Consider the following 230,686-nt stretch of genomic DNA (forward strand, 5'->3'; position numbering starts at 1 on the left):
GCGTACCCGGCCGAGTAGGGGCCACCGTCGGGGTCACCGGGGACGCTCGTGGAGGCGAGTCGGTTGGTGCGGTCGGCCGGGTCGTCCTGGTACGCGTACCGGTGGTGCCGGGTCCAGCCGGCACCCACGCCGGCCTGCGTCCGGAACCGGTGCCGGAGCACGGTGAGGTTGCCGAGCGGGTCGTACTCGTACTCCTCGGTGTAGGCGCGTACCGCGCCGGCATCGGTGAGGCTGCCGGCCGGCGGCACGTCGGTGTGGTCGCGGATCGCGTCGTTCGGCGCCCCGGCCAGCTCCCGCCCGCTGGCCCGGACCAGTTGGTAGAGCGGGTCGTACGCGTAGTCGCTGGCGGCCGGCACCGCCGCGTTGCCGAAGAAGGTGGGCGCGCCCGGCTCGGCCACCCGGGTCACGTTGCCCACCGGGTCGTAGGTGTAGCGAAGGTCGCGTACCCCGGCAGTGAGCAGCCGTTCCAACCGGAACGTCATCGGGTCGTAGAAGTACTCGGTGACCAGGCCGTTGCCGTGCCGGGCGAACCGCCGCCGGCCCAGCGCGTCGTAGTCCTGCTCGGACAGGAACTCCACCTCCGCGCCCTGTCCACGCAGCCGCGCGGTGAGCCGGCCCAGCATGCCGCCCTCGAGGTAGGTCGGGCGTAGCTCGGTGGCGTCGGGCAGGGTGACCAGTGTTGGACGGTTCACCGCGTCGTACTCGGCGGCGGTGCCGAAGACCTCGCTCTCCAGCAGCGGCGCCGCGGCGGCCAGCACCGCGGCGTGGTCGGGCGCGGCGGCCACCGGCGACCAGTCCGGGCCGGCGACGTCATCGGTGGCGAGCCTGCGTTCGGCCCGCCGCGGGTTGCCCTTGAAGTCGACAGCGGGGACCCGCACCTGGCCCGCCTGGTCGAACACCAGGTAGGGCACGCCGTGCAGGCCCAGCGCTGCCGCGTCCGGGTGCCGGTCACCGAAGACCACGTACTGCACGCAGCGCTCCGCGCCGGCGGACTCCCGGACGTACACGCCCACCGGCCGGTGCAGGGCGTCGTACGTGGTGCGGAACGTCCGGCCGTGCTCGTCCCAGATCCGGCGCACCCCGCCGAGCACATCCTGGAACACCCACCGCTCGCCCTTCTCCGCGCTCCACGAGCGCACCCCCGCGCCGTGCATGGCGGTGGCCGCGCTGGCGATGTGCCGGCCCAGCGCGTCGTACCCGTCCGAGGACCGGCCGGTGAGGTCTCCGGTGGTGCGTACACCGAACCGCTGGCCGGCGCCCCGGTCGGCCATCGAGTAGACGGCCCGCCCCAGGCTGTCGAAGTGGACCACGGACGGTGTGTCGGCGTGCGCGGCGGCGAGCCACGCGGCGCGGACGGCCGGGTCTGCCGGTTCCGGATCGGAGACGGCAGGGCTGCCCCGCTCGGCGTACCACTGGCTGTCGAGCACCGTGTCGTTGGCGTCGAACAACCGGTGCGACCAGGCAGTGGACTCGACCCGGCTGAGGGTTCCGTCCGGATAGCGGGTCAGCACGGCCCGACCCAACGGGTCGTAGTGGCGGATCGCGGTGGCGCCGATCTCGCGCAGCGCCGCGGCGTCCTCGTACTCGTGGGTGGTGCTGAAGTAGGGCTGGTACCGCTTCACCGGGTTGCCCTTGTTGTTGACCACCGTGCGGCCGGTGCCGACCCAGCGTGGATCGGCGTCCACCTCGACGGCCACCCCGTCCTCCCCCACCTCGAGGGCCCTGCCGGGATGCACCCGCGACTTGGTGATCGCCACCCCACCGGTGCCGGTGCTGTACTCGTAACTCTCCAGCCAGCGCGTGTTGGTCGGGCCGTGCCGTTCCCGGTGCCGGCCCCGGCTGTAGGCGGGCTGGCCGTTGACCATCCAGTTGAACGGGTCGTAGGTGAACGTCAACGTCGGATCGTCGAGCGTGTCACCGTCCCCGGCGCCTGGGCGGCCGAGCAGCGCCGAGGCCACCACCCGGCCCAACTCGTCGTAGCGCACCGCGCGGCGCTGCCCGTTCGGGTCGGTGACGAGGCTCGGGCCCAGCACCCGGTAGTCGTTGACGGCGGTGGTGACCGACCAGGCCGCCTGGTCGATGGTCACCCGCTCGGTGAGCAGGTGGTAGTCGTCGAAGGTGACCGCCGTCGCCAGGCCGAGCGCGTCCCGGGCCCCGTCGGACAGGTAGAAGTGCGCGGCCGGGTCGGCGGGATAACGCAGCTCGCCGGAGGGGATCCACCAGTCCGGGCCGCCGTCGAGCTGCACGTATCCGGCGGCGGCCAGGTCCGCGCCGGTGACCGCCGTGCCGTAGCCGGCAGCCAGCGCGGCCGGGGTGAAGGCGAGCTGGTACGTCTGGTGTCCCAGCCCCAGGCTGTCCCACTGCCCGGCCGGCAGCGGCGCCAACGCGTTGTCCCGGAACCGCACCTGTGACCGGGACAGCAACCGCCGCTGCGCGCTGACCCCGTCGGCCACCACCTCGTACCCGATCGGGGTGGCCGCGGCGAACCCGGCGAGCAGTTCGGCGCGGGTGAACAGCGGGCCGGCCGGGGCCAGTCCGGTCAGTTCGTGGCCGACTGCCTCGTACGCGGTGCGGATCCGGTACGCCGGCACGGGCGCCGTGTCGTCGATGTCCGGGGTGTAGCTCTGCTCGCCGTACGTGACGTGCCGGCGCCGCTGCTCGGCGGTCACCTCGGCGGGCAGGTCCGGATCGGGCGTGCTGCGGCCGTAGACCACCGCGGCGGCCTGCACGACGGTGCCGTACGGGCCGAGGACCAGGTTGAGCCGGTGGCTGATCCGGGGCTCATCCGGCTCCCGGTCGTAGGAGAGGCTGACCGCCTCCCGTTCGACGGCGACGAACACCCGCGCGTCCAGCCGCTGCACCTGGTACGTCTGCTCGACCACCCCGTACGGGTGTTCCTGGGCGGCACTGCCGTCGTACGAGTACACCTCCTGCCGCAGCGGCAGGCCGCGCAGCGCCCGCCGGCTCTCCCGCAGCTCCGCGGCGGAGACTCCGGCCGGCAGCTCCACAGCGGGCAGGTGCCGGCCGGCGTACCACTCGGCGGACAGGTCGACCGGGGCGCCGGTGTGGTACCAGGTCTTCGTGGTGACCGGTGGCTGGAACAGCTCCGGCGAGGTGTCCTGATTCCCGTCGACCGCCTCGACGCCCAGCACGTGGTCCACGAACGACTCGCCGTCGATCTGCTCGACCATGCCGAAGCCGGCGAACTCCCGCTCGACGCCGTCGTAGTACCCGTGGTGGTAGCGGTAGCCGGTGACCAGCCGGGTCCCGGCGATCCGGTCGACCTGTTCCACCTGCTCGACGACCTGCACGGGGAACGGCAGCCGGGTGGCCCACGGCTGGCCGTTGCGCCGGTCGGCCAGTTGGAAGGCGGTGGAAGCGGCGTACCGGATGGTGGTTTCACCGCCCAGGTTGTTCACCACCCGGCTGAGCAGGTGGGGCTTGCCGTCGGCGGCCAGGTCCAGGTAACGCACCGGACTGGTGGCGTCGCCGGGCAGCGGCGACGACCACACCAGGCAGCCGGTGCCGGTGCCCAGCAGGTCGGTCACCGTCATCGTCGAATCGGGCGTGACATGCGGCAGGTCGGGCAGGTCGGCGGGGGCGGACCAGCTGTTGCCGGACTGGTTGTACCAGAGCCGGATCTCCCGTCGGCCCAGGTAGCACAGGTCCATCGTGCCGGTGCCGTCCACGTCGGTGAGGAGCACCCGGGCGGGGTCGAACTCGTCCGGCCCGGTGAACCACGGCGCGTCGTCCATCTCGACCCTGGCGCCGAACCGGCCGTAGCCGACGTTGGGCCAGTAGCAGACGGATCCGTCGCGGACCCGGACCAGGTCGGTGAGGCCGTCGCCGGACATGTCGGCGAGGAAGACGCTCTGCCGGTCGTCGGAGCGCAGCAGCCGTGGGCCACGATCCTCGTCGGCGGGCCAGAGCGCGGGTCGTGCCGGGCCGTACCCCGCCTCGGCCAGCGACTCGTGCCACGTCAGCACGGTGTCCCCGGTGAGCAGCAGGTCGGGCCGGCCGTCCCCGGTGAGGTCCAGCAGCAGCAGGTCGGGGCTGGCCCAGTCGACGGCGGGCAGCTCGCGGAACGGCTCCAGATCGGACCAGCCGGCGTCGTCGGTGCGGCGAACGAAGCCCGCCGGGACGGTGCCGAGTTGGACCAGCTCGATCCGCCCGTCCCCGTTCACGTCGACCAGTTGCTGGCGTCCGCCGGCCAGGTCGGTCAGCGACGGCACGGTGGGCAGCGCGGCGACCGGGCCGATCCGGCCGGCGCCGAGATTCGGCCGGTAGTAGAGGGCACCCTCGTGCCCGGTCAGCACCCCGGCGAGTCCTTCCCCGTCCAGGTCCACCCACAGCTCGGTCCGCCCGTCCACGCCGGCCGGCAGGTTCGCCAGGCTGTCCCGGTCCAGTTCCCGGGTGGTCGGTGCGATGGTGGCCGGGGTGTATTCGAAGGTCACCGGGGGCAGCGCGGCGCTGGTGTACCCGCCATCGACGGCCGGGGCGTAGCCGCGCTGCGTCACCTCGACCAGGGTGGACAGCACCGGCCCGGTGGCGTAATCCAGCTCCACCGCGCGGACCAGGCAGTCCGTGCCCACCTCCGGCTCGTCAGGGAAGTGGTGGAACATCAGGATCCGGCGGCACAGCCGGTAGGTGCGGACCTCGAATCCCGGGCGATAGGTGGAGAACGGGTCGGGCCGGCAGGTCCAGTCCCCGGTGTCGGCCGGGCGCGGGTCGTCCGGGTCGTGCTCGCCGTAGTCGAACACCACTTCGAACAACCAGCCGGCGTCGGCGATCTGGGCCGGCGTCAGGTCCACCGGGCGTCGACCGTCGGCGTCCAGCAGCGGCACCGCGTTGCCGTAGCGCACCGACTTGAGGTAGCGGTTGGCGTGCCGGTCGGTGCGGTGCCGTTCGTGCGGCCGGTCCAGGTCCAGGCCGGTGGCGTCCTCGGCCTTGTAGGTGTAGGTGACGGCGTTGCCCCGGTCGTCCCGGGTCTCGCAGAGCAACCAGGTGTGCACCTTCGCGCCCCGGCCGATCCGGGAGCCGCCGTCGCGGCCGTACACGGCCAGCAGGTTCGACCCGGACACTGTGCGCCAGTGCACGTCACCGTCGGAGTCCCGGGTCCACCGCTCGATCCGGGCGAATGCTCCCTCGGTCCTCGGTCGGAACCGCTGCACCGTGTGCCCGGCGACCGGGGTGCCGCCGGGCACCGGGATGAGGTCGTCCTCGCCGGACAGCAGGAAGGTGTCGGTGTCGTCGTAGCGGGGCAGGCCGCGGTCGGTGCGCCGGCTGATGGCCGGTACGGGCAACTGCCAGCCGAGGCCGAACGGGCCGTTCCCGGCGCCCGAGTCGTAGCTGAGCGTCAGGTCGGGTTGGAACCCGGACCGGCCGCCGCTGACCGGGATGGGCACCGACATGCCGCCGGTCCCGGTGACCGGGTGGGCGGCGAAGGTCTCGCCGATGGCCCGGATCGCGCCGCCGCCGGTGGGCAGGCTGATCGCCGGTCCGCCGAGCCCTGGCCCGGCCGCGCCCCGACCGGCCGGCGGCACGCCGATGCCGGCCGCGTCGGCCGTCGGCCCGCCCGGCCCGAACGCCCCACCCGCCGCCGCGTCGGGAGCGCCGGCGCCGGTCGGGTCGGCGGAGCCGCGCCACCGGGAGCCGGGCCCCGGCCCCCACGATCCTCCGCCGACCGGATGGCTGGTCGTCACCCCGCCCCCTCAGCCGTCGAGCCGGTAGTGCAGCAGGAGGACCAGGTCGGTGAGGCCGTCCGGGTCGGCCGCCACCGTGACCGGGGTGCCGAGCACCAGCGGGTCGGACTGGCCCACACACTGGTGCAGGTCGGCGTCCCGGTTCAACGTCACCGGGTCACCGGCCACCGTGAGGTCGTACGTGCCGGGATCACCGTCCACCCGGGCGTACCAGGTCACCTGGTCAACCACCGGCTGGTGGTCGCGGGCCAGGTACGGCAGGTGTTCCGGGCCGATGGTCAGCTCGGTGCTCTGCTGCTGGGTGAGCTGCCACCATTCGTCCGGGAACTGGTGGCGCAGGCTGTAGGCCTGGTACAGGCCGGTGCGGCCGGCGTCGACCAGCATCTCGTTGAGCACCTCTCGCAGGGAGTCCTCGACCAGGCCGCGCAGTGTCGAGCCGCCGTCGCGGGCGGTGTACCGCAGGTGCAGGATGATGTCGCTGATGGTGTCGTAGTCGAACTGGCGGACCGCCGTCGGCAGTTCCAGCCGCCAGGTGCCGACCGCGCCCTTGCCCTCGAACGGCAGGTAGCGGTCGTCGGCGAAGTTCAGCTCGAACATGCCGCTGTCGCTGAGGCCGCTGCTGGTGGCGATCGACTCGATTCCGCCCACGTTGTACGCGAACCGGTCGTCGCCGGGCACCTCGGTGTACTTGTCCTTGGCGCTGGTGGCGCCCTGCCGGGCCGCGGTGCCGGTCCGGTACCGGTTGGCGATCAGGGAGAGCTTCGCGGTGACCGGGGTGTACGGGCCGGCCACGCACGGAATGGACAGACTGACCGTACGCAGCCGGCGGAAGTAGTGCCCCGGGTGGTCCAGGTCGAACAGCGCCTCCGGCACGTTGATCAGGCAACTGCCGGTGGCCCGCAGCTCGATCAACGCTGCCGGATCGAGCTGTGCCAGCGAGACGTGCCGGGTCAGCTCGCGCTCGCGGCTGTGCCGGTCAAGGTAGGCCACCTCCATCCGCTTCAGGTCGTGGCGCAGCGCGTCGGCAACGGTCAGCCCCTTGCGCAGGCTGTCCCAGTAGCCGGGTTGCAGGAACGTGGCCTCGCTGCCCAGCTCGTGCGCGAAGCACCGCTCGGCCTTCTTCGCCACGTCGAAGGCGAGCTGGTACGCCCCGAAGTAGACGGAGCTGGCCCGGCTCACCATCCACTGGTACAGCTCGGTGTTCGTGTACTTGCCGCGCAGGTACTCCTCGGTGGCCCGCGCGTTGTCGGCTTCCCGGTCGTGCGCCGCCAACTCGTCGGTGAGCATGGCCACGTGCAGCCGCCCGGTGAGGATCTGCTGGTCGAGCTGGGTCAGTTCCAGGCCGGCCAGCGCCGCCTGGTGTTCCCAGTCGTCCATCCGGCGGCGGTAGCCGCCCTGGTTGGCCGCCATCCCGGCAGCCTTGTCCAGGGCTCGGGCGATCGCCTCCAGGGTCATCACCGCCGAGTCGGCGGCGGCGCCGGCCTTGTCCCCGCCGATGGTGAGGGTCACGGTGGGTGAGCCTCCGAAGCCGGCGCCGCCGGTGGTGAAGTCAGGTATCAGCTTCAGCCCGCCGGACAGGATGTAGCCCACCGCGATCGCGGCCTCGCCGAGCAGCGACACCCCCGACAGCGCCGTGGCGGTGATCTCCCAGGCGTTCATGTACGGCCGGCCGGCGTAGTAGCGTTGCCGCTCCTCCACCACCTTGCGGCTCAGTTCCAGGGCCGCGACGTTGCCCTCGGCCTCCGCGATGGTGGCGACCTTGACCGCCCGTACCGCGTCGAGCAGGGCGATTTCCTGGCCGGCGCGCAGCCGGGCGAGCTGCTCGGCGTCGCGCTTCTCCATGGCCGCGAGCAGCCCGCCGCCCAGTTCGCCGACGTACCCGACGAGTTCGGTGGCCTTCTGGGCCAGCACCCGGAAGCGGTAGTTCGGCAGTGGTGCGCCGAGCCCGGCCAGGAACGACGAGACGGACATGCCGGCGGCGGCGGCCCGGACCAGTGCCCCCGGGTCGATCGGCGGTGAGAACAGGGCGAGCATGCTCTCCACCCCGTCGATGTTCTGGCAGTTGCGGATCTTGAACAGCCGATCGGCGATCAGATCCCACAGCCGGAGCATCTCCTCGTTGGGCGGGACGCAGAAGTACAGCGCCGAGTAGCTCAGCGGGCTGGGCAGTTCGGCCCCGCCGTGCGGCAGCAGGTCCAGGTCGGGGATCAGGTTCTCCAGGTCCAGCAGCGCGTTGCCGAACAGGTCCACAGAGGCCTGGAGCTGGTTGACGGTGGCCGGAGCCGGAGTGACCAGCGGCGGCACCACGCTCGGCTTCGGCCCGAGCAGTTTGTCGGCCAGGATGTAGAGCTGGGTGGCCTGGGTGACGGACTCCCTGGTGAACTGCCGGAACAACTGGTCACCCCAGTCGACCAGGTTCTTCAGGTAGCCGAGCACCACGGCGAGCTGGTAAGCGACCGGCCGGCTGCGGGCCACCACGTGCGGGTTGAACGGCTTGGCCCGCCACTGCTCGACAGCGAACTTCAGGTCGGTGATGCTGGCCCCCGACGGGTCCGCCGCGATCGCCGTGAGAATGTCGCCGATGCGCTGGCTGATCAGCTCGGGCGCCCCGGTCTGGAAGAACGGCTTGGTGACCCAGTACTTCTGTGGGGCCGTGGCGCCGTCGGCCGTGCCGACCGGGTTGAAGATGTGGTGGAACCAGTTGCGCGCCTCGGCGAAGCGCTGGTCCCGGTTGAGCCGCAACGCGATGTCGAACGGCAGGTGGTAGAACAGCTCCCAGTTGTAGCCCGCGTACGCGCCGTCCGCGGCGAAGTCCAGGTCCTCCACCGGGTACGGCGACACGACCACCGGCTGCGGCTGGTAGGTGGCGGCGAAGTCGAACCCCGTGTTGGTGAGCTGGGTGCTGCGGCTCAGCAACGCCGACACGCCCGAGCGGTAGACGGTGGCCCGGAGGAAACACAGCAGCGGGTGGTAGAAGTTCGCGAACTTCACCCCGTACGACAGGGTGTCGTAGACCTTGAACTCGGCGACCAGCCGGTGGTACTCGGCGTCCTCGGTCATCGCCTGTACGGCAGCGGCGAGGTCGTGCGCCGGGTCCTCGGCGTACCGGCGCAGGTATTCGGTGAGCAGCGCCAGCACGTCGCGGACGAACTGGTCCACGTCGCTGTACGTCTTCTCGATCCGGTCCGTCGGGTCCTCGGCGCGCCGGTCGTAGAAGCCCGGGATGATCACGTAACCGCGGTCGTAGTCGCCGTAGAAGTACGGCATCAGGGTGCCCAGTGGCAGCACCGGCCGGCGGTCGTGGATGCCCCGGGCGTTCTGCCACATCCCCAGCAGCATGATGATCCAGTCGAGCAACGACATCTGCATGGGGTACGTCACCCGGAACCGGCCGGGCGTCTGTGCCACCAACGTCTGGTACGCGCCCATCAGCGGAGTGCTGATCGCCAGGTCGTTCTGCGTCCGGGAAACCAGCTCGGTGAACCGTTCGGCCAGCAGCTTGGTGTCCTTGAACACCGGCGACAGCAGCAGGCTGCCGGAACCGCCGCCCGGCATCGGCTCCGGATAGCCCCGGCAGCCGGTCAGCGCGAACGAGCCGACGAACTCGACACCGGTGAGCACGCTGATCGCCTGACCGGCCGCCCCGGCCGCGTACGCGAAGCAGGTGAACTCGTTCGCTCCGGGCAGGTCCTCCTGGTAGCCGCTGGCGGGGTAGTACAGCGCGTCCTTGGAGATCTTCTTCGGCTGCCAGCGGTCCTGCGCCCGCTCACCGATGGCCAGCTGGATCCGCCACCGCCGGCGCGGCCGCTCCGTCTCCGTGCCACCCGGCGGGATGCCGTCCGGGTCCGGGACCTGGGAGGTCTGCGCCGTGTCCGTCTCCTCGGTGAAGACCGGCCAGGCCAGTGTGAGCCGGCTGTTGCGGTCGAAGGCGAGCAGGTGGTCGCCCGCGATGTCCAGCGGCACCCGCCGCCACGGTGTCCAGTACCGCTCCCGCTCGAACTGCCGGTGGTAGTACACCGCCGGGTCGCCGCCCCGGGTGCGGGCGAACACGTGCATGAGATGCCTGTCGTGCTGGTAGTAGCAGGCCATGACGTCCAGGTGCGCCAGGTCGTCCAGCTTCTCCAGGTACGCGATGGTGGCGTTCTCCACCGCCAGGTCGGTCAGCTCGTCCTGTTGCAACTGGTCGTCCAGCTCGCTGAACAACTCCGACTTGTCGTCGCGCAGCTCCGGCTGGATCCAGTTCTCCGGGTACAGGAAGATCTTCCGGTTGGCCTCCCACACCCGGTAGTTGGCCATCCAGTCCCACTGCTCCCAGCCCGGGTCCTCGGTGACCGCCGCGACGCTGTCCGGTTCCAGTCCCAACAGGCAGCGCTGCACGAACAACTGCACTGTGGCGTGCGCCTGCACGATGCGGGACGTCGCCATGCAGGCGCCCATCTCGACGTCGATGAGGACGTTGTCGTACAGGTCGTTGGTGTCGCGCAGCGCGGGGTTCTCGGCCAGCAGGTACGCGACCAGCGCATCGCGCTTGGCCACCCGCAGCCGGTCCTGCACGCCCTGGAGCACCCCGAGCCACTCGGTCTCGGCGTACCGTGCCTTCAGGGCCTGCCGCATGGTGGCCACGTCCGCCGCCGTGGTGACCGGCTGGCCCAGCGGCACCGCCGCCGCCACCGGCAGGCTCAGCCGGCGCAGCAGGGTGAGCGCCTCGGCCAACCGCTGGACCGTCACCGGCGACCGGTACGGGGTGAGGTTCGCCGCCGACAGTTCGAGGTGGGTGTCCAGGTCGGCCAGCGCGGTGACGTCCCAACCACCGAGCTGCGCCAGATGGGTGTGGACCTGCGCGGCGGTGGTGCCGGCCGCCAGGACCAGGTCGAACAGCCCGTACACCGTCCACGGCGCGGCCGCGTCCAGCGGGTTCGCCACCGGCGGGTAGGTGCGGGCCAGTTCGACCCCGGCGGCCAACCGGATCCAGTCGGCCAACGGGGCCGGTGGCCGGCCGGTCTGGTAGGGCACCTGGTCCGGGGCCAGCCAGCCGAGCGACGCGGCGTTCGTCAGCAGCCAGCCGAGGTCCGCGTCGGGCACCGTCAGGTGGTCGACGAGCCGGCTCAGCACGTGCAGCAGGCGCAGTGCCCGGTACTGCTCGTCGAACCCGGCCGGGGTGACCGCGGGCGGTGCCGGCGGCTCGTTCACCAGGTCCACCAGCGCGTCGTCGGTGAGTACCGCGAGCAGCGGCCGGGTCAGCTCCGCGCCTGCCAGCACCGTGGCGGCGGCGTCCGTCGAGAATCCGAAGGTGTCGGCCACCGCTGTCGTCGCCAGCTCCTGCTTGGTACGGGTGTACGCGTAGCTGGACAGCGCCGTGGTGATGGCCAGCAGCAGCGTGGTCTGCTGGGCCTCGGTGGGGTTCGCCACGATCGCTGCCGTTATCGGTGTGGTGTCCGCCAGGGCGGCGAGCTTCGCGTCGACGAACTGCGCCGGGGTGACCGCCGCATCGGTCCAACTGCCGTCCACGATGGAGACGAAGCCGGCCAGGTCCGCCTCGGTCATTGCGGGCACGGTGGCCAGCAGGGCCCGCATCCCCGGCAGGTTCTCCTCGGGCGGCGCCGCCGGGTCGACAGCGGGCCGGGTGCTCGCGTACGCGCTCTGGTAGGCGGCCTGCAAACCGGTGAGCATCGCCGTCAACGTCTCGTCCGGCAGGTCCCGCACGGCCAGGTCGTCGGCTTCGTGCCGGAGCAGGTAGCGCAGGTCCGCCGGGCGGATGCCGGTCCCGGCCCGGGCGGCGTCGAACCGCTCGACGAAGGTCAGCGCGGTGGCCGGTGCGGTGAGCGGATCCGACCCGATCAGATCCTTCATGATCAGGTACTCGGCGGCGGTGAGCCCGAGCGCCCGGGCCAGCAGCGTGCCGGCGTACACCGTGTGCAGGCCGGCGTTGCTGACGATCGCCGGGGCCGGCAGGTCGGCCACCAGCAGCGCGGTGTCCGCCGTCGTGGCACCCAGACAGGTCGCCAGGTACGCCTCGTGCGCCGACAGCAGAGCACCCGAGCCGGGTGTGGTCAGCTCCGCCTGCTCGTTGGCGAGCACGGTGGCCGGCTCGAACGCCGCGAGGACCGGGCCGTTCGCCGCGTTGCGGAACACCTCGGCGTACCGCGCCTCGTCCAACGGTGCGAACAGGTCGACCACCACGGGCAACGGCAGCCCGAGCCGCGCCGCCAGCCGGTGCAGCGCCGCCACCGTGACCAGGAAGTCGTCGTCCAGGGCACCACCGCCCAGCGCGTCGGCCCGGATCGCCCGGTCCAGCAACTGCGGCGTCCAGCCGGCGCAGGCCGGTGCGCGCAGCAGGCGCAGGAACCGGTGGATCCGGTCCAGGCGCGCGTCGGTGAGCTGCTGGATCCGCTTCGCGCTGAGATCGGACCCGGTGTCCAGGTGCTTGACGAACATGACGTTGCCGGGATTGACCCAGGGCAACGCCAGCAGTTCGGTCAGCTCCCGATAGTCCAGGCGCGCCCGGCCGAGGAAATTGTCCACCCGGGCGATGCCGCCCAGAGCGCCGAGCGGCGCGGTGTTCCAGATGTCGTCCTGCGCACCCGGGTCGGCATTCACCACCAGGTTCCGCTGCGCTTCGCTGATCCCCAGTTCCTCGGCCGCGATGGCCTCGTCGCTCGGGCCGCTCGGCCGCCGCAGCGCCCGCATCAGGTCGGCCCGGGGGATCTCGAACTGGGCGAAGTAGCTGCGGATCTCCTCGTGCGCCAGGTCGAACGGCAGGGCGAACGCGTACCGGCTGCCCGCCAGCACGGTGTAGGCGGCACCGTTCACGTACTGCGGCGCGGCCGCCAACTCCGCCGCGGTGCCGGAGCTCTGGCGCAGTCGGCGCACCAACCACCCACCGGACCCGTCCGGGCTCGCCTTGGCCACCACGTCGGTGTCCCGTACCACGCGGGCCCCGGCCAGGTCCGGCTCGTACACCAGGGTTCGGTCGGTGAATGGCCAACCCTGGTCCTGCAACAGGCTCAGCAGCCCGGCCGACGGCGCCTCCACCGGATCGACGCCGCCGCTCAGCGGGCCGCCGAACGCCACGCCGGGGTCCGGCGCCACCGCCTCCTCCAGCAGCTCACACACCAGGTCCAGGTAGGGCAGCGGAAGGTCGGTGTTCGCACAGCTCAGATCCAGGTCACCGAGGTCCGGTCGGCGGCCGTACAACACATCCCGGGCGACCTTGGTGGCCGGACCCGGCGTGTCGGCGTCGGTGACCAGCCGGTTACCGAGGAACTGAAGGACGTCCACCAGGTACGCGGCGGCGCTGTGCACACTGCGGCACGGTTCGCAGTAGCTGGAGTCGGCGAGTTGGAACAGGCTGGCCAGGTTGGGAAAGTCCGCGCTGACCGGGGTGAGGTCCGGGGCCGCCGAACCGCCCAACGCCTGGACCGGCAGCGCCCGCGCCGCGCTCTGGAGCTCGCCGGCCAGCAGCCCGCTCGCCACGTGCACGTCCACCGCCCGGCGATACACCGACCGGGCCTGCTCGTCGGTGAACCGGCCGGTGTCCACGGCGGTGGCCACGAACCGGGTCTCGCCGAGGGCGTGGATCCGGGCCGCCGACGGCACGTCGGCCGCCAGCAACGCCGTCGTCTGCCGGTAGGTCGGCGCCAGCTTGAAGATCCGCTGCGCCGCCTTGAGCGCCGGTCGCCCGGTGCGCAGCCGCTCCGGGTGGTCGCGCAGCAGCCGCTCCACGTTGCCGGTCGCGAGGTCGAAATCCGGGTTCGCGGTGAGCAGTTCGAGCACCGCGTCCCGGTGCCCACCGAAGGCGCGCTCAGCCAAGGTGGCCCGCTCGTCGCTGCCGTCGGCCCGCCCGCCTGCGGCGTCGGCTGCCGGCCCGGCGTCGGCCGCGGTCCCGACCGTGGCGCCCGCATCGCGTTCGAGCTGCGCGGTGAAGGCCGTGGTGGGATAGCGCCGCTCCAGCTTGCGGGCCAGCGCGCCGGCGTGCAGGTCGATCAGCTCCGGCCGGACCGGCTGACCGGCGACCCGGACATCAGTGGTGCTGTCCCCCAACACCCGGCGCCAGTCCGCCGGGGCCAGCCGGGCCAGCCGGCGTACGTCGGCCGCCCGCTCGATCCCCTCGCGGTGGCGGACCCGGTCGACGATCGCCTCGTCGTAGCCCAGCACGTCGGCCAGCACGCTCGCCGCGCCAGCCGCCTCGGCGGCCGACCGGTCGGGAAACGCCGCCGCGTCGGCCAGCCGGGCGATCAGCCCGGGCAGGTCACCGGCGGCGTCGGCGGCGAGAAGACTCTGCACCCGCTCGTGCGCCCCGTCGACGAGGAACCGCTCCACCCGCGCGTACAACACCTTCGGCCGTTCCTGCGCGACGTACTCCTCGGCCTCCGACCGCACCCGGGCCAGCATCTCGAGGATCCGGTCCAGCTCGCCGAGCAGGTCCTTGGGAACGTACCGATGGCGCACGGCGTCGGCGACGGCGTTGCGGACGGTGTCCTCGTCGAGCAGGGCGATGTCGTAGTACAGCGGCCGCAGCTCGGTGTTCAGATCGACGTCGAACCGGGCCAGCGCGGCGCCGGTACGACTCGTGGTCAGCAGCGTCCGCTCAGCGAGCAGCGCGTAACCGAACATCGCCGGCAGCTTGTACGACGCGGCCAGCTTCTGCGCCACACCGAAGTGCGCCAGCGCCGTCGCGGGCAGCCCGGTCTCGGCGGCCAGGAACGTCACGTCCTCGGCCTCGTCGTCCTGCCGCAGCTCGGACAACGGCACCTCGCCGAGCAACGGGACGATCGTGGCGAGGATCCGCTCGTACTCACTGCGTTCCCGCTCCCCGCCCCCGGACAGGTCCACCGTGAGCACGGCCAGCTCGGGGGCGTTGAACAGCACCGCGCTCAACGGCGGGTCGGACAGGAGACGATCGCCGGCGGACACCCGGACGAACAGGTCGGCGGACTGCTTCTCGGAGCGGGTGAACTGGTCGCGCGAATAGTCGACGCGATACAGCCCGTCGTCCCCGGTGCTCGCCTCGCCGAGTTGCTCGGCGTGCCGCAGGTCCCGGTCGAACGCGCCGACCGTCAGCGCGCTCGCCGGCCGCCCGTCGGCCCAACACACCCGGCCCACCACCACGAACCGGGACGGCGGCTCGGCCAGCACCATCTGCACCGCGTCCCGGGTCGCCCCGTCCACAGTGCCGGTCACCGGCAGCTTGTGCGCCCGTTGGAGTTCGGCGACTCCGCGGCGGGTGGTCGGCCCGTACCGGGCGTCGACGAGTTCGTCGGTGGCGATGTCGACGGGCATCCGCAGCAGCGCGGTGTGCAGCCGCCGGACGTCATCGCTGGGGCGGTGCCGCCGCGAGCCCAACGGGCTGGTCATGAGCATCTCCGATCGTCCAGCAGCCGGCGACGGCGGCTGACTGACGCCGGTGCGACCGGGGGCTACCCGGCATCTTGCGGATCAGAGCAGCTCAGGAGCATCGCACTGTCCGAGATCCGCCTTCCCGTCTGGATGAACGGCGGCTGGCACTGCCGGTACGGCCGGTGGCGGCGACGGGCTTGGCGCTCCGCCGGGTGACCGCGATCGGCACGGCGCCGAGATGGTTGGCGTTCCGGGCCGCAGCCCGCACCAGGGTCAAGGCCCCGCGCACTCCCCGCCTTACGCCCTGTTCCAGGCACCGGCGGCGGCTGCCTCCTTGGCGTAGTCGACGAAGTCGCGCGGTGGACGGCCCAGGGCACGCTGCACCCCGTCGGCAATGTGGGCGTTGCGACCGTCGAGGACGGCCGTGAACAGGTACGCCAGCAACTCGACGACCTTCACCGGCACGCCCTCGGCGGTCAACGCCCCTGTGTAGTCCTCGATAGAGACCGGAACGAAGTCGATGCGCCGGCCGGTGGCCCCGGCAATCTCGGCGACCGCGTCGGCGAAGGTGAGCAGCCGCGGACCGGTCAACTCGTAGAGCTGCCCCGCGTGTCCGCCCTCGATCAGTGCCGCCACGGCCACGTCGGCGATGTCCTCGGCGTCCACGAACGGCTCGGGCACGGTCGAGACCGGGAGAGCCACCTCGCCGCCCACGACCGGCTCCCGCAGGTAGTCCTCGCTGAAGTTCTGGTTGAACCAACTCGACCGCAGGATCGTCCACTCGACGCCGGCGGATCGGATCAGCTTCTCGGCGGTCTGCGCCTCGTCCTCACCCCGGCCCGACAGCAGCACCAGCCGGGAGACCCCGGAGGCCACCGCGAGATCGGCGAACGCACCGACCGTCTCCGGCGCACCAGGTACGGCGAGATCTGGGTGGAAGGATACGTACACGGCGCCGACATCGTGGAGCACCGGCGCCCAAGTCGTCCGGTCCGTCCAATCGAAGGGCTGCTCGGCGGCCCGGGAACCGACCCGGACCAACACTCCCCTGCCCCGCAGCCGCTCTACGACGCGGCGCCCGGTTTTGCCCGTGCCGCCTAGGACCAAGACCGCCTTCTGCTCTCGCTTGTTTGTCATACGAACCATTGAAGTGCGAATCGGTGAGACTACACATAGCCAAGACGCGCACTGTCATGTTCAATCGTCTACGTGGATGCTGTCTCCGGTCTGCTCGACGGACCCCGGGCGCAGGGCGCGTTCCTGCTCCGCTCGGTCCTGATGCCACCCTGGTCGATCGCCATCAGGGATAAGGCACCGCTCGCCCTGCTGGCCAACGTCCGGGGCGATGCCTGGATCGTTCCCGAAGACGGCGCTCCCGTACGGCTCGGCCTCGGAGACGTGGCGATCATGCGCGGCCCCGGCCCGTACACCGTCGCCGACAACCCGGCCACGGCACCGCAGGTGATCATCCATGAGGGTCAACGGTGCACCACTCCGGACGGCCAGGAACTGTTCGAGATGACCCAACTGGGCGTACGGACGTGGGGCAACGGGTTGGACGGCTCGACGATCCTGCTCACCGGCACGTACACGACGCACGGCGTCGTTGGTCAGCGACTGCTGGGCGCGCTGCCGCCGCTGGTGGTCGTCCGGCGCGAATCCTGGGACACTCCGCTGGTACCGCTCCTGGCCACCGAGATCGTCAAAAACGACCCCGGTCAGGAAGCCGTGCTCGACCGCCTTCTCGACCTACTACTGATCGCCACGCTGCGTGAATGGTTCGCCCGACCGGGGGCCAAGGCCCCTGCTTGGTATCGAGCACACAGCGACCCCGTGGTCGGCCGGGCCCTGCAACTGCTGCACAACAACCCCGCGAAACCCTGGACCGTGGCATCACTGGCTGCCCAGAGCGGGGTTTCCCGGGCCGCGCTGGCCCGCCGGTTCACCGCGCTGGTCGGCGAACCACCCATGACATACCTCACCGAATGGCGGCTGGCCCTCGCCGCCGACCTGCTGCGCGAACGGGACGCCACCGTCGGTGCGGTCGCCCACCAGGTCGGCTACGGCAGCTCTTTCGCCCTGAGCACCGCCTTCAAGCGCCGCCGTGGCGTGAGCCCGCGGCAGCACCGGCAGGATGCCCGCGGGTAGCCCCTACCCGTAGCCGCACAATCCCTGGCATGACAACACGGCACCCCCCAACCCCCACCCCTTGTGCCCGGAGGAACGCAGACCATGGAACACGCATCTCAGCTCATCCAGGAGCGGACTGCCCCGCCGGCCACGCTGGTGATCTTCGGTGCCTCCGGTGACCTGACCCGGCGTAAGCTGCTGCCCGCAGTGGAGAGCCTGGCTCGCCACGAGCGCCTCCCGGACCAGTTCGCGCTGGTCGGCGTCGCGCGCACGTCGATGACCGACGAGCAGTTCGCCGAGAGCGCCCTCGGCGACCGCACCCTCGCCAGCAGGCACCAACTCCAGGGCGGCGTGCGGTACGTGGCCGGCGGCTACGACGACCCGGAGACCTACAAGCGGCTCGTGGAGACCCTCGACGAGCTCGACGCACAGCGGGGCACGTCCGGCAACCGCCTCTTCTACCTGTCCACCCCGGCCGGGGCCTTCGAGCCGGTGATCAACGGACTGGCCGGTGTCGGGCTCAACCAGCCGCGCGAAGGATCCTTCTCCCGCCTGGTCATCGAGAAGCCGTACGGGCGCGACCTGGTCACGGCCCGCGAGCTAGACGGTGTCGTGCACAGCGCGTTCGACGAGCACCAGGTCTTTCGTATCGATCACTATCTGGGCAAGGACACCGTCCAGAACGTGCTGGCGCTGCGCTTCGCGAACTCGATCTTCCAGCCCATCTGGGATCGCTCCTGGGTCGACCACGTGCAGATCACGGTCGCCGAGACCCTCGGCGTCGGCAGCCGCGGCGGTTTCTACGAGGACGCCGGCGCGATGCGGGACATCGTGCAGAACCACGTGCTCCAGGTTCTCGCGCTGGCACTCATGGAACCACCGGCCTCATTCGAGGCTGAGGGCCTGCGCAACGAGAAGGTGAAGCTGCTGCAGGCGATCCGGCTCCCTACCGACCGGGACATCGCCGAGGCCGCGGTCCGGGGACAGTACACCCGGGGCGGCACCCGCGAGGAGCTGATGGCCGGCTACCGCGAGGAGGCCGGCGTCGACCCCCTGTCGCGGACCGAGACCTACGCCGCCATGCGGCTCAACGTGGACAACTGGCGCTGGGCCGGAGTGCCGTTCTACGTACGCACCGGCAAGCGCCTGCCGGCCCGGCTCACCGAGGTGGCACTGCAGTTCCAACGGCCGCCGCACCTGCCGATCCCCACCGACCAGCTCACCGGCCTCGACGCTGACGCACTGATCCTGCGGATCCAGCCGAACGAGGGCATCTCGCTGCGCTTCGGCGCCAAAGTGCCCGGCCATTCCTTCCGGGTCCGCACCGCCACGATGGAGTTCTCCTACGACCAGACGTTCGTCGAGGAGTCCCCGGAGGCGTACGAGCGTCTGCTCCTGGACGCGCTGATCGGTGACGCGTCGCTGTTCATCCGCAGCGACGAGGTGCAGCAGTGCTGGCGGATCGTCGACCCGATCATCGACAACTGGAAGCAGGACAACTCGCCGATCCCCACCTACGAGGCCGCTTCCTGGGGCCCGACCGACGCCGACCGGCTCATCGGCCGACACGGCCGCAAGTGGCGCAACTCCGCGTGACCCTGCCACAACGAGAAGGACCGCGCTGCTGAGCCGATCACTGGGTCTCAGCGTCGACGCGTAGCGCGGTCCTCCCAGTGAGCCGGTCATCGATGGCCGGCCGTCCTGGGCGGGCAGTGACTCTGTGCCCGAGCCCATCACCTGTCGGCGTCAGTGCGCTCTGCGGCGAGGCCAGCGCTGGGCCGCCGAGGCGCCTAGCCGGCAGACCACGCATGCCGCAGCCGGCGGCCCCGCGGCGGCATTGCCGATCCGGTAGTGGCACCGTGTCACCACCGCATGTGACGCGGTGTCACTGGTCGCGGCCGACTGCTGCCGCACACTGGGTGGTGACCGCGGGATCGCCGCGTTTCAGCGAGACGACGCGGAGATGATGGAGCCCGCACAGCTTGGCGACGTCCAGCGGCGCGTTGTCCACCAAGTCCTGATAACGGGTCGGCCCACTAGACCGAACCACCGTGGCGTGAGATCCACGCTGAAGACACCTGGAGGGCACATGGCAGTAAGAGTGAGTGACGTCCCCGAGGCCAAGCGATACGAGGCCCGCGTCGACGGAGAGTCCACGGTCGCCGGCGTCGCGCAGTACATCCGTACCACGGAACTCGTCGCGTTCGTACACACCGAGGTCTCGCCGGAGTACGAGGGAAGGGGAGTCGGTGCGGCACTGGCCCGCACCGCCCTCGACGAGGCGCGCGCCGCGCACCTGCTGGTCCTGGCCACCTGCCCATTCATCGCGGGGTGGATCGCCAGGCACCCCGAGTACCAGGACCTGGTGTACCAGGCCCACAGCAGGGTCAGTGACTGAACGGCCGGGCATGGCGACGACGCGACGAAGGAGGCTGTTGTGAGCGGCGGAACCAACAAGAAGGCGTACCAGGGCCGGAAGATCACCGTCACGTTCGAGGCGGGGCGTTGCCGGCACGCCGCCGAGTGCGTTCGCGGCTTGCCGGAGGTCTTCGACACGAGCCAGCGTCCGTGGATTCGGCCCGACGGTGCCGAGGCCGAGATCCTGGCCGAAGTGGTGGGGCGCTGCCCCTCAGGAGCACTGCAGTACGAACTCGTGGACGGCGGGGCCGAGACCCGGACCGGCCCGGGCGGATCGCGCGCAACCCCGTCGTCCGGCAACAGAGCACGAGGGTCGTGACCGTCGGTCTATCCTCTGCCCGAGGTCAGGCCAGCGACGGGAAGACAACCGCCAGTGTCCCTGACCGACATCGAGGTGGGAGATGCCGTACCTGAGTCCGATCACAGCGCAGCGCGTCGAGGGCCTCGTCGTCGCGGCTCTCGCCGTCGTCGTGACCGTCACCGCCGGGTACCCGTGGTGGTCGCTGCTTGCCCTCTTCCTCGTCTTCGACCTGTCCATGCTCGGCTACCTGCGCGGGCCACGCCTCGGGGCCTTCTGCTACAACCTGGCACACTCCTACACGCTGCCGGCGGCCCTGGGCGCGGTAGCCGTGGCCGCGGCCGGGTTCGGCGACCAGATCGCTTGGCTCGGAGTTCTGGCCCTTGCCTGGGTGTTCCACATCGGCGTCGATCGCGGCCTCGGCTACGGCCTCAAGACGGCCGAAGGATTCGAGCACACCCACCTCGGCGTGATCGGCAAGGCGCGAGGGCCTGGCCCGCGTTGACGGACCTCCAGGACCAGGGTCCCGCACTGCCTGCTCAAGGGCTTTCCGTCGGTTGGTCAACGCCTGCGCCGTACTGGCGAAGCCATTCTGCTATTGCCCTGATGAAACGAACAGGCTGGTGATGTCTGTTCACATCCGTTTCGGCGTTATGAGCGAAACATCGCCAACACGCCCGTCCACTGGGCATCGGAGCCGCGCGAAACGGCACAGGGCGATAGAAGCAGTGCCGTCCGGGCCAAGGCCGGAATTGTCGCCCTCCCGGGACCACTTTCTGCAACCGGGCCATGCCCGCATCATTGGCGATTACGGTCCTTTGACGTGACCATCATTTGCATTGTCGCGGTGGCGCTCAGTCTGACCACGCCCGCCGTGGTGCCCGCGTCACCGGCGCAACTGGCCGCGCCGTACGTGCCCTGCCCGGCAGTGAAGCCGCCGGTTGCCCCACCGCCCGCACCGTCTCCGCCGCCGGTCGGTCCCGCCGACCTGGCCGTGGGCGGTGAGTCGCTGGCCACGGCCGGACTGTCCATTCCGGCCGGTGCGCCGAGGGCCCCGGCGGTGACCGCCACCTCGTGGCTGGTGGCCGACCTCGACAGCGGCGCGGTGCTGGGTGGGTGCGGACCGCACGAACGCCGCACGCCGGCCAGCGTGCAGAAGATGTTGCTCGCCGCGGCCCTGATGCCTCACCTCGATCCCGCGCGGGTGGTCGAGGTGACCCGGGCGGATCTGAGCGATCTCGATCCGGCCAGTTCGGTGATGGGGGTGGTGCCGGGCGGTCGGTACTCGATCAAGAGCCTGTGGCTGGGGCTTCTCCTGAAATCGGGAAACGACGCCGCCAACGTGCTGGCCCGTGTCGGCGGGGGCACCACCGGCCGGCAGGGCGGCGTGCAGGCGATGAACGACGAGGCCCACCGGTTGGGCGCGAACCAGACCCACGCGGCGACACCGTCCGGCCTGGATGGTCCCGGCCAGTACACCAGCGCTTACGACCTGGCGTTGATCGCGCGGGCCACCTACGCCCGCGCGGACTTCCGGCGGTACATCGCCACCCGGGTGGCAGAGATACCGGCCGGGCCGGGACGGCCCGGTCTCTCCCTCACCCATGACAACACGCTGCTGGACCGCTATCCGGGGACGCTCGGCGGAAAGACGGGCTTCACCGACCTGGCCCGGCAGACGTACGTGGGGGTGGCCGAGCGCAACGGACGACGGCTCGCCGTGACCCTGCTCGGCGCGGAGACCGCACCGCTGGGCAGCCTGGGCGAGGCGGCGGCGCTGCTGGACTGGGGCTTCGCGCTCTCCCCCGATGTGTCGGTCGGCCGCCTGGTCGGCCCGGACGAGAAGAAGCCTGACCATCCGGTGTCCCAGGTGAAGGCCGATCAGCACGATCCGGCTCGGGCCGGACGGTCGATGTCGTGGATGGCCATCCTCGGCCCCGGCGCCGGCGGTGTCCTGGCCGTCCTGCTCCTGGCGGGTCCCGCGCGACGAAGGGCGGCACGGCGGCGCTGATCCGTACGTGGGCAGGAACGTGGTTTCAGGAGCGGAAGGCGTCGCGGAGAAAGGTCTGAAGCGTACGCGCCGGACGTCCGGTGACGTGCGCGACGGTGTCGGTCACGTCGGCGAAGCCGCCGGCGCGGACACGCTCGAACGTCAGCGCGGAGAGGTCTCGTTCGAGACCCTCGGAGCCGGCAACGGCCTCGTCGATCGTCACGTCCCGATGGGCCACGGGACGTCCCACCGCGGCGGAGAGCAACTCTGCGGTACGCGGCAACGACAGGGCCTCCGGACCGGATATCTGGTACGTCTGACCGGCGTGCCCGGGATCGAGCAGAGCCCGTTCGGCGACGGCCGCGATGTCCCGTGCGTCGATCCAGGCCACCAGAGCGTCGCCGCTGGGAAACGGCAGTTCGCCGGCACCGGTGATCTGGTCCCGGTAGAAGCGCGCGTCGGTGAAGACCTGCATGAACCAGCCCGGGCGCAGGATTGTCGAGGGACGCCCGCTGTCGCGGACCGCGCGCTCGACGCGTGGCGCCCAGCCGGCGGGCCCCGGCTGGTCAGCGCCTGGATGGCCACCGTCCTTGTCGGACAGCAGGACGACTCTGGTCCGGGGCGCCATCTCGGCCAGCAGCGCGCCGATGAGTTCCGGCGCGTCCGCGCGGTCCGGCCGGACCACGTACACCGCGTCGACACCGTCAGTCGCCGCCGCCCAACCGGACGGTTCGTCCCACGAGAAGGCGGTGGGTTGGACGCCGTTGAGGCCGGGACCGGACGGATCCCGGGTGCCCCCGCGCACCTCGACGCCCTGCCGTGCCACGAGCAGTTCCGCCAGCGGTGCGCCCGTCTTGCCGCGTACCCCGGTCACCAGCACCCGGATCGCGGCAGCCGACGTTGATGTCCGCATCCTGCGACCTCCTCCCGGTTCGGCGCCTGCTGGATCGTATCGCCGCCCCGGGCGCCCGCGGGCGGTGCGGGGTCAGTCCTGCGTCGCCTTCGGGCCGCCGACGAACGATGCCCGTCATGATCCCTGCCGCCTTGTCCATGCGTTCCGGGTATAGGTTCGGTGGATGGACATCGTCGCCGCGTGTCGGGCCTTCGTCGCCGTCAGCGGCCACGGCAGCTTCACCTCCGGTGCCACCGCAGCGGGAATCCCCCAGTCGGTGGCCAGTCGCCGCATCGCCGCCCTGGAGGAGCACTTCGGGTCGCGGCTGTTCGACCGGACCTCCCGCGCGGTCCGCCTGACCCCGTTCGGGCAGGACATGCTGCCGACAGCGCGACGCCTGGTCGACCTCGCCGACGCCATGGCCGACGACGCCGAGCGGGCCCGGTTGCGGCCGCTACGGGTCGCCGTACCCGAAATCTGCCCGCCGCACCGCCTCGCCGCCCTGGTGGCCGCGGCCCGACGGCAGCGGATCCACCTGGAGGTACGGCCGGCCGGTCCGCAGGAGCGCGCACGGCTCTGCCAGACCCTTGAGGTCGGTACCGGGATCGTGGCGGTTCCGGAGGCGACGGCGCTCTGGCGGGTACCGCTCGGGCTGGCCGCCCGGACTCCCTTCCCGGCACCGACGGTGTTCCTGGAGACGCTGCGCACCGGCCGAGCCCGTACGCAGGCCCGCCGCCGGATCCTGATCCAGCCCGAGGACGACGTCGCGCACCTGCGGGATCCGCTGACCCGCGCCGGCCAGTCGGCCGGTCTGGCACCGGCCCAGGTGTCGATCGCGCCGTCCCTGGTCGACGCTGCGGCGGCGGCCCTCGGCTCCCCCGATCTGCTGCTGTGCTCCCGTCAGCAGGCCGACGACTTCGGGCTGCACTGGTGCCCCCTCGCCGGCCTGCGGCTCGTACGGGGTTACGGCGTCGCCGCCGGGGCACGCGAGGACCTCGACCAGCTCCGCACCGACCTGTACCCGGACATCGCACGATGCCTGGGCGCGGCCGGTGACGGCGCGACCGGTGGCCTGCCGGGAGGGACTGCGCCATGAGCGCCACCGCCGTCGTCCGCAACGCGCGTGACCTGCTCGACGAGGCGGGACTGCGCGGTGCCTTCCTCGTCCGCGACCTCGACACCGGCCAGGAGATCGGCTTCGACGCCGACACCCCGTACCCGACGGCGTCGCTGGTCAAGGTGCCGCTGGCGGTCGCCGTTCTGGAGCGGGTCGGGCGCGGGGAACTCGACGCGGCGACACCGGTCGACGTCGCGCCCGGTCGGATCACCACGCCAGGCCCGACCGGGCTCAGTCGCTTCCGCCATCCCGCGCGGGTCGCCGTGGACGACCTGCTCTACCTGAGCACCGCCGTCAGCGACGGGGTCGCCGCCGACGCCCTGTTCGACCTCGTCCCGCCGGCTGCGGTCAGCGCCGAGCTGCGGCGACTAGGGATCGAGGGCATCGCCGTGCGGCACCGGGTCGGCGACCTCGCCGAGACGCCGGCGGAACGATTCGGCCCCGACGAGGTGCACCTGGCGCATTCCCTCGCCATCGGCGCGGCGACCCCCGGGCAGGGCCATCCCGTCGCCCAGCTCGACGTCACCCGCGCCAACGCCGGGTCGGCACGGGCCTTCGTCGACCTGCTGCACGCCCTCTGGCGCCCCTCGACGATCCACGAGAACACCGCCGCCCGCGTACGCGCTCTGCTGGCGGACAACCTGCACCGGCAGCGACTCGCCCCCGACTTCACCTCTGACGCGTCCCGCTGGTCGTCGAAGACCGGCACCCTGCTGCACCTGCGCCACGAGATAGGTGTGGTGGACCATGCCGACGGGCAGTCGTACGCAGTCGCCGCGCTCACCGCCTCCCGGGTGCCCGCCGTCGCACAGCCCGGCAGCGAGGCGACGATGGCCCAGGTCGCCCGGAGTTTGCACGATCACCTGCGGACGGGCACCCTGCCCTGGTGGGGTTAGGCCCGGGCTCGCCGCTCGCGCAGCCAGACCAGCACCACCATGGCGATGTTGACGGCGCCGAGGAGCAGCAGGGCCGCGTCACCGGAGTCGGTGGACCTGTCGATCGCGTAGGGCTCGCCGTCCGCCATCACCGTGTTGACGATCCCGAACAGGACGTTGTTGGCGATGTGGAAGGCAACCGGCGCCTCGATGCCGCGACTGATGACGGCCATCAGGCCGGTGCTGATGCCGATGAACGTGTAGTAGCCGGCCAGCCAGGGGTCGGTCGACCCGTGCACCGCCGCGAAGCCCAGGCCGGAGACGACGAGCCCGACTCCCAGGGCGGGGCGCACCGGGCGCACCCAGGACGCGGCGGCGGGTAGCACGGCGCTGCGGAACATCAACTCCTCGCCGGCGGACTGCACCGGCGTACTCAGCACGGTGACCACCAGCACGCCGATCGTCGTGCCGGTGACACCGAAGGCGGTCCAGCCCGGGGAGTCGGGCGCGACCAGCGCCACGACACCGATCCCGGCACCCACCAGCAACGCCGCTCCGATCAGGTACTGCGTCAGGCGGCGGGCGTCGAAGGCTCGGGGAAAGCTGATCAGGCTCCGCCACGGCACCTTGGCGATCCACACCAGAAGCAGGACCGCCAGGACGCCCGCCGCGCCGATGCTGATGTTGATGGCCAACAACTTCAACGGCGTGAGCGTGGCCGACATCGGGTCGTCGCTGCCCTCGATGACGCCCACGACCTGGTAGAGCAGCACCTGAAGAAGCAGCATCACCAGCGGCGGCACCACGATGACCACGAGCGGCATCCACCAGCTCATGCGCAGGTGGGCGCCGAAGGGCCGGGACCTGTCGACGGCCGGCCCGGACTGCTCCGACGTCAGGAGACGCGAGCTTCTCGCGGCAGAGGGGCCTGGGCGTTCCGCCCCCACCCAGGGTCCGTCGGATCGTGGCACGCTCATCGGGACATTCCTTTCGAAGATGACGTCCCATTGCAGCGCGGACCCCACCGGTCGTGCAGTGCCAGCGTGTCACCACCTCACCGTGACATTTCGAGGCGCGTCCCGGCCGCTTCACCTCGATCCATCTGATGCCGCCGACCGGTGGTGCCGCCCCTCGCGGGGCTGGCACACCGTCACAACGTGGCGATCACGACCTCGGCCGCCTGGGCGATCAGGGCGTCGTCGTAGTCGGCATCCTTCTGGTCGCGGCTGGACAGCACCGCGAGGACGATCGGCGCGCGGTTCGGAGGCCAGATCACCGCGATGTCGTTGCGGGTGCCGTAGCCGCCGGCACCGGTCTTGTCCCCCACGACCCAGCCGTCGGGCACACCGGCGCGGATCAGCTCGCCGCCGGTGGTGTTGCCCCTCAACCAACCGTTGAGCACGTCGCGGTCCGCCGGTTCGAGGGCGTCCCCCACGGCGTACGCCCGCAGATCCTCGGCCAGCGCCGCCGCGGTGCTGGTGTCCCGCCGATCACCCGGCCTCGCCTCGTTGAGTTCGGTCTCGTAGCGCGCCGGATCGGTGACCGTGTCCCCCACCTCGCGCAGTTCCTTCTCGAACGTCTGCGGTCCGCCGAGCTGGCGCAACAGCAGGTTGCCGGCGGTGTTGTCGCTGTACCGCACGGCCGCGTCGGCGATCGCGCGCAGCGTCATGCCCTCGCTGACGTGCTGTTCCGTGATCGGCGAGTAGGTCACCAGGTCGTCCGCCGAGTACCGCACCACCCGGTCCAGCTCGCTGTCGGTGGTCTCGTCGAGGACCTCGGCGGCGGCCAACGCCTTGAACGTCGACGCGTACGCGAACCGCTCGTCGGCCCGGTACCGCACCGTGCGACCGGTGCCGGTGTCGATCGCGTAGACCCCCAGCCGTGCGCCGAACCTCTTCTCCAGTTGCCGGAACTCGGGGCTCGGATCGGCGGCGGTGGACGCGGTGGCCGTCGCCGTGGGGTCGCCGGCCGGTTGCTCGGCGGCATCGGTGGGGCCGCAAGCGGCGAGAGACACCACTGCCGCCGCGGCCACCAGACGGTGTGTCGCACGAATCATGATCGCTCCTTGTCGGTGCCGTGGGTCCGACGCGGGCGCACCGGTCGGACAGGACTCGACAGTGGCAGGGATCCGGCATCCGGTCGAAGACGGAAACGGCGGTGTCCATGCTGATCCGACATGGTCACCCGCTGGTCACAGCCAGTCGTGTTCGCGGGCGTAGCGGGCCGCTTCGTGGCGGGTCCGGGTCTGGGTCTTGCGCATCGCGTTGGAGAGGTAGTTGCGGACGGTGCCCGGGGCGAGGTGGAGCCGGGCGGCGATGTCGGCGACCGAGTAGCCCTCGCCGGTGACCCGCAGGACGTCGGCCTCACGGTCGGTGAGGGGGTTGTCCTCGGTGACGGCAAGCGCGGACACGTCCGGGTCGATCCAGCGTTTGCCCGCGTGCAGGGTGGCGATGACGGAGGAGATGTGCGCCGGCTCGGCGGATTTGCTCACGAAGCCCTGGACGCCGAGCTTCAGCGCCTTGCGCAGCACGCCGGGGCGCGCGTGCCGGGTCAGCATCAGGACGACCTGCTCCGGGCGCGTACGGCGGATCTCGGCGACCGCGCCGAGACCGTCCACGCCCGGCATCTCCAGGTCGATGACCAGCACGTCGGGCTCGTGCCGCAGGGTGGCCTCGACCGCCGTCGCGCCGTCGGGCGCCTCGGCGAGAACGGTGACGTCGCCCTCCATCGGCAGCAGCGCGGCCAAAGCGGTGCGCAGTAGCGCCTCGTCGTCGGCGAGCACGATTGTGGTCATCGGCCGTCACCCCGTTCCGTGTCAGCACGTGCGGCGGGGAACGTCGCCGCTGTCCGGAAGGTCCCCTGCTGTTGTTGCACGGTCAGCTCACCTCCGTCACCCGCCACCCGTTGCCGCAGCGCCGCCAGTCCCCGCAGCTCCGGGGGCGCGGTGCCGGTCACCCCGTCGTTGACGATGGTGATGCCCGACTCGGAGAGGGTGATCTGCACCTGGCTGGCCTGCGCGTGCCGCAGGATGTTCGTGGTCGTCTCCCGCAGCACCTGGCCGAGCAGTTCGCTGGCGCGGGCCTCGACCTCGGCCTCCCGGGTCACCCGGACCCGGATGCCGGCGGCCTCGAACAGGTTCTTCGCGTTCTCGATCTCCGCGGTGAGGTTGAGCCGTCGTTGTGCGTAGGCGAGTTCCTTGGTCTGCGCGATGGTGTCGCTGACCAGCGCGTACGTCTCCCGCAGCTCCTGCTCCACCCGGGCGGTGTCCCGGAGCAGCAGTCGCTGGGCCAGGGCGATCTTCAGCTTGACCACGTGCAGGGTGTGGCCCTGGATGTCGTGCAGGTCGCTGGCGAATCGCACGCGCTCCCGGACCACGGCCAGCTCCGCCGCACGTTCCCGGGTCTGTTCGAGCTCCCGGATGAGGTCGAAGAACCGTTCACCCACGATGGTGAAGACCGTCACGACGATGGTCAGGACGGTCGGGATGAGAACGTAGGTGACCAGGACGTGGCCGATGTCGTCCCGCTGCACCAGCAACCGCGCCGCGCCGACCGCCGCGACATAGCTGAAAAGCCCGGCCAGCACCAGCTTCCGGTGCCGTCGCACCTCGCGCATGGCGAGGGAGCCCACCGCGCAGAACCCCCAGTAGGCGTTGGGGCTGCCGCTGACCAGAACTCCCAGTGGCCACACCACCGCGGCCACGACCAGGCAGGGCAGCGCGACCCGGGCGAGGTCGTTGGCCGTCCACCGTTCGAAGGCCACCAGGGCCGCCGCGGCCCCCGGCGCGAGGATGATCAGGTGCCACCAGGTACGCGTGTCGGTGTAGACCAGGACCACCGCGGCGAACACCACCGGCGGCAGTGACGTGGCGAGATTGAGCCGGCGCAGCCTTCCCTGCGTCGACTCGGTGAAGCGCGGTGAGCTGGCGGTCACCAGTCCAGTATCGGGCAGCCGGACGCCACGACCAGTGACACCACGTCACATGCGGTGATGACACGGCGCCACTGACGGGACGGCCCCGCCCGCGCTGTCATTGGGTGCATGTCCACCACACCCGTCATCGAAGTCGAACGGCTGAACCTCACCTACGGTGACTTCCACGCCGTGAAGGATCTTTCCTTCGAGGTACGACCCGGAGAGCTCTACGCACTGCTGGGCACCAACGGAGCCGGGAAGACCTCGACCCTGGAAGTCGTCGAGGGTCACCGGAGGCCAACCTCGGGCACGGTACGCGTGTTCGGGCACCGCCCCGACGACCGGCAGGCGACACGTCCCCGAATGGGCGTCATGCTCCAGGAGAGCGGTTTCTCCCCGGACCTCACCGTCCGTGAGTCGGTCGGCCTGATCGGCCGGCTCACCCGGCGCACCGACGACGTCGACCGGGTGATCGACCTGGTCGACCTCACCGGCCGGGCCGGACGCAAGGTCTCGCAGCTGTCCGGCGGGGAGAAGCGGCGGCTGGACTTCGCCACCGCGGTCTACGGCACCCCGGAGCTGATCTTCCTGGACGAGCCGACCACCGGCCTCGACATTCAGTCCCGCGACGCCGTCTGGGCGACGGTGGACCGGCTCCGGGAGAACGGCTCGACCATCGTGCTCACCACGCACTACCTGGAGGAGGCGCAACAGCGCGCCGACCGGATCGGGCTCATGCACCAGGGTGTCCTCCATCGCGAGGGCACCGTCTCCGAACTGACCCGGACCCTCCCGGGCGTGATCCGCTTCTCCCTCGCCACACCGGTGCCGCCGCTACCGCTGCAGGCCGACGTGGACGCCGACGGGAAGGTCACCGTCGAGTCCTTCGAGCTGCAGAAGGACCTGCACCTGCTGCTCGGCTGGGCGCAGGCCCACGCCGTGGAACTGCGCGACCTGGCGGCCGGGCCGACCCGGCTCGACGACGTCTTCCGCGCCATCAGCAACTGATCCGCGCATCCCGAAGGAGCCTCACCCGTGTTGTCCATCGCGTCCAGCGAACTGATTCAGATCTTCCGCAACCGACTGATCCTGATCACCAGCCTCATCATCCCGGTCGCGGTCAGCGCGTTCTTCGTGCGTCAGCACGAGACGTACGCCGCCCTCGGAAGCCTCGGCTACATCGCCGCGATCGTCACGTTCACCGTCGCCGCGTTCGGCCTCTACGCCACGGCCGTCACCACCCTGGCCTCCCGGCGGCAGAACCTCTTCCTCAAGCGGCTGCGCTCCACCGCCGAGAGCGACCCCGGCATCCTCGCCGGCCTACTGCTGCCCGTACTCGTCATCGCGGCGGTGCAGGTGGCCGCGATCCTCACCGCCCTGGCCGTGGTCGCCGGAGGACCGTCGAACGTCGCCCTGCTGGTGGTGGCGATCCTCGCGACCCTGGCCATGCTGATCGGCCTGGCGCTGGCCACGGCCGGGCTGACGAACTCCCCCGAACACGCCCAGGTCACCACCCTCCCCGTTACCCTCGGGGTGATCGCCGTGACCACCTGGGTGGGTATCTCCGGCACCGAGAACCTCGCCTGGCTCAAGCGGCTGCTGCCCGGCGGCGCGGCCACCGAACTCATCATGAACGCCTGGAACGGCGGCGTCGCCGTCACCGACTCCCTGCTCCTGCTCGCGCCCACGCTCGGCTGGGTCGTCATCGCCGTCAACCTCGCCACCCGCCTCTTCCGCTGGGAGCCCCGACGATGACCACCGCACCCCTCTCGCACACCCCGACCCTCGTCGAAGACCTCCTCCTGCTCCTGTTCCAACCCAGGTCCGGGACCATCGCCGGCGAGAACACCCTCTTCTACGTCCTCGGCGGAGCCGTCCTCGCCGACCTCGCCCTCGGCGAGCACCTGACCACGACGGACCGGGGGCGGGTCAGCGGCGTGCCGGGGCACCCACCGTCGGACAGCCTCCTCCGCCCGGCCTACGACTACCTCGCCGAGAAACCCCGAGGGGTGCAGACGGCACTGGCCGCGATCGGTCCCGTCCTGCGCGAGCCGGTCCTGCACCGGCTCGTCGCGCGCGGCGACATCGACCAGGTGCCCCGCAAGGTGCTCGGCCTGTTCCGGACGACGGCCCTGCGCGACGGCCGGACCGAACGACGGGCCCGCCTGCTCGCCGAGGTTCGGCAGGTTCTCGTGGACGGTGCGCAGCCGCAGGCCCGGGTCGCCGCGCTCACGGCGCTGCTCTCGGCGAGCGGGACGCTCCCGCAGTTCCACCGCGAGATCCCGTGGACCTCGCCGGTGATCAGCCGAGCCAAGGAACTCGAACAGGGCGACTGGGGCGCCGACGCCGCTGCGGCAGCCGTGACCCGCACCGTGACGGCCACCGTCGTCAACAGCGCCATCGTGGCCATCTCCGTCCTTCCGCGAAGCTAGCCCGACCGCGTCGTCAAACCCCGACCTGGTCGACGGCTCCGGGCGGACCTGCCGCTGGCGGTCGCCGACCAGGCCATTCACCACACCGGCGGCGACGTCTCACCTGTCCGTCGTACGCCCACCCACGCCCCATCCAGCTGACCTGGATCCCGTACCGAAAAGGAGGCCCGCGTGACCGCGCCGCCACACCCGCCGCGTCGTCCCCGACCACGATGGCTCCGGATCGTCTCCGGCATCGTCGTCACCGTCGTGGCCGCCGCCAGCCTCGGCGTCGCCGGCCTGCAACTCGGCCTGCCCTGGCAGATGGGCGACGGCGACCGCAACCACGTCTACAACGGTGCCGCCGGGTCGCAGCGTTACCAGGTCCACGTTCCGCCCCACCAGGACGGGACGGCCGGGTTGCCGGTCGTCATGGCGATCCACGGCTGCGCCATGACCGGTTACGGGTGGAACTCCATGAAATCCACGACGCAGTTCAACCGCCTGGCCGACCGGGAGGGCTTCATCGTCGTCTATCCCACACAACTGATCTCCCGCAACGTGATCGCCTGCTGGAACTCCAGCGACGCCCGCGACCAGCAGCGGCACACCGGCGAGCCGGCACTGCTCGCCGGTGTCGCCCGCCAGGTGGTCGAGGAGTACGACGCGGATCCCACGCGGGTGCACGTCGCCGGAGCCTCGTCGGGCGCCGGGACCGCCGTCATCCTCGCCGCCACCTACCCCGACGTCTTCGCCACGGTGACCTCGGTGGCCGGCGGGGAGTACGGGCTCAACCAGGTCGACCCGGACGACCCAGACTCGACGTCGCCGCTGGACACGGCACGTCAGGCCTGGGCCCAGATGGGTGAGCGGGCCCGCCGTGTGCCGATGCTGATCATTCAGGGCGAGCGGGACGAGGTCGTGCCGCCCCTGGTCGCCACCCGCCTCGCCGCCCACTGGACCGCGGTTGGCGACCTCGTGGACGACGGGCTACCCAACGGCAGCCTCGACCCGACCGAGGAGACGGTGTCCGTGCCGGCCGCCGAGGGTCGGCACGCGTACGCGCACTCGACGATCAGGGCGTCGGACGGTTCTTCGGTCGTCGAGACGTATCGCGTCCAGGACATGGGGCACGCGTGGCCGGGACCGGACGGCGACGGCCGCTACACCGATCACGCCGGTCCCGACGCCAGCGCGATCGTGTGGGAGTTCGCCAAGCGCCACCCGATGCGATGAGGCCGGCGTTCACCACGATGGACCTCGGAGCTCCGCCGACGGGCGAAAAGTCAGTCACCTGCTCGCAGAGCATTGAGCACGGCTGTCACCTCGGGGCGTGACGCGGCCGCTCGCCGGACCCCGGCGGTGATGCGCCGGGTCAGCGGCGGGTTCAGCGGTCGGGTCACCACCCGGTATCGCGGGTCCACCGCCAGCTTCGGCAGCATGGCGATCGAGCGGCCATTCTCCACGTGCTGGAGCGCCAGCATGTAGTTGTTGAACCGACAGATCACCACGGGCTCGAAGCCGGCCTCCCGGCACAGTCGGGTGGACAGCTCGGACATGTACGAGCCCGCGACGTCGAACGTCCACCGCTGCTGCGCGCACGCCTCCAGGTCGACCGATTCGGCGCTGGTCAGCGGATGCTCCGGGGGCAGCACGAGCACCACCGGGTCGGTGGCGAGTGGCACCAGGTAAATCTCCGGGGAGAGCTCGGCGCCGGCGAAGTCCGCGGTCGTGATGATCAGGTCGACGTCGCCGCGACGCAGCGCCGGCATGCTCTCGTGCGGCTCCAACTCCAGCAACACCACGTTCACGTCCGGGTGTCGGGTCGCGAGACGGGCAAGCGCCGGTTCGGCGAGGGCCTGCACGGCACTCTGGAACGCGGCCACGGTGACGGTGCCGGCCGGCTCCTCGGCGAGGCGGCGCAGCTCTGCCTCGGCCGCGTCCATGGCTGCGAGGATCTCCCGAGCCCGGCCGGCAAGCAACATTCCCGCCGCGGTGAGCCGCACCCGCCGGCCGGTGCGTTCCAGCAACGCGCTACGGGTCTCCCGCTCCAGCGTGGCCAACTGCTGCGACACCGCCGACGGGCTCAGGTTGCCGCGCTGCGCAACGGCCCGAACAGTGCCGAACGTCGCCAGGTCGGCGAGCAGGCGCAGCCGCCACGGATTCAACGTCATGAACCCGGACTGTACGGCTCTGCTTAACAGCGACAGCGAAAATGTGCGATGGACGTGCCTGTCCGGGACTGCCTAGCGTCGGTCCATGGCTGATTCGTTCTGGTCCGACGCCGATCGTCACCTGGTCCGCTACACCGGCGCGGGCAGCTTCGTACGTGAGATCATCGACCGCGCCGAGGGCAGTTTCGTCTTCACCGCCGACGGCCGCCGCCTGCTCGACTTCACCTCGGGGCAGATGAGCGCGATCCTGGGCCACTCCCACCCAGCCGTCGTCGCCACGATCCAGCGGCAGGCAGCCACTCTCGACCACCTGTTCAGTGGCATGCTGAGCCGGCCCGTGGTCGAGCTGGCCCGCCGCCTCGCCGGCTCGCTGCCCGCGCCGCTGGAGAAGGTCCTGCTGCTCACCACCGGCGCGGAGTCCAACGAGGCGGCGATCCGGATGGCGAAGCTGGTCACCGGCCGGCACGAGATCATCTCGTTCGCCCGGTCGTGGCACGGGATGACCCAGGCTGCGGCGAGCGCCACCTACAGCTGGGGGCGCAAGGGGTACGGGCCCGCGGCGCCCGGCAACTTCGCGATCCCGACGCCGAACGCGTACCGGCCCGACTTCACCCTGCCCGGCGGCGAGCTGGACTGGCGGCATCAGTTGGAGTTCGCGTTCGAGCTGTTCGACGCCCAGTCGGTGGGCAGCCTGGCGGCGTGCATCGTCGAACCGATCCTCAGTTCCGGCGGGGTGATCGACCTGCCGCCGGGATACCTCGCGGCGCTGCGCGACAAGGTGCACGAGCGGGGCGGGCTGTTGATCCTCGACGAGGCGCAGACCGGCCTGTGCCGCACCGGAGAGTGGTACGCGTTCCAGCGGGACGGCGTCGTGCCGGACATCCTGACCCTGTCCAAGACGCTCGGCGCCGGCCTGCCGCTGGCCGCCGTGGTGACCAGCCCGGAGATCGAGCACACGGCGCACGAGCGCGGTTTCCTCTTCTTCACCACGCACGTCTCGGACCCGCTGGTGGCCGCCGTCGGCAACACGGTCCTGGACGTGCTGGAGGCCGACCGGCTCGACGAACAGGCGGCGCACCTGGGCTCGTACCTGCGCAAGGGTCTTCAGGAGATCAGCCAGCGCCACCCGGTGGTCGGCGACGTGCGCGGCCGCGGTCTGCTGGTCGGGCTCGAGCTGGTCAGCGACCGGGAGTCGAAACGACCGGCCGACGCGCTGGGCGCCGCAGTGACAGGACGTTGCCTGGAGCTGGGCCTGCACATGAACGTGGTGCAACTGCCGGGCATGGGCGGCGTCTTCCGCATCGCGCCGGCGCTCACCTCCAGCCACGCGGAACTGGACCTGGGCCTGGAAATCCTCGACCATGCCCTCGCCGACGTGGCGCCGCGGTTCACACCCTGATAGAACCCCGGCAGGCTAACCGCCCGCGGGATCTGCCACGTGTCGCGCATCCTGGACATCACCGCGGGCGTCCCGCACGTCTTCCAGTCCTTCATCGGCCAGCTCGACGAAGCCGACCGCGCCGCCCTGTTCATCACGCAGCGACTACAGACCCTGTGAGCACACGGTCGTGCCGGGCGAGGGCTTCTGATCCTCAGTAGCTTGCCGCCGCGCCGCCCGGCTCAGAGCGGGGAATGACCGCCTAGCGGCGCTCCGGAACGTCCGGCGGCGCTCACCCTGTTCGGCCCGACCAACCCGGCGAAGGCTGCGGCATCGGACCCACTTCTCGCCGGGCGACGCTGCCAGGCCCAGTCAGTGATGCTGCCAACTTTCGGCCTGAAGCTTCGACAGCCAGTTGATCTGTGCGCGAGCTGCGGGATCATCGGGAGAGACCGCCGGGCGGCTTGCTGCTAGCGTTCGCCGCCATGTGGACCGAGGAATTCGTGGCCGGGCGATCGGCGTGGCGGCATGTCCCGTCGGGAGTCGTGTTCCGCGAGGTTCCCGGCGGCGCGTTCCGGATGGGGCTGTCCGAGGCGGAGCTGGACGCGGTACGGGCCATTGAGCGAAGCGGTGGGGTCGAGGACACCATCGGCCCGTTCCTCGCCAACGCCAAGGACGCACAACCGGTACGCGAGGTGCACGTCGAGTCGTTCCTGCTCGCCCGGCACCCGCTGACCGTGGCGCAGGTCAAGCACTGGCTGCCCGAGTACGACGACGACTACGCCGAGGCGGACACCGGCACAGCGCGGCTCGAAGGCGACCTGGAGGACCTGCTCGAGCTGGTGCCGTTCGACCTGCCCAGCGAGGCGCAGTGGGAGTACGCGGCCCGCGCCGGCACCACCACACTGACCTTCCACGGGGACGGGAAACCCGACGAGGACCAACTGCTCGACGATTTCGCTAACGAGACGCGGACCGCCGCCGCGGAGAACCGGTTCGGGCTGGCGGCGATGGGCTCGGCGAACGAACTCTGCGCCGACGTGTGGATCCCCGGGTTCGACGCCGCACCCTCGGACGCGCGACCACGGACCGGAGACGGGCCCCGGACCGTACGCGGCGGAGCCGCCGACCTCTACCCGTGGCAGGGCTGTGACGAATGGCTGCTACTGCTCTCCGCCACCCGATACGAACACGCCGACTTCACGGCCGTACGCCCGGCCGCACCACTGCCATCCCGCTGAGGCTGGTGGAAGTGGATCTGTCGCGAGCCGGCAAGCAGGGCCCGATGGTCGCCGGCAGCACGGTAGTCCGGTCCGAACCTGCCGGCCGGAAACGGCGCTACGCGACGAGTCAGGGCGATCGAGGCCTATCCCGATCTCGACGGGGTCCTCGTACCCGGCCTCACGAGCGACGTTCCATCGATCGTGAGGACATTGGCGCGCCGAGGTCGAGAGGACGGCGTCGCGGCGGTGGATCCGTAGCGCGACCGTGGTGACGCGCCGTCTGGCACGAGGTCGAGGTCTACTCCCTGGTCGCCTGCGGTCGGATGCGTCATTCGCGCACCACGGGGCCCTCGTCCTCGTGACCCGGGTCGCTACGCATCTGGCCCTCCGCCGCGTGGTCCCCCATCATCGGGCGGCGGTGCAGGATGATCCCTTCCAGCACACTCACTCCGGCGACCACCACGAACAGGGTCGCCAGGGCGGCCAGGGCCGGCGCTAGGTGTGCCAGTGGCAGCAGGATCAGGCAGAGCACGCTCGCGCCGATCCGTCGTCGCGCGATTTGTCGGTGGATCCGCCAGTGGGTGTAGGCGAAGGTGCCGAGGAAGAGCGCGGCGCCGCCGAAGAGTACGGTCCCCTCGCTGGCCCGAGGCGGCTCGAGGGGCTCTGTCACTGCCTCGGACAGGCCGACGGCGACCGTGATGATCGCGAAACTGAACAGCAAGTGACCGTAGATCATGACGGAGCGGCGGATGTCTGCCTGCTGAGCGCTCCAGGCCACCGCTTGCCGGAAAGCCCGGACACCGTAAATGAAGTACACCCACCAGAGTGCGCAGACCAGCGAGTAGGAGAGGCATACGGCGACCAACCGGGCGAGGGTCAACGGCTCGTTCACGGCTACCATCCCGACCTGGATCACCGACTCGCCGAGCACCAGGATGATCAGCAGTCCGTAGCGGTGTGTGTAGTGCAGCGGCCGGACCCGGACCTTGTCGAGCGTCCGTCGGGTGAGCGTGGTGCTGAACAGATCGGCGAGAATCGCGATCGACCAGAGCACTATTCGCGTCGTACCGTGCAGCAGGCCACCCGCGAGTTGAAGCGGACCAGCCACCAGACCCGACCCGTAAGGGCGGAAGACCGGGGACCGCCAGCCGCCTGGGGTGCGCAATGACAATGCCGCCAGCAGTACCCGCATCGTCAGGTAAACGCCGACGAACAGCAGGCCCCGATCACCAAAGGCGCCGGGGACCGTCAGGGCCAGCAGCAGACTGCCGAGCCCGAGGGCGAAGAGTCCAGCCCGGTCCAGCGCATTGCCGACGTCGCGTTGGTCGGTGTAGAGCGTGATGCCAACCCATGCCCAATAGATGGTTACGAACAGGAGCAGTACCCGGCCGGTGCCCGCCCAACTGTGATCCTCGTGCAGCATGTGGGAGAACTGGGTGAGCGCGAACACGAAGGCCAGGTCGAAGAAGAGTTCTTCCCAGATGACCCCTTTCTCGGGAGGCGTGGTGGGCACTCCAACAGCATATCGACGATCAATCCGGAAAGAATCTGCTTCACCGCAAGCGTCAGGCGTCAATCACGGGACTGATTCCCCTAACTCGCCTCGGATCGGCGACGCCAACTCGGTCCTGACCCGCGGGCTACCCACCGGGATCAACACTCCCGAGACCACGGTTGGGCGCCGGGTGTGATCGGGCCGTTGGCCCACTGCTGGACGACGACGACTTCCGCGCACTCCAGACGCCGGCCATCCGCGCCGATCTCACCCGTACGAGGCGCGGGAACACCTGGCTCTCCGACCGGTGCCGGTCGTCGCGGTGGCGGGTCGCACAGGCCGTGGAGCAGCGCGTCGCCATATCCCTCGGACCTGTTGCGGACTTCTGCGCTCCCGACGCCCTACGCCGAGGGTGACCCGACCCGTACCGGCCGGCGGACCCGGGCCGGCGGGGCGGGCAGAGCCCTGCGGTCGACCTTGCCGTTGGCGGTGGCGGGCAACTCGGGCAGCACCACGTGGCGCAGCGGCACCATGTGGTCGGGAAGCTGCTCGGCCAGGAACGCCCGCAGCGCCGCCTCGCCCACGTCGCCCGCGTCGGCGTGCCGCTCGGTCACCACGTACGCCACCAGGGTCGGGGCCGCACCCAGGTCCTCGCGGAGCAGCACCACGCTGTTCGCGACGAGCGGGTGCCTGTTCAGCACCGACTCGATCTCGCCGAGTTCCACCCGCTGCCCACGGATCTTCACCTGCGTGTCGATGCGCCCGCCGTAGTTCAGGTACCCCTGCGGTGACCACCAGGCCAGGTCGCCGGTGCGGTACACCCGCTGGGGACGCCCGGCGACGTGCACGATGCCGAACCGCTCGGCGGTCAGGTCGGGCCGTCCGGCGTACCCCCGGGCCAGGCAGTCACCGCCGACCACCAGTTCCCCGGGCACGCCCAGCGGGGCCAGCGCACCGTCGTCGTCCAGCACGTACGCCATGACGTTGGTGATCGGCCTGCCGATCGGGACGGTGGGGTCCGGTTCGGGTCGGCGGCACGGCCAGGCGGTGACGTCGATGGCGGCCTCGGTGGGGCCGTACAGGTTGTCCACCCGCACCGTCGGCAGGGTGGCGGTGAGCTTGTTGACGAGCTTCGGCGGCAGGGCCTCCCCGCTACAGATCACCCGGCGCAGGGCTGCGCACGCGGCGACCCCGGGCTCCTCGACGAACAGGGCGAGCATCGACGGCACGAAGTGCACTGTGGTCACCGCCTCGCGGGCGATGACGGCGGCCATCTCCTGCGGGTCGCGGTGCGCCTGGGCCTCGGCCGTGACCAGCGTCGCGCCGGCCAGGAAGGCCCAGAGCAGTTCCCACACCGACACGTCGAAGGTGTACGGCGTCTTCTGCAGCACCACGTCGCCGGGCCCGATGCGGTACTCCTCCTGCATCCACGCCAGCCGGTTGGCCAGCGACAGATGGGTCATCTGCACACCCTTCGGCGCCCCGGTCGACCCGGAGGTGAAGATGACGTACGACAGCCCGTCCACCACCTCCTCCGACGCGCGGTAGCCACGCCAGTCGACGGGCGCGGCGGGCAGGTCGGCGCCGGCCAGTGGTCGCACCGCAACGGCCGGGGCTCCGCCGGTGCCGAGCGCGGCCCGTCCCTCCTCGTCGGCGAGCGCCAGCGCGGCGTCGGCGGTGCTGAGCATCAGGTCCAGCCGGGCCCTCGGGTGGGACGGGTCCAGCGGCAGGTACGCCGCTCCGGACAGCAGGACACCGAGCACCGCGACGACCATCTCCGGGCTCCGCTCGGTGCACAGGGCGACGACCGAGCCGGGGCCCACGCCCTCGGCGCGCAGTCGCCCGGCCAGCGCCGCTGCCTCGTCGAGCAGGTCCCGGTAGCTGCGGTCGCGTCCCCCGCCGCGCAGCGCGACGGCGTCCGGGGTGCGCTCCGCCTGCCGGCAGATCGCCTCGTGCACGGGTGTCCGGGGGGCCGGGGTCGGCGCGGGGTTGAAGCCGAGCAGCATGGCCCGCTCCCGGGGACCGACGAGCACCGCCTCGCGCACCGGGCGGTCGGGGTGGGCGGTGAGCCATCCGCTCAGGGTGTCCAGTCGTTCCTGGAGATGGGTGGGATGGCAGTGATCGCTGGCGAGCCAGACCGGCACCGGGCCCACCGTTCCCGCCGCCCCGCCCGGTGGGCCGGGTGTCACCAGCACCACGTCCACCGGGGACAGCTCGGGTGACGGTGTCCGCGTCTGCGCGCGTACCTCTGTCGGTGTGGTGTCCGGGTGCACGCGCAGCGTGTGGTCGCCGTGCGGGCCGCGCACCGTCACCGACGTCGCGCCGGAGAGGCGGTGGGCGAGCACGGCCGCCACCGCTGCCGCGTGTGCCAGGTCGGTGTGGTCGGTCATGCGGTCACCAGCTCGGCCAGGGCGCGCGGCGTGGGTCGCGCGGACAGTTTCTCCATCGGGATGCGGACGGCGAAGCGGCGCTGCACCTGGTTGACCATGCGGATGAACAGCAGGGACTCACCGCCGACGGTGAAGAAGTCGGTGTCCGGCCCGATGTCGGGCGAGCCGAGCAACCGGCCCCACAGCTCCACGATCTCGCCCACCACGGTGCTCTCCCCGGTAGCCGCGGGAGGCGGCGACGGTTCGGCGGTGTCCGGGGCCGGCGGCGGTGTCGCCTCCAGCCAGTGTCGGGTACGGGCGAACGGGTACGTGGGCAGCGCCACCCGTCGCGCCGGGGTGCCGCCGCGCATCGCCGACCAGTCCACCGCCACCCCGGCCGTCCACAGCCCGCCGAGTGCGGCGAGCACGTCGGCGGCGTCGGCGCGCTGTGCGGCCCGTGGCTGCACGGCGAACCCGGGCACCCGCCGCCCCTGCGGTGTCTGCCGGGCCATGCCGGTCAGCGCGGTGCCGGGACCGACCTCGACGAGCACGGGGTCGGGCAGCTCCAGCGCGGTCAGTAGCGCGTCGTGGTAGCGCACCGGGCTGCGCAACTGCGCCGCCCAGTAGTCCTCGGCCCGCGACTGGCCGCTGCCGAGCAGCGCGCCGTCGACGCTGCTGACCACCGGGATGGTCCGGGGTCGGTGGGGCACCCGGTCGGCCGCCACGCCGAGCAGCCGGGCCGCGTCGGTCATCATCCGGCTGTGGAAGGCGCGCTGCGCGGGCAGCGCCCGACAGGGCACCCCGGCCGCGTCCAGGCGTTCGCGGAACGCGGCGAGCGGGGCCGGCGGTCCGGCCACGACGGTGACCTCCGGCGCGTTGCGGGCGGCGATGTCGAGGGCGTCCAGGCCCGCGAGGTGTTCCTCCACGGTGCGCGGCCCGGCCAGCACGACCAGCAGGTGACCCTCCGGGGCGTCCTGCATGAGCCGACCCCGGGTCGCGACCAGGCGCAGCATGTCGTCGTCGGCCAGCTCACCGGCGAGCGCGGCGGCCGGGAACTCACCAACCGAGTGGCCGATCATCGCCGCCGGGCGGACGCCCCACGACAGCAGCAGCCGGCCGAGCGCCACCTCGTACAGGGCCAGGGCCGGCTGGGTGACGTCCGTGCGGTGCACGACACCGTGCGGGTCGTGGTCGACCAGGACATCCCGCAGGTCCAGCCCGAGGACCGGGGCCAGCAGCTCCGCCCCGTGGTCGAGGTCGGCCCGCACCGACGGGTACTGGTCGTACAGGCCCCGCGCCATGGCGGGAAACTCGGCGCCCTGCCCGGGGAACAGGAAGACCACCCGGGGTCGGCGGGCCGCCGCGCGCACCCGCGCCCGGCGCAGCCCGGCGAGCGCCGCCGGGACGTCCCGCGCGGCCACCGCCAACCGGTGCGGGAAGTGCCGGCGGTACGTCTGCACTGTCAGCGCGATGTCCCGCAGGGACAGGTCGGGGCGCTGCCGGACGTACTCGTGCACCTGATCGGCGGCCTCGCGGACCGCTTCCGAGGTCCGCGCGGACAGCACGATCAGTTCGGCGGGGCCGTCGGCGGCCGATGGCTCCGGCGGGATCGGACCGTCGGCCTCCTCCAGCACCACGTGTGCGTTGGTGCCACCCAGACCGAAGGCGCTGACCGCCGCCCGGCGCGGGCCGTCGGCGGCCTCCCACCGACGGGCGACGGTGTCCACCGTGAACGGTGTCGACCCGTCCAGCAGCTCGGGCCGGGCCTGCTTCAGGCCGGCGAGCGGCGGGATCTGCCGGAAGTGCAGGGCCAGCGCCGCCTTGATGAGACCGGCGACACCGGCGGCGGCGTCGAGGTGCCCGACATTGGCCTTGACCGAGCCGATAGAGCACTGTCGCTCGCCGCGACGGAACACCTCGGTCAGCGCGGCCAGCTCGATGGCGTCGCCGACCTCGGTGGCGGTGCCGTGCGCCTCGAGGTAGCCCACTGTCGCCGGGTCGACGGCGGCGGCGGCGTACGCGCGGGTCAGCACGTCGACCTGCCCGGCGATGCCCGGCGCGGTGTAGCCGACCTTCATCCCACCGTCGTTGTTCACCGCCGACCCCTTGATCACCGCGTACACGGTGTCCCCGTCCCGGCGAGCGTCCGCGACGCGTTTGAGTACCACCAGGGCGACCCCGTTGCCGGGCACGGTGCCGTCGGCCGCGGCGTCGAAGGGCCGGCACGTGCCGTCCGGCGACATGATGCCCTTCGTCTCGTAGAGGTACCCGGCCTGCTGCGGCACCGCCACGCAGGCGCCACCGGCCAGTGCCACGTCCGAGTCGCCGCCGCGCAGGCTCTGGCAGGCCAGGTGCACCGCCACCAGCGACGTCGAGCAGGCGGTCTGCACGGTGATGGCGGGTCCGCCCAGGTCCAGCCGGTACGCGATCTTCGCGGCCAGGTGGTCCTTCTCGTTGCCCAGCACGACCGACAGCAGCCCCTGTGACTCGACGACGTCGGGCTGGGCGAACACGTGGTGCAGCGCGTAGTAGTTGAACCCGGCCCCGGCGAAGACGCCGACCCGACCGAACGGCCGCTCGGTGGCGAGCCCCGCCGACTCCAGCGCGGCCCACGCCGTCTGCATCAGCAGCCGGTGCTGCGGGTCCATCGTCTCCGCCTCCCTCGGAGTGATGCCGAAGAAGGCCGCGTCGAACAGGTCCGGGTCGGCCAGGACGCCGCGCGCCGGCACGTACGCCGGGTCGTCGAGCCGGTCGGCGGGAACCCCGGCGGCCAGCAGCTCGCCCCGGGTCAGCGCACTGACAGTGGTCTTCCCGGCGACCAGGTTCGACCAGTACTCCCAGACGTCGGCGGCACCGGGGAACCGACCGGCCAGGCCGACGATCGCGATGTCGTCGCTCATGAGGATGCCCCTGCTCTCTCGGTCTGTGCGTGCAGATGCCGGGCCAGCGTCTGGACGGTCGGGAAGCGGTAGAGGTCGGTGAGCGGGATGACCCGGCCGGCCAGCCGCTCCTGGAGCAGCCGGCGCACGATCGCCAGGCGCAGCGACTCACCACCGACGTCGAAGAACGCCTCGTCGACGTCGAAGTCGTCGGTGCCCAACGCCTCCACCCAGGCGTCCGTCACCAGCTCTTCGAACTCGGCGAGCGACGCCGAGCGCTGGGCGGGAACCCGGGCCGGCGCGGCCGAGGTCTCCGGCGGCGCTGTCGGTTGGGCCAGCGCTCCCAGCGCCCGCAGGTCGACCTTGCCGTTGCGGTCCAGCGGGAACTCCTCCACCGTCACCCACTGCTGCGGCCGGGCGTACGGGGCCAGGTCGGGCTCCACCGCGCGGCGCACGGCGGCCACGTCGACGCCGTCCGGGTCGGGCTTGAGCGCCGCGCAGAGGCGTACCCCGGTCGCCGGGTCACCGGTGGGGAACACCACGGCGTCGCGGACGCCCGGCTGCGCCCGCAACCGGCGCTCGACGTCGACCAGCTCCACCCGGTGTCCGGCGATCTTCACCTGGCGGTCGTTGCGGCCCAGGAAGCGCAGCTGCCCGTCGGTGCCCCAGCGCACCAGGTCGCCGGTGCGGTAACGGCGTTCCCCGCCGTGGCGTACGAAGGAGGCGTCCGTCCTGGTCGGGTCGCCCAGGTACCCGTCGGCCAGGCCGGTGCCGCCGGCCAGCAGTTCGCCGACCGCGCCCGGTGGAACGAGGCGACCCGACGCGTCCACGACGGACAGGTCGGTGCCGTGCACCGGGCCGCCGATCGGCAGCGGGTCCGGGGTCGCGTCGGCGTGCTCGACGGAGTACGTGGTGGTGAAGGTGGTGTTCTCGGTGGGGCCGTACCCGTTGGTCAGGCGCAGACCCCGGCAGGCCCGCAACACCTGGCGCACGTGCGGCGGTGACACCACTCCCCCGCCGGTGAACAGCTGCCGCAACCCGGCGAACGCGTCCGGACGGTGGTCGGCGACCAGGTGGAACACGCCCGAGGTGAGCCAGGCGTGGGTGACCCCGGCGGTGCTCAGGACGTCGGCCAGCCCGCGTGGCGTCGGGTCCGCCGGCGGGAAGACCACCACCGTGTCGCCGGTGGCCAGGGGCACCAGCAACTCCAGGGTGGACGCGTCGAACGCCAGCGGGGACAGCCGCAGCATCCGCATACCCGGCCGCTCGGCGAACATCCCCGGGTCGTCGGCCAGTCGCAGCACCGCCCGGTGCGGCACGACGACGCCCTTGGGCACGCCCGTCGAACCGGAGGTGAAGGAGACGTACGCGGTGCGCTCCGGGTCGGTCGGCGCCGCCTCGACCGGGTCTGCCCCGACGGGCGTCCGCGGATCGACGAGCGGGCAGTCGACGACTCCCGGCCAGGGCTCGCCCACACCGAGGCGGGCCCGCGCCGCGACGGTCGCCGCCAGATGGGTACGCCACTCGGCGGTGGCGTGCTGGTCCACGGCCACGTAGTGCGCGCCGAGTCGCAGCACGCCCAGCACCGCTACCGCCTCGGCGGCCGAGCGGGGCACCTCCAGGAGAACCGCGTCGCCGGCGCGCACCCCGTGGCCATGCAGGAGACGGGACTGCTCGACCGCAGCGTCGTGCAGCTCCCGGTAGGTGAGCGTCAGCCCGGTGTGCGCGTCGACGAGCGCGGACCGCTCGCCCGCCGACTCCGCGTACGCCGCGAACCGGTGCCACACGTCGTCGGCGGTGTCGTACGTCCCGCCCGAGCCCAGCTCGCGCAACCGGGCGCGCTGACCCGCCGAGAGCGTGGTGACGTCCCGCAGGGAGGCGTCCGGGTCGGCGGCCAGCTCCCGCACCGCCGCCTGGAACGACTCGACCAGTTCCCCGGCGTCGGCGGCGGTCAGCAGGGCTGTCGCGTACTCCAGCGCGAACCGGGGACGATCCGACCACGACTGGAGGTAGAGCAGGGCGTCGAACACCGCGCCGCCGCAGTGGCTCTCGTGCACCCGCCAGGTACGGTCGCCCACCACCAGCTCGTCGGGCACCAGCTCGTGGTGGGCGGCGAAGCCGAGCTGGGCCAGCGGGTTCCGTCCCGGGTCGGTGCCGGCGCCCAGCGCGGAGACGACCTTCTCGAACGGCACGTCGGCGTCGGCGACCGCCGCGGCCAGGGCGTCGGCGATCCCGCGGACGAACTCCCGGACGGTGCTGTCGTCGGTCGCCGCGCAGCGGACCGGGACGACCCGGGTGCAGAGGCCCACCAGGCGGTCCATGCCCGCCTCGAACCGGCCCGCCGCCGGCATCCCGAGCACCAGGTCGTCCAGACCGGCGCGGCGGGACACTGTCAACGCCCAGGCTGCCAGGGCCACCGACGTGACGGTCACCCCGCACTCCCGGGCCAACCCGGTCGTCGCCTCCGCCGCCGTCTCGTCCAGGTGGAAGCGCAGTCGGGCGCCCCGCCCGTCGGCCTCGGCGACCGGCGGCAGGTCGGTGGGGAGCGTCACCGTCCACGGTGCCCCGTCCAGCCGCGCGGTGACCCGGGTCAGGGCGGACTCCAGCGCGCCGGACGACTCCTGCGCGGCGAGCCGGGTGCCGACCCAGTCCGGCGACGGGGCCGCCTCGGTCGGGCCGTCCCCGGCGTAGAACTCGGCGAACTCCCGCGCGAACAGTCCGACGCTCCAGCCGTCGCTGACCGTGTGGTGCACCAGCATGGTGAGCAGGTCGCGCCGACCGGTTCGGGTCAGTACGAACACCACGGGTGGCTGCGCGAAAGGGCGCAGCAGGCGCGCGGCGGCCGGGCCGTACAGGTCGTGCACGGCGTGTACCGCGTCGTCGTCGGGCAGCGTCTGGTGCAGTAGGCGCGGCTCGTAGGGCGCGGGCAGCACGATCCGGGCCTGGCGGGGGTCGCGCACGAAGCGGGTCCGCAGCGCCTCGTGCCGGGTGGTCAGCTCGCGCAGCGCCCACCGGACCCGGGCCGGGTCGAGCGGTCCGTCCGCCTCCACCGTGAACATCAGGTGGTACGGCGCGTCCCGCTCCAGCAGGTGCGCGGCCAGCATGGACCGCTGACCCGGCAGCAACTCCCGCTCGGTGGGTTGCCGCGCGACGACGGGTGGCGCGGTGTCGACGAAGTCCACGGCGCCGGCGAGGGCCTGGGCCAGCGGCAGCGCCGACAGCAGGCGGGCGCTGTCCACGTCCGCCCGCAGCTCGCGCTGGCCCAGCGAGACCAGGGCGATGGCCTGGAGCGAGGTGCCGCCCAGAGCGACGAAGGACTCGGTGGCGGCCGCCGCGCTCACCTGTTCGGGGGTGCCGCCGAGCACCCGCGCGGCGAGCGGCGCCCAAGCGGCGAGGTCGGGGGCGACCATCAGGCGGTCTCCGCCGCCGGACGCTCCAGCGGCACCTCGCTCGCGACCTTGCGCAGGTCGGCGAAGCGGGGGTTCTCCAGCACGTGGCCGAACATCACCGCGAGGTTGAGGTCCTGACGGATCAGGGTGCTCAGCCGCAGCGCGCTGAGCGAGTGTCCACCGAGGTCGAAGAAGTCGTCGTCGTCGTCGACGGTGTCGACGCCGAGCACCTCCATCCACAGCTCCTCGAACTCGGCCACCCAGGTCCGGTCGTGTACGTCGCGCATCAGTGTCGCCTCTCTGTGGTCGGGTCGGCTCCGGGTGCGTCCAGGTAGTGCCGGGTGGCCGCGAAGGGGTAGGTGGGGGCGGGCAGCCGGCGGCGGCCGGTGTCGTGCACGGGATCCCAGGAGTCGGTGAGACCCAGCTGCCACAGCGCGCCGACGGTCGCCAGCAGTCGGGCGTGCCGGTTGGCGGGAAGCGGCGGCTGGTCGGCGTCCAGGTGCGGGGTGACGGTGGTGCCGACCTCGATCCAGAGCACCTGGTCGGGCGCGTCGGGGGGCGGCGTCGACGTCGGGGGACGGAGGGCGGCGGCCCGCCAGAAGGCGCTGTCGTCGGGCCGCCCGTCGATGAGCAGGGGCAGAGCGGCGGGGTGCAGGCGTACCCCGGGGTCGTCGGTGTCGCGCAGCAGCGCCAGCGCGTCCGCGAGCGACATCACCCCGGCCACCACAGCGGCGGCCACCGCGCCGACGCCGTCACCGGCCAGAGCGCGCGGAGTGACGCCCCGGCTGCGCAGCGACCGGGTCAGGCCGACGCAGGCCAGCAGCCGGTCGCCGCGTTCCCGGACCGGATCATCCAGGTCGTGGCCACGCAGCAGCGCGACGCCCTCGTCGACGGTCCGCCGGTACACCGGGTCGGCGTCGTAGTTGGGTCGGTTGCCGGTCACCGCACCGGCCCCGGTGAGGTGCAGCGCCACCCCGCGCGCCCGAGCCGTCGCGTCGACCTTGCGCAGCCGGGCGACCCCGTCGTTCACGCCGGTCAGGACGGCGGCCCGCCAGGGCAGCTCGGCGCGGCCGGTCCGCAGTGTGTACGCGAGGTCGGCCAGGTCCCCGGGGGCGGTTCCCGCCGCGAACGCGGTGACCCGGTCCAGGCTCTCCTGCGCCACCGCGGCGGTCTTCGCGGAGACCAGGACGAGCTGCGGGACGTGCCGGCGGGGTCGGGCCGCGATTGGCGGGGCCTCCTCCAGCACCACGTGGGCGTTGGTGCCGCCGATGCCGAAGGCGCTCACCCCGGCGCGGCGTACGCCGTCGACAGGCGCCCATGGTCGGGCGGTCGTCGGCAGCTCGAACACCGAGCCGTCCAGTCGGATCGCCGGGTTGGGCGTACGGAGGTGGGCGATCGGAGGAATCGTCCGGTGCGTCAGGGCCAGGACGGTCTTGATCATGCCGACCACCCCGGCGGCGGTGTCCAGGTGTCCGACGACCGACTTGACGGCGCCCAGCGCGCAGGGCGCCCGGTCGGGCCGGGCGGAGTCGAACACCTGCCGCAGCGCCGCCACCTCGATCGGGTCGCCGAGCGCGGTGCCGGTGCCGTGCGTCTCGATCAGGCCCACGGTGTCCGGGTCGACGTCGGCCACCTCCAACGCCGCCGCGATGACGGCGGCCTGACCGGTCGGACCGGGCGCGGTGAAGCCCGCCTTGCGGGCGCCGTCGTTGTTGACCGCGGAGCCACGGATCACCGCGTGCACCGTGTCGCCGTCGCGCAGCGCGTCGGTGAGGCGCTTGAGCACCACCACGCCCGCTCCGTCGCCCGGCACCGTCCCGTCGGCGGCGGCGTCGAAGGTGCGGCAGCGACCGTCGGCGGAGAAGATGCCGCCGGGCTCGTGCAGGTGTCCGCGCCGGGTCGGCGGGGCGACGGTGGCCGCGCCGGCCAGTGCCACGTCGGCGTCGTAGGTGAGCAGCGCCTGCGTCGCCTGGTGCACCGCGACGAGCGACGTCGAGCAGGCGGTCTGCACTGTCAGCGCCGGTCCCTGAAGGTTCAGCTTGTAGGCGATCCGGGTGGCGGCGAAGTCCTTGTCGCTGCCGATGATCACGCCCAGGCCACCGGCCGCCTCGACCGCGCGCTCGTTGGGCCACACGTTGTCCAGCAGGTAGACGTTGAGCCCGGTGCCGACGTACACCCCGACCCGGTTGCCGTCGGCGGCGACCGGCGGGTGGCCGGCGTGCTCCAGGGCCGCCCAGGCGCACTCCAGCAGGATCCGCTGCTGGGGGTCCATCAGGGCGCTGTCCGACGGTGAGTAGCTGAACAGCCGGTGGTCGAAGCGGTCCGCGTCGGTGAGCACCGCGCGGGCCGGCACGAAGCCCGGCCGTTCCACCAGATCCTTGGGTACGCCCCAACCGACGAGTTGCTCGGGCGTGAAGACGCTGACGGCGTCGACGCCGTCGTGGACGTGTCGCCAGAACCGGTCCAGGTCGCGTTCGGCGCCGGGGACCCGGATGGCCATGCCGACCACCGCCACCGCGGCGCTGTCGTCCAGCTCAGCCACGGCCGGCTCCCACGCTGCGCCGCCGGTCGGCCAGCAGGGCGCGGCCCTGGCGGCGCTGCGCCCCGTTGGGGTCCGCGACGACGGGCGCGGTGTGCTGGAGCGCCGCCGCGCAGCCGGCGACCGTGCCGCAGCGGAAGAGGTCGGTCACCGAGACGTCCAGACCCTCCTCGGACATCCGCTGCTGGAGCGCGATCAGTGCGAAACTGTGGCCGCCCAGGTCGAAGAAGTTGTCGTGCAGCCCGACGTCGGGCCGCCGCAGCACCTCGACCCAGCAGGCCCGGATCCGTTCCTCCAACCCGGTGCCGACCCCTGCGGCCGGTGGCCGCGACGGCGCGATGGCCGTCCGTGCCGCGCGGCTGTCGACCAGCAGGCGGGGAAGGTCCACCTTGCCGTGCGCGGTGAGCGGGATGGTCGCCACGGTCAGGATCCGCGACGGCACCATGTACGCCGGCAGTGTCTCGCGCAGGTGCGCCCGCAGGTCGTGCTCGGCGTCCGGGCCGATCCCGTGGACCACGAACGCGACGAGTTCGTCGTCCTCGGCGGCCACGGCGCACGACCGCACCGCGGGGTGGGTGAGCAGGGCGCCCTCCACCTCGGCCAGCTCGACGCGGTAGCCGCGCACCTGCACCTGCGTGTCGTTGCGGCCGAGGTACACCATGCTCCCGTCGAGACCCCACTTCACCACGTCGCCGGTGCGGTACATGACCCCGCCGGCGTACGGGTCGGGCGGGAACCGCGCCTCGGTCAGCTCCGGGTTGTCCAGGTAGCCGTGCGCCACGAGCGCGCCGCCGCAGTACAGCTCGCCGGGCACGTTGAGGCCGGTCGGCCGCAGGTCCTCGTCGAGGACGTAGCAGCGCGCCGACGGCAACGGCACGCCGATGGCACCCTCGGGGACCCGGGGCACGTCGGCGGCCGACGCCTGGAAGATCGTGACGTGGATGGTGCCCTCGGTGATGCCGTACATGTTGACGAACACCGTTTGCAGACCCGGCGCGTCCGCGATCAGCGACGCCAGCCGCGACCAGCTCAGCGCCTCGCCGCCGAGGACGACGTAGCGGATGCGGGAGGTCTCGTCGGGGTCGAGCGCCCGCAGGTACGGCGGCAGCAGGCGATAGAGCGCGCCCGGGGTCTGGAACAGCACGGTGACGGCCTCACGACGCACCAGCCGGGCCAGCCGTTCCCGGTCCACCAGGTCGACCCGGTCGGCGATGACCAGCCGGGCGCCGGTGGTCAGCGCGCCCCACATCTCCCACACCGACGCGTCGAACGAGAACGAGCTGGCCGCCAGCCACACGTCGGCGGCCGTGACGTCCAGGCCCGCCGGGGTCGGGCTGTTCAGCGCGTCCAGGCCGCCGTGCCCGACCAGGACCCCCTTGGGTACGCCGGTCGAGCCGGAGGTGTAGATGACGTACGCCGGGTCGTCCGGCCCGGGGAAGGTCTCCTCGAGCACGGAGATTCCGTCGAGGGTGTGTGCGTCGGCCAGGGGGGTCCCGCTGTCGCGGGTCAGCGCCTCGGCCGCCTCTGCGGTCTCCGGGTCCACCACGAGCACCGCCATCCCGGCGTTCGCGGCGATCAGTTCGAGGCGCTGGCGCGGGTAGTCCGGGTCCAGCGGCACGTAGACGCCGCCGAGCTTCCACACGCCCAGGATCGCCGCGACGACCGCCGGTGAACGGCCGAGCAGCAGCCCCACCCGGACACCGGGGCGGACACCGCGGTCGGCCAGGCCCGCCGCGATCCGCCCGGCCCACCGGTCCAGCTCGGCGTAGGTGATCTCGACGTCCCGGTGGCGTACGGCCACCGCGTCCGGGGTCGCCGCCACGTGGTCGGCGAAGCGACGCAGCACCGACGGGTGCGTGACCGGCGCCGATGCGAGCGGCGGGTTCACCCCCTCGGTGAGCTGCACCCGCTCGGCCTCGTCCACCATGGACGGCTCCCGCTGCTCCTCGTCGACGATCGACCGCAGGAACGTCAGGTAGTGCGTGAGCAGCGTGCCGACGGTCTCCGCCGTGAACAGCTCGGTGCTGTACTCGGCGCGCAGGAACGGCACGTCGGTGGAGACGTCGAGGGTCAGGCCCAGGTCGAACTTGGTGACGTCGATCTCGACGTCGACCTCGGTCAGCCGTACCCCGGCGAACTCGGGGAACGCGAACGGGAAGTTCTGCACCGTCAGCGAGGTCTGGAACAGTGGTGCGTGGCTGAGCTGCCGCTCCCCCACGGTGGCCCGCACGATCTGCTCGAACGGCACGTCCTGGTTGGCGAAGGCCGCCATGCTGGTCCGTCGTGCCCGGTCCACCAGCTCGGTGAAGCTCGGCCGGCCGGACACGTCGAGCCGGATCGGCAGCGTGTTGACCAGACAGCCGACCAGGCGTTCCTCGGCGTCGTCCATCCGGTTCGCCACCGGAACGCCGACCACCACCTCGTCCTGGCGCGCGTACCGGGACAGCACCGAGGCGTACGCGGCGAGCGTCACCGCGAACAGCGTCGCGCCCCGCGCCCGCCCCCACTCCCCCAGCCGGCGCACCAGTTCCGGCTCGACCGGGCGGCGCAGCACCGCGCCGGTGGTGCCGAGCACGCTCGGGCGGGGGAAGTCGGTGGGCAGCGCCAGTTGCGGCACGTCGACCAGCGCCGCACGCCAGAAGTCGAGGCCCGAGCTGTCCCGCCGCCACGTCTCGTGCTGCCGCTCGGCGTACGCCAGGTAGGACTCGGCCGGCTCGTCGTAGGCGGCAACCGACCCGTCGACAGTGGCGTCGTACTCGGCGGCCAGGTCGCGCAGGAGCAGACCCACCGACCACCCGTCGCAGGCGATGTGGTGCACGAGCACCGCGAGGCCGTGCTCGTCCGGGCCCCAGGAGCGCAGGAAGGCCCGTACCACCGGGCCGTCGGCAAGGTCGAAGGGCCGCCGGGCCTGCTCGGCGACGAGCGTCCGCAGGTGGGCCTCCTGGGTGGCGCGATCGACCCACCTGTCGGCGGTGATGTCGACGTCCACAGCGGGCGTCGACGACACCCGCTGGGTGAGGACACCGTCGACCACCGCGAACGTGGTGCGCAGCGCGTCGTGCCGGGCGACCACCCGGGTCAGGGCCGTGCGAAGGGCCTCGGGTCGCAGCGCACCGCGCAGGTGTACCGCGAAGGCCACCACGTACGCCGGGTTTCCGGGCTGGAGCTGATCGAGGAAGTAGAGGCGTTCCTGGGCGAAGGAAGCACGACCGGTACGAACCATGCACCGATCGTGCGGCCCGGCACGTCCCGCGCGGCAGAGCACGTTCTCCTGCCCCACCAGGAAAAGCTCCCGGTCGCGTCGGCGACACGTCGACGCGGGTCCCCGGGCATGGCGCGGCCCCGGCCCGACGCGGGTTGCCGTCGGACCGGGGCGGTGGTCGGCCGGTCAGTACTCGCCGCGCCCGAAAGCCGCCAGCTCGGCGGAGTGCACGGGATTGCTGACGTACGTGGCGCCGATCGGGGCCGTCACCCGGCACCAGGCGTCGAGCCGGCCCACGTCGATGCCGGCGGCGCTCGCCAGCTCGTCGCGGCGGCGCACCATCTCCGCGCGGTCCAGACCCTCCAGCACGTAGTCCACGGCGTCGAAGCAGGGGTCACCGGCGCACGCCATCGGGTCGATCGCCACCAGACCCCTGCCTCCGCCGTCGAGCACGTTGCCGAGGTGCAGGTCCCCGTGCAGCAGCACGGTGTCGGTGGGCACCGCGAACAGGTCGTCGCGCAGCCGCTTGGACCCGCTCAGGTCGGCGCCCCGGCGCGTCGCCGAGTTGAACAGCACGTCGATCCAGTCCGCCAGTTGACGGGGAGCGGCAGCCGGGTCGCCCGCGCCGTGCAGATCGGTGAGGAAGGCGGCGTACTCCCGCGGTGAGGGCGGCTGCGGCATCTTCTCCACGAGGGTGCCGGGGTGGATCGCTTCGAGCAGGACGGCGCCCTTGGCCGACTCCCGCACCGCCGGCACCCGTCCGCTGGAGGCGAACTGGCGCAGCATGTCCACCTCCTCCCGCACGGCGTAGCTGTCCGGGGACAGCTTGAGCACCGCGTCGCCGAGCGGGCCCACGCACCGGAACACCACCGAGGAGTTGCCGGACTTGAGCGGGTTACCGAGAGTCAACTCCCACTGCTCGACGAGGTCGTCGAGCCGCTGGCGCAGCGTGCCCACCCAGCGGTGCGCGGCCCGGCCGAACCGGGGCTCCAGTCGGTTGGCGATCGCGTCCAGGTCCAGGCTCATCCCGCTCACCCCCGCACCGACCGCGCGCCGGCGTACGCGGCCGCGCCCGGCGCCACGACACCACGCCTGCCGGTCAGCAGAACGCTGCCACCAGGCACCACTGGTGAATGGGAGCCGGGAGGCCCGGGGTGCCCCAACCGCGCCCGGCGGGCGACCTCGATCGCCTCGTACCGGTCAGAAACGTTCAATTTGCTGAAGATGATGGAAATATGATTGCTGACCGTTTTCGGGGACAGATTCAGCTTCGCGGCGATCGCCACATTGCGCATACCCGAGGCAATCAATTCCAGCACCTCCCGCTCGCGGGCTGTCAGCTCCGGGAACAGCTGCTGGTTGCGGGGCTCGAGGCTCAGTTGCCCGATGAGCTTGTCGGCCACCCGGGGGCCGAGGATGACCTCACCGGTCGCGAGGCCCCGGATCGTCCGGACGATGCCGTCGCCCGGGCAGCTCTTGAGCACGTAGCCGCGGGCGCCCGCCCACATGGCCGCGAGGATCGCGTGTTCGTCCTCGACCGCGGTGAAGACCAGCACCGCTGTCGAGGGCGACGCCCGGTTGATCTCCTGGATCGTCACGCCCGCCTGGAAGCCCGGCAGCTCGATGTCGAGAACGAGCACGTCGGGACGTGTGGCGGTGGCGAGCGCCAACGCCTCCCGCGCGGACGCCGCCTCACCGGTCACGGCGACCTCAGCCGAGGGTGACAGCAGGGCGTGCAGGCCCCTGCGCACCACCGGCTGAGCGTCGGCCAGGACCACCGTCACCGCGTCGGGTTGTGTCTCCGCCGTGACTTCTTCCGGACACCGCCTCATGTTCCGAGTCAGTTCCGAGGCCGAGCCAACGCTGACCATCTATCCACCTCACCCCGTCCGAACGGCCCGCGGTGTCTTAGTCGCGCGGGGAAACGCCGCGGTAGCGCCGACCCCGCGTCGTGATGAACATCTACTCACGGCCAACAGAACAACACAAGAAGTGATCCCGGGAACGGGCTCGGTCAGCCTTTTGACGAATCGAAAAACCGAACCAGACTTTCCGTCTTGGCCCTGACGAAGCCGTCCACAGCGGACCTCTCACGCGCGGTCGACGTGCCGCCGCCCCCGGGAGTCACGGGAGAATTTCCCGGCCGATCCGGGACGTCGTCCCGTACGCGCCACACCTGTCGCCCTGTCCGCCGGACACCGCCGTCGCCAGGATTGACCCATGCCCTTGTCACGAATGACGGACGTTGTCGCCGGCCTGGTACCGACCGACCCGCTCCGCAGGAAGCTGATCGCGATCCGACTGGCCGAGTCCATCGGCAAGGGAGTCTTCCTCAGCGGCAGCGTCGTCTACTTCACGCTGCGTGTCGGACTCGACGCCCGGCAGGTGGGCCTGGGCCTGTCGGCCGCCGGCCTGTCCGCCTTCCTCTCGTCGGTCCTGTTCGGTGTGATCGCCGACCGGGTGGGCGCCCGCCGCCTGCTCGTCATCCTGTTCGCCGCGCTGGCGGTCGGGTTCGGCCTCTACAGCCTTGTCGACAGCGCGACCGCCTTCTTCGCGCTGGTGGTCGCCGTCGGCTTCCTCGAGTACGGCACCGGCCCGACCAACGGGGCCCTCATCGGCAGCCTCGTGCCCGCCGAGGAGCGGGTGAAGCTCAAGGCCATGATGCGGTCGGTGTTCAACATCGGATTCAGCATCGGCATCGGTGTGGCGGCCGTCGCCGCCCTCAGCCAACGGCTGCTCGTGCTGATCCCCCTCACCACTGCCGCGTTGATGGCTGGCGCCGCGCTGCTCGTCACCCGCCTGCCCGACGTGCCGCCGCGTCCGGCGCCAGTGGGCTTCAAGCGTTTCGCCGCCGTCCGCGACCCACGCTTCCTCGCGGTGATCGGCGTCTCGACGATCCTCGCCTCGCACGTCAGCATCATCCTGGTGACGATGCCGCTCTGGGCGCTCAACCGCACCGACCTGCCCCACTTCCTGATTCCTCTGCTGCTGATCGTCAACACCGCGTTCGTCATCCTGTTCCAGGTACGGGCCAGCCGGGGCGCGGACACCGTGCACGGCGCCGGTCGGCTCGCCCGGCGCTCCGGCTACTGGCTGGCCGGCGGCTGCGCGGTCCTGGCGGTGACCGCGCTCGACGACAACGTGGTCCTGGCTTCCGTGGCGATCGTCGCCGCTGTGCTGATCCTCTCCGTGGCCGAGGTGATGCAGGCCGCCTCCGGTTGGGGGCTCGCGTTCGGCCTCGCCCCCGAGCACGCTCAGGGCGAGTACCTGGGGGCGTTCGACCTGCACGTGATCACGCAGAACATCATCGGCCCGGCGGCGCTCTCCGGCCTGGTCATCGCCTTCGGCTTCTGGGGATGGCTGGGCATCGCCGTCGCCGCGCTCGTCGCATCGGCGCTGATCATTCCGGCCGCCAATCGCAGTGCTGTCACGCTGGTCCGCGAGACGGCCCCGGCCTCCACGACCTGAGAGGGTGGTTCGGGAGCCTCTGTCTGATGTGGGCTTGGCGGTTCGTTGGAGGCCCTGCTGGTGGGGTTACGCCGAGGTCGTCGGCAGGGCCAGGGTGAACAGTCCGGCTTCGGGTTCGGTGAGGATCTGGCGGGCGACGAGGCGTTCGAGCTTGGCGCGGAGATTCTCGGTGTCCGTGACGGTGGCGCCGGTACCGAAGGCCTGGCAGACCGCTCGTACCCGTCGTCACCCAGATAGTCACTCAGTCATTGCTGGGGCTGAACCGTGATGGCAGCCTCTTGGGCGTAGTAGCTGACCTGGATGCCGGTCGGCTCGTGGGCAGCTCGTAGTTGTGGGCCCCTCGAACACGGAAACCTCACCGAGCACCTGCCGCGCCGCCTGGACGGTGCCTTGATCTGCGGCACGCACTCGCGGCGGCACTGGTGATCGGGTGGCCTTCCTCCCGAACAGTCGCGGCTCGGAGCTGGTAGGAGCTGCTGTTGACCCTTGTCGACCGACCTCACGGGCACGTAACGGGCACGACCGGCTCACCGCCATCGACACCCTGTTCGTGATCGCCGCAGTTGTGCGGCCTACTGGTACGTCAGCGGCAGATACCGCTCCCGGCCGCTCTGCTCAGTCGTCTGCGTGAACCCGGCCGCCTCCAGGATCGCAGCGAACTTAGCCCGTCTGCGTCGACGAATGGAGACCAAAAATAGGGTGACAGACATCAGCGCCGCCCAGGCGACGGCGGCGACAGCCGCGGCGGCGGTGGGGGACGCCCCTCCTAGCCCGAGCCGCACACCGAGGATCGCGCACAGCACGGTGAGGACGACATAGAGGAGCCACGTTCGCTGCTTGTCGTCGTTCCAGCCCTCGAGGTCGTAGCTGATGCGGGCCTTGAACAGATCCAGCACGTCGGCAGGCACGGGGGGCAGTGCGCCCCCGGTGGAAGCATCCGGGTACTGCGCTCGGTTCCGCTCGGCCCTTTCGCGGGCCTGCGGACGAGGGTCGGGTACGAAGAACAGCTGCGGTCCGCTGCGGTGTCGCTGCCGTGTGTCCGTGTACGCGTAACCGAATTGCTCGGCAACAGCGGCCATAAGGGCGAGTGAGCGCAACGTGGCCACCTGCTCGACCTCCACCGGCTGCCCGCCGGCCATCTTCCGCAACATTTTCCGCACGTGCCGCTGTCCCACCAGCGATCCCCCGTCACATCGTTGATCAGACTTGCACAGCCTCTCGCCCCGGAAAGGCCGAAGCTCCCTCCACCAGTGCCACGGTCCCGGTTGAGCTAAGCCACCGTAGCGGGTTCGAGACATGCCGCAGGGAAGCGGGCCGCCGCTCGGCCCCCATGTCAGGCGGGCCTTGAGGGCTCGTGCGGGCACTGCCGGAACAGACTGGGTCGGCTCTGGTGTCACGGAGCGTACCTCCGGCGGACAACGCCACACTGGCGCAGTTGACCCAACCTCGCCCGGCACGAACGCGGCTCCCAGGGTCGGAGCTGACCGCCCCCTCCCAGGTGAGCAGTTGACCTGACCCTGCCGGCTGCGGAGCCGGCTCCTGGACGACCGGCATGCCGCAACCGGAAAGTACCCGGGCCTCCGGAACAACGCCGTGGACCCCAGCTTCACCGCCATCCGGCTTCGCCGAGCGGCTGCGGGACGTGAGGGGCCACGGCGCAGGGCCTGCCGGGTGGCACACCGTTGAGCATGGTGTCGAAGCCGAGGTGCTGCCCAGTGCCCTGGTGGCGGTAAGAAACGTCTTGACGAGGTAGTTCTCCGGACCAGCGCGGCGGAGCGAGACTGTCAGGCGAGAAAGTCCTGCAGCGCTGCGGTCAGGCCGTCGGGATTCTCTTCAGCCACATGGTGTCCGGAGTCAATCGGATGGCCACGGAGGTCGTCGGCCCACGCCGCCCAGACCGCGAGCGGGTCACCGTACAGGTTTTCCATGTCGTCCCGCGTCGACCAGAGGAAGAGCGTTGGACAGCCTACGGTGCGGCCGGCGCGCCGGTCGGCCTCCTCGTGCTCCCGGTCAACTCCGAGGCCAGCGCGGTAGTCCTCCAGCATCGCCCGCACCGTGCATGCGTCGTGGATGGCCTGCCGGAACTCCTGATAGTTCTCGGCTCCCATGCTGTCGGGCCGCGCCTTGCTGGCATACCAGGCGTCGGGATCGGCGTTGATCACCCGTTCTGGCGTATCAGGCTGAGCGAAGAAGAACCAGTGGTACCAGTCGCGGGCGAACGTTGCGTCGCACCGGGCGAGAGCCTCGCTGATCGGCACGCCGTCGAGGACGACCAGGTGGCTGACCGCGTGAGGATGGTCCAATGCCAGGCGTAGCCCGACATAGGAACCGCGGTCGTGCCCTACCACGGCGAACCTCGGGTGGCCCAGAGCATTCATCAGCCGGACGAGATCCGCTGCCACTGCTCGCTTGGACTGCTGGGAGTGATCGGTGAGGATAGGCGCTTTCCCTGACTGCCCGTAGCCGCGCATGTCCGGACAGACAACGGTGAACCCTCGTTCGACCAGCTGCGGTGCTACCCGATGCCACGTCGAACCTGTACGGGGATGGCCGTGGATGAGTAGAACCGGCAGGCCCTGCCCGGCGTGCCGGACTCTTAGCTCCACCTGCCCGACGTCGATCCGCTCGTCCGTGAAGTCATCGAACACGACAGACGGGTGTCCAGATGGACCGCCGCGCAAACTTCCTCTCGTCGGCACGTTCGGATGCCCGTTGACCCCTCGAACTGCCAAATACACGATCTGCGGCGGGTGCGGTTGCTGGTGGGCACAGCGCTTGATGGGAACTTGCGTAGCTCGATATCCGCGGGCGCAAGGACCGGCACAAGGATCTACCATCCGGGCTTCAACAGCTTCGACGCCGACCGGCGTGAGGAGTCGCCGGAAGACCCGGCGAACACGAGGACGGCTCGTCCGCGCAAGGTCGGGTCGCGCAGCAGCGACCTCGGCGTGCATTCGCTGGCCTGCGCCGTCAGCGTCTGTCCGTGCGGCCGCTACGGATGCCCGCAGCGCAAGGCATTGCATCGAGCGACGGCCACAGCGAAGGACTGCTGCGCAGGCGCCGGACGACGTTTGTCGGGTCGGGCCCCCGACAATCTGGTCAGCGGTTCGCCGTGGACAACTGGGCCACCGTCCGAGACCTCGCGGGTCTCGCCCACGCGCATCTCTCACCGCTGGCCGCAGAAACGCGTATACGTCGAGGGGGGAGCCATCCACCGCTGACGGGCTAGCTGTCGGCGGCCGAGCACCGCCGCCGCACCGACCAGCATCGCCACCCGCTGACGGTAGCGCGAGTTCCAGCGCACTGACCCACGCCCGACGGCCTGGCTGTCGGTGCCCGCACGGACCGGGCGGACGCCGACGCGTTGCTCGTCCGGGAGGGCCGTTTTAACAGTCGTCTCAGATTCGCTCGGTACGAAGTCGGCATCAGATAAGCGATGTGACCCGTATCGAGGAGGCTAGTGATGGCAGTCAACGCAGCGCCGTCCGGGGAAGCACCGGCCGGTCGGTTGGCAGGCCGGTGGGTGCCGTGGTTGATGATTGGCTTGTGGGTGGCGCTGGCGGCGGTCATGGTGCCGTTGAGCGGGAAGTTGAGCTCGGTCACTACCGACAGAGCCGTGGACACCCTGCCGGCCGGCGCCGAGTCCACCAAGGTGGCGGTGCTGGAGGACGGTCTCCCCGGCGGTGAGGACAACACGTTCGTGTTCGTGTACCACCGCGCCGGCGGCATGACCGACGCCGACCGCGCGACGGTCGAGCGCCACTACAACACCCTTGCCAAGCGGTACCCGCCGAAGGTGGCGGCCCCGGCCGGCGAGGACGACGAGGGCCCGCCGACGAGACTCTCCACCAACGGCAGGGCGATGATGTTCACTCTCGACGTGAGCACGACCTACGGCGCACCGGAGGCCATCGTCGGCCCGTTGCGTGAGGCCGCGAAGGACCGCCCCGCCGGCCTGGAACTGGACGTGACCGGTCCAGCCGCGGTCGACGGCGACATGGACGCCGTCTTCGATGGCATCGACCTGCAGGTCTTCCTTACCACCGTTATCGTCGTCACGCTCCTGCTCATCCTCACCTACCGCAGCCCGGTGTTGTGGTTCATCCCGCTGGTGGTCGTGAGCGCGGCGGCACTGACCGCGATGGCGACCGTCTACCTGCTCGTCAAAGGCTTCGGCATCGTGGTCAACGACCAGAACTCGGCGCTGCTGACGATCCTGGTATTCGGTGTCGGCACGGACTACGCGCTGTTGCTCATCGCTCGATATCGGGAGGCACTGCACCACCACGAGAACATCCGGGTTGCGATGGTCCACGCGTTGCGCGGCGCGGCGCCGGCGATCGTCGCGTCCGCGGCCACCGTGGTCGCCGGCCTGCTCTGCCTGCTCGTCGCGGACCTGAACAGCACCAGCGGGTTGGGCCCGATCGGTGCGGCCGGCATTCTGTGCGCGCTGGTGGCCATGCTGACGCTGTTCCCGGCGGTGCTCGTGGTGCTCGGCAGGCGGATCTTCTGGCCGGCCATCCCGCGGTTCAGCACGACGGTGGAAGAGAAGCCGGGGCTGTGGGGGCGGCTTGGCACCGCCATCAGCCGCCGCCGGTGGGTGGCGACGCTCGGCTCACTCGGAGTCCTCGGCGTGCTCGCCCTCGGGCTGGCGGGCAATACCGGCGCCCTGCGGGAGCAGGACCAGTTCCTGTCCGCGCCGGAGTCGGTCACCGGCTTCACCGTTCTCCGCCAGCACTTCCCGGAGCTCGGCGGCCAGCCGATGACGATCTTCACGCGGCCTGCGTACCAGGAGCGGGTGCTCGACATCGTCAAAGGCACCCCCGGTGTGGCCCTGGCTATCCCGGGTCAGGCCAAGGGTGGCTGGGCCGACATCTCCGTGTTCCCGACGGACGCGCCGGACACCGTCGCCGAGTACGACACGATCAAGCGAGTGCGCACCGCCGTGCACGCGGTCAGTGGGGCGGAGGCGATCGTCGGCGGGCCGAGTGCGGAGAACCTCGACACCGAGGTAACCACGACCCGCGACGAGAAGCTGGTGATCCCGCTGGTGCTCGCCGTCGTCCTGATCGTGCTCGGGCTGCTGCTGCGCGCGGTCGTGGCCCCGTTGGTCCTGATGGCCACCGTGGTCGTCTCATTCGCCGCAGCCTTCGGCGGCAGCGTGTTCGTCTTCGACACGATCCTCGGGTTCAAGGGCATCGACTATTCGGTGCCGCTGCTGGCATTCCTGTTCCTGGTGGCGCTCGGCGTCGACTACAACATCTTCCTGGCCAGCCGTGCCCGCGAGGAGGCCGCGCGTCTCGGCACCAGAAGAGGCATGCTCAAAGCCCTCTCCGCCACCGGTGGCGTCATCACCTCGGCAGGCCTGGTCCTGGCGGCCACGTTCGCGGTCCTCGTCTCACTTCCGCTGGTGATGCTGATCGAGGTCGGGTTCCTGGTCGCCTTCGGCGTGCTGCTCGACGCCCTGCTGGTGCGATCGGTCCTGGTGCCCGCCCTCACCCTGCTGATCGGCCGGCGGATGTGGTGGCCGAGCCGGCTGTCCCGACCGGTGGAGCCGCCGGACGGGCGACAGCCGCTCGCCGACGACGAGGAGGACCCCGCGCTGCAACGGTGAGCGCGGCGGCACGGGCGAGATTCGGGACGGAGCCCCAGGCCCGTCCCGGATCTCTTTCATGTCCCGGCGGTGGGCGGCGTGATTCGACCAGGCGGGGCCGCAGCCTGAAGGTCGACTCGGAGCAGCGCGCCACCGCGTGCGGAGCGGGTGACGGTGGCCCGGCCGCCGTGGGCGTCGACGACCCGCTGCACGATCGACAGCCCGAGACCGGATCCTGGCAACGCCCGGGCGCTGTCGGCACGGTAGAACCGGTCAAATACCCGGGGTACGTCGGCGGCGTCGATGCCCGGCCCGGCGTCGTCGACCTCAAGCACCGCCGACGCGCCCTCGGCACGGAGCCGGACCTGGACCGGCCGGTCCGCGGGGGACCATTTGCCGGCGTTGTCGATGAGGTTGAGCACCGCCCGCTGGAGCGCAGCGGGACGGCCGCTCACCCACACGGGGGTGAGGTCGAGCGCGATCTCGATATCGGGCACGCGGGAACGCGCCCGGGTCGCGGCGGCCACCACCACGTCGGCGAGGTCGAGCAACTCGGTGTTCTCGTCGGTGACGTCACCGCGCGCCAGGTCGGTCAGTTCGGCGGCGAGGGTACTCAACTCGGCTACCTGGGCGCCGAGGTCGTTGAGCAGCCGGGTCCGGCTCTCCGCCGACAGTGCGCTGTCCAGGGTGCCGCGCCGATCGAGCCGGATCAGCAGCTCGACGTTGAGGCGCAGGCTGGTGAGCGGGGTCTTGAGCTCGTGGGCGGCGTCCTCGGCGAGCAGCCGCTGGGCCCGCCGGGAGTCTCGGAGCGCGGCGAGCATGTCGTTGATCGACTGGATCAGCCGCCGGATCTCCCCGCCGCCCTCATCCGGGATGTCGGCGTCGAGATCCCGGGTGTGCGCGACACGTTCCGCGGCGGCGGTCAGCCGGTCGATCGGTGCCAGCCCAGTGCGCGCCACTGTCCGCCCGACAAGGGCGCCGCCGACCACGCAGAGCAGTCCGATCAGCAGCATGCCGAACCCGAACTGGTTGATCGGGCTGTCGTCGACGACGCGGGCCATCTGGACCGCGCCGTCGCCCGCCCGGAGCGTGTAGATGAGGTAGCCGTCCTCGTCGATGTCGTTCGACTCCATCAGGTCGGTCGATGCACCCTGCGCCACGCGCCCGGCGTGCTCGCTGACCGGGGGCAGCGTGGGTTGACCGGCCGGCGTCCGGGTCGAGCCGTCGGGCAGGACGACCCGCACCAGCGGACCGGATCCGGGGTACGGCGGTAGCGGGACCTGCGCCAGACCAGCGCGCTCCGCGTCCGTAGCCAGCACGCCGGAGTCGACGCGCAGCTGATCCTCGGCGGTGTCCCGCAGCTCCCCGTCCAGCAGCTCGCTGGCCACCTGGAAGGCCATGAACACGCTGACGGCGATGGCCGTCGCCGCGATCACCGTCAGCCTGGTCCGCAGGGACCGCCGGCGCCACCATCGGGTCAGCCGGTGCGCTGCCCGGCCAGCGAACCTACTCACGGAGGAGTCTCCCGTAACGTGTATCCCAGGCCGCGCAGCGTGTAGATCAATCGCGGCTCACCCTCGGCCTCCATCTTGCGGCGCAGGTAGCTCACATACACCTGGAGGTTGTTGGCGGTGGCGCTCATGTCGAAGCCCCAGATCGCCTCGAACAGCGCGTCGCGGGTCAACACCCGGGTCGCGTTGCGCACGAGGACCTCAAGGAGGGAGAACTCGGTCCGGGTCAGGCGCAGCGGTCGCCCGCCACGCCACGCCTCGAACCTGTCGGGATCGAGCCGGACATCGGCGAACGACAGTACCTGTGACTCCCCGTCGCCCGGCGTACGCCGGCGCAGCACGGCCCGCACCCGGGCCAGCAACTCCTCGGTGGCGAACGGCTTGGGCAGGTAGTCGTCGGCACCCGCGTCCAGCCCTGCGACCCGGTCCGAGACCTGGTCACGAGCGGTCAGCATCAGCACCGGCAGATCCCGACCCGCCGCCCGCAGCCGCCGGCAGGTCTCCAACCCGCCGAGGCGGGGCATCATCACGTCGAGGATCAGCAGATCCAGTGCGTCGCCGCCGGCCCCACCGACCCCGTCGAGCACGGCGAGACCGTTGGCGACGCTGATGGTGTCGTAACCCTCGACCTGGAGCACCCGCTCCAACGACTCACGGATGGCCGCGTCATCATCCGCGATCATGATCCGCACGCCGATGCACCCCGTTCCAGTCGATGCTTTGCCGCTCATGGTCCCCGATCAACCTGAGGCCAGGATTAAAACCCGCACAGCAAGATCCCCGCCCAACGGGACGGGAATCGCTCGAAACGCGAGGAGGAATCACGCTCCTCGGGGAAATAATGCGTCCGAGGGCAACACGACCCTCTGTCCTACCGCCGTTGACGCTCGGCGCCCCTCTGAGGCTCGCGGAGACTGGCCATGCTGAGGAGCACCGGTGACCTCTCGCGAACGGCCACGCCCAGAGATCGTCGTGGAACTGGTAGCAACCCCACCGGACCAACCGGCTCGGCTGACCGCAAGGCTCGCTGCGGGGCTGGCCCGGCGGCTGCGCCGGCGAAGCCTCCGAGAGACGGCCGCTGGCCCTACAACATCTCCAATGGTTGTGGGCCGGTAGGTGGCGGGAATGCCATGTCGAGTGCCGTGATGTCCTCCTCGGTCAGGTGCAGGTTGCGCGCTTCCGCGTTCTCGCGGGTGTGTTCCGAGTTGGACGATCGAGGGATGGCCGCAATCGCGTCCTGCCTCAGAACCCAGGCCAGCGCGACCTGAGCGGGCGTCGCCCCGTGCCGCGCGGCGACCTGCGCGACCTGGTCGTGGCCGAGTAGTCTGCCCTGCTCGATCGGGGAGTACGCCATCACCGGAATCCGGTGTTCACGGAGCCAGGGCAGCAGGTCGTACTCGGGGCCGCGGCGAGTGAGGTTGTACAGGATCTGGTTGGTCGCGCAGTCGTTTCCGCCCGCCTCGAGCAGCTCGGTCATGTCGGAGAGGTCGAAGTTGCTCACGCCCCACTGTCCGATGTCGCCAGCGTCGACGAGTTCGGCGAACGCCTCGATCGTTTCCGCGAGTGGATGGTTGCCGCGCCAGTGCAGCAGATAGAGATCGACGTGGTCGACGCCGAGTCGTTGCAGACTACGGCGGCATGCCTGCACGGTCCCCTGGCGGCTGGCGTTGGACGGCAGCACCTTGTCGACCAGGAACACATCGCCGCGTCGTCCGACAATGGCCTCGCCAACAAGTTCCTCGGAGGCGCCATCGCCGTACATCTCCGCGGTGTCGATCAAAGTCATACCCAGGTCCAGGCCAGCGTGCAGCGCGGCCAACTCATCCCGTCGCCTCGCGGGACGCTCACCCAGGTACCACGTGCCCTGGCCGAGCACGGGCATGGTCTGGCCGGACGGCAGTTCGATCGACGCGGTAGGGAGAGTCATGTCGGCCTTTCCCGGGCCTCGGCGCCAGTGGGGTCAGTGCGCGTTACCCGCATCAACAGGAAGCAGTCTCCGTAGGGCGACCTTTCCTCCACGCAGACCTGCCCGGTCGGCGAGCAGGCCCATCCGTCCGCCCGTGCGCGGCCTTCGATGATCTGTTTCCCGGTTCTGACACCGGGAAGGCGATCGCGAGCGAACGATGCGCCGCCGACGGGGCGGCGCCGCAAGGGGAAGGCCGCCAAGAATGGCGCAGAGCCAGCAACGACTGACCGGCAGACGAATCGCCTGTCTCGCCGCCGACGGGGTGGAGGACGTGGAGTACACCCAGTCCCGGGCCGCCGCAGAGCAGGCCGGCGCCGAGGTCCACCTGATCTCACTGGAATCCGGTGAGATCCAGTCGATGAACCAGGACATCAACCCGGCCAACCACTATCGGGTGGACCGGACCGTGAACGAGGTCAGGGCGGCCGACTACGACGCCCTGCTGTTGCCGGGCGGGACGGTCAACCCCGACCGACTCCGGATGAACCCACAGGCAATGGACTTCGTCCGGGCGTTCTTCCAGCAACAGAAGCCGGTAGCGGCGATCTGCCACGGCCCGTGGTCGTTGGTCGAGACCGGCATGGTCAACGGCCGGACCGTCACCTCGTTCCCCAGTCTGCGGACCGACATCCGCAACGCGGGCGGGAACTGGGTGGACCAACAGGTACAGGTTGACAACGGCCTGGTCACCAGTCGCAACCCCAATGACCTTCCGGCCTTCTGCGCCAAGATGGTCGAGGTGTTCGCTCAGGGCGAGAACGTCCGCCAGATGGCGACGGCCTGACGCGGCGGGGCTCAGGATTCGGCGGATCGGGCCGGACCTGGGCCCTCACAGCGGTGGCATCCCTGACGCCGCGCTGAGCAGCGGAACAGGGATCACCTCTATATCGCGACCGATGCGCGGATTGAGGTGGTTTCCGAGGGGTATGCGGGCCTCTATGGGTTGCATACCGGACTTCCACGGGCCGGAATGGCTCGGCCGGGGTGCGACCGGATACGGAGGCTACCCGTGACTCAACTGGCAACCCGAGAGGCCGCCCAGGTCAGGCGGGAAGACGTGCGACGGCGAGGGCGCCGGCTCGGCTGGATGAGTCTCGGTCTGGGGGTGGCACAGCTGGCAGCACCGGGCACGGTGCGCCGGATCAGCGGGGTGGACGACTCCGCGACCTCCCAGGCCGTGGTGCCACTGGTCGGGGCGCGGGAGTTGGTCCATGCAGCCGGACTCCTGACGAGCCGGCGCAAGGGCATCTGGGCGTGGACCCGGGTCGTGGGCGACGCGATGGACCTGGCCTCTCTCGGGGTGGCCATCGCCCACCGTAGCGGGCACCGCCGGCGTCGCCTCGTCGGTGTCACCGGCGCCATCGTCGGGATCACGGTGGTGGACCTGCTGACCGCCGTGCAGGCCACCCGCGTCACGAGGAGCGGTTCGGCGCCGGCGGTAGGAGGCCCACGCGAAGGAGGATTCATGGAGCTGACAGCCACGACAACTATCCGCAAACCCCCGCCCACGGTCTACGCGTTCTGGCGTGATCTGGACAACCTCCCCACGTTCATGGCACACCTTGAGACGATCCGCGTCACCGGCGACCGTACGAGCCACTGGTCCGCCAGCGCGCCCTTCGGCACGAACGTCGAGTGGGACGCGGAGATCATCGACGAGTCACCCGGGGAGAAGATCGCGTGGCGGTCCACTGGGAACGCCGACGTGCCGAACGCCGGCACGGTCCGGTTCGTGCCCGCCCCGGATGGGGTCAGCACCGAGGTGCACGTCGTCATGTCCTACGACATCCCTGGCGGCCCGGTCGGCAAGGCCGTCGCCAGGTACTTCGGTGAGGAACCGCACCAGCAACTCGACGACGACCTGCGCCGGCTCAAGCAGGTGCTGGAGACCGGGCAGGTCGTCCGATCCGAGGGCGCCCCGTGGGGCAAGCGGGCCCGCAAGGAGTTCCCGCAGCGTCCGGCGCAACCGCTGTCGGACTCCGAGCTCGCGAAGGGGGCAGACGCGTGAGGGCGAACACCTGGGCGGGCCGCAACAAGGTCAAGGTCCGTGACGTACCGGACCCGAAGATCCTCAACGATCGCGACGCCATCGTACGGATCACCTCCACCGCGATCTGCGGCTCGGACCTCCACCTGCTCGACGGGTACGTGCCCACGATGCAGGACGGCGACGTCATGGGTCACGAGTTCATGGGCGAGGTGGTGGAGGTCGGCCGGGGCGTCGACCCAGGTCGGCTGCGCGTCGGGGACCGGGTCGTCGTGCCGTTCCCGATCGCGTGCGGCGCGTGCGGTGCCTGCGCCGCCGAGTTGTACTCCTGCTGCGAGAACTCCAACCCCAACGCGGGCATCGCGGAGAAGATGTTCGGCCACCCGGTCGCCGGAATCTTCGGCTATTCGCATCTGACCGGGGGCTTCGCCGGCGGTCAGGCGCAGTACGCGAGGGTTCCGTTCGCCGACGTCGGTCCCCTGAAGATCGAGTCCGATCTCACCGACGAGCAGGTGCTGTTCCTCTCCGACATCCTGCCCACCGGCTACATGGGCGCCGAAATGTGCGACATCCAGCCCACCGACGTGGTGGCGGTGTGGGGTGCCGGGCCGGTCGGACAGTTCGCTATGGACAGCGCCCGGGCGCTCGGCGCCGCGAAGGTCATCGCCATCGACAAAGAGCCGTACCGACTGCAAATGGCCGAACGTGCGGGCCACACGCCGGTGAACTTCGAGGATGTCGACGTGCGGTCCCGGCTGCTCGAGCTGACCGGCGGACGGGGACCGGACAAGTGCATCGACGCCGTCGGCATGGAGGCCACCCACGGTGCCGCGCACGTACACGCGTACGACCGGATCAAGCAGGCGGTCCGTTCGGAGACCGAGCGACCGCACGCGCTACGCCAGGCGATCCTGTCCTGCCGCAGCGGCGGCATCGTCTCGGTGATCGGTGTGTACGGCGGCTTCCTCGACAAGTTCCCGGCCGGGGCGTGGATGAACCGGGCGCTGACCCTGCGTACCGGCCAGTGCCACGTGCAGCGCTACATGAAACCGCTGCTGCAGCGCATCGAACGAGGGGAGATCGACCCGACCCGGGTCATCACCCACACCCTGCCGCTCGACCAGGCAGAACGCGGCTTCGAGATCTTCAAGAACAAGCAGGACAACTGCGAGAAGGTCGTCCTCAAGCCCTGACACACCCGCATCCGGCCACCGCGTAACGCGGCGGCCGGATGCGGAGTCTGTCCGCGGGCACCATCTTCTGGGGGCGGTCTGCATTCGCAACCTCAGGTGTCCATTCGTTTGCCACAGACAAGCCTGGGTAGGCGCATTCGGTGAGCGGGCCAGAAGCAGACCTAGGCACTCGGTCAGACACCAGCCGCGCCGTGGCGTTCAGCGACGCCATCTTCGCCATCATCATCACGCTTCTGGTCCTGGACCTCCGGGTGCCGGACGTTCCTCCTGGCCGCCTCCTGTCTGGCCTCCTCGACCAGTGGCCGTCGTACGTCGCGTATCTCGCCTCCTACTCGTATGTGGCCGTCGTCTGGCTCAACCACAAGGCGGCGTTCAACCGCATCCAGCAGGCCGATCGCGGCCTGCACTGGAGGAACCTGTTCGTGCTGTTCAGCACGGCGCTGCTGCCGTTCCCGACCATCGTCGTGTCGGATGCGCTGCAGGAACACAACAACACGGACCAGCGGGTGGCCGTTGCCTTCTACGCGTTGATCGGCGCGTTGCTGTGCGCGACGTGGCTGGCCTTTTTCCACTACCTGGCACGGAACCCCGACTTGCTGAAGGAACAGGTTAAGGACGCCTTCTTTCGCGTCGAGCGGGTCCGTGCCCTCACCGGGGTCGTCCTGTACATCCTCGCGGGGTTGGTCGGCTACCTGGCCGCACCGTTGATCGGCCTGGCCATTTTTCTCATTCTGCCCGTCTTCTACGGCATCACCAGCGCTGGCCTGTACCAGTCGCAGGCGACCCGACGTATCACCCACAGGCCTCCGCCAACAACCTGAGGGAGGGCCAACCACCCACCGAAGATGGACATCGTTCCGGCTAGACCGCGCAACCGCCGAAGACCTGTACGTCGTGTTATGCGAGGCCGGCGAGCACTCTGTAGCCGGCGCAGCCATCACTTCGCCCACCACAGAGGAGACCGAACGACTCCAATCAGTGGGGATTTCGGGAGCGCATCAAAGTTCCATAGGAAAACTCAAAGGCCAGGGTTTTCGGGGGGGGTGAACGGGGAGCCCACAACCCGCAGACAATCATGATCGAAGTGCATGAGAAGGCCGTCCCACCCGCACGGGCGGTACGCGCCCCGGCGGTCGCGGCATGACCTCGCTCGCGCAGCACGTCCAGGACATGGGCACCGATCAGAGCACTGCCACCCGCCACAGGAATTCGCACGCTGGATCATCCACGGTGGAGACCACTGATTGTCGAAGGGCGATCGACGCCCGTCGGAATCAGGCTGACCCCGGAGAGCTGGTTGGGCTGTCCTCGATCTGAGCGGGAGCGGCCGTGGCTGCGCCGGTCGTGGGGGCGTACCGCTGCTGTGTCGCCCAGAGCGCGAGCAGGCGCAGGTTGTCGTGTGAGCTGCTGCCGGGATCCGTGGTGTAGATGAAGAGCGTCTGGTCGTCGTCGCCGGGTAGTGCCAGCGCCTCGTATCGGATGGTCATCGGTCCCACGGCGGGGTGGACCATGTGCTTGGTGCCGTGGGTCCGCTCGTGCACCCGGTGGTTGTGCCACCACGTGCGGAACTGCGGGCTCTTGATGGTCAGCTCGCCGACGAGTTCGTTGAGCTGCGGGTCGTCGGGGTTCCGGCCGGCGTAGAGGCGCAGCGTGCCCACGACGTCAGCCGCCACGGTGGCCCATTCGGGGTAGACCTCGCGGGCGCCGGGGTCGAGGAGGACCCAGCGCGTGTAGTTGCGGTCGCGGGGTGGCAGTTGGGTCCAGTCGGTGAGGAGGGCGCGCGCCAGCAGGTTCGACGCGAGGATGTCGGTGCGGCGCCCGACGATGAAGGCCGGGTGGTCGACCATCGAGGCGATCATCTGGTGCATCGCCGGCCGGACCCGCTGGCCCGGCACCTGCCCTGCGCGGTGCCGGGCCGGCCGGGCCAGGTCGACAAGGTGAGCCCGGGCGGCCGCGTCGAGGTGGAAGACACGGCCCAACGCGTCGATGACCGCCTCCGACGGACTGCTGTGGCGACCCTGTTCGAGTCGGGTGTAGTAGTCGACGCTCACCCCGGCGAGCTGAGCCACCTCCTCCCGGCGCAGGCCGCGGACGCGTCGCCCCGGCAGGGGGAGGATTCCCGCTGCCTCCGGCGTCGTGTCAGCCCGGCATTTCCGCAGGAAGCCGGCCAGTTCTGTGCGTCGCACCATGCCACCAAGGATGCCGCGCGCGGCGAGCCGCGCCCAGGGGCTGGGTGGGCATGTCGTTCCCAGGTACGGCTGGGCCTGGCCAGAGGTGTTCGGCTCGCCCGCACGGCAGCAGCATGAAATGCGTTTCCGGCAGGGCGCAGCGCTGCCAACCCAGTCACAAGGAGAACACCGATGTCGTACCCCACCACCCGGCCCGCCACCTGGTTCGTCACGGGCGCCTCCCGGGGCCTCGGCCTGGAGTTGGTCAAGCAGCTCCTCGAGCGCGGTGACAACGTCGCGGCGACGACCAGGTCGGCCGAGCGTCTCGACGCGGCCCTGGGATCCGTGGACCGGGCCCGGCTGCTGCCACTTGAGCTGAACCTCGCGGACGAGCCGGCGGTCGCGGCGGCGATCCGCTCCACCACCGACCGTTTCGGCGCGATCGACGTGGTCGTGAACAACGCCGGCTACGGCTTCCTCGCCGCCATCGAGGAGGTCACCGACGCCGACGTCCGGCAGATGTTCGACGTGCAGATCTTTGGGCTCTGGAACGTCCTTCGTGCGGTACTACCGTCCCTGCGCGCCCAGCGCAGCGGTCACATCATCAACATCTCCTCGATCCTCGGTCTGACCTCCTTCCCGGGCTGGGGTCTCTACTGCGCCGGGAAGTACGCCCTGGAAGGGCTGACCGAGTCACTGGCCGCGGAGGTCGGCGATTTCGGCGTGCAGGTCAACCTCGTTGAGCCCGGCTACATGCAGACCGATTTTCTGCGTACGCACTCCCTTGGCCTGCCGTCGACCACCGTGTCCGGCTACGAGTCGATCCGGGAGATGACCGAGGCGCACCTCGCGATGCCGGGCACCCAGCTCGGTGACCCCGTCCGAGCCGCAACCGCCATCATCGAGGTGGCGCTCTCGGGTGATGCTCCTCTGCACCAACTGCTCGGCTCGGACTCCTACTCGCTGGCCAAGGCTCGGATTGATGCGCTGACCTCCGACGTGGAGGCGGGCCGCGAGCTGGCGTACACGACGGACATCCCGCAGCACAGCTGAGGGCTCTCCGCGGCCTCCTGGCGTTGCCCGGCCTGGTCTCACTGTCCAGGCCGGGTCCGCCGCCGTTCAGCCGGTGAGGAGTCGGTAGCTGTCGCCCTTCATAGCGCCCGGCTGGCGTCGCTGCCGTTCAGATAGCTGGTGAGGTGCTGGGTCAGGATCGCCGGATCCCGATGTCGCCGCCGCCCGCCGCGCCTACGGCGAACGACGGCAAGGCCGCGTCCCGCAAGTCAGGTGATGAGACGACGGGGCTTGTCCCGTGGTTCACGGATGCTGTCGATGATGCGGGTCCAGTTGTCGCCACCGTGCCCGTTCTCGATCGCATGCCGGTAGTGGGCTCGCACGGCCAGGGGAAGCGCGAGGTCGAGGCCCAGTGTCGTGCTGGTCTCGACGATGTGGTCGGCGGTCGCGCCCATCATGGTGACCGTGCTGAGATCGCCGGGGTGTTCTCCAACGTCCAGCGCGGCGCCGGGGGTTTCCTCGCCGGCGCGGAGGATGGCGCCGATCGATTCGGCCGAGGCGATCAGCTCCGGCATTGCCTCCGTGGCCGTCATTCCCGTGGCGCCCAGCATCGCGGTGGCGTGCATCAACGCGGACAGAGTGCCGAGGAATACGGCGAGCTGGGCTTGATACATCATCTGGGCGAGGCCTGGGTCCTCGCCCAGATGGTTCGGCGTGCCAAGCTGGGCCAGCGCCTCTCGGCTGTCGTCCAGCACCTCGCCGGGGCCGCTGTAGTAGACGTATGCCGCGTCGGTGCCGACCATCGGCGCTGGGACCATGACGCCGCCGGTGAGGAAAGCGGCGTCATGGCTCGCCGCCCAGGATGCCGCCTCGCGGCTGCGGTCGGGGGTGTCGGAGCTTAGGTTGACCAACGTCCGGCCGGCGAGAGACGCGACGGCGGGGCCGAGGATGTCGTACATCGCTTGGTAGTCGGTGAGGCTCAGGATGATGAGTTTGCTCGCCTCGACCGCCTCGGCGGGTACAGCCGCGAGCGTCGCACCGTCGGCGACGACGCCCTCGGCCCGGCCGGTGGTGCGGTTCCAGACCGTGACGGGGTGGCCGGCGGCGAGGAGGGTGCGGGTGATCGCCTGCCCCATCGGACCGAGCCCAATCACGGTGACGGCGCTGTTGTGCTGTTGGTTGTTCACCTCTCCATGCTCGGCGACGCTTCACTATTCTCGTAAGTACCCACTAACTTCTGCGGTACTTACCTTTCAGTAAGGGGGGTCAGCGATGACCAAGGCATCCCGGCGCGGGCCTTACATCTGCGGCATCGACGCGGCGCTCGACGTGGTGAGCGGCAAGTGGAAGGGCCTGATCCTCTGGGAACTCGAGGCCCATGGCGTACGCCGTTTCGCGCAGCTGCGTCGAGGGCTGCCCGGAGTGAGCGAGAAGATGCTGACTCAGCATTTGCGCGAGCTCGAGGAGGACGGCCTGGTGCACCGAAAGGTCCACGCCGAGGTGCCGCCGCGGGTTGAATACTCTTTGACCGAGCACGGGCGCACGCTCAACCAGGCGCTCGGGCCGCTCGGCGCCTGGGGGAGCGAGCGGATCCGACGCGAGGCCGCTGAGATGGTCGACGCGACTTCCGAAGACCGCGCAGCTCTGCGCTGATCAGGAGGCGGCGGTGTGTCGAAGCAGCCGGTGGTCCGATCTGCCTCCAGCAACGGGCAAAGACCACACGCTCTGCACTGTGCCCCATCCGCCGCCTGAGCACGCGCGCCCCTACCAACTAGAGGTGGTCGCAGCACGGAGAGCAACGACGGCCCAAGGCGTGGCCCAGGTCCCGCAGAAGAGCGCCCAAGCGCCCGGCTTCCTCGGCGGTGGGCGGATTGATGGCTGTGCGGATCTGCCGCAGACCGGGCGCCGCGCGGCGTCACGCTCGCTTGAGTCAGGTGCCGTCCGGTCCGCAGCTCTACCAAGCAGTTGATCCCTGCAAGAGCTGCGGGATCATCGGGAGAGACCGCCGGAGCACGCCACGCGTGCTCCGGCACCGGTCGAGAGCCGGCTGGCACCGGCTCGCCCTCATCACCTCACAGGCGCGCTCGGAGGTAGGCGCCGGCCGCGAGCAGCTGGGTGCGTGCCTGCTCGTCGGCGACGGCCCGGGCGAAGGCCGCGAACCGGTCGAGGGCGGCCTCGGCCGGCGGCTTCTGCCCGACCTTCGTCATCCGCTCGGCCACCTTGAGGTGAGTTTTCATGGCAGCCGCCGAGTGCGGCAGAAGCAGCCCCTGTTCGCGGTAGCGGTCGATGAGTGCCTCGGTGTTCGCGAACGTCGCTACGACGTCGATGGACGCCGTCGACCCGACGTCGTTGCCGGCCTTGTCGGTCGCGACCACGGTCACCTGGTGGGTGCCGGCTGTTGGCGCGACCGGCGCCGTGACCGGTGTGCCATCGAGGCGTACGACGACAGAGGCGACACCGGATGCCGGGTCCTTCGCCGACGCCGTGATGGGCAACAGCGTGCCCAGTTGGTAGGAGCCGCCGTCGGTCACCCCGCCGAGCGACACCACGGGTGCCGTCGAGTCGACGCGCACCGACACGGCTGACTCCGGCGAGGTGTTGCCCGCCTCGTCGACGGCCCGGAACCGCAGGTGGTGTGTGCCGTCCTCGGTCAGCTTCACCGGCTGCCGGTAGTCGGTCCAGTCGTCGTCGCCCGCGGCGTAGACGACGCCGACCGGGCCGGTGCGGTCGTCCGTGCCGGTGGCCGAGACGGTGACCGGCGAGACGTACCAGCCGTCCTTACCGTTCGGCGCGGACGGGTCTACCGCCACGGACACCGTTGGCGCGATGGTGTCGACAACGCGGAAGTAGTCGAACGCCACAGTGACCGGTGAAACCTGCTCCGGGCCGAGCGCCATCAGACCGAACGACGTCATCGCGGCGTCGTTGGTCACCGGGGCGCCCAGCGACGTCCAGTTGACCCCGCCGTCGCTGATCTCGGCCGAGTAGCTGTTGCCGGTCCGCTTCAGACGCAGGTCGTACCAACCGCTCTCGGTCGCCTCGGCGACGTCGATCGACTGGTTGCCGCCGTTGCCGAACTGCCCGTTGCGTTCCGAGACCAACTCCGCCCGCAGGTCGGTCGGCGAGCCGTTGGCGTTCGTCGCCACCACGTCGAACTTCACGTAGTTGTCGTCGTCGGCGTACACCAGGAACCCGGCCAACTGCCAGCGGTGCAGCATCGTCGGCGTCAGCCGGGTCTGGATGGACCAGTCCCCGTCGGGCAGGTCCTGGAGGATGAAGTTGCGCGGCGAGAGGGTGTTGTCACCGTTGACGTCACCCGGCTGCGTCTGGACGCGCAACTGGCCGCCGGTCACCGTGACCTTTGACGAGTCGTAGCGCACCACGGCGTCCCACCGGCAGCCGTCGAGCGTGGCGCCGTCGAACTCGTCGCTTGGGGCACGTACACCGCCGTTGGTGGGGTCGCAGCCTGGTCCCGGCTCGGGTTCGGGATCCGGTCCGGGGTGGATGGCCTCGGGCACGAGGCTGAACCCGGAGAACTCGGCCTCGCTGGTGGCGGAGGTGCTGTGGGCGGTCACGGCGAGTCCGATGTCCTGCGGGCTCGCCGCGCCGGGCAGCGTCACCGGGTCGCCGGCCCGAGTGAAGGTCACGCCGTCCTTGCTCCAGTAGCCGTGGTACTGGTTGCCGTCGCGGACGATCCGCACCCACGCCGGATAACTCGTCGTGCTGGCGCTGGTACTCGCGTCGAGTTGCCCGTTGCCGTCGGTGTCGCGCAGCCATTCGAAGCCGAGTCCGGCCCGCATCGTCATCGCCGCGTAGCCGGGCGAGGTGCCGGGTTGGGTTATGTCGTTGCGGACGATGAGCCCGGCCTTGGCGGAGGGGTTGGAGTTGGTCTGCCGTTCGATCTTCACCGTGGCGGTCCACTCGGTGCCCGCGGCCGCCGGCAGGTACACCGAGCCGTACTGATCGGTGCCCTGCCACATGTTCCCACCGCCGGAATTGATCATCCAGGTGTCGGTGTCCGGCCGATCGTACGTGGCGTTGGTGTTGCTGAAGGTCTGCCAGTCGCCGTACAGGTCGCCGACCTCCACCTCGACGATGCGGGAGGTGGTGCTGACGCCATTGTCATTGGTGGCGACGGCGGTCAGCCGGTAGCGCTGCTCGGTGGTGGCGTTCCAGGTCACCGCGTACGGTGCCGTGGTGTCGGTGCCGATCGGGGTGTCGCCGGCGAAGAACTCGACCTTCGTGATGGTGTTCTCCGCGTCGCTGGCGTCGGCGGTGACCTGGATCGCCCCGGGCGTCAGGTCGTCGTCGGGGGTCGGGGCGGTCACCGTGACCTTCGGCTTGGTCGTCGGTGAAACGCCCTTCCCATCGGCCTCGATGAAGTTCAGCCGTCGCTCCCCTGGGCCGGGGAAGACCGCGTACAGGGTGAACGTCTCCCCCGGGTCGGTGACCACGACCGGTACGTCCACGTATCGGCCGGCTGCGGTCGCCGGCACCTGGGCGGTGCCGAGAAGGGCGCCGTCGGCTGCGCCGCGGCGCAGCTCCACAATGCCCGCGCTGGTCGCGCTGGAGCGCAGGACCAGCTTGTCGACGCCGTGCAGGTTCACCGGGTCGTACGACGCCCACGCACCGTTCTGACCGGTGATGGCGTTGGCGTGGCCCTCCACATCCCGCGACGGCGCCACGGTGACTCCCTGCGAGGCCTTGAAGAACTCCGCCTCCCGCTGCTTCGGGAACAGCAGGGTGGTGTCCGATCCGGTCAGCGGCGGGATGCCGCCCGGGCCACCGGAGTCGGTATAGCGGCCGTCGAGGGCGTAGAAGACGTTCATGTCGTCGCTGTGCCCGCCACCCAGCGAGGTGGCCATCGAGCCGGTTCGCCCGTGCAACGGCTCGGCGGGGTGAGCATGTTCGTCGTGGCCGAGCGCCGGTTGGATGACCACGTCGGCGTCGTTGATCTGGGTGTCCTCGGCGTCGGTGACCTTCAGGTTCCAGCTGATCTCGTCACCGAAGTCGAAGAATGCGCCGGTCGGCGGCAGCTCGAAGCGCACCTCGGGCCGTTTGTTGCCGACGGTGATCGGCACTGTGGTGGTGCCGGTTCTGCCGTGCGGGTCGGTCACCGTGAGCCGCGGGTCGAAGACGCCATTGCCGGTGTACGTGTGGGTGGGTGCCCGATCGGTCGAGTCGACGGTGCCGTTTCCGTCAAAATCCCACGCGTAGGTCAGTGCCTCGCCCTCCGGGTCGGACGACGGCCCACCGTCGAAGCGCACCTCGAGTGGCGCGGGCCCGGAGTCCGGTGTGGCCGTGGCCTTCGCCTCGGGCGATCGCGAGCCGGAGATGTAGTCGATGCGGTACAGGCCCGAGTTGGGGTTGTCCCGGCCGAAGCCGCCACCCCAGTCGAGCACGTACAGGGAGCCCTCGGGGCCGAACTTCGAGTCGATCGGGGCGAGGAACTGCTCCTGCGGCAGGAACGGGTTGACCTTCTCCACGTTCCCGTTGCTGCTCGGGATGATCGAGTACATCTTGTTGCGGGACCACTCGTAGAAGAACGGCTTGCCGTCGTAGTACGCCGGGAACTTCGTGTCCGATTGCAACTGCGGGTCGTACTGGTAGACCGGCCCGCCCATTGGGGCGAGGCCACCGCCCTGGGGGATGACCGACGGCACGGAGGAGCGCTTGTAGCCGTACCACATCTTGGCGGGCTTGGCCGCCGGCAGCCGGGTGAGGCCGGTGTTGCGGATCGAGTCGTTGACCGGGTTGGCGCAGTCGAAGTACGCGCCGACGGTAACCGGGTTGGTGCGGTAGTCGACGTCGCGGAACGGTTCGTTGTTGCCCATGCACAGCGGCCAGCCGTAGAAGCCGGGTTCGGTGATGAGGTTCCACTCGGCGATGCCGGCCGGGCCTCGGTCGGGGTTGTCGTTGCTGTTGTCCGGCGAGTAGTCGGCCATGCCCAGGGCACCGGTCTGCGGGTCGATCGAGAACCGGAACGGGTTGCGGAAGCCCATCGCGTAGATCTCCGGGCGGGTCTTCTCCGTGCCGGGCGAGAACATGTTGCCGTCCGGAACGGTGTAGGTGCCGTCCGGCTCCGGGTGGATCCGCAGGATCTTGCCGCGCAGGTCGTTGGTGTTGGCCGAGGTCGCCCGCGCGTCGTGGAAGGTGCCGTCTCGCTCGGACAGGGGCGCATAACCGCCGGAGGGCTCGGAGTGCGGGTTCACGTCGTCGCCCACGCCGAGGTACAGATTGCCGTTGAGGTCGAAGTCCAGACCGCCGCCGGTGTGCCCCGGCTCGTCGGGCAGCCGCCGTGCGGGCACCTCCAGCAGCACCTTCTCGCTGGCACGGTCAATCTGTGAGCCCTCGCCCACGGTCAGCCGGGACAGCCGGTTGACGAAGGTGTCCGGGTTCGTGTCGTCGCTGCTCGCCGGCGAGTAGTAGATGTAGAGGTTGCCGTTGTCCGCGAAGTTCGGGTCGAGGGCGATGCCCAGCAGGCCGTCCTCACCGCCGGAGTACACCGGGATGGTGACGGCGGTCGACGTGGTCCGGGTGCGCGGGTCGTACACCCGGATCTCACCGCGGACAAGTTCGGTGTAGAACACCCGCCCGTCCGGCGCGACGTCCATGGCGTAGGGCGCGCTGGTGTTCTGGTCCAGAGGCACGCGCTCGAACTTGTCCCACGTCGTGCCGCCGCAGTCGCCCTGGGCGATGCCGGCGGCCCACTTGACACCGCCGACGATGTGCGGCACGAGCTGCGCTTCACCGGTGTAATGCGCGCCGAAATGGCCCATGCCGGTCATCCAGGCACGGCCGCCGTCGTACGGCTTGCACCAGGAGATCGGGTGGTCGTAGCCCATGGCGTTGCCGCCCGGGTCGTACGTCGTCTCGTCCATCGTGGCCAGCACGTGCGCGTCACCGCGGACATTGAGCGCGTAGTTGTACCACTCGTCGGCGCGCTGCCACCGTTGTGGCAGGTGGCTTGTCGACGGGTGGGTCTGGTCCTCGACGCGGACGGTGCCCGGCAGACCGGGGCTGCTGCCGGTGGCGGCGTGGCCGGGCATCAGGGAGCCGATCATGGTGTCCCACCACGCGTAATTCCCGCGCATGTCGGTCGCGTTGTGGATGGCCACGATGCCGTGGCCGGCCTGCATGTACCGCTCCATCGCCGCCTTCTGCTCGGCGGTCCACGGATCACCGGAGGCCTGGAACATGACCAGGGCGTCGAAGTGTGCGAGGTCATCGTCGTTGAAGATCGACGAGTCCTCGGTGTGCTCGGAGGTGATGCCGGCGTCGGCGAAGGCGGCCTGCAGCACAGGAACGCCCTGCTCGATCGCCTCGGTATGCCGGAACTGGGTGGTCTTGGTGAAGATCAGCACGTGGGCGTCGCCGTGCGCGCCCGGGTGGGCCGCGGCGGGCGCTGGGCTGATCGCGCACATCGCTAGCGCGGCGGCGATCGACATGGCGAGCAACCGTCCCCTCCGGGGACGCCGGGTCACGTTCATGGTGCGGAACCTCCTGGGACGCGTGAGGAACTGATGCTGTCGTGACCGGGCGGCGTGCCGGCACCGTCGGGCTGGATCGCACGCGGGTTCGGGCCTAGGGCATCACCGACCGCAGGAACGTCAGACCGTCCACGGCGATGGCATCCTGGCTGTCGTTCGCCGCGACGAGTTCACGGCCGGGTGGCAGGACAAGACACGACAGCGGCACGAGACCGTGGTCACCGAGCACCTGGGCAGCCCGCTTCGGGTTCCATTCCCCCGAGTTCTCGACGGGGAGTTCGAGCACGTCGTGCTTCGGCGCGCCGGGACGCCTCCGCGTACACCTGCCCCATGAGTCCCGCGCCGACAACCGCCGCACGCTCTGTCAGCTGATCGGAGGTAAGCCCATGGGATGTCGTTGCCAGATCAGCCATAGACATGCGTCGACCCTAGCGGCGACTTCTGTACCAGTCAACGAAAAGTCAGACCAATGCCACGGATAGTTAGACCACCGATGACGAAAGCCCGGCCGACACCAACCGGGCCCCGGACGACGCCGCGCCGCCCGGCGCGTGCCGGCCCGCAGCTCAGACGACGGATCGTCCCGGTCCATGACAATCGATTGAAGCGGCCGAAGGATCGGCCAATGGTGATCAGGTATGCCCGGAGACGTCGGACCTCACCGAGGGTAAGTGGCATGAGGACATCGTCGGATTCGGTGCCTCCTTCTGGACGTGGGCAGTGGTGACGGCGAGGTAGGTGTCGGCGCACAGAATGAGCACGGCGTTCGCACAACAGACCGGCCGCGCCAAGCGAACCTGATCCTGATACCGATCCGTCACGCAGGTCCCGAGACCGGACAGCCAACTGCCAACGCGTCCTCCGTCGACTGATGCGCAACACATGTCCGCCAACCGATCTGCGACAACTTGGGCCAAGCCGATCGCGGCAGAAGCCCTGCTCGGCGAACTTTGGGCCGGTACGTGCAGGGTCGAGCCGTCAGGCGTACGAGGGTCGGCGCGGCTCCAGCAATTCGGTCACGCGGCCACGGTCGAGCACTTCGATGAGTGCGCCTGTGCCATGTTCGATCTTGACCGCTATCTCCTCTGGGTGCAGAGGAATCAGCGCGAGCAACGCGATCTGTATGCCGCCGGGCACCGCGATCGTGCGAGCCTCAGGCGGCACACGCAACATCGGCGTGACAACGACTCCTGCGAACGGGGTGTCCGTGGCGTACGGCTCCGCGGGATCGCCGTTCGGCACGGAATGCCATTCGCCGACCCAGCTCCCATACTCGTGCGGCAGCCGGGCCACCTGCTTGAGGACTCGCAGCGGCCAGCCAGCCGGATCATCGTCCAGCCCGGTCAGCCGAGTCAGCGGCCAGTCCGCCGGCAGGCACAGCATCAGTTCGGCGTACGGGCTGATGCCATGGCCCTCGGGGACCGTCATCGGCAGGTCACTCATCCCAGACGTGACCAGCGTCCGGTAGGGGCGTTCCTCGGTCGGTGCCACGACATAGACATGCACGCCGACCAGGTGCGACGCAATCTCGTGGTAGACGAAATCGACAGGCCCGAAGTGTTCCTCAATGTGCCGGTCGATGGCCTCGGCGAAGCCCTGCTGCGGCCCTTGCGCCGGTACGAACCCGTCATGCAACGGCTGATGACGGAGGACTCCTGACCCGCGCGGCTCGTCCACCACAACACAGCCCAAACCTCAGGCATGGGGGTACGTGTCGGTGGGACTACACGACCCATTGCCCCACAGCCGTTGACGCTCAACGCAACTCTGAAGCTCGCGCAGGCCTAGCTGTGGTGGCCTTTTCGGATAAGCCGAAGAGGTCAGCAGCCAGAAGGGGCTGGACGTCCTTGCCGGTGGGGTCGGCGTCCCGGATAACGGCACGTCGGCTCCCCCGGGGAGTCCGCTCGGGTCGCCTCGAACCGAACCGGTGGCGGCCCAGGTGAGTAACCAGCCGACCAGTCATCCGACTCGACCGGGTGCGGCTGGAGTACCAAAGGGGTTCAGCACCAGAACGCCTGACCCCCGTGGTCGAGTTGCGGTGATTTTGCGGTCAACCGCGCGGCGCCCGGTCCGCAGGAGCGTCGCGACGCCGAGCTGCACGGCTCAGCGGCGCGGGGATCGTGCCGTCAGTACGAGTCGTGGCCGCCGCAGCCGCAGCCTTGGATGTGCGGCGGTGGAGCGTGAGAGTCATGACCAGCACGACCAGCGCTCCGACGATCAGCCCGAGGATCGCGCTGGCCACCGTGTTGACGAGCCAGCCGACGAGCCCGCCGAGAACACCTGTGGCGTCGTGGGCGGCGACCTCCACGTGGTGCACGGCCTCGTACAGGAAGTGCAGGTTCAGCTCGTTCGTGCCCAGCAGCAGGATGTGCCCGCCCACCCACAGCATCGCCGCGGTGCCGACTACCGTCAGCACGGTGAGGACCACCGGCATCGCCCTCACCAGACCACGGCCGAACGTGGCGACGGCGCCGGAACGTTGCGACAGCCGCAGCCCGGCGTCGTCCATCTTTACGATCAGGGCCACCACGCCGTACACCAGGACGGTTATGAGGACGGCGACGACAGCCAGGATCACCAGGCGGGACCAGAACGCCTCATCGATCACCTCGTTAAGGCTGATGACCATGATCTCCGCCGAGAGGATCAGGTCGGTTCGTACCGCCCCAGACACCAGTGTCGTCTCGTCCTGCACCTTCTCCTCGCCCCCGCCGGAGGCACCGTGATGGGCGATCTTGGCCCACACCTTCTCCGCGCCTTCATAACAGAGGTAGGCGCCGCCGAGCATGAGGATCGGAGTGAGCAGCCAAGGCACGAACTGACTGAGCAGCAGCACCGCCGGCAGGATGATGAAGAACTTGTTGCGCAGCGACCCCACGGCAATGCGCTTGATGATCGGCAACTCGCGCTCGGCCGCCAGGCTCCGCACGTACTGCGGCGTGACGGCAGCATCGTCGACGACGACACCCGCAGCCTTGGCGCCGGCCTTCGCGGCGGCCGCCCCGATGTCATCGATTGACGCGGCAGCGGCCCGGGCCAGCACCGCCACGTCATCCAGCAGGGCTACGAGTCCACCGGCCAAGGGAGGGTCCTTTCAGGGTTGCGGTTCGAACTGGCCCATTCTCGCTCAGGTCTCTGCGCGCGGCACGCCACCGCCCGCCCTATATCGGGCGAGAGCTCCAGGTGAGCGACTGTCGCGCTCGACCGACGACCCGCCACCACCGCGCCCGGGTCATCACCTGGCGCCAGCTCAGGCCGAACCTCGGCTTGATGCCGTCGCCCGCCCGGAGCTGGAGCGAAGCACCGCCACCGTCGCCCGGGCTGCCTCCGGGCTGGGGGCAGCAAGGGCCGCCTCGGCGATCTGGCGGCACTCGTCCAGGGTGTGCGCGGCCAGGGACTCGCGCACCGCCGGGATGCTGCGGGGAGCCATGGACAGGCTGGTGATGCCCAGGCCCGCCAGCACCAGAGCGAAATTGGGATCCGCTGCGGACTCTCCACACACGCCAACTGGCTTGCCCGCCTCGACGCCGGCCGTCGCGCAGGAGGCGAGGAGCGCGATCAGGGCGGGCTGCCACGGGTCGAGCAGGTCAGCGAGGTCGCCGCACATGCGGTCGGCGGCGAACGTGTACTGGCTGAGGTCGTTGGTGCCGACGCTGAGGAAATCCACGTGGCGCAGCACCTGGCCGGCGCGCAGGGCTGCGGCCGGCACCTCGATCATCACGCCGGCGGTCGGCAGGCCGTACTCGTGGCAGGACTCGGTGAACGCGGCCGCCTCCGCCGCAGTGGCGACCATCGGCGCCATCACCCACACGTCGGCGTCCGTCGCCGCGGCCGCCACCGAGATCGCCTCCAGCTGCGTGGTGAGCACGGTAGGTGTCTGCCGTGCGACCCGAAGACCGCGGACACCCAGCGCGGGGTTGGGTTCATCGGCCAGACGCAGGAACGGCAGCGGCTTGTCGGCCCCGGCGTCGAGGGTACGCACGACGACCTTGCGGCCGGGCAGCGCGGCGAAGACGTCGCGATACGCGGCGACCTGCTCTTCGTGCGACGGCGGGTCGCTGCGGTCGAGGTAGAGAAGCTCGGTGCGGAACAGGCCGACGCCTTCAACCTCGCCGGTGAGGTCGCGCGCCGAGCCGATGTTGGCCAGTAGCGCGACAGGATGGCCATCCCTGGTCCGTCCGGGGCCTTGGGAGCGCGCGCGGCGTTCGATCTCCGCGAGCCGCTCCGCGTTGACGGTGCGCACCGTCTCGGCGGAGACGCCGGCCACCACGACGCCGCTCGCGCCGTCGAGACTGGCCAACGCGCCGTCGTCCACGTCCAGGATGCCCGCACAGCGGACCACGGCCGGGATGCCGAGGGTCCGGGCCAGGATCGCGGTGTGGCTGGTCGGCCCGCCCTCGGCCGTGACCAGGCCCAGCACCAGGTCCGGTTCGAGACCGGCGGTGTCGGCGGGCGCCAGGTCGCTGGCGATGAGCAGGTACGGGTGGCCGGGGTCCGGCACGCCCGGCATCGGCTGCCCGAGGCACGCCGCGACGAGGCGGTCCCGCAGGTCGTCGAGGTCGCTGACCCGCTCGGCGAGGTAACCGCCCGCGGCTTCGAAGGCGGCGCGGTGCCCGGCGAGCACGTCGGTGAGCGCGTGCGGAGCGTCCGCGCCGTCGTCGATGGCGATGTCGGCCGCGTCGATCAGAGTCTCGTCCTGCGCCATCATGACCTGGGCGCGCAGGACCTCGGCGGCGGTCGCATCCATGGCGGTGTCGGCGCGACGGGTCAGGTCGGCGGCGACGGCGAGGACTGCTTCCCGCACGGCCGCCTTCTCGGCAGCGGGATCAACGGTTTCCGCCAACGGCGGCAGGGCAGGCGGCGGGGCCAGCCGGTAGACCGGCCCCGCCGCACCACCGGGGCTGGCCCCGATTCCCCGAAGTTCACGCATCGACGGCGTCCAGATCACGTTCGAGGAGGTCGGCCAGAGTGTCGACGGCGGCCTGCGCGCCGTCGCCGTCGGCCTCCAGCGTGACCTCGGTGCCCTTCTTGGCGCCGAGCGACAGCACGCCGAGCATGCTGCGGGCCGGCACGGCTTTCTTGTCGCCGGTGCGGATGGTGACCAGCACCGACTGTTTCGCCGCCTCGGCGACGAACAGCGCCGCCGGGCGGGCGTGCAGCCCGCTGGCGGAGCCGACGAGGATTGTTCTGGTGGGCAACGGATCCTCCTACGGTTCGATCGTCACCTTGATCGCTTCGCCCCGCGCCACGATGCCGAAGGCGTCGAGGGCGCGGTCGAGCGGCAGGCGGTGGGTGATGAGATCGGCGACCGGCACGGAGCCGTCGGCGATGAGTCGCAGCGCCTCCTTGTTGTGTTCCGGGCTGGAGCCGTTGGCGCCGACGATGGTCAGTTCGCGGTAGTGCACGAGGTTGGAGTCCAGGGAGATGACCGGCTTGTCCTTCGGCAGGCCGCCGAAGAAGCTGATCCGGCCCTGCCGCGCGGTCATCTGCACCGCCTGCTCCTGGGCGACGCCAGCGGCCGTGGCGGTGATGACGACGTCGGCTCCCCGGCCCTCGGTGAGCTTGAGCACCGCGTCGACGACGTCGGTCTCGGCGCCGCAGATCGCCGCGTCCGGCTGCACCAGGTTGGCGGCCAGGTCGAGGCGTTCGCGGTTGAGGTCGACGAGGAACACCCGGGCCGCGCCGCGTGCCCGGGCTAGGCGGACATGCAGGCAGCCGATCGGCCCGGAGCCCACGACGACCACGTCGTCGCCCTCCCCCACACCGGCGAGGTTCTGGCCGTTGAGGACGCAGGCGAGGGGCTCGGCGACGGACGCCTCGGCGAAGCTGAGTCCCTCGGGGATCCGGTTGAGCCCGTCGACGGCGAGGACGTGGTGCGGCACGACCATGTATTCGGCGAACCCGCCGTCGAAGTGGTATCCCATCGACACCTGGTTGGGGCACACGGTCATCCGGCCGCGCCGGCACTCGGCGCACGTACCGCAGGGGATGGCGGCGATGACCTGGACCCGGTCCCCGGGCCGCCAGTCGGTGACGTCACCACCGACCTCGGTGATCTCGCCGGCGATCTCGTGGCCCATGACGCGCGGCGGGGCGATGTGGTGGTGGCCGAAGCGGGAGATCTTCACGTCGGTACCGCAGGTGGAGCACGCCCGGACCCGGATCTTCACGTCGGTGGGGCCCGCCGTGGGCTCGGGCGCGTCCTCGATACGGACGTCACCGGGTGCGTGGAATCGGACGACCTTCACGTTGGGTTCCCCTCAAGGATAGTGATCACGTCATCGACGCTCGTCGACTCTCGTAGCCGCTGCGCCTGCGCCGGGTCCATCAGCACGGAGGCGAGCTGGGCGAGGATGTCCACGTGCCCGTCGCCGGCCGCCGCGATGGCGACGCAGACCCGCACGTCGAAGCCATCCCAGTCGACACCTGCTGGGAAGCGCAGCACCGCGAGGGCGTCGCGCTGGACCGACTCCTTGCTGTTCAGCGTGCCGTGCGGGATGGCGACGCCCTCCCCGATGTACGTGGAGACGCTCTGCTCGCGGGCGAGCATCGCGTCCACGTACGCCGGGGCTACCGCGCCGACCTCGACGAGTACCGCGCCGCAGCGGCTGATCGCCTCGTCCCGCGATCCGGCCCGCTCGTCGAGCCGGATGGCGTCACGGGCCAGCAGCTCAGCCACTGAGCTCACCGCCGCGCTGCACCGCGTTCACGACCCTGGTGACGGCCGGGTCGCCGATGAACACCTGGATCGGCACGATCACCGTGTCGGGCGCGCTGACCCGGGCCCGCGCGGCGAGCCCCTGGTGGCAGATGATGACGTCCGCGTCCGCCGGGATCGAGTTGACCGGCGTGTGCTCGACGGTCACCGCGTTCTTTGCCAGTTGCCGCCGAAGTTGGCTGGCCAGCATCACGCTGCTGCCCATGCCGGCGTCGCAGGCCACGACGACCTTCTTGATCTCGGTGCCGTTGATGGTGGACATGTGTTCAGACCTCCTGCTTCGCCGACTTGTCGAGGGTCACGTCGGGGTCGACGGCCTTGTCCTCATCTGGGCGGACAGCCGTCTCCTCGTCAGGGCCGACAGCGTCCTCGACGGGCTCGCCGCGCCCGAAGCCGAGCAGGGCCGAGGCGACCGCGAAGGTGACGGCGGCGGCGACCACGACGCCGAGAACGACCCCGAAGTGGCCGCCCTTGGGGGTCACCGCGAGGTACGCGAAGATGCTGCCCGGCGAGGGGGTGGCGACCAGCCCCGCACCGGTGATGACGAAGGTGCCGACGCCGGCCGCGCCCCCGGCGATCATGGCGAGGATCAGCTTCGGCTTCATCAGCACGTACGGGAAGTAGATCTCGTGGATGCCGCCGAGGAACTGCACGATGATCGCGGCCGGGGCGCTGGGTCGCAGCGCGCGGGGGCCGAAGACCATGAAGGCGAGCAGCAGACCGAGGCCGGGGCCGGGGTTCGACTCGATCATGAACAGGATCGATTTGCCCTTGTCGGCCGCCTCGGCGATGCCCAGCGGGCCGAACACGCCGTGGTTGATGGCGTTGTTGAGGAAGAGCACCTTGGCGGGTTCGACGAGCACCGAGGTCAGCGGCAGCAGGTCCTTGCCGACGAGCCAGTCGACGCCCGAGCCGGCCTGCTTGGTGAGCCATTCGACCACCGGGCCGATGCCGTAGACGCCGCCGATGGCCATCGCGGCGCCGATGATGCCGGCGCTGAAGTTGTCGACGAGCATCTCGAAGCCGGGACGGATCCTGTTCTCGACCAGGCCGTCGAACAGCTTGAGGACGTACGCCGTGAGTGGTCCGATGATCATCGCGCCGAGGATCATCGGCACGTCTGCGCCGACGACGAGGCCCATTGTCGCCACCGCACCCACGACGGCACCGCGCTGGCCGTGGACCAGCCGGCCGCCGGTGTAGCCGATGAGCACCGGTAGCAGGATGCTGATCATCGGGCCGACCAGTTCGGCCAGGGTCTTGTTGGGGATCCAGCCGGTCGGGATGAACATCGCGGTGATCAGGCCCCAGGCGATGAACGCGCCGATGTTGGGCATGACCATCGCGGCCAGGTAGCCGCCGAGGCGTTGCACAGTGGCCCTGAGGCCCTGGCCCTGTACCTCTGGTGTGTAGGAGGAGGAGGTCACGGGGGTATCTCCTTCATCGAGGGGGGGACCAGACGGCCGCGGGGGAAGAAGCTCGTCCGGCTAGGGGTGGATGGTGACGTGGTGGCGGAACAGGTCTGCGGGGCCGGGCATCCGGCTGCCAGGCAGGCTCACCGCGGCGGCACCCCAGGCGAGGCCCTCGGCGAGAGCGGTGGCACCCTGGGCGCCCGCAGCGAGGAAACCGGCGAGCAGCGCGTCGCCGGCACCGACTGTGCTGCGGGGCCGGGCGACCGGACAGGTGCCGGTGCGGACGCCGTCGGCGTCGACCAGGACAGCGCCGTCAGCGCCGAGGCTGGCCACGACGGTGCCGGCTCCCCATTTCCGCAGGCACTGAGCGGCATCGACCACGTCGTCGAGGTCAGTCAGCGGGGTGCCGACCACGTCGGCCAGTTCGTCACGGTTGGGCTTGAGCACCGTCGCCCCGGCGAGGGCGGCCTCGCGCAGGGCAGGACCGCTGGTGTCGACGGCGACCCGGACACCGGCGGCGCGCAGCTTGCGGCACAACTGAGCGTAGGCGTCAGCGGGCAGGCCGGGCGGGACGCTGCCGCACAGCACGACCCAGTCGGCGCTGCTGGCGCGGGCGAGCACACGGTCGATCACCTCGTCGAACTCGGCGCGGCACATGGCCGGGCCAGGCTCGTTGATCTTGGTGACCGTGCCGTCGGGCTCGGCCAGGGTGATGTTGGAACGGGTCCTTCCGGAGATCGACACCGCGAGGACCTCCACGCCCTCCGCCTGGAGCAGGCGGATGAGCTGGTTGCCCTCGTCGCCGCCGGACGGCAACACCGCTACCGACGGCACCCCGTTGGCCAGCAGGGCACGGGACACGTTGACGCCCTTGCCGCCGGGGTCGAGGTGAGCTGTGGCAGCCCGGATGACCTCGCCCCGGGTGAGTGAGTCGACCTCCACGGCCCGGTCGAGGCTGGGGTTGAGGGTGACGGTGACGATCATGCGCGTACCACCCGGACGCCTGCCGACTCCAGGTCACCGACCAGGTCGCGGTCGGCACGGCTGTCGGTGATGAGCAGGTCGACGTTGGCCAGCTCAGCGAACCGGGCCAGATAGTCGTTGCCGAGTTTGGTGTGATCGGCGAGCACCACCGTGCGACGGGCTGCTCGGACCATCGCCCGCTTCACCGCCGCCTCGGACGGGTCCGGGGTGGTCAGCCCGCGCTCGACCGAAATGCCGTTGGTACCGATGAACGCAACGTCGACGTAGAGGTCCGCCAACGGCGACAGCGCCCAGTCGTCGACGGTCGCCAGGGTCTTCCCGCGGACCCGCCCACCCAACAGCAGGACGTTGAGGTTGGCGTAGGTACCGAGGGTCGTGGCGATGACCGGCGAGTTGACCACGACGGTCAGCTCCCGGTCGACCGGCAGCAGCTGGGCCAGCCGGGCGGTCGTGGTGCCGGCGTCGAGGATGATCGCGCCCTCCTCGGGCACCTCGCTCAGGGCGAGCTTGGCGATGCGCTCCTTCTCCTCGATGAGCACCGCGTCACGCGCCGCCAGCGCGGGCTCGAACCCGAGTCGCTCAACCGGGATCGCTCCACCATGGACCCGGCGGAGCACCCCGGCCCGCTCCAGGATGGTGAGATCGCGGCGGATGGTCTCCGATGTCACGTTGAGTCCGTCGGCCAAGCCGGCCACCTCGACGCGGCCCACGTCCCGGGCGATACGAAGGATCTCCTGCTGTCGTTCTTCGGCGTACATCGTGTTGTTTCACCGCCGTTTCGTTTTGCTTGTGCTTTGTTTACGCCCGCTTTCCAGGTAAGTCAAGGGATGAGCCACAAGAAGCCACATTGGACGGTCAGCGCAGCGATCCACGAGGAGGCGGTGATCGGGCATCGGCCATCAGATCAGTGCTCTGGCCGCGACGTGCCCTGGGCACCTCGCGAGGATCCACCGTCACCTGGACGAATGCCGAATGGTCGCCGCCCTTTGCCAGCTCTGGCGATGGGCGGCGACCACGTCGCGTCGCGCTCTTGGAGGCACGCACCGGCGCCGGTGATGCCCGACGGTTCCGCCGGGTGCATCCGGCGCCCGGCGGAACCGCAGCGGTTACCCGAGGACGAATCGGAAGAAGCGGGGGCGGTAGATGCCCGGATCGCGGTAGTGATCCGCGTCCGGGGAGACACGGGTGTCCATGCTGTTGACGTTGTAGGAGGCGATGAAGGTGTCACCGGAGCTGAGCGCCGGGTGCACGTGGGCGTTGTAGGAGATGACGTTGGGGTTCCAGTAGCTGCCGTATGGGCCGGGTTCCGGCATGCGGTAGACCGGGGTCTTCTGGGTGAAGGGGCCGTACGGTGAGCAGGACGTCCAGGCGTTGATCTGTCCGCTGAACGCCTCGGTGCTGTCCTGGCTGAGGAGGAGGAACTGTCCGCCCCAGGGGGTGACGCTGTACTCGTTGGCGATGCCGGTCAGCAGGTTGCGGGAGTTCTGCTCCCGCAGCGTCCAACCCCACGGCGTGTGGTACTGCCAGGTGCCGTTGGCGAGGTCGCTGCCGTACACCCGGGCGATGCGCATCTGCTTGTTGATCGGGGAGTCGTCGACGCCGTAGACGTAGGTGTAGCCGTCGCCGCTGCGGCTGGCCGGCAGCAGCCCCGATCCCCAGGCGACCCCGCTGGCAGAGGGCAACTCCCGGACGCTGACCGGGGTCCGCAGGTTGGACAGGGCGAAGTTGGCGACGACGTTGCGGTTGAACCGCCAGTCCCAGGCGCCGGAGCCGAAACGCTCGTACTCCTGGTACACCACTTGAAGTTGTCCGCCCGAGAGGTGGCCGTCACCGACCCAGTACCACTTACCGGGCCCGGACGGCGGCATCAACGCCCGAGGCGCACCGGCGGTGCCGCCCTGGTAGGTGGTGAGGCTGCCGCCGTTCTGCACGACGAAGGTGTTGTTGACCAGGGGTGCGCTCACCGGGCGGGTGCCGTCGCTGTTGAGCGGGCCCATCCAGGTGTCGGAGAACAGCCAGACGATTCGGCCGTCGGGCAGCTTCACCGAGTACGTGGAGTCGCCACCGGTCCAGCCGTCCGGCGTGCTGGCGGCGTACCGGTTGAAGGTGCCCTCCGGCTCGACGGTGGTCTCGACGCTGCGCACCGAGAGCGGGCGCAGCGCACACGAACGGGCCGTGAGTGGCAGCACGCTCTCCACATTCGTGGTGAACGTCTTCGGGCTGTTGTCCGCGTCGGCGGAGTGGATGTCCAGTTCGGTCCAGGTGGTCACCAGGGTGGCCACCATGGGGTACGCGAAGTCCGGCACCGTGATCAGTCCACCCGCGTCGGGATGGCGCACGGTGTGGATGCTCGGGTACTTCGCCAGCGTGCCGGTGCTGCCCGTCGGCGACCAGACGACGACGGCGGATCTGCGGTTGGCGTCCCTGGTGGTGTCCACGAGCAGGGTCGAGCAGTATCCGCAGCTCGCGTCGCCGGAGTTCTTGACCGCGCGGAAGTCGTGGTAGACAGCGCCGCCCTTACGCAGGATGTCCTGGTACTCCACCTGGGTGCCGGCGGGCGTCGAGTGACTCTTGCGGGCCGGTCTGGCACCCCCGAGAGTGTCGCCGCTCGTCCCGCTCGCGCCGCTGAGGTTGTCGCGCCACAGGCTCGCGTCGGAGTCGGAGTAGCCGTAGATGCGCCAGGCGTCCACCGTCGGTGCGGGCGCGGCGTTCGCCTTGGCCAGTCGATAGTTGGCGATGTGGTAGTTGAGCAGCATGTCCGCGACGTTCAGGCCGTAGCCCGCGGCCGTGTGCCGGATCGCCTCGATCGGCAGATGGTCGTGGTCCCGGACGCTTTCCCAGGTGCGCCGCACGAAGGAGGCATCGACCTGCTCGGTGAGGTAGGTCGGCAGCAGGAACGCGCCGTACTGCGGACCGCCGCCCAGCCCGCCCCAGGAGTTGAGTGCCGCCCCGGGCTTGCTGAGCACGTCGTAGACGTTGCGGGCGTACAGCTTCTCCTCGCCGGGGATGGGCACGTACGGCGCACGGGCGTAGGTCTGGCGGGTCGCCCACTCCGCGGTGGCCTCCATCCACCAGTTCATCGAGCCGAACTCCTTGCCGCCCACGAAGAGGGACAGGTAGTCCAGGCCGACGTCGGACCGATCCCAGTACTGGTACTGCATGACGTGGAAAAGCTCATGCCGCGGCAGGTAGTCCCAGTCGTCCTGCCCGTTGGGCACCAGCATGGTCGCCTGCTGGTTCAAGCCGAACGGCAGGACGAACGGCGCGTCGATGGGCAGGCCGACCCCGCCGACGATCGGAATCTCGTCGACGCCGTAGACCAGCACCCAGGGCTTGCCGTCCCGCACGGGCAGCGGGTAGCCCATCTCGCGATACTCGTCGACGGCGATCGAGAGCGCATTCAGCAGATGCTGCACCGCCTTCGCCCGGCCGTTCGGGTTGGCGTCCGCCGGGATGCCCGGCCTGCCTCCACCGGCGATGTTGTAGAGGACGAGGAATTCGCCGGCCGACGCCCGGCAGCGATAGGTGACGCCGAGGTAGTCGTACGGTTCGGCGGCGCAGTCGTCGTAGCCGGCGGCCGTGGCGGCGCCGGCAGGCACCGCGACATCTGGCGCGATGGTCCGCGCCGCCTCCGGATCGGCGCTCGCCGCCAGCATCGACAGGTACGTCAGATATCGCTGCGGGTCGTGAATGGCCCCGGTCGGTCGAAGGTGCGCCGGCACCGACCGGGGCGAGCGCACCGCGCCCAGGCCGTACCGCACCGCGTCGTCGTGGGAGAGCTTCCCCCGGTGGTACGCCGAGAGCACGTGTTCCCCGGGGCCGAAGTCGGGCGGGGCGGCCGTCCTGCCGGTCGCGGTGCTGAGCGGCGCCTCCTTGAACGGCGTCGGTTGCGGGACCGGCGGGGCGGCGACTCGCGGTTCGGCGTGCGGCGGCGCGACGGCTCCGACGGCGCGGCCGGCGGCTGGCGCTCCGGCCGAATCGGGGGCGGCCTGCGCGGCGCCACTGGTCGATACGGCCGCCGCCAGCACGACTGTCGCGCTGAGCAGGGCCAGGGCGTTTCTCATCGCACTCCCTCTATCGATGGGCCGGCCGGTGCCGATGCCGTCACGTGGACGGCGCGTCCGGCCGGTGGATCGTGTGCTCGGCCAGCAGGCATCGCGGCCCGGGCGATGCGGAGAAATCGCCTTGGTGAGAGAAGTGCTCCCCCTAGCCCTTCGGTCGCGGCCACCCCCGTGCTGGCCGCGACCCGAAGCGCACGCTCTTACCGCCCGTTGGCTGTCCGCGTGCTCGACCATCATCAGGACTGGCGGATGCAGCGATCTTGCAAAATGCTTGCAGAGGAGCGCACGCAGCGACGGCAGGGATGTGCACATGGAGTTTCGGGTCCTCGGGCCGGTGGAGATCTGGTCCGAGGGTGTCCGCGTCACCATCGGAGGACGACAACCCCGGTTGCTCCTGGCGGCACTCGTCCTGGAGGCCAATCGACCGGTACCGGCGGACCGGCTCATCGACCTGATCTGGTCGCAGACGCCCCCACCCAGCGCACGAGCGACGGTGCAGGCCATGATCTCGCGCCTACGGGCGACCTTCCGGCAGATCGGTGTGTCCGCGCAGGTACTGAGCGAGCGCGGCGCCTACCAGCTGCACACCGATCCGGCGACCATCGACGCACACCGCTTCTCCACCCTCGTGCAGCAGGCCGCAGGTTCTTCCGACGATCTCACCACAGTGAAGTTGCTGGACCAGGCGTTGGACCTGTGGCGGGGCGAGCCACTGCTCGACGTGGTCGACGACGCCGGACGCCAACTGCTCTGTTCGGGTCTCATGGAGGCCCGTTGGACGGCCGCGGAGGACCGTGCCGACGCACTGCTGCGACTGGGTCGCACGAGGAGAGTGGTGCGCGAGGTGTCCGACCAGGTGGCCGCACAGCCCTATCGGCCTCGCCTCGTTGGTCAGCTCATGACAGCCCTGTATCTCGAGGGGCAGGCCGATCGAGCAACGGAGGTCTACCGCAATCTCCGCGCCCGGCTGCATGATGATCTCGGCCTGGAACCGTCACGCGAGCTCAGCCGGCTGCACCAGTCGATCCTCAGAGGGGATCCCGTTCCGCCGGCCGAGCGCGTAGACGATCGGTCGAGCGTCCGGCACCGTCCGGAAGAGCTGCCGCAGGACGTACCGGGTTTCATCGGTAGAACCGACGAGATGGCCCATCTCGACCAGCTGCCGGGCGAGTCCGGCCCTACGGCGGTCTGGGTTCTCAGCGGAATCCCCGGAGTCGGAAAGACGGCGCTGGCGGTGCGCTGGGCGCATCGGATACGTGACGCCTTCCCCGACGGTCAGATGTTCATCGACCTGCGCGGCTTCGACGTCGAGCGTCCACCCGTCACACCGTCCGCCGCGCTCGGACAGCTACTTGGCGGGCTCGGTGTCGACCCCCGCGTTGTTCCGGACGATCAGGACGGCCGGGTCTCGCTGTTCCGCTCGACGATGGCCGGACGCAGGATTTTGCTGGTGCTGGACAATGCTCGGGACGCTGACCAGGTGATACCGCTGATCCCGCCCAGCGGCACTGTCCTGATTACCAGCCGTCGTCGGCTCGGTGAGCTGGTCGTCCGGGCCGGCGCCCGATCTCTGCTGCTGGGCGTGCTCAGCCCGGTGGACTCCGTGCGGTTGCTGGCGGCGATGCTCGGGGACGAGGCCGTTCGGGTCGAGGCCGGTGCCGCGGCCCGCCTCGCCCACCTCTGCGGGCACCTGCCATTGGCGCTGCGGATAGCGGCAGCGAACCTGCAGACGAGCGGCCATCCCCACATCGCTGGACTGGCCGAGGAACTCGACGAGGGCGATCTCCTCACCGGCCTGACCGTCGACGGTGCCGACGAGGGCGCGGTCACGAAGGCCTTCGCGATGTCATACCGGGCCCTGCCCACCGCTCAGCAACGAATGTTCCGTCACATCGGGCTGGTACCCGGTGGCAGCTTCACGGCCGACGTCGCCGCCGCGATCGATGGGGTCGCGCCACCCATCGCGACGAGAACACTCCGCGCCCTCGCGTCCGCCCACCTGATCGAGCATCAGGGAGGCGACAGATACCGGTTTCACGACCTGCTCCGCCAGTACGCCGTGGACCGGCTTGTCACGGAGGACGACGACACCACCCGTCACGACGCCCGGCAGCGTCTGCTTGAGCACTATCGCAGCAGGGCCGACGCCGCCGGACGTCAACTCATCCCCCACTTCCTCAGGCTCCCCGGGCCGGTCCCGCAACAATCGTTCCCCGATGCCGACGAGGCGCTGGCGTGGCTGGACGCAGAGGCAGCCAATGTCATCGCGGCGATCAACCACGCCGCCGACCACGGGCACGCACGCTTTGTCTGGCAGCTCACCGACGCCCTACGCGCCTGGTTCCACCAGCGTGGACGCCGTGCCGAGTGGCTGTCCGCAGCCGCCAGAGGGTTGGCCGCCGCGGAGGCTGCGAACGACCTGACAGCCCAGGCCAGCATGCACCTGAGCCTCGCCCTCGCCCACGTCACCGCCGGCCGGTACGAGGAAGCCCGCCAGCACCTCCTCGACGGCCTCCGCATCAACGCCCATGACCGGTGGCCGGAGGGGCGCACGGCCCTGTGGAACAATCTCAGCGCGGTGCACCAGCGCCTCGGCAACCCCCGAGCCGCAATCGACTGCGCCCAACGATCCCTGGAGCTCAACCGGCAATACCGCAACGACGGCGGCGAGGCCATGTCGCTGGCCAACCTCGGCTTCGCGCACTGGCAGCTCGGCGCGCTGTCACAGGCGGACCAGCACATCCGGGACGCACTGGCCTGCGCGGAGCGAAGCGGCTCACGGTACAACGAGGCGGTGCTTCTGGTTGACCTCGCGGGCATCCGCCGCGACCGTGGAGACTGCGAAGCCGCCGAGGAGTTGTACGACCGGGCGTTGGTCGCCAACCGTGATCTGGGCTATCAGTACGGCGAGGCCACGGCACTCAGCGGACGTGCGTTGTTGTGGTCCATGAGCGGCCGCGCATCAGACGCCTGCGCTGACGCGCGACATGCGGTGTCGCTGACGCAAGAGATCGGCGACGCCGGCACCGAGGCCTGGGCACGTGAGGCTTACGGTCGCGTGCTGCTGGCCGCTGAACGGCCAGCGGAGGCAGCCGAGGAGCATCGCCGAGCGCTCGACCTGGCCCGGGAGACCCGGTTCGTGTGGTGCGAGGCGAGTGCGCTGGTGGGGCTGGCGGCGGTGTGCCTGGCCACGGAGCAGCCCGATGCCGCTCGCGAGCACGCCAAGATCGCGCTGCGCATGGCGGCCGAAGCCGGTTACCGGCTGATCGAGTCGCGCACCCTTGCAGTGTTGAAGGAGCTCGGCGACCGAATCGGGGATGAGTCAGGGGAGCCGGTTGCATGTCCATCACCCGCAGCAGGCGCCGTGCGCCCTCCGGCACCCACTCCGGATCGCGGTTCACCCGGGCGGGCATCGACCAGCGGGCGGCGTGGACCAGCGTAAACAGGTGCCGACGTTCCCCGCCTGAGCCTGGCCCGAACGCGGTGCTCATGGCGTAGCGCGACGCGATCTTCGCCTCCCGCGTTGCAGGCCGTGTACGCGGCTACCGCCGGGCGGCGGCGGTCCGCTGGCGTGCCGATTCGTACAGCACGACAGTCGCGGCGGTCGCCGCGTTCAGGGAGCTGGCGGACCCGAACATGGGGATCCGGACGAGCTGATCACATGCCTCGCGCCAGCCGGAGCTGAGGCCGGTGGTCTCGTTGCCGATCAACGTCAGGGTGGGCTGTGTGAAGTCGTACTCGGCGGCGTCGAGGATGCCGCGCTCATCGGCTCCCATGATGCTCATGTCGATGCCGCCGGCGCGAACATCAGCGACCCAGGAGAGAACGGCCTGATGGGAGGGCACCCGGACCACGGGCAAGGCGAACAGCGAGCCGGTGCTCGCCCGGACCGCCTTCGGGTCGTACACGTCGGCGGCGTGGCCGGTGACGATGACGCCGCCGGCGCCGAAGGCGTCCGCCGACCGAACGAGGGTCCCGATATTGCCGGGGCTGGTGGGCCGATCGAACACGACGGTGAGCATGGCCGGACCGACCGGGATACGGCGCAGGTTGTCCTCCGGCAGCGCGACCACGGCCAGCAGCTCTGGAACCGTGTCTGCCTTACCGCCCAGTTCGTGCATCAGCTCACGCGAGACGGCGAAATTCTCGGCCCGGACTTTGTCCAGGGCCTCGCGCGCCCAGCCGGACAGCTGAGCGCTGGAGTCGTAGAGCAGCTCCCGGATCTGCCAGCCGTGTTCGATGGCCATGGTGATCGGGCGTACGCCCTGCACGAGGAACTCGCCGCGTCGCTGCCGCTTGGTCCGATTGCCGAGGAGAGCTTCCCATTTCTGGTACCGCGCATTGCGGCCACTCACTCGCAGAACCATTACCGCCTCCCCCGGCCAGGCGCTCAGGAACGGACCGAGCGAGTCGCCTCGGCGCCGCGGTCGACGCCGTCTCCGTCCGTTCCGAAGGCGTCGTATCCGAGACCTCGACGGATCGCAATCTCCACGGGTGAATATGCGCCGTCGGCCCGCTCCAGTTCGTACGGTGCGGCCGGCATCAGCGGCGGTTGGGCCATGAAGCGAGGCCGCGCTCCGTGGTGTGGTTGCGCCGCGTGCACCAGGAACGGGTGGCATAGAAAGACGTCACCCGGAGATCCGGTGGCGAGGGCGAGCGGTCGACGCTCGGACGCCGTCACCAGGTCGGGCGCAAGGGCCAGCCCGCTCGCTCCGTCCTCCCCGTACTTCTCCAGCACCTTCGGCACGTCGAGGTGTGAGCCGACCCGGATCCGGGTCGGGGCGTCCTTCTCACCGACCTCACTGAACAGGAACAGCATCAGCAGTGCCCGGCCCCGGGAGCGCACATTGGTGAAGTACCAGCTCTCACCCTCCGGCAGATAGCTGCCCTCGATGTGCCAGCCCGCGTCGGCCGGCTTCTCTTCGTGCGGGAAGCGCAGCGGGAACGTGCCCAGTGAGTAGCGCGGCTCCCAGCGTCCCGCGCCGACGAGCAGGTCGTACGCGTGATGAAGGAACGGGGAGTTGGGAGCGGCGGCGAAGGGCCCCTGCGCCATGCCGGGCACCCAGTGCACGGGCCGCGTCCACGTCGCTGGATCGTCCGGGTCGCAGCCCGTCTCCCGCCACAGCAGCCGCGCACAGTCCGCAGCCACGCGCGGCGCGACGGCGCCCTCCAGCTTTACGAAGCCGTCGCGAAGAAAATGGGAAACCAAGGTCGTGTCGTCCATGCCCCCATCGTGCGGCGGCGCCGGTCTCGATCACCCGACACTATCCGCGCCGCTTCTATCGGGTGCCCACCGATGCGCTGCACCCAAGCTGGACCTCGGAGATCGGCTTGATGATCTCGGCACTCCGTCTGACCGTCGAAGGGAGCGAACCCGTGGACACCCGCATCGTCGACCATCCCGAGTTCCGGCTGGTGGGGCACGCGGCCCGCGTCCCGCTGATCGGTCACGGTATCAACCCGCACATCCAGCGGCACATCACCGCACTGCCGGCAGAGGAGCACCTGCGGTTGAAGGCTCTCGGCAACACTGAGCCGAGCGGTCTGCTCGCGGTCAGCGACGATCTCGACCCCGACTACGCCGAGGGCAGCGAGCTGACCTACCTTCACGGGGTCGCCGTGTCCCCGGGTACGCCGGTCCCCGGCGGCCTCGACATCATCGAAGTTCCGGCCGGCACATGGGTGGTCATCCGGACCACGGGGCCGCACCCACAGACCGTGCAGAAGGCCTGGGCCACGGCCGCAGCCGCGTGGTTCCCGTCCCACCCATGGTGTCTGCGGCCAGGTCCTGAGATCGTCGCGGCGTTCGAGCCTACGAACGACTTCAGCACTGCGACCTGTGAACTCTGGCTGCCCGTCGAACCGGCCTGACGATCCTCGAGCATCCAGACGGCATCGGCCTTCGGCTGCAACGAGCGAAGGCTGCGAAGCAGCGCCTGCGCGACGAGCTCGGCGTCGGCATCAGCCTCCGAGCGGGCATCCTCGACCATCCGCCGCGGCCGCATGATCTCGGGCAGGTCGGCCGGGATCCGTCGCCGGAGTTCCGTTCATCGGTCAGGAGGCGTTCCCGGTGGTCGGTTGTGACGACCCGGCGCCTTGTCCTGCCGAGTTGAGAACGTCCGTTGTTGACGTTGGCCTATCGTCGCCCACCGAATGTCCAGCGATGCACCTCGATGGTGGCGTATCGTTCCTGAGTCAGAACAGCACGTGCTTCGGCTGGATTCAGCGCGACTATCAGTACCGCAGTGCCCACCCACGTCGTGCCGTCGTCGGACAGCAGCGGCCCGTACGCGATCAAATCATCCTGGCCCGCGGGCACTGCGAGGTCAGCGGCCGGCCCTTCGCCCAAGCCGAGCACAAAGTAACGGCTGCCACCCGTCGGGCCTCCGGGAAAGTCCCACATGGTGCGTCCCAGCGAGTTGCGCCACCGCCGCAACAGCACGTCTCGGTACACGCCGGCCTGGTAGTTGGGCTCATCGAAGGCGAACGCGCGCGCAGCGGCAGGATTGGGAAGATCCACGAGGTGAAGGCTCCCCGTGGGAGTGTCATCATCCGCCAAGGTCGGGCCACGCGCGATGAGCTCAGGCTCAAAACCATCCATGTACGCCCAATGGCGTTCTCCTAGCTCGTAACGCAACGCCAGTGAGCCGGATCGGTCGCGGTGGTAGCAGAGGAACTCCATGTCCACAGCCTTTCATCCGCCGCACCGAACCGATGCAGAGCCGGTCGGCCACCGCAGGACAGCCGACCAAGACCGAACGCATCTGCCGCAGACATGCTCTCCGAGCACGCGGGGATGGTTCCCCTTCCTCGGCCTTCAGGGCTGCGGCCTGGCTAGGGAACCCCTGCCGCTTGTGCTGGCAGCACCGCCCGTTGACGTCGGGCGGGAGGTCGATGATGAAGAGCCACCGGGTCTGGCGGCTGGCGAGGCGGCAGCTGTAGACAGCCATGCGGCTGATCGGCGCCATCCCGCTCAGCTGAAGATCAGCCCACCTAGGTCCCGCGCCAGGCGTTCGGAACCCGTCTTTGTCACGAGCCCTCTCAGCCGGACACGCCTCCACGACCCGACGTGGTGCGCGCTCATGTCGATGTGAGTGCGTTAGGTGATACCGCACGCTGCGACGAGCGGGCGTCAGCTGTTGCCGTGCTGCCGTTCCTGCTCCGCCAGAGCAGCCGCTGCCCTGTCCAGGTCGTAGTGAGGAAAGACAGGGATGCCCCGGCGGCGCAACGCCTCGGCCGCGACGCCACGCCCAGCGACGGTGACGCCGGTGAAGGTTCCGTCGTGAACGTAGGTGCTACCGCAGGTAGGGCTGCCCTCGACCAGGATGGCGAGCCCGACGCCGGCCTGCAGTGCCTTGTCGACCGCCCGCTGCGCCGCCGCCTGGAACAGTTCGGTGACGTCACGGCCCGATGCTTCGTGTACTTGGGCGCGGCCGTCGAGGACGTCGGCCGCGCTGCCGCCGACGATCTCGGCTGGCGGGCGCGGCACCGGGAATCCGACGGCCAGTTCTGGACACAGCGACACGAGGCGCCCTTCAGAAGCCCAGCGCTGCCAGATCGGAGAGGCGGCCGGCACGCCGGTCTCGTTGAACCGGATCGGTGCGCCGCCCAGACAGCCGCTGACCAGGATTTTCAACATGGCAACACCTGGGGCAGCAGCGCCGTCAGCGTCGCTGCGGTGTAGGTTGCCGTGACCCCCGGCGGCGGGCCGCCTCCATCGCGGTCGAGGAATGCCGTGTCGATACCCAGAGCGGCGGCTCCGGCGACATCGGACGATGCGGAGTTACCGATGTGGATCACGTCGCCGGGGCCCAGGCCGAGGCGGGCCAGCGCGAGCTGGAACGGTTCAGGGCGGGGCTTGTATGCGCGGGCTTCTTCGCTGGTCACTGCGGCGGCGACGGCGATGCCGTGCCACCGCAGCACCGCCGTCAGGTCGTCCTGGTCGACGTCGGAGACCAGGCACACCGGCACCTTCACAGCATCGAGGAACGGCCGGCTGTCGTCGTACAACGGTGGATGACGCCAGGAGTTCAGCTGCTTCCGGCAGATCGGCTCAAGCTCCACGGATGCCCCGAAGTTCGCCACAGCCTCGGTGAGGCTGCCGAGCGTCAGGTCTGCGAGCTTGCGAAAACCGGCCCCATACGCCATCTCGGCGCTGGCCTCCAGCCGTCGGGACCACTCCACCGCGATAGCAGACGGATCGACTGCGATCAAATCTGCTACCTGCACACAGACGTCATTGACCGCGCTCTCGTCATCGTGTACGAGCGTGCCGTACACGTCCAGCAAGATCGCCTGATACACAGTGAGACGCTACCCGACTGAATCTGACCCCAGTCGGTCGCCAGACACCCCTCGTACCGAAGCCGCCATCACAGACCGGCACAGCCGGCACCTTGTTGCGTACGCTCTTCTGCCGCTTGTCGCGCGCTTCCAACTATTACGACAGCCGGATGAAGCGAGTGCCAGGGGTCCTGTCGACCTGTTCTTGCTTGGTCAGGTCCAGGTGTGGTCGAGGGCCAGTGCGAGCCGTCTGGCCCACTGCTCGGCGGTGCCCGTAATTCCGGAGTACTCGTCGGTGAAGTTGGACCAGTCGACATCCCAGGACAGCACGGTCTCGGCCCCGAATGTATCGGCTTCAGCGCCGAGTTCCGGTCGCATGAGCTGGCGGACGAGGGATTGGTCGACGGTGGTGTGTTCGGCGAGCAGGACGGCGTCGTAGAGGTCCTTGCCTTGCGGGTACGTGTCGGTGGCCAGCCACAGCAGCTTCCACGCCAGGGCCAGCGGGGCGGGCGCGGCCAGTAACGGCTTGTCGACGTCGGGCAGGGTCAGCGCCTCTGGTGGGAGAGGAAGGTGTTCGCCGAAGACGATGTCCATCTGTACGTGGCCGGGCGGTGCCTCCGGGGTGCTGAACGGGATGAGCAGGCGGCGTCCGTCCGCGCGTTCGTACGTCCAGATGGCGGACTCGGTGATCCGGTCTGGTTGCACGCCAGCGGCCGTTGAGGTTCGGATCGCGGCCTTGATGTCATCGAGCAGCGTCCGCGCGTCGGTGCTGTCGCTGGTGATGGTGTGCGGGGTGACGACGAAGTCGAGGTCGCCCGGCTCGCGGGCGGCATCGCCGACCCAGGCCGCCATGGTGACGCTGCCGCGCAGAACCAGATGCTGACCCGAGGTGGTTGCGGCGATGGCCGCCAAGACGTGGCGCATGGCGGCGCGTCGGGCATCGGTCCACAGCTGGCCAGTGGTCGCAACGAGGAAGTCGGGTTCGCCGGCGCGGTAGGCGTTCGGGTACTGCTTCAGGGCTGGGTCGAACGCCGCCCGCTGGCGCACCGTCGAGTCGGCGGGTAGTGGCTGGTAGGTCGGCGGGTAGTCCGGGGAGTCGGCCGGGGCGGACCTCATCTTGTTCTCGCGCTCCAGGGCCCAAGCGCTCGCGCCCGGTGTGGGTGAGTCCAGCCAGCCGTGGTCGTGGCGCAGGTCGCTGTCGAAGACGACGTACTCCTGCTCCACGGTTGTGGGCTCGTGGCCCGCGACCTGGAGGGTCTCGATGAGCTCGTCTAGCCGCTGCCTGGCCGTGGCGAGCCCGACACCGTGACAGCGCTGGTTGACGAACCGCTCCTGCGCACCGTCGGCAAACTGCCGGCGGGCGTTGCGGGACAGCCGCGCCCCGTGCGGCGCGACCAGATCGGTGAGAGCCACCAGATCCGCCACCGCCGTGCTGGGTAGCAGCAGTTTGACGTGATGCTCGAAGTACCGGCCACCCGGCTCGGCTGCCGCCTGCACGTCTGACTGCGGTACGCCGGTACACCATGGCGCCGCCTCGATCTTCGAACGGCACGGGTATATTCCCGCCCTACGCAACTCGCGTTTCCAACGCTGCACCGCGTCCTGCTGCTCGGTCAGCGTGCCTCGCCCGGTCAGGGTGAGCATCGGTTGAGAGACGTACGCGCCGCGGTCGAGCATAATATGGACGAACTTCACACCATGCTCGGTGGCGAACGCCCGCAGCGTCTCGGCCTGAGAAGCGTGAGCCGTAATGTGGATCTCGAAGTCCCCCGACACCTCAAGCATCGGCGGAGTTTATGGCACGGCCCTCAGGCCGGGGAACCCGATTCCCTGGATGCGGCAGGGCAGATCCAGCCGGTGGCTGATGAGGCCACTCATACAGCCTCCTCAACTCAGGTCCCAAGGACACTCCGGCTTGTCCGTGCTGCCCCGGGTCGGTGGTGCCGGGGGCCGACAACAGAAGGATTCGACGACGTCGGGCCGCCCAGCGCCACCAGGTTGCTGTACCGCATTCCTGTCAAACGCCATCTCGCCGAACGGAGTGCCGCCGTGTCCGGGAACGCGCAACCGCTGCCGTGACACCCTCGCACCTCGGCCGAGCGGCCAGGACTTTGGTCCCGTGCGAGTCGGGTGGTTCGACCCGGGCGGCCAAGCGTCGACCGGAGCAGAGTCAGGGGCGGAAGAGACAATGGAGGAGGAACGATGACCACCATCGACCGTAGCCACGCGGCGCACCTCGAACACGTCGAGGCGCCCGGGGCCATGCTCACCAAGACCGCCGCCCGGGCCCTCGCCGTGCTGCGAATCTCCACCGGGTTCGTCTTCCTGTGGGCGTTCTTGGACAAGACCTTCGGCTTTGGCTACGCGACGCCTGCGGCGAAGTCGTGGGTCAACGGTGGGTCACCGACCAAGGGTTTCCTGACCAATGTCGAGGTGGGACCGCTGCAGGGCTTCTTCCACAGCATCGCCGGCGACGCCTGGGCCAACTGGGCGTTCATGCTCGGCCTGCTCGGTATCGGCCTCGCGCTCCTCCTCGGCATCGGTATGCGCCTGGCCGCGGCGGCGGCCGGCGTCATGATGGCCATGATGTGGGCAGCTGAATGGCCGCTCGCCCAGCACACCAGCGCAGGCAAGCCGAGCGGCTCCACTAACCCCGTCACCGACTACCACTTCGTCTACGCGATCGGTGCTGTCGTGCTGGCCCTGACCTACGCCGGGCACACCTGGGGCCTGGGTCGGCAGTGGGCCAAGCTGCCCTTCGTGCAGAAGAACCGCTGGCTGATCTGACCGAAGCGATCGCAAATGCCCGGCCGGTGCACCGGCCGGGCATGGTCGTGTCCAGGGCTCAGCCGCAGTTGCCCCAGCTGTACCGGCCGGCGACCTGCCAACTGGTGAAGTACATGACCTCGCCGCGGTACATCACACACTTATCGACGGCGGAGCGCTGGATGGCGGCGTAGTACTTGTAGTTCCCGGAGTCCTCGACCCAGGAACCGCCCTCCACCCGGATGCCCGCCGCCAGCCCGGTCGTCGAGCCGAGGGCCACCCGCTTGAGGGTGACGACGCAGTTGTAGCCGGTCGCGCCGTTGTACAACAGGTAGACGTCGCCCACCTTCGTCCCGTCGGAGGCGTTGATCGACCGGTGGCCGTCACTCGCGTAGGCCCACGAGCCACCGAAGTCGTTGTTGCACGCCTGCGCCGCGGTGAACGGGTTCGTCGCCGCCCGGGCGGGCGAGGCGAGCCCCACCGCCGCGACGGTAGCGGCAACGATCGAGACGGCCAGTCGTCGCGCTGATCCGCGCACCCGTACCTCCAATTGCTCTGGCGCGCGGAGACCGCGCGCACGGGCAGCCATCATCCCACAATGGACGATTCCCAAGATCGCCGGTTCCGCACGGCGTCCTGACGACGGCTCGCGCTACGACCCCGCCCCCGCAGTACACGGGACGCCGGCCCGGCATGACACCCGATCGGCACGGTGCGTGAGGGTCCCGTCGCGGTGACCGCGCCGGACCGGCCACCCGCGACCGGGCCGACAGTGGCTCTAGTCACGATCTTCGGGCCGGAACGTCGTGACAAGCGCTTTCCGCGCCGAAAGGGTTCCGGACGTCCGGTCACGAAGGACGCAGACCGCGCTAGCTTTGCGCCGTGCGCGGGTATCGGATCGGCATCCTCGGGCGGATCGACGTGAGCGTCGACGGGGTGGCCGTGTCGCTCGCCCCGCTGGAGCGGGCACTCGTCGCGAGCCTGGCGGCCCACCACGGACGCATCGTCTCCGTCGACCGCCTGATCGACGGGCTCTGGCCGTACGATCCGCCCACGGGGGCGCGCAACCGGGTCCAGGCGGTCGTCGCCTCGGTCCGCCGCGGCGCGAAGCCGGAGCTGATCCTCACCCGCTCGCCCGGCTACCAGCTGAACCCCGAGGCGGTCGTCGACTCGGCGGAGTTCGCCGCCGAGGTAGGGGCCGCCGCGGCCACCGCCGATGCCCGCCGCGCCGTAGAGCTGCTCGACCGGGCGCTGGCGCGCTGGCGCGACGACGCGTTCGTCGACGTCGGGTCGCGGCTCGTCGAGTACGAGCGCGATCGGCTTCGTGAGCTGCACGAGCACGCGACAGAGCTGCGCGCCGAGGCGCTGCTCTCGCTCGGCCTGCACCGGGAACTCGTGCCGGAGCTGACCACGCTGGTCCGCGACCGCCCCCTGCGGGAGCGGCTGCGCGGCCAGCTGATGGTGGCCCTGCACCGCAGCGGCCGACAGGCGGAGGCGCTCGCCGTGTACCGGGCCGGAGTCCGGGTGCTGGCGGAAGAGCACGGCATCGACCCGGGGCCGGAGCTGCGGCAACTGCACCGGGAGATCCTCGGCAGCGAGCAGGAGACGCCCCCGCGGGGGTGGGTGCGCCCCAACCAGCTTCCCGGAGTCACCGGTGACTTCGTCGGGCGGGACAAGGAGCTTGGGCTGCTGCTGTCGTTGCTGGGGCGCACACCGACGGTCGCCGGGGTCGCCCAGGTGATCGTCGTGACCGGGCTGGCGGGAACGGGCAAGACCACGCTGGCGCTGCGCGCCGCCCATGAGAGCCGGCACCGCTTCCCCGGGGGGTGCCTCTACGCGGACCTGCGCGGCAACACCCCGGAACCGGCGCAGCCCGGCACGGTACTCGGCGCGTTCCTGCGCGCCCTCGGCGTGGCCGGCGAGGCCATCCCGGCGGCGGCCGAGGAGCGCGCGGCGCTGTACCGCTCCGTGCTCGCCGACCAGACCTTGCTGGTGATGTTGGACAGCGCGGCGGACGCGACGCAGGTGCGTCCGCTGCTGCCGCCCGGCGGCAGCGCTGTCGTCACGAGCACGGGGGCGCTGCCGGGGCTGGCGGGCGCCGAGGTCGTCCCGCTCGACGTGCTGCCGATCGACGACGGCCTGGACCTGCTGGCCGGGCTCGCCGGCGGCGAGCGAATCGACCGGGAGGCCGGGGCCGCCGCCGACGTCGTGGAGTTGTGCGGTCGCCTGCCGCTGGCGTTGCGAATCGCCGGCGTGCGGCTGGCCGAGCGGGAGGCGATGACCGTGGCGCGGTTGCGCGAGCGGCTGCGCGACGAGCGACGCCGCCTCGACGAACTCTCCCTCGACGGGCTCGACGTGCGCAGCAGCTTCACCGTCGGGTTCGAGCGGTTGCCGCAGCCCGCCGCGCGGCTGCTCGCGGTGCTCAGCCGCACGTCGCTGCGCAGCTTCGGCGTGTGGGACGAGACCACGGAGCCGCTGCTGGAGCAGCTGTGCCGGGCCCACCTGCTGACCGACGACGTCAGCGGCCGGGTACGCATGCACGACCTGGTCAGGCTCGTCGCCCGGGAACGCACCGAGGTCCCCGTCGACGAGGTCGTCGCCTGGTACGCACGGCTGCACGCGTACGCCGAGCGGGCCGACGCGTCGCTGCCCTGCGGGGCTCTGCCGGTGGCCGACGCGGGGCCTGCGCTCGACGCCTGGGAGGCCGTCGACTGGTTCGAGGCGGAGCGGGAGAACCTGGTCGCGGCGGTGCAGGACCTGCTGCGGCTGGGCGCCGTCGACCTAGCGGGGCGGCTGGCCTGCACGATGGGCAACTTCGCGACGATGCGCAGCCAACACCTGCCCGAACTGGTCGACTGTCTGCGCGCCGTGCTCGACCACCATACCGAGCTGCCGTCGGCGACCCGGATGTCGCTGCGGCTGCACCTGGGCACGGCGTACCGGTCGCTGAACCGGCACGCCGAAGCCGTGCCGCTGCTGCGCGCGGCGCAGCGGGCCGGCCGCGGGCGGTGGGTGGCGCACCGCCTCGTCGCCCTGCAGGGCTACTCGCTGTGCTGCCGCCACCTCGGTAGGTTGCGGGAGGCGGACGCCGCACTCCTGGTGATGGTGCGGCTGTGCGCCGCGCACTGGCCGGTCGGCCGCGTCGGCGGGCACGTGCTGTTGGCCCTCGGCATGCAGCAGGGGCAGTACCGGCTCACCTCCCCGTTCGCCTTGGAGGCCTGCGCCGCGGCCCTACGGGTCTTCGTCGACGACGGCGACCTGTGGGGCGAGACGCTCGCGCGGGAGACCATCGGGCTGCTGCACCGGCACGCCGAGCAGTGGCCGCCAGCCGTGGAGCAGCTTCGGCAGGCGGTGGCCGCCGCGCGCCGGCTCGGCGACCGGATGAGCATGACCACGGCCGAGCAGGCGCTGGCCGCGACGCACCTCGCGGCCGGCGACGGCGAGGCAGCACGGCGGCTGCTGCGGCGTACGGTGCTGGCGTTCCACGAGCTGCGTCACGAGTGGGGCGAGGCGATCTCCCGGCGGCTGCTCGGCAAGGCGCACCTCGAGGAGGGCGACGCGGACCGGGCGGTGGTGGAGTTGGAGAGCTCGGTGGCGATGCTGCGCGGCGTCGGGCAGCCGTTCCCGCTGGCGAACTCGCTGCACCTGCTCGCGCGGGCGCAGGCCACCCTCGGCAGGCACGACCGGGCCGTCGCGCTGGGCGAGGAGGCGCTGCAGATCTTCGAGCACTTCGACTCCGCGTACGCCGACGACCTGCGCGAATCGTTGACGCGTTGGCGGAGCGCAGTCGGCGCGCAGTAGGAGCGCAGGGCGCGCGCAGCGGCACCCAGCACAGTGATGGCAGTCACCCACCAAGGAGGTCTGCCATGACCAAGCTCATCAACCGCGTCGGCGACGCGATGCTCAGCAAGGTGCTCGGCCGCGAGGTGGCCGGCGCCTGCGTGCCGGAGCACGGCCAGTCGTGCTGCGCGGTGTCCAACGGCTACTGCTCGGGCGGTTCGTACTTCCGCTACTACCGGCGGAGCACCCTGTCCTGCACCGGCGTGTGCTCGGTCACGACGTCGTCGCCGATCTGCTACACCAAGAAGGTCGGCGCCTGCTGACCTGGCTCATCCTCGGGGGCCGCGCCGTCGGCGCGCCCCCCACCCCCCCCCCGCTGACTCGCTGAGGAGTTTTCATGCCGGGTTTCGCCTACGCCGCCATCGCCGTGATCGGCGCTGTCGCCGTGCTCAACCTCGTCCTGACCCTGGCCCTGGCCCGGCGGCTCCGGGAGACGCAGACCGCCACCGCCCACGACGGCGGGGCCGCCCCCGAGGTGCTGCCCGCCCCGGGCCTGAAGGTCACCGGCTTCCCGCACGTCGACCTGACCGCCGGTCGGCGCACGGTGGTCATGCTGACCCCCACCTGTCCACCGTGCCAGACCATCCTGGACACCCTCACCGCGGACGCCCGGCGCTACCGCCACGACACCTTCGTGTTCATGATCGGAATGCCGGAGGACACGGTGGAGATGGCGCCCCGCCTGGCCGACTTCGACACGGCAACCATCAACGAGGACCAGGCCGAGAAGGAGTTCGGGGTCAAGGGCTTCCCCGCCGTGCTGTCGGTCGTCGACGGCGTCGTCGTCACCTCCGGCCACCAGCTTCCGGTCCTGGCCTGAGACGTGGCCACGCTGCGAGCCGCCCTGCGACTGGGCTGCGCGGACCGCAGGGCGCTCGCCGCCACGGTCGCCCTCGTCGTCATCGGCGCGGCGCCCCCGATCGGCGTCGCGTGGTTCACCAAGCTGCTGTTTGACGAGGTCGGCGGGGGCCGCTCGGCCGACCCGTCGACCGCCACCTGGTACGCCGTGGCGATCGCCATCCTGGGCGCGCTGGCGGCGATCGCCAGCCGGGTGTCCGGATACTTCACCACGGCCCTGCAGAACGCGATCACGATCGCCGCCGACGTGCGGCTGTACCGGAAACTGAACACCTTCGTCGGGCTGGGCCCGTTCGAGCAGCCGGCCCTGCGCGACCGGCTGGCGCTGGCCCAGCAGGCCGCCACCCAGGCGCCGTACGTGGTCGTCATGTTCGCGGTCGACGCGGCCCAGAACGTCGTCACCATCGGCGGCTTCGCCGTGATCCTGACGTCCCTCTGGCCGCCGGCCGGTCTGCTCCTGCTCGCCGTGGCGGTGCCCGACTTCCTCATCCAACTGCGACTGTCCCGGCGGACCGCGCGGGCCGTGGAGGAAAGCGCCAGCCTGTTCCGGGCCCGGTTCCTGTTCCAGACCGTGCTGACCGACCTGCGCGCCGCCCGGGAGGTGCGCCTCTACCACCTCGGCCGGTTCTTCCACGACCGGCTCATCCGCGCGGTGCGCTCGGCCGCCGGGATCGAGCTGGCCGCGGCCCGGCACACCACGACGGTGCAGGCGTGCTGGGCGTTGGCCGGCGCCGCGGTGACCCTCACCGCAACGGTGTTCGCGGTGAACGCCACGGTCCGTGGCCGGCTCAGCCTCGGCGACCTCACCCTCCTGCTGGCCGCGTTCGCCGCGGCGCACAGCGGCCTGGCCGGCATCGCCGCCCAACTCGGCGAGGCCGGCGCCGCCATGCGGCTGTTCCGGCACTACGTCGCCGTCCTCGACAGCCCCACCGACCTGGTCGACGGGACCCTGCCGGCGCCGCCGCTGCGCACCGCGATCAGGTTCGAGGACGTGTGGTTCCGCTACGACGAGGACGGCCCCTGGGTCCTGCGGGGCGTCGACCTCACGATCACCGCCGGGCAGGCCGTCGGGCTCGTCGGACTCAACGGGGCCGGCAAGAGCACCCTGGTCAAGCTGCTCTGCCGGTTCTACGACCCGGACCGCGGCCGGATCACGTGGGACGGGGTGGACCTGCGCGAGCTGCGGATCGAGACGGTGCGCTGGCGGATGGGCGCGGTGTTCCAGGACTTCATGTGCTACGACCTCACCGCCGAGGAGAACGTCGGCATCGGCCGGCTGCCGCACACGACCGAGCAGGTCGCCGAGGCCGCCGCGCGCGCCGAGATCCACGACCGCCTCCGCGCCCTCCCCCACGGGTACGCCACGCTGCTCAGCCGCACCTTCGCCGGCCAGGACGGCGAGCCCGGCGTGACGCTCTCCGGCGGGCAGTGGCAGCGGGTCGCGCTCGCCCGGTCCCTGATGCGCGCCGACGCCGACCTGCTCATCCTGGACGAGCCCAGCTCCGGGCTCGACGCGGACGCCGAGACCCGCGTGCACGCCTCGCTGACCCGGATCCGCCACGGCCGCACCGGGCTGCTGATCTCCCACCGGCTCAGCACCCTGCGCGACGCGCGGCGCATCGTCGTGCTGGACGCCGGGCGCGTCGTCGAGTCGGGCACGCACGACGAGCTGATGGCGGCCGACGGTGAGTACGCCCGGCTCTTCCGCCTGCAGGCGGACGGCTATCAGCTGGCGACGACATGACCGGCTGGCTGCGCCGCCGCTGGCGCCTGGTGGTGGTGAGCGGGCAGAGCATGGCGCCGACGCTGCGGGACGGCGACCGGCTCATCGTCCGCGTCGGCCGGGCGCCCGCCGTCGGTGACCTCGTCGTCTTCCGTGCCCGCGACGTCGTCCCCGCCGCAGACCTGACGTGGATGGTCAAACGAGTGCACCGGATCGAACCGGACGGCGCCGTGACGGTACGGGGCGATAACACCCACAGCCAGGACTCGCGACATTTCGGCGCGGTGCCACCCGAGGCGGTCCTCGGCGTGGTCAGAGGGAGGCGATGACAGATGTACGTCGAGATCGGGTGCCGGGTGCTGCTCGGCACGGTCCTGCTGGCGGCGGCGGTCGGGAAGGTCTCCGGCCGCGATGCCTACCGCGAGTTCACGCGCTCCGTGCGCGACATGGGCTACCGGCCCGCCGGCCCGCTCGCCGCGGCCGTGGTCGCCACCGAGTTCACCACCGTGGTCCTGCTGGCGGTGTTCCCGCTGGCCGGGTTCCTCGCCTCGGGCGCCCTGCTGCTCACCTTCACCGCCGCCATCGTCGCCAACCTGCGGCGCGGCGGCGGCACCTGCCGCTGCTTCGGCCGCACCACCGCGCCCCTGGGCCGGCACCACGTGTGGCGCAACGCGTTCCTCGTCGCCTGTGCCGTCGCCGGCGCGCTCGCGCCGGCCGGTGCGGTACGCCCCGGCGAGGCGGTCCTGGCCGGCGCCGCCGCGCTGGCCGTCGGCGTGCTGGTCGTCATGCTGGACGAGCTGCGCTACCTGTTCGGCGCTGTCAGCCGCACGTGACCTCGCCGGGGCCACGGGCGTGGCCGCGGCGCGAGGTGCAGATTGGCCCAACGGCCTGCTTGCCGAGTTGACGGCGTGCGGCGCCGCCGGAGTGGGCGGCGCCGCGCACGACTCAGTGCCCGCCGAGGAGGCGCCGTTGCGTTGTCGGATCGGCGGATGTGTTGAACCCGGTGTCGGGTCCGCGGTCATCAGATCGCTTGGGCGAGCTCGGTGAACGCTGCGGCGACCCGCAGAACGGGCGGGGCGTCAACGGCGAGTTCGTAGTGGCCGCGTCGAAGGTTCTGCATGAAGGCGTGCCCGACGATGATCACTTGTGCTGTCTTGTCGGTTCGTAGCCCGCGCATCGGTCTCAACCGGTGTTTCAGCTGGCTGTGATCGGCCTCGATCGGGTTGTTCGCGTACTGCTCGACGTGGTGCCACGCGGACGGGATCAGCTCGTCGAGCACGCCGGGGTAGACCGGCGCGGCGTCGGTGACGACCTCGCGGGGTGTCACCTTCAACGTCGACAGCGCCCGTCGGAAGAACCGCCGAGCCGCACCAGCGTCCCGGCGGGCTGAGACGAGTACGTCGATGACCTGCCCGTACTGGTCGACTGCCCGGTAGACGTAGCGCCAGATTCCGTTGACCTTGACGTAGGTCTCATCGACGTGCCACCTGTCGCCTGGTGAGTGACGGCTGAATCGGGCGGCGTCGGCCAGCAGTGGCGTGAACCGCTGCACTCAGCGGTAGACGGTGACGTGGTCGACCTGGACGCCGCGTTCGACCAGCAGTTCCTCAACGTCCCGGTAGGACAGGTTGTATCGCAGGTACCAGCGCACCCCGACAACGATCACCTCTTGCGGGAACCGGAACCCGGCGAACGCCGACCTCGGAGGCAGCCACGGGCAAGCTGGCTCGATGACGTCACTGCTCAAGTCTGCCTCGATCATGCCAACGCTCAATGCAACAGAGCCTGAGCAACGAGGCGTACCGCTGGGTCATCTGCGACGTGATCCGCGAGCTCGACCTGGCACGCGCCGAGCTCGACGCCCTGACGAAGCTCGCCGCCCAGCCCGGCCTGCCGTTCTTCCCCGACACAAACGTCTTCCACACCTGGCAGCGGCCTGACCGCATCGATTGGCTCGCCGTGCTGCGTGGATGGACGGAGACCGCGAGGACGGCACGACTCGTTGTGCCGTTGCGGGCCGTTGACGAGCTCGCAGGGGTACAACATGATCACCTCCGATACCGGTCCTACCGCGTCCAGCCCTGACAGCGTATGGGCTGCCTAACGGACCGACCCGTCCACCGCCAGGACATCCCGCCAGGATCGTCGGCTCGGCGCACGGGGCCGGCCCGGTTGGATTCCGGGCCGGCCCCGTGTGGTGGGGTGCGTGTGCGTTACGGCGTGGGGACGCCGTCGAGGATTCCCACCGCGTCGTTGCCCGGGGTGACGACCAGTTTGCGAGTGAGGGTGTACGAACCACCCGCCGGCACGTCGACGTTGAACCGACTCATCACCCAGTTGCCCGCGGCGTAGACGTCGAAGGCGCTGGCCGGTGTGCCGTAGACGAGACCGAAGACCTGCGGGTCGGTCCCGGTCATGCCGATGTACGGCTTGCTCGGGGAGTACGCCGCCGTCGCACCCGGCGTCACGATGCCGGCACCCGGGATGACACTGGCCTGGCCGGCCGCGTCGTGGTCCATCGCGTCGCCGGTCCACACGCTGAGGGGAGCCGAGCCGGAGTTGCTCAGCTCCGTCGAGACCATGGCGAAGTTGTCGCCCGGCTTCAGCGTGTACGTCGTCGTCGCCGTCAGACCCGTGATGCCCTTAACCGGCCCGGAGACCCGGACGACGGCCTTGTCGCCGGTCGCCTGCACGATCTGGACGTCGGTCGCCGCCACCGACCGGTTGTCCCACGCGCTATCGCCGGTCGGCTGGGTCGCCGAGACGTAGGGCAGGTTGATCCAGTCGAACTGGTCGGCCATGCCGCGGACCGCGATGTCGACCGGCTTGCCGCGGGTGCCACCGGAGAGCTGCGAGTCGTTGTAGGCGTCGGCGATCGCCATCGAGAGCTTGTCGTTCTCGAGCATGACGTCGCCGTAGCCCGCCTCGACCAGACCCGAGCCGATCTGCTTGCCGTAGCTCGCCTCGACCGTGACCGGGCTCAGCGCGACGTCGGCGACGCCGCTGCCCACCGCCGGCACGGTGACCGTGCCGGCGGCTGCCTGGTAGCCCAGCTTGGACACCCGGACGTCGTACTGACCGGTCGGGGCCTTGACGAGGTACTTGCCCTGGGCGTCGGTGCTCGTGGTCGCGACCACCGTGCCGGCCTGCTCGAGGGCGACGCGGGCACCGGAGACGGCGGCGCCGCCAGCGGTGATGGTGCCGGACGCACGAGCGGCATCCGGGACAGCTGCGTCGTGCAGGTCGATCTCGTCAGCCCAATTCGCGATGTTGCGCGTGGGGTCGCCACCGGCGGTCGCGTAGTCGGTCAGGTGGTAGAAGCTGAACTGCTTCGTCGCACCGGGCGCCATCGTGGCGTCGTAGTAGAGGCCCTCGACGTAGCCGAATGCACCGACCGCGGTCGGCATGTCCAGTGCCCACGCGAGACCGTGGGCGGCCTGGCCGTTCGTGGTGGCCGCGTCAGCACCGACGTAGACGTAGTTCCCGGTCCAGCCCGAGGTCTTCAGACCCGGGTTGGTACCGCTGAACCCGGGGATCCGGCCGTTGTCGACCGAGCTGTCGGGGTCGATCATGTAGTTGAAGTAGCCTTGGTAGCCCGTCGTGCCGGTGTTGGTCAGCTTGACCGTCATCTTCACGATCGGAGCGTCGGGCAGAGTCTCGTAGCGGACCTGCGCCTTGATGGCCGGGTTCGCCCGGTACTGACCGTCGCCGACCACGGCAGCGCCGTCGACCGCGAGGCCGGGCAGATCGAGCTGGTCGTTCGGCCGGTCCCACGAGTCGGGCGGCGTGAGGCTCGGACGCAGCAGCATCTCGCCCCAGTCGAGGGTCTCGGCGCCGTTGGCGTCGTTGAGCATGAGGTCCGACAGCGCCCCCTGGCCCAGACCGCCGATGCCGTTGTTGCCGGCGGCGTACGGCGTCACGGAGGCACGGATCTTATTGTTGGCCAGGTAGTAGTACTCCGTGCCCGTGACGACGTCCGTGCGCGTGCTGCCGTTGCCGTAGTCCGGCGCGTACGTCGACGTGCCGGCGGTCGGGTGGATCACCTTGATGAGCTTGAGGTCAGCGGTCGCGTTGCCGGTGAGGCGGACCGTGACGCTGGCCGCCGAGCGGTCGTCGGCGATCAGGCCGCGCTTGGCCGCCGTGACGGTCCAGGTCGACGCCGGCAGACCGATCCGGTACTGGCCCCGGGCGTCAGTGCTGGTCACTGCGGTGTCCTGACCGGTGGCAACGGCGGTGACCTTCGCGCCGGCGATCGGAGCGCCCGTCTCCGGATCGCTGACCGTGCCGGTCACTGTCGCCCAGCGCTGCGCGGACTCGCCGCCCGGCACGTAGGCGTAGAGGTTGCCGTCCCAGGCGCCCGTCACGACGGTGTTGCCGCTGACGGCCGGACCGGCGCCCACCCAGGTGCCGATTTCGTGGCTCCACAGGATCTGGCCGGTGTCGGTGGCCAGGGCGTAGAACCTGCCGTTGTTGGCGCCGACGAAGAGCGTGTCGCCAGCCACGACCGGGCTGGACATGACGCCACCGTGGTAGATGTCGCCGGGCAGCGCCCGCTCCCAGAGAACGTTGCCGTTCTGGGCGTCGAGGGCGACGACGGCGCCGCTCGGGAAGCCCATGTAGACGACGCCGTCCTTGACGGCCGCGGCGCTCGGGGTCGAGCCGCTCGAGACGAGCGAGGAGCGCGAGCTCCGGTAGGTCCACAGCGTCGCGCCGGTCTTGGCGTCACGGGCGGCGATGCCGTTGTTGGCGCCGATGAAGACCTTTCCCTCGGCCGCGGTCGGTACGCCGTCCTGCCAGCTGCCGAGCGACTCGGTTCCGGTCCACTTACGGGCACCGGTGGCCAGGTCGTAGGCGAGCACGCGGTCGGCGGTCTCGTTGCCGACGTAAACGGTGCCGTCCATGACGGCGGGCGTACCGTCGCTCATGGTCGCGCCGGACATCGGGGAGGCCCAGATCTGCCGCCCGGTGCGGGTGTCGAGCGCCTTGAGGACGCCCTGGCTGCCGATGCCGAAGCGGGTCTGGTAGGGCCAGAGCACGGTGTGGCCGGAGACGGCCGGCGAGTAGTAGCCGTAGGTGCGCTGGTTGTTCGGGGCCGGTGCCTGCTCGGGCAGGGCCTTCCAGCGCAGCTTGCCGGTCCTCGCGTCGACGGCGTAGAGCTCCGAGCCGAGGGTCGGCGCGAAGATCAAGCCGTCGCCGTAGGCGAGGCTGCCGTGGATCGACTGCGGCACCTCGAAGTTCCACAACTCCTTGCCGTCCTTGAGCTGGACGGCGTGGATCCGGCTGTTACGGTCTCCGTTCTCGTCGCGGGTGCCTGCGTAGACGACGCCGTCGTGGATGACCGGCGACCCGGTGAGGAAGGTGCCGTCGGTACGGAAGCTCCAGGCCAGGCGGCGGCCGGCCTCCTGTGCCGGCGCGACACCGGAGTGGGCCTCGTTGCCGTGGTGCTGGTTCCAGTCACCGCCGGCGACCGGCTTGAGCGCCGGCTCGCGGGTGAGGGTGAAGTCCGCCGATTTGGTCCAGGTTTTGCCCGCCGCGTCGACCACCATCACGTCGATGCGGTGCTTACCGACCTTCTGCAGGCTGTTGGGCAGGTTGCTCTGCCAGGTGAACTCGCCGCTGTGGTGCAGCGGCATCCAGTTCTTGGCGCCGTCGATCCGGTAGCGCGCCGAGACCACCTCGTCGCCGGTGTCGTAGGCGTTGACCTGGATGCCCGGGAACTTCGCGGCTGGCACCTTCGAGTCGGGCGCGGGGCTGACGATGGTGAGGTGCTCATTCTCGCCGTACATCCGGAACGGGTTGTCGAAGTCCGGACCGGCCATATGGATGTAGCGGAAGCCGCGGGGCGCGTTGTCGATTGTGTAGGAGCTCGACACGGTCTGGATGTGCTTGGCGGTCGAGGCGAACGCCGAGTTGTTCTCGACGTGGTTGGAGTGCTCGTGGCCGACCAGAATCAGCTGCGCCTTGTACTGTTCGAGCACGTCACCAAAGGCGTCGTACGTCGATGGCGAGCCGAACGGGACGTTCATCGGCTGGTGGGTGAGGACGACGACTTCAATGTCGTTGCGCGGGTCGCGGTCGAGCGGAACGTTCGCGGCGAGGTCGTCCTTGAGCCAGTTCAGCTCCTCGTCGAACGGCGCCGAGCCGTTGTTCTCGAGCACCACGAAGTGCCGGTTGCCGTAGTTGAACGAGTACCACTCCGGACCGACGTTCTTGCGATAGTTGTCGATCTTGGCCGCGTACTCCGACCCGCCCGCGTACTCGTGGTTGCCCACGGCCGGCCACACGCCGACGCCCGACTGCTGGGTACCGCGACGATACGTGTCGAACTGCCCCTGGCTGGCGTCGTTGGTGAGGTCACCACTGACCGCGATGAAGCGCAGGTCCGTGCCCGTAGAGTTGATCTCGCGGATCTGGTCGGGCAGCTGTGCGTTGACGTGCGGGTCGGCGATGTTCGCCCAGGAGAAGTTGTCCCCGTCGGAGAACCGGTCGCGCTCGAGGGCGAAGTCCGCCGCGGGCGTCGCGCCATCGACGAGCTGGCCGAGGTTGGCCCAGAACCTGGGCTCCTTGAACTCGTCGAGGCCGAACTGGTAGCCGCGGGGCTGGGTGGCCCACACGATGTCGGTCGTGCGGCGGTCGGTCGAGATTGTCAGAGAGTAGGTGCCGTCGGCTGCGGTCGTGGTGGCGACGACGCCGTCGGAGACGCGGACGCCGGCCAGACCGGCCTCGCCGTCGTTCCGAACGCCGTCGCCGTTGGCGTCGACGTACACGACGCCACTGATGGTGGCTTCCGGCGGGTCGATCGCGTACGCCACGTATGACGTGAGCGGGCCCGCCACGACGCTGGCGGCGAGCCCCAGCGTCGTGGTGTACAGGACGACGCGCAGGCGCGCGCGTGTCCAGCTGAACGTGGACATCGGGATCCTTCGGATGGGGGTGGGAACGGGGTGTCAGGTCAGGATCGGCGACCGTTCGACGAACCAGACCAGACCGGCACCAGCGACGGCGACTGTCGCCGCGACGGTGCCGAGCGTGAGGACGCGAGCGGCGACCGGCGTGGTCGCCGCCCTGCGCAGGAACAGCAGTCCCGGGAAGGCGAGCCCGATGATCGTCAACTGGACGAGTTCGATGCCGACGTTGAAGGAGACCAGGTCGGCCAGCGTCGAGGCCGACAGCGGGCCGTCAACGCTGATCGCGCCCGCGAAGCCGAGCCCGTGCAGCAGCCCGAAGCCGAAGACCACGGGCAGCCGGTGGCTCGTCCTCGGCGACAGCAGGTTGTCGACCGCGACGAACGCGATCGATAGCGCGATGAGCGGCTCGACGATCCACCCGGGCACGCTGACCCAGCCGACTGCGGCCAGCACCAGGGTCACCGAGTGTGCGACCGTGAAGGCCGTGGCGACCTCGACGACGTCGCGCAACCGCTTCGCGCCCAGCAGCAGCGCCAGCAGGAACAGCACGTGGTCGAGCCCGAAGAGCAGGTGCTCCGCCCCAAGCCGGACGAACCGCGGGATCTCGCTGAGCAGGTCGGTGTGCCCCACCGTGACACTGGTGCGGGCGGTGTCGAGCAACACCGCACCGCGGCGGCCGCCGATGTCGTAGGCCACCATCGTGGTCGTGTCGTCAATGACGCCGTCGGAGACGCGGAAGATGTCGCTGCGGACGGTCAACGCGCCGGACGCCGGACAGTCGTAGGCGAGCGCGACCCGCACCGCACCGGAGTCGGCGAGTTCGACGCGGGCATCGTCCTTAGCGGTACACCCGATCGAGCTGCGGCTCAGCCGCAGCCGCTCGCCGACGTACGTCGCCACGTCGCTCGCGTGCGCGTCCAGCGCACTGCGCCGCGCCTCGGTCGGCACCTCGGCGGCCGCGCCGTCCACGCCGACCGCGTCCGGGCTCAGCGCACCGTCGAGGCTCAACAGCCGGGCGAGGACGTCGTACTCCACGTCGACGACAGCCGTGACGCCGTCGCCCTGGCTGCGCAGGTCGACCGCAACCGAGGTCGCGCGGACGTGCGCCTGCGCCTGCGCCGGAGCGGCGACGAGGAACACGGCAACAAGGGCGGCGAGGAACGCCAGCAGACGCACAGGCATGCACTTCCGTGGTTGGGGGGAACCGCAGTCGGTCCCCAACCCTGCGGTGCTCGCTCCACACTCGGCAACCCGATACGACCCAATTCACCGAACCTTCCGCTGCTGATCATCCACCGGCCGAAAGCCGGGCTTCTGAGCGCCGAAAGCCGGGTGCCGAGGTCACGAACGTACGGTCCGCCCGGCCCACTTTCCGTCTGTAGCCAGGCGGGAGGAGCACCGGGTGGACTCGTGAAGTTGAACGTGACGGGCCAGCTTCTCGTTCGGCCAGGGCTTGTCCGGTCGATCGTGGAACGGCGGCGCGGGGCATGTTGCTTAGGGGCAAGACGACCTGCAGGCTGTCGGAAGCCGGCCGCTCAGACGACGGTCCGTCGCGCCCTCATGACCGCGCTCGGGCAGCATCCTCCACCAGGGTGGCGAACCCATCGAGGTGGCCTGCGAGACCGTACTCGAACAGTCCATTGAGGTCCGACACCGTCTCGGTCGGGATCGTCGACAGCAGTGGGAATCTTCCACTGTCGAGCGTCTGGTTGGCTCGCTTCTGCTGTGCCAGCAACCACCCGTCGAGCGTGACACCGGTCTCCTGCTCCGATTCGACCTCGGCCGCCATGGACAGCGCGACGGTGGCGACCAGTCCGTGGAGCGTGAGCGCCTCGCGGAGCCGTGTCGTCATGGGCAGCCCAAGTCCGTCGAGCGCGCGCAGGATCCACTCGGTGTGCGCCATCATGTTGGGCACAAGCGCCGGACGGGTGAACGAGACGGCTCTGGGCAGCCAGAGGTGTCGCCGGCACAGTTCCCACTGTTGGTGGGCGACGAGTTCGAGCTTCGCACGCCAGCCGGGTGGTCCCGGGTCGGGTAGTTCGGATCCGCCGAAGACCTCGTCGACCATCTGCGTCACCAGATCGTCCTTGTTCGCCACGTGCCGGTAGAGCGACATCGGGCCGACGCCGAGGTCGACCGCGAGACGTCGCATCGACACTGCGTCGAGTCCCTCGGCGTCGGCGATCGCGATGGCGGCGCGCAGGACGTGCATCCGACCCAGTGGCTGCTTGAACGCCCGGGCCTGCCGTGGCCACTGCGACGCGGCCGGGCCGACCGGGTGCTTGCGGCGGGCGTCGTTGCTGACCACCGTACCGGAACCGACCGTCGTCTCGACCAGCCCGCTGTCACGGAGAGTCGCCATCGCTCTGGTCGCGGTCGCTACCGCGACGCCCCACCGCTGCGCGATTTGCCGGACGGAGGGTAGGCGGTCCCCCGGCCGCAGGTCGCCGGACAAGATTCGTCCGCGAAGCTCCTCCACGATGCGCCGGTACGGCGGATCCGGGCGCGGCGTCGGCGAAGGCATGACTGCCCTCCGATCTACTGGTGCGGTTGTCGTCCGACTGCAATGTACTAGGTCAATCTTTCTCCGGCTAGTACACTTACTCTGCTTCTCTGGGCGGCAGGGACCCGGTTTCGCCGGAACGGCGATACGTTGTACGCATGACGAAAGATACACCGTACGTGCTCGTGCGGCAGACGGATGTCGCAGACCGGCAGGCGGTTTTGGACGTCCTCACCGAGGCGTTCACGGACGATCCGGTCGCCTGCTGGCTCTTCCCCGCATCGGATGAGCGCGGCCGTCTCCAGTCGTACTTCTACGGTCAGCTACTGGATCAGGGCGCCGCCGAGGCATACCTGATCGCTCGTGGCGAGGGTGCCTCGGTATGGCGGGCGTTGCCTGCGGGCCAGGCACCCGACGAGGAACATCCGAACGCGCCCGACATGGACCAGAGCTCGATCTTCGGCGCGAACGGCGTGCGGTTACGGACTCTCGGGCGGGCACTGGCCGAGCGGCATCCCCGTCGCGAACCGCACCTCTACCTCTCGTGCATGGGGGTGGTGGGCGGGCGGCAGGGCGCCGGACTCGGCTCGGCGATGCTGCGCCACCGGTTGGAGCGAGCGGACGCCGACGGGCTCGCCGCGTACCTGGAGGCAAGCTCACCGCGGAGCCGCGCCCTCTACCTACGACACGGCTTCGCGGACCTCGGCGAACCGGTTCACGTGGCGGACAGCCCACCCCTATGGCCAATGTGGCGCCAACCGAGCCGTTGACCACCCCACCAATTCCACAACGACAAGGGAGAATCTCGATGACGACGAAAGACACCACCGGCGATCGTCGACCGCCGACGCTGGTCTTTGTACACGGCACCAACTCCTCGTCGTACTTCTGCTCGGGACTGATCACCGAACTCACCCTGCGGGGGCACCGGTGCGTGGCCGTCGACCTTCCGGGACACGGAGCTGAAGGGTTCTTCCCCCGCTCGTACCAAGCCCCGCAGGACCTCGAAGGGCTGGCAACCGAGCCGTCGCCCCTCGCCAAGATCACCATCGACGACTACGTCGAGCGCGTCGTGGACGTGGTGCGCCGCACTCGCCGCCACGGGCCTGTGATCCTGGCCGGCGCCAGCCAGGGCGGCGTCACCGTGAGTAGAGTCGGCAACGCCATCCCCGAACTGCTCGACCGGGTCGTCTACATGGCGGCGTACTGCTGCGTCGACCTGCCGAACTTGGCGGCCTACCTTGCCACTCCAGAGAACAGTGACAGCCTGCTCCCCCTGGTGACCCAGGCAGTGGTCGCCGATCCGACGATCCTGGGGGTGGCCCGAATCAACTGGCGCTCGGCCGACCCGGCGGTGTTCGATGGCATCAAGCAGTGCCTCGCCGGCGACTTCACCGACGAGGCGGTGAGCCGGCTGCTCAACACGCTCGAGCCTGACGAACCCGCCAGCATCCCGCTGGCCGATGCCCGCGGCGAAGCGGGCACGTGGGGCCGGATTCCCCGAACGTACGTGCGCTTCACCCACGACCGGCTGATCCCACCTGCGCTACAGGACCGGTTCATCACCGAGGCCGACCGCCTCACCCCGGACAACCCGACCGACGTACGAAGCATCGCGGCACCCCACGTCGGCCCGTTCGACCGACCCGAACTGGTGGCGATCTTCGCCGAACTCGCCAGCCGCTGACCAGACACACAATTCGGCGCCGCTGAAGCGGGCAGGATTGAGGTATTCAGATACTGGCCCTACTGGTGGGCACTGTTGTCGGCGTGTTGGTTGTGTTGTGTTGTGTTGGCACCGTACTGCGGCTCCGGGGCCTGCGGTCGCGCCCGGGCACCGGCCTCATCGATCTCGGCCCGCCGTCCGAGGTGTGCGTCATCGCGACCGATGCCAACGTCCGGGCAGCCGTCCGGTCGCTGATCACCCGTGGCTACGTAGCGTGTCGCGGCGAACGGACTGAAGACGTTGGACGGCGTTTCACTCGAACTCACAACGGCGCCGTGCCGACAATCCCGGGTCAGGATCGTCGGCACGGCGCCGTCGTGAGTTCGGACGAGTCCGTCCGAGTACAGCTACGGACTCACGGAGGTCCTCCCGCTACTGACCGTAGGCTTTCGCGGTCCAGCCGAGCGAGCCGAGGGACCCACCCTTGATGTCCGTGCCGACTCCATCCGTCTTCAGGGCGTCGAAATGCACGGAGGCCGAACCGGCGGCGGTGATCCCGAGCAGCGGCCGGCCGTTGGGGTGCGCGTCACAGTAGCCCGTGCTGAGGCTGGTGAAGGATCCCCAGCCGCTCGCCCGCAGTACCTTCGAGGTGATCGTTGTCGGGGTGGCCCGGTTGACTCGCCACTCCTTGAGCTCCCCGTTGGCCTTGGTACCGATCAGCACGTCCACGGCGGCGCTGCCCGTTCCGCCGCTGCGCTCGTAGGTCAGTGTGTTGACCGCGTCCCAGCCGGTGGTGGTCAGCCTCACCGGCGCGGAGAGCGTAAACACGTCGTCCACGTAGGTCTCCGTGTAGCGGTAGAGCGAAGTGCCCGCCACGCGGTAGAGGTACGGCGACGCCGATGCAAGGATGCGGGTATCGGCGAACCCGTTCTTGAAGCGGCTGGCGGTGATCGCCGTGACTCTCCAGGTGCCGTCGACCAACTCGCCCTGGCGGCTCACCTTGTAGAGCCAGCCGTCGGTCGGATGGGCGGCGTACTCGGTGCTGCGGAAGCTGGTGTCGTCACCAGAGGCACCGATCTGCTGATGCGCCGACGGCACCCAGCCAAGAATGTCGTTGGCGTAGGCCTTGGTGCTGGTCGTCCTGTCGGAGTACACGTAGCTGAGACGCTGCCCATCGGAACGGTACGCCGCGGTGGAGACGCTACAGTCCGCTGGAACGTCACTGAGCGCCGCAGCCGCCGGCCCGACGGGCACGACGACTCCAGCCACGGCGAGACCGGTCGCGACAACGCTCAGCGCCGTCGCGGCGGCCACGATGGATTTACGCATGAGGCAAGATCCTCCAGTAGTACGACTGTGGGGCGAGGGTCGCCGCGCGCGGGGTGTGGATAAACGGTCCCGCTTGGGCGTCGTGCGTTGCCGCGCATCCAGGGCGCACGGGGGTGCTCCCCGATGGGCCAGTCTGGACAGCAGAACGGTACGGCGTGGCCCGTACAATCGCCGTACAACCGGCGTATAGACCACCCACTCGCCCCCCGTCATCCGAGTGTGGGCCACCTGGTGACAGCGCCGACATTACGTCGACCGGCTCGACCGCCGGCACAAGGGTCGAGCGCCGTTCCCGATGCGGTTGGTGGGAAGTTACCTCTGGCGGCTTGATCGTCCAGCAAGACGCTCGTGCCTAAATTGGCAAGATCACGATTACAGTCGCAGCGTGTGGGCTTCGTCCGAAGGGGAGTTGCGATGAGCCGCTATTCGATGGACGAGCGCGTGGCCTTCGTGGCCATGTCCCGGTTCGTGTGGCAGTTCGCGAACCGCGCCGGGGACGACCTGCTCACGCGCCTGGGAGACATCGGCATCGAGGCAGACGGCGGGACAACGGATCCCGCCGCGTGGAACGACTGGCTGACCTGCGTCCGCTCCGTAGTAGACGGCGCAGAGCACCGGGCCGGCTAGAGACCAGCCCAGCGAGCATCAACTCCACCAGGAGAAGATTTCTCGACTGGCCCCGACAGCAACGATCACGATCTACGGCTGGAGTACTAGACACCCTCGCCCGTCGACTCTGGGTCGGTGGTGCGCGAGAGGCGGCCCGCGTTGACGATCGAGTGGCTCACCACCGCATCGATTGTCGGTACCCTAACGGGACGCTGGATCAGATGCCCAGCGCTGCCCGCAGCCGGTGAACGCGATAGACGGCCATGGGGTTGGCGCCCACGTCGTTCCAGGGCCATCGGGTCGCCCGGCCCCGGATCAAGGCAAGGTGTGGCCTGGCTGATTTCCGGTCGCCGATGACGCTGAACCAGGCGGCGGCGTAGTTGTGAGCGAGTATCTCGCCGGGCCGCTCGCAGCTTGCCAGGTTCATCCGGCTGCTGATCTAGCCGGCGAGGATCCGGGCGACGGCGGTGCTCAGCACGCGTACGCCGCGGGTCGAGCCCGGCTCCAGCCCGGTCAGGTCGCGCACCCGGGTCAGCCGGTAGTCGAGTGTGCGCGGGTGGATGCACAGCGCGGCCGCGGTGTCGAGCCGGTTCATGTCGTGCTGGTAGTAGGCGTCCAGCGTGGCGACCAGGTCGGGGCCTGCGTCGAGTTGCGCCGCCACCACCTGAAGCCACTGCCCGACCTCCGCCAGCCGGGCGGCGCCCAGCTCGGCGAAGACGTCGGTGACCGTGTACGCGTGGCGCGGCACGGCCCGCACCGGTGCGACCTCGCTGACCTGCCGGGCCAGCGCCACGGCGTCGCCGAACGCGCGCACCCGCCCAGGCGCGGTGCCGGCCGCGCACGGCCGGCCGGTCATCGAGGCCACGTCGCGGGCCAGCGCGAGCGCGCGCTCGACCGCCGGCTGCCGGCCGCCCGGCGAGCTGGGGATCAGCGCGACCACCTCATGCGGCTCCGGCCAGCTCAGCGGCATCCAGTGCGTCTTCAGCAGCGCGCCGGCGAACTCGTCCCGCGCCGCCTGGTCCGGCCCGGGCGACCCGCCGGCCACCCGGACCACCGTCGCGACGACGTGGTCGGGGACCGGCATGTGCAGGCCGCGCGCCAGGTCGGTCGCGCTGTCGTCGCCGGCCAGCAGCATCACCGTCAGCAGCCGCACCTGGGCGACGGTCGCCAGCGTGCGCCGCTGCCCCTCGATCCAGCCCCGGGTGTACGCGCCCTGGGCGGCCAGTCCCGCGGGAGCCAGCCAGGCGAGCGTGTGCATCGTCGCGGCGATGTCGTTCGGGCCGGCCGCCTCGTACACCTCGCGCAGCGTCAGCCGGGTGTGCACGAGCAGCACCTGCCGCTGCGCGGTCAGGGTGAGTCCCTTCTCGCCGCGCTGGCGGCCCATCGCGGCCATCAGGTCCAGATCCTGCACGTGGAACGGCGCGCTGTCCGCCGCGAGGTCGACCGTGCGCTGACGGAGGAAGACCGCGAAATCGAGCATCTCCGACCGCACCCGCGGCATGGCCGCGAGGTTGCGGTATTCCAGCAGCTCCTCCTGGTAGGCGTCCACCGCCCGGCGGGCGTTGTCGGCCACTCGCTGCCGCCACAGGCTGAACAGACCGCCCATGCCAATCAACGGTAATCGATGCGCTCCGGCCACGCCGCCCGGTTGACGCGGACCGGACAGCCTTGCGGACATTCACAAGAACCGGGGTACGCCGGCGACCCGGTTCTCGCAATGTCACGAAGACCCGGCCACCGGCACCCTGGAACGCTTCGCCATGGACGTCAGACGACGGCACGTCCGGGTCGGGCGCGACCAGGTACGCGCCCCAGCATCCGCAGATCGCACAGCACTCGAGAGGTGGTTCTGGTCATGACATGGCGTAGTCGACCCTCCGCCGGAGCACCATCCGGCATTCTCCGCGCATCCAGTCTGCTGTTGGCCGCGACGGCGATGCTCGCCGCGTTCATGGCCGCACCGTCCGCGGCGGTCGCGGCACCCGCGCCGAGCGGCGACGCGGCTGTCGCCGCTATCGGAGCCGAGCGGGCATCGGCGAGCTCCGCCGGCACGTTGAGCGTCACGACGTCGACGGCGGCCGCCGCCTCACCGGCGAAGGGCGGCGGTTACTCGGTGATGTCGGGCTCCTGCCCGTACGCCGGGCAGTACATCGACCCGTGGCTGATCGTGTTCCAGGGCTGCACCCTCACCGGCCAGCCGACGACCGCGGTCAGCGCCCGGTGCTCCAACGGGGCCACCCTGGGCCCCGTGCACGTGCCGCCCGGCGTCTACGACATCTATGTCGACTGCTACCCGGCGTTCTTCAGCTCGCTCACGTTCATCTGATCGGCCCACCGTCACCGCGAAGCTCGCCCGGCGCTGTCACCGGGAGTAGCGCCAGGCGCGGTGTCGGAGGGCTCCGGCGGTGGTCAAGCGTCCTTGGCCACCGCTACGTCTACGTCGCACACATGAGACGTACTGGAATCCGATGATCGACACGAACTATGTCCAGCTGGTGCTGCGCGTTCACGACGCCATCCCGATCGGCGGACAGCAAGCCGATCCGCCTGTGGGCCCGGACTGTCAGCCCCAGCTAGGACGTGAGCGGGAAGAACTCGTGGGGCAGGCAGGCGCCGAGCTGGCTGCCACCCCGGGAGAGGAATATCTCGATGTGTACGTGCGAGTTGACCGCGTTGCCGGTGGAGCCGGTGAGCCCGAGCTGGTCGCCGACACTGACCTGAGTGCCGGAGCGCACCGCGATGTCATACATGTGGGAGTAGTAGACCCGTACTGTCAGGTCGTCGGGCGTGCTGCCGCGGTAGGTGTGGCCCACCGACACCGAGGCCGCGCGCCGGTGGTCGTCGGCGCCGGCCGAGCGCAGCCACAGCAGCAGTTGCCAGATCCGGTTGACCAACCTGCGCCGTTCGGTGTCGTACGCGGAGCTGCTGTCGCTGGAGAGTAACTCCCGTACCGAGGTGAGCAGCTCGCCCACCGTGATGCGGGGGGTGACGATGCGACCCAGCCCGAACACGCCCGAGTCGGCGTGCAGCCGATCTCGGCGGAACAGCACCGTCCCCACCGGCAGGCCACGGGCACGCACCACACCGGCTTCTAGGTCCCGGACGATCCCCGCGCGCAGCGCGTTGAAGGCTGCGGCGTTCTCGATCGGGGTGAGGTTGCGGGCGACCAATCCGGTAAGTAGCCGGGACACCTCGCTGCCACTGGACGAACGGGTGAGCACTTCGGCCGGGGCAATCTCGTCGTCGCCGTGCGCGCGCAGCAGCGCCCCCAGCTCCGTCTCCTGCGACCCCTGCCGGCCGAGCAGGCCGTACGCGATCTTGCCGAAGATGTCCTGGATGTCGTCGGACGCGCGCGCCTCGACCACCGCGCTTCCCCCCGCCAGGCGGTACGCCGCCGCGTCGTCTGGGGTGGCACGGAACCGCTCGGGAAGCTGGAACTCCTGCGGGGCGGAGAGCAGTAGCGGCAGGCCGGCGTGGCAGTTCCAGTCGACGGCGTTGTCGCCGTGGCCGGGGTAGCTCAGCCACTGCACCTGGCCGGTGGTGTGTGCGGAGATCCCGATGTCGCGGCGCCGCTCCGCCGACGAGCTGACCTTCAGGAACGAGTCCATGAACAGTTCCAGCCCGAGGTTGTGATTGTTCTTCAGCAGCCGCTCCAGTAGCAGCTCGTACCGCTGCCAGCGGCCGGTCTCGTCGGCGACCGACAGCCGTTGGCTCGTCAACGACGTGAGTTCCTGGTCCATGCGCTGCAGCAGGGCGTCGCGTTCCTGGCGGGCCTCGTCGTCCCGGATTCCGCGGCGTTCGGCGTCCTGGTACGTGGCGATCCGGCTCATCGTCGCGCCGCTGAGCGTCCGGCGGAGGCTGGCGATCTCGCGGCTCGTCGTCGCGAGCTCCTGCTGTTGCTCCTGAATCTGGGGCCAGAGCACCCGCAGCTGGGCCCTGCTAGCGGATCGGGTCTCGCGGGTCTCCGCGGAGGAACCGGCTTGTCGGCGCAGCCGCTCCCGTTCGGCCCGGCCCGCGCTCAGCACCGCCTCCAAGTCGGTCCGACGGCGGGTCAACACCCGCAGCCGCCGGTACGCCTCCAGGTCGGCCGGCGTCGGTGGTGCCACCCCGGCCAACTGCGCCACCAGTTGTCGCCGCTGCCAGTCGGCCCGCCGTCCGGCGAGCATGGTGAGTTGCCGTTCCACCAGCGCCTGGTGGGTGTGCGGCACGTGGACGGTGGCGTCGACGAGGGCGCGTATTTCGCTGCTGAGCCGGTTGCGGCCCAGCCGCACCGCCCTGGTCAGGTCGCGAAACATGGCTGGCTCCGAGTCGCGGCGGCCCAACCGTTCAACAGTGATCACCACGCTGAGTGCGATCGTCCGCTCATACCAGGCGAGCAACGCGTGCAGCCGGGTCTGGGCGGCACCCCACGCCGGTCCGTGCAGCAGCGACAGCAGCGCCGCGAGCACCATGTCGTGCGGCGCGTCGGATGGTACGGCAACGTCCAGCTCGCTTCGGTACGCATCCGTCGCGGTGACGACGGCGCTCACCGTACGCCGCACCTCGTCGCGGGCCGTGGGGTCCAGTAGCGCACGCACCGTAGGGGAGCTGGCGCGCCCCAGCGTGGCGGTGCCGCCGTCGGCGAGCACCGCCGCCAACGCCTGCCGCAGCGGAGACGGCTCGCTCCCGCCGTCGGCACCACCCCCGTCGGGCGGGTCACCGCCGCCGTCCTCACCCGCCGGGGGCAGGGTGATGCGGTACGACGGGATCACTTCACCGGTCAGTGACGCCGGTGAGCCCGCCGCGTCCGGATTGAACCAGCCTGCGGCGATGCTGTCGGCCAGCAGCAGTTCCAGGAACCGTCCGAAGTCCTCGTTACCATCCATGCTGGAGCCGAGCCGCCGGCCCCGTCACCGGGCGTCCGATTCGTCCGGCCGCCAGGTGCCGTCGTCATGCTTGGCCCAGCTCGGTAGCCCGCCTTCCGGGCGCAGCCGGACCAGTCGGGTCGGCACGCGTACGCGCCAGGGCGCCCCCTCCGGCACCTCGTCGCCCGGGGCGCCGGTACGTTCCTGGATCTCCTTGACGATCGGCAGGTACTCGGGGTCGGTGATCTCCGGTGGCGGCCCGCCCTGCCAGACCTGTCCGGTACGCATGAAGTGCTCCACCGAGGTCTCGAACCCCTCCCGCACCGGCAGCAGCACCCGGGCGGCACCAGAGCGTACGAACTCGGCGAACTCCGGGTCGCTGTTGTCGTACCGCACCCGGTCGAGCCAGGTGCTCTTCCGGCCCCAGAAGTACGGGTAGAACAGGAAACTCATCAGCTGCCACTCGAAGGCGTGTTCGAAGAACCGGATGTAGTTGCCCTGCTCCTCGACCACCGCCACGTCCACCTGCGGCACCCCCATCGCACCGGTCTCCACCGCGCCGAAGGCGTCGAAGTGCTGGTGCGTCAGCACCGAGATGCACGCCTTCTTCAGCTCGGTGAGCTCCAACGCCCGGTTGGCCCCCGGGTTGCGGCCGTCGATGACCACCCCGTGGTTTGCCGCCGCCCGGGCCGTCGCCTCGTCGAACCGCGCCTGCTGCTCCAGGTACGCCTGCTTGATCTCGGCGTGGGTACGGATCTGCCAGTCCAGCATCGCCCGCTCCGTGCGCCGGCAGACCACCTCGATGCTGACCGCGAACAGCGGCGTGTCGTTGGCGACCATCGTGACCGGGATCGTGCCTTCCTCCAGGTCGAGGTTCGTCGACCGCAGGCCGGAGTGCGCCTCGTACAGGAACACCTTGCGCCCAACCGAGATGTAGATCTGGGATCCGGAGAAGCCCGCAGTGACGTGGGCCTGCACCGCGTTGTACCCCTCGGGAATGGGCAGGTCCTGGCGCTGAGACATGTCGCCGGCCTCACCGCCGCCACCCGAGGAGAACGTCACCGAGCGGGTCTCCTCGAACCGCGGCGGCGGCTGGACGCCGGTGGCGTGGTACTTGTTCGCCCAGTAGAGGTAGTCGGCTTCGGTGAGCTGGCTGGCGTCGAGTTGGAACGGCTCCGGGCGCGGTCGCCCCACTTCCCGGGTGGCGTCCTCCTCCAGCGCACCGGTGAGGAACATCGCTGGCTCCGGAATCACGAAGTCGTACATGGTGCGACCGCCATAGCGGAACAGTTGGGCTTCATACCACTTGTCCACCCACTGGTAGACACCGACCACGTGGCCGTCCCCGTCGACGTTGTCGACGCTGTGGTCGTTGATCTCCTCCACCTCGCGGGTCACCCGCAGCGTCTCCTGGGTACGGATTCGCTCGGCGAGCCTGTTCACCGACTTGTCGACCACCTCACGGGCGTACTCGCTGGCCTTCTTCCGGGAACTCTCGCGGGCGTTGGTGTACGCCGCCCGTGCGTTCGCCTCGATCAGCACGGCGGGGCTGACCTGGGCGCGGATCCGCAGCCCGCCCTCGACCTCCGCCTCCTCCTTGAGCACCTCGGACGCCTCGTGGCTGAGCTCGAAGCGCTCGGTGGTCTCCAGGTCGCGCTCCTCCTCCCGCTCGATCTCGCGCTCGGTCACGAAGATCTCCTCGGTGACCTCGCGACGCCGGTGGGTGCGCTGCTTGTTCTCACCCCGCAGCACGTTCTCGATGTGGGCGACCTCGCCAGGCTCGTATCCGGTGAGCTGTTGCCGCACCACCAGCAACTCACCCTCCCCGATCGGCCGTACCGTGCCGTGCGTGGTCGGCAGCGGCTGCCGGTCGCCTCCGGGGAACCGCCACAGGAACGCACCACCCAGCCCGTACGAGCCGGCACGGAACATGTCGGCCAGCGCCAGTACGGTGTTCCCCGCCGTGGGGCGCAGGTCGCGTACCAACCCGGCCTTCTCCGTGTCCAGCCGAGCCACCACCTGGCTCACCGAGTCCCGCGACAGGTCCAGCCCCAGTTGACCGAGGTAACGGCGACTGGCTTCGCTGATCACCTTGACGCCGGCGTCGGAGAGCCCGAGGCGGGGGCGGTCCTGGGTGCCCGCGATGCTGATGCCAGCGGCCTTCGCGGCAGCTTTCGGCGTGGGTCGGCCGTCGTCGAGCCGTGCGCCGCCCGGCTCCTGCGGGTCGCCGTCCTGGGTGCGGAAGAATCGGGGAGCGATAGTGGTCAGCTCTCGCACGACGCTGTCGATGACCTGCCCCTGCCGCCCGACCTGCTGCAAGTCCGCAAGCGTCGGCACCGCACGTGCCGGAGGTGCGGTGGTGTTCGGCCGCTGTGGCGCCAGCTTCAGCCCGGAGAGCACCGGCAGCACCAGTGGCATGTCGAGGATCGGCAGGGTGGCCGCCGCCCGGTCGGTGCCGTTGCGGTCCACCCAGGCTTCGACGAAGCGCACGGTGCGTAGCAACCCGACCAGCTCCGCCATCGCACCCGGATCGCTGGTGGACAGCAGCTTCAGCGCCAGCGCGCTGTCGGCCAACTGTTCCTTGCGTTCCCGCCACGTCGTACCGCCGACCTGCTCGGCGTAGCCGTCACCGAGCATGTCGCGTACGGTCTGCTCCACCTGATCCTCGGTAGGGTCCCGCAGCTCCCTCAGCCTGGTACGCAGCTCGCGCAGCTTCGGCCCGCCGGCTACCCGCTCGGCGTCGTCGACGAACCGGCTACTGCCGACGAACGCCTTCGCGCGCTCGATGACCTCGCTACGTGTCTCGTCGCCGGTGACGCCGCCCAACTCCTGCTGCAGCGGTGTGTTCGACACCGATACCGCATCGGTCTGGGGATCCGCCGCTTCGGCGTTGCGCACCAATAACATCCGAAAGACCTGTTCCATGCGTGCTGGCTCCCCACCGAGCGACGTCCATGATCGATAACGGTCCGACAACATGAGATATCCACGCCGGTGCCGGCGGAAGGCATTGGTCGGCATTCGGTCAGCGGCGGATGAGCAATCTCACGGGATGACCCACTTGCGGGGGCCGAGTTGCGTCGATGTGAGGTTCCCCCGGGTTTGCCGGAGGGTTGGTTACCTGGCGCCGGTGGGCTCAGGCTGAACGATAGCCGTCTCGTCGTGTTGTGCCTGGTGAGTGTGCCAGGCGGTTTCGTACTCGTCTGGGGATCGCCAGCCGAGGTCTTTCTGGATGCGGCGGGTGTTGTACCAGCCGTCGATGTAGGTGAAGATCGCGTTCTCTGCCTCGTCGCGGGTCCGCCAGGAGTTGCGGTAGACCAGTTCGATCTTCAACGTGGACCAGAAGTTCTCCATGAGCGCGTTGTCGAACGAGTCCCCGACCGAGCCCGTCGAGGGCAGGATCCCGTTGTCAGCCAAGCGTTGCGCCAAGCGGCAAGACGTGTAGTTCGATCCCCTGTCCGAGTGGTGGATCAGTTGGCCGTCGCGGACGTCGCGCGACCAGATGCCGCATTCGAGGGCGCCGAGGATCAGGTCGGTGTCGCAGCGGTCGGAGCACCGCCAGCCCACGATGCGGTTGGAGAACACCTCCGGACGGCGGCCAACCAGAACACGCCCTCGCCGCAGGGGATGCGGGTGGCGTCAGCGACCCACAATCGGTTCGGCGCCGCAGCGCTGAACTGCCGGTTGACCAGATCCGGTGCCGGTGTCGCCTTCGGGTTCGACCGGGTCGAGGGGATGCGCCACTTCTTGCGCAGGAACGCGCCTTGCGGGCCGGCGTCGCGCATCAACCGCTCGACCCGTTTGCGGCCGACGTGGCGGCCCTGCCGGCGCAGCATGGCGTGCACCCGTGGACTGCCGTAGGTGCCGCCCGACACGTCGTGGATCTCCGCGATCTCCACCGCCAGTTCCGCATCCTCCCGCCGGGCGCACGGGTTGGCGGCCTGGGCGGGCCAGCCGTAGTAGGTCGACACGGCGATGTTGAGGACCCGGAGGACGGGCTCGACCCCGAAGCGATCTTTTCAGCTCGTCGACGAGCGTCACGACCGTCGCCGGGTCGGGTCGAGTTCCGAGGCGAAAAAGCCGACGCGGCTTTCAGGATCTCGTTGGCCCGCCTCAGCTCGGCGTTCTCCCGCCGCAGCCGGCGCAGCTCCTCCACCTCCGAGGTCGTCGGCCGATCGTCACGCTGGCCGCGGTCGGCTTCGTCCTGGCGGATCCAGTTCCGCAACGCCTCGTGATGCACCCCGAGCTGGCGGGCCAGCTGCCGGATCACGGGCTTCGGGTCCGACTCCCGATACAAACGCACCGCACGTTCACGCAGCTCATTGGGGTACTTCTTCGGTGCTGCCACGAATGACTCCCTTCAGCTCCATCAGAGCATGATCGAAAGCCTCCGAGCTACCGGGGGAACCTCACATCGCGTCGATGAACACCGCCGCGTAAATCTCATCGAACGGACGGTGCGACCAGTCGGTCATCTCCTCGATCACCTTGTCGGTGATCCGCGAGATCGTCTCCTTGCCGACCGAGGCGCCATAGATCTCGGCGAAATGCGCCCAGATCTCACCGGTGGTCAAACCCCTTGGCATACAACGACAACACCACCTCGTCGACCCCGGACAACCGGCGCTGCCGCTTGCGGACGATCTGCGGCTCGAACGTGCCCGCCCGATCCCGCGGCACCTCGATAGGCACCGGCCCGGTGCTGTCGGTCAGCACCGTCTTCGCCCTGGTGCCGTTACGGATGTTGCCTGAGCCGGCGCCGTCGGGTTCGTGTTTGGCATAACCGAGATGATCGGTCATCTCCTCGTTCAACGCGGTCTCCAGGACCGTCTTGGTCAACTGCCTCGACAGCCCATCCGGACCCGTCAGCCCTGTTCCTTGGCCGCCCGGACCAGCTCGACGGCGGCTTTCGCCTCCGCCGACGGCCCCGCCCGCTTCTTCCGTCCAGCCTGATCGTTCTGCGTCGCGGTCATCACGGCACCCTCCTCACCAGGCACAACGCCTGGCAGGTCAGGCCGGAAACACCCCTAGATCCACAGTCCCCCGACCTCCGACAGACGCGCTCCGGTGTTGTAGTACAGGCGGATGATCGCCTCGTCGCGCAGGTGCGGAAAGGTCTTGCCCTTGCAGGCGTCGAGGAGCTTCTTCGTGTCCTCGTCCCGGACGATCGGGATCAGCTTCTGTGGTGTCTTGGGCTGTCGGACCCGATCCATCGGGGAACGTTCGATGTCCTCCTCAGTCAGCAACCACTTGAAGAACTGCTGCAGACCTTTGTGCTTGTTCAGCGCGGTCGACGCGGACCGAGTCTCGATCATCCACGCCTGGAACGCCTCCGCATGTCCCCGGGTCACCTCGGTGGGGTCCTCTGCGGCGTCGGCGGCATCGGGATCGGGCGAGTGCTCGGCCAGGTAGCGGGCCAGTTGCGCTGCCGCGAGGAGGTAGTTGTACCGGGTCGTCTCCGGATAGTTGCCCGCCGCAGCGTCCGGTCCCAGTCGCGCAGGTACCCTGCCAAGGTCGAGGACAGGTCGGCGGTGAGCTTGGTGAGGTCCAGTAGAGCCATGTCGGTGACCCGTCGAGTCAAGGGGTCGATAAGCGGCGTGCTCGACCTCGACGAACCACCGTGAACACGAAAAGAGGGTTTCCACAGGCTCTGACCTGTGGAAACCCTCTCGCTGTCGGGACGGCCGGATTCGAACCGACGACCCCTTGTTACCGACAGTAATCGGACCAAGCTTGTCATCGCTTGCCGAAAGTGGTCGCTGAGCTGCGGAGACACTGCCAGGCGCTCATCGCTCCTTGTCACCCTTCGTCAACGATTGGGCGGGGTTTTCGGGGGGTAAACGGGGGTCGCAAACAGGGACCCCGCCAGGTCTGGTCGCCCCCTCTGGCCCTGCCACCGTGTCGCGCCCGCCTTACGGCATGCGTGCTGACTGCCGCCGGGCGGTCGCGCTTCAGGAGGCGGGAATGCGCCGCGCCGCGATCGGCCAGGGGCTGGGAGTGGGCTCGGAATCGGCGAAGGCCCTCTGCGGGTCGGAGAGTTCTACACAGCCCCGACTCCGATCCGGAACGTCGGCGACTGGCGGCCGACGCGTACGAGGTCCAGAGCAGAGGCATGACGAAAGACCAGTTTGGCCGGCGCGGGCTCTCGCGCCCCCGGAGGCACACGAGGGCCGGAAGGACGCCGACGTTCTGTTCGAGCGTCACGAGGGCTGATGTCGTGTGGATGGCGGGGTCTGGCTGCCTTCCGCTGGGAACAGCCGCCGAGTCAGGTCCGGCCGTGGACCGCGTTCGTTGGCACTTCACCCCGGGTTGGTTGGGAAGGTATCGAAGAGCCGCCTGGCTGGGTCGTTTCCCCTGCGTTTGTGCCGACGGGGGGTCCGGTCCACACCTGGCAGATGTGGTCCGTCAGTTCCGCTGCCCGCGCCTCGATATCGGCATCACACCAAAGGTCGGGATGATCCTTGATCAAGTCCTTCGACAACACCAGCAGGCTGTACTTCTCTAGCAGACTGCGCTTGCCCAAGCCGGCCTCACCGCCGGAGGTCATGCCCACAGCCTCCGTGTCCGTCCACGGCCGATTCGACAGGGCGCCGTTGAGACTTTTCGCCACTAGGGTGAGGTTGCCAAGAGTCTGGATGCGTCGGTTACGGTCCGCCGCCTGCTCAGGCGTGAGCCTCGGCTCGGGGTTCCAGTGGGTCTGCCACGACTGGGGCATGACGTGTTCGATCTCGAGCTTGGCCGGGAGTGCGATGTTCTCGTGGTACTTGGTGCGAAGCTTCTTTTCAACCGCCTCTAGGACGACGCGCAAGCGCGTTTGACGGAGGTATCCGTAAAGCTTGAGCGAGGGAAGCTCGGCCTTCATCGTCGCGTCGGTAGGCCACAAACGTGCGTCTGCCCGTTGAGCGCCCAGGAAGTTCCGGACGGCGTCGCCCGCCGTGTCGATCGGCGAGCGGTCCAGGAGCTTGAGGATGGAGACCATTGTCTTGTTGACGTCCTTCATGGTCATGCGAAGCAACGTCCGGCGCATGACCCAGCTCTCCAGCGCCCCGAGGGCGATCTCTATCTGCTTCTCGGGCACCTTGTGGTTGTCCGACAACAGCCACAGCAGTAGCGGGCTGGTCGCGGCCAAGCCCATCGTTTCGATGACCCGGGAGTAGAACGATCCCTGGACCGTGTCCTCGGGGAGATTCGTCAAGGCGCGGTAGGTGTCAGCGTCCTTGCGGAATTCGCTCAAAAACTTGTCGGCGTCTTCAGGGCTGGACATGGAGGGCCCGGCGTGCTCAGTGAACACCCGGAATACCTGCTCAGTCTTCACCTCGTCTCGCAACCGCATGGTGAGCCAGTACTGCACGAAGATGTCGATGCGGGAGCGCTGGTGACGGCCTTGGACGATCTCGGCCCGCCACCAGTCATCGTCGAAGTCGACCCAGTGTGTCTCCGACCAGTCCTCGACGTCGGCGCCGGCCTTCACGCCCCGCTGGAACACCCAGTTCTTGATCAGGTCAGCCTTGAGAAGCGGGGTCCCTCGGTCGTTGAGTGTCTCGAAAATCAGTTGGGAGTCGTCGTGGCCCGTCAGATTAATCGCGACGATGTAAAGCCCATCCCTCAGCGTTGCCGACAGCGCCGCCGCACGCGCCTGTTCGGATCCCGGTGGGGTGTTGCCATCGTCGTCGGGCGTTCCGGTGAGCCAGGCGTGAGTCTCGTTAGTGAAGAACTCGTGGGCAGAGATGATCCGGTGCTCCCCCTCCCAGCCGGGCTTGGGATCCATCGCTTGGGCGAACGCAGGCCGGTCATGCTTGGACGGCCACAGCTTGAAACGCTCGGGCTTGCCCTTGAAGGCCGACGAGCGGTTGAAAATGAGCTCTTCGAGGTCTTCAGCGAGGAGGTCGTGCCCATGCTCGGCGACTGCCGCCTGGACGGCATCGATCATCAGTTGGATCGTGGTCATGCGCTGCTGCCCGTCGATCACCATGTGTCGAGTGACATCCCCGACGACAGGGGGCTTCGACTCGTAGACAACCGCGCCTAAGAAGTGGTGTGGCACAGTTGGCTCAGCGCCTGCGGCGACGACGCGGCTCTCGGCGACCCGAACCACGTCGGCCCACAGCGGCGCCCACTGATCTTCCTCGTTCCAGACATACGGCCGCTGGAACGGCGGGATCTCGTAGTGCATCTTGCCGTCGAACAACTGACGAGGACTCAACGCGTCTGCCTTCACAGATGCCACTCCACCCACTCGACCACTACGGGGACAGACGCCATCGTGCCAAAGGGCACCGACAGCGTGCGCCCATGCCGATGAGCGGTCACCGCAGGTTAGCTCAAGTGTAAAGAAGCTGACGACCATGAAACCCTAGCCCTGAAGCCAGCGAACCCGGATTCGAGGACGTTCGCCGTGTCCCTGGGAAGGCTCGGATTCGCGCAATCCGGTGGCCCACGGCTTACCACGACCGCACTGACGGCGCGTCGGACTCTCGCGGCGGCGGACCCGCACGCACACGGCGAGGACCTCGCAATCTCGCTCCAGAACATGATGGCGGCGGATGCCACCAACCGCCACGCGGAAGCGGAGCCTTACTCCCGCGAGGCCGTCGCGCTGTTTCGCAGCCTGGACTCGGAGAACCCGTTCGCGTTGGGGATCGCCCTGACCGACCTGAGCAATGTCCTCGCCACCCGGTCCGAGCCCCGCGCGCCCCGGGGGCGAGCACCGAGGCAGTCGCTTTCCTGCGGGAATCGCCGCACCCCGCCCCCACGCGCACACTGGTTCTGGCACGGGCACTCAAGGCGCACGCAGGGCACCTGCTCCTCCTCGACCGGCACGGTGACGCCCTCGCCGCCAGCAACGAGTCGGTGCAACTTCTGCGGACACTGGTCAGTGCCGATCCCATCGGTTCCGGCAGGATCCCGCGCATACCCAGTTGGTGTTCGGGCATGGTGCGGATCGTCAGCCGCAAGGAGTTCGGGCGCGGCGTCGCCGCCGTCGGGTCGGGCGTGTGGCTCCTCGCCGCCAAGCAGCGTCGGCGAGGAAAGTCGAGTGCGCCCACAATCGAGTGAATCTAAGACCGCCGCAGTCAGCGCGATAGGCAGAGTACGTCGACAGTCTGAAGAGCATCGCCAACATCAGCGCCCGGACGGCGAAAGTCAGGGCCGCGCGACCTTCGTCCACCCAGCCGTAGACCGCCGAACATATTGAGACTGTTGCGTCAAGATCAAGTGACGTTAGAGTATTAGGGTGCAGTCGTGGCGATCATGGCGATGACGACCGGCCAGCGACGGGACCTGTTCACCCGGCTCGTGCAGCGCGCTGTTGCGTCCCTCGACGGCCGGACCCCGACCCCCGTGGTCGCGGAGTCTTCCGTCCAAGTGCCACCCACCCGGCTATGGGCGCAGGCGGTGATGGTGGCGCCCGAGGCGTTCGGCGAGGTGCTCGCGAGCCGGCTAACCGACGGCCCCGTGGTGGCGATCCCGCCGTGGGAGAGGCTGAACAGCCCAGTTCCCCGTCCACGACCGTCCCGCACTCCTTACGCCAACACCTATGAGATGGTCCTAGCGGAGTGCGCGCCTGCGGATCCCGAGTCGGTGATGGCGGCCATTCTTCCAGGGGCAGCGGTGGAGTCGCGTACGACTGCGGATTGGCGTGCCAGGCTGGGCGAACAGTGGCAGGTTCCCTGCGTCATCTATGCCACGAACGTCTTCGACGATGTCGACCCCAGGTTCACGGTCGCGGCGATCGTGCTCCGCGCCGGCGCCGACCGTCAGCCCAAGCCGACGCGCATCTACCGGATTCCGGCGGAGGGCGAGCCGGACGCGATCGCGGAGGACTTCGAGCGTGTGCTGCGGGCCAAGGGCGGTCACCGGTTGAAGCATGGGTATGCGACCCGAATACCCGTCGCTCCGGCGGACGGCTATGGCTTCGATCGCAACGATCCGGCTGTGGCGAGGCGGCAGCAGGCGTGGGCGGAGTTCGGTCACCTCGTCGCGCTCAGCGAGCTGTGCGAAACCCCGGATGGCCGAATCAACCTCACGCTTGACCGCAAGCTTCTCAAATCGGATCGTGAACCGGGAGCGGCTCGGGTTCTGCGAACCCGGGATGTGCTGCGCGATGGCACGCTCGCACCATCGGAGGAGGACGACCTGTGGGCCGCCGTAAGCGACAGCCAGCTGCTGCGCCCGGGAGACCTGCTGGTCCGCCGGATCGCGCGGCGTGACGACCCGAGCGGGCTGCTGGTCGCGGAGGTGTCGGAGGCAGACCTGCCGGCTGTTGCCTCGGATACGCTGCTGATCCTGCGCCCGCGCGCTGGCGTTTCGGACACTCAGATCGAACTGCTCCGGCTCTTTCTCGGCACTTCGTTCGCGAAGACCCTGATAATGCTCGATAATCCGATGCATATCCCGCTGACTGGGCTTCGCGAGCTCCGGGTTCCCCAGCCCGACAAAGCACTGACGTCGGCAATTAAGGACCTGAAGCATGCGGCCGGTCAGTTGGAGGCGTGGCGGTCCGAGGCCACGTCGCTTCTGGAGACCGTGTTCCTCGACGAGCCCCGGTCCGCCCGCAGCCGCCTGTTGGAATCAGGGCGACGACTGCGGATGCGGACGCAGGCCGCCAGCCTTGTTGACGACTTCCCATACGCCGTTCGGACGAGGTACCCCTATCCCATCGCGCTGCGGTGGCGCCACGTCCACGTTGCGCTCGGTTCGGACCCAGCCGAGACCGTGCTCAAGCGAACCCTGAGAATGGCGGAGGCCGTGGCGACCTACGTCGCGCTCCTCGGCGTGGTCGCGGCCCGGGAGGCGGGCATCTCTCTCGGCGCAGTCGGCAGCATCCGCGCCAAGCTTCAGTCCGGCCGCGGCACGACCTTTGATGACTGGCTCAACGTGCTCCTCGGACTCCCCAAAGCACTCTCGCGGCTCCCGGATTCAGCGCCCCTCATCGAGGTCCGCGGCTACTGGAACCGTCCCGGCGTCGCGGAAGCGTGGGAGCGGCTTAAGGCTAGCCGTAACGACGAGGCCCACGAACAGGAGGACGACGTCGATGAGGCGTTGCAGCAGTCACAGGTCGACCTTCAGACTGTACTCGCGGCCGCCGAGTTCCTCTGCGACCTGAAGCTCATCTATGTTCTCAACGTAAGGTACGACTCACTCGCAGACACGTCGACCGTCAGATATCGAGAGATGATGGGCGATCACTCGGTCGTACCGACGCAGACCTTGGAATATCCCGGCCACATTGAGGACAGCAGCCTCTACATCAAGGACGAGCGCGGCCTCTATCTGCTCCGGCCGTTCATCCTCGGTCTGATCTGCAAGAAGTGCTCCCAGTGGGGGACGTTTCACGTCTCTAAGGTACCGAAGGGGACCGACGACGTTCTGATTAAGTGCCTGGACCACGAGCACCCACGCACCATGGACGGCCTCCGCGAGCCCCTACGACTCGTCGGCCTGCTGTAACGCCTGCGCTCCCAGCACGGTCACTACCAGCGCCCCGATGTGGCGGGGTCCATTGTAATGCGCCAGGTCTCGCCCAGCACGGCGAGAGATGCAGCGTGCTGAAGATCAAGATTCGGTTCAGACACTCCCGCCGTGCCGTGTGCACCCTGCGCGCCGTGCGGCTGCGGCTTACCGGTCCAGGTTGCCCAGCGCCTGCTCGGCTAGCCGTTGTCGGACGCCCAGTCCTGATCGCACCGCTGGAACGTTGCCTCCGGTCCGGCGGACTCGGACTCCGCCCACGCCCCCTACGTTCCGATGAACGACGAACCGGCGTCAGGCCCAAGGCGACTACCGAGCCGCCGAACGCGATCGTTGGAGAGCCACAGATTGACCTACGGTGGCCTCTGCTTCTCTCCAAAGCGTCAGGAGGTCGAGGCCGCAATGATCGCCGTCCAGGCGATGAGGGAACGTCGCGCGGTTGGATCGGAGACCGCTTGGCGTGGGTTTCTGGCACGGCTAGACATCCTGGTCGACACCTTCACGAGGCTGTGCGAACTCGCGATGGACATCGACGGTGCCGTCCGCATCGATCGTGAGCGCAAACCAGGTACGGGCGGTCGGAGGTGCTGACGCAGGCAGGGAGACCGAGAGTCGCCCGCGGTCCGTGGGGACTGAGATAGATGGATGAGCGTCGCCCAGGGCCGCGCCTGGGCTATATACCCAGACCTCGATATCAATGCGCAGGGGAATTCCGTCCCTACCCTGCCTGATGATCATTCTTTCGGGCTCTCGACCGTCGAGCACGTCTTTCAGGAGTTCCACGTGCTCACTGGATGGCTGCTCATGGAAGACATGCTGCTCGCCGTCGCCCCTCCTGACGTGAGCATGTAGGTCCAGATCCGGGACCACGGGATCCCAGTGAAGCTCGAGCGTTGCGTCCTGGGTGGCGAGCTTCGGCTTGGGAGGCGGCAGCGCTGCAGTGATCTGCTGTTGGAAGCTGCTGCAGGCCACGGCGCCGGGACGCAGGTAGTCGTGCACCTGTGCCCGATGCCGCCGACTTTGGGGGACGTAGGTAATGGCGGATTGGCTCACCGGACCGTATGCGGCCAAGATAACCAGCGCTGTGGGTAGGCCCCCGCTGTAGTCGGCCAGCGCCTGTCCGGGATTCTTGGCGGCAGGGCGTAGGTATTGCTTTGCTTCGACCGCGAGGAGCGTGTCGCGTTCCAGGTCTGGGCCTGCAAGGAACCTGTAGTCCGGCTGAATGCCCCTTTTGCGGGAGGCACTAATTGGAGCATGGTACGGCGACCGCGTCTCGGCCCAGAGCTGGACGGGGCCTGCAGTGCTGTCCATGTCCGCTATTGGGGTGGCCCGGAAGGGAAACGCCAGTACACCTTCGTGGACTCTGAAGGTCAATCGCCCGGGAAGGGCCTTGTCGAACTCGGTCACCAGCCACGCCGAGTAGAACTCGTGGCGCTTGCCCCAGATCGGCAGCGCAAGCACCTCCTCGAGAGCCTCGCGCACGATCTCTGCTTCGGTCTGCCGCCAGTCGATGTCGTCGAGCCAACCACGCAACCTCGCTGCGATCCGGTTCCCGTACAACCGACCCTCGGCCGCCTTCGCCATCTCCGAGTGCAAACCGAACAGTCGATGAGGGAGCCAGCGCTCGGCGTCACTAAGTCCAACGACTTCGGCGTCAGCCGGCAGCAGGTCTCGGGTGCCAGGCCAAAGCGAGCGACGGTCAGCAGCCAACGATCTGGCTCGGTCGAGGTACGCGCGCAGCACGGCCATGGTGTCAGCCACCGCAGCGTCGAGCGTCGGGGCTCCGGTCGGCGCTGGCGCCGGAAGGCTATTTGGCCAGAAGCCTGCGTCATAGGTCGCGGCCCACGCTTCCAACTCTGGCGACAGATTGCTGATCGGAGCTGAGAATGGAAACCTCCATAGCTGGTCGAGCGTGATCTCGAGGCGCAGCACCGACTGGATGCTGCTCTGAGTCACCCGTACCTGCTCACGGAACGCGGACAGCAGGACGTCAAGCTGGTCGTCCTCGGAGAACTCGTACACGATCCGCAGACTGTCTCTGGTTGCGCTCGCCGCGGCGATCCGTTCATACAGCCTGAGCAAATCGGTCATCATCATCGCGAAGGGGTGTAGATCACGCAGCACCACGCGTACAAGAGCTTCCGCCTGCACACCTAGCCGGTCGAGCTCACGGGCTACCTCCCGACCCGGGAGCAAGCCGAACTCAGTCTTGACACTACGGACCAGATCCGCGTCGTAGTCACGCGGACGCAGTTGCCCGAGCCGACAGAGCCGCCTCCATAGGTCAGCAGCAGAACCGATATGGTCCACAACCTGCAGGTTACAGTGCGCACTCTTCTGCTCGCAGCAACCACATCGCGGCCCGACCGAGTAGCGCGAGCACTCCACAGCCGATGACGAGCCCGAGGACGGCAAATTTGACTGAAGCAATCAGGGAGCGCCGCGCAGCGGCAAGGTCGCCAGCCAGGCGCAGAGAAGGCCGGCTGCGGCCAGGAACATCGAAATGGCGATCTCAGCCACCTGGCGGCGGATGTTGTGCCGGCTCACCGCCCATTGCCTCGGCCTGCCGGCCGCCGCGGACCACTCGTTGCGTTGAGCACTCAGCCAACGTTCTCATGCACTGGGCGGGATGTGAGACTGAGCAGGTGATCCTCAACCGGCGCACCCCCGGTTTCACACCAGACTCTCGCGGCAAACGAGGAGATTCGAACCCAGAACAACCTCATGTCGAGCCTCGTTCAAGGCTTGTCATTGCTTGTCAAAACCCCTTGTTACTGACAGTAATCGCACCAAGCTTGTCATCGCTTGCCGAAAGTGGTCGCTGAGCTGCAGAGACACCGCCAGGCAAGCAGGATCACACGCTTTCCGCGTTGCCATTCGAGGCTGCGCGCCTAGTATGCATTACCAACATGACCCACATGGCCGTCAGCCATCCTGCCGCCACCAGCATCTCCCGAAGCAAAGCGTCGACCGGCAGTGCTCCGGCAACGACGCCACGCATTGCCGCAATGCCGTGCCGCAACGGCAGTATGCTTCCCAGGCGGTCGATCAGTGGGATGGAGCTGGGTGGGATGACGGCGCCACTCGTGAGCAAAAGCAAATAGGTGGCCCCGTTGGCTAGGAGGAGGTCAAGGCGGCGACGTGGAGCCGCAGCGCCTATGAACAATCCCAGGCAGAGACAACTAAACGCGGTGACTATCACGATGGGCGACGCAACTAGCACACTGAGAGTCCGTGAGAAGCCAACGGTACTCGGGCCCACTACGCACAGCACGACGAGGGCGGCCGCTACCCCCTCCACCAGGTAAATCCATGATCTTGCCAGCATTATCACCGCAATTGGACGGCGGGTCAGCCGCAGGCGATGCATCGTTCCCTGCCACACTTCATCGCCGATCAAGTCGGGAGCTCTGGCTATCAGAGCCATCGTGGGCGCGAACGCTACTGACCCGAGGAAGGCGTAGTATCGCCCACTAGAACCCGTTGCATATCCGGCAAGTAGCACGAAGAAGAGTGCCTGCATGCTGGCGCGGGTCGGTACGGTCCAGACGAGCGTCCGCGGACTGGCCTGGCGAAGGTAATCCACGGCCGACAAGCGGACGACCTCTAGATAAAATGGTCGGTCGGCGTCGGTGCACTTAGACAAACTCAAGGCTTCCCCCCGCTTTTCCATGGTGGACCGACCTATGCAGCGCCAAAACGCCTGCCGCGAGGTATCCAGCGCTAAGAAGCAGCACCCAAAGCACTGCCTCATTCTGAACCGGCCGGTTCGAGGCGAGATCAGAGGCCATCACCGTGACATAGTGCAGGCTGATCAGGTCCGCCAGCCAGCGCGCAAAGGGGGGCAAGGACTCGGGCGGGATCACTAGGCCGCCGAGCGCGAACACGGGGTACATCAGGGTGCCGAGGATGCGTTGGCCACTTCGGCTGGCCAGCATGATGGAGGCGAGGAGCACGCCGAGTGCAGTGGCGGAGCCAATCGTGAGGAGGAGCACCAGCGCTAGTGCAGGGCTGGGTGATACGGCCAGCTCCATACCCAGCAATGCTGACGCCAGCAAGAGCGTCAGCCCGATTATGCAGGTGCTCGCCACAGCAACGGCCAGACTCCGGCCGAGCACGACCGCCACCAGAGAGGCCGGCCGGACCAGCACCGCGGCGAGTGTGCCCTCTAGACGTTCCTGGCGAAGAAGGTTTCCGGAAGACCACACGACGTTCGACCAAATGCCCATTACCGCTGTGCCCGCGAGTGCCCGCGCCAGGTACTCGCTCTCCGGATTTGGTCGGGCAAGCACGATCAGCACGACGAACGCAAAAGGCTGGACAACGGCGACCACGAAGGTCAACTGGAACGCCTTCATATCGCACAGCTGCAAGACGAATCCTCGCCAGAGCGCCCAGCAGTTGGCAAGCGTCCTGACGGCAAAAATCCGCACACCGCCTACCTGTCCTTGTATAACGACTGAAGAACAGCTTCGACGCCTACCGATGTAATCTCGATATCGTGTATGCTGTGGTGGGCGATGGTTCGTGCCAGGTCCGCTAGCACCTTCGGCTCCCAGTTGCGAACGTGATGAGTGAGCGTCCAGTTTCCCTCCCCTGTATCCCGCGATATCTCGACGTCCCGACAACCGTCTGTGGTAGCGCAAACGTCATCTGCGGATGGGGGCTCCCCTGCACCATGGAGCCGGATCTGGGCGACAAAGCCGGCGCGCCGACGGAACTGCGACACAGGCATGTCATGGGTCACCGTCCCGGCCTGGAGCACCACCACGCGTTCAGCGAGTAGCTCTATGTCAGCTGGGTTGTGGCTCGTGAGCAGGATGGCGACACCCGACCGTGAAAGGTCGCGCACAACATCCCTGATCCGTGCCGCTTCTAACACATCGAGTCCTACCGTCGGCTCGTCTAACAAGAGCAGGCGAGGAGTCATCATTAGCGCGGAAGCAAGATGCAGCCGCTGACGCATCCCCCTGGAATACTCCTCGACGGGAGTACGCGCCCTTCGGGCGAGCCCCACCTGCTCAAGCGCTTCCCATGACCGAGCACGAACTCCCTGCTTTATGCCGGACAATCCCCCTAGGAACACTAGATTATCCAGTCCTGAAAGCCGGTTATAGAGGCCCCGCTCTCCCCCAAAGGTCACGGTAAGGCATGATCGCGCTGCCCGTGAATTTTTGACGACATCATTACCGCAGATGCGAACAGTACCCGCCGACGGCAATAGCAGAGTTGCGATAATCTTTAGCAGGGTAGTCTTGCCAGCACCGTTTTCCCCGAGCAGCCCGACCGCTTGGCCAGCGGCGACCTCGAAGCTCACATTGCGCAGCGCCTGAACTCTCGGGCGAGTGCCGAAGGACCGCGCCACGCCGCACACCTCAAGAACTTGGGTTCCCGTCACAACAATCCTTCCTCCTGCAGTTCTTAGCCCAAAAGCTGAGGTTCCCCTCGTAAGGCATTGATTTACCAATTCGGAGGTGAGACAATCCATTCAACCTCCGACAAAGGAAGGGAGGTGGGTAAGCATGACTAAGCAGGAACTGATCAGCCAGATCGAAATTCTCCTCGCTGGCGAAGACGGCGGCTGATGCAGCCCGGCACGGCTCGGAACGGGCTAGCGGTTGCCTACGCGGTGATGCCCGTTCCGGGTCATGGCGATTCTCCAGATTCGACAAGACTTACGAAATCAGCTGCTTTCCCCCCGGTCGAGTTAAGGAATGGCCGTCGGCCGGTGGAATCGATCCGAGCAGTAACCAATTTTTGCAGGACTGCGTCTGCGTGCTCGACAATCTCCCTTTCGTGAGCCTCGGTAAAGGATGCACCTGGACTAACGAGTATCGTTACACTCAAGTCCGACTCCTGGATTACTTGGAAACGCTCGATTGGGTAACGTCTGATTGTTGAAACGACCCGAAAGGCGTCGACCGTCTTATCTTCCGACAGTCTGATCATCCCAGGACGGCGCCCGCCGACTAAGCTGAGCACCTTGTGGGGCCTGACGCATTCACATGGACTCACTCGAAGTGCCCCTAGGTCGCCAGTGCGATACCGGATTAGTGGCATCGCCTCGTTCACCAAGTTGGTGATGACAATCTCCCCCTGCGTCTCGTCGGGAACGGGTCGCCCGTTCTCATCCACCACTTCGAGCCAGATTCGTTCTGCTTCAATATGGTAGGCGCCGCGCTCGCACTGAGCCGCGATAGTTCCGACCTCCCGCATGCCGTAGAGGTCGTAAATTTGGCAACCAAAGTATTCGACAAGCCTCTGCCTTGCGGCGGAGGTAAGAACTTCGCCGTAGGTTTGGATTGCATGCAATTGCAAAGGTGGCCCAGGGAACGTAGCGAGCGCATCTTGGAACTTTAGGCAGTGGGACGGGCGTAAGAACAATGTGTCGGGGCGGAACTCACGTGACCGCGCAATCATCTCTGCGAGATAAGAATCGTCGTCGGCAGGGCCCCATTCGGCCATCCGGCAAAGCCCCCAAGGGGGGTAGTTATACTCGGACCAACGGGGGAACAATGACCAGAACGGCCGGAGAACCTTATGGTCGATCGCCAACCCATAGGCGTGGTTTCGCCTCATCGCCGTTGCGTGCATGTGAGCCAAATGTTCGCTGCTAACGACGAGCTTCAGGGGTATACCGGAAGTACCCGACGTGACTACGGCCTTGCAATCCACCGGGTTTATATCATCGGCGCAGTAGTCGGGGAGCCTTTTCGCGAGTTCTTTGCGGGAAGTGAGCGGAAATTCGTCTAGCCACTCGAACGGGTCCGCCGCGGCCATGGCTTCCGAAACCTGGCCGGCGTACGCGGGCACCTGCTCAGTCGCTTTTTTCAGAATCCTATTTAGCCGAGAGGCTTGAAGATCGCGGAGCATCTTGGAGGTCATGGGCCGCTCAACGTACCGACGGAATGCGCGATAAATTTCGGGGAACAGAAGTGCATTCTGAGTCATCTCCCGTTGATGCGCGTGCCAATACTGCTCGTACTCCCTCTTGGTTTCGATTCCCGGGGTGCTCGGTGCGGCCATTACATGGTCCTCCTGTCGCAAGCCTAGCTAGATCTCCCCTACGAAGAGAGAGGACTAGCCGCCGCGTGTATGCATCTCGAGGTGCGGATCGCTCGTCAGGGCATCTACGCCGACTAACGCACCACGCTCTCGGTGTTGAAGACGATCTACGGCCCCTTGATCTCGACGGGCCTTCCAAAGTCCGTTGATCAAATCTGCGAGTTCCTGGATGGATGCACCATCGCGAAGCGGCGTCCGGAGGTCGGCTCCCCCGAGTGCGTATAGGCACCGATACCACATCCCGTCAGCAGTCAGCCGGCTGCGGTTACAAGTGCTGCAGAATGGCCGAGTCGTCGATGAGATGATGCCGAAAGTATGGCCGTCAGGCAGCTCGAAGCGCTCGGCCGGGGCGGTTCCACGGCCGGCGACGGGCTCAACTGGCCCGAAATGCCTACTAAGCGACGCCAGCATTTCCGGGCGTGTAAAGACCTTTTCTCTCGACCAATGCGTTGCTCCCCCGACGTCCATGTACTCGATGAACCGGACCTCGGCGGCCACCGTGCGGCCGAATTCGATTAGGTCGGCAAGTTCGTCTTCGTTGAAGCCGCGCACTACCACTGTGTCGAGTTTCGTGCCGGTGAAGCCTGCGTCGGCTAGCGAGCGAATGCCGGTCAGCACATCGGTGTGGGAGGTTCGGCGTGTGAGCCTAGAAAAACGATCTGATCGCAAAGTGTCCAGGCTAACCGTCACTCGACTGAGTCCCGCCGCTTTGAGAGCCTTCGCGTACTTCGTTAGCAGTATCCCGTTTGTGGTCATAGCGATCTCGCGTAACTCTGACCTGCTCGCTAGCTGGGCGACCAGTTCCGGCAGCCCGCCGCGTAGCAGCGGCTCCCCGCCGGTTAGCCGCACTTTTCGGACGCCGAGCTGGAGAAATGCATCGACGACGCGAACAATCTCGTCAAAGGACAAAAAATTGCCCCGCGATAGCCACGCATACTCTTCCTCTGGCATGCAGTAAGCGCAGCGTAGGTTACACCGATCTGTTACGGATAGCCGCAGGTCCTCCAATGGCCTGTCGTATACGTCCCGTGGCTGACGAGCGAACCTTGGGCCGCCGGGAACGTCGTGTGCGGTCACGAGCGGTCCCTGCTCTGCAACCTCATTGTTCATGGCGTTTGGTTGAATACAGGGATCCCGGCTGCGTTAACCCATTCGCCGTCCGTCGGGCCGATCTCTTTCTTCCAGATCGGAATGTCCGCTCGCATCGCTTCCATGCAGCTGCCGAGGATGTCATGGGCTGTTCGTAGCGACGGGGCGCCGACCGCAACCACTCGAATGATCTCACCCACGTTGAGAACCCCCGTCCGGATGGCGATCGCAACGCGGACGTTGTCGGCCATTGCTTCACAACGATCAATAATCGTTCCAAGTTTTTGGATTGCCATCGAGGGGTAGGCCTCGAATTCAAGCCGCACAGTGAGTTTGCCGCTGTGACTAATGTTGCGAACAAAGCAGGTGGAAGTTGTCACATTGCCGTGATCGGGTGCCGTGACAGCCGCGATGACTTCGCCGATATCAAGTGCGTGAGTCACTAGGCGACAGTACTTGCCCGCCCCACCTGCAACCGGCGGAATAAGCACTACCTCGTCGCCATGACTAAGTACATGATTTAAGTCGACGAACTCCTCGTTCACCGCCACCCGCAGTCGGCCTCGCAGCTTTTGGAGGTCTGGATACTTATATGTGAGCTGAACCAAGAACTCCTCAACCGTTGGCGCTCGCAGGTCGTCGAAGGTCTCGCGCGGTCTCTTGCATATCTGCTCTCTAATTACCCCAAAATAGAGGGCGTCGATGTTCATCAGGTGCCGCCTTCTGTTAGGCCTGACGCCTGTAGTAGCCACTTTTTCCGCCGCTTTTCTCTTCGACCCGCACCTCGCCTATGGACATCTCCTTATCGGCGGACTTGCACATGTCGTACACGGTAAGGGCGGCGACGGCCACAGCCGTCAGGACCTCCATCTCGACACCGGTCCGCCCGGTCGTCGCAGCTCGGGCGACCACGCGCAGACGGTTCGGTTGTAGGCTCTCAAAGGTAATCGCGACACTCTCAAGGAAGAGCGGATGACACAGTGGAATAAGGTCGCTGGTACGCTTGGCCCCCGTAATCCCAGCAAGGCGAGCCGTTGCCAGGACATCGCCTTTAGCACCTTTTCCGGACGTGACGAGCTTCAGGGTTTCCGGAGCCATAAATACGATCCCCGAGGCAATGGCTTCACGATAGGTGATGGGTTTCGGCGATATCTCGACCATGTGGGCGGCACCCGTTGCATCTAGATGTGTCAGCGGGTGTGCGCTCTCGGCGACACCAGAATCGACGGACAAACCCTTCATTTTCACAACCTCTCGGTTAGCTGTTCGGCTCGTGTGGCGTGATTTGACGGCGCGCCGAGGGTGCCTCGTCCCCCTGAAATCCCGCTCGCTCAGCGCGTGAGGGTCGTTCCACCTTTCGACAATTCCTCAAGAACTCGGACGTCGTATTTGCGGCCACGCGCTTCCTCGTGCTGCCCTGCGGCGATGTCCCACACCATCGCGACTTCCTCGACCGTCAGCTCTGAATAGAACTCCAGGGCGTTCTGCCACACAGCTTGAGAAGCCGCGTCCAGATAGCCACGGCTGGCTGCGGGCCTGAAGGCAAATCTTGCCGAACGGGCTGCTATGATTTTTTCGAATTCATCGAACGGGAAGGCTTTCGCCCCTTTTGTAAGTCGGACGATGGCTGCCTGCTTGGTGAGACCCGACAATATCTCGTGCATGTCCGATGTGTTTAGGGTAACTTGGAAGGGCAAGCAGTGGTCCATAAAGTCATGCCTTGGTTTCATTGCTCCGAGGCCATGTATTGATGCAAAGGCGCTGCTCATGGAAGATACCAATGAGGCAACGGTGCTGGGCCCTTCCCGGCACGCTGCGGCGATCACGGCAAGCTTTCGTTTATCGACCGAATAGGACTCGAGTGGATACATGCCCTGCAGTTCCTCTGCGGTGGTAGAAACTGTAAGAGAGAATATAGCTCTCACCTCCAGTGACACTTTCCTGCCAGATGATGGACCGCATGCCTCCGCCCCCGAACCGACACGCAAACGCCGTTGTTCGTTGATACCCTCGGCAACTATGATCGATGATCTTCTTTCTATCATGGCTAGCATCAATAGGCAAGATCGGCAACGGCAAATTACACTGGGTAGCGGCCTAAGGCGTGTTACATAAGCCGGTCCAGGGCCCCGGCAAAGTCGTGGCGCGTGTCCGGCTTGAGTTGGTTGGTGTAGACGCGCCGGGGAGGGGAGATGCAGGGCGGGCGTGACCGCTGCTGAAGATCATCGAGGCGCCCACACCTGCACCATCACGGCGGTGAGCGGCGACAGCCGGACCGTCGACGTGCCGTCTTGGCCCCAGCCGAGGCCCACACATCGACGGCCGCCGAATCGCCGTGGTTCTCCGGACCGGCCCCGGTCTCCTGCACGGACGACGTGACATTCACGTAGGGGTGGGCCGTACCGCTGTATCCGCTGGTCGAGCAGTGGCTGGTGCTCCTGGCCGGAATTGTGCTGACCCTGGTGGGACTGGACCGGCTTGGCCTGTTCCGCCACACCTCCCGTTACCCGTAACGAACGGCACCGCCGCCCAAGCACTACGAGCCGCCACGGAGGTCAGAGCTCGCTCGGGTGTCGAAAGTTCGAGGTGTAGGCACGCCTACCGCAGCAGTCCCCATGTTTCCAACCGCCGATCTGCACGCAGGCGGGGCGACCTCGAAGGAGGACGGTCGCCCGAGCCGGAGCGAAGAAGGCCGGCAGTGGCGATATCCAGAGCCCAGCTCAAGAAGCCCTGCTCCCCGCGAACCCGGAGATCGCCATCGGTCAGGGCGCGGTGCGCTGCTTCTGTCGCGCACAGAGCAAGCTGGCCCGGCCTCGGTCAGGATGGTGGCCATGCCAATCAGCCACTGGACGTCCTACAAGAGCTGATTTCGGCTGACGTGAAGCGGGGACGACCCTCGGCCGATGCTCGCCGATGAGGTTTTCGCGCTAGCCCCTCAGGCGTTTGAAACGGCCCTCGATTCCGAAGGCACTGCGGCCGAGCGCCGTCTACTGCGCTACGTGTACCGGGTGGTCGACCCGTACGGGCAGGTCATCGACGTCCTGGTTCCGGCACCGCGCATGCTGGTGTAGTCGGGCGGTTCTTCCGATGGGCGCGCTCTCGACGCTAAACGTGCCCCAGCGAGGTCGTCGCCGACGTTGCGTCGGCCTGCCCCGGAGTGCTGGATGAGTTGACCCCGCAGGCATCGCGCCACGTCGAGCAACATGCGCGGTCCCCGGAGGGGACCTCTGCCGCGACAATGTCCTGGCCGTAGCGAGACGTCCAGCCCAGCGCCCGGGGTCCCCCGGATCTTGGTCATTCACGTACCGTGGTCCTACCTCGCCGTGGCGGGCGCGGCACGGAAAGCGTTGACCGAGCAGGAAGCCGGGGGGCGAATGCGGCAGGGCAGCAGGCATGAACGCCTCAAGCTGGCGAGTCTGGACTTCCTGGGCGACGATTCCGTCTTACGCGAGCAGGCCGATCGTGCGCTGCGCGAGACGGGACGTGAGCTGCGACCCGAGGACTGCTCCGGGACGGACCGCACCGGCTCCGTCCGCGTGGTGGTCGGCACCCAACGGGAGGTCTCGGCTGTCACGATCGCTTGGGACTGGCGCAGCCGCCTCGGGCCCAGCGGGTTCGCCGATGCGCTCTTCGAGGCGTACGCCGCCGCCGTGCAGGCTGCCCTCGAATCGGCGGCGCTCCTTCATCTGCAGACGCAGGAGAGAGATCCTGCAGCGTCGGATCAGGAGCCGCTCGACAGGAGCCCGGATCGGGACGTCGACGAGTACACGTGGCTGCGCGATACCTGGCGAACACTGGCCGACCTCGACGCGGATTTGGACGCTGCGGCGCGGCTGACCACGCGGGCGGACGAGTCGAGCATGTCGAGCCCAAACGGCTGCCTGACATTGCGCATCCGCGGAGGCGGCATCATCGGCATCACCGGCGACGTCCGGCGGATCGCACGGGCAGACGCGCGTCAGTTGCAGTTCGAGGCCCGTTCCCTCTTCCGCGCGTTCGAGCTGGCCAGCGCCGGACGGACTGGATTCGTGAGGTAGTGAGATGGCTGACCTGAACGTCATCACCGATTCGCTGCGCGATGAGGGAGGTAAGTGGCTGACGCTGTCGGACCGGGTCGCCGCCATCAAGGTCGCTGCGGAGCAGCTGCATCTCGACCCGTCGGCCTTCTTCATCGGTGACGCGAACGTCCTCATCCACTCGCTGGCATACAACGACTTCCACAACTTCATGGTCGCCATCTTGAGTGGAGCGGTAACCGAATTCGAACAGGTCGGCGAGGCCCTGCGTCGCATCGCCGACGAGTACGACCGGGCCGACGAGGTCATCTCACTGGACCTCAACGAAATCTTCAGGGCCTAGCGACCCACCGCGCGACGTTCGGAGAGGGCACGGAGCACCCCATGCAGCCAGGGACCACTGATCTTGAGTACGGGGAACCGTTCAACAAGGCGTTCGACCACATCCGCTCCGGCATCGACACAGCGATCGCCAAGTTCAATGAGATCGTCGAGCAGGTACAGCAGTGGAAGTGGCTCCTCGGACCGGCAGCACTCTTGTGGATCAAACACAGCCTGGACAGCACCAAAACGGCACTGAACGTCGTCCTCGACCGCGTCGAGCAGGCCCTGGAGCATCAACTGCCGGTGCTCTCGCTGATCCACGTCAGCTTCCGCTGGGTCAACGACGTGAAGACCCCGGTCTCCGAGCTCTCTTCCGCCACCACCGACCCGGCGAACGAGAACCTGCCCAAGTGGACCGGCGACGCCGCGAGTGCTTACAACGCCAAGGCGCTCAAGCAGAAGGCCGCAGTCGACGAGTCCGTCGTCAAGTCGGAGTTCATCAGCCAGTGGCTGTTCACGATTGCCAAGGCGAATGTCGACTACGCCGTCGAACTCGCGAAGATCGTCACGGGCCTGGTCGGCAAGCTGGCGCAGGCGGCGAGTGAAGGGGTGACCGTCATCGACCTACCGTGGGCCATCTCCACCCTCGCCGAGTCGGTCGGGGACCTGGTCACCGCCGGCCTGGACGTTCTGCTCACCATTGGCCAGCGCTTCGTCGACGCACTGGGCAACATCCGGGACATCGCCACGCAGGTCGGCGACCACTCGAAGCTGCCCGGGGGGCGGTGGCCGGAGGCCGTCCGGGGATGACCGACGGGGGCATCACACCGTGGGTACGGCCGCCTGGGTCGCCTTGAGCAACGTCAGCGCCTTCGACACGAGTGTTTCGGTGGCGGCGTACGAGGTTCCGCCGACGGCCAGCCAGACCTTCACCACCAGGTTGCCCGTGCGCGCGCGGACCATGTACTCGGCGTACTTGAAGCCGGGCTCGGAACGCCTGGTGAAGGCCTCCGCTTCGTCGCCCACGCCGGTGATGGCGCCGGCTGGAGTCATCACCGTCACCTGCGCCGTGGCCCGGTAGAGCAGCCGAGCCTCCTGCTCACTGACGGGCGTGGACGCCTCCACCCGCAGATTCGCCTGATACCCGTCCTTCGTCCGCATCTCGAACAGACACGACGCACCCGGCTGCCCCAGCGGCGGCTTCGGATCGGTACGGGCCACCGTCAGGGACAGCTCCGCCAACGGCCGAAGATCAGTACGCTTGCACAACTCCAGATCCTGAGCGCGATAGCTGGGGCCGGCCGAGGCGGTAGGCGCGGTGGAGGCAGCGGAGCTCGTGGCCGGCCCGGCGGTCGGCGCACCGGCAGGAGCCGAGGCACCATCACAGGCGGCAGCAGCGAGCACCGCAACGAGCGCCACGACAAGACGAGAAACACCGGCCGACGCAGACACGTCTCGAACATACCGGCTGCGAGCTTGGCAGACTGCCCGAGCGACGAGCCACTATGGTGCCGGGTATGACCGCCGCAGAGACCCCGGAGCACATCGCCCGGACCCGCATGGTCACCGCCCGGGCGGTCCTACAGGGCCAAGCCGATCTTCGGACGTACCCCTATCGTCTCTTGGCCGTGGTCTCCCATCACGGCGTCAGCGGCGACAAGGTCAGCGAGGCGGTCGCTGCCGCCGAGGTCCTCGGCCAGTTCGGCTGGGACCTCGTCAACATCTCAGAATTCGCCTCCAACAAGATCGTCTACGCCTTCCTGCGGCGACGGTGACGATGACTCCCGGACCCCTGCTGACCTAACCCGGCTGAGCAGGTGACCGCCATCGGGGCGTAGCGTTCCGTGGATCTGCTGATCGCACGACTGGCGTGTCGAGCCGCCCAGCGATCTCCAGGAGGTTTAACGCTCACCCGGAGCGAGGCCCGGAGGGGTGGATGCGGTGGAATGGGCCTGCGACAGGCCGTTACTGACGGCTGTCCTTGCCCGCAGGTCGGGTTGGAGGCCTGCGATCGGCCCTACGGGCCCTCTCCAGTACGAGCACGTCCCGTTGGCCGAGCAGTCGGGAGCCTCGACAGTTGGCGCGCGGTCAGTTAAACACCGGAAGGGCTACGACGGCGGCATTGGTCGAGGTTGCTCCGGCCTGCCGGACGGATCAGAGGAAGTCCCGCCAGAACGCCACCGTCGCCTTCGGGTTCCAGCGCTGATCTGTCCTGTCCATACCCGGCCCGCCGAACTCCTGATGGATGTAGTCGACCAGGTCCATGCCGTAGTAGATGATGTCGGTCTCCACAATCGAGAGGATTGGATGCCCGACGGTTCCACGCCCGGCGGGCAGGAACCGATGTCCGTAGACGGGTAGCAGCCGTGGTGCCTGCGCCAGCTTGAGCCGCGCGGTCTCCAACGCCTCATCGCGGCCAGCCGGCCGATCGCCCCAGGTGTCCGGCCACACCGAGTTGTGTTCCACATCGAAGAGCACCCCATCCACAGGCCACTCCAAGCGCTCACGATTGGCACCGGGGTCACCGTTGCGCCAGTCCGGCCAAGGCCTCTCCCACGCATAGGACACGCCCTCCTCCGGCTCGAACGGCACGTTCAGCGGCAGCCCCGCCGCAAGAAACGCGCGATGGTCATCGGCGAACTCAAAGCCGTACGTCCTCTCAATGCGATCGAACTCCTCATCCGTCAGGCCCGGCGCGATCTCACAACGCCCGATCTGCGCGAGTCGACGCGCCGCCTCCATGCCCAGTCGACCACCATCACCCTTGATCACGCCGGCACGATAGTGCTTCGGGCCGGCCAGGATGAACCGATATCGTGCTGCCGTGACCGGCTCTGCAGAGCGTCCGCTGCTCTTCCTCGATGTTGACGGACCCCTCATTCCGTTCGGTGGGACACCGCAGCAATACCCCACTTGCGAGACGGCCACTAGACCACGAGAGACCAGCTCAAATCCGCTTCTGGGCAGGATCAATCCCCAACACGGACCTCGGTTGACGGCGCTACGGTGCGATCTGGTCTGGGCCACGACATGGATGGACGACGCCAACGAGACCATCGCGCCACGGATCGGTCTGCCGCAGCTGGCGGTGGTGATCTGGCCGGAGCCGACCGACACCGACGAGCAGGACGAGCGGAACGGGCTGCACTGGAAAACCCGCATCCTCGTTGATTGGGCCGCAGGCCGCCCCTTCGCCTGGGTCGACGACGAAATCACGAACACCGACCGAGCCTGGGTGTCAGCACATCACGCAGGACACGCCCTACTTCATCGCGTCGATCCCCGTCAGGGTCTCACTGATGCTGACTACGCCGCACTTACGGGCTGGCTACAGAGGATTCGCGACACACCGCCGCGGAGCGCGGCCTGAATCCCCCAACCAGAGTTGGGTGCCACGACACGCCGACGACTCAAATCCGAGAGCCTCACTGGGCTCACCCAGATACCGGGCCGGCCGTCGCTGGTCCGACATGAGCCCAAGACCGTGCGGTTAATCCTGGTCCGGCTGCTGCGCCGTCCGTCCATCTGAAGGCTGAGGCTTACCTCTGCGGACGGGCGTTGATCCGCTCGACGGGCGGGAGCCGCCGAACGGGTTCGTCACCAATGGCGTAGACCTCCAGGCAGCACAGATAGCCCTCACCATCGACGTGTAACACGATGCCGGCGTAGGACTCGTCGTCGTTGATGTCAGCCGAGACTGGTGCACCGGACAACACCGGAGCCGACGCTGCGGCACGGTCCACGGCAAGGTTGACGGTGACACAGCCGCACCCGCGCCGACCCTCGACTGCGGCGAACGGCAACTGCGCACGCAACTCGTCGCGCCCAGGGAACGGCACGGACAGCAGCCGCGCGATGACGTCCCGCTCGATGTCGTTGAGCGGGCGAGGTATGTCGTTGCCGGTCATAGCGCCGCCTGATGGGGCAGGCCGGCATGGGACCGCAGCAGCCGGACCTTGTCCTCGTCGAGGATCGGGCGGGCACGTTCGATCAGCGTGTCGAGTTCGGCGGCGAGATTCCGGGATGGCCCGTGATAGGTCGTGGCCGCCTGCCGATTGAGTCACACGCTGATGTCCGCCCGCGCACCGGCGCACAACCGGGCGTCGGGATCATCGATCAACCGTAGATTCGTGGCCAGTCGCTGCCATGCGTCCGCCGAGGTCAGCAGCCGGTAGCCGGCGAACCGGACATGCGGGGCGTTGCCTGGCCTGAGTAGGGCCTCGAGCATCTCCGGGTCAAGGGCGCCGAGGTCGTCGCCTATACGCGCGGATCGCGGCAGATCAGTGAACGTGGACGTCCCGCCTGCATCCGGGTCCGTGACCACTGAAGACTTTTTGCGCGCCAAACTGCGTTAGAACCAGGTCCACGGTCGTATCAGTCGCCACAGGTGCCCACGCCGAGGATGCAAGAAGACCTCTATGTCCTCTAGGGCGTTGCCGGCAGTCCCCCTGACGTGAGGCCTGGCGCGCACGTGGCGGAGTGCGGGGACTACACGATCTTCGTCAAGTTGACCGTAGACCCTCGCGAGGTGCCCGAGGCAAGTGGCTGCAAGCGCCTGCACCTGGTGGTCATGGTGATCGAGCAGGTTCAGGTAGAGCTCCTGCGACACCCTCCAGTCGCCGTCGCCGTACAACGCGCATCCGACCATGGCATCCGAAGCCCCGACGATGTCGTTGCGGTCGAGAGCCCTCCGCACATCGGCGGGCGTTGCCGACGGAGGGTTATGAAAGGTGTGGTGCTCGTGGCTCATGGCCAACATCTTTGATCATCGCGGCCGCCGCGAACATCCGCTTATCGGCAAAAGCGGATGCCGCGTAGAGATGTCGACTGGACGCCCGTCACGCAGCATCATCGATCGGGCATGCTGGTCAGTCGCACAACCGTCAGGGCAGCCGACCACCAAGGTCGCCTGCCCCGGTGAAGCCTTGTACGTCAAGCCGTATCTGTCTCTGCACGGAAGCGGTACGCCGACGGCAGGCCTGATACCGCTGAACAGCAGCAAAATCCGTCGCCTGTCGCTTACCTCGTTTCCGCCATCCTCAACACTCGCTGTGGCTCGCCCCTCAAGCGGGACCGGGCTGGCGTCGGGTCAGTCGCCTGGCGATCCCCGGTCGGCGGGGGTAGTCCGGCGGCAGGTATCGGTAGACCGATCGCAGTGACTTGCCGATCCTCTCGGCGAGCAATTCAGGGTCCAGGTTCGGCTCCTTGCGCAGCCAGTACGCCACTGCATGCGCGGTTCCCCGGGGCACCTCCGAGTCCTCGTCGTCGTTGGCGTCGTCGGCGGCAGCATTCTGATCGCCGTCGTCCGTCTCCTCGTTAGAGATCGCGCCGAGGATGTCCTTGTCGTCCACGGTCCTGTCTCCCGGTCTCGCATCGGCCGGGTCGTCCGACGACTGAGCTTCAGGCGGGCCGGCGTCGCTGGTCTTGGCACTCTGCTGGTGGCCGCTCAGGGCCGGCGCAGGGTTCTTCTCTGGCTCTGGTTTCGGCTCCTGCCGGTCGTCGCGAGGCGTGTCCGTCACCGACGCGGTGGGCGCCTGCGGCGCGGAGGGGGTGGGCTCAGGCGCCGGTGGTATGTCGGCGAGGCGCTCTTGCCTGAGCCAGCGGCCGGCGACGAGCGGGACATGATCTCAGACGATCGCACTAATCATCCGGCTATCCACAGGCCCATGAGTTGTCCACAGCTTCGCGGATCAGGCTTTGATCTGCCGGACTACCCCTGCTGGAGTAGCTGGGCGGGGACGATGCCACGTCCCATCCAGCAACGAAGGAGTGCTGCCATGACCCGGGGTGGACGCAGCCGATCACGGCGCACGGACAGACCAACGTCACTGGAACACCTTGTCGGCGTCACCGGCCTCATCGGCGCTGCGGCCGCTCTCGTCGCCGCCGTCGCCGGGCTGCTGACAGCCGCCGCCACACTGACGGTGAGTCGCTGATGCCCGCGGTCGAGGCATGGCTGCTCGGTGGACCTGCCGACGGCCGCATCACCCACATTGAGGTGGACGACGACGGGTCCCTTCCGCAGGCCATCGTCCTGCCGCAGAGCGGCGCCTACCTCGGTGCCCGCGATCGTCCCAGCCCGCCGGTGCCGCACCGCTACCTCCGCTGCGCCGATGAGGTCGACCCGCCAACCTTCCTGTACGAGGGCCCTGTCTCCCAGGACCAGTGATGTCGTCATGGGCCGCCGACCGACCGGAGCCGGAGCGGCCCGCGTTCCGCCCAAAGAACGACACCTGCCGAGAGGTCCGCACTGCCACCCAACATCATCCGCTGATCGAACGCTTGTACGATTCGGTGGTGGAGGATGTGGCGGCGCGCTGGTGGAACGGGATCTGGGGTCGCCTGGGCCGCCGGGATGTGTGGCTCGTCCGCGAGGTCCGGTGGAAGGTCACCGCCCGCGCCGGCGACAGCGAGACCGGTCGGGTGCTGCGGTGGGAGTTCGACACCGAGGACGAGGCTCTCGCCCTGGTTAAGCGGCTGCTCGCCGCCGATGCGGGTGGGCAATGGCGCAAGCAGTCCGGCGACAGCCAGCCGCCACAGCAGACCTAGCAACCGGCTGACGGTCTGCGCCTCGAGGCGCGGACCGTCAGCCGGGTCGCGCTCAGGAGCTACAGGTGTTGAGCATGCTCTGCAGGGCGGACTTCTCCGACGACTGCAGGGTCAGGCCCCAGCTGTACTTCACGGTGATCCACATTTTGCTGTAGGTGCACCGGTACGACGACAGGGGCGGCTGCCAGGTGGAGGGGTCCTGGTCGCCCTTGGACTGGTTGACGTTGTCCGTTACCGCGATCAGCTGAGGGCGGGTGAGGTCGTTGGCGAAGCTCTGTCGGCGGCTGGTCGTCCAGGAGTTGGCGCCGGAGCGCCATGCCTCGGCGAGGGGGACGACGTGGTCGATGTCGACGTCGGCGGCGGCCGTCCACGTGGCGCCGTCGTACGGGCTGTACCAGCGACCGGAGGTAGCCGCACAGGAGCTGTCAACGACGACGGAGGCGCCGTCACGCTTGAGGACCTGCTCGCGGGTGTTGCAGCTACCACTGATCGTGACCCAGTGCGGGAACAGGTCGCGCGAGTAGCCGCTGGTCGAGCCCTGGCTCGCCACGGTCAGGGCGTTGAGCTGCGACTGCGCCGTCGCCTTCGACGGGATCCCGGGCGGTGCGGCGGACGCGGGCAGTGCGCTGACGCCGACCAGGGCGGCGACGGCGGCGAGGACGACCGCAGCGGCATAGCGCGCGACGTGTGGAAGACGGGCAGAGACTCGGTTTACCCGCATAGGGGCCTCCTCGGCACTAGTGGACGGCAACCGTCTCTGACCATCGTGGCCATCGAAGGACGCCTTTGTGAAGCGGTGAGGAAGCGGCCGGGAAACATTATGCGCTCAGCGGCTGGCGTGCGGGCACAAGCCGGGTCTCCAATGGAGCCTCGCCGGCCGCCTGTTGCGGGGACGTGGGGGGCGCCGTCAGGCTGGACGATCTGAACGACACCGTGCATCATCGCCAGCGCCGTCGACACAACGACGGAATCGAACAGCTCGACGGCCGTCGCCAAGAGCTCAACTTTCTATGCTTCCGTTGCGTGTTCGCCTGTGGCACGCTCGGTAACACTGTCGACAACCTCGGAGGCCGGTGCCTGTGTCGGGGCTGGAAGCGGCTGCGGTCGCATTGGGAACCGCAGTGGCGAAGACAGCGTGTGAGATGTGGCTTGGTGATCACAAGCTGCTCGCGGGGATCGCTGCCGGTGCCGTTGATGTTGCTAGTGGCCGGTATGCGAGCTCGCGGGAGCAGCGTCAGTTTCGGCGCATCTGGGAGCAGGCTGCTGAGCTGGTGGCTGACCAGGTCGAGCCACTGATCCAGCACGAGTACAGAGATCTCGCGGAAAACGAGATTCTTGCAGCCATCGACGCGGTGAGGGTGACGTTCAATTCCGCGGCGCTGACTCATGAGGACTTGTTCGCTCAGGACCTGGACGCGGCTTTCCTCGACCGGCACCTGCGTCGCTGTGATGAAGAACGAGTCGTGCGAGCAGGTCTATCCGCCGCCGGCACCGCGCTCTACGACTTGCTGCTGCGGGAGTGCAGCGCCTACATCATCGAGATGATTCACGCGCTGCCCATGGGGGCGAGCTCTGCGGCGATCGCGGAGCTGCTCCGCCGCGAACGGCAGGTGCTCGAGGACGTTCGTGAAGTACTGAAACGGCTGCCGGCTCGTCGAGGCATCTCCGACTTCGAGCGGGACTACCGACAACTCGTGGCGAACCGCATGGACACCATCGAGTTCTACGGCGCCACCGTCAGCGAATCAAGCCGTCACTATCCTCTCTCCGTCGCCTACCTCAACCTGAGCGTGAGCGGCGAATTTCGGCTAGAGAGCACCGCTGAAGAACGGGTACTCACGCTCGGAAGACTGGGGCCAGCCGGCACTGCCACGGCTCGCGTCGACGACGTCCTGGCCGCCAGCCGACGTCTGTTCGTTCGTGGACAAGCAGGACTGGGCAAGACGACGTTGCTGCAATGGATTGCAGTGAACTGTGCCCGGAGGACCTTCGCAAAACAGCTACGCGACTGGAACGACTGCGTTCCCTTCTTCGTGCCGCTGCGCCGGCATACCAGCGTCGACCTGCCCGCGCCCGAGGACTTCCTCTCAGAAGTGGGCCGGCACATCTCCGCAGAGAAACCGCCCGGCTGGGTACATGACCAGCTCCGGTCCGGGCGCGCCGTCGTGCTCATCGATGGCGTTGATGAGTTGGCCGAGAATCGCCGTCTGGAGGCCCGTCGCTGGCTGCGAGACCTCGTCGCGGCCTTCCCGCTTGCCCGGTTCGTCATCACTTCGCGACCAGCCGCTACCCCAGCCGAGTGGCTCGGGCGGGAGGCCTTTGACGTCGCCGAGCTTGAGCCGATGAGTCGTACCGACATAGCCGTCTTCATCGCGCGCTGGCATGAGGCAATGCGGCATCAGAGCACCGGTCGAGATGACCATGCCGAGCTGACCTACTACGAGGAGCGGTTCGCCGGCTCTCTGACCCAGCAACGTCACCTTCGGCAGATGGCGTCATACCCGTTGCTTTGCGCCCTGCTGTGCGCTCTGCATCGAGATCGCCGCGGGGACCTGCCCCGCAGCCGCATGGAAATCTACGAAGTAGCTCTGCACATGTTGCTGGAGCGGCGCGATAGCGAACGTCGCCTTGACGCGTCGGGCCTCAGCCGGACGGACAAGACCCTCCTGTTACGCGACATCGCGTACTGGCTAATCCGTAACGATCGTTCATCGGCGCCGGCCGAGCGCATCCGTTCGCACATCGCCACCAAGCTCCAATCGATGACCCAGATACGATCAACAGCAGACGAGGTCTACCGGCTGCTGCTCGAGCGCACCGGACTGCTCCGTGAAGCCGTCGAGGGCGAGACAGACTTCGTGCACCGCTCATTCCAGGAGTACCTCGCCGCTGCCGAAGCCGTTGCCACCGACGACATCGGCGCCCTCGTCTCCCACGCCTACACCGACTTTTGGAGTGAAGTCGTCGTCATGGCGGCAGGTCACGCGTCCGTCGCCCAACGCACCGAACTGCTCCAGGGACTCCTGGATCGCAGCGACAGCGAGCAGTCATCCGTGACCAGGCATGCTCTGCGGCTTGTCGCCGTAGCTTGTCTGGAAACCTCGCCCGAGCTTCCCCCGCGCCTTCGGCAGAGCCTGAAGCAGGTTACTGCCGACCTGCTACCGCCCAAAACCATGGCCGCAGCACGGCTCCTATCCCGTACTGGCACGTTCACCCTCGACCTGTTGGCACAGTCGCAGCCCAAGAGCGCAGACGAAGCCGCTGCCACTATTCGCGCCACAGCAGAGATCGCCGACCCCGCCGGCCTTGCTCTCCTCGCCCGTTTCAGTCACGACACCCGCAAAGTAGTGCGTCGCGAACTCTTGCGTGCATGGCGCCGCTTCGATGCCGACGAATACGCGCAGAAGGTCTTGGCTGACCTGCCGTTGAGGAACGGCTATCTTGAGATTGACGACCCAGATCAAGCTCCAACTCTGCACCGCTTGTCTAACCTGACGTCGCTCCACTGCTCGTATCGTCAGAGTTCCGTCGGCCTTAGCTTCATGTCGGGACTCCCCCGACTGGCGGCCCTTAGCACCCAGGACGGCTCCATCGCCGATCTCACACCGCTGGCCGGCACAGGCCTCGTGGAATTCGACATCTTCGGGTGGCGTAGCCCCGAGCAACCGCCGCGTGACCTGTCCCCCCTGCCTGCGGCAACGTCGCTCGAGGTCCTGCGCCTATGGAGTGGCCGGGTCAGCAACACAGCCGCGCTCACTCGGTGCCAACGACTCCGCAAGCTCCGACTCGACTACCTCGACACAGTCGATGCCTTGGCAGCTCTCGCTCCCCTCACACACCTAGAGCTATTGGGCATCGGGCACATCGAAGACCTGACGGATCTCAGCCCGCTCTACTTCCTCGACGCACCGAAACATATCGGCATCACTGGGTGCCAAGTCGGCGATGATCTTCACCAGCTCACACGCTGGGCAGACCATCTACGCGAGCTGAGTCTGCGCGAGTTCGAAATTCTCGACCTTGCCCAGCTTGCGGGCTTGGAGCAACTGAGGTTCCTCGACCTGCAGACCTCTCAGGCCGATAACCTCGCGACGCTGGCACACCTGCCCCACCTTGAAACCATATGGTGCACCGCCGAGACGACAAACTTCGCGGATCTGCGCAAGCTCCGGTCGCTCCGTGACGTCATCGTGTCCGGCAACTTCGCCGAGGGCGTCGACCTATCGGCGATGACCGACAGAACGGACCTGACGATCCGCGTCCCCCGCACAGCCGTTATCCACACACCGAAATCCGGCGGCCCTCGGATAGTCAGGATCGGCTCCTAACTACGCCCTCAGACCCTAGATAAATGCAAGGACCAGATTGTCTGGCCGAGCTTGAATACCGTCAGCTCACCTGATATTCGATTGGTTGACTGACTGCTTGCCCGCATGCATCGCAGCCTGCCGCAGCCCGCCGGTGGAGCCAGCCCCGAGTCCACGGCCGATAAGGGTCACTATGATGTCGGTGCAGGACCGGCCCGGTGCGGGCGCCTTATTGGGGCCTGCCGAGTTGCCCTAATGGAACGGGGTCTCCAAGCCGACGCCGGCCGCTAGCTGCACTGATGAACACCCGGCCAGCTCCAGCTACGGTGACCCCACCGCATGAACCCCGTGTTGAGGATCAGGGGTCGAGCCAGAGTTCTTCGGCGGGTTCGTCGTGCCTGGTCTGGGCCAGGAACCCTCCTGTCACCGCGATGCCGATGGTGGTAGCGGTCTCGGCAAAGCCCGAACTACTTGCACAACACGAGCCATGCGTCCACCCCTCCTCCCAGTGTACTTCCCTGACCTCTGAGACCTGAACTCATCCGGTTGTCCCAGGAGTGCCCTCGTAAGAGTTCCACACATCGTCACACACATCGCGATCAAGCCGACTCGAACGGACACGCCCGACCCAGGCCACGCACGACGTAACCGAAACCCATATTAGCGAAGCTATGTCCGGTGCCACCTACGGCGCGCCGCGCCACTGCAACGGTCTGGTGGTTCGCGGGTCTCCCTGGCCGCCGGGGTGGCTCGCGTTTCGCGTGATACCACCCCCGTTCGTCGCCAATTCAGCGGCCGTGGGCTCGCCCTTTGAGGGCGGAGGCGGGACATGCTTACGACCTATGATCCGTAGGAGCGTCCCACAACCGCTGTCGGCCGCCTCGCCTCCCCTCTGGCTCGTTGCCGGCACCCAGTCGATCGTGGCTGGCATCGTGCTGGGATCAGCTGGCGTTAGGGACTGGCAGCTTGGGGACTGCGGATCTCGGGCTGCATCTGGCTCGTGGCAGTCTCTCGCAACGTCGGCTGGCCCCTGTGAGCGCAGGCGGCACAAGGCGATGGTGTGCAGGGCGTGGTTGCGCCGCGGTCGCCGCCTCGGTGCAGGCGGTGGCGGTACACCCGTTCTGAGCTGGCGGGGGTGGGTGCGGCACCGCAGAGGCTGGCCAGCGCTGCTTCGGACCGCAGCCGGTAGGGGGTTGTCGCTGGCGGCGGTGCCCGAACAGATCGGCATGCCCAGGCTGCTGCGAAGAACCTCGGATCCGCTCCTAAATCTCGACTGATACGGCAGCACGGGCGATGAGGTCAAAGTGGTCCAGGATGGTCGACTTGAACCGCCGCCGATCATGGACAGCCCTCGAGACATTGTCGGTGGACCCCACAACTCTGACAAAACTTTGACAACGCCATCGGACCGTAACCGCCCCCGCTCCCGATAATGAACACCTGGCACTGATGTCGGTCCCGTAGCGCCCACCGGTGATGTCGCTGGTCGGCACTACTCAGCCGACCGGCGTGTCACAAGCGGCGACTACCGTCGGCACGGACCGTGACGGTGGTGTATGGAGGTTTTAGGGTTGGATCTGTTTTCTAACAGCGACGAGAGCAAGAACGCCTGCCACGCTCTCGGCCGTCGGCTCGCCCAGCTACGCAAGGCTGCCGGTCACACCCAGCATGAACTGGCTCGACTCGTACAGTACGGGCGCAGTTCGGTGGCGAACACCGAGACCGGCCACCAGCACCCGGACCGCGCCTTCTGGGCGCGCTGCGACAATGTGCTGCAGGCCGGTGGCGTCCTGGTCAGTGAGTACGACCGGATCGCGGAGCTGGACCAACGACGACGCCGCTCATCGGCGCTCCGGGAGCTCAAGACCGCATCGGGGCCTACGGCGCCGATGGAAGTTGGGCAGTCCTTCCCTGGAGTGGATAGCGCCGCTGTGCTGTGGGAAGGTGCGGGCAGCATCGAAGCCCGCCGGCTGGCGCTGAGGTCTTCCATCGATGACAACGTCCGCCTGACGTATTTGGAGAACGAGCTTCGGGAGGCGATCGCCGACAACGAGCGCCTCACCCCTGCGATTCTCGTAGGGCGTCTACGACCGCTGCGCGCCTACGTTGACCAGCTCATGGCCGGCCGGCAGCATCCGCCACAACGGGCACGTCTCTACGCCGCCGCCGCTCACCTGTCTGGGCTTCTTGGCGCGCTCGCCCTTGACCTCGGCGCGTTCGGTTTGGCGCACGCCTACGCCGCCGAAGCGTTCGACCTGGCCGAAGCTGCCGAGCAGCCCGACGTCCAAGCCTGGGCGCGTGCCACGCAGAGCCTGGTTGCCTTCTACGCCGGTGATTACCATGACGCCCTGGCTTACGCCCAGGATGGCCTGCGTCGTGGCGACACCAGCGGGCACCGTATCCGCCTCACGATCAACGGTCTGGCGCGGGCCCTCGCCCATCTCGGCGACCGGTACGGGGTAGACCGTGCTGTCGATGATGCGTTCACCATGCTGTCCGACTACCCGGCTGACTCACCGGTCAGCGCGAGCCTCGCCCTCGGCCCGTACTGCCCGGCAAGAACTGCGGCCAACGCGGCGACCGCTTACCTAGCGCTCGGCCGTACCGCAGGCGTCACAAACCATCTGACCGTCGCAATCGACGCGTTCGACACCGCGGGGTTGGCCGGTCCGCGAGCACTCAGCCGCCTGGACTTGGCCACCGCTCACCTGCATGCCGATCATCCCGACCCCGAGCAGGCAGCCACGCTGGCGATGGAAGCGCTCGCCCTCACTGCGGACCAGCGCTTCGAATCAGTTCACCAACGCGCCCGGCAGTTCCTCGCCGCCGCTCATCCCTTCGCTCGCCAGCCGCAACTACGGCACGTCGCCGACCTGCTGGCCGACCGCACGCAAATCGATACCACCGTACGACCCGCTCTACCATCGCTGTCATGAGCAGCCGGGAACTGGCTAACCTGCATCAGCGCTGGACCGACTACCAGGACCTGCCGCAACTCACCAACCACTGGTACTGGCGTCCAGGCTGGCGAGCCGACCGCCAGTTTTACACCTGGCACCTCACCTTCGAACACCAACTTGAACTTCATCGCCTTGTCGCCGACCTGCAAAGCCAGCTCGCTCTGCCTGGGCTCGATTTGGTGCCGCTCGACGGGCTGCATCTGACCATGCAGGGTCTCGGCTTCACCGACGAGGTCACCGACAGCGACGTCGAAGCGATCGTCGCTGAGACCCGGCGACGCTGTGCCGGCTTGCCGCCGCTGGAGCTGTCGCTCGGTCCAGTCGACCCCGACGCGGAAGGGATCGGCTTGCTTGTTCGCCCCTGGGACCGCGTCGAGCACCTGCGCGCCACCATTCGTGATGCAATCAGCGCAGTCTGGCCGGCCGTGCCGGAGGCCGCCGAAGGGTTCCGGCCTCATGTAACGGTCGCTTACAGCGGTTCGCAAGCACCGACCGAGCCCATTTGCGCGCGTCTCACCACCCTCCGCCACCGGTCACCTGCCCGGGTGACCATCCGACAGGCAACGCTGATCGCGCTGCGTCGAGAACACCGCGCCTATGAGTGGACAACGATGGCCGTCGCACCTCTCGCCCGATGACGAATCCGCTGGGTCTGAGGGCGTAATTGCCGAGCGGATCGAGCTGGACGCGCACCCCAGCCACTCGACCGTGGCACGGAATCATCCCGCGGTGGTGAGGTGCCTGCCGGCAGCGCCAGGCGGGGTGGCGTCGAGCAGTTGCGCGGCTGCGTGCAGTTGCCGGTGCACGACCCGGGTGTGGTGGCTGTCGGTGTGAGGCCGATGGTGGCCCGCGGCGGCTGTGGTCAGGAACCACCAGGCTGCCCATACGCGATGCCAGCCCAGCGCCCACTGTGTCGCCGGCAGGCCGCCGCGGTCGGATTTGGCGTCGGGGCTGCCGCCGGCTGCGACGTAGGCGTGGATCAGGCGAGTGAGTTGAGCGGGTTTAGTGGTGGTGCGGGTGCCGAACCAGGTGGCGAGGTCGAGCAGGCCGGGCCCGGTGAATGCTTTCCCCCAGTCGACGAGGCGGGACCCGGTGCGGCTGACGTGGAGCGAGCTGCGGTGGAACTCGCCGTGGCACAGGCCGAAGGGCTCTCGTTCGGCGCCGTCGGCGCGCCTGCCTGCCACAGCCGCCAGCCGCCGCAGCAGGTCCTCGATCGTGCCGGTTTCTAGGAAGCGGCCTTGGCGGTGCAGCGCGGCGAGTGCGGCAAGCGCCTGCTCGGGAAGGCGTGCCAGGGTCTGTTGGTCGAATGCGGGCAGTTCAGGCACTGGGGGGATGGCATGGACCGCGCGGGCGGCGGCTGCGGCCTCGGCGAGGGTCGGTGGGCGGATGGGGTCGCCGAGGTCGTCCGTCAGCATGCCTAGAGCCTGCGGACGGAGCGTGTAGCCGTGCAGGTGGGGCACGGCGGCGCCCTGTTCGTTGAGGTATCGCAGCAGCGCGGCTTCGCCGGTGAACGGTGCTGTGGCGAGTTTGCAGATCACGCTGCTGCCGTCGCTCAGGTACAGCCGGTGCACCGCTGACAGTTCCCACTCCTGGATGACATGCCCACCGGTCTGTTGATGGCCAGCCGCGATGAGCAGGTCGCGGCGTAGCTGTTCCGCCAACGCGGCATCCATGGCGGTCACGGTTTGCTCGCCGTCTGGATGCCGGCGGCGGCTCGCTCGAGCAGCGCCAGCGCAGTGTCAAGGCGGGCCGACATGCTCGCCGGCAGCCGAGGGTGGGCTGCCTGGTGGAAGGCCCGGAAGTGTGGCAGCAGCGTGAGCAGCGCCGGGCGCGTGCGGAGGAAGTCGGGGACGTCGCCGCTAGTGTGCGCCCGGCGCAGCAGCGATGTCAGCGCGACGATCTTGTCGGCGGTTGAGGCGAGCAGCACCGGTAGGTCGTCGACGCGGATGGGCGGGTCCGGCATGTCGAGGGCTTGGTGCTCGGCCTGCAGGGCGGCGATGATCCGCGGTACCTGCGGGCCGTAGGCGGTGGCGAGGACCTGGTAGATGTCCGGCGTGCGGGGCGCGAAGTCGGGGATGTCGTGCAGCAGCGCTGCCGCTATCAGATCCGGCGCCGGGTTCGGCACATGCTCGCCGATGGTCACCGAGACCCGGACCGCGTGGGCCAGGGCGGGGCGGTCGTCGATGGAATGTCCGGCGCACCATCGCCGGGCTTCGCGTAGAGCGCGGTCGACGATGGCGGCCCGGGGAGGGGATAAGACGGTCATGGCCTGATACCTCCTGATTGCCGTAGCATCGGCGCCATGTCCGGGCCGCTACCGCAGTGGTGTGAGCAGACGTGCGTGGTGTGTCCCGCCCAGCAACTCGGGCCGGGCCAATTCGACGTGGTCGACCGGCCCGGACCCGAATTCGCCTACAACCAGGACATCGGATGGCGAGTCACCGTCGAGGGTGTCGCCGTGTGTGTGCACCCGTATCGGGTCGGGCTGCCACCGGGCCGCTACGCCTCGCGCGGTGAGCCGGTCCCGGCCCGCGCGTCACGACCGGCGCCGACGCCTGCCTCCCTGGTGCTGCCTACCGATCTGGTGGATCTGGAAGGCTGGCTCGTCGTTGTACTGCGCGACGCTCCGTCGGAGCAGATCTTCGGTGCCGTCGCTCGCGCCGAGCGTCTCGCCGCGGAGAGGTTCGACCCGAAGCAGGTGGTGGCGGCCATGCGGCGGGTGCTGTCGGTAGAGCTGGCTAACCGCTGACCCCGATCGGGGCAGCGGCCGGGTCCGGCTGGTCGAAGGCGAAGTCGTGGCTGCGTCCGTCGCGTCCCAGGCCTGCGGCCTGATAGTGGGCGTTGAGCTGGTCCAGCCGGCGGGTCACCTCGGCGGAGTCCAGCCAGTAGCGCAGCGGCTGCGGCCCCCAACCGGCGGCGGCGTAGTACGCGTCGGTCAGGCAGCCGCGGGTGTAGGCGAACTCCTCCAACTCGGTAGCGTGCGGGAACGTGACCCCCAAGTCGCGCTGCATCCGGGACATCAGGGTGAACTGGGCCAGCACGGCGTGGATCATCTCGTCGACCGGTGCCGGAACCAGCAGCTCCGCGGCTTCCTCGTCGCCGCCGGAAAGCTCGAACACCGCAGCCTTGAGCGCCAGGACCCGCATCGCCTCGGTCAGCAACGGACCCGCGTCCCGGTCCAGGGACCAGCGGCTGATCGCCGGGTAGCCGGTGAACGTCGCCCAGCAGCTGGAGTACCTCATCGACGAGCTGCGCAGCCGCCCGGACGACGGGTGCTGCATGACCTGGTCGAGGATCTCGGCGGCTCGGCAACCGACCTCAGCGGGTTCGGGCATGGTTTGTGGGGCCATCGCACATCCCTCCTACGGGAGCGTTGGGCACAGGAAGGCGCCGCCGGACTGCGGCCGGATCGCCTGTCACCGCTGTCCTTCGCGCCGGCGGCACGCAACGGTGATGCCCTCATTAACGGCCAGGCCGACGAATGTCGATAACCCGCCGCATCGACCTCCGACAAAGCTCCAACATTGATTCCCTCAAACCATTTGATGCCCTCCCGACGCGGTCCGCGCGCTGAGTCCTCGTTGGCCGACGGCGCTCACCGGATAGGCCAACAGCGCGACCGTCGACGACCGGGCATCTTGTCGGCGGATTGTCAGACGTGGTGGCCGACCCTTACCGACATCGACCGTCTTCGCCTTTAGTCACTTTCGTCGTCGCGCGACAGCCGTTCCACCCTTCCCTGAATGCGTGGCGGTCACGTCGCCGCAAGCGGCGGTTCTGGTGAAGCAGACAACCCGCGATTCTTTGATCGTATTTGAGAGGATCCTGATGTTGGATCAGCACGACCTGGAGCGTTACGGCTACCGGCAGGAGCTGGCGCGACATCTCCGGTTTCGGGATCTGCTGGCCTATGGGTTGGTCTACATGGTGCCGATCGCTCCGATGGCAATCTTCGGCAGCGTGTACGCCGGCTCGGGTGGCATGGTGGCTCTGGCGTACGCGATCGGTGTGGTGGCGCTGGTGTTCACGGCGTTCTCGTACGCGCAGATGGTGCGGGCTTTCCCGATGTCGGGCAGCGTGTACAACTACGCCGGCCGGGGCATCAGCCCACCGGTCGGCTTCCTCGCCGGCTGGGTGATCCTGCTCGACTACGTCCTCGTGCCAGGGCTGCTGTATCTGGTGGCGTCGGTGGCGATGCACGCCACCGTGCCTGGGGTGCCGGTGTGGGGGTGGCTGCTCGGGTTCGTCGCGGTCAACACGATCGTCAACTCCGCCGGGATCCGGATGACCGCGGTGGTGACCCGGATGATGCTGGTCGGTGAGCTGATCGTGCTGGCAGTGTTCCTCACCATCGCGGGCTGGGCCCTGGCCTCCGGTAGGGGCCGGTTCAGCTGGGAGGCGTTCTACAACTCCGAGACGTTCACCTGGTCGCTGGTCGGCGGCGCGGTCTCGATAGCGGTGCTGTCGTTCCTAGGCTTCGACGGCATCTCGATGTTGGCGGAGGAGACCCGGGACGGAGCTCGGCAGATCGGCCGGGCGATGGCCGCCGTACTGGTGCTGGCGGGGGTGTTGTTCATCGTTCAGACGTGGCTGGCGGCGATGTTCGTGCCGAACCCGGCCGGGCTGCTGACGGACGGGGATCCGGACGGCACGGCGTTCTACGAGGCGGCCCGGGTGGCCGGCGGCGGGTGGCTGGCGACGCTGTGCGCGGTGGCGACGGCGATCGCGTGGGGCTTGCCGAACAGCATGGTGGCGCAGGTGGCCACGTCACGCCTGCTGTACGCGATGGCGCGGGACCGGCAGCTACCGGCCTTCCTGGCGAAGGTGTCGGCGCGGCGGAACGTGCCGTTGAACGCCACCCTGCTGACCGCGGTGGTGTCGCTCGCGCTCGGCCTGTACATGTCGTTCCGCGCGGACGGGATCATCCTGTTGTCGTCGCTGATCAACTTCGGGGCGATGGTGGCGTTCCTGGTGCTGCACGTGTCCGTGGTCGTGCACTACCTGATCCGGCACGGTAGCCGGAACTGGTGGGCGCACCTGGTGATGCCGGCGGCCGGGTTCGCGGTCCTGGCGTACGTGGTGGTGAACGCGAACATCGCGGCGCAGCGCCTCGGTCTGGCGTGGCTGGCGTTGGGGGTGCTGGTTCTAGGTGGCTTGTATGCCACGGGCCGGCGGCCGGTGTTGTCGGGGCTGGCCCCGGTAGGGCCGGTCCGGCACGAGATGCAGAGGGTGTGACCGTGGTGGACACGATTGTCTACCGGCCGGTCCGGGACGAGTTGGCGTACACCTTCGGTGGGCGGATGCCGGTGGCGCATCTGCGGTCGGGGGACGTGCTGGAGGTGTTCACCGAGGACTGCTTCGGTGGGCGGGTGCGCGGGCCCGGGGACCTGCCGTCGCAGGTGTGTCAGATGCCGTATCTGAATCCGGTGTCGGGGCCGTTCTTCGTTGAGGACGCCGAGCCCGGTGACACCCTCGCCGTGCACATCATGTCGATCACCCCGGCCCGAAAGTGGGGCGTATCGTCGACGTTCCCGCACTTCGGGGCGCTGACATCGACCTCCCACACGGCCACCCTGCAACCGCCGCTTGAGGAGCGGGTGTGGGTGTACGGCATCGACCGGGACGCGGGCTCGGTTCGGTTCCAGGCCACCGAGACCGACCACAACGTGGATCTGCCGTTGGAGCCGATGATCGGCACGATCGGCGTGGCCCCGGGCGGGTTCGAGGCCCGGGCCACGATCGTCCCGGACACCCACGGCGGAAACCTCGACACGCTGCTAATCCGGGCCGGCACCACCGTGTATCTCGGGGTCAACGTGCACGGGGCGATGCTCGCCCTCGGCGACGGGCACGCCCGCCAGGGCGAGGGTGAGGCCTGCGGCGTCGGCGTGGAAATCGCCACCGTCACCACACTGGCCGTGGAGGTGATCAAGAAGACGCCGACGGTGTGGCCACGGCTGGAGACCGACACCGGCATCGCCTCGATCGGCTGCGCCCGACCCCTCGAAGACGCCTACCGCATCGCCCACACCGACCTCGTCGGCTGGGCGGCCGACCTGACCGGCATGGACACCCTCGACGCCTACCAACTGATCTCCCAGGTCGGGCAGGCGCCGATCGGGAACGTGTGCGACCCGAACTACACTGTCCTGGCCATGGTCGACACGGGCCTGCTGCCGGGCGGTCGCGCCGCCTACGGTGGGGTACACGCCCGGCTGCGGCGCGCGGCCGAGCCGCGGTAGACGGCGAGCACGCGATGACCGCGCTGACTCCCCCGCTGCCACTGCGGGACGAGGTGTTCCTGCTCGGGCACGACGAGGACACCGGACAACCCCACATACACCGCCAAGCCCTCGCCCTCGGCATGGCCGGCGCGGTCCTGATCGACCTGTTCCTCAACCGGCGGGTGGTGCTGGACCCGAACGGCACCACCCGCTCCGCTGGCGACCTCACCCTGCACCTTCACCAGGACCGGCCGGTCGGCGACCTGATCGCCGACACCGCGATCGCCTCCATCCGGCACGCCACCACACCGCCGCCGCTGCGCGGCTGGCTGCGGGCGTTCAGCAACGACCTGTACGACCGCACCCGCGCCGGCCTGGTCACCTCCGGGATCCTGCGCCACCAGCAGCGGCGCCGCCTGGCCGGGCTGGTTCGGGCCGACACATACCTGCCCAGCCACACCCGCTGGCAGGTCATTCCCCGCGCCCGGCTCTGTGCCCTGGCCCGGGGCCGGGAGCAGCCGGACAACCACACCGCCGCTCTCGCCGGCCTCGTCGCCGTGCTGGGCCTGTCGCCGTACCTGTACCTCGACGACAACACCGCCACCCTGCCCGCCCGGCTGCGCACCGTCGCCGACCAGCACTACAAGCCCGTACGGGCCGTCACCGCCGCCGTGGACGCCACCGTCGGTGACCTCGCCACCGCCACCTACCGATAAGCACCCGTCCCAAGCACAAGGACAGGACAACCTTCGATGGACAACACGCCCCGCATCCGCACCCTGCGGTGGGCCGAACGGCAGGCCATGGCAGGCGTCGTCGCCGCCGCTCTGCACCCCGGCAGCCTCGGCGAATGGCTGGTACCCGACGCCACGCACCGGCTACGGGTCCTCACGGCCGTGGCCGAGATCTGGGTCGAACACGCCCTGTTCTTCGGCGACATCCACGTCACCGACGACCTCACCGCCGCCACCGTCGGCCTGCACCGGCTACGCCCACTGCCACCACCAGCGAACTACCCGCCCCGCCTCGCCGACGCCGCAGGCCCCTACCTTCAGCAGTTCCGCACCCTCGACACCATCCTGGACGCCCACCGGCCGACCGACGCACACCACCACCTCGCCATCGTCGCCACCCCGCCGCACGACACGGCTGGTCTCGACGAGGTGATGCTGGCCCACTACCTGACCCGCATCGACCGCACCGACATGCCCGCCTGGGCGGAAGTCACCGTCCGCGACCGGAATCTGTTCACCCGCCACGGCTACCAAGCACACACCCCGATCCGTCTCCCCCACGGTCCTACCTTGCTAGGCATGCATCGACCTGCCGGCAGCGGCCGACCCTTGCCCACCAACCCCACCGACAGCGGTACGCGGCCGGGTCCACCGGCCGCCGCACCATCGGCGGCCACCGCCCGATAGACCACATCCACCGCCCCGCGCCGTTGGAAGAATCCACCCACCGATGCCCGTCCCTCGCGTCCACACCCCGGCGCTCATCGCCTCGGTCGTCGACCGCGTCCAGCAGCACCAAGCCGACCACCCAATCCCTCCGCATCGCCCAGGCCCAGATGGCCGTCGTGCTGCACGCCCTCGGACACTGCGCCCCCGCCGGGGCACTGCCGACGGACACCATGGCCATCCACCGACACGCTCACCCCGCCCATCCCACCACCGAGCGGATGGAAGGTCAGCTCAGCCTGCTCAACCAGCGCTGCGTCGAGCAGTACCACCACCATCCCCCTCAGGGATGACAACGCGAACCGTGCCGCACCAGCCGCCCTGCCCCGCGCCCTCCTACGCTGACAAAACCCCACGGCCAGCCCAGTGCAGCGTCGAGCGAAACCGGCTTGCGCCTTCGGCAGGTGACCTGCCTCGCAGCCGCTTCCTGCCGCTGCGACCGCACCGTCGAACGATATGAAAGGACCGCCAGGTGACCGACGTTAAAGCATCCGGACCGACTGCCGAGGAACTGCGCGCCCGGCTAGCCGACAACCTGGTCGCCGCCGGCGCGATCACCACACCCACCGTCGAAGCCGCTGTGCGCGCCACACCCCGCGAGGCGTTCGTCCCGGACAACATCGACCTCGTCGACGCCTACGTCGACGACGTGGTGGACACCAAACGCGGCCCGGACGGACGCGCCACCAGCTCCGTCTCCGCGCCCTGGCTGCAAGCGTCTGCGGCTTCGTCCCATGCAAGGCACCAGCGCCCATCCCCCACACCGGCTGCACCTGCACCTGCACACCGACGACATCGTCCTGACCATCGACGACGACTCCACCCACCCCGACCCTGCCGCACTGACCCGAGCGCTGGACCACCCCCGCGTCGACGTGTGGTCGGCGGCCACCACCCCACCCGGGGTGCCCTTCGACTCCCTACACCTGTGGCTGGCCAGCCAGTCCCACCCCTACGCACTGCTCACCGCCGACCACCGCCACGCCACCCGCCTCGGCGACCCGCAGAACTGGACAGCCTGCCCCACCCTCATCGGCGAGGACAGCTACGCCTACCTCGCCACCCGCAAAATCGACGATGCCATCTGGCAGTTCGGCGCCCACGGCTTCGGTCCCCACTCCACCACCCTCACCACCGACCTGCACAACCTCATCAGTAGGTGGGACCGCGACCACCGCCACGGCCCCGGACCGTCCATCACCGTCCACACCGCCGACACCACTCCCCACCCGACCCGACATCCCCGCCTGGTCCTGCGACGGCGACACACCACCATCGCCGTCACCTGGCCCCCAACCAGCCCTGGCGGTAGTCGACGATCCGATCGTCCCGCCCGGCTTCGTACCAGGACCCTTCGAGGCAGCACGCGAACGCGGCCGGGCAAGCACCCTCATCCCGATGTTCCCGTACCCACCCCACGGACGCGGACGGTCGTCAGCCGATCGGCGGTACGGCCTCCGGCGCACCTACCTCGACAACGACGTGGCCCATCGTCGACCTGCCGCCGTCGATCTTTCTCACAGGTTGGCTGGGCCATTGGTCACGCGGGCGGTCTGGGGGAACCGTTGCGCCGCACGTGGCAGCTATAGCGGGGACCGCACACGCACGACGGACGTCCACCACGGTGGGGTGGAGCGCGGCGCGCCCGGAATATCAATTATGTGAGCAGCTTTTTGAACCCGTGGTGCTGGACGCACTGTCCCCCTCTGCGCTGGCACCACCGCAGTTCACCTGCCGCTGGGCGTCGCCCGCCTCAAGACCGCCCCACGCCGGCTCACCGTCGACCTCCTGCTGCAACTCTCGTCTCGAACGACGCGATGGCCTCGACGAGCGCCTCGGGGCGCCTGCCCCATTGGCAGCGGCGCAGGCAAGGGACGCGCGCGACTGGGACATAGAGCCCTTTTCATCGTGATTGTGCTGGTCACGGTGGGTGTGGGTAACCCGAAGATCGATGAGGGCGAGGCTCCAGGACAGCAGTCGACCAAGATCCGATGCCCCGACCGGGAGCCTCGCCGTGCTGTCTTACCCCGCCACGATTCCGCTGTCCAGTCGAACCCTGAGCCACCTCGCCGAGCGCCTCCGCGGCCACCGTCGGCAGCGTCGATCTCGGTGGCGGCGTCTGGACCCCGGTCGGCAAGCCCTGCTCACCCTCGCCCACCTGCGCAACGGCGACACCTACACCCGCCTCACAGCCGGGTTCGGCATTGGCGTCTGCACCGCCTGGCGCTCCGTCCGCGAAGCTGTCGACCTGCTCGCCGCAGCGGCCGACGATCTGGCTACCGCGATGGACCGCATCCGTAAGCTGGAATACGCGATCCTCGACGGCACGCTGATCCCGATCGACCGGGTCGCCGACCAGAAGCCCTACCACTCGGGGAAGCACAAGCGGCACGGCGTGAACGTGCAGGTCATCGCGGACGCTGCAGGTCGCCTGGTCTGGGCATCGGCTGCGCCGCCCGGCGCCATTCATGACCTGAGCGCCGCCCGTGTTCACGGCATCATCGACACGCTGAGCAGCGCCGACGTGATGACGTTCGCGGACAAGGGCTACCAAGGAGCCGGCGGGAGCGTGCGCACGCCGTTCACGCGCCACCGCTACCGGCCGAAGCTGTCCCGCCGGCAGAAGGCCGTCAACCGCGCACATGCCCGTATCCGCGCCCGCGGCGAGCGCGCTATCGCCACGCTCAAGACCTGGAAGGTCCTGACCAAGCTGCGCTGCTGTCCCCGCCGCGCGACCGCGATCGTGCAGGCCATCCTCGTCCTGCACCGCGTCGAGACCAGCCGCTACTCAGGATGAAAAGGGCTCATAGGATGAAACTTGACCGTGGGGTGATGCCTAGCGGATGGCCATGTGCACGCGTTCGAGTGGATGGCCGTTCATGGAGATCGCGCTCCTGCGGTCCTTGATGCTGCCACGACTCGCTCGCCAAATCGCTGTGCGAGCTGGCACTCACGGTTACGAGCATCGCCGTCCAGCCTAATCTAGAGATCAACGGTGAGTGCCTGCACGACGGCGCCGCGTGCTTCGCACCGTAGGATGGCCATCGATACTGCAAGTGGGCACGCGGGGAGCTAGAGGGGCGCGGATGGTGCCATGGCGGTCCAAGGAGGATGGTGATCCGGTTGAATGCGGCGGCTTCCGGCTAACTCACCGAATCGGTTCCGGGGGCTTCGGTACGGTCTTCCTCGGCTTCCGATCGGACGTAAGATCGCCCGCCGCAGTCAAGATTTTCACATCACCGAAGGTAGCCGCCCCTGCTTGGCGAGATCGCTTCCGCCGCGAGATCAAACTAATCAAGCAGATGGCTGGTGTGCACACGGCTGAGCTGCTGGATTCCGGAGGTGACGACGAGCCACCGTGGTTGGCCACCCGCTACGTACATGCACCGCCCCTGGACCGGTTGGTACGCCAATACGGGATCTTCGAGGAACTTCCAGGCTGGTGGCTCGCGGCGAGCCTGGGCGAGGCGCTCGCCGAGATTCATGCCAAGGGCATCCTTCACCGCGACCTCAAGCCGCAGAACGTCCTCGTCGAGCGGACCGGCATCAAGATCATCGACTTCGGCATATCCAGGTTCTCCGTCGGTTCGGATGTCACTGAGACCACGGAGCGGTTCGGCACGCATCCGTACTGCGCAAACGAGCACCTACTCGACGTGCGCAACGCCACCGAGAAGTCGGACGTCTTCGCGCTCGGGGCGACGCTGGTCTGGGCGACCACTGGACATACTCCCTTCGAGGGAATGGCACCGCATGCCCGGCTTGCCGGGATGCCGCCTGACCTCGACCGTGTACCGGACGCACTGGTCGATCTCGTGGAGTCGTGTCTGGCGCTCAAACCAGAGACCCGGCCGACCGCTCTGCAGGTATTCCATGAAGCACTCATCCATCTGGCTGACCACGCAGTGCCCTTGGCAAGTGGTAGTGGGCTGCCGCTGCCAGCCGAGGTGAGGGATTTCGTGGATGTCTGGGCGGCAACGCCGATTCCGGTGCTCGAACTTGCTGTCGCGCGAACGGGCTCGGAGGCGTCATCGGGCGTCACCACAACCGGCACCGGCTCCGAGGACCAACCCCAGGCGGATCATGCCCGTACACCCGACGGGCGGCTTCCCCGTCAGGACGTATTTAGTACGGAATGGCGGGGGCGATGGCGCCGCGCTGCGGAACGGCGACGTGATGGCTTCGGCAAGTAAGGTGTCCGGGTCACCGGCGGCGGATGGGGTTCATGTACGGATCAGAAGTACCAGATGGGCAGCGTCATGCCGGCGACCAGTTCGCCGCCGGCATGACGGTGCTGGCGCGGGGCGAGGAGTGGCTCGTCACTGAGGTCGGGCATACCGAGCATGACGGGATCCGGCTGGTGGTCACCGGCACATCACCGCTGGTCCGGGACCAGACCGCGATCTTCTTCCACTGCCCAGGTCACCTGGATACCGTCGAGCCGCTCCGCGCTGAGGACACCCGCCTGGTCCCTGACAGCTCCCCCGGTTTTCGCCGTTCGCGACTGTTCATCGAGGCATTGCTGCGCAAAACCCCGGTGCCGCAGGGCGAGCTTCGGCTGGCGACCGCCGGCACGCACCTGGCCGACGACCTGCTCTACCAGCGGGAGCCGGCGCGACGGGCGCTGGCAAACCTACGGCCCAGACTGCTGATCGCCGATGCGGTCGGTCTGGGCAAGACGTTGGAGATCGGGCTACTGCTGTCCGAGTTGATCCGCCGAGGTCGGGGCGACCGCATCCTGGTGGTAACCCCGCGGCACATCCTGGAGCAGTTCCAGCACGAGCTGTGGACCCGATTCGCGATCGGCCTGGTCCGGATGGACTCGGCGGGAATTGCCCGCATGCAGCGACAGTTGCCGGGCGGCCGAAACCCGTTTGACTACTACCCGCGGGTGATCGCCTCGATCGACACGCTGAAGAGCCGCCAGTACCGCGAGCAGCTCGGGCGAGTCACCTGGGACGCGGTCGTCATGGACGAGTCCCACAAGCTGATCAGCAAGACGGCGTTGAACAACAAGCTCGCCCGGGTGTTGGCGCCCACCACACACGCCTTCATCCTCGCCTCGGCCACTCCGCACAACGGCGACGACGAGTCGTTCAACGAGCTGATCAGCCTGATCGACCCGACCGCAATCGTCGACCCGAAGCAGCGCGTCACTCCGGCCCAGTTGGCCGACATCTACGTACGCCGGCACAAGATGAGCCCGGACGTGGCCGCCCAGCTGGGAACTGAGTGGGCGGAGCGCGCTAAGCCGCAGTTCGTAGATTGCCCAGCCACGGATCCCGAGGAGGAAGTCCTAGAGGAGCTGTATTCGACGTGGATCACGCCGCCGCCGGGAAGGCCGGCACCGGTGACCGGGAAGGGAAGCCGGCTGTTCCCGGTTCACCTGTTGAAGGCGTTCCTGTCCTCCCGCGTCGCGCTACAGGAAAGCATCGCCAACCGGCTCAAGAGCGTCGGCAACAATCCCGACAGAGCTCGGGAGGCGGAGGCACTGCACCGCTTGGCGGAGCTGGCCAACCGGGTGACCGACGACGACTCCGCAAAGCTCGCTGCCTTGGTCACAGTACTCAAAAACGAGATCAAAGTGGGGCCGAGATCGTCTGCCCGGGTGGTGGTGTTCTCCGAGCGGCGGGCCACGATCGATTGGCTGTACCGGCAGCTACCGGCCCGGCTAGGCTTCGGCGACCCGCCCCCGAACTCGGGCGGTGAGCAGGGCGTGACCGGGCCGGTGCGGATCCTGCACGGCAGCCAATCTGACGACGCCCAGCAGCGCATCGTAAACGATTTCGCCCTGGCCGGCACCGACGTACGGGTGCTGCTGACCAGCGACATCGCCGCCGAAGGTGTCAACCTGCACCGCCAGTGCCACGACCTCATCCATTTCGACGTCCCGTGGTCGCTGATCACCATCGAGCAGCGCAACGGCCGCATCGATCGGTACGGGCAGAAGATCTCCCCACAGATCCGGGTGCTGTTGCACCGCTCCGCCAACCCGGACTACGAAGCCGACGAGCGGGTCGCCCGCGTCCTGACCACTAAGGAAGACGCCGCGCACCGGACCCTCGGCGAGTCCGCCGCGCTGATGGGCCTGCGCGACGAGGAAGCCGAGACGGTCAACATCGAGCAGGCATTCCTCGACCGCCGCGACATCGCCGAGCTGATCCCGGACGAGCCGGCCGACGAGACCGACATCTTCATGGCCGGGGCCTGGACGGATGACGGCGACGACACTGCCGAACCCGACCAGCAAGACACCATCGTCCCCGCAGTTGACGATGTGCTACAGCAGCCACGGCTGTTCGGCTCGACGCGCGAGTTCATCGAAGACGCCCTCGCTGAGGCTTATCCAAACCCGGCCGACAGCATCGGGCTGGCCTGGCTGGATCCCGCCGACTATCCGGCGACCCTCACGTTCGAGCTGAATCGCGACGGCGCGCGGCTCGCCGACCTGCAGCGCCGCCTGAAGGTGCTGCCGCAGTCCTACCTTGACCAACGGCGCATTCTCGAACGCGTCACTGTAACCTTTTCGCCCGACCTGGCCCGGCAACGGCTGGAGCTGGCCCGCAAACACAATGCCGACAAGCCAAAGCGGCGGGGACAGGGGACCAGAGATCAGCAGTACGCCGAGTCGGGTTGGCCGGACATCTCACTGCTGACCGACCAGCATCCCATCACCGAATGGCTGGTAGACAAAGTGCTGGCGCGTGCCTCCGCAGGCACCGCCCATGCCCGGAGGCTCACCGCGCCGGTCATCGCCGCAGCCGTCCCCGATCCGGTGTTCCTGGTCAACGGGCGGTACTCCAACCGGCAGGGCAAGCCGACTGTCCTGGCCTGGCTGGCGCTGCATCACCGCGACGGCGGCCTGCACGTTGACGACCGCGAGTTCGTCCAGGTGCTCCACGACGCGCACGTCAATCGGGAGATGCGGATGAGCGGCGTCGGCGACATCAGCCCGCTGGAGGCGCTTGTCCCACGGGTAGTGGAAGGGGCCCGCGTGGAGATGGCCCGCCGCCTCGACGCCGAGGAGGGCAAGCTCATGGAGCCGCTCATCGCGTACGACCAGCGCCTGGAGCAGTGGAAGGCAGCCACCGGGGTCCGGTACGAACAGCTCACCCTGACCGGCATACGGGAAAGCGCCGAACGGCGGATCACCAACACCGCAGTGGCGATCCAGAAACTGCTCGCCGAGCTCACTACCGACGGCGAACCGACGATCCGCATCGTCGGGGTTCTGGTTCCCCAGCAGCCGGCACGGGAGGCGTGAGAGGCATGGCCTGGACGTCGATCACCAACTACGGCGAGTACATCTCCGAGCACTACCTCACCTCGCTTCTCAAGGGCGACCTTGAGGACCTGCGCAGGCGATGGAAAAGCGCCGAAGAGCCACGACCCAGCTCCGCAGCCGGGGTCAAAGGGCTGGGCCAGCGGTTCTTCACTGAGCGCACCCGCATCACCGAACGGCTCCTGACCACCAACCCGGTAGAGGATCTCGCCGTCCGCGCTGCCGGCGCCCCTGACGGTCAGACCGCCGCCCGCATTGCCGCACTGACCGACCCACGCATCGTCGACCAGGTCCGTGCGCTCAACGACATGGTTTTGTCCGCGCTCGCATACCACGGCCCGGGTGACGACCAAACCGGGCCCGCCTGGCTGCGCCGGACGACGCTGGAGGTGGTGCACCTCGACCAGCACCGGAAGGTGCCCGTCGCCCTGGCTGTTCCCACCGCTGGCATGGCCGGCGGGCTGGATCTGGTGGCGCTGGACGCGACCTGGGCTGACACATGCGAAGGTGTCGTCGACACCGACGGCGGCAGCCTTCTTCTCGCCCCGATCGTTCTTGACCGGGACGAAAAGATCGCGCACGCGGGCAAGGCAATCGAGTTTCTGTTCGCGTCCGACGACCCGCCCCGGTATGTCCTGCTGCTCGCCGGCAACGTGGTGCTGCTGGCCGACCGTGCCGCGTGGCCACGGCAGTATCTGGCGGTCGACCTCACCCAGGCCCTGCACACCAAGGACGACACACAAGGCGGTGAGCTGGAAACCATCGCCGCGCTGTTTGGCGCCGAGTCGCTTCTGCCCCACGACGGCCAGAGCGCCCTGGCCGACCTGGTCGACACCGGCCGCAAGCACGCCGTTAGCGTCTCCAAGGAGCTACGGGAAGCGTTGCGCCAGTCCGTCGAGTTAATCGCCCAGGAAATCCTCGACCGAATCAACGAGCAAACGGCAGACCCCGACGACCTGGGAGACAACCTCGCCCGCCGGCTCACCGAACAGTCTCTGCGCTACCTCTATCGCATCCTGTTCCTGCTTTACGCCGAGGCCCGGCCCGAGTTGGGCATCCTGCCCAGCCGCGATGAGGCGTACCAGTCCGGGTACGGCCTCGGACGGCTGGCCGAGACCGTCAGTTACGAACTGCCGGAGGAGGCCGAAGGCGGGCACTACTTCCACGAGTGTCTGGACCTGCTGTTCCGGCTGGTCGACCGGGGTCACCGGGCCCGCACGCCCGACGAGGAGGAGATGGTTGACGACGATGGCGTCCCTGTCGCCGTGGACCGCGCCGGCATCCGATTTGAGGCGCTCAAGTCGGACCTGTTCGATCCAGCACGCACGGACCTGATCGGCGAGCGGGTCCGGGTCGGTCCCCGCACTGTCGACACGCGGCTGCGGAACAGGTGCTTGTGGCGCGTGCTGAACCTGCTCACTCTGACTCCGGAGCCCGGCCGCCGCGCCGGTCGAAGCCGCGGCGGGCGTCGAGGCCGAGGTGGGCAGCGGGGGTTCATCTCCTACGCCCAACTCGGCATCAACCAGCTCGGCGCCGTATACGAGGGCCTCATGTCCTACACCGGGTTCTTCGCCCCCGAGGACGTGTACGAGGTCGCCAAGACGGTCAAGGCCAGCGGCACCACGCTCGATGCAGATGCGAAGGAGTACGCCGATCCGTCCAAGGGCACCTGGATCGTGCCGGTCAACCGAGCGCGCGACTACGACGAGAAGTACTTTGTGCTCCGGCCGGATCCGGTCACCGGGGAACTGGAGCCGGTCAAGCACGACAAGAATTCGTTCGTCTATCGACTGTCAGGCCGTGAGCGACAGCGCTCAGCGTCCTATTACACCCCGGAGGTCCTCACCCAGTGCACAGTTCGGCACGCTCTCGCTGAGCTGTTGACCGACGACATGACCGCCCGCGACATCCTTGGGCTGACCGTCTGTGAGCCGGCGCTGGGCTCAGGCGCATTCCTCAACGAGGCCATCAACCAGCTCGCCGACGCATATCTCGACCGCGCACAGCGCGAACGCGGCCAGAAGTTGCTACCCGACCAAATGGAGCTTGAGCGGCAGAGGGTCAAAGCGTACCTGGCCTTGCACAACTGCTACGGCGTAGACCTCAACCCTACGGCAGTCGAGCTGGCGGAGGTGTCCGTCTGGCTCAATGTCATGCATGAAGGACTGCAGGCACCCTGGTTCGGTCTTCATCTGCGTCCCGGCAACTCCCTGATTGGCGCCCGTCGCGCCGTCTATTCCGCCGACCTGCTAAAGCGTGGCGCCTGGCGCACCACACCACCGAACGACCGGCCGATGACGTGCGATGTCGGTGGTCAGCTCGTCAACCCAATCGCCGACGACGAGATCCACCACTTTCTCCTGCCCGCGCAGGGCTGGGGTGCCGTCGTAGACGCACCGCAGGCCAGGGAACTTGCCCCGGACGAGCGAGCCGCACTCATGAAGTGGCGCCAGCAGATTCGTGCGCTCCCCTCCGACAAGAAGACACGTGACCGGTTGCTCGCCCTCGCCCAGCGGGTGGAGCGGCTGTGGGAGCTCACCCGCAAGCGGATCGCCATCTCCGAGCAGGAGATTCGCCGACACATCGGCGTTTGGGGCGTCGACCAGGACCAGCCGCTGCTTCAACCGGCATCTGGCGTGGTCAGCCGTGACGAGATCGTCAAGGCTCTGCACGAGGACCGCGAGTCCCCGTACAACCGGCTGAAGATCGTGATGGACGCTTGGTGTGCGGTGTGGTTCTGGCCGGTCGGCCAGGGAACCGACATCACGCCACCTGCCTTGGACGAGTGGCTCGACTTCTGCGAGGCCGTCCTCGGAACCCATCCCACCAAGGCCAAGATGGAGAACAAGAAAGGCGCTTCCCGCGCTGGCCTCGATGACCTGCTGGGCATGTTCGGGGCGGACCGCGGCTTCGCCGAGCTTGCGACCGAGGATGCCCTCGACCGCTCCATCGCCCAATGCATGCCGATCGACCGGGTTGCCATCGACCGCCGATTCGAGTGGTGGTCGGTGCTCGCCGACATTGCCGACCGCGAAGGCTTTTTCCACTGGGAGCTCGAGTTCGCCCAGATCTTCGCCAAGGGCGGCTTTGACCTCCAAGTCGGCAACCCGCCCTGGGTCCGCCTAGACTGGCAGGACGAGCCAGTTCTTGCAGAGCAGGAACCGTGGCTTATGCTCCAAGATGATATTCCAGAAACGGAACTAAGCAGCCGCCGAGGCACTTTGCTCAACGCCCCCTTTGTCTGCCGCTCGTACCTTTCCGATCTCAGTTCATGGGCAGGCTTGAGCGCACACCTCGGGTCATCCGTCGATCATCCGCTACTTTCTGGAATTAGAACTAACCTTTACATCAATTTCATGGAAAGGTGCTGGAGAAGTTCCACCAAGGCGGGAACGGCGGCCTTGATTCATCAGGAACAGCATCTCGTCGATCCTTCAGGTGGGCCACTTCGAGCGGAAACATATGCGCGGCTGAAGCGACGGTTCCAGTTTGGGAACAACATCCTACTCTTCGAGGATGTCGACAACAATCGAAACTTCAGCGTAAACGTCTACGGTGAAGCTGGAGATATCTCGTTTATTCAAATGGCAAGGCTGGTCCATCCGTCAGTCATTGAGCCATCATTGGATCACGACGGCTCCGGCGAAGTGCCCGGTGTCCAGTATCCGTCCGGCGGGTGGGATCAGCGACCTCATGCAGCTCGTGTAGTTAAGGTAACGAAAGAAACCCTCGCGGGATGGGCGGCCTTCGGGGATGCTGACGGAACCCCGCCCGAGCGAGCTCGGGGACTTCGCCCCGTAACGGTCGATGACGACCGAGCTATTCGGACGATCGGAACTTACCCGGTCCGCCTATCGACATTTCACCACTTCTTTTCTCAAGGGCTTAACGAAAAGCTGACTAAGAGAAATGGGGTGATGCGGCCATGGTCCGGTGTTCCCGAAAGTTGGGCCGATGCCATTCTGCAAGGTCCGCACTTCACGACAGCAACACCGTACGCCAAGAATCCCAACGAGAACTGTCGCAGCAACAAGGACTATTCCGACTGGAGCTTGGTCGATCTACCTGATGCAGTGATTCCGCGAACGAATTACGTTCGTGCGTCTACAGAGGAGCGGTTCCACGCGGCGCAGCGGCTATGGAAAGATCGGCCGGCCACCGACTATTGGCGGCTCGCTTGGCGCCGTCGCACGGTTTCCGGAACAGAGCGCACCCACCACGCCGCACTTCTATTTCCTGGCCCGACGCATGTTGACGCCGTCCATACCCTTGCGATGGACACTAATCGCAGGACTGCCATCCTTGCCGGGGTGTGGGCTTCACTTGCACTCGACTTCATCTGTAAGGTTTCTGGTAAGGGTGACATTCGAGTCGACCTAGCGGCACAGTTTCCGGCACCGGTGGATCATCCGCTGGCGAAGCCTTTGCTGCTGCGCACTCTCCGGCTCAACTGCTTGACCCGTGATTACTCACCGCTGTGGGCGGAGCTGTTCGACGACGCGTGGCTGGCGGACCGGTGGGCGGACCTCACGCTGGAGCGCACCCCCCTCGGCGCCGTCGGGCCGGGATGGTCGATGGCAACTCCGCTGCGGACCGACTACGACCGGCGGTTGGCGTTGGTAGAGATCGATGCACTCGTTGCGATCATGCTTGGACTGACGGCCGAGCAGCTGTGCGCGATGTACCGCTCCCAGTTCGCTGTGTTGCGCAAGTACGAGTGGGAAATGTTCTTCGCCCCGGACGGCCACAAAATCGGTGCGGAGACACACAACCGCGGTGTCCGGCAGACCGCCGAAGAGACGGAGATCGTCAAGGCGTGGAAGAAGGCACGAACCAACCCGAGCGCGTCCGAGCCGATGATCCCCGACGGGTGGGTCAAGCCAGATCGGGAGAGGGAAATGACGCAGGCGTACGAGGAATTCCAGCGGCGGCTCGTGGCCGGCGAGTATCCGGAGCTACCGACTGAGACGTTGGCGACGAAGGGTACGCCATGATTCCTTCGCTCGCCGTCGAGGACCTCAAGGGCAGCCTAGTCCAGTATCTGACCACAGCGTTTGCCCTCGCCGACGACGATGTGCACGACGTGCTGGAGGCGTTCCTCACTGACGAGCACACCGGCGTGTTCCGTGGCCCCTACCTGAGGGTCCGGCCGGGCTTCAGGCCAGCGACCGGGCGGTACCGATCCCTGCTCGACTGGTGGCCGGAGGGATTCGAACCGTTCCTCCACCAAGAGCGGGCGTGGGCACGACTGTCTTCGAAGGGGCAGCATCCGAGGCCGACGATCGTCACGACGGGTACCGGTTCCGGCAAAACCGAGGCATTCCTGGTGCCAATCCTGGACCACTGCCGGCGGGCGCGGGCGGCCGGGCAGCACGGGGTGAAGGCGCTGTTGCTGTATCCGATGAACGCGCTGGCCGACGACCAGGCCCGCCGCATAGATGAACTGCTCCGGGAGGAGTCTTCCCTTGCCGAGGTGACGGCCGGCATCTACATCGGCGGTGACCACCGGCGCGAAGGGGACGACGAGAATCCCGGTTCGTACGCTCGGGACCTCGGTTCGTCGGCGCTAACCGACGACAATTCGGTGACGCGGATCATGCGGGACCGCGACGAGATCCGGGACAATCCGCCGGATATCCTGCTGACCAACTACAAGATGCTGGATCTGTTGCTCCAGCGTCCGCCAGACATGCCGCTGTGGCAGGGCGGAGCGCTGCGGTATGTCGTACTGGATGAGTTCCACACCTACGACGGCGCGCAAGGCACCGATGTGGCGATGCTTTTGCGCCGGCTCGGGGCGGCGACCAAGCTGAACGAGAAGGAGAGGCCACTAGGGCCGATCACACCTGTTGCTACGTCAGCGACGTTGGCAAGCGATGTGGCCGCCGATGCGGGGTTGGCGGAGCACTCGGCCGAGGCCGACCTGGACCGGCTGCTCAAGTTCGCCGCAGACGTGTTCGGCTGCCCGATCGACCAAGATGCGCTCGTGGTTGAGGACCGGCTCACCTCGGGCGAGTTTTGTCCAGACATTCAGTTTGAACTGCCGTTCCCTACGCCGGAGGTGCTTGCCTCCATTGGTGACCCTCTCGGCGATCCGGACGCCCTCGATGAGGTAGCCCGTGCCACTGTGGGCATCGACGCGCGGGATTCGGTGGCCTTGGGCGAGCGGCTGCGCCAACACATCCTCGTTAAGGCTCTGCTGGAGTCGATGGGGCAGGTGCCGCTGACCGTGCCACAAATCGCCAAGCCGTTCGCGGTACACGGGGGCGGGCCCGCGTGGGCGCCGTCCCGGGCAGATATGCCCAAGCCGTCGTTCGCCCCGGCGCTGATGCGGCTGCTGGCTCTGGTGTCGACGGCGAGGATCCGTGACGACTACGGCCGGCTACGTCCGTTTCTTCGGGTTGAGGCGCAGCTGTGGGTACGGGAGATCCGTCGGGTGATCCGAGCGGCCACGTATGAGCCGCACTTCCGCTGGTTCGACGACGACGGACCGACGGGTGACAGCCAAGCCAACCGGCTCAATCTGGCGGTGTATAAGCCGCGTGGACACGACGCCGCTGCCGAGGACCCGGATACCGACTCTTCGGCCGCGCCACCCGCTGCTCTGCGCTGCCACCTACCCGCGGTGTACTGCCGGCACTGCGGCCAGTCGGGATGGGCGGCGCTGTCGAAGGACGCGGCGTTGGACTGGCAAGAGCTAAAGACCCGGCCGTTGGAGATCTACCGGGCAGCGGGGCGGCGCGACAGTCGGATCCGGTGGATGCTGCGTGCACGTGACCATGATCCGCAGGTTCTGCATTTAGATGCCGAGGGGCGGTTGCTTCTCCCTAGTCCGACAGACCGCACCGTTCCCGTTATTACCGTGAACGGTGCTGTGCCCTCTGGCAACGACGACACCTGCCCGGCGTGCGGCCTTGACGACGGGATGCGATTCCTTGGCGCGGGCACCGCCACCCTCGCCTCGGTGGTGACCACCCAACTCTTCTCCGAGCGGCACCTCCGCGGCGTGGAACGCAAGCTGCTAGCGTTCACCGACGCGGTCCAGGACGCCACCCACCGGGCCGGCTTCATCGCACACCGATCTTTTGGATTTACGTTCCGCGGGCTCTTGTCAGCCAACCTACGTGCCGACGCCCCGGTGGCCGTGCACGACCTGGCGTTGGATTCTGCGGAGTCGGCGGTGACCGGCAGCGTGACAACCTCCGACCAGGAGCGGCTCGCCTCGTTGGTGCCACCGGACCTGCGCGAGCATTCGGAGGTGTTACGGCTGCTGGACGGCGAGCCGGTGGACGCCGCAATCGAGATGCTCCAAGACCGGCTGGTGTTCGCCACCCAGTTGGAGTTCGGACTGCGCTCGCGAATGGGCCGGACGCTGGAGCTGACCCGTACCGCAGCCGTCGAGATCCACATGCCGGACCCCGAGCGGCTGACAGCTCTGCTGGCCGACGCCCACAGGCGCGTGCCAGGCCAGGGGACGCTGCCCACGAATCTACAGAGCTACCTGCGCTACGCGCGGGGCCTGTTGGAGCGCATGCGACTTCGCGGGGCGATTTATCATCCGTGGCTCGACACCTACATACGACAGGCCGGGACCCGGCGCTGGCCGATCTGGGGAGGCCGGCCCTCCGGAATGCCGGCGTTCCCTCAGGGGCTGGCCGCGCCCATATTCGTCAGCGACGGCGGACACGGCGACAGCGAGTTCGACAGCCTGGCGAGGGGGCGGACCGCAACCTGGCTGACCGACTGGGCCTACCGCACCGTGGCGGGCTCGCTGGAGGCGGCGGCCCACCTGAACAGAGCCGCGTTTCGGGTCTTCGCCTCCGAAGGATTGGTCCGCTCCTATCCCACCAACAACGGTGGGCACGTGTACGCGTTGGCGCCGAGCCGACTCCTGGTGTACTCCCTCGTGCACGGCGAAGCGAAGACCGACGTCGCCGACCATGGGGTTCGCTGTTCCGAGTGCACCTGGCGGCAAACGGTGCCGCCCGGCACGGTGGCGGCATGGGAGGGGATGGCGTGCCTGCGCTTCCGCTGCCCCGGACAGTTTGTCCCCGATCTGCGGCCACGAGCCGCCGACGACTTCTACCGCCGGCTGTACGCGCAGGACCGTCCCGGCGACGTGGTCACCGCCGAACACACCGGGGCACTGTCCAAGGCCCGCCGGCAGCGCGTCGAACGCGCCTTCAAGCAGCGCCGGCACCCGTTCGACCCCAACGTCTTGACCTGCACCCCGACTCTGGAGTTGGGCATTGACATCGGTGACCTGTCGGCGGTACTGCTGACTTCGGTGCCACCGGGTCCAGCTCAGTACGCGCAGCGCATCGGCCGGGCCGGGCGAGCCACCGGCAATGCGATGGCGCTGACGTTCGTGCCGCGGCGGGCAGCCCGTAACCACTACTACCTGCACCGGCCCACTGCCATGCTGGCCGGCCGCATCGTGCCGCCAGCCTGCTACCTCGACGCGGTCGAGATCTTGCGCCGGCACTATCTCGCCTGGCTGTTCGACCGGGCGGCAGACGGGTCGCTGTGGGAACGCACCGCCGCGCCGACCCGGCCGATGCCGCGTTGGATCGGCGAGCTGTTCCAAGCCGGCCTAGAGGATGCCGGGGGCTGGCTGCGGCGGCTGCTGGAGGTGGCCGCGGCACGACGGGAGCGGCTAGCGACGGACTTCCTGGCACTGTTTCCCAGCATCGGCGAACCGGCGCGCAAGTCGGTGGTGGCGTTTGCGAAGGGCGACATCGAGGTTGAGGTGGGCAAGGCGGTCGCGGCGTGGCGACGTCGCCGCGAGGAGCTGCAGCAACGGCTCGCCGCCATCAACGCCGCCTTTGACGCAATCCCCATGGACACGACCGATCCGACGCGCCGCGAAGACCGCCGAGCGTTGTTCGCTGAGCTGCGGGCCGTCCGCCGCCGGCTGGATGTCCTGGTGCAAGAGAACTCGATCAACGCGCTGGTGCGGCTCGGCCTACTGCCCAACTACACGCTGCATGACGACCCGACCTGGCTGGATGCGTCTCTGTGGTGGAAAGACGCAGACGGGGATTACCAGGAGCAGCTGTTCGAGTACGGACGTGGCGCAGGGCTGGCCCTGACCGATTTCGCCCCGGGTAACACCTTTCACGCCAACGGGTCGAAGTTCGTCATTGACGGCCTGGACGTTGGCGCCCCACAGCGCCCGGCACACACGCTGTGGCGCTTCTGCCGCGCATGTGGGTACGTGCTCACCGAAGGCACCGACGTGGTGCTGATCGAATGCCCGCGCTGCCGTGACAAGGGCGTCGCCGACGCGGCCGCCTCCGCCCGGCGGGTGCTGGTCCCGGAACGCGCCCGCGCCCGCGAACGCCGCGAGGACGCCCGGGTCACCGACGACCACGAGGAGCGCGAACGCCGCCGATACGAGGTGGTTACCCTGGTGGACATCGACCCCCGACAGCCGCAGGGGTTGCGCGCGTGGCGTAACGCCGACCGGTTCTTCGGGGTCGAGTTTGCCCGGGAAGCGACCATCCGGGACATCAACTTCGGCCCGGACGGTGTGCCCGGCGCGCAGTTCGATGTCGCCGGCGACAAGGTCTCCGCCCCGGGGTTCGCGGTCTGCGAGCACTGCGGAGCAGTGCAGGGCGTCCATCCAGCGGCGTACGACCGGGAAGCCCGCCGGATCGGCACGCGGCACGCACGCTGGTGCCTGCAGCGGGACGCCGGCGTCCTGAAGGAACGCACCGTCCACTTGGTCACCGGGCACGAGTTGCGAACTCAAGCGCTGCGGCTGCTGTTGCCGTTCTCAACCACGCTCGTGCCGAGAAGGTCGGTGTCTTTTCAGGCTGCGCTGATGCTCGGCATCACCAAACATTTCGGCGGTGAGCCCGACCACCTGGCGGCGGTCATGGCCACCATGCCCGGTGACGACCGGGACACCCCACGACGGTTCCTTGTTCTGCACGACACCATGCCCGGCGGTACTGGCTACCTGGAGCACCTGGCCGACCACGACACGATGGAGCGTGTGCTGCGGCTGGCCCTCGACCACATCCAGGCATGCGAGTGCGGTCGCGAGGACCGTCAACCCTGCCACCGCTGCCTGTTGCCCTTTGTCCCTTCCTCAGCACACGAACTGGTCTCCAAGGACACCGCTACGGAGCTGCTGACCGAGATCCTGGAGGGTTGGCAGCCCAAGACGGTGGACACGCTTGCGGACATCAGGATCGACGCGCTGGCCGATAGCGAGCTAGAACGGCTGTTCGTCGAGACGCTGAGGGCCAAGGCAGGCAAAGCCCAGGACGACCCAGCGGCCCGCGACCGGTTCTCGCTGGTTTCCCGGGCCGGCTCGCGGGGCGTGGAGTTCGAGCTGAAGCTCAAGCCCGCCGACGGGCCGGCCGTGCGGTGGCGCATGCGCGACCACGTCGTCCAGGGTGCTGCCGTGCGCAGCGAGCCGGACTATCTCCTCGAATCCGACGACGGCACCAAGGTGGCCATCTTCCTCGACGGCTACGCCTTCCACGCCAGCCCGGACAACAACGAAATCGCCGACGACGCGGCCAAGCGGGGCGCGCTGCGCGATGACGGCACCTGGGTATGGCAGCTGACCTGGGACGACGTCCGGGCCTGGGCCGCGTCTATCGAGCACAACATCAACGCCAATGCGCCGCAGGTACCCCTGGTGAATGACCAGGCACTCGCCAAGGCGCGGGACCACTACTTCAGCACGACGCTAAAATTCGACCCCGCCGCAGGCTCCTTCGACATCGCACTTGCCAACCCGGTGGAAGCCCTGCTGGCGTTCCTGGAACGGCCAAATCCGCAGGTGTGGTCGCGACGCGCGGTGTCGATGTTGGCCGGCCTAGCAAGCACCGGCCGTGTCGGACCGGTCGACCGGCAGGCCGTGGGCCCGATCTTGCCAGCGCTGATCCTCGGTGAGTCTGCCATCCCAGGCGCACCGGCGAACCGAGCCGAGGCGGCCGGGCTGGTCGCCGCCACCACGGCGGGATGTCGCATCGTGGCATTTCGCGACAACCGTCGCGGAGCAGCTGACCGGATGGATCCGATGGCCTGGTCTGTGTTCGCCTATCTGGATGACCAGCCTGAAGCGGTCGCCGGCGGGACCGATCATCGCGCCCGATGGGCACAGTGGCTGATCGCGTCGAACCTGCTGCAGTTCCTGTCCGGCCCCGGCCGCTACTTCGAACAGACCGCGCACTCGCGACTCGCGCTCATCGACATACACCGGATCCCCCTGTTCGCGCCGGCCCCGGCTGCGGCCGAGCCCCCGGCGCTGCCGCAACCCTGGCTCGACGCCATCGATCTGGCCTCGCCAGTCGTCAAGCGGCTACTCACCGCGCTGGCCGAGGCTGGCATGCCACTGCCGCAGATCGGCTACGAGCTCGGCGACGACGCATGGCCGGTGGAGCTTGCCTGGCCAGGCAAGCGGGTCTGCGTTGTCATCGATGACGACTCCGACCGCAACGACGCCTACGCCAACGCTGGATGGCAGGTCCACCGCGCCGACGGCGTCGCTCACTTCGAACTCGCGGAGCTGATCAGAGAGCTGGAGGCCACTCGTGGCTAAGGTCAACGTCCTGTTCGCCGACACCTTCGACAAGGCGTACCAGGCGCTGGACGCTACCATTCAGCGGCGCGTGGTCGACTTCATGCTCAAGCTGCGCCGCGACCCTGATGCCCGCGGCCTCGATCTTAAGCAACCCCACGGCCCCCGCGACAAGCGCGTGTGGACGGCACGGGTCAACGACAACTTCCGCGCCGTGCTGTGGCGCCCCGACTCCGAAACGTTCTACCTGGCAAGCATCAAGCCTCACGATGATGCCTACACCTACGCCGCCCAGACGGTCTGGAACGTCAATAAGGTCACCGGTGGTGTGGAGTTCTACGACCACGGCGCGGTCGAGGAGATCCTCATCCGCAGCGGTGACATCGGCCGGCAGGCTGCCTCGGCCGGGCTGTTCGACCGTGTCTCCGACGCCGACTTCGACAGGCTCGGCGTACCGCCCACGCTAGTGCCGGTTCTGCGCGAGATCCGCACCATAGACGCCGTACTCGGAATCGTTGACTACGCCCCCAAGCTGGCCAGCCAGGTCATCCTGGCGCTGGCCGACGGGGAGACCGCCGAACAGGTGTGGCGAGACATCGTTGCTCCGGCCACCGCTAATGAGGAAATCGATCCTGAGGATGCGGCGGCTGCGGTGGACCGGCCCTCCACTCGGGAAGCGTTCGCGGTCGTCACTGACGACTCGGAGGAGCTGGAGCGCATGCTCCTCAAGCCCATGTCCGAATGGCGGGTTTTCCTGCATCCTCAACAACGGCGCCTGGCCTACCGACCCAAGGCCAAGCCATATAAAGGACCCGTACGGGTCTCCGGCGGACCAGGGACCGGCAAGACCGTCGTCGCGCTTCACCGAGTCAAAGCCCTCGCTGACGCGCTTCCCGCTGGCGGTCGGCCGCAGATCCTGCTCACCACCTACACGAACGCCCTCGCGGACCTGCTCGCGCGACTCCTCGACGACCTCGGCGGACCGCACCTCACCGCCAAGGTGGACATCCTCAACATCGACAAGGTTGTACGGGATGTGTTGCGCCAGGACACCGAGGGGCAGTGGGCCAACGTCGAAATCCTCGGCGATGCGGCTCTAGCCAGCCGCTGGAACGACATCCTCACCGAACTTGCCGCCGACGACAGCTTCGACCGACCCTTCCTCATTAGCGAATGGGAACAGGTCATCCTCGCCCAGAACATCCGCACTCGCGACGAGTACTTCGCCGCGCGCCGTGCAGGCCGCGGCCGGCGCCTAAACCGGGCAGACAGGGCGGCTGTCTGGTCGCTCATGCAAGAGTTCGAACGGCGCCTTGACCGCGACAAGGCCCTCGGCTTCAAACAAGCCGCCGTGCGCGCCGCCGACATCGCCATCGCATGGGATGACACCGCGCGCCCGTACCGCCACATCGTCATCGATGAAGCGCAGGATTTGCACACCGCCCACTGGACCCTGCTACGTGCTCTCGCCCCCAGCGGTCCCGACGACCTGTTCATCGTCGGCGACACCTTCCAGCGCATCTACAACAACCGCGTCGCCCTCAGCTCCCTGGGTATCGAAACGCGCGGCCGATCCCACCGGCTCACCCTCAACTACCGCACGACCCGGCAGATCCTCGCTTCCGCCATTTGCCTCATCGACCCCGAGGGCTACGACGACCTCGACGGCGGCAGCGACACCCTACGCGGCTATCGCTCCATCCTCCGAGGCGGTGAGCCAGAAATCACCGGCTACCCGACACAGGCTGCGGAAATGGCCGCACTAGCCGAGCGGATCCGCCGCTGGAGTAACGGCGGAATCCCACTGGACGACATCGCCGTTATTGCCCGCACCAACGCAGCCGCCTCCACAGCCGTTGACGCACTCCGAGCGGCTGGTGTCGCGGCAGCACCACTCAGATCGTGGCAGACGGTGAACCCCGACGCAGGTGTCCAGACCATGACCATGCATAGGGCCAAAGGGCTCGAGTTCCGCGCCGTGGCCATCGTTGGCGCTGACGCCCGCCACCTGCCCCTCGACGCTGCGGTCACACCCACAGAGGTCGACCATTTAGAGCACCAGCGCGACATCCAGCGTGAACGATCCCTACTCTTCGTCTCGGCTACGCGGGCCCGCGAGGCCCTCGCCATCACCTGGTCGGGACGTCCGAGTCAGTTTCTGCCTCGCCGGACGTGAGATAGGGCCGCGGCCGGGATGAGTATGCAGCGTGCGCCGCTGGGCGCCGAAGTCGGAGCCAAACATTAGGTCCCAACCGTCGTCGGACTCGTATGGCACCGGTCTGGACCGTGTCCGAGCCGTCCGGCCGGCACTCGGCGAAGGCGGCAGGGCGGGCAGCTGGATGAACGGATCGCCGCCGTCACCGCGAGCCGAGCCGCCCTGCCCAGCCGCTAAGCAGCCGACTCGTTGTGCTTGCGCACCAGCTCGGGCAGCTCAGCCAGCGAGTCGAGCCGGATCAGGCAACGCTCGCTGACAATCTTGTCATCGTGGATGTGCCCCCACGGGCCGCGCCGGACCAACGCGATCGCGATCCCGGGCGTCCTGCGCGGGCCGGATGTCGTTGTCCAGCCGGTCCCCGACGTATAGCACCTGATCGGCCGGGCAGCCCGCCTCCGCCACAACGAAGCTTGGACGGAAAACCTGGCGTCTCCCGGTAATCCAAGCCGCGAGGGATCACCCCCGAAGACGGCCGAAAGGTGTGCCGGGGTACACCCAGCCAGTCCGCCCAGGTCCCGTACTCCCGAGACTCGTCGACGATCGTCTCGTCCACATCGAAGAACGCACTCGCGATCACCCTGCGATTGTGCCCTTCTGGCCCAGATTGATCAACGCGGCTGAGGGCTGGCCATATCAGCCGCACCACCCAGTGAACCCGACGACCAGCGCTATTGGGAACCCCGCAAGTCGGGACGGCCTGGAGTGCTCATAGACAACTCCTTGGCTGACGTGACAGAGGAGGATGAGCAGGACAGCGAGCTGCGCCGGGCCCCCGATCTGCCCGCCCCGTAGCTCGGCCGTCCTGCTCGGCCGCCACCACAATCCGCCTTCGGCGCATCGCGGACCCGTCGCGATGATTCATGGGACGGTGTAGATAAACTCCCTGCCCCCTCGGTTGGAGACCGCCGCTTGGCGTCGCAGAACGGCTCCGGCCTCGACCAATCGCTTCAAACGGTTGTTTGCATTTTGCGGAGTGATCGATAGGGCGTCTGCAAGGTCGAGAGCACGCAACTCCCCGAGCCTCAGTACGGCCGCGAACGTTTCCTGGAGAACCTCGGTCCTGCCAACCAGCGTGGCTCCACCACCGTCGTTGGCGACTGCTACAAGATCTCGACGTTCGAGGCATATCGAGACCGCTTCGCGGGTCTCCTCGTTGAGGCCTGACAGCCGGACGCCTGCGGCAATCAGGTCTCCAGCCGCTAGCGAGCTGTACAACCTGCCGAGGAACTCGTCGGCGAAGCTGATCGTCATGGCATCGACACCAGCGAGACAGATGACGACAGCGGTCTCGGCCCCGTTTGCCGCTATCTCGGCTTCGAGGCTCTCGCGAACGGCCCTCGCTCTGCCCCGAGTGGCCAGGAACGTGCCGAACTGCTTCACGGCGAATTCGAGGACAGGATCCATAGTCTTCTCCGGTTTCACTGAAACGATTGAAGCATGCCGACTAGGGGTAGCGCACCCGGAGCCATGCCCAAGTTCCAGTGATGCGGTCCGCCGCCGTGACGTAGTGTCGGCGTTGATCATGCTGGCGCGCGACGATGCTTGCAAGGCCGTTGCCGCTGCGGAGGACGAGACGTGCATACCCACCCGCTTCCGTGACGTTGAAGAGGTCTGCGAGACCGTTGCCCCGCTTGTCCTGGGTACCAGTTACGCCAGGCCGTAGGGCGCGTTCGAGCGCTTCCCGCTCGTCTTGGATGTCGCGGTTCTCCGGATTGCTGCGAAGGTGCTCGAGGATGCCGATGCCGGTATCACAGATGGCGAACTCCATCCCTCGTCGGCCGGTCGTGGCGCCGGTGTACACCTGCGCCGCAGCGAACGCTCCTAGTTCGCTGGCGCCGTGGCTGACGGCGTTGTCGATCAGTTCGCCGATGCTCTGAAACGCCAGACCGCGGATGGCCGGATCGAGATGGGTGAACGCTATGAGACCGATCCGGTCGACCAGCTCCTGTTCGGTAACGGCCGATACTGGCAGCACCTCGAGCAGTGCGTCGGCTCGAGGTGCTCGGCGTTGCTGGGGCACGCTGCCCTGAACGCGACTGCCTTTCGGCAGCCTGGCGAGGACGTCCATCCGCTCAAGGTATGAGCTGGTGGACGGATTATCCGGTGTGATGATGGTGGTGCTGGCACCCTGCGCCTTGGCTGTGTTGGCGAGCGCCGCCATGGCTGCGAGGTCCAGAGGGCTGGCGAACAGAAGGCCGTGCGTGTCGAGGACCAATTCGCCGCCGTGGTCACGATGAACCGGCGTCACGCGACGGAGGAGGGGCCGGCGTCCGACGATCTCGATTCGCATGACTTCCACCTTGCCAAAAGCCCAAGCCACCGACGACCCCGCACACCGGTGCGACCCATTGCTGTCAGCCTTGCCGGCCATGCTTGGTCCCTAGTTTGTCTTCGCGACGATGGCCGCAGACCCCTCGGAGCCTGAGCCGCAGCTGGCCGCTCGGGTCATGCATTGATGGTGAAGGCTGCCTCGTACTGGACGCTGTGTCGGATCTCTTCGTAGACGGTCGTCGGTGCGACGCGGTTCCAGCGGTGGCCGAGCAGGAGTGACAGGCCCATCGGTCCGGCGAGGAACAGGTGGATGCGGGGGTGTCCTTTCGCACTGCGGCGCGCTTGGTCGCGAAGTCCGACTGTGAGGGCGACGGCCGCCGCGGGGGTCGAGATGGCGTTGTCCTTCGCTCCACGGGGTGGTTGGAGGACGACGAGTCGATCGACCGGCACCTGTTGTGTGCGGAGAAAAACGAGGACGTCATCGGTCATCGGCGTGGCGACCTCAACGGCGAGCGCCAGATCTTCACCTATGCCGAGGGAATGTTCGGCCAGGATCGGATGGGTGGCCTGGTCGTAGTCGGCGGCCGATTCCCACAGCTGGCCGCGCTGAGTGACGGCGAGGTCGACGTTCGTCACCATACGGAGGGTCGCACCGATCAAGAAGGCCGTGGCCTGCCGGAGACTGCCGGTTAGCGCGACCTGGGGAACGGCACCGAGATGATGGGGGATGTCTTCGACGTCTGCCTGGAGTTGTTGCCAGGTAAAGGGCGCACGGGGGCGGCGCTTGCTGAAGGCGTCATCACCGTCGAAGCGATCAACCCAGTCTAGGACGTGAACAGCCTGGGTTTTGAGCGGGTCGGGCTTGAGCGTCGCAACTGACAGCACACTCCGTGCGGGCCCCGTGCGCAGCTCCTGGTCCCGAACCGCTGTCTCGATCATCTCGAGGTCGATCTTCCGATGTCCGTAACGGGCTTGTTCGGCGACCCAGTCGGCGCCGCTGCGGACGGCCTGGTGATCCCCTCGGAGTCCATTGACGAGCATCAGAAGAGAGGTGGTTTCCTCAAGGTGTCTGAGGTCGCGAGCGGTGTCGAACTGGAGCACGTTGAGCAGCATCAGGAGTTGCGGCTCGGTGAGGTTGGTGGCTTGTGCCCATGTGGCACGGAGCCGGCCGCGCTCCGACCGTCGGGTTTGCTCGGCGGCTGCGGGCATCAGGAGCATTGTCCGAGCGTCGCGTCCGGCAAGTAGCTGGTCGGCAGGGCTGGATGCCCGGTTGGTGACGAGCGCGAGCTCGACGGGCGCGCCGTCTCGGGTGAGCGCCACCCATGCGTCGGCGACCTTCCGCAGGATTGACGGGCCGCCGTTCTTGCTTGGGCCCGTCAGATACGAGGTATCGAGCGGGCTGCGGCTGTCGACGGTGTATTTGACCTGTTTGTAGGTGTGGGGCGCCTGCTGGCGATAGAGCACGACGTCGTCAAGGTTGCCAGCGTCGTCGACCTCGACGCCGACCGCTACTACGGGGTTCACCTTGCCCTTTGCCTTGTCGTGCAGCGCGGTCACGCAGCCTTGCCACGCTACGAGCCACTGGTAGTAGTCCCCGGTGATACGGACGGCAGTGGGCCCTGGCCGGGCGAGTGGCTCGGCTGTCACGTCGCCTCCTGGAAAATCGGCGACGGGGCGAGTTGCCGGGCGACGGCAAGCAGGATCTCGTCGGTGAGCGGGTCGTCGGGGAAGGCGCGCATGATGGCGGCCGGGATGAGCCGCTGCGTGAGGTCGGAGTAGGTGTAGCCGGGCCGGTTATCGGTTGGGCCTGTGAGGGCGACGAGCTGTCGAATGGTGGCTGGTGCCAGGTCGATGTCGTGCAGGGCGTTGCCCAGGACGGCGTGGCGCTGCTCGTCGTCCGGACGGCTGAAGGTGAACGTGGCGGCGGCACGCCGCATGACCGCCGGGTCGAGCGCACCAACCCGGTTGGTGCAGAGCACGACTAGGACCGGCACGCCCGCCCCAGCCAGGCTATCGACGCCAGCGAGGAAGGCATCGACGCCAGCGCGATCCTCGTGGTGCATTTGCTGGGCAGCCCGGGACTGAACGAGCGCGTCAGCCTCATCGACGACAAGGATCGAGACCGCGTTGATCCCGCGCGAGTTCTTCGACTTCTTGCCTTGGACGAGGAGGTGGCCGAAGGCATCGCCGATGAGCGAGGTCATCTCGCCGACGAGGCCGCTGCCGCGGGTGGCGAGCTTGAGCCGGTAAAGAAACGCGGGAAGGTCGAGTTCGTCAGCGAGGTCGCAGCCGAAGGACTCGGCAAGGGCGCTCTTGCCGCACCCGACGTCCCCGGCGAACACGAACAGGGGCGCCCGGTCGGCGAACAGGGCGGTCGCGGCGATCTCCGCGCCGTGGTGCTTGTTCGCCCAGCGGCGCAGCCGGTCCGGGTCGGCAAGCAGGGTTGCCTCCTTGCGAAGCCGGACCTTCGTGTCGGTGAGTCCGACAAGGCGGCGGTACCGCTCCGCGCGGATCGGTTCAGGCAGTTCGATGACAGGCTGGAACAGGTCGTCCTGAGTGGCCATGGAGTGCTCCGTGGTAACGGTGTGGGTCAGTTGGCGAGGTAGACGTCGCGGCTGACGCCCGCGCCGTTACGGGAGTAACCGTGCCCCGAGGTGACGATGCCGGAGTGTGCGGTCGGTTCCGGTGCCCCGGTCCGCTTGACCGGCAGCCCTTGCTTGATCTCGACCTGCTTGCTGATGGCGAGCAGCTCGAACTTGGTCGAGTAGGTCAGGTAGCTGTAGAAGGGCATTCCGGCGACCGCCGCAGCCGTCGGGAAGCTACCCGGCCGATTGTTGAGCAGCTGCCCCCCGGTGGTGGCGGTGTAGCGCAGGCGCAGCTTCCAGGCGTTGGTGTCCTTCTGCCGGAAGCCGAAGTCGACGGTCCCGAGGTAGCCGTCGCGCAGCAGCAGCGCGATCTCCTCGACGTAGTCGTCGATGTCGTCGAGGCCGGGCTTGCCGTAGAGGCTGGCGAGCAGCCGCAGGTCCGCGCCGACTTTGGCGCCGACGTAGCGGGCCTCGGTGAGGGTGAACGAGTCGGACCTGGTCAGCGAGGCGGTCATCGGGCCACTCCGAACGACGGCCCGAGCAGGGTGCGCCACGCCTCGACGGCATCACCCTTCGTCGGGGCGAGAGCGGCCCAGCTGACTTCCTCCAGGGCGACCTTTGCGGTCTCGACCAGCCGTGAGCGGTCCAGCTCGGTATACGTGCCCACGATGTTGTTGTTGGGGTTAACCGGGTCCCACACCTGCACGGCGGCGCTGCTGATGCCGATCTCGCGGCGGTCGTAGCAGTCGGTGAAGGAGATCGGCGAGCGCAGTTCAGTGTTCACGATGTACGCCAGGACCTGCTCAAATGCACGGGGGTAGTCGTCAACCTTCAGCGACGTACCGTGCCAGCCGTTGTCCCACAGATGCGCGACAAGCAGTTCGATGAGGAAGCTCTTGCATCGCAGCGACTCGTCGTTGCGCTTGGCCTCGCGGATGAACGCCTTGAGCAGCCTGATCAGCTCCGCGTACCCGGGGCCGGCCAGGCTCTTGCGCTTGCCGATGAACTGCAGGTGCTGGGTCACAGAGGTCAGCACCCGCGTGCCGTCCCGGGTGACCAGGTAGCCCTTGTCGTTCTCCTCGCCCTCGTACAGCACCGGTGCGACGTCGATCTTCAGCGCGGTGCCGCGCAGAGTGATTCCGACCGCGTGGTCGGAGATGTGGAAGTCCTCGGCGACCTTGGTCTTGCCGTACACCTCCTTGCACCGCTCCTCGAGCCATGCCAGGAGGTCGGCCTCCCGCACGTCGACTCCGCCGACGCTGCTGGCCCGCACATATGCGGCGACGTCGGCGTCGGAGCCCTCACCCTTGCGCTTCCGGATCGCCGTGTGCTTCGCGGTACTGCCCGAGGCCCGCAACTTCACCAAGTCGTAGTGCGGGTGCACCTCGATGTGCGCCTCCAGTCGCTGGCGCAGGTGGTTTACCTGCTGGCGCCGCGCTGCGGCCTCCTTGCTCGGGACATTGACCTTGTTCTCGGCGTGGTCAGCCAGCGCCTTGTGATCCACATGGGGACCATCCGACATGAGGGACTCCTGAAGACGTGATCGCGTTCTCGGTTTCACTGTACCGCGTGAAACCGACCCGACCAACTCCCGCATCAACCGCGCCATCGCGCCGGACGGGCCGCGTGCCCCGATTGCGGCAGATGGCACGCATAGTGAGCAGTCGATTGGCTCGGCGAGTGCGAAGGGCGTCGCTGCACGCCCCGGCATCGACTGCGCTAGCGACACGGGCGGCGCGACTCAAGCCGAACCCGACCGGAATCTATGCGCCGGAGCAGCCCATAGGGGCCTGTGTGCAAACAAGTGCCCCCGAAGCCGACCAGCACCTAAAGACGGACAGCGACACGCCAGCGTGTGGCCCGCCCGGGCGACGTCGCCCTTCGCCCAGAGCCGCTGCTCCCAATCTGCTCCCAATTTAAGGGGCAACAGCGGAGAAGCCCGTTACCGGCAACTCCGGCTACGGGCTTCTTACCTGCCTATATTGATGGTGGGCGATACTGGGATCGAACCAGTGACCTCTTCGGTGTGAACGAAGCACTCTCAAGCAGGTCGCTTCATGAGCATCCAGGCGAGCGCGTGCTGGGGTGCCGATTCGTACGTGCAGCGGTTGGTGGCAGTGTGCGGGCGCGCTCGTCGCGTTCTCCCACCATCACTGAGGTTGACGGGGTGCTAGGGCGAGCACATGCAGACAGACTGATGTGCCGCTACGAGCAGCCCGGCACCAGTACGGTTGCCGACGTCGTAGGGCGGCGCTGTCCCCACGGATCGTCTTCGCGAGCCAGGTCGGTCGACGGATTCTAGGGCTCTAGAGATTGTCGGGCCACCAGTGTGGATCGAGGCTCTTGCCGTGGCCTTGAGGGCAGGTTCCGTAGCCGGTGCTGGAGACGTTCCAGTGGTGATAGCAGAACGGGGCGTCGCATTGACCGCAGAATCCGGCATCGTCGTAGAAGCCGGCGCCGGTAACGGCGGCGTAGCGGTACGGCTGGGTGAAGGCGACGGCGATCCGATCCGCATGGGCCAGGTCCACCGGTCGGCCGGATCCGTTGCCCGCCTCGATCCCAGAGAACAGCAGCCACCACTGCTGGCCTCCGTCACGCTGTCGCGCGGCGTTGTAGGCGTCGCGCTGCGCTTGTGACCAGCGCGGCCAGTCTGCGGGACGGGTACCGGGCGCGACGAGTTCGATGTGTGCTGCCGGTCGTCCGCACACCGCGCACGGTGGCTTTGCTACGAAGGCCTCGGGCATGACTCATTCTCTCCTGCCTATTAGTTGGAGACGAGCCGTCTTGGACGACTGGGCGTCGATGCCGGCGGCGGGACGGACGGAACCGTGCCACCGCCGACATCTCCATCTACGTACGATCTTGGGGCTTGGGTTGGTGGCTGCTGAGCATGCGTACGGTGGTGCTCAACTTGATCGGCGCATCGTCGGGACCTCTGAGGAAGGGGTGGATGTAGACGGGGCGGCGCAGCGATCGGCCAGGGCCGTGGGCTTGGTTGCGCCAATGTCCGGAGACCCAGGATCGACTGGCCTGAGGGCCCCCAGGGCTGCCTGGCATTTTGTCGCCGTCCGGCCTTGGACTGGTGCGGTGGCCGCGTATCCGCACGATGCGCACCTCGGGTACGGGTCGGTTGGTGCGGGCGTAGGTCTTGGCGACGGCTTTGTCGACTTGTGCCGTGGTGAATTCTGCGGTTTGCTGTGCGATCAGCAGCCACGTCGCGACCAGCGCTGCCGCCGGATGGTCACCGGGTATCAGGTGCTGTTCGGGGAGATGCGTTGCGCTCGTCGGTCCGAGCCAACCGACCTGTTCGCGTAGCCGTTGCAGCGGTTTGCCATGCAGTCCTCCGCCGATGGTCCGGTAGAGGACTACTTGGCGGCCGTGGGTGGTGTCGGTCCAGGATGCGGCGGTGAGTTGCCGGTGTGTCACTGGCCGGGGCCAGATGAGCATTCCGTCGGCGGAGGGGATGAGGTCGCGGCTGATGCGTACGTCGGGCAGCTGTCCTGCGGCGTGCTCAGCCAGGTCGGAGAAGTCGTTGTCGATCCAGTACAGGTGTGATCGTTCGAGGCCGGCGGCGATCTGCTGACGCGTGTCGGTGATTCCGAGCGCGGCGGGCATGTTGTCGGTGCCTCGGTAGAAGCGAGTGAGCCGGTCACGGACCTTGGGCAGCTCTGCGGCGGTGAGGGTGGTTGCCGGCCACGCTGTCGTCGTGATGAGCGTTCGGCCGGCGAGTCGGGCGTTGAGGAACGCTTGGTGCAGCTCCTCGATTCGAGTTCGTACGTGGGGATGGTTGGCGAGGCCGAGCGCCCGTACCGCACGGTCGATGACTTTGTCGTTGCGGCCCTCGTCAATGTGGGTTTGGCAGGCCGCGCATGCTGCCCAGGAGTCGCCGAAGTCTTGGACAAGTCCTGCGGTGGGGCCGATGGCGATGGCGGTCACCTCGCCGCCGTGCAGCGTCCAGATGGGGTGCGGGTCGCCGCAGAAGTCGCAGCTTCGGCGCACGGTGTCGAGGCGGCTGACCGGGACGGGCGCTGGTTCGTGTCCGTCGGTGGCGAGGTGGGTCGGGTGCACGTAGGTGGGTGGCATGCCGAGGGTGTTCAGCGGTGAAAGGCAGGTCTGGCAGGCCATCTCTTCGTGCAGGGCGGTCATGTCGTGGCTCCGTCGGTCGGCTGGTGCCGGTCGCGGAGGCGAGGTCCGCGACGGTGCTGCACGGGCGGCATGGTCATGCCCGGCTGGTAAATCGCGTGGCGGTTCCGGCCGTTCTGCTTGGCGTGATACATGGCGACGTCGGCGCGGTGCAGGGCTACTTCGGTGAAGGGGTCGCTGGTGTCGACGAGCGCCAGGCCCATGCTGGAGGTGATGGTGACCGTGGCGAAGCCGCCGTCTGCGGAGAGCGCGACGGGTTGGGCGATGATCGTGGCGATGGTGTCGGCGATGCGGTCTAGGTCGTCGGCGCGGGCCGGCAGGAGCAGGGCGTATTCGTCGCCGGCGAGCCGCGCGGCGGCGCCTCCGTGAAGCGTGGCGATGTCGGTGATGCGGTCGGCGACTTGGATGAGGAGGTCGTCTCCTCGGCCGTGGCCGTGGGTGTCGTTGACGCGTTTGAAGTCGTCGAGGTCGATCAGGGCGACGATCATGGGCCGTGCGGGGGTGGTTTCGGCAAAGGTCGCGTGCGCGGCCTGTAGGCCGGCGCGGTTGAGCATGCCGGTGAGCGGGTCGTGGAGTAGCGACCAGGTGGCGTCGGCGAGTTGGGTGCGGAGGCTGCGGATCGTCGGCCAGGCGGTGAGCCTGCCCAGGGCGAGCGCCACCACCGCGGTGGCGATCATGATCAGTGGTAGGGACACTGGGTTCCTCCTTCAGTGGAGAACCCGGGACGCGATCGTTTGGTAGGCGGCGCGTCCCGGGTCCTGATACGACGACGGCCCGCCTGCGGCGGGCCGGGTTTGCGGGTTCGTGCCGCTCGGGTTCACGGCGTCGGTGATGACGACGACCTCCCCGAGGAGACGCCATCGGGGCGGTTCAGTCAGCAGTGTTCGTGACGGCGTGCCTGCGAGTTGCTTGCCGCCGTTGGCCCCCAATGCGACGTCAAGTAAGCGGGAGTTGGTGTCAGCGACGCACCGGGTGGGCGGCCTGGTCGGCTCGAAGTCTGGCGGGTAGGTCGGCTGGTATCTCGGCGTAGGGCGCGACGGCTATAAGCACCTCAGCCGTGTCGAGAATCGTCTCGACCCGGCCGAGGTGGATGCTGTCGGGCTGGCGATGGGGTTCGGTGACCGGGTCCCAGGTGAAGTCGACGACGGTCGCGACGTACGTGCGGTGGGGGTTCCAGCCGACCTGAATGGTGTACCGCTCGAACCCGGGCTTGGGTGTGAGGGTGTACAGGCTCATCAGTTCCTTTCCTGGGGTTGCTGCCCATGCCACGTGCGCCCTGCGTCCGGGGCGGGTCCTGCGGTGGTGGGCCGTTGGCGTGGATGGTGGTGCCGGGCGGTGCGTTGCGTCGTCGTGGCTCACTCCCCCGCCGTGGCCGACGCTGTCGGGCGCCCGCGGGGTCTGCTCCGCGGCAGTCGCGGAGGGTGCAGCGTGTGTTGCTGCGCCCCTGGTCGACGGGGCGAATGGGGTGCCGGCGGCAGGCGAGCCGATGCTCATTGCGGCAGGTGGCGGGAGCGTTCCTCCGCCACTTCGATGATCTTGTCGCGTCGCGCGGCGGGCAGGTCGACGAGCAGGTCGACGTAGTGCTGCTCCTGGGCGGTGAGTGGTTCGGCGAAGGCCGCTTTGTAGGCCAGGCGCGCTGCCTCGTGTGCGGCCTCGATCGGGCCGCTGTGGTCGTAGGCGGAGGTGACCTGGCGAAGTTGTGCGGCTGCCGTGAGCGGGTCTCGGGACAGCGTGGTGTCGTAGAGGCGGAAGTTCGCTGGAAGGTTGGCCGCGGTGATCGCGGTGATCAGGCACAGGTTGGCTTGGACGTTGTAGGCGAATGCCTCGTCGCGGACGGGCGTTTCTCCGCGGGCGCGCAGGGCGGCGCGGTTGGCGTTCCAGCGCAGTCGGGCTTCTTCGGCGGTGCGGGCGAGTGACAGCAGGATGCTGCGAATGGGATCCACCGTGTTACTCCTGTTCGGTAAGGGTGTTCGGGTTCGAAGGGTTGGGCTGGGTGCTGGTGGTCGCCTGCTCGAAGACGGAGGGCGGCAGACCGGCGTGCAGGGCCTGTAGGAGCAGGCCGGCGAGCTGGTAGTCGGGGTCGACCTGCAGGGCACGCTCGGCGGCCATGAGGGCCAGGGCACCGTCGCCGAAGCGCCATGCGGTGAGCGCGAGGATGGTCGCGGGCGCCGGCACGAGCGCCTCGTCGGCGCGGCGGGTGACCTCAGCCCAGAAGGTGACGTGCTGGTCGTGCGGTTGAGTGAAATCAACGGCGAGGTCCCGCACGGGCCGGTGTGTCAGCAGCACGGTCAGCCAGGCCACCTCGTCGTCGGTAAGACCCGTGCCGTCGTCGTGCTGTCGCAGCGCGCTGCGGACCGCATGCGCGCCGGCCTCGGACACCACGGTGCTGCCGTTGGTCTCCAAGGCCGTCATGCGGGCGGTCGCCTCGGTCGTGGCGTGTCGGATGCCGTCGCCGGTGCTGTCGTCTCTGGTGAAGCGGCTTGCCACTGCCGCCCGGTCCGGCCTTGCGACGAGCCCGGCGACGGTCGCGTGCACGGCGAAGAGCGAGGTGGTGGGTTCGACGGGGGTTCCCTGTGGCGGGCAGCAGCCGGGGTCGCCGCAGGTGAGGCTGAAGATGCGGTTTCCGGTGACCCGCAGCAGTTCCCGCACGGCCAGGCCGGCGGCGGTGAACGCGTCGCCGACGCCACGCAGTGCCGGGTCGATGTGTCCCTGAGCGCCGTAGCCGACGATCACGAGGTCGGTGATCGGTTGCTGCCGCTGCACGACCGGGACGAGGTGAGCGGTGAGGTCGCGCAGGTGATGTGCGGGGGATCCGGGTGCCGGCAGATCGGCCCGGGCGGCGAACACGATGCGCCGGTCTCGGCAGGCGATCACGACGATGCTGCCGTCGCCGGGATAAAAGCCGATGAGGTACGGCACCGCGGTCGCCAGGTCGGCTGAGGATCGGACCGTCAGTTTGTTGTCGGGGAACGACACGTTGATCTCCCGTCAGAGAGGGCGGTGAAGGAGTGGAAAGCCGGCGGGACGGCGCGGTCGTCGCACATAGCGCCGGTCCGGAAACGGGTGCCAACCGAGGGTGCCCGTGGAAGGCAGTCCGTTGGCGTCTGCTCAGGGACGTAGAGATTCGGCGGCAGACGAGTCAGTCGCTGTCGGGGTCCAGGTAGAAATCGATGCCCTGGCTCTCGACGCGGGCTGTCACCGTGACCAGGTAGTGGTCGGTTCCGGCCAGTGCCCGGGTCAAGTCCGCGCGGACGAGGGCTTCGGCCGCGGTGGTGGCGTCGGCGGAAGTGTCGTGTCCGCGGAGCCACATCTCGTACTCGTGCCGCCAATGAATCCGCCATCCGTCCGGGCCGACGGTGGCGTTCTCAGGGATGCTCCAGCCGTACGAGGTCCACGGCCGTGCCGCGTCCGGGTTGATCGTGGTGGCGGCGCGCATCCTGTGTCGTGCGGCGTCGCCGGCATCCCGGGCGGTGCCGTCGCCGACCGGCAGCGTGAGGTCGGCGATCACCGTGATGTGGTGTGCGTGAGGCAGGGGGTCGAGGCCGAGGTCGACGAGGAACTGGTTGACCCGCTGGGCCGCGTGCTGGTGTACGCCGCCGAACTCGTCGTCGACCAGGGCGCGAATCGCGCGGGCCCGAATGCTGCGTCGCAGGCCCGCGAGGGCCTGTACGGCAGCATCACGCGCCGCCGTCGCAGCGGCAAGCTCATCGCCGTCTGCTAGCGGTACCGCGCCGCCCGCAGGTTGCGCATCGATGCCAACGGGGTCCGGTGTGGCCTCGTCAGGGCTATCGGTGCACTGCCAGATCGGCGTGCTCAGGGTGATGCCGGCCTCAGCCAGCGACCGCAGATGGGTGTCCATCGTCGTGCGAGCGATCTCGCACGCCTCCGCCTCCCGGACCGCCGTGGCCCAGGTGTGGAGCATGACCTGCACGGTGATCGTGTACCGCTGCCGCCCAGCTGTGTCGCCGCCGGGTGCCCGTGCCAGGTGGATGACGTGCTGCGGGTAGACGGCAGTCGCCGGCTGCAGCTGGCGCAGTTCGTTCGGCACACCCCAGCGCGCTTGCTCGCGGGCCTCGTCATGGCTGGTGTGCGACCGCGTGTACGACAGCTGCGCTTCGCCGGAAATAGTCCACCGTTGCGGCAGCGGATCCAGGCCCCATGTCGCGAGAGCGTCCTCGCATCCCGGCCGACAAATCAGCCTGCTGTGCAACGCGGCGATGAGGACGGAACGGGCCTCGACGGCCAGCGCCGTCCGCTGCTCGATGGCAGCCGTCGTTTCGGCATGCAGAGCACGGACCTGGTCCGCCGGGCTCCCGCCAGTCACCACTGCACCGCCTGACTGCCCGTAGTAGCCGAGGGCGTACCCGTGACCAACCCGGCGCAAGCAGCCAGTTGAACGTTGGCCCTGTCGTGGTCTGGGTGCACGTCGGTGTGTTCGACGATGGCCGTAAAGGTGCGGTGGAGGAGACCGTGCGGTGTGAGTTGATGGAGGTCTGCTGGGACCTCACCGTCTGTCAGGTGCCGGGTGGGACGAGGCATGTTGTCCTCCGTAGGGCAGCAAGAAGGCGGCCACCGGTTGGTGGCCGCCCGAAGGGATGGTGGAGCCGCACCCTGGTCGCGCGAGGGCGCGAGGTTGGGTTGGTGCGTGCCAGATCCGATGCTGGCGGCGGCGACCGACCGTGATTGGTGGGCGCGATGCCGTTGCGCGAGGCGTCAGATCAGAGGCACATGGGAAGTAAGGAGAGCCCTCAAGCTAGCTGGCCCGGGGCGCTGTCTGCGGGGCTGTCAGGTTCGGCCTCCTGGCAGAACCTGACAGCCCGGCAACCCCGATCTCGTGTCGGTTCTGCTGGCTGCGGCGGGACCAGCCAGGACTGAGGCCCGCCTAGCTGACCGTCAGCGGCTTGGTGAGCCCCATCCGGCGCCGGCTTTGGCGGGTCCGATACTTCTGAAGAAGGCAAGGCTCTCAAGGGCGGCGGAGGACCAACACGTCCTCGTGCGCCACCAGGTGCACCGGGATGCCGTCGTCGCGGCTGCGGCGGACCGCCATCATTCCGAACATGCTGGCCCGGTGCACGACCTGCCCGTCGCGGACGGCGGCGAGCATCGCCGCTGTCCGCTCAACCGGGACCAGCCGGGCTGACCGTGCGGCGGCGAGCAGTTCGCCGGGCAGGTCGATCAGGTCATCGCGTTGGCGGCGTACCGGCCGGGAGGTGATCACCACGGTTCCGCCAGGGCGTAGCAGATGGTAGCTGGCGGACAGGATGGAGGCGAACCCGTCGAGCAGGCGGGACCACCCCGCGTAGGCGAGGTTGCCACGCTCCCGGTCGCCATACAGGTGGTCTCGCTTGCGTACACCGGTCCCCGTCGTCTGTACGAGGCCATGCGTCCCGCGCCCGTACGGCGGCGAGGTAAGCACGAGGCTCACCCTGCCGACCACCGACGCGGGCACCAGGTCGAGCAAATCGGTGGCGTCCCCGGTGAATACCCTGGCAGTGCCGGCGGCACCCTGCGACGCGGCGAGGGCAACGTTGGCCTCGGCGAGTGCGGTATAGGAGGGCTCGATGTCGATCCCGGTGCCGCGGCGGCCGAGGTGCATGGCTTCCACCAGCGTGGTGCCGCACCCGCACATCGGGTCGAACACCATGTCGTCCAACGCGGTGTATTTGCTGATCGCGTGCGCGGCCAGGTGAGGCAACATCTTGGCGGGATGGCTGGAGGTCTGCCGGACGTAGCGGCCTCGCCGCTGGTCACGGGCGGGTATCTGGCAGGTCAGCCACACCGAGGTGATCGACAGCTGCTCACCCATCGGCGCGCCCGCCCTCTATCGTGCTGCGGGTCAGGATCAGCACGTCGGTGTGGATCGCCAGCTGCGCCTGCTGACCAGGCCGGGGCGGCCGGTCGGCCGCCACGATGTGCTGCAGGTATGCCAGCCCGGCCCGCTTGGCGGCGATGACGACATCGACTGGCAGAGCGATGTCGCCGTGGGCCAGCAGCACCGCCACGCAGCCTCCCGGCACGAGATGGGCACGGCAGCGGAGGAAGAAGTCAACCGGGGAGTTGTCGGCAACTGGCCAGCCAGTGACGATCAGCGTCGCCGACTCGCGGCCCCAGCCGACCGCGCGGGCCGCCTGCAGATGACTACGGCGGTGTGCCGCGATGATCGCGCGGGCCAACTGCGGTCCTTCGGCCAGGTCGATGATGAGGTCGGACGGGTGGGTGAGGTTGTGGACCAACCGCACCCCCATCGCGTTGGACATGGCCTCGCCCTCGTGCGGGGCGGGGACTGGCCAGACAGTGATCGGCACGGGTGGGTCGCCGGGTACGACGTCCCCCACGGGAACTGGTGCGCGGTGATGATTTCTGTCGGTCATGGGCACGGTGGCCCCCGAACCGGCGGGCGTACTGACGATCCCCAGTGCGCTGCTGACAGGCCGATCGAACCCGCCCCCGATCTGACAGCACCCGTCACCCGCGACAGTCTGACAGCCGGGCCTGCGGGCGCGGGCCGCCCTGACGACGGTGAACCTGTCACGACCGGACACGGTCTGACCCGATCTGTCAACCCAGCTCTGGTGACAGGTCGTGCTGTCCCAATCGAGGGCCTCGGCCTTCGCACCAGGCGACAGGCTCCCTGTCGAAGGGGACATCACCATGGCAACAACCAGTCGCGTCCGGACGACCGACACAGCGCTGACGACCGCGGAGACCGCATTCGCGTTCCTGACCTACGAACCGGCGCCCCTGGCGTTCGACGCCCGCCCAGTCCCGGGCCTACCAGACACGACGATTCCCTTGGACGAGCTGCGCACGCTGCTCAAGTGCGAGCGCTACGACAGCGACACCACCGACGAGTTGTGGCGACAGCTCGCCCACCACGCCCGCGAATGGGGACCCGCCTGGGTCGTCGGCGCGATCGGCATCGCACTACCCGCGCTGACACACCTCGCCGCGAAGATCAGCCGCGGCCGTGCCCGGCACGCCGACGACGTCGACTCCGAAGTCCTCGCCGGATTCCTTCACGCCCTGCGCACGGCGGACCTCACCCCGCCCCGGCTGTGGTTGCGGCTGTGCTGGGCAGCCTGGCGTGCAGGCGTCACCGTCATCAAGGCCGACGACGGCGAGGAACTGCCTCTCAATCTGCCCAGCGGCTCACGGTCGCCGAAGATGCCCTACGGACATCCGGACCTGCTGCTCGGTCGCGCAGCCACCGCCGGCCTCATCACCACCGACGCCGCCGAACTGATCAGCGCGACCCGTTTCGGCGACGCTCTGATCGAGCACTTGGCCGCTGAACGGGGCGTGGCCGCCTCGGCCCTACGGATGCGCCGCCGCCGAGCCGAACGGATCGTCGCCGCTGCCGTCACACGAGGTGATCTATCCACCCCCGTTCGCTCGTGCCGCCCACGCAATGCCGCCATCGCAGCCTGACCTCGCACTTCCCTGGTCTCGGCGCCAGGACACACATTGAAGTCGCCTACTTCGCGAGATCCCTTGCGATGCACGGGTCGCACTCAACTGGGTGCCGGCGCCGCGCGGATGTGGCCGGCAATGCGCGCGGAGACTGATGGCGAGCATGACGCGGACGTATGGTCAGTCCGGGTAGCCCACGACGATTCGGTTCGCCTCGTAACCGAGGGGCCCGCCGACCCATCGGCCACCGCAGGTGACCAGCACAATCCGGTGCGGGCCGTGCTGCCCGAACAGGTCCGGGGCGCGACGGGGCAGGTCGGCCTTGGCCACGGTGTGTACCTCGATTATTCGGTACCGCCGGTACCTCCCGTGTTCGTCGGCAACCTCGACCCGACCGCCGTGCCCGGCCCGCCAAAGCTCGGCAAAGGGCCCCACCTCGCCTCGCCAATTCACGTGCCCAGCGAGTACGGCGGCTCCGGTCCCGGCGCTCAGGGCCGATCCCCACCAGGCCGCGTCCCCGATGCCATCAGGCAGGGGCAGCACGCCGTCTCCGCCGATCTCACGGCGGATCACCCGCGCCGTGCCCCCTAGCGGCAGCCGGACGGATCCCGGCTCCAGCTTGGTCAACCGGAACAGGTCGGTCACAGCCGTAGCGGCAGTGGCCACGGCAGTCGATCCCGGAACGGCGGACACCGTGGACGTGAAGGGCCGGTTGTGCTTTGTTGAGGGGTTGATGGGGTACGGCTTCGATGGGCTCGTCGCTGTCCGGCCCTCACCAGGGGCCGACAGTCCGGCGGTACGTGGTGGCTCCGATCCGGACACATAGACCGCCAGAGCGGCGACTGCGGCCAAGCTGGCTGCAGCCGCCGTCAGCGGTCCAGCGCGGCGGGGCTTGGATGGGGTACCCATCAGTGGAGTCGACACGGCACCGCACGGTGGCCGTGACCGCGTCGAAGCCGAAGCAGGGCGAGCCCGGAAACCATGGTCACTGTCGCCGCGAGGGCACCGGTCGGGTCGGTTGACGTCGGGGGTTCGGCCGGGCTGGCGGCGGGTTCAGCTTCGGCTGGCCGATCGCCGGCTGGAATCTGCGTGGGCACCGTCGGCTGCGGCCAGGGCGGGCACCCCTTGGGGAGCTTGAGTTGGAGCAGCTTGGCCACGCGCAGCCGGCCCTCGGGCGGCGCCCAGAGCAACCGGACGTCGAGAAGTTCGGCGGTGGCCCGGTCAAAGTTGGCGTTGCGCTGCCGGGTCTTCGTTATCGCGCCGAGGAAAGCGTTCAGATCCGGATTCCCTGGTGTTGCGGGGCCGAGGTCGGCGGGGAATATCGACCGGAAGTTGGCCAGGGGCTTCCCGCCGGGGAACACGTTGCCCCGATTCGCCGTCAAGCTCTGCCGACCCTTCGCGTCCCGGGTGTTCACCAGGGCCAGAAGCTGAGTGTTGGTCCGCCGGGTCAGCTCGGTGCCGCTGGTGGCCAGCTTCGGTTGCTCAAGGAGTAACTGCCCGTAGTAGCCGCTGTGTAAGGCGTAGGCGATGTACTCCTCCATCGGACCGACCGCAGGATCCTGGTGCAGGGTCTCATGCGCCATCGCCACGCCGAGCAGGCTGAAGTTCTCAAAGCGGTACCGCTCATTGAACAGGATCTGCGGGTTACCCTGCGTGTCGGGCGAAACTTGCGCAATGGTGGAGGCAGGCAGCGCCGCGAAGATGACCTTGGCGTAGAAGCCGGACCTGATGGTCTCGACGCTGACCTCCGACGGCCCGCCCACCAGCGACGCCAACGCGGCCCGCAGGTTCGGATCCGGGATGATCTTTTTGATTTTCGGATCGTCGAAGACCGCCAGCCCTTGCTTCACCACCCCCGGATGCCGCGCCGCCCGCGGCAGCAACGCTTTCGCCAACTGCACGCGCAACTGCGCCGGGGTGATCCGCCGCGGCGGCGCCGGCACCATCGGCGACGCCTGCGAGTACGTCTCCGGCGTAAACAAATTCACGTTCGTTGGTGGAAACGGCGGCTGGGCTAACACCCGCTCGGCAGCGCACTTCTTCCCGCCGCCACCCGACTTTCCGTCAGCGGCGGCCACGGGTGCAGGCATGCCCGCTACTGCCACCAGCGCGCATCCGGCGGCGATCAACATGGTTCCAGCTCGGCGCATGCTCGAGTCACTCCTTCACACCCTGCACGAATCGGCACCGGACTGTCCGGCGGTGACGACGGGCCGCCGGCTCAGTCCGAGCAGTGGTCCGAAGCCGATGGTGGCCTAGGCCTGACCCACAGCTCTGCGGTATCCGCGAATTATGTACTTGATTCGCCTAATTGGGTGGTGGATGCCACGCTCGTGACCTCGGCCACCAACACGACTCACTGTTCCGCGCCGCTCGTCCACCGTCTTCGCGGTCACAGTGGTGGCGTTGACATCAAGCCGGCCCGACGGGAGCCGGCCCAGACGGCTCGTTAGTAGCTGGGATTCCAGGTGTCAGTGCGCCGCCATCGGCAGATTGGCAAGCGGCATCGCCCAGCGCTCCGTGCCGAAATCGGATCGGTTGCTAGCACGGTGGCAGGCCGCGCGGGGACGAGTCGGTCGGACTTGCTGTCGGCTCCGCCTGAAAACTGACCCCGTGATTCCGGGGGGGGGCAGAGGGGTCCAGGGTTGATCCGGCGTCGACACTTGCCTGCCTTGCCTCTCACCGCCGCCCCCTTGGTTGTCCTATCTCAGCGGAACTGCCCGACGATTGCGTTCTGCCCGTCAATTCAAGTGGGACGGGACACGTGACCTCAACCATGGCCCGCCTGGGGCGACTGGGCCGAGAAACACGCCTGGTCGAGGCAACAATGAGAACCGGCGCAGGTCAACTGGGAAAGGAGACCAGGGGATTACGTAAGGCACTGACCGGTCTTGTCGGGTCGTGACAGGCGCGTGGTGAGTTCGATCGGTCTGACAGCCGAGTTCTGGGCGGTGCATGTCATCCATGGCATGCCCGCCCGGTAGGGATCTCCTATCCAGTGAGGCTGATGGTCCGGCACGGCTGGCGCGGCGTACTGACACCGCAACCCTTCGCTTAACGCAAGGGAGGAGCGCCCCCACCGGTCCAATCGAAGCTTCGCCTTGGTCCCCACCGCGGCGGCCCGCAGATTTTTGTGGAGCGTCGCTATGCACATGACTCTGTCAGTCCTGTCCGACCTCGCCGCCACCGCGCCGCAGCCGCTGGCGGCCCCGAAATCAATCAACGAGGTCATTTCCTCGATCACCGCGTGGATCATGGGCATCATCGCGCTGGTCGCGACAATGTTCCTGGTCATCGGTGGCCTCCGCTATATGGCCGCGGGCGGTGACCCGGCCCAGGTCGAGCAGGCGAAGGGAAACTTCAAGTCCGCCTTGATCGGCTACGCGTTGGCGGTTCTCTCCCCCGTGATCCTGCAGGTGCTGCAGGGCATCATCGGCGGCTGAGGGCATCGATCATGGTCGACTGGATGATGAATGGCCTGGTGGAATGGCTCGCCGAGCGGCTGCAAGACCTGCTCGGCGGACTCCTGGCCTATCTAACATCGTGGATGTTCTTGTCGCCGGACGTCACCGTCTTGCCGCAGGTGCAGACCATCGCCGCGAAAAGCGCGCTGGTCGTCAACGCCTGCTACATCCTCGCGCTGCTGACCGCCGGCATCGTGACGATGACCAGCAGTTCGTTCGAGATGCGATACGGCGTCAAGGAATTCCTGCCACGCCTCGTCGTCGGGTTCATCCTGTCGAACTTCGCGGTCCCGCTCTGCGCCGTGCTCATCTCTGTCGCCAACGCGTTGACGGTTTCCATGGTCGGCACCGCAGCGCCGACCACACAAGCGGTCACGATGGCCCGCACCCACGTGGCCGCCACCCTCATCGACCCCGCCAACGCCCTCGTCGCCCTGATCATCGGGCTGCTGATCGTCGGGCTGATGTTCACCCTCGTCACCGGTTGGGTCGTACGCGTTGCGGTGCTGGTCATCCTGGCCGGGCTCGCCCCGGTCGCGCTGGCCTGCTATGGCCTGCCCTGGACGCAACCCACCGCCGACCTGTGGTGGCGCAGCCTGCTGGGCTGCCTCGGCACGGCCGTGCTGCAGGCCGTCGCGTTCTCCAACGGCATCCAACTGCTCACCGACCCGGACGCGAGCATTCCGGTCCTGATCGGCCTGCCGAGCTCAGACGTGCTGAACCTGCTGCTGGTCGCGGTGGTTTTGTGGATAACGGTCAAGATCCCCGGGATGATGCGCCGCTACGCAATGGGCAGGGGCTCGCCGAACATCGGCGGGGTTCTGCTGCGGGCAGTGGTTATCCAGGGCATCACCCGTCGTCTCCCGCTTGGTGGGCCGGGACGTGCCGCCTTGCGAGGTGGGCGATGACGATCGAGGACAACATTCCGCGTGCCGTCGTCCCGGCCAACGTCAACGAGCCCGACCGTATCGCGTTCGGGCTGACGTTCAGACAACTGGGCATCGTCGGCGGCGCCGGCCTCGTCGGGTTCGGGGTCTACCGCACGGTCGGGCATCTGCTGCCGCAGGTGGCGTGGATCGTCGCCGGAGCGATCGTGTTCGCGGTGGCGGTCGTGGTGGCGCTCGGCCGCCGTGACGGCCTGCCGCTGGACGTGTGGCTGCGGCACGGGTTCGTACTCAGTCGCAAGCCGCGCACTCTCGCCCCTGGTGCAGCTCGGGCCAGCTCGATCGCGGTCGTGGCCGGCAATCCGAGCCTTCCGGCGCCGCTGCGTTCTCCCGTCACGGCGGTCAGCCCGACCGGACTTCTGACCAGTGAGGGCCGCGGCAAGGTCCTGATCGCCTGCGGCACCACGAATATCCACCTGCGCACCGACGGTGAACAGGGCGCGCTGCTGGAAGGGTTTGGCCGGTTCCTCAACAGCCTGACCGGGCCGGCGCAGATCGTCGTGGCGGCGCAGCGGCACGACCTGACCGTCTACGCGCAGGCGACTGTCGACCACGCGCTGCGGCTAGCGCACCCGGCGTTGCAGGCCGCCGCCGATGACTACGCCGAGTTCCTGCTTGACCTCGACAGCCAGCGTGATCCGCTGCGCCGTCAGGTCCTCGCTGTCATCAGCGGGGAGCTTGGGGCCGACGCGGCGGTGCGCGCGCTGTGCGGGCTCGGTGTCGAAGCCACAGTTTTGGACGGGCCGGCTGTCGCCTCCGCGCTTGCCGGGGCGGTCGATCCGTTCTCCCCGCCGGTGCCTGGCCCGCGTGCGGTGCCCGGCGCCCCGATCACCCTGCGGAGCACATCGTGAACCTGTTAAGAAGGCCGAAGATGAGTTTCGCGGCTGGCGAGGATATGTCCTCCCCCGCCGCGTTGTCGGTCACGCCGTGGCACGTGCAGGTCGGCGACGGGTATGCCGCCACCTACGCGGTGTGCGGGTATCCGGCCGAGGTCGGCCCAGCCTGGCTCGACCCCCTGCTGTCCTACCCCGCACGGGTCAACGTCTCGGTGCACCTGGACCCGGTGGCGCCGCAACTAGCCGCGCCGATGCTCAAGCGCCAGCGCGCCCGCCTGGAATCCTCACGCCGGCTGGACGCCGACCAGGGACGCTTGGGTGATCCCATGGTCGAGGCGGCCGCAGCCGACGCTGCCGACCTCGCTGAACGCGTCGCCCGCGGCGCGGCGAAACTCTTCGACACCGGCATCTACGTCACCATCCACGCCCGTACCCTCGACGAGCTGCGCACCGTCACCGCGGGCGTGAAATCCGCCGCCGCCAGCGTCCTACTGGACCTGCAACCGGCTACCTTCCGCCACCACCAGGGCTGGATCTCCACTCTGCCAGTCGGCGTGGACGCACTACGCATGCGCCGCATCCTCGACACCACCGCCCTCGCGGCGGCGTTTCCCCTCGCCTCGGCGGACCTCGCCGCCCCGGCCCCCGGCACCATCGTTGCGCCCGAAGGCCTGCTGTACGGGGTCAACACGACCAGCAACGGGGTCGTGATGTGGAACAGGTGGGCGCAGGACAACCACAACTCGGTCGTCCTGGCCCGCTCCGGCGCGGGTAAGTCGTACTTCGTCAAACTGGAGGTGCTCCGCAACCTCTACCAGGGCACAGTCGTGTCCGTCATCGACCCCGACGACGAGTACGCGTCCCTGGCCGAGCACGTCGGTGGCACAGTCGTGCAGCTGGGCCAACCGGGCGTACGGGTCAACCCCCTCGATCTGCCCGCCGACCACCGGCCCGACACCCTCACCCGACGCGGCCTGCACCTGCACACCCTGATCGCGGTCATGCTCGGAGCGGCCCCGCCGCCCGGCGAGCGCGCCGCGCTGGACAGGGCGATCACCGCCACCTACGCCCGCGCCGGGATCAACGGCGACCCGGGCACCTGGACCAAACCAGCGCCGCTGCTGCGGGACCTCGCCGACATGCTCACCGCCGACGACGACCCGGCCGCTGGGCAGCTTGCCGCCCGGCTCGCGCCGTGGACGGTCGGGAACTTCGCTAGCCTGTTCGACGGTCCGACCACGACCGTCCCGCGCGGGCACCTGGTGGTGTGGTCGCTGCGGCACCTGCCCGACGAGCTGCGCACGGTGGGCACCCTGCTGGCGCTCGACTCGATCTGGTCGGGCATCGACACCCCCGCCACCGCCGCCCGCCGGCGACGACACCTCGTCGTGGTGGACGAAGCCTGGCTGCTGATGCGCGACGGCGAAGGCAGCCGATTTCTATTCCGGATGGCCAAAGCAGCCCGCAAACGTTCCGCCGGACTGTGCGTGATCACCCAGGACGCGGCCGACGTGCTGTCAACCGACCTTGGCCTCGCCGTGGTGTCCAACGCCGCGACCCAGGTCCTGATGCGCCAGAGCACGCAGTCCATCGACGCGGTAGCCGAGGCGTTCGGCTTGACCGCCGGGGAATCGCGGCTGCTGCTGTCGGCGCCACGCGGCGAAGGACTGCTCGTCGCCGGTCGTAGCCGGATCCCGTTCCGCGCGGTCGGGTCGGCGGCCGAGCACAGGCTTGCCGTAACCGGGATCGGGGAGGCCGACTGATGACCACCCCGACCTGGCCTACCGACATCGGGCACTGGATCATCGCCCGGCCATGGCTCGGCGTTGTCGCCGCCGCAGCGATCGTCGCAACGGTGTTGGGCCACGGCCAGCTACTCACCTGGCGGCACCAGCGGTTCGCGGCTGGCGCGCGGTGGCTGACCATCGCCGCACCGCCGGAGGTTGCCGCCGAAGCCGCCGCCGCGTTCTGGACGACGCTCACGGGCGTGCTGACACCGTCGGTGTGGCGACGCCGGGTGTACGGGTACCCACACGTCGGGTGGGAGTACACCTGGACCGGCCGTGCCCTGACCATCCGGGTCTGGGTGCCGGGCACGGTGCCGCCCGGCGCGGTCGAAGCCGCCATCCGGGCGGCCTGGCCCGCCGCGACCCTCACCACCGCGGATGCCGCCGCGCCTATCCCCGCCCAGGTGAGCGAGCAGGTGGGCGGGGCGCACTGGCCGCAACACACCGACAGGCTGCCGCTGCGCAGCGAGCACGACACCGACCCGCTGCGGGCGTTGCTTGCCGCCGGGGCCGAGGTCCGATTCCGCGAACACGCGTGCGTGCAGATCCTCGCCCGCCCGGCACCCGCCCGTCGCGTGCGGGCGGCCCGCCGGGCGGCGGCCACCACCAGCAACCACCCGCACGGGCGGCCCGACATGGCGGCGCAGGCTGTGTCGGGTGCGGCGCGGTTGGCCATCGAGCCTCTGCTGTGGCTCGTGGAGGTGTTCATGCCTGGCCCGTCCCGGCCGCGAAGCCCGTCGCGCGCCACAGCGGGGCGGGCAGCCGACCGGGACCCGGTAGCCATCGCCGACGCCCGCACCGTCGTGGACAAGGCCGTGCGGGTGCCGCACTTCGAGATCGCGGTCCGGTTCGCCGTCGCCGCCGACCCCGACCGCCCACCGGTGGACAAGGAGCGGGCCGGACGGGTTCGCGAACGCCTCGTCGGGCTCGGGCACACCATCGCCTCGGCCGCCGCGGCGTACACCGGCCCAAACCGGCTACGCCGAATGAAGATGCCCCACCCGGTGGCCACGATCGCCGGACGGCGACTGCGACGCGGGTTCCTGGCCACCGTGCCGGAACTCTCGGCCCTGGCCGCACTGCCGCAAGACCTCGCCGTTCCGGGCCTCGACCGGGCGCGGGCCAAGGCCGTGCCGGCACCCGTGCAGGTCCCCTCCGGCGGGCGGAGCGTAAAGGTGCTGGGCCGCTCACAGATCGGCCACCACAGCATCGGCCTCACTGTCACCGACGCCCGCCAACACGTGCACGTCGTCGGCAAGACCGGCGTCGGCAAGTCCACGCTGCTGCTGAACATGATCCTCGGCGACATCAATGCCGGGCGCGGGACCGTGGTCATCGACCCCCGCGGGGACCTGATCACCGACATCCTCGACCGCTTACCCGCCTCCTACGCCAAGAAGATCGTGATCATCGACCCAGACCAGGAGAACCCCGGCTGCTTCAACCCCCTCGACGACGGCGGCGACCCGCACCTCGCCGTGGACAACCTCGTCGGCATCTTCGCCAAGATCTTTCAAGGCCAGTGGGGGCCCCGCATGGACGACACCATGCGTGTGGCCTGCCTCACCCTGATGCGCCACGCGAAACCCACCCTGAGTCTGGTCCCGTCGCTGCTGCAGGACCGAGATTTCCGGGCCCGGTTCACCCACGGCCTGGACGACCCGGACGGCCTCGGCGGGTTCTGGCTCTGGTACGACGGCATCAACGAACAGTTCCGGGGCCAGGTCATCGCACCCGTCCTCGCCCGACTCCGGGCCTTCCTGCTGCGAGACTTCGTCAAGAGCGTGATCGGCAACGCCCACTCGTCGTTCGACATGGGCCGGGTACTCGACGGCGGGGTGCTGCTCTGCCGGCTACCCAAGGGCATCCTCGGCGAGGAGACCAGCCGCATCCTCGGCTCGATGATCGTCGCCCGGGTCTGGCAGGCCGCCATCGCCCGCGCCAGCATCCCCGAAGACCAACGCAAAGACGCCAACCTCTACGTAGATGAGTGCCACAACTTCCTCACCCTGCCCGGCAGCGTCGGGGACATGCTGGCCGAGGCCCGCGGGTTCCGGCTCGGACTCGTCCTGGCCCACCAGGACCTGGCGCAACTGCCCAACGACATCGCCGCGGCGGTGTCAGCCAACGCGCGCACGAAGCTGTTCTTCAACGTCGACCCCGCCGACGCGCGGGACCTCTCCCGCCACACCAAACCCGAGCTGGACGAACACGACCTCGCGCACCTCGACGTCTACACCGCCGCAGCCCGGCTGCTGGTCGGCAATCGGGAGTTACCCGCGTTCACCTTCGTGACCAACCCGCCGGCGCCGCTGGTGGGTGAAGCGACCGCGATCCGGCAGGAGTGCGCTTCCGCGCATGGCCGCACCGGTGGTGAGCCGCCGATGCAGCAGCTCGCCCGTACCGCGATGAAGCGGCGTATGACCGACCGCGACCGCTAAGCACTCCGGCTCGCATAGGGGCTCGGCTGGGTGCGGCATTGGGGACTCGTCTGGGGGTGTCCGCGACACGAGTCCCCACACGAGTCCCACGCCCCTGGTCTGTCAGGTGACTGACCTGCCCCAACCCGCCCGACGCCAGCACTGGAACCGAGATCAACTCATCCAGACTCCCTACGGGACTCTCTCTCCAGGGGTGTATCCAGCTATGCCGCAATCACGACCGGTCACCCTCCTGTCCATCTATCCCCACATCACCAGCCGTGACCGTCGGCTTCTCCATCTGCTCGATGACCACCAGGTCCTCACCACCGATCAGATTCACCGCATGCTGTTCCTCGCCCGACGGACCTGTCAGATCCGCCTCGGTGAACTGGCCGCCCTGGGCCTGCTGGACCGGTTCCGGTTCGCCCGCGCCGGGGGTGGTAGCCAGCCGTGGCACTGGACGCTCGGCCACCAGGGGCACCGGTTCCAGGCCGCCGCTCACCGTCGGCCCGAGCCCACCGTGCGCACCAGCCGTCAGATCGTCGACCGGCTCTCGGCCAACCCGAACCTGACCCACCTGCTCATGGCCAACGAGTTCTTCGTCCGGCTCATCGTGCACGCCCGCCAGCACCAGCAGGCGCAGCTGAGCCGGTGGTGGTCCGAGACGATGACCACGAAGCAGTTCCGCACCATCACCGCCGACGGGCACGGCCTGTGGAGCGTCGCCGACGTCACGGTGGGGTTCTTCCTGGAGGCCGACACCGGCACTGAACCCCTCGGCCGGGTGGTGGCCAAACTCGACCGGTACGCGCAGCTCATCCGCCGCGGCGGCCCCCGCTACCCGGTGCTGCTCTGGCTGAGTAGCGAGCACCGCGAAGGGCACCTTCACCAACTCCTGCGCGGCCAGCACGGCGACGTACCGGTCGCAACCGCCACTCGCGACGCCGAACCGGCCGAAGCCATTTGGCTCACGGTGGGTGACACCGGCAGGGTCCGGCTCACCGAACTGCCCAGCGACCACGGCGAGCCCGTGGCGGACAACCCCAACTACGACGACGGTGTCTTCGTGCCCTGACAGACCCTGGCACGCACACGGCGGATCCTGTCAGCGCAGCTCACAGGCATGGCCGAGGTTCCTGACAACGCTGGCGCTGTCAGGTCACGCAGCTACGGTGCAGCTTCTTCTTTCTTTCTCGCACCGCCCGCCCCTCTGGTCCTTCTCGGATCTGCCCGCGCCAGCGGGATCACCGACAGCCCACCCCCCGGTCGGCTCGTGATTCACGCCCCGCGCCTCGCACGGCAGCTTCCCGGTCCAGACGCCGCGCGTCGGTGGCATTACCGCGCATCCCCCACTCCACGCCCTGTTTCGCGAAGGGAGCACCCCGTCATGCCCATGCCCACCCCGCTCACCGCTTCGGTGATCACCGTCTGCTTCGCCCCCGGCGAGGACGCCGACTGGTTCGCCGCCTCAGAGAAAATCAACGATCTTCTGCACGCCAACGGCACCCCCGCCCGCCGCTACCACGTCCGCCACCGCCGCCTCATCGGCTGGCTGACCCGCTTCCTCGGCTACTACCTCCTCGACGCCGCCCGCCGCTTCGGCGCGGTCACCATGGCCGCCGGAGGCCGCAAGGGTCGCCTCGACCTCACCGGGACCGCCGCCACAGCCTCCCACTACGCCGCCCTGCGCTGGCGGGCCTGGAACACCCACATCGCCGCGACAACCCGTCCGGCCCGCCCCTTCGAGGACTACCTCGCCCAACACCACGCCGACCCGACCAAGGTCAGCGTGGCCGAGGCCCGCCGCCGCTTCGAGCAACAGCCCCGCGTCCTGGCGATGCTCGCTCTCTCCTTCGATCCGTACGAGCTGTCCGTCTACCAGGCCGGCGAAGCCACCTACGTCGGGCTGCACTGGCGCATCGCGCTGATCGGCGACGCGCTGATCACCACCGACGGCCGCCTGCTCACCCCGGCCACTGAATCCGTCGCCGACCGGTTCCGCTTCCTTAACGAAGCCTGCGCCTACGTGCGTGGCCTGCGCTCCAGCGCACGCCTGTGCGCCGTCGCCATCGCCTAACCACCTACCGCCTGAAGCACCCCGCACCGGTCGCAGCCCCGCTGCGACCGGTCCTCGCCGTGCCCACAACCCAACCCGTCCGCGAAGGAGAACTCTCGTGTTCCTGACCGATCCGGCGCTGCGGCGCATCGCCGCCGACACCAACGACGTCCTGCCCGAGCACCTGTGGCGCCACGACACCGCCACCCCCGATCCACTCGGCGACCTCGCCCGCATCCTGCACAAGACCGCCCGAGACTTCACCGACAGCACCACCAACCTCGACCACGCACTCGCCCGGGCGGGTGTGCTCGCCGAAACCGCCCGGCAAGGGCTGGCCGCCCGCGCCGACCTGCACATCGCCGGCTACCACCAGACCCTCACCGACGCGATCGTCGCCCGCGAACGGCACAACGTCCTCGGGGCCGCGCTCGTCGCCTGCTACCGCGCCTGGCGCAACCACCGGCCGATTGGTGACGGCGACGAGCGGTACCTGCTCCTGCGGCGCTGCGACCCGTCGCGCGGCGTGGCGACGCTACGGCGCAAGGACCCGCATACCTGGCTGGTGGTGCCCGACGCCGAGGCCGCTGGCGCGTTCGACATCCCCTACCCGGATCGCGTCGTCGGCGAGGTCACCGAGACCGAGCACAGCTGGACGCCCACCGCCTACATCGCTCGGCCGCCTCACCAAGCCCCGCTCGCCACGGTGTATCAGCTACCCGCGTGCGGTGACCTCGCCTCAGCCTGCCGGTCGCTGCTGCGCTGGTGGCACCTGCGCCACTCCGACACCTGGCGCAACCGCACCCCGAACCAACTCGACCCCGCCGAACTCGCCCACCTCACCAGCTAAAGCGGGGGACCTGATACCGACTCCTGCCGCCGACAGAACCTCGTCGGACACGCCACCCACGTCAAGGTCGGCAAGTCCGACGCCAGGCTCCGCCCGCCCGGCAGCGTCAACCCGCTGTGGCTGTCCCACCCCGACGCCGGTATCTACCGCGATCCGACCGAGGACTGCCTCTACATCCTCCAGCCCGACGAGGCCGTCCCCGGCCACTGACCGGCTGACGCGGCACCACCCACCGCCACGTCCACCGGGCCGCACCCCTCGGCAGCGCACTACGTCACGCGCCTGCCGCACTGACCGCTGCCCGCGACCCAGCGCACCACCGCCCGGCACACCACCGTGCCAGGCGTCCCCACCAGTTCCCATGGAAGGAAACCGTGATGGAACAGCTGTCGCTGACGCCTGCCACGCAGGCCGTCCTCGACGCCCTGACCGACCTCGGTCAGGGCGACGTCCACGAGTTGGCCGACAAGTCCGGCAAGGCCCGCTCGACCACCGACAAGGCGATCAAGACCCTGGCCGACGCCGGTGTCATCGTCGCGGTGGACACCGACGCAGACCCGGCCGAGGGCACCGCCGCCCGGTGGACCCTCGCCACGCCGAGCGACGCCAATGCCCACCTGCCCGTCGACGCGGCCGGCGAGACCGACATCGGCGACCCGGACGCCGACCACGCAGCCGACCAGCCCCACATGGAGGTAGGCCACCAGCCCACCGATGCGATCCATGGCGCCGCCGCCGAGAACGATCGACCGGACGACGGCAGCGATGACGCCGTCGACACGCCGGACACCGATACGGCCGACCAATCGGGCAGCCAGATCGACAGCGACGACGCGACCGAGCCCGACGGCACAACCGTGGATAACGCCAACAGTGGCGAGGACGAGCAGGCACCGACGGTCGCGGCTGTGCAGCCCGCTCGCCCCGGTGACCGCAAGGTCATGGCCATCAAGGGTGTCCTGGCCGACCACGGGGACATCGGCGCGACTCTCGACGTGATCGTGGGCGAGAGCGGTATCAGTCACCCGACCGCCTCGCGGCTGCTGACCGCGATGGAGCAGGCCGACGCCGCACGCCGGCTGCCCGGCCTGCCGCAACGGTGGATCGCCGGCCCGACCAAGGCCAGCGAGGTCGATCCGAACCCGGAGCCGTCCCGCTGCCCGCTGTGCTACCAGGTCATCCGCGGCCTGGCGACCGCGCCGAGCGCCACGGCGGCGGTGCTGCCCCTGATCCGGCCGGACGGCACGCTGCACGTCGTCGCGTCGGACGGCGAGACCCACATCATCACGCTGCCCCGTCGCACGCCGCCGCGCGCGACAGGCATCACCGCGAGTGTGGGCCGCAGCGACGCGACCACCAACGCCGATGGCAGCCAGCCGTTCGGCCGGGGCGAGTTGGAGAAGCTGACCTTCGACGTCCTGACCGCGAACCCGGGCCGGGCGATGAGCCCGCAGGACATCGCCACCGCCATCAGTGCACAGCTCGGCCGCGCGGTCAGCTCCGGGGCGGTGCGCAACAACTGCACCAAGGCGGCCGCCGCCGGCCGGATCCTCCTGGTCTCCGATGCGCCGCTGACCTTCATCTACCCGGCCCAGGCCGACCCAAGCCCCACCGCGAGCACCGGCGCCGAGCAGGACGACAAAGGCGCCGAGCAGTCCTGACCCGCACCATCCCCAACTCATTGCGGGGGCCCGAGCGGATGCGCTCGGCCCCCGCGGCCACATATCGAGAAGGAGAACCCCATGCCGCACGAACTCGAGACGTTCGCCGACGGGACGACCGCTTTCGCCAGCGCCCGCCTGTCGGCCTGGCACCAGCTGGGCACCGTCACCCAGGACACGATGAGGGCCGAGGAGATCATGGCCGCCGCCCGGCTCGGCGATTGGGGCGTACGGACCATCCGGACCGTCGGCATCGACATCGTCGACGGAGTCGAGGTGCAGATCCCCGCCGACGACAAGCGCATGACCGTGCGCCGCAACCCGGTCACCGGCGAAACCGAGTGCCTGGGCATCGTCGGCACCGACTACACCGTGGTCCAGAACGAGCAGTGCGCCGAGATGCTCGACCGCCTCGTCGATCAGGTAGGCGGCGCCCGCTTCGAGACCGCGGGCAGCCTCCGTCGCGGCAAGAGCGTGTTCGTCACGATGAAGCTGCCTACGGCGATGGAGATCGCCGGGGTAGACCGGCTGGACCTCTACCTCATCGGCACGACCTCCCACGACGGCACCGCCGCCCTGCGGGTGGACGCCAGCCCGATCAGGGTCGTCTGCGCCAACACCCAACGCGCCGCCTTCGCGCACTCTGCCGGGCACTACACGTTCCGGCACACCTCCAACGTCAACTCCCAAATCAGCCAGGCCCGGGAGGCGCTGGGCCTGATGTGGAAGTACATGGAGACCTTCGAGAAGGCCGCCGAGCGGATGCTCCAGACCGAGATGACCATGCGCGAGTTCGCGAAGATCGTCGGCCAGGTGTGGCCGGTCAAGGACAACGCGTCCGAGCAGACCCACAACAACGCCAAGCAGCGCCTCGGCACCCTCAAGTACCTGATCCGCGAGGCCGACACCCAGAAGGCCATCTCCGGCACCCGGTGGGCCGGCTACCAGGCCGTGACCGAGTACCTCGACCACTACCAGCCCGCCAAGAACGAGGTCGCCCGCGCCAACCGGGTGCTCACCGGCAACGTCGGCGAGCTGAAGGTGGCCGCCTTCGACCTACTAAAGGTCTGACCGCACCTCGGCCCCTCGGGGCAGCGGTCCACCGACCGCTGCCCCGTACCGCACAGAACGGACACGCCCATGGCAGCACCGAGCACCAATCGGCGCGGATCAGACGAGACGGCACGCAGATGATCCACCACATCCGCCACCCACGCGACCTCCGACAGTCCGTGTGCGGCCTGCCCGCCGCCGACGTTCAGCGGTGGGACACCGAAGACCCGCCGCGCGTCGAGTCCACCTGCGAAGACTGCTGCACCCTGCTCCCCGAAACGCAACGACCCGACGACGCCAACCACCCGCCCGGAGACCCCACCCTCATCGACACGCTGCGGCGCATCGTCGCCAACCGGCAGCACGCCAAGATCGACGGCGTTCTCGTCGACCTGTGGTCGGCCAGCGTCACCGTCCTCATCTGGGACCAGCTCCGCGACGACAAGCGGCAACAGCTTCTGGCCCTGCCGTCACACGAGCTGATCCTGCGCTGCATCGCGATCTACACCCGCGTCACCGCGAAGAAGGACCACCAGTGACCGGCCCCCGCCTACCTCAGTGGTTCCACTTCGGGCCGTAGGTGTTCTCGATCGACACCGCGCAGGCGCTGATCGCGGCGTCGCCCCGCGACACCCGACCCCTTGGACGTGCCGGCGTGGGCCGCCGCATACGGCCTTGCCTATCTCGACAACCCCAACCCGTGGGCAACCAGCCTCATCGGCCCGACCAACACCGCACTCATCCGGACCTACGCCATGACCACCAACCTGCCCGAGCCCTTGATCGTGGCGCAGATCAGCGTCAACGAACAGCCGCCCGCCACGCTACTCATCGACGGTCCCCACCGCCTCTACCGCGCCTGGCCCGAACACATACCGCGGCTGCCGGCCTACGTGCTCACCGTCGAGGAAATCCGGCAGGTCCAGGACGACCTGCTCCTCGGACCAGGCAGAACCTTCGCCATCCCGCCGCCGCACCCATGACGGCCTGACACAACTCGATCCCAGCGCGTACGCCTGAGAAGCCGCCCCAACGCCGGCGGCGACCGAGGCGTACGCGCATTCAACCCTTGCGGAGGAACCCGTGACGTACACGCCACCGTGGCGCAGGGTCTGCGACTGCCGCTGCATCATTCATCACCGCCTGCCGCGCACCACCTACAACGAGTCCGGCTGCGCCTGCACCATCACGTGCGCCACTCAACCCCTCACACTGCTGGCCAACCAGCGGAGCCGCGCATTCTTCCTCAACCAGGACGGCGACCTCTGGGACGTCCCCGCCATGGCCAACGGCACCTGGGACTGGGACAACGCCACCAAGATCGACACCCGCGCCGACGTCCACGACGCCGGCCTCGTCATCGAGCACCTCCTTCGCCAGGCCGCCAACGTCCTCGCCACGTCCACCGACTGACCCGCCCGCTCACGGTGGGCCGCCCACGAGGGCGGCCCACGACCCTTTCGTGTTTCACGACCAACGGAGACATCTATGCACCGCACCTACCGCAACGCCCGCGACTGCCGCTGCCCGACCCACCACGGCCAACCACGCTCGATCTACAACAACCCCGACTGCCACTGCCTGGCCACCTGCGCCAGCCAACCCATGACCCTGCTCGCCCCACAGATAAACGGCGCCGTGTCTCTCGATGTCGCCAAGGCCCTCTGGTACGTGCCCAGCTTGGAGCCCGGCCACTGGGACTGGCGCTACGCCACCTGGGTCAACGTGGGCCACCCGCTGTTCCCGGCCAGCACCCTGATCGCCGGTCTCCTGCGCGAGGCCCACGCCGCGCTGCTCCCCCTTCTCTACCGCCTCTAGAACGCACGTCGCGGCGTCCAGCCGTGCACCCACACGCGGACCGACCCCTTCCTGCTATACCGAGAGGTCACCACCATGACAAAGGTCATCATCGGCGCCGTTACCGTCGTCGTCATCGCCTGTTTCGGCCTGCCCCTCCTGCTGATGTCCTCCGTCACCGGCGGCGGAGCCGGCGGATGTGCCATCGCCGCCCCACCCGGCCTACGCCCCTCCGGGCAGCTGCCCGGCCCCGGCCGATGGGACACCGAGCAACTCGACATCGCCGCCACAATCATCGATGTCGGGGTCACCAAAGGAGTACCCCGCTGGGGCTGGATCGTCGCCGTCGCCACCGCAATGCAGGAATCCGGCCTACGCAACCTGCCCTACCTCGGCGACCGCAACGACCACGACTCCATTGGCGTCTTCCAGCAACGCCCCAGCCAGGGCTGGGGCACCAACGCGCAACTGTCCAAGCCCGCCTACCAGGCCGGCATGTTCTTCGACAAGCTCCAGACCGTGCCCGGCTGGCAGACGATGCCGCTCACCCAGGCCGCGCAAGCCGTCCAGGTATCCGCCTTCCCCGACGCCTACGCCACCTGGACCGACGACGCCCTGCACCTCGTCGAGCAACTGACCAACACCCTCGCCGACTGCGCCACCGACACCCTCAACGCACTCCCCGCCGGGTTCGCGTTACCCGCCAACACCCCGCCCGCCGTAGCGACCGCTATCTCCTGGGCCGCGAACCAGCTCGGCACGCCCTACCACTTCGGCGGCTCCTGCACCGACCCGCACTCCGGCGACCCCGACAAGCAATGCGACTGCTCCTCGCTGATGCAATCGGCGTACCGGTCAGCCGGCATCTCCATCCCGCGGGTCACCACCAACCAAGTCGATGCTGGAAAGGCGGTGAACGATGCGACGCTTCTACTGCCCGGCGACCTCGTATTCATCCCCGGCAGGCACGGCACCATGGCCAACCCCCGCCACGTCGGCATGTACCTCGGCGAAGGACTCATCATTCAAGCCCCGAAGACCGGCGACATCGTCAAGATCACCAAGTTGAGTAGCTGGATCGATGAGATCGCGGCAATTCGTCGTGTCGCGAATCGCGACTCACATGCTTCCTGACCATGGTCAGCGATGAAGGATTTCGACCTGGATCGCACCGCCGAGCACTCCGGCGGGACAGATCGCCACCAGGGCTGCTACAAGGGCAAAAGAGACCCTCGGCCCACGCTCCATGTCCGGGTTGAGACGGTAGACGGCCGTCGCTATAAGCAGCAAGCCCGGAAGCATCATCAGGAAGCTACGTCCGCCTACGGCGGCGCTGGTCGCCCCGACCATGAGCACGAACGCGATCGCGAGCAGCCACAGGTCGCCGGGACGAGGTGGCGCGACCTTCAGGTCGGTGACTCTGATCTTGAGTGCGTCAGCGAGCTCGCCGCGGGTTCGAGCGGCGTGGACGGCGACCGTTGCATCGGTCATCTCGTCGAGTGTCATCTCGCCTGCGTCGACTCGCGCGGCAAGCGTCGCCAGAACGTGCTCCTTATCCCGTTCGGTGATCAACTTTTGAGCGATCGCAGCGGCACGCCTGGCGTTTTCGGCGACTGCGGGTTCGCACGCGTCTCTGTCGAAATAGGACATCTGGTCGGTCCTCAGGAAGACAAAGTCATGCGCGCGTAGGGGTAACAGCTCCGAGACTGTCCAAGAGGTTTCTCGTCCAACCCCGTTGAGCGGCCGAAGGGTGATCCGCGGCTGACCGTCCTCGATCGTGATGTCCTTGACCACGTAAGGCTTCCATCGGCGATCGCGCATGTCGCTCGGTCGCTGCGCGATGCTGAAGTCGCGGGGGCTCGGTGCCTGGCGACCACCCGCCGTGGTCACATGGCGGGTGGGGTTGTCGGTGCACGGATGCTTGGGCCACGGCGGTCCCAGTTCATCGAAGAAGACGCGGCTACCGTGCTCGTTGGCGTAGAAGTAGACCGCCGCGCCGCAGAGGGGGCAGCGGGCGTTCGGGCTGATCCACCCCACCGCACTGCTCGACGGCGTTGATGATGATGATGGTCTCGGGTAAGTCCGCCGAGGCGGCACAGAGGATCGGGCCGACGAACGGCTCACGTTGTGGGTGGCTACCCAGTGCCGGGTACCGCCCGAAGTTGTTCGCCAATGCCCGCGACGACGGTACGTCGTCACCAAATCACCGCCAGGCGCTGCGTCAGCATCGCTGCAGGATAGCCACCGTCGCCGTCGAAGCCGCTAGCGGCTGGTCATGTTCCCGGAGGCCATGTAGGCGGCCAGGAGGTTAGTTGGGGTGCCGGTCGAGGTTCTTGCGGGTGCGGTCATAGCGGATGGCGGTCCGTGGCTCGACGTGGCGGGCGCCGATCCAGGTAGCAAAGTGTGCCGGGGCGACTGGCGGGGATGGTCAATTCTCGTCCAGGCTGTTAAGCAGCTGCGCGGCCAGCGTGATGGTGTCGTCCTGTGGTTCGGCGTCGAGGTCGGCGAGGGCCTTGGTCAGGGCGCGCAGGAGGGTTCGGATGCCGTCGGCGTCGCCGAGGGCGTGTCGGGCGTGCATTGCCTTGGTGTAGAGGGCTTCGTTGTAGTGGTCGAGTCCGATGGCCTTGTCGAGTAGGTCGGACGCGGCCTGCGGGTCGCTGCCGAGTAGGTCGTCGGCCAGGAGTAGGTGGGCTTCGGTGCCCCACCGGTGGACCGTCTCGCGGTGGGGTTGCAGCCATTCGTAGTCCTGGCCGTCGGCGAGGGGTGCGGTGTAGAGGTTGCAGGCGGCGGTGAGGAGTTCACGGCGGCGCGGTGCGGTGGCGATGGTGGCGCTGCGCAGCAGGTCGCGCAGGGTCCACACGTCGACGTCCACGGTCGCCGGGTCGAGCAGGTACCGTCCGGCGGACTTGATGACGTAGGCGTTCTTCGTCTCAGCGGTGCCGGCCCGGCCGAGGACATGCCGCAGGTTCGAGGCGTTGGTGTGGACGCGTTGGTCGGCTTGGCTGATGCGGGCATCGGGTTCGAGGTATTCGCCGATGTCGCGGGTGGCAGCTCCATCGGGGTGCACCGCGAGGTAGACCGCCAGTTCCAGGGCTTTGGCTCGCAGCGGCCGGCCTTCCGCGGTAATGCCTTCGATACGCGGTCTGCCGAGCACGCGCAACCGCGCCCGTCCCGACTCGGTGTCGTCCGGCGGCGTGGCGGCGGTCGGAGCGACCGGGTCCGTGCCGGCGGGCCTGATCTCGGTGCGGCTGGCGTGCAGGGGCACGATCGTGACCGGCACACTCGGTGAGGTGATGGCGGGCCGTTCGCCGGTCTGCGCCTCGCGCAGCGTGGTCAGGATTTGGATGGCGGCGGCCGGTTCGAGTACGGGCAGCCGCGTTGGCACTGGTTCTGCGGGCTGCCCGGAGATGAGCGTGGTGTGTCCGTCCGGGGTGACCTCGACTGTGTGACCGTGGGCCCATTCGCCGAGTAGCAGCGCGGACACGTGCAGACCCTCGCCCAGGGCGAGGGCGACCTTGGCGCGCATGCGGGCACTGGCGGGCGGGGTCTCGGTGATGAGCATGACGGGCGGTAGCGCTTCCTCGTCGGGCACTGTCCGCCGCAGCTCGTCCAAGTCGGTCAAGGAGTGTTCGTCGAGGATACGGCTGCGGTGCAGCAGCCGGGACTCGATGACGGTGAGCGCGTCGTTGATGCTGTCGGTCACGTGCAGGCGCGGCCATGGGCTGAGGGTCACCGCGCCCGGGCCGAGCAACGCGGTCAGGGTGGGGGCGTCGATGACGACCTCGCTGCGGGCGTCGGGGTGGTGCGGGTCGCCGGCGGTCAGCACGGCGACGAGGGCGGCGCGGGCGGCAGCGTGTGCGCCGTGCCCGATGATTCCGGTTCCGCCGTCCGGCAGTAGCCCGAGGTCTGGTGCGAGGGCGGGCGGCGGGCCGTCGTCGCTGCTCGTATCCAATGGCTCGGGGTTGCGGGCGGCCACAGCGCGGCGGACCTGGACCACGGTCGGGGGCAGATCGGTGGGCGGATCATCGTCCGGCTCGCCGGTGTATCGACGGCGACGTTGGAGCCAGAGCATCGCGGCGGCGGCGCTGATCGCGGCGGCGAGCGACCAGGGCAGCCAACCGGAGTCCGATAGCCCAACGCCCTGGTCGTCGCCTGTGGCCGCCGTAGGACTGTTTGTGGCGGGTGGCGATGTAGCGGGGTTAGGGACCTCCGCCGACGCCGCTGGCGACGAAGCGGACCCGCTTGAGGCTGCGGACCGCGTGGTGGTGGGAGTGGCGGCCGATGGCT

General features: G+C 68.7%; 174 protein-coding genes and 5 pseudogenes (2 of these 179 cut by a window edge). 79 read left to right on the top strand and 100 right to left on the bottom strand.

Annotated elements, in window-relative coordinates; translation table 11 throughout:
* From QSK15_RS21770 to QSK15_RS21780, 3 genes are all read right to left on the bottom strand, one after another.
* Positions 1-5,702: the 5' portion of a SpvB/TcaC N-terminal domain-containing protein gene (locus QSK15_RS21770; RefSeq protein ID WP_285796008.1), read on the bottom strand. 1,960 nt of this gene lie to the left of the window's left edge; only the first 5,702 of its 7,662 coding nucleotides appear in the window; it begins with the start codon at positions 5,700-5,702; its stop codon lies off the left edge, out of view.
* Between the two features lie 9 nt (positions 5,703-5,711).
* Positions 5,712-15,056, bottom strand: a complete 9,345-nt coding sequence (locus QSK15_RS21775) for a Tc toxin subunit A-related protein (RefSeq protein WP_285796009.1) — start codon at positions 15,054-15,056, stop codon at positions 5,712-5,714.
* A 279-nt stretch (positions 15,057-15,335) separates the two neighbouring features.
* Positions 15,336-16,175, bottom strand: coding sequence for an NAD(P)H-binding protein (locus tag QSK15_RS21780; protein ID WP_285796010.1), 840 nt, complete (start codon positions 16,173-16,175; stop codon positions 15,336-15,338).
* 72 nt (positions 16,176-16,247) lie between these two features.
* Here QSK15_RS21780 and QSK15_RS21785 point away from each other — a divergent pair, with 72 nt between their 5' ends.
* Entirely contained in the window at positions 16,248-17,186 is a 939-nt protein-coding gene (locus QSK15_RS21785; RefSeq protein WP_285796011.1) for an AraC family transcriptional regulator, read from the top strand.
* 84 nt (positions 17,187-17,270) lie between these two features.
* Positions 17,271-18,764, top strand: coding sequence for a glucose-6-phosphate dehydrogenase (gene zwf / locus QSK15_RS21790; RefSeq protein WP_285796012.1), 1,494 nt, complete (start codon positions 17,271-17,273; stop codon positions 18,762-18,764).
* A 289-nt stretch (positions 18,765-19,053) separates the two neighbouring features.
* Here zwf and QSK15_RS21795 read toward each other — a convergent pair whose 3' ends face one another.
* On the bottom strand, positions 19,054-19,179 hold the full coding sequence (locus QSK15_RS21795; RefSeq protein ID WP_285796013.1) for a hypothetical protein: 126 nt from the start codon (positions 19,177-19,179) through the stop codon (positions 19,054-19,056).
* 78 nt (positions 19,180-19,257) lie between these two features.
* Between QSK15_RS21795 and QSK15_RS21800 the strand changes: the two genes are divergently transcribed.
* The 4 genes from QSK15_RS21800 to QSK15_RS21815 all read left to right on the top strand — a co-directional run bounded on the left by QSK15_RS21800 (position 19,258) and on the right by QSK15_RS21815 (position 21,895).
* On the top strand, positions 19,258-19,566 hold the full coding sequence (locus QSK15_RS21800) for a GNAT family N-acetyltransferase (protein WP_285796014.1): 309 nt from the start codon (positions 19,258-19,260) through the stop codon (positions 19,564-19,566).
* A 39-nt stretch (positions 19,567-19,605) separates the two neighbouring features.
* A complete protein-coding gene (locus tag QSK15_RS21805) occupies positions 19,606-19,905 on the top strand; it encodes a (4Fe-4S)-binding protein (protein ID WP_285796015.1) in 300 nt (99 codons plus the stop codon).
* Positions 19,906-19,987: 82 nt separating this feature from the next.
* Positions 19,988-20,389 (top strand): DUF4260 domain-containing protein, encoded by a 402-nt coding sequence (locus QSK15_RS21810; protein ID WP_285796016.1) that lies wholly within the window; start codon positions 19,988-19,990, stop codon positions 20,387-20,389.
* A gap of 318 nt (positions 20,390-20,707) precedes the next feature.
* Positions 20,708-21,895 carry a D-alanyl-D-alanine carboxypeptidase family protein gene (locus tag QSK15_RS21815; RefSeq protein ID WP_285796017.1) on the top strand — a complete coding sequence of 396 codons (1,188 nt, stop codon included), beginning with the start codon at positions 20,708-20,710 and terminating at the stop codon, positions 21,893-21,895.
* 25 nt (positions 21,896-21,920) lie between these two features.
* On the opposite strand, the gene QSK15_RS21820 is transcribed toward QSK15_RS21815, so the two are convergent.
* Positions 21,921-22,787 (bottom strand): NmrA family NAD(P)-binding protein, encoded by an 867-nt coding sequence (locus QSK15_RS21820; protein ID WP_285796018.1) that lies wholly within the window; start codon positions 22,785-22,787, stop codon positions 21,921-21,923.
* Positions 22,788-22,950: 163 nt separating this feature from the next.
* Here QSK15_RS21820 and QSK15_RS21825 point away from each other — a divergent pair, with 163 nt between their 5' ends.
* Positions 22,951-23,862, top strand: a complete 912-nt coding sequence (locus tag QSK15_RS21825) for a helix-turn-helix domain-containing protein (protein WP_285796019.1) — start codon at positions 22,951-22,953, stop codon at positions 23,860-23,862.
* Positions 23,859-24,779: a serine hydrolase gene (locus QSK15_RS21830; RefSeq protein WP_285796020.1), complete on the top strand. Its 921-nt coding sequence runs from the start codon at positions 23,859-23,861 to the stop codon at positions 24,777-24,779. Before QSK15_RS21825 ends, QSK15_RS21830 begins: the two co-directional genes overlap by 4 nt.
* On the opposite strand, the gene QSK15_RS21835 is transcribed toward QSK15_RS21830, so the two are convergent.
* The 4 genes from QSK15_RS21835 to QSK15_RS21850 all read right to left on the bottom strand — a co-directional run bounded on the left by QSK15_RS21835 (position 24,776) and on the right by QSK15_RS21850 (position 28,691).
* Positions 24,776-25,582 carry a CPBP family intramembrane glutamic endopeptidase gene (locus QSK15_RS21835; protein WP_285796021.1) on the bottom strand — a complete coding sequence of 269 codons (807 nt, stop codon included), beginning with the start codon at positions 25,580-25,582 and terminating at the stop codon, positions 24,776-24,778. The genes QSK15_RS21830 and QSK15_RS21835 overlap by 4 nt on opposite strands.
* A gap of 326 nt (positions 25,583-25,908) precedes the next feature.
* The gene (gene bla, locus QSK15_RS21840; protein WP_502889642.1) at positions 25,909-26,817 is read right to left on the bottom strand and encodes a class A beta-lactamase; all 909 of its coding nucleotides are present in this window, start codon (positions 26,815-26,817) and stop codon (positions 25,909-25,911) included.
* A 132-nt stretch (positions 26,818-26,949) separates the two neighbouring features.
* Positions 26,950-27,552, bottom strand: coding sequence for a response regulator transcription factor (locus QSK15_RS21845; protein WP_285796023.1), 603 nt, complete (start codon positions 27,550-27,552; stop codon positions 26,950-26,952).
* A complete protein-coding gene (locus tag QSK15_RS21850; protein ID WP_285796024.1) occupies positions 27,549-28,691 on the bottom strand; it encodes a sensor histidine kinase in 1,143 nt (380 codons plus the stop codon). The genes QSK15_RS21845 and QSK15_RS21850 overlap by 4 nt, the downstream gene beginning before the upstream one ends.
* Before the next feature lie 108 nt (positions 28,692-28,799).
* Here QSK15_RS21850 and QSK15_RS21855 point away from each other — a divergent pair, with 108 nt between their 5' ends.
* From QSK15_RS21855 to QSK15_RS21870, 4 genes are all read left to right on the top strand, one after another.
* Complete coding sequence (locus QSK15_RS21855; RefSeq protein WP_210858091.1) at positions 28,800-29,681, top strand: ABC transporter ATP-binding protein; 882 nt, start codon at positions 28,800-28,802, stop codon at positions 29,679-29,681.
* A 27-nt stretch (positions 29,682-29,708) separates the two neighbouring features.
* Positions 29,709-30,428 (top strand): ABC transporter permease, encoded by a 720-nt coding sequence (locus tag QSK15_RS21860; protein ID WP_210864585.1) that lies wholly within the window; start codon positions 29,709-29,711, stop codon positions 30,426-30,428.
* The gene (locus QSK15_RS21865; protein ID WP_285796025.1) at positions 30,425-31,105 is read left to right on the top strand and encodes a GOLPH3/VPS74 family protein; all 681 of its coding nucleotides are present in this window, start codon (positions 30,425-30,427) and stop codon (positions 31,103-31,105) included. The genes QSK15_RS21860 and QSK15_RS21865 overlap by 4 nt, the downstream gene beginning before the upstream one ends.
* Positions 31,106-31,276: 171 nt before the next feature.
* On the top strand, positions 31,277-32,320 hold the full coding sequence (locus QSK15_RS21870; protein WP_285796026.1) for an extracellular catalytic domain type 1 short-chain-length polyhydroxyalkanoate depolymerase: 1,044 nt from the start codon (positions 31,277-31,279) through the stop codon (positions 32,318-32,320).
* A 50-nt stretch (positions 32,321-32,370) separates the two neighbouring features.
* On the opposite strand, the gene QSK15_RS21875 is transcribed toward QSK15_RS21870, so the two are convergent.
* Complete coding sequence (locus tag QSK15_RS21875; RefSeq protein ID WP_285796027.1) at positions 32,371-33,258, bottom strand: LysR family transcriptional regulator; 888 nt, start codon at positions 33,256-33,258, stop codon at positions 32,371-32,373.
* 85 nt (positions 33,259-33,343) lie between these two features.
* Between QSK15_RS21875 and QSK15_RS21880 the strand changes: the two genes are divergently transcribed.
* Both QSK15_RS21880 and QSK15_RS21885 read left to right on the top strand, forming a co-directional pair.
* Positions 33,344-34,657 (top strand): aspartate aminotransferase family protein, encoded by a 1,314-nt coding sequence (locus QSK15_RS21880; RefSeq protein WP_285796028.1) that lies wholly within the window; start codon positions 33,344-33,346, stop codon positions 34,655-34,657.
* A 464-nt stretch (positions 34,658-35,121) separates the two neighbouring features.
* On the top strand, positions 35,122-35,877 hold the full coding sequence (locus QSK15_RS21885) for a formylglycine-generating enzyme family protein (RefSeq protein ID WP_285796029.1): 756 nt from the start codon (positions 35,122-35,124) through the stop codon (positions 35,875-35,877).
* A gap of 310 nt (positions 35,878-36,187) precedes the next feature.
* On the opposite strand, the gene QSK15_RS21890 is transcribed toward QSK15_RS21885, so the two are convergent.
* The 9 genes from QSK15_RS21890 to QSK15_RS21930 all read right to left on the bottom strand — a co-directional run bounded on the left by QSK15_RS21890 (position 36,188) and on the right by QSK15_RS21930 (position 53,516).
* Positions 36,188-37,372 carry a low temperature requirement protein A gene (locus QSK15_RS21890; RefSeq protein ID WP_285796030.1) on the bottom strand — a complete coding sequence of 395 codons (1,185 nt, stop codon included), beginning with the start codon at positions 37,370-37,372 and terminating at the stop codon, positions 36,188-36,190.
* 383 nt (positions 37,373-37,755) lie between these two features.
* Positions 37,756-39,744 carry an amino acid adenylation domain-containing protein gene (locus QSK15_RS21895; protein WP_285796031.1) on the bottom strand — a complete coding sequence of 663 codons (1,989 nt, stop codon included), beginning with the start codon at positions 39,742-39,744 and terminating at the stop codon, positions 37,756-37,758.
* Entirely contained in the window at positions 39,741-42,623 is a 2,883-nt protein-coding gene (locus QSK15_RS21900) for a type I polyketide synthase (RefSeq protein ID WP_285796032.1), read from the bottom strand. Before QSK15_RS21900 ends, QSK15_RS21895 begins: the two co-directional genes overlap by 4 nt.
* Positions 42,620-46,012, bottom strand: a complete 3,393-nt coding sequence (locus QSK15_RS21905) for a non-ribosomal peptide synthetase (RefSeq protein ID WP_285796033.1) — start codon at positions 46,010-46,012, stop codon at positions 42,620-42,622. Before QSK15_RS21905 ends, QSK15_RS21900 begins: the two co-directional genes overlap by 4 nt.
* Positions 46,012-46,278 (bottom strand): phosphopantetheine-binding protein, encoded by a 267-nt coding sequence (locus QSK15_RS21910; protein ID WP_285796034.1) that lies wholly within the window; start codon positions 46,276-46,278, stop codon positions 46,012-46,014. The genes QSK15_RS21905 and QSK15_RS21910 overlap by 1 nt, the downstream gene beginning before the upstream one ends.
* Complete coding sequence (locus QSK15_RS21915) at positions 46,278-48,533, bottom strand: beta-ketoacyl synthase N-terminal-like domain-containing protein (protein ID WP_285796035.1); 2,256 nt, start codon at positions 48,531-48,533, stop codon at positions 46,278-46,280. Before QSK15_RS21915 ends, QSK15_RS21910 begins: the two co-directional genes overlap by 1 nt.
* Entirely contained in the window at positions 48,526-51,753 is a 3,228-nt protein-coding gene (locus tag QSK15_RS21920; protein ID WP_285796036.1) for a non-ribosomal peptide synthetase, read from the bottom strand. The genes QSK15_RS21915 and QSK15_RS21920 overlap by 8 nt, the downstream gene beginning before the upstream one ends.
* Positions 51,754-51,918: 165 nt before the next feature.
* On the bottom strand, positions 51,919-52,758 hold the full coding sequence (locus QSK15_RS21925) for an aminoglycoside phosphotransferase family protein (protein ID WP_285796037.1): 840 nt from the start codon (positions 52,756-52,758) through the stop codon (positions 51,919-51,921).
* 5 nt (positions 52,759-52,763) lie between these two features.
* Positions 52,764-53,516 carry a LuxR C-terminal-related transcriptional regulator gene (locus QSK15_RS21930; protein WP_285796038.1) on the bottom strand — a complete coding sequence of 251 codons (753 nt, stop codon included), beginning with the start codon at positions 53,514-53,516 and terminating at the stop codon, positions 52,764-52,766.
* A gap of 451 nt (positions 53,517-53,967) precedes the next feature.
* On the opposite strand from QSK15_RS21930, the gene QSK15_RS21935 reads away from it, so the two are divergent.
* The gene (locus QSK15_RS21935) at positions 53,968-55,200 is read left to right on the top strand and encodes an MFS transporter (protein WP_285796039.1); all 1,233 of its coding nucleotides are present in this window, start codon (positions 53,968-53,970) and stop codon (positions 55,198-55,200) included.
* A 572-nt stretch (positions 55,201-55,772) separates the two neighbouring features.
* On the opposite strand, the gene QSK15_RS21940 is transcribed toward QSK15_RS21935, so the two are convergent.
* Both QSK15_RS21940 and QSK15_RS21945 read right to left on the bottom strand, forming a co-directional pair.
* Complete coding sequence (locus QSK15_RS21940) at positions 55,773-56,375, bottom strand: hypothetical protein (protein WP_285796040.1); 603 nt, start codon at positions 56,373-56,375, stop codon at positions 55,773-55,775.
* 609 nt (positions 56,376-56,984) lie between these two features.
* Entirely contained in the window at positions 56,985-57,848 is an 864-nt protein-coding gene (locus QSK15_RS21945) for an alpha/beta fold hydrolase (RefSeq protein ID WP_285796041.1), read from the bottom strand.
* 968 nt (positions 57,849-58,816) lie between these two features.
* Here QSK15_RS21945 and QSK15_RS21950 point away from each other — a divergent pair.
* Positions 58,817-60,814, top strand: coding sequence for an MMPL family transporter (locus tag QSK15_RS21950; protein ID WP_285796042.1), 1,998 nt, complete (start codon positions 58,817-58,819; stop codon positions 60,812-60,814).
* Positions 60,815-60,870: 56 nt separating this feature from the next.
* Here the strand turns inward: QSK15_RS21950 and QSK15_RS21955 are convergent, their stop codons facing one another.
* From QSK15_RS21955 to QSK15_RS21965, 3 genes are all read right to left on the bottom strand, one after another.
* The gene (locus tag QSK15_RS21955) at positions 60,871-62,307 is read right to left on the bottom strand and encodes a HAMP domain-containing sensor histidine kinase (RefSeq protein ID WP_285796043.1); all 1,437 of its coding nucleotides are present in this window, start codon (positions 62,305-62,307) and stop codon (positions 60,871-60,873) included.
* Positions 62,304-62,987, bottom strand: coding sequence for a response regulator transcription factor (locus QSK15_RS21960; RefSeq protein WP_285796196.1), 684 nt, complete (start codon positions 62,985-62,987; stop codon positions 62,304-62,306). Before QSK15_RS21960 ends, QSK15_RS21955 begins: the two co-directional genes overlap by 4 nt.
* 401 nt (positions 62,988-63,388) lie before the next feature.
* Positions 63,389-64,231, bottom strand: a complete 843-nt coding sequence (locus QSK15_RS21965; protein ID WP_285796044.1) for an aldo/keto reductase — start codon at positions 64,229-64,231, stop codon at positions 63,389-63,391.
* A gap of 241 nt (positions 64,232-64,472) precedes the next feature.
* Here QSK15_RS21965 and QSK15_RS21970 point away from each other — a divergent pair, with 241 nt between their 5' ends.
* The 4 genes from QSK15_RS21970 (at position 64,473) to QSK15_RS21985 (ending at position 68,271) form a co-directional block, all read left to right on the top strand.
* Positions 64,473-65,054 (top strand): type 1 glutamine amidotransferase domain-containing protein, encoded by a 582-nt coding sequence (locus QSK15_RS21970; protein ID WP_285796045.1) that lies wholly within the window; start codon positions 64,473-64,475, stop codon positions 65,052-65,054.
* A 303-nt stretch (positions 65,055-65,357) separates the two neighbouring features.
* A complete protein-coding gene (locus QSK15_RS21975; protein ID WP_285796046.1) occupies positions 65,358-66,278 on the top strand; it encodes an SRPBCC family protein in 921 nt (306 codons plus the stop codon).
* The gene (locus tag QSK15_RS21980; protein ID WP_285796047.1) at positions 66,275-67,450 is read left to right on the top strand and encodes a zinc-dependent alcohol dehydrogenase; all 1,176 of its coding nucleotides are present in this window, start codon (positions 66,275-66,277) and stop codon (positions 67,448-67,450) included. Before QSK15_RS21975 ends, QSK15_RS21980 begins: the two co-directional genes overlap by 4 nt.
* A gap of 191 nt (positions 67,451-67,641) precedes the next feature.
* Positions 67,642-68,271, top strand: a complete 630-nt coding sequence (locus QSK15_RS21985; protein ID WP_285796048.1) for a TMEM175 family protein — start codon at positions 67,642-67,644, stop codon at positions 68,269-68,271.
* A 453-nt stretch (positions 68,272-68,724) separates the two neighbouring features.
* On the opposite strand, the gene QSK15_RS21990 is transcribed toward QSK15_RS21985, so the two are convergent.
* A complete protein-coding gene (locus QSK15_RS21990; RefSeq protein WP_285796049.1) occupies positions 68,725-69,639 on the bottom strand; it encodes a helix-turn-helix transcriptional regulator in 915 nt (304 codons plus the stop codon).
* Positions 69,640-69,810: 171 nt separating this feature from the next.
* Between QSK15_RS21990 and QSK15_RS21995 the strand changes: the two genes are divergently transcribed.
* Positions 69,811-70,671: an SDR family NAD(P)-dependent oxidoreductase gene (locus tag QSK15_RS21995; RefSeq protein ID WP_285796050.1), complete on the top strand. Its 861-nt coding sequence runs from the start codon at positions 69,811-69,813 to the stop codon at positions 70,669-70,671.
* 227 nt (positions 70,672-70,898) lie between these two features.
* Here the strand turns inward: QSK15_RS21995 and QSK15_RS22000 are convergent, their stop codons facing one another.
* Positions 70,899-71,816 carry an NAD(P)-dependent oxidoreductase gene (locus tag QSK15_RS22000; protein ID WP_285796051.1) on the bottom strand — a complete coding sequence of 306 codons (918 nt, stop codon included), beginning with the start codon at positions 71,814-71,816 and terminating at the stop codon, positions 70,899-70,901.
* Between the two features lie 85 nt (positions 71,817-71,901).
* Between QSK15_RS22000 and QSK15_RS22005 the strand changes: the two genes are divergently transcribed.
* Entirely contained in the window at positions 71,902-72,282 is a 381-nt protein-coding gene (locus tag QSK15_RS22005) for a winged helix-turn-helix transcriptional regulator (protein ID WP_285796052.1), read from the top strand.
* Between the two features lie 419 nt (positions 72,283-72,701).
* On the opposite strand, the gene QSK15_RS22010 is transcribed toward QSK15_RS22005, so the two are convergent.
* From QSK15_RS22010 to QSK15_RS22070, 13 genes are all read right to left on the bottom strand, one after another.
* Complete coding sequence (locus QSK15_RS22010; protein ID WP_285796053.1) at positions 72,702-78,119, bottom strand: ThuA domain-containing protein; 5,418 nt, start codon at positions 78,117-78,119, stop codon at positions 72,702-72,704.
* Between the two features lie 94 nt (positions 78,120-78,213).
* Positions 78,214-78,405 carry a hypothetical protein gene (locus QSK15_RS22015; RefSeq protein WP_285796054.1) on the bottom strand — a complete coding sequence of 64 codons (192 nt, stop codon included), beginning with the start codon at positions 78,403-78,405 and terminating at the stop codon, positions 78,214-78,216.
* A gap of 692 nt (positions 78,406-79,097) precedes the next feature.
* Positions 79,098-79,796, bottom strand: a complete 699-nt coding sequence (locus QSK15_RS22020) for a suppressor of fused domain protein (RefSeq protein WP_285796055.1) — start codon at positions 79,794-79,796, stop codon at positions 79,098-79,100.
* A 373-nt stretch (positions 79,797-80,169) separates the two neighbouring features.
* The gene (locus tag QSK15_RS22025; RefSeq protein WP_285796056.1) at positions 80,170-81,201 is read right to left on the bottom strand and encodes a DUF808 domain-containing protein; all 1,032 of its coding nucleotides are present in this window, start codon (positions 81,199-81,201) and stop codon (positions 80,170-80,172) included.
* 168 nt (positions 81,202-81,369) lie between these two features.
* Positions 81,370-83,049: a phosphoenolpyruvate--protein phosphotransferase gene (ptsP, locus tag QSK15_RS22030; protein WP_285796057.1), complete on the bottom strand. Its 1,680-nt coding sequence runs from the start codon at positions 83,047-83,049 to the stop codon at positions 81,370-81,372.
* A complete protein-coding gene (locus QSK15_RS22035) occupies positions 83,042-83,317 on the bottom strand; it encodes an HPr family phosphocarrier protein (RefSeq protein ID WP_285796058.1) in 276 nt (91 codons plus the stop codon). The genes ptsP and QSK15_RS22035 overlap by 8 nt, the downstream gene beginning before the upstream one ends.
* A 9-nt stretch (positions 83,318-83,326) precedes the next feature.
* Positions 83,327-84,367: a zinc-dependent dehydrogenase gene (locus QSK15_RS22040; protein WP_285796059.1), complete on the bottom strand. Its 1,041-nt coding sequence runs from the start codon at positions 84,365-84,367 to the stop codon at positions 83,327-83,329.
* Positions 84,364-84,798: a PTS mannitol transporter subunit IIA gene (locus QSK15_RS22045; protein WP_285796060.1), complete on the bottom strand. Its 435-nt coding sequence runs from the start codon at positions 84,796-84,798 to the stop codon at positions 84,364-84,366. The genes QSK15_RS22040 and QSK15_RS22045 overlap by 4 nt, the downstream gene beginning before the upstream one ends.
* Positions 84,791-85,099 carry a PTS sugar transporter subunit IIBC family protein gene (locus tag QSK15_RS22050; RefSeq protein ID WP_030328522.1) on the bottom strand — a complete coding sequence of 103 codons (309 nt, stop codon included), beginning with the start codon at positions 85,097-85,099 and terminating at the stop codon, positions 84,791-84,793. The genes QSK15_RS22045 and QSK15_RS22050 overlap by 8 nt, the downstream gene beginning before the upstream one ends.
* 4 nt (positions 85,100-85,103) lie before the next feature.
* Positions 85,104-86,264: a mannitol-specific PTS transporter subunit IIC gene (mtlA, locus tag QSK15_RS22055; protein WP_285796061.1), complete on the bottom strand. Its 1,161-nt coding sequence runs from the start codon at positions 86,262-86,264 to the stop codon at positions 85,104-85,106.
* A 60-nt stretch (positions 86,265-86,324) separates the two neighbouring features.
* Positions 86,325-87,233, bottom strand: coding sequence for a 1-phosphofructokinase (gene pfkB, locus QSK15_RS22060; protein WP_285796062.1), 909 nt, complete (start codon positions 87,231-87,233; stop codon positions 86,325-86,327).
* Positions 87,230-87,991 (bottom strand): DeoR/GlpR family DNA-binding transcription regulator, encoded by a 762-nt coding sequence (locus QSK15_RS22065; RefSeq protein WP_285796063.1) that lies wholly within the window; start codon positions 87,989-87,991, stop codon positions 87,230-87,232. Before QSK15_RS22065 ends, pfkB begins: the two co-directional genes overlap by 4 nt.
* Positions 87,992-88,339: 348 nt before the next feature.
* Entirely contained in the window at positions 88,340-91,297 is a 2,958-nt protein-coding gene (locus QSK15_RS22070; protein WP_285796064.1) for a DUF5005 domain-containing protein, read from the bottom strand.
* Positions 91,298-91,796: 499 nt separating this feature from the next.
* On the opposite strand from QSK15_RS22070, the gene QSK15_RS22075 reads away from it, so the two are divergent.
* Positions 91,797-94,736: an ATP-binding protein gene (locus QSK15_RS22075; RefSeq protein ID WP_352232206.1), complete on the top strand. Its 2,940-nt coding sequence runs from the start codon at positions 91,797-91,799 to the stop codon at positions 94,734-94,736.
* 100 nt (positions 94,737-94,836) lie between these two features.
* Here QSK15_RS22075 and QSK15_RS22080 read toward each other — a convergent pair whose 3' ends face one another.
* A complete protein-coding gene (locus QSK15_RS22080) occupies positions 94,837-95,661 on the bottom strand; it encodes a TrmH family RNA methyltransferase (protein ID WP_285796065.1) in 825 nt (274 codons plus the stop codon).
* Positions 95,662-95,684: 23 nt separating this feature from the next.
* Positions 95,685-96,518: a phytanoyl-CoA dioxygenase family protein gene (locus QSK15_RS22085; protein ID WP_285796066.1), complete on the bottom strand. Its 834-nt coding sequence runs from the start codon at positions 96,516-96,518 to the stop codon at positions 95,685-95,687.
* Between the two features lie 152 nt (positions 96,519-96,670).
* On the opposite strand from QSK15_RS22085, the gene QSK15_RS22090 reads away from it, so the two are divergent.
* Positions 96,671-97,165 carry a GyrI-like domain-containing protein gene (locus QSK15_RS22090; RefSeq protein ID WP_285796067.1) on the top strand — a complete coding sequence of 165 codons (495 nt, stop codon included), beginning with the start codon at positions 96,671-96,673 and terminating at the stop codon, positions 97,163-97,165.
* Between the two features lie 265 nt (positions 97,166-97,430).
* Here the strand turns inward: QSK15_RS22090 and QSK15_RS22095 are convergent, their stop codons facing one another.
* The 4 genes from QSK15_RS22095 to QSK15_RS22110 form a co-directional block, all read right to left on the bottom strand.
* The gene (locus QSK15_RS22095) at positions 97,431-97,976 is read right to left on the bottom strand and encodes a YciI family protein (protein ID WP_285796068.1); all 546 of its coding nucleotides are present in this window, start codon (positions 97,974-97,976) and stop codon (positions 97,431-97,433) included.
* 450 nt (positions 97,977-98,426) lie between these two features.
* The gene (locus tag QSK15_RS22100; protein ID WP_285796069.1) at positions 98,427-98,933 is read right to left on the bottom strand and encodes a 2-thiouracil desulfurase family protein; all 507 of its coding nucleotides are present in this window, start codon (positions 98,931-98,933) and stop codon (positions 98,427-98,429) included.
* On the bottom strand, positions 98,927-99,598 hold the full coding sequence (locus QSK15_RS22105) for an HAD family hydrolase (protein ID WP_285796070.1): 672 nt from the start codon (positions 99,596-99,598) through the stop codon (positions 98,927-98,929). Before QSK15_RS22105 ends, QSK15_RS22100 begins: the two co-directional genes overlap by 7 nt.
* A 192-nt stretch (positions 99,599-99,790) precedes the next feature.
* Complete coding sequence (locus QSK15_RS22110; RefSeq protein ID WP_285796071.1) at positions 99,791-101,362, bottom strand: nucleotidyl transferase AbiEii/AbiGii toxin family protein; 1,572 nt, start codon at positions 101,360-101,362, stop codon at positions 99,791-99,793.
* Positions 101,363-101,779: 417 nt separating this feature from the next.
* Between QSK15_RS22110 and QSK15_RS22115 the strand changes: the two genes are divergently transcribed.
* Positions 101,780-102,364 (top strand): DoxX family membrane protein, encoded by a 585-nt coding sequence (locus QSK15_RS22115; RefSeq protein ID WP_285796072.1) that lies wholly within the window; start codon positions 101,780-101,782, stop codon positions 102,362-102,364.
* Between the two features lie 58 nt (positions 102,365-102,422).
* Here the strand turns inward: QSK15_RS22115 and QSK15_RS22120 are convergent, their stop codons facing one another.
* On the bottom strand, positions 102,423-102,881 hold the full coding sequence (locus QSK15_RS22120; protein ID WP_285796073.1) for a hypothetical protein: 459 nt from the start codon (positions 102,879-102,881) through the stop codon (positions 102,423-102,425).
* A 344-nt stretch (positions 102,882-103,225) separates the two neighbouring features.
* On the opposite strand from QSK15_RS22120, the gene QSK15_RS22125 reads away from it, so the two are divergent.
* From QSK15_RS22125 to QSK15_RS22150, 6 genes are all read left to right on the top strand, one after another.
* On the top strand, positions 103,226-106,144 hold the full coding sequence (locus tag QSK15_RS22125) for an AfsR/SARP family transcriptional regulator (RefSeq protein ID WP_285796074.1): 2,919 nt from the start codon (positions 103,226-103,228) through the stop codon (positions 106,142-106,144).
* Between the two features lie 65 nt (positions 106,145-106,209).
* On the top strand, positions 106,210-106,446 hold the full coding sequence (locus tag QSK15_RS22130) for a hypothetical protein (RefSeq protein ID WP_130402191.1): 237 nt from the start codon (positions 106,210-106,212) through the stop codon (positions 106,444-106,446).
* Positions 106,447-106,520: 74 nt separating this feature from the next.
* Positions 106,521-107,003, top strand: coding sequence for a thioredoxin domain-containing protein (locus QSK15_RS22135; RefSeq protein WP_285796075.1), 483 nt, complete (start codon positions 106,521-106,523; stop codon positions 107,001-107,003).
* A gap of 3 nt (positions 107,004-107,006) precedes the next feature.
* Positions 107,007-108,785: an ABC transporter ATP-binding protein gene (locus QSK15_RS22140; RefSeq protein ID WP_285796076.1), complete on the top strand. Its 1,779-nt coding sequence runs from the start codon at positions 107,007-107,009 to the stop codon at positions 108,783-108,785.
* Positions 108,782-109,093, top strand: coding sequence for a S24/S26 family peptidase (locus tag QSK15_RS22145; RefSeq protein WP_130402197.1), 312 nt, complete (start codon positions 108,782-108,784; stop codon positions 109,091-109,093). The genes QSK15_RS22140 and QSK15_RS22145 overlap by 4 nt, the downstream gene beginning before the upstream one ends.
* A gap of 3 nt (positions 109,094-109,096) precedes the next feature.
* Positions 109,097-109,597 (top strand): MauE/DoxX family redox-associated membrane protein, encoded by a 501-nt coding sequence (locus tag QSK15_RS22150; protein ID WP_285796077.1) that lies wholly within the window; start codon positions 109,097-109,099, stop codon positions 109,595-109,597.
* Positions 109,598-109,785: 188 nt separating this feature from the next.
* Here QSK15_RS22150 and QSK15_RS22155 read toward each other — a convergent pair.
* Positions 109,786-110,475, bottom strand: a pseudogene (locus QSK15_RS22155) (IS6 family transposase).
* 62 nt (positions 110,476-110,537) lie between these two features.
* On the opposite strand from QSK15_RS22155, the gene QSK15_RS22160 reads away from it, so the two are divergent.
* The gene (locus tag QSK15_RS22160; RefSeq protein WP_285796078.1) at positions 110,538-110,849 is read left to right on the top strand and encodes a hypothetical protein; all 312 of its coding nucleotides are present in this window, start codon (positions 110,538-110,540) and stop codon (positions 110,847-110,849) included.
* Positions 110,850-110,977: 128 nt separating this feature from the next.
* On the opposite strand, the gene QSK15_RS22165 is transcribed toward QSK15_RS22160, so the two are convergent.
* From QSK15_RS22165 to QSK15_RS22175, 3 genes are all read right to left on the bottom strand, one after another.
* A complete protein-coding gene (locus QSK15_RS22165) occupies positions 110,978-115,678 on the bottom strand; it encodes an outer membrane protein assembly factor BamB family protein (RefSeq protein WP_285796079.1) in 4,701 nt (1,566 codons plus the stop codon).
* 33 nt (positions 115,679-115,711) lie between these two features.
* Entirely contained in the window at positions 115,712-116,854 is a 1,143-nt protein-coding gene (locus QSK15_RS22170) for a HupE/UreJ family protein (RefSeq protein ID WP_285796080.1), read from the bottom strand.
* A 376-nt stretch (positions 116,855-117,230) separates the two neighbouring features.
* Entirely contained in the window at positions 117,231-118,196 is a 966-nt protein-coding gene (locus QSK15_RS22175) for a GntR family transcriptional regulator (protein WP_285796081.1), read from the bottom strand.
* A gap of 137 nt (positions 118,197-118,333) precedes the next feature.
* On the opposite strand from QSK15_RS22175, the gene QSK15_RS22180 reads away from it, so the two are divergent.
* On the top strand, positions 118,334-118,945 hold the full coding sequence (locus tag QSK15_RS22180) for a GNAT family N-acetyltransferase (protein ID WP_285796082.1): 612 nt from the start codon (positions 118,334-118,336) through the stop codon (positions 118,943-118,945).
* A gap of 38 nt (positions 118,946-118,983) precedes the next feature.
* Positions 118,984-119,862 carry an alpha/beta fold hydrolase gene (locus tag QSK15_RS22185; RefSeq protein WP_285796083.1) on the top strand — a complete coding sequence of 293 codons (879 nt, stop codon included), beginning with the start codon at positions 118,984-118,986 and terminating at the stop codon, positions 119,860-119,862.
* Positions 119,863-120,273: 411 nt separating this feature from the next.
* On the opposite strand, the gene QSK15_RS22190 is transcribed toward QSK15_RS22185, so the two are convergent.
* Positions 120,274-121,155, bottom strand: a complete 882-nt coding sequence (locus QSK15_RS22190; protein ID WP_285796084.1) for a hypothetical protein — start codon at positions 121,153-121,155, stop codon at positions 120,274-120,276.
* Between the two features lie 429 nt (positions 121,156-121,584).
* Here QSK15_RS22190 and QSK15_RS22195 point away from each other — a divergent pair, with 429 nt between their 5' ends.
* Positions 121,585-121,797, top strand: coding sequence for a hypothetical protein (locus QSK15_RS22195; protein ID WP_285796085.1), 213 nt, complete (start codon positions 121,585-121,587; stop codon positions 121,795-121,797).
* Positions 121,798-121,996: 199 nt separating this feature from the next.
* Here QSK15_RS22195 and QSK15_RS22200 read toward each other — a convergent pair whose 3' ends face one another.
* Both QSK15_RS22200 and QSK15_RS22205 read right to left on the bottom strand, forming a co-directional pair.
* On the bottom strand, positions 121,997-122,206 hold the full coding sequence (locus QSK15_RS22200; protein ID WP_285796086.1) for a hypothetical protein: 210 nt from the start codon (positions 122,204-122,206) through the stop codon (positions 121,997-121,999).
* A 12-nt stretch (positions 122,207-122,218) separates the two neighbouring features.
* Positions 122,219-123,385: a PucR family transcriptional regulator gene (locus QSK15_RS22205; RefSeq protein WP_285796087.1), complete on the bottom strand. Its 1,167-nt coding sequence runs from the start codon at positions 123,383-123,385 to the stop codon at positions 122,219-122,221.
* Positions 123,386-123,634: 249 nt separating this feature from the next.
* Here QSK15_RS22205 and QSK15_RS22210 point away from each other — a divergent pair, with 249 nt between their 5' ends.
* On the top strand, positions 123,635-124,105 hold the full coding sequence (locus tag QSK15_RS22210) for a hypothetical protein (protein ID WP_285796088.1): 471 nt from the start codon (positions 123,635-123,637) through the stop codon (positions 124,103-124,105).
* A gap of 247 nt (positions 124,106-124,352) precedes the next feature.
* Here QSK15_RS22210 and QSK15_RS22215 read toward each other — a convergent pair whose 3' ends face one another.
* From QSK15_RS22215 to QSK15_RS22245, 8 genes and pseudogenes are all read right to left on the bottom strand, one after another.
* On the bottom strand, positions 124,353-126,644 hold the full coding sequence (locus tag QSK15_RS22215) for a M23 family metallopeptidase (RefSeq protein ID WP_285796089.1): 2,292 nt from the start codon (positions 126,642-126,644) through the stop codon (positions 124,353-124,355).
* A 24-nt stretch (positions 126,645-126,668) separates the two neighbouring features.
* Complete coding sequence (locus QSK15_RS22220; protein ID WP_285796090.1) at positions 126,669-129,476, bottom strand: hypothetical protein; 2,808 nt, start codon at positions 129,474-129,476, stop codon at positions 126,669-126,671.
* Between the two features lie 264 nt (positions 129,477-129,740).
* The gene (locus QSK15_RS22225) at positions 129,741-130,208 is read right to left on the bottom strand and encodes a DDE-type integrase/transposase/recombinase (RefSeq protein WP_285796091.1); all 468 of its coding nucleotides are present in this window, start codon (positions 130,206-130,208) and stop codon (positions 129,741-129,743) included.
* Entirely contained in the window at positions 130,151-130,594 is a 444-nt protein-coding gene (locus QSK15_RS22230) for an IS3 family transposase (RefSeq protein WP_285796092.1), read from the bottom strand. The genes QSK15_RS22225 and QSK15_RS22230 overlap by 58 nt, the downstream gene beginning before the upstream one ends.
* A gap of 161 nt (positions 130,595-130,755) precedes the next feature.
* Positions 130,756-130,971 (bottom strand): annotated as a pseudogene (locus tag QSK15_RS32540) (transposase); the annotation flags it as partial.
* Between the two features lie 64 nt (positions 130,972-131,035).
* A pseudogene (locus QSK15_RS22235) lies at positions 131,036-131,596 on the bottom strand (transposase); the annotation flags it as partial.
* Positions 131,597-131,650: 54 nt separating this feature from the next.
* Positions 131,651-132,268 carry a tyrosine-type recombinase/integrase gene (locus QSK15_RS22240; protein ID WP_285796093.1) on the bottom strand — a complete coding sequence of 206 codons (618 nt, stop codon included), beginning with the start codon at positions 132,266-132,268 and terminating at the stop codon, positions 131,651-131,653.
* 620 nt (positions 132,269-132,888) lie between these two features.
* On the bottom strand, positions 132,889-134,841 hold the full coding sequence (locus QSK15_RS22245) for a DUF262 domain-containing protein (protein ID WP_285796094.1): 1,953 nt from the start codon (positions 134,839-134,841) through the stop codon (positions 132,889-132,891).
* Between the two features lie 713 nt (positions 134,842-135,554).
* On the opposite strand from QSK15_RS22245, the gene QSK15_RS22250 reads away from it, so the two are divergent.
* Both QSK15_RS22250 and QSK15_RS22255 read left to right on the top strand, forming a co-directional pair.
* Entirely contained in the window at positions 135,555-135,677 is a 123-nt protein-coding gene (locus tag QSK15_RS22250; RefSeq protein WP_285796095.1) for a hypothetical protein, read from the top strand.
* A 186-nt stretch (positions 135,678-135,863) separates the two neighbouring features.
* Positions 135,864-138,071, top strand: a complete 2,208-nt coding sequence (locus QSK15_RS22255) for a hypothetical protein (RefSeq protein WP_285796096.1) — start codon at positions 135,864-135,866, stop codon at positions 138,069-138,071.
* Positions 138,072-138,566: 495 nt separating this feature from the next.
* Here QSK15_RS22255 and QSK15_RS22260 read toward each other — a convergent pair whose 3' ends face one another.
* The 9 genes from QSK15_RS22260 to QSK15_RS22295 form a co-directional block, all read right to left on the bottom strand.
* Positions 138,567-140,477, bottom strand: coding sequence for a DUF8600 domain-containing protein (locus QSK15_RS22260; protein ID WP_502889634.1), 1,911 nt, complete (start codon positions 140,475-140,477; stop codon positions 138,567-138,569).
* Between the two features lie 466 nt (positions 140,478-140,943).
* Positions 140,944-141,843 carry an ABC transporter permease gene (locus tag QSK15_RS32545; protein ID WP_352232200.1) on the bottom strand — a complete coding sequence of 300 codons (900 nt, stop codon included), beginning with the start codon at positions 141,841-141,843 and terminating at the stop codon, positions 140,944-140,946.
* On the bottom strand, positions 141,728-142,522 hold the full coding sequence (locus tag QSK15_RS22265; protein WP_285796098.1) for an ABC transporter permease: 795 nt from the start codon (positions 142,520-142,522) through the stop codon (positions 141,728-141,730). The genes QSK15_RS32545 and QSK15_RS22265 overlap by 116 nt, the downstream gene beginning before the upstream one ends.
* A gap of 5 nt (positions 142,523-142,527) precedes the next feature.
* Positions 142,528-143,406 carry an ABC transporter ATP-binding protein gene (locus QSK15_RS22270; protein WP_285796099.1) on the bottom strand — a complete coding sequence of 293 codons (879 nt, stop codon included), beginning with the start codon at positions 143,404-143,406 and terminating at the stop codon, positions 142,528-142,530.
* A 329-nt stretch (positions 143,407-143,735) separates the two neighbouring features.
* Entirely contained in the window at positions 143,736-144,974 is a 1,239-nt protein-coding gene (locus QSK15_RS22275; RefSeq protein ID WP_285796100.1) for a phenylacetate--CoA ligase family protein, read from the bottom strand.
* A 195-nt stretch (positions 144,975-145,169) separates the two neighbouring features.
* Positions 145,170-146,264: a GTP 3',8-cyclase MoaA gene (gene moaA, locus QSK15_RS22280; protein ID WP_285796101.1), complete on the bottom strand. Its 1,095-nt coding sequence runs from the start codon at positions 146,262-146,264 to the stop codon at positions 145,170-145,172.
* Positions 146,261-146,953 carry a molybdenum cofactor biosynthesis protein MoaE gene (locus QSK15_RS22285; RefSeq protein WP_285796102.1) on the bottom strand — a complete coding sequence of 231 codons (693 nt, stop codon included), beginning with the start codon at positions 146,951-146,953 and terminating at the stop codon, positions 146,261-146,263. The genes moaA and QSK15_RS22285 overlap by 4 nt, the downstream gene beginning before the upstream one ends.
* 16 nt (positions 146,954-146,969) lie before the next feature.
* Positions 146,970-147,485, bottom strand: coding sequence for a cyclic pyranopterin monophosphate synthase MoaC (moaC, locus tag QSK15_RS22290; protein WP_285796103.1), 516 nt, complete (start codon positions 147,483-147,485; stop codon positions 146,970-146,972).
* Between the two features lie 89 nt (positions 147,486-147,574).
* Entirely contained in the window at positions 147,575-148,114 is a 540-nt protein-coding gene (locus QSK15_RS22295; protein ID WP_285796104.1) for a hypothetical protein, read from the bottom strand.
* 1,032 nt (positions 148,115-149,146) lie between these two features.
* On the opposite strand from QSK15_RS22295, the gene QSK15_RS22300 reads away from it, so the two are divergent.
* The 4 genes from QSK15_RS22300 (at position 149,147) to QSK15_RS22315 (ending at position 151,393) form a co-directional block, all read left to right on the top strand.
* Positions 149,147-149,314: a hypothetical protein gene (locus QSK15_RS22300; protein WP_285796105.1), complete on the top strand. Its 168-nt coding sequence runs from the start codon at positions 149,147-149,149 to the stop codon at positions 149,312-149,314.
* Between the two features lie 276 nt (positions 149,315-149,590).
* On the top strand, positions 149,591-150,280 hold the full coding sequence (locus tag QSK15_RS22305; RefSeq protein WP_285796106.1) for a hypothetical protein: 690 nt from the start codon (positions 149,591-149,593) through the stop codon (positions 150,278-150,280).
* A 4-nt stretch (positions 150,281-150,284) separates the two neighbouring features.
* On the top strand, positions 150,285-150,602 hold the full coding sequence (locus tag QSK15_RS22310; RefSeq protein WP_285796107.1) for a hypothetical protein: 318 nt from the start codon (positions 150,285-150,287) through the stop codon (positions 150,600-150,602).
* Positions 150,603-150,643: 41 nt separating this feature from the next.
* Complete coding sequence (locus tag QSK15_RS22315) at positions 150,644-151,393, top strand: DEAD/DEAH box helicase family protein (protein ID WP_285796108.1); 750 nt, start codon at positions 150,644-150,646, stop codon at positions 151,391-151,393.
* 12 nt (positions 151,394-151,405) lie between these two features.
* Here QSK15_RS22315 and QSK15_RS22320 read toward each other — a convergent pair whose 3' ends face one another.
* Positions 151,406-151,825 carry a hypothetical protein gene (locus QSK15_RS22320; RefSeq protein WP_285796109.1) on the bottom strand — a complete coding sequence of 140 codons (420 nt, stop codon included), beginning with the start codon at positions 151,823-151,825 and terminating at the stop codon, positions 151,406-151,408.
* Positions 151,826-152,100: 275 nt separating this feature from the next.
* Between QSK15_RS22320 and QSK15_RS22325 the strand changes: the two genes are divergently transcribed.
* The gene (locus QSK15_RS22325; RefSeq protein ID WP_285796110.1) at positions 152,101-152,358 is read left to right on the top strand and encodes a transcriptional regulator; all 258 of its coding nucleotides are present in this window, start codon (positions 152,101-152,103) and stop codon (positions 152,356-152,358) included.
* A gap of 379 nt (positions 152,359-152,737) precedes the next feature.
* Here QSK15_RS22325 and QSK15_RS22330 read toward each other — a convergent pair whose 3' ends face one another.
* Complete coding sequence (locus QSK15_RS22330) at positions 152,738-153,355, bottom strand: hypothetical protein (protein WP_502889635.1); 618 nt, start codon at positions 153,353-153,355, stop codon at positions 152,738-152,740.
* A gap of 52 nt (positions 153,356-153,407) precedes the next feature.
* On the opposite strand from QSK15_RS22330, the gene QSK15_RS22335 reads away from it, so the two are divergent.
* On the top strand, positions 153,408-153,953 hold the full coding sequence (locus QSK15_RS22335) for an HAD domain-containing protein (RefSeq protein ID WP_285796111.1): 546 nt from the start codon (positions 153,408-153,410) through the stop codon (positions 153,951-153,953).
* 169 nt (positions 153,954-154,122) lie between these two features.
* On the opposite strand, the gene QSK15_RS22340 is transcribed toward QSK15_RS22335, so the two are convergent.
* The 3 genes from QSK15_RS22340 to QSK15_RS22350 form a co-directional block, all read right to left on the bottom strand.
* Complete coding sequence (locus QSK15_RS22340; RefSeq protein ID WP_285796112.1) at positions 154,123-154,491, bottom strand: hypothetical protein; 369 nt, start codon at positions 154,489-154,491, stop codon at positions 154,123-154,125.
* Positions 154,492-154,643: 152 nt separating this feature from the next.
* Complete coding sequence (locus QSK15_RS22345; RefSeq protein ID WP_285796113.1) at positions 154,644-154,907, bottom strand: hypothetical protein; 264 nt, start codon at positions 154,905-154,907, stop codon at positions 154,644-154,646.
* 739 nt (positions 154,908-155,646) lie between these two features.
* Positions 155,647-155,934, bottom strand: coding sequence for a hypothetical protein (locus tag QSK15_RS22350; protein ID WP_285796114.1), 288 nt, complete (start codon positions 155,932-155,934; stop codon positions 155,647-155,649).
* Between the two features lie 426 nt (positions 155,935-156,360).
* Between QSK15_RS22350 and QSK15_RS22355 the strand changes: the two genes are divergently transcribed.
* The 3 genes from QSK15_RS22355 to QSK15_RS22365 all read left to right on the top strand — a co-directional run bounded on the left by QSK15_RS22355 (position 156,361) and on the right by QSK15_RS22365 (position 157,132).
* Entirely contained in the window at positions 156,361-156,519 is a 159-nt protein-coding gene (locus QSK15_RS22355) for a hypothetical protein (RefSeq protein ID WP_285796115.1), read from the top strand.
* On the top strand, positions 156,519-156,752 hold the full coding sequence (locus QSK15_RS22360; RefSeq protein ID WP_285796116.1) for a DUF8847 domain-containing protein: 234 nt from the start codon (positions 156,519-156,521) through the stop codon (positions 156,750-156,752). Before QSK15_RS22355 ends, QSK15_RS22360 begins: the two co-directional genes overlap by 1 nt.
* 128 nt (positions 156,753-156,880) lie before the next feature.
* Positions 156,881-157,132: a hypothetical protein gene (locus QSK15_RS22365; RefSeq protein WP_285796117.1), complete on the top strand. Its 252-nt coding sequence runs from the start codon at positions 156,881-156,883 to the stop codon at positions 157,130-157,132.
* A gap of 52 nt (positions 157,133-157,184) precedes the next feature.
* Here QSK15_RS22365 and QSK15_RS22370 read toward each other — a convergent pair whose 3' ends face one another.
* Positions 157,185-157,853: an HNH endonuclease family protein gene (locus QSK15_RS22370; protein ID WP_285796118.1), complete on the bottom strand. Its 669-nt coding sequence runs from the start codon at positions 157,851-157,853 to the stop codon at positions 157,185-157,187.
* A 358-nt stretch (positions 157,854-158,211) separates the two neighbouring features.
* On the opposite strand from QSK15_RS22370, the gene QSK15_RS22375 reads away from it, so the two are divergent.
* Entirely contained in the window at positions 158,212-161,460 is a 3,249-nt protein-coding gene (locus QSK15_RS22375; RefSeq protein ID WP_502889636.1) for an NACHT domain-containing protein, read from the top strand.
* Between the two features lie 970 nt (positions 161,461-162,430).
* Here QSK15_RS22375 and QSK15_RS22380 read toward each other — a convergent pair.
* Positions 162,431-162,624, bottom strand: a pseudogene (locus QSK15_RS22380) (transposase); the annotation flags it as partial.
* A gap of 371 nt (positions 162,625-162,995) precedes the next feature.
* Between QSK15_RS22380 and QSK15_RS22385 the strand changes: the two are divergent.
* Both QSK15_RS22385 and QSK15_RS22390 read left to right on the top strand, forming a co-directional pair.
* The gene (locus QSK15_RS22385) at positions 162,996-164,375 is read left to right on the top strand and encodes a helix-turn-helix domain-containing protein (RefSeq protein ID WP_502889637.1); all 1,380 of its coding nucleotides are present in this window, start codon (positions 162,996-162,998) and stop codon (positions 164,373-164,375) included.
* Entirely contained in the window at positions 164,372-165,037 is a 666-nt protein-coding gene (locus QSK15_RS22390) for a 2'-5' RNA ligase family protein (RefSeq protein WP_285796121.1), read from the top strand. Before QSK15_RS22385 ends, QSK15_RS22390 begins: the two co-directional genes overlap by 4 nt.
* A gap of 81 nt (positions 165,038-165,118) precedes the next feature.
* Here QSK15_RS22390 and QSK15_RS22395 read toward each other — a convergent pair whose 3' ends face one another.
* Together QSK15_RS22395 and QSK15_RS22400 are read right to left on the bottom strand one after the other, a co-directional pair.
* Positions 165,119-166,072 carry a phosphotransferase gene (locus tag QSK15_RS22395; RefSeq protein WP_285796199.1) on the bottom strand — a complete coding sequence of 318 codons (954 nt, stop codon included), beginning with the start codon at positions 166,070-166,072 and terminating at the stop codon, positions 165,119-165,121.
* A 5-nt stretch (positions 166,073-166,077) separates the two neighbouring features.
* Positions 166,078-166,665 carry an HD domain-containing protein gene (locus QSK15_RS22400; protein WP_285796122.1) on the bottom strand — a complete coding sequence of 196 codons (588 nt, stop codon included), beginning with the start codon at positions 166,663-166,665 and terminating at the stop codon, positions 166,078-166,080.
* Positions 166,666-166,701: 36 nt separating this feature from the next.
* Between QSK15_RS22400 and QSK15_RS22405 the strand changes: the two genes are divergently transcribed.
* Complete coding sequence (locus tag QSK15_RS22405; RefSeq protein WP_285796123.1) at positions 166,702-167,148, top strand: hypothetical protein; 447 nt, start codon at positions 166,702-166,704, stop codon at positions 167,146-167,148.
* Here QSK15_RS22405 and QSK15_RS22410 read toward each other — a convergent pair.
* Positions 167,138-167,749: a hypothetical protein gene (locus tag QSK15_RS22410; protein WP_285796124.1), complete on the bottom strand. Its 612-nt coding sequence runs from the start codon at positions 167,747-167,749 to the stop codon at positions 167,138-167,140. The two genes, QSK15_RS22405 and QSK15_RS22410, sit on opposite strands and share 11 nt — an antisense overlap.
* Positions 167,750-168,227: 478 nt before the next feature.
* Between QSK15_RS22410 and QSK15_RS22415 the strand changes: the two genes are divergently transcribed.
* From QSK15_RS22415 to QSK15_RS22470, 12 genes are all read left to right on the top strand, one after another.
* Positions 168,228-169,634, top strand: a complete 1,407-nt coding sequence (locus tag QSK15_RS22415) for an APC family permease (RefSeq protein ID WP_285796125.1) — start codon at positions 168,228-168,230, stop codon at positions 169,632-169,634.
* Complete coding sequence (locus tag QSK15_RS22420; RefSeq protein ID WP_285796126.1) at positions 169,631-170,641, top strand: acetamidase/formamidase family protein; 1,011 nt, start codon at positions 169,631-169,633, stop codon at positions 170,639-170,641. Before QSK15_RS22415 ends, QSK15_RS22420 begins: the two co-directional genes overlap by 4 nt.
* Before the next feature lie 14 nt (positions 170,642-170,655).
* A complete protein-coding gene (locus QSK15_RS22425) occupies positions 170,656-171,339 on the top strand; it encodes a GOLPH3/VPS74 family protein (protein WP_285796127.1) in 684 nt (227 codons plus the stop codon).
* Positions 171,340-171,375: 36 nt separating this feature from the next.
* Positions 171,376-172,044: a hypothetical protein gene (locus QSK15_RS22430; protein ID WP_285796128.1), complete on the top strand. Its 669-nt coding sequence runs from the start codon at positions 171,376-171,378 to the stop codon at positions 172,042-172,044.
* 158 nt (positions 172,045-172,202) lie between these two features.
* Positions 172,203-172,376, top strand: coding sequence for a hypothetical protein (locus tag QSK15_RS22435; RefSeq protein WP_285796129.1), 174 nt, complete (start codon positions 172,203-172,205; stop codon positions 172,374-172,376).
* A gap of 441 nt (positions 172,377-172,817) precedes the next feature.
* The gene (locus QSK15_RS22440; protein ID WP_285796130.1) at positions 172,818-173,672 is read left to right on the top strand and encodes a class I SAM-dependent methyltransferase; all 855 of its coding nucleotides are present in this window, start codon (positions 172,818-172,820) and stop codon (positions 173,670-173,672) included.
* Between the two features lie 425 nt (positions 173,673-174,097).
* On the top strand, positions 174,098-174,880 hold the full coding sequence (locus QSK15_RS22445; RefSeq protein WP_285796131.1) for a transposase family protein: 783 nt from the start codon (positions 174,098-174,100) through the stop codon (positions 174,878-174,880).
* Between the two features lie 289 nt (positions 174,881-175,169).
* On the top strand, positions 175,170-176,276 hold the full coding sequence (locus QSK15_RS22450) for a serine/threonine protein kinase (protein ID WP_285796132.1): 1,107 nt from the start codon (positions 175,170-175,172) through the stop codon (positions 176,274-176,276).
* A 23-nt stretch (positions 176,277-176,299) separates the two neighbouring features.
* Positions 176,300-179,347, top strand: coding sequence for a DEAD/DEAH box helicase (locus QSK15_RS22455; RefSeq protein WP_285796133.1), 3,048 nt, complete (start codon positions 176,300-176,302; stop codon positions 179,345-179,347).
* Between the two features lie 5 nt (positions 179,348-179,352).
* Positions 179,353-184,359, top strand: a complete 5,007-nt coding sequence (locus QSK15_RS22460) for an Eco57I restriction-modification methylase domain-containing protein (RefSeq protein ID WP_285796134.1) — start codon at positions 179,353-179,355, stop codon at positions 184,357-184,359.
* Complete coding sequence (locus tag QSK15_RS22465) at positions 184,356-190,925, top strand: DEAD/DEAH box helicase (protein ID WP_285796135.1); 6,570 nt, start codon at positions 184,356-184,358, stop codon at positions 190,923-190,925. The genes QSK15_RS22460 and QSK15_RS22465 overlap by 4 nt, the downstream gene beginning before the upstream one ends.
* The gene (locus QSK15_RS22470) at positions 190,918-193,080 is read left to right on the top strand and encodes a UvrD-helicase domain-containing protein (protein ID WP_285796136.1); all 2,163 of its coding nucleotides are present in this window, start codon (positions 190,918-190,920) and stop codon (positions 193,078-193,080) included. Before QSK15_RS22465 ends, QSK15_RS22470 begins: the two co-directional genes overlap by 8 nt.
* 212 nt (positions 193,081-193,292) lie before the next feature.
* On the opposite strand, the pseudogene QSK15_RS22475 reads toward QSK15_RS22470, so the two are convergent.
* The 16 genes and pseudogenes from QSK15_RS22475 to QSK15_RS22550 form a co-directional block, all read right to left on the bottom strand.
* Positions 193,293-193,696, bottom strand: a pseudogene (locus tag QSK15_RS22475) (HAD hydrolase-like protein).
* 281 nt (positions 193,697-193,977) lie between these two features.
* Complete coding sequence (locus QSK15_RS22480; protein WP_285796137.1) at positions 193,978-194,541, bottom strand: helix-turn-helix domain-containing protein; 564 nt, start codon at positions 194,539-194,541, stop codon at positions 193,978-193,980.
* A 22-nt stretch (positions 194,542-194,563) separates the two neighbouring features.
* Positions 194,564-195,409 (bottom strand): hypothetical protein, encoded by an 846-nt coding sequence (locus tag QSK15_RS22485; RefSeq protein ID WP_285796138.1) that lies wholly within the window; start codon positions 195,407-195,409, stop codon positions 194,564-194,566.
* A 155-nt stretch (positions 195,410-195,564) separates the two neighbouring features.
* Positions 195,565-196,947 carry an SAVED domain-containing protein gene (locus tag QSK15_RS22490; protein ID WP_285796139.1) on the bottom strand — a complete coding sequence of 461 codons (1,383 nt, stop codon included), beginning with the start codon at positions 196,945-196,947 and terminating at the stop codon, positions 195,565-195,567.
* An 86-nt stretch (positions 196,948-197,033) separates the two neighbouring features.
* Positions 197,034-197,954, bottom strand: a complete 921-nt coding sequence (locus tag QSK15_RS22495) for an AAA family ATPase (RefSeq protein ID WP_285796140.1) — start codon at positions 197,952-197,954, stop codon at positions 197,034-197,036.
* 26 nt (positions 197,955-197,980) lie between these two features.
* Positions 197,981-198,490, bottom strand: coding sequence for an HORMA-1 domain-containing protein (locus QSK15_RS22500; protein WP_285796141.1), 510 nt, complete (start codon positions 198,488-198,490; stop codon positions 197,981-197,983).
* On the bottom strand, positions 198,487-199,497 hold the full coding sequence (locus tag QSK15_RS22505; RefSeq protein WP_285796142.1) for a CBASS oligonucleotide cyclase: 1,011 nt from the start codon (positions 199,495-199,497) through the stop codon (positions 198,487-198,489). The genes QSK15_RS22500 and QSK15_RS22505 overlap by 4 nt, the downstream gene beginning before the upstream one ends.
* 784 nt (positions 199,498-200,281) lie before the next feature.
* Complete coding sequence (locus tag QSK15_RS22510) at positions 200,282-200,719, bottom strand: hypothetical protein (protein ID WP_285796143.1); 438 nt, start codon at positions 200,717-200,719, stop codon at positions 200,282-200,284.
* A gap of 106 nt (positions 200,720-200,825) precedes the next feature.
* Positions 200,826-202,121: a hypothetical protein gene (locus tag QSK15_RS22515; RefSeq protein WP_285796144.1), complete on the bottom strand. Its 1,296-nt coding sequence runs from the start codon at positions 202,119-202,121 to the stop codon at positions 200,826-200,828.
* Positions 202,118-202,795, bottom strand: a complete 678-nt coding sequence (locus tag QSK15_RS22520) for a GGDEF domain-containing protein (protein ID WP_285796145.1) — start codon at positions 202,793-202,795, stop codon at positions 202,118-202,120. Before QSK15_RS22520 ends, QSK15_RS22515 begins: the two co-directional genes overlap by 4 nt.
* Positions 202,796-203,075: 280 nt before the next feature.
* Positions 203,076-203,354: a hypothetical protein gene (locus QSK15_RS22525; protein WP_285796146.1), complete on the bottom strand. Its 279-nt coding sequence runs from the start codon at positions 203,352-203,354 to the stop codon at positions 203,076-203,078.
* A gap of 254 nt (positions 203,355-203,608) precedes the next feature.
* The gene (locus QSK15_RS22530; protein WP_285796147.1) at positions 203,609-204,061 is read right to left on the bottom strand and encodes a hypothetical protein; all 453 of its coding nucleotides are present in this window, start codon (positions 204,059-204,061) and stop codon (positions 203,609-203,611) included.
* 4 nt (positions 204,062-204,065) lie between these two features.
* Entirely contained in the window at positions 204,066-205,094 is a 1,029-nt protein-coding gene (locus QSK15_RS22535) for a DUF4192 domain-containing protein (protein WP_285796148.1), read from the bottom strand.
* 163 nt (positions 205,095-205,257) lie between these two features.
* A complete protein-coding gene (locus QSK15_RS22540) occupies positions 205,258-206,445 on the bottom strand; it encodes a hypothetical protein (RefSeq protein WP_285796149.1) in 1,188 nt (395 codons plus the stop codon).
* 636 nt (positions 206,446-207,081) lie between these two features.
* Positions 207,082-207,924: a TRM11 family SAM-dependent methyltransferase gene (locus tag QSK15_RS22545; RefSeq protein WP_285796150.1), complete on the bottom strand. Its 843-nt coding sequence runs from the start codon at positions 207,922-207,924 to the stop codon at positions 207,082-207,084.
* On the bottom strand, positions 207,917-208,357 hold the full coding sequence (locus QSK15_RS22550) for a hypothetical protein (RefSeq protein ID WP_285796200.1): 441 nt from the start codon (positions 208,355-208,357) through the stop codon (positions 207,917-207,919). Before QSK15_RS22550 ends, QSK15_RS22545 begins: the two co-directional genes overlap by 8 nt.
* 343 nt (positions 208,358-208,700) lie before the next feature.
* On the opposite strand from QSK15_RS22550, the gene QSK15_RS22555 reads away from it, so the two are divergent.
* Positions 208,701-209,546 carry a hypothetical protein gene (locus tag QSK15_RS22555; RefSeq protein WP_285796151.1) on the top strand — a complete coding sequence of 282 codons (846 nt, stop codon included), beginning with the start codon at positions 208,701-208,703 and terminating at the stop codon, positions 209,544-209,546.
* 162 nt (positions 209,547-209,708) lie between these two features.
* On the opposite strand, the gene QSK15_RS22560 is transcribed toward QSK15_RS22555, so the two are convergent.
* The gene (locus QSK15_RS22560) at positions 209,709-210,437 is read right to left on the bottom strand and encodes a class F sortase (RefSeq protein ID WP_285796152.1); all 729 of its coding nucleotides are present in this window, start codon (positions 210,435-210,437) and stop codon (positions 209,709-209,711) included.
* Positions 210,437-211,660, bottom strand: coding sequence for a hypothetical protein (locus QSK15_RS22565; protein ID WP_285796153.1), 1,224 nt, complete (start codon positions 211,658-211,660; stop codon positions 210,437-210,439). Before QSK15_RS22565 ends, QSK15_RS22560 begins: the two co-directional genes overlap by 1 nt.
* Positions 211,661-212,674: 1,014 nt before the next feature.
* On the opposite strand from QSK15_RS22565, the gene QSK15_RS22570 reads away from it, so the two are divergent.
* From QSK15_RS22570 to QSK15_RS22640, 15 genes are all read left to right on the top strand, one after another.
* On the top strand, positions 212,675-212,971 hold the full coding sequence (locus QSK15_RS22570; RefSeq protein ID WP_030334802.1) for a pilin: 297 nt from the start codon (positions 212,675-212,677) through the stop codon (positions 212,969-212,971).
* Positions 212,972-212,982: 11 nt separating this feature from the next.
* Complete coding sequence (locus tag QSK15_RS22575; RefSeq protein ID WP_285796154.1) at positions 212,983-213,900, top strand: TrbL/VirB6 family protein; 918 nt, start codon at positions 212,983-212,985, stop codon at positions 213,898-213,900.
* The gene (locus QSK15_RS22580; RefSeq protein WP_285796155.1) at positions 213,897-214,787 is read left to right on the top strand and encodes a PrgI family protein; all 891 of its coding nucleotides are present in this window, start codon (positions 213,897-213,899) and stop codon (positions 214,785-214,787) included. Before QSK15_RS22575 ends, QSK15_RS22580 begins: the two co-directional genes overlap by 4 nt.
* A gap of 20 nt (positions 214,788-214,807) precedes the next feature.
* A complete protein-coding gene (locus QSK15_RS22585; RefSeq protein WP_285796156.1) occupies positions 214,808-216,535 on the top strand; it encodes a VirB4 family type IV secretion system protein in 1,728 nt (575 codons plus the stop codon).
* Positions 216,535-219,000, top strand: coding sequence for a type IV secretory system conjugative DNA transfer family protein (locus QSK15_RS22590; RefSeq protein WP_285796157.1), 2,466 nt, complete (start codon positions 216,535-216,537; stop codon positions 218,998-219,000). Before QSK15_RS22585 ends, QSK15_RS22590 begins: the two co-directional genes overlap by 1 nt.
* A 325-nt stretch (positions 219,001-219,325) precedes the next feature.
* The gene (locus tag QSK15_RS22595) at positions 219,326-220,057 is read left to right on the top strand and encodes a replication-relaxation family protein (protein WP_285796158.1); all 732 of its coding nucleotides are present in this window, start codon (positions 219,326-219,328) and stop codon (positions 220,055-220,057) included.
* 312 nt (positions 220,058-220,369) lie between these two features.
* Positions 220,370-221,059: a hypothetical protein gene (locus QSK15_RS22600; RefSeq protein ID WP_285796159.1), complete on the top strand. Its 690-nt coding sequence runs from the start codon at positions 220,370-220,372 to the stop codon at positions 221,057-221,059.
* 97 nt (positions 221,060-221,156) lie between these two features.
* Positions 221,157-221,888: a hypothetical protein gene (locus QSK15_RS22605; RefSeq protein WP_285796160.1), complete on the top strand. Its 732-nt coding sequence runs from the start codon at positions 221,157-221,159 to the stop codon at positions 221,886-221,888.
* Positions 221,889-222,265: 377 nt separating this feature from the next.
* Positions 222,266-223,549 (top strand): MarR family transcriptional regulator, encoded by a 1,284-nt coding sequence (locus tag QSK15_RS22610; RefSeq protein ID WP_285796161.1) that lies wholly within the window; start codon positions 222,266-222,268, stop codon positions 223,547-223,549.
* An 81-nt stretch (positions 223,550-223,630) separates the two neighbouring features.
* Positions 223,631-224,620 carry a DUF932 domain-containing protein gene (locus tag QSK15_RS22615; protein WP_285796162.1) on the top strand — a complete coding sequence of 330 codons (990 nt, stop codon included), beginning with the start codon at positions 223,631-223,633 and terminating at the stop codon, positions 224,618-224,620.
* A gap of 119 nt (positions 224,621-224,739) precedes the next feature.
* Entirely contained in the window at positions 224,740-225,141 is a 402-nt protein-coding gene (locus QSK15_RS22620; RefSeq protein WP_285796163.1) for a hypothetical protein, read from the top strand.
* Between the two features lie 102 nt (positions 225,142-225,243).
* A complete protein-coding gene (locus QSK15_RS22625) occupies positions 225,244-225,585 on the top strand; it encodes a hypothetical protein (protein ID WP_285796164.1) in 342 nt (113 codons plus the stop codon).
* 100 nt (positions 225,586-225,685) lie between these two features.
* Complete coding sequence (locus QSK15_RS22630; protein ID WP_285796165.1) at positions 225,686-226,015, top strand: hypothetical protein; 330 nt, start codon at positions 225,686-225,688, stop codon at positions 226,013-226,015.
* A 75-nt stretch (positions 226,016-226,090) separates the two neighbouring features.
* On the top strand, positions 226,091-226,420 hold the full coding sequence (locus QSK15_RS22635; protein ID WP_285796166.1) for a hypothetical protein: 330 nt from the start codon (positions 226,091-226,093) through the stop codon (positions 226,418-226,420).
* A 75-nt stretch (positions 226,421-226,495) separates the two neighbouring features.
* Positions 226,496-227,533 (top strand): C40 family peptidase, encoded by a 1,038-nt coding sequence (locus QSK15_RS22640; protein WP_285796167.1) that lies wholly within the window; start codon positions 226,496-226,498, stop codon positions 227,531-227,533.
* A 6-nt stretch (positions 227,534-227,539) separates the two neighbouring features.
* Here QSK15_RS22640 and QSK15_RS22645 read toward each other — a convergent pair whose 3' ends face one another.
* Together QSK15_RS22645 and QSK15_RS22650 are read right to left on the bottom strand one after the other, a co-directional pair.
* On the bottom strand, positions 227,540-228,436 hold the full coding sequence (locus tag QSK15_RS22645; RefSeq protein WP_285796168.1) for a DUF1707 SHOCT-like domain-containing protein: 897 nt from the start codon (positions 228,434-228,436) through the stop codon (positions 227,540-227,542).
* Between the two features lie 391 nt (positions 228,437-228,827).
* Positions 228,828-230,686, bottom strand: the 3' portion of a protein-coding gene (locus QSK15_RS22650) for an AfsR/SARP family transcriptional regulator (protein WP_285796169.1). Its footprint extends 733 nt past the window's final position; the window shows 1,859 of its 2,592 coding nt (coding positions 734-2,592); its start codon lies beyond the right edge, outside the window; it ends in the stop codon at positions 228,828-228,830.

It is taken from the genome of Micromonospora sp. NBRC 107095 (genome assembly GCF_030269705.1).
In the GTDB taxonomy this organism is placed as follows: Bacteria; Actinomycetota; Actinomycetes; order Mycobacteriales; family Micromonosporaceae; genus Micromonospora; species Micromonospora parva.

Coding starts and splice junctions, on each gene's coding strand:
- QSK15_RS21995 (WP_285796050.1), top strand. CDS start 69,811: ATGTCGTACCCCACCACCCGGCCCGCCACCTGGTTCGTCACGGGCGCC.
- QSK15_RS22560 (WP_285796152.1), bottom strand. CDS start 210,437: ATGGGTACCCCATCCAAGCCCCGCCGCGCTGGACCGCTGACGGCGGCT.
- QSK15_RS22310 (WP_285796107.1), top strand. CDS start 150,285: ATGGCTGACCTGAACGTCATCACCGATTCGCTGCGCGATGAGGGAGGT.
- QSK15_RS21875 (WP_285796027.1), bottom strand. CDS start 33,258: ATGACGTTGAATCCGTGGCGGCTGCGCCTGCTCGCCGACCTGGCGACG.
- QSK15_RS22400 (WP_285796122.1), bottom strand. CDS start 166,665: ATGACCGTCTTATCCCCTCCCCGGGCCGCCATCGTCGACCGCGCTCTA.
- QSK15_RS22385 (WP_502889637.1), top strand. CDS start 162,996: ATGGAGGTTTTAGGGTTGGATCTGTTTTCTAACAGCGACGAGAGCAAG.
- QSK15_RS22370 (WP_285796118.1), bottom strand. CDS start 157,853: ATGCGGGTAAACCGAGTCTCTGCCCGTCTTCCACACGTCGCGCGCTAT.
- QSK15_RS22175 (WP_285796081.1), bottom strand. CDS start 118,196: ATGCCTTCGCCGACGCCGCGCCCGGATCCGCCGTACCGGCGCATCGTG.
- QSK15_RS21895 (WP_285796031.1), bottom strand. CDS start 39,744: ATGACCGACCACACCGACCTGGCACACGCGGCAGCGGTGGCGGCCGTG.
- QSK15_RS22215 (WP_285796089.1), bottom strand. CDS start 126,644: ATGGATGGTAACGAGGACTTCGGACGGTTCCTGGAACTGCTGCTGGCC.
- QSK15_RS22200 (WP_285796086.1), bottom strand. CDS start 122,206: ATGAACCTGGCAAGCTGCGAGCGGCCCGGCGAGATACTCGCTCACAAC.
- QSK15_RS21990 (WP_285796049.1), bottom strand. CDS start 69,639: ATGGTGCGACGCACAGAACTGGCCGGCTTCCTGCGGAAATGCCGGGCT.
- pfkB (WP_285796062.1), bottom strand. CDS start 87,233: ATGATCGTCACCGTCACCCTCAACCCCAGCCTCGACCGGGCCGTGGAG.
- QSK15_RS22050 (WP_030328522.1), bottom strand. CDS start 85,099: ATGTCCACCATCAACGGCACCGAGATCAAGAAGGTCGTCGTGGCCTGC.
- QSK15_RS21900 (WP_285796032.1), bottom strand. CDS start 42,623: ATGAGCGACGACATCGCGATCGTCGGCCTGGCCGGTCGGTTCCCCGGT.
- QSK15_RS22580 (WP_285796155.1), top strand. CDS start 213,897: ATGACGATCGAGGACAACATTCCGCGTGCCGTCGTCCCGGCCAACGTC.
- QSK15_RS21865 (WP_285796025.1), top strand. CDS start 30,425: ATGACCACCGCACCCCTCTCGCACACCCCGACCCTCGTCGAAGACCTC.
- QSK15_RS22100 (WP_285796069.1), bottom strand. CDS start 98,933: ATGTTGAAAATCCTGGTCAGCGGCTGTCTGGGCGGCGCACCGATCCGG.
- QSK15_RS22355 (WP_285796115.1), top strand. CDS start 156,361: ATGACCCGGGGTGGACGCAGCCGATCACGGCGCACGGACAGACCAACG.
- QSK15_RS22515 (WP_285796144.1), bottom strand. CDS start 202,121: ATGACCGCCCTGCACGAAGAGATGGCCTGCCAGACCTGCCTTTCACCG.
- QSK15_RS22070 (WP_285796064.1), bottom strand. CDS start 91,297: ATGAGAAACGCCCTGGCCCTGCTCAGCGCGACAGTCGTGCTGGCGGCG.
- QSK15_RS22165 (WP_285796079.1), bottom strand. CDS start 115,678: ATGTCCACGTTCAGCTGGACACGCGCGCGCCTGCGCGTCGTCCTGTAC.
- QSK15_RS22500 (WP_285796141.1), bottom strand. CDS start 198,490: ATGACCGCCTCGCTGACCAGGTCCGACTCGTTCACCCTCACCGAGGCC.
- QSK15_RS22185 (WP_285796083.1), top strand. CDS start 118,984: ATGACGACGAAAGACACCACCGGCGATCGTCGACCGCCGACGCTGGTC.
- QSK15_RS21975 (WP_285796046.1), top strand. CDS start 65,358: ATGAGTCTCGGTCTGGGGGTGGCACAGCTGGCAGCACCGGGCACGGTG.
- QSK15_RS21810 (WP_285796016.1), top strand. CDS start 19,988: ATGCCGTACCTGAGTCCGATCACAGCGCAGCGCGTCGAGGGCCTCGTC.
- QSK15_RS22275 (WP_285796100.1), bottom strand. CDS start 144,974: ATGACCTCCAAGATGCTCCGCGATCTTCAAGCCTCTCGGCTAAATAGG.
- QSK15_RS22135 (WP_285796075.1), top strand. CDS start 106,521: ATGCCGGGTTTCGCCTACGCCGCCATCGCCGTGATCGGCGCTGTCGCC.
- moaA (WP_285796101.1), bottom strand. CDS start 146,264: ATGAACAATGAGGTTGCAGAGCAGGGACCGCTCGTGACCGCACACGAC.
- QSK15_RS22585 (WP_285796156.1), top strand. CDS start 214,808: ATGAGTTTCGCGGCTGGCGAGGATATGTCCTCCCCCGCCGCGTTGTCG.
- QSK15_RS22095 (WP_285796068.1), bottom strand. CDS start 97,976: ATGGAGTTCCTCTGCTACCACCGCGACCGATCCGGCTCACTGGCGTTG.
- QSK15_RS22180 (WP_285796082.1), top strand. CDS start 118,334: ATGACGAAAGATACACCGTACGTGCTCGTGCGGCAGACGGATGTCGCA.
- QSK15_RS21965 (WP_285796044.1), bottom strand. CDS start 64,231: ATGACTCTCCCTACCGCGTCGATCGAACTGCCGTCCGGCCAGACCATG.
- QSK15_RS21960 (WP_285796196.1), bottom strand. CDS start 62,987: ATGATCGCGGATGATGACGCGGCCATCCGTGAGTCGTTGGAGCGGGTG.
- moaC (WP_285796103.1), bottom strand. CDS start 147,485: ATGAAGGGTTTGTCCGTCGATTCTGGTGTCGCCGAGAGCGCACACCCG.
- QSK15_RS22495 (WP_285796140.1), bottom strand. CDS start 197,954: ATGGCCACTCAGGACGACCTGTTCCAGCCTGTCATCGAACTGCCTGAA.
- QSK15_RS22615 (WP_285796162.1), top strand. CDS start 223,631: ATGCCGCACGAACTCGAGACGTTCGCCGACGGGACGACCGCTTTCGCC.
- QSK15_RS22325 (WP_285796110.1), top strand. CDS start 152,101: ATGACCGCCGCAGAGACCCCGGAGCACATCGCCCGGACCCGCATGGTC.
- QSK15_RS21830 (WP_285796020.1), top strand. CDS start 23,859: ATGAGCGCCACCGCCGTCGTCCGCAACGCGCGTGACCTGCTCGACGAG.
- QSK15_RS22150 (WP_285796077.1), top strand. CDS start 109,097: ATGTACGTCGAGATCGGGTGCCGGGTGCTGCTCGGCACGGTCCTGCTG.
- QSK15_RS22455 (WP_285796133.1), top strand. CDS start 176,300: ATGGGGTTCATGTACGGATCAGAAGTACCAGATGGGCAGCGTCATGCC.
- QSK15_RS21775 (WP_285796009.1), bottom strand. CDS start 15,056: ATGACCAGCCCGTTGGGCTCGCGGCGGCACCGCCCCAGCGATGACGTC.
- QSK15_RS21780 (WP_285796010.1), bottom strand. CDS start 16,175: ATGACAAACAAGCGAGAGCAGAAGGCGGTCTTGGTCCTAGGCGGCACG.
- QSK15_RS22250 (WP_285796095.1), top strand. CDS start 135,555: ATGGTGCGGATCGTCAGCCGCAAGGAGTTCGGGCGCGGCGTCGCCGCC.
- QSK15_RS22205 (WP_285796087.1), bottom strand. CDS start 123,385: ATGGGCGGTCTGTTCAGCCTGTGGCGGCAGCGAGTGGCCGACAACGCC.
- QSK15_RS22595 (WP_285796158.1), top strand. CDS start 219,326: ATGCTGTTCCTCGCCCGACGGACCTGTCAGATCCGCCTCGGTGAACTG.
- QSK15_RS22010 (WP_285796053.1), bottom strand. CDS start 78,119: ATGAACGTGACCCGGCGTCCCCGGAGGGGACGGTTGCTCGCCATGTCG.
- QSK15_RS21820 (WP_285796018.1), bottom strand. CDS start 22,787: ATGCGGACATCAACGTCGGCTGCCGCGATCCGGGTGCTGGTGACCGGG.
- QSK15_RS22610 (WP_285796161.1), top strand. CDS start 222,266: ATGGAACAGCTGTCGCTGACGCCTGCCACGCAGGCCGTCCTCGACGCC.
- QSK15_RS22195 (WP_285796085.1), top strand. CDS start 121,585: ATGAGCCGCTATTCGATGGACGAGCGCGTGGCCTTCGTGGCCATGTCC.
- QSK15_RS21910 (WP_285796034.1), bottom strand. CDS start 46,278: ATGCGCGACGTACACGACCGGACCTGGGTGGCCGAGTTCGAGGAGCTG.
- QSK15_RS22405 (WP_285796123.1), top strand. CDS start 166,702: ATGTCCGGGCCGCTACCGCAGTGGTGTGAGCAGACGTGCGTGGTGTGT.
- QSK15_RS21835 (WP_285796021.1), bottom strand. CDS start 25,582: ATGCCGCTCGTGGTCATCGTGGTGCCGCCGCTGGTGATGCTGCTTCTT.
- QSK15_RS22210 (WP_285796088.1), top strand. CDS start 123,635: ATGACATGGCGTAGTCGACCCTCCGCCGGAGCACCATCCGGCATTCTC.
- QSK15_RS21845 (WP_285796023.1), bottom strand. CDS start 27,552: ATGACCACAATCGTGCTCGCCGACGACGAGGCGCTACTGCGCACCGCT.
- QSK15_RS22415 (WP_285796125.1), top strand. CDS start 168,228: ATGTTGGATCAGCACGACCTGGAGCGTTACGGCTACCGGCAGGAGCTG.
- QSK15_RS22485 (WP_285796138.1), bottom strand. CDS start 195,409: ATGCGAATCGAGATCGTCGGACGCCGGCCCCTCCTCCGTCGCGTGACG.
- QSK15_RS21825 (WP_285796019.1), top strand. CDS start 22,951: ATGGACATCGTCGCCGCGTGTCGGGCCTTCGTCGCCGTCAGCGGCCAC.
- QSK15_RS21905 (WP_285796033.1), bottom strand. CDS start 46,012: ATGGTCGCCCCCGACCTCGCCGCTTGGGCGCCGCTCGCCGCGCGGGTG.
- QSK15_RS22460 (WP_285796134.1), top strand. CDS start 179,353: ATGGCCTGGACGTCGATCACCAACTACGGCGAGTACATCTCCGAGCAC.
- QSK15_RS22505 (WP_285796142.1), bottom strand. CDS start 199,497: ATGTCGGATGGTCCCCATGTGGATCACAAGGCGCTGGCTGACCACGCC.
- QSK15_RS21855 (WP_210858091.1), top strand. CDS start 28,800: ATGTCCACCACACCCGTCATCGAAGTCGAACGGCTGAACCTCACCTAC.
- QSK15_RS21885 (WP_285796029.1), top strand. CDS start 35,122: ATGTGGACCGAGGAATTCGTGGCCGGGCGATCGGCGTGGCGGCATGTC.
- QSK15_RS22590 (WP_285796157.1), top strand. CDS start 216,535: ATGACCACCCCGACCTGGCCTACCGACATCGGGCACTGGATCATCGCC.
- QSK15_RS22465 (WP_285796135.1), top strand. CDS start 184,356: ATGATTCCTTCGCTCGCCGTCGAGGACCTCAAGGGCAGCCTAGTCCAG.
- QSK15_RS22080 (WP_285796065.1), bottom strand. CDS start 95,661: ATGGTTCTGCGAGTGAGTGGCCGCAATGCGCGGTACCAGAAATGGGAA.
- QSK15_RS22410 (WP_285796124.1), bottom strand. CDS start 167,749: ATGGCCCCACAAACCATGCCCGAACCCGCTGAGGTCGGTTGCCGAGCC.
- QSK15_RS22300 (WP_285796105.1), top strand. CDS start 149,147: ATGCTCGCCGATGAGGTTTTCGCGCTAGCCCCTCAGGCGTTTGAAACG.
- QSK15_RS21970 (WP_285796045.1), top strand. CDS start 64,473: ATGGCGCAGAGCCAGCAACGACTGACCGGCAGACGAATCGCCTGTCTC.
- QSK15_RS22570 (WP_030334802.1), top strand. CDS start 212,675: ATGCACATGACTCTGTCAGTCCTGTCCGACCTCGCCGCCACCGCGCCG.
- QSK15_RS22110 (WP_285796071.1), bottom strand. CDS start 101,362: ATGCTTGAGGTGTCGGGGGACTTCGAGATCCACATTACGGCTCACGCT.
- QSK15_RS22160 (WP_285796078.1), top strand. CDS start 110,538: ATGCAACAGAGCCTGAGCAACGAGGCGTACCGCTGGGTCATCTGCGAC.
- QSK15_RS22115 (WP_285796072.1), top strand. CDS start 101,780: ATGACCACCATCGACCGTAGCCACGCGGCGCACCTCGAACACGTCGAG.
- QSK15_RS22520 (WP_285796145.1), bottom strand. CDS start 202,795: ATGATCGCCACCGCGGTGGTGGCGCTCGCCCTGGGCAGGCTCACCGCC.
- QSK15_RS22600 (WP_285796159.1), top strand. CDS start 220,370: ATGCCCATGCCCACCCCGCTCACCGCTTCGGTGATCACCGTCTGCTTC.
- QSK15_RS21880 (WP_285796028.1), top strand. CDS start 33,344: ATGGCTGATTCGTTCTGGTCCGACGCCGATCGTCACCTGGTCCGCTAC.
- QSK15_RS22525 (WP_285796146.1), bottom strand. CDS start 203,354: ATGAGCCTGTACACCCTCACACCCAAGCCCGGGTTCGAGCGGTACACC.
- QSK15_RS22510 (WP_285796143.1), bottom strand. CDS start 200,719: ATGCCCGAGGCCTTCGTAGCAAAGCCACCGTGCGCGGTGTGCGGACGA.
- QSK15_RS22315 (WP_285796108.1), top strand. CDS start 150,644: ATGCAGCCAGGGACCACTGATCTTGAGTACGGGGAACCGTTCAACAAG.
- QSK15_RS22425 (WP_285796127.1), top strand. CDS start 170,656: ATGACCGCGCTGACTCCCCCGCTGCCACTGCGGGACGAGGTGTTCCTG.
- QSK15_RS22005 (WP_285796052.1), top strand. CDS start 71,902: ATGACCAAGGCATCCCGGCGCGGGCCTTACATCTGCGGCATCGACGCG.
- QSK15_RS22390 (WP_285796121.1), top strand. CDS start 164,372: ATGAGCAGCCGGGAACTGGCTAACCTGCATCAGCGCTGGACCGACTAC.
- QSK15_RS22565 (WP_285796153.1), bottom strand. CDS start 211,660: ATGTTGATCGCCGCCGGATGCGCGCTGGTGGCAGTAGCGGGCATGCCT.
- QSK15_RS22285 (WP_285796102.1), bottom strand. CDS start 146,953: ATGAACATCGACGCCCTCTATTTTGGGGTAATTAGAGAGCAGATATGC.
- QSK15_RS22085 (WP_285796066.1), bottom strand. CDS start 96,518: ATGGACGACACGACCTTGGTTTCCCATTTTCTTCGCGACGGCTTCGTA.
- QSK15_RS21920 (WP_285796036.1), bottom strand. CDS start 51,753: ATGGTTCGTACCGGTCGTGCTTCCTTCGCCCAGGAACGCCTCTACTTC.
- QSK15_RS21800 (WP_285796014.1), top strand. CDS start 19,258: ATGGCAGTAAGAGTGAGTGACGTCCCCGAGGCCAAGCGATACGAGGCC.
- QSK15_RS22640 (WP_285796167.1), top strand. CDS start 226,496: ATGACAAAGGTCATCATCGGCGCCGTTACCGTCGTCGTCATCGCCTGT.
- ptsP (WP_285796057.1), bottom strand. CDS start 83,049: ATGCGTGAACTTCGGGGAATCGGGGCCAGCCCCGGTGGTGCGGCGGGG.
- QSK15_RS21935 (WP_285796039.1), top strand. CDS start 53,968: ATGACGGACGTTGTCGCCGGCCTGGTACCGACCGACCCGCTCCGCAGG.
- QSK15_RS22395 (WP_285796199.1), bottom strand. CDS start 166,072: ATGGATGCCGCGTTGGCGGAACAGCTACGCCGCGACCTGCTCATCGCG.
- zwf (WP_285796012.1), top strand. CDS start 17,271: ATGGAACACGCATCTCAGCTCATCCAGGAGCGGACTGCCCCGCCGGCC.
- QSK15_RS22620 (WP_285796163.1), top strand. CDS start 224,740: ATGATCCACCACATCCGCCACCCACGCGACCTCCGACAGTCCGTGTGC.
- QSK15_RS22430 (WP_285796128.1), top strand. CDS start 171,376: ATGGACAACACGCCCCGCATCCGCACCCTGCGGTGGGCCGAACGGCAG.
- QSK15_RS21925 (WP_285796037.1), bottom strand. CDS start 52,758: ATGAGCCTGGACCTGGACGCGATCGCCAACCGACTGGAGCCCCGGTTC.
- QSK15_RS22130 (WP_130402191.1), top strand. CDS start 106,210: ATGACCAAGCTCATCAACCGCGTCGGCGACGCGATGCTCAGCAAGGTG.
- QSK15_RS32545 (WP_352232200.1), bottom strand. CDS start 141,843: ATGAGGCAGTGCTTTGGGTGCTGCTTCTTAGCGCTGGATACCTCGCGG.
- QSK15_RS22340 (WP_285796112.1), bottom strand. CDS start 154,491: ATGACCGGCAACGACATACCTCGCCCGCTCAACGACATCGAGCGGGAC.
- QSK15_RS22295 (WP_285796104.1), bottom strand. CDS start 148,114: ATGTATCCACTCGAGTCCTATTCGGTCGATAAACGAAAGCTTGCCGTG.
- QSK15_RS22575 (WP_285796154.1), top strand. CDS start 212,983: ATGGTCGACTGGATGATGAATGGCCTGGTGGAATGGCTCGCCGAGCGG.
- QSK15_RS22360 (WP_285796116.1), top strand. CDS start 156,519: ATGCCCGCGGTCGAGGCATGGCTGCTCGGTGGACCTGCCGACGGCCGC.
- QSK15_RS22075 (WP_352232206.1), top strand. CDS start 91,797: ATGATCTCGCGCCTACGGGCGACCTTCCGGCAGATCGGTGTGTCCGCG.
- QSK15_RS22065 (WP_285796063.1), bottom strand. CDS start 87,991: ATGTACGCCGAAGAACGACAGCAGGAGATCCTTCGTATCGCCCGGGAC.
- QSK15_RS22145 (WP_130402197.1), top strand. CDS start 108,782: ATGACCGGCTGGCTGCGCCGCCGCTGGCGCCTGGTGGTGGTGAGCGGG.
- QSK15_RS22450 (WP_285796132.1), top strand. CDS start 175,170: ATGGTGCCATGGCGGTCCAAGGAGGATGGTGATCCGGTTGAATGCGGC.
- QSK15_RS22170 (WP_285796080.1), bottom strand. CDS start 116,854: ATGCCTGTGCGTCTGCTGGCGTTCCTCGCCGCCCTTGTTGCCGTGTTC.
- QSK15_RS22635 (WP_285796166.1), top strand. CDS start 226,091: ATGCACCGCACCTACCGCAACGCCCGCGACTGCCGCTGCCCGACCCAC.
- QSK15_RS22545 (WP_285796150.1), bottom strand. CDS start 207,924: ATGGGTGAGCAGCTGTCGATCACCTCGGTGTGGCTGACCTGCCAGATA.
- QSK15_RS22440 (WP_285796130.1), top strand. CDS start 172,818: ATGCAAGGCACCAGCGCCCATCCCCCACACCGGCTGCACCTGCACCTG.